Annotated in this window: 193 protein-coding genes and 2 tRNA genes (1 of these 195 only partly in view); 118 read left to right on the top strand and 77 right to left on the bottom strand. The window is 67.3% G+C overall.

From position 1 onward, the window contains the following. The first annotated feature begins 111 nt into the window (after positions 1–111). The 5 genes from U5798_RS06945 to U5798_RS06925 all read left to right on the top strand — a co-directional run bounded on the left by U5798_RS06945 (position 112) and on the right by U5798_RS06925 (position 7,077). On the top strand, positions 112–558 hold the full coding sequence (locus U5798_RS06945; RefSeq protein WP_124446510.1) for a GatB/YqeY domain-containing protein: 447 nt from the start codon (positions 112–114) through the stop codon (positions 556–558). A 70-nt stretch (positions 559–628) separates the two neighbouring features. Next, positions 629–2,503 (top strand): DNA primase, encoded by a 1,875-nt coding sequence (gene dnaG, locus U5798_RS06940; protein WP_322081634.1) that lies wholly within the window; start codon positions 629–631, stop codon positions 2,501–2,503. Between the two features lie 88 nt (positions 2,504–2,591). Continuing rightward, entirely contained in the window at positions 2,592–5,009 is a 2,418-nt protein-coding gene (rpoD, locus tag U5798_RS06935) for an RNA polymerase sigma factor RpoD (RefSeq protein WP_124446514.1), read from the top strand. A 138-nt stretch (positions 5,010–5,147) separates the two neighbouring features. Next, positions 5,148–5,226 (top strand) — tRNA-Ile (locus tag U5798_RS06930). Positions 5,227–5,526: 300 nt separating this feature from the next. Then, complete coding sequence (locus tag U5798_RS06925; RefSeq protein ID WP_322081633.1) at positions 5,527–7,077, top strand: phospholipase D family protein; 1,551 nt, start codon at positions 5,527–5,529, stop codon at positions 7,075–7,077. Between the two features lie 7 nt (positions 7,078–7,084). Here the strand turns inward: U5798_RS06925 and U5798_RS06920 are convergent, their stop codons facing one another. Next, positions 7,085–8,551: a PLP-dependent aminotransferase family protein gene (locus tag U5798_RS06920; protein ID WP_322081632.1), complete on the bottom strand. Its 1,467-nt coding sequence runs from the start codon at positions 8,549–8,551 to the stop codon at positions 7,085–7,087. 235 nt (positions 8,552–8,786) lie between these two features. On the opposite strand from U5798_RS06920, the gene U5798_RS06915 reads away from it, so the two are divergent. Further along, positions 8,787–9,437, top strand: a complete 651-nt coding sequence (locus U5798_RS06915; protein ID WP_322081631.1) for a pyridoxamine 5'-phosphate oxidase family protein — start codon at positions 8,787–8,789, stop codon at positions 9,435–9,437. Between the two features lie 50 nt (positions 9,438–9,487). Here U5798_RS06915 and U5798_RS06910 read toward each other — a convergent pair whose 3' ends face one another. The 12 genes from U5798_RS06910 to U5798_RS06855 form a co-directional block, all read right to left on the bottom strand. Continuing rightward, complete coding sequence (locus tag U5798_RS06910) at positions 9,488–11,164, bottom strand: DUF3300 domain-containing protein (protein WP_322081630.1); 1,677 nt, start codon at positions 11,162–11,164, stop codon at positions 9,488–9,490. A gap of 379 nt (positions 11,165–11,543) precedes the next feature. Beyond that, positions 11,544–13,376 (bottom strand): S53 family peptidase, encoded by a 1,833-nt coding sequence (locus U5798_RS06905; RefSeq protein ID WP_322081629.1) that lies wholly within the window; start codon positions 13,374–13,376, stop codon positions 11,544–11,546. Between the two features lie 610 nt (positions 13,377–13,986). Continuing rightward, entirely contained in the window at positions 13,987–15,009 is a 1,023-nt protein-coding gene (locus U5798_RS06900) for a HAMP domain-containing sensor histidine kinase (RefSeq protein WP_322081628.1), read from the bottom strand. Beyond that, positions 15,006–15,698: a response regulator gene (locus tag U5798_RS06895; RefSeq protein WP_322081627.1), complete on the bottom strand. Its 693-nt coding sequence runs from the start codon at positions 15,696–15,698 to the stop codon at positions 15,006–15,008. The genes U5798_RS06900 and U5798_RS06895 overlap by 4 nt, the downstream gene beginning before the upstream one ends. A gap of 100 nt (positions 15,699–15,798) precedes the next feature. Then, a complete protein-coding gene (locus tag U5798_RS06890; protein ID WP_322081626.1) occupies positions 15,799–17,229 on the bottom strand; it encodes an efflux transporter outer membrane subunit in 1,431 nt (476 codons plus the stop codon). A gap of 4 nt (positions 17,230–17,233) precedes the next feature. Beyond that, positions 17,234–20,377, bottom strand: a complete 3,144-nt coding sequence (locus U5798_RS06885) for a multidrug efflux RND transporter permease subunit (RefSeq protein ID WP_322081625.1) — start codon at positions 20,375–20,377, stop codon at positions 17,234–17,236. Positions 20,378–20,397: 20 nt separating this feature from the next. Further along, positions 20,398–21,558: an efflux RND transporter periplasmic adaptor subunit gene (locus U5798_RS06880; protein WP_322081624.1), complete on the bottom strand. Its 1,161-nt coding sequence runs from the start codon at positions 21,556–21,558 to the stop codon at positions 20,398–20,400. 400 nt (positions 21,559–21,958) lie between these two features. Then, positions 21,959–22,570 carry an ankyrin repeat domain-containing protein gene (locus U5798_RS06875; RefSeq protein ID WP_124446533.1) on the bottom strand — a complete coding sequence of 204 codons (612 nt, stop codon included), beginning with the start codon at positions 22,568–22,570 and terminating at the stop codon, positions 21,959–21,961. Between the two features lie 86 nt (positions 22,571–22,656). After that, a complete protein-coding gene (locus U5798_RS06870) occupies positions 22,657–24,192 on the bottom strand; it encodes a catalase (protein WP_124446535.1) in 1,536 nt (511 codons plus the stop codon). A 226-nt stretch (positions 24,193–24,418) separates the two neighbouring features. Continuing rightward, the gene (locus U5798_RS06865) at positions 24,419–25,906 is read right to left on the bottom strand and encodes an efflux transporter outer membrane subunit (protein ID WP_322081623.1); all 1,488 of its coding nucleotides are present in this window, start codon (positions 25,904–25,906) and stop codon (positions 24,419–24,421) included. A gap of 13 nt (positions 25,907–25,919) precedes the next feature. Continuing rightward, positions 25,920–27,506: an MDR family MFS transporter gene (locus U5798_RS06860; protein WP_124446539.1), complete on the bottom strand. Its 1,587-nt coding sequence runs from the start codon at positions 27,504–27,506 to the stop codon at positions 25,920–25,922. Next, positions 27,499–28,623: an HlyD family secretion protein gene (locus U5798_RS06855; protein ID WP_322081622.1), complete on the bottom strand. Its 1,125-nt coding sequence runs from the start codon at positions 28,621–28,623 to the stop codon at positions 27,499–27,501. The genes U5798_RS06860 and U5798_RS06855 overlap by 8 nt, the downstream gene beginning before the upstream one ends. Positions 28,624–28,714: 91 nt before the next feature. Here U5798_RS06855 and U5798_RS06850 point away from each other — a divergent pair, with 91 nt between their 5' ends. Then, on the top strand, positions 28,715–29,551 hold the full coding sequence (locus U5798_RS06850; RefSeq protein WP_322081621.1) for a CerR family C-terminal domain-containing protein: 837 nt from the start codon (positions 28,715–28,717) through the stop codon (positions 29,549–29,551). A 27-nt stretch (positions 29,552–29,578) separates the two neighbouring features. Here U5798_RS06850 and U5798_RS06845 read toward each other — a convergent pair whose 3' ends face one another. Both U5798_RS06845 and U5798_RS06840 read right to left on the bottom strand, forming a co-directional pair. Beyond that, the gene (locus U5798_RS06845; protein ID WP_322081620.1) at positions 29,579–32,044 is read right to left on the bottom strand and encodes a mechanosensitive ion channel family protein; all 2,466 of its coding nucleotides are present in this window, start codon (positions 32,042–32,044) and stop codon (positions 29,579–29,581) included. A gap of 333 nt (positions 32,045–32,377) precedes the next feature. Then, complete coding sequence (locus U5798_RS06840) at positions 32,378–33,337, bottom strand: LLM class oxidoreductase (protein WP_322081619.1); 960 nt, start codon at positions 33,335–33,337, stop codon at positions 32,378–32,380. A gap of 1,054 nt (positions 33,338–34,391) precedes the next feature. Here U5798_RS06840 and U5798_RS06835 point away from each other — a divergent pair. From U5798_RS06835 to U5798_RS06820, 4 genes are all read left to right on the top strand, one after another. After that, complete coding sequence (locus tag U5798_RS06835; protein WP_322081618.1) at positions 34,392–35,288, top strand: NAD-dependent protein deacetylase; 897 nt, start codon at positions 34,392–34,394, stop codon at positions 35,286–35,288. Further along, a complete protein-coding gene (locus U5798_RS06830; RefSeq protein WP_124446551.1) occupies positions 35,285–35,926 on the top strand; it encodes a DUF938 domain-containing protein in 642 nt (213 codons plus the stop codon). Before U5798_RS06835 ends, U5798_RS06830 begins: the two co-directional genes overlap by 4 nt. Before the next feature lie 97 nt (positions 35,927–36,023). Continuing rightward, a complete protein-coding gene (gene gndA / locus U5798_RS06825) occupies positions 36,024–37,436 on the top strand; it encodes an NADP-dependent phosphogluconate dehydrogenase (RefSeq protein WP_027791098.1) in 1,413 nt (470 codons plus the stop codon). Between the two features lie 201 nt (positions 37,437–37,637). After that, the gene (locus U5798_RS06820; RefSeq protein ID WP_322081617.1) at positions 37,638–37,982 is read left to right on the top strand and encodes a DUF4148 domain-containing protein; all 345 of its coding nucleotides are present in this window, start codon (positions 37,638–37,640) and stop codon (positions 37,980–37,982) included. Positions 37,983–38,094: 112 nt separating this feature from the next. Here the strand turns inward: U5798_RS06820 and U5798_RS06815 are convergent, their stop codons facing one another. After that, the gene (locus U5798_RS06815) at positions 38,095–38,415 is read right to left on the bottom strand and encodes a hypothetical protein (protein ID WP_124446555.1); all 321 of its coding nucleotides are present in this window, start codon (positions 38,413–38,415) and stop codon (positions 38,095–38,097) included. Positions 38,416–38,829: 414 nt separating this feature from the next. Between U5798_RS06815 and U5798_RS06810 the strand changes: the two genes are divergently transcribed. Continuing rightward, a complete protein-coding gene (locus U5798_RS06810; protein ID WP_322081616.1) occupies positions 38,830–39,555 on the top strand; it encodes a peptidoglycan DD-metalloendopeptidase family protein in 726 nt (241 codons plus the stop codon). 48 nt (positions 39,556–39,603) lie between these two features. On the opposite strand, the gene U5798_RS06805 is transcribed toward U5798_RS06810, so the two are convergent. Further along, positions 39,604–40,242: a Pr6Pr family membrane protein gene (locus tag U5798_RS06805; protein WP_124446559.1), complete on the bottom strand. Its 639-nt coding sequence runs from the start codon at positions 40,240–40,242 to the stop codon at positions 39,604–39,606. 229 nt (positions 40,243–40,471) lie between these two features. Here U5798_RS06805 and U5798_RS06800 point away from each other — a divergent pair, with 229 nt between their 5' ends. The 5 genes from U5798_RS06800 to U5798_RS06780 all read left to right on the top strand — a co-directional run bounded on the left by U5798_RS06800 (position 40,472) and on the right by U5798_RS06780 (position 46,101). Beyond that, a complete protein-coding gene (locus tag U5798_RS06800) occupies positions 40,472–41,008 on the top strand; it encodes a cytochrome b (RefSeq protein ID WP_322081615.1) in 537 nt (178 codons plus the stop codon). Positions 41,009–41,164: 156 nt separating this feature from the next. Continuing rightward, complete coding sequence (locus U5798_RS06795; protein ID WP_322081614.1) at positions 41,165–41,533, top strand: DUF2946 domain-containing protein; 369 nt, start codon at positions 41,165–41,167, stop codon at positions 41,531–41,533. An 83-nt stretch (positions 41,534–41,616) separates the two neighbouring features. Then, positions 41,617–43,749, top strand: coding sequence for a TonB-dependent copper receptor (locus tag U5798_RS06790; protein ID WP_322081613.1), 2,133 nt, complete (start codon positions 41,617–41,619; stop codon positions 43,747–43,749). A gap of 219 nt (positions 43,750–43,968) precedes the next feature. Beyond that, on the top strand, positions 43,969–45,063 hold the full coding sequence (locus tag U5798_RS06785; protein WP_322081612.1) for a triacylglycerol lipase: 1,095 nt from the start codon (positions 43,969–43,971) through the stop codon (positions 45,061–45,063). A gap of 3 nt (positions 45,064–45,066) precedes the next feature. Further along, entirely contained in the window at positions 45,067–46,101 is a 1,035-nt protein-coding gene (locus U5798_RS06780) for a lipase secretion chaperone (RefSeq protein ID WP_322081611.1), read from the top strand. Positions 46,102–46,138: 37 nt separating this feature from the next. Here the strand turns inward: U5798_RS06780 and U5798_RS06775 are convergent, their stop codons facing one another. Then, positions 46,139–47,662, bottom strand: coding sequence for a PLP-dependent aminotransferase family protein (locus U5798_RS06775; protein ID WP_124446570.1), 1,524 nt, complete (start codon positions 47,660–47,662; stop codon positions 46,139–46,141). A gap of 108 nt (positions 47,663–47,770) precedes the next feature. Between U5798_RS06775 and U5798_RS06770 the strand changes: the two genes are divergently transcribed. From U5798_RS06770 to U5798_RS06750, 5 genes are all read left to right on the top strand, one after another. Continuing rightward, positions 47,771–48,874 (top strand): ABC transporter ATP-binding protein, encoded by a 1,104-nt coding sequence (locus tag U5798_RS06770; RefSeq protein WP_124446572.1) that lies wholly within the window; start codon positions 47,771–47,773, stop codon positions 48,872–48,874. A 76-nt stretch (positions 48,875–48,950) separates the two neighbouring features. Continuing rightward, positions 48,951–49,997: an ABC transporter substrate-binding protein gene (locus U5798_RS06765; RefSeq protein ID WP_124446574.1), complete on the top strand. Its 1,047-nt coding sequence runs from the start codon at positions 48,951–48,953 to the stop codon at positions 49,995–49,997. A gap of 102 nt (positions 49,998–50,099) precedes the next feature. After that, complete coding sequence (locus tag U5798_RS06760; RefSeq protein WP_185658083.1) at positions 50,100–51,356, top strand: ABC transporter permease; 1,257 nt, start codon at positions 50,100–50,102, stop codon at positions 51,354–51,356. A gap of 38 nt (positions 51,357–51,394) precedes the next feature. After that, positions 51,395–52,231 (top strand): ABC transporter permease, encoded by an 837-nt coding sequence (locus U5798_RS06755; RefSeq protein WP_059237266.1) that lies wholly within the window; start codon positions 51,395–51,397, stop codon positions 52,229–52,231. 209 nt (positions 52,232–52,440) lie between these two features. Continuing rightward, positions 52,441–53,859, top strand: coding sequence for an MFS transporter (locus tag U5798_RS06750; protein ID WP_322081610.1), 1,419 nt, complete (start codon positions 52,441–52,443; stop codon positions 53,857–53,859). 57 nt (positions 53,860–53,916) lie between these two features. Here the strand turns inward: U5798_RS06750 and U5798_RS06745 are convergent, their stop codons facing one another. After that, on the bottom strand, positions 53,917–55,650 hold the full coding sequence (locus tag U5798_RS06745; protein ID WP_322081609.1) for a S53 family peptidase: 1,734 nt from the start codon (positions 55,648–55,650) through the stop codon (positions 53,917–53,919). 648 nt (positions 55,651–56,298) lie between these two features. On the opposite strand from U5798_RS06745, the gene U5798_RS06740 reads away from it, so the two are divergent. Genes U5798_RS06740 through U5798_RS06730 form a run of 3 tightly spaced genes read left to right on the top strand, consistent with a single transcriptional unit; the run spans position 56,299 to position 57,484 of the window. Beyond that, entirely contained in the window at positions 56,299–56,622 is a 324-nt protein-coding gene (locus U5798_RS06740; protein ID WP_124446581.1) for an ArsR/SmtB family transcription factor, read from the top strand. Further along, a complete protein-coding gene (locus U5798_RS06735; protein ID WP_047850281.1) occupies positions 56,622–57,053 on the top strand; it encodes an SRPBCC family protein in 432 nt (143 codons plus the stop codon). The genes U5798_RS06740 and U5798_RS06735 overlap by 1 nt, the downstream gene beginning before the upstream one ends. Then, positions 57,050–57,484 (top strand): DUF1801 domain-containing protein, encoded by a 435-nt coding sequence (locus tag U5798_RS06730; RefSeq protein ID WP_322081608.1) that lies wholly within the window; start codon positions 57,050–57,052, stop codon positions 57,482–57,484. The genes U5798_RS06735 and U5798_RS06730 overlap by 4 nt, the downstream gene beginning before the upstream one ends. A 101-nt stretch (positions 57,485–57,585) precedes the next feature. Here U5798_RS06730 and acnA read toward each other — a convergent pair whose 3' ends face one another. The 5 genes from acnA to U5798_RS06705 form a co-directional block, all read right to left on the bottom strand. Continuing rightward, on the bottom strand, positions 57,586–60,303 hold the full coding sequence (acnA, locus tag U5798_RS06725; RefSeq protein WP_322081607.1) for an aconitate hydratase AcnA: 2,718 nt from the start codon (positions 60,301–60,303) through the stop codon (positions 57,586–57,588). 52 nt (positions 60,304–60,355) lie between these two features. After that, positions 60,356–61,807 carry a bifunctional 2-methylcitrate dehydratase/aconitate hydratase gene (locus tag U5798_RS06720; RefSeq protein ID WP_322081606.1) on the bottom strand — a complete coding sequence of 484 codons (1,452 nt, stop codon included), beginning with the start codon at positions 61,805–61,807 and terminating at the stop codon, positions 60,356–60,358. A gap of 22 nt (positions 61,808–61,829) precedes the next feature. After that, positions 61,830–62,345, bottom strand: coding sequence for a hypothetical protein (locus tag U5798_RS06715; protein ID WP_124446591.1), 516 nt, complete (start codon positions 62,343–62,345; stop codon positions 61,830–61,832). Positions 62,346–62,584: 239 nt separating this feature from the next. Continuing rightward, positions 62,585–63,592: an HpcH/HpaI aldolase/citrate lyase family protein gene (locus tag U5798_RS06710; RefSeq protein WP_322081605.1), complete on the bottom strand. Its 1,008-nt coding sequence runs from the start codon at positions 63,590–63,592 to the stop codon at positions 62,585–62,587. 183 nt (positions 63,593–63,775) lie between these two features. Continuing rightward, a complete protein-coding gene (locus U5798_RS06705; RefSeq protein ID WP_006479357.1) occupies positions 63,776–64,762 on the bottom strand; it encodes a malate dehydrogenase in 987 nt (328 codons plus the stop codon). 288 nt (positions 64,763–65,050) lie between these two features. Between U5798_RS06705 and U5798_RS06700 the strand changes: the two genes are divergently transcribed. From U5798_RS06700 to gltA, 7 genes are all read left to right on the top strand, one after another. After that, positions 65,051–65,875, top strand: a complete 825-nt coding sequence (locus U5798_RS06700; RefSeq protein WP_081051930.1) for a GntR family transcriptional regulator — start codon at positions 65,051–65,053, stop codon at positions 65,873–65,875. Between the two features lie 169 nt (positions 65,876–66,044). Continuing rightward, positions 66,045–66,461 carry a succinate dehydrogenase, cytochrome b556 subunit gene (gene sdhC, locus U5798_RS06695; RefSeq protein ID WP_124446595.1) on the top strand — a complete coding sequence of 139 codons (417 nt, stop codon included), beginning with the start codon at positions 66,045–66,047 and terminating at the stop codon, positions 66,459–66,461. A gap of 4 nt (positions 66,462–66,465) precedes the next feature. Next, positions 66,466–66,834, top strand: a complete 369-nt coding sequence (gene sdhD / locus U5798_RS06690) for a succinate dehydrogenase, hydrophobic membrane anchor protein (protein WP_011355745.1) — start codon at positions 66,466–66,468, stop codon at positions 66,832–66,834. A 3-nt stretch (positions 66,835–66,837) separates the two neighbouring features. After that, positions 66,838–68,613 (top strand): succinate dehydrogenase flavoprotein subunit, encoded by a 1,776-nt coding sequence (gene sdhA / locus U5798_RS06685; protein ID WP_124446597.1) that lies wholly within the window; start codon positions 66,838–66,840, stop codon positions 68,611–68,613. 21 nt (positions 68,614–68,634) lie between these two features. Next, positions 68,635–69,336 (top strand): succinate dehydrogenase iron-sulfur subunit, encoded by a 702-nt coding sequence (locus tag U5798_RS06680; RefSeq protein ID WP_124446599.1) that lies wholly within the window; start codon positions 68,635–68,637, stop codon positions 69,334–69,336. A gap of 6 nt (positions 69,337–69,342) precedes the next feature. Next, positions 69,343–69,615 carry a succinate dehydrogenase assembly factor 2 gene (locus tag U5798_RS06675; protein WP_031400668.1) on the top strand — a complete coding sequence of 91 codons (273 nt, stop codon included), beginning with the start codon at positions 69,343–69,345 and terminating at the stop codon, positions 69,613–69,615. A gap of 66 nt (positions 69,616–69,681) precedes the next feature. Continuing rightward, on the top strand, positions 69,682–70,983 hold the full coding sequence (gene gltA / locus U5798_RS06670; protein WP_011355741.1) for a citrate synthase: 1,302 nt from the start codon (positions 69,682–69,684) through the stop codon (positions 70,981–70,983). 91 nt (positions 70,984–71,074) lie between these two features. Here the strand turns inward: gltA and U5798_RS06665 are convergent, their stop codons facing one another. Next, positions 71,075–72,052: an AraC family transcriptional regulator gene (locus U5798_RS06665; protein ID WP_322081604.1), complete on the bottom strand. Its 978-nt coding sequence runs from the start codon at positions 72,050–72,052 to the stop codon at positions 71,075–71,077. Positions 72,053–72,124: 72 nt separating this feature from the next. On the opposite strand from U5798_RS06665, the gene U5798_RS06660 reads away from it, so the two are divergent. From U5798_RS06660 to U5798_RS06640, 5 genes are all read left to right on the top strand, one after another. After that, entirely contained in the window at positions 72,125–72,514 is a 390-nt protein-coding gene (locus U5798_RS06660) for a VOC family protein (RefSeq protein ID WP_322081603.1), read from the top strand. Between the two features lie 109 nt (positions 72,515–72,623). Beyond that, the gene (locus U5798_RS06655; protein WP_322081602.1) at positions 72,624–73,874 is read left to right on the top strand and encodes a DUF1479 domain-containing protein; all 1,251 of its coding nucleotides are present in this window, start codon (positions 72,624–72,626) and stop codon (positions 73,872–73,874) included. 166 nt (positions 73,875–74,040) lie between these two features. Next, positions 74,041–74,799: a dimethylarginine dimethylaminohydrolase family protein gene (locus U5798_RS06650; protein WP_124446607.1), complete on the top strand. Its 759-nt coding sequence runs from the start codon at positions 74,041–74,043 to the stop codon at positions 74,797–74,799. A 98-nt stretch (positions 74,800–74,897) separates the two neighbouring features. Further along, on the top strand, positions 74,898–75,362 hold the full coding sequence (locus U5798_RS06645) for an Lrp/AsnC family transcriptional regulator (RefSeq protein WP_044843805.1): 465 nt from the start codon (positions 74,898–74,900) through the stop codon (positions 75,360–75,362). Positions 75,363–75,465: 103 nt separating this feature from the next. Continuing rightward, positions 75,466–76,998: an amino acid permease gene (locus U5798_RS06640; protein ID WP_322081601.1), complete on the top strand. Its 1,533-nt coding sequence runs from the start codon at positions 75,466–75,468 to the stop codon at positions 76,996–76,998. Positions 76,999–77,166: 168 nt separating this feature from the next. Here U5798_RS06640 and U5798_RS06635 read toward each other — a convergent pair whose 3' ends face one another. Further along, complete coding sequence (locus U5798_RS06635; protein ID WP_322081600.1) at positions 77,167–77,892, bottom strand: glutathione S-transferase; 726 nt, start codon at positions 77,890–77,892, stop codon at positions 77,167–77,169. Positions 77,893–78,307: 415 nt separating this feature from the next. On the opposite strand from U5798_RS06635, the gene U5798_RS06630 reads away from it, so the two are divergent. From U5798_RS06630 to asd, 8 genes are all read left to right on the top strand, one after another. Further along, complete coding sequence (locus U5798_RS06630; RefSeq protein ID WP_322081599.1) at positions 78,308–79,129, top strand: hypothetical protein; 822 nt, start codon at positions 78,308–78,310, stop codon at positions 79,127–79,129. 32 nt (positions 79,130–79,161) lie between these two features. After that, positions 79,162–79,920 (top strand): Tat pathway signal protein, encoded by a 759-nt coding sequence (locus U5798_RS06625; RefSeq protein ID WP_322081692.1) that lies wholly within the window; start codon positions 79,162–79,164, stop codon positions 79,918–79,920. Positions 79,921–80,157: 237 nt separating this feature from the next. Further along, complete coding sequence (leuC, locus tag U5798_RS06620; RefSeq protein ID WP_124446615.1) at positions 80,158–81,567, top strand: 3-isopropylmalate dehydratase large subunit; 1,410 nt, start codon at positions 80,158–80,160, stop codon at positions 81,565–81,567. A 3-nt stretch (positions 81,568–81,570) separates the two neighbouring features. Then, on the top strand, positions 81,571–81,717 hold the full coding sequence (locus U5798_RS06615; RefSeq protein WP_124446617.1) for an entericidin A/B family lipoprotein: 147 nt from the start codon (positions 81,571–81,573) through the stop codon (positions 81,715–81,717). Positions 81,718–81,784: 67 nt separating this feature from the next. Then, a complete protein-coding gene (gene leuD / locus U5798_RS06610) occupies positions 81,785–82,435 on the top strand; it encodes a 3-isopropylmalate dehydratase small subunit (protein ID WP_011548097.1) in 651 nt (216 codons plus the stop codon). A gap of 80 nt (positions 82,436–82,515) precedes the next feature. Continuing rightward, entirely contained in the window at positions 82,516–83,583 is a 1,068-nt protein-coding gene (gene leuB, locus U5798_RS06605; RefSeq protein ID WP_322081598.1) for a 3-isopropylmalate dehydrogenase, read from the top strand. A 110-nt stretch (positions 83,584–83,693) separates the two neighbouring features. Continuing rightward, positions 83,694–83,813: a hypothetical protein gene (locus U5798_RS06600; protein WP_006487736.1), complete on the top strand. Its 120-nt coding sequence runs from the start codon at positions 83,694–83,696 to the stop codon at positions 83,811–83,813. A gap of 85 nt (positions 83,814–83,898) precedes the next feature. Next, complete coding sequence (gene asd / locus U5798_RS06595; RefSeq protein WP_322081597.1) at positions 83,899–85,020, top strand: aspartate-semialdehyde dehydrogenase; 1,122 nt, start codon at positions 83,899–83,901, stop codon at positions 85,018–85,020. A gap of 98 nt (positions 85,021–85,118) precedes the next feature. Here asd and flgE read toward each other — a convergent pair whose 3' ends face one another. Continuing rightward, entirely contained in the window at positions 85,119–86,363 is a 1,245-nt protein-coding gene (gene flgE / locus U5798_RS06590; protein WP_322081596.1) for a flagellar hook protein FlgE, read from the bottom strand. 836 nt (positions 86,364–87,199) lie between these two features. On the opposite strand from flgE, the gene U5798_RS06585 reads away from it, so the two are divergent. The 12 genes from U5798_RS06585 to U5798_RS06530 all read left to right on the top strand — a co-directional run bounded on the left by U5798_RS06585 (position 87,200) and on the right by U5798_RS06530 (position 100,526). Beyond that, positions 87,200–89,272: a FimV/HubP family polar landmark protein gene (locus U5798_RS06585; RefSeq protein ID WP_322081595.1), complete on the top strand. Its 2,073-nt coding sequence runs from the start codon at positions 87,200–87,202 to the stop codon at positions 89,270–89,272. Next, positions 89,272–90,084, top strand: coding sequence for a tRNA pseudouridine(38-40) synthase TruA (truA, locus tag U5798_RS06580; RefSeq protein WP_322081594.1), 813 nt, complete (start codon positions 89,272–89,274; stop codon positions 90,082–90,084). The genes U5798_RS06585 and truA overlap by 1 nt, the downstream gene beginning before the upstream one ends. Then, positions 90,081–90,782 (top strand): phosphoribosylanthranilate isomerase, encoded by a 702-nt coding sequence (locus U5798_RS06575; RefSeq protein WP_124446627.1) that lies wholly within the window; start codon positions 90,081–90,083, stop codon positions 90,780–90,782. The genes truA and U5798_RS06575 overlap by 4 nt, the downstream gene beginning before the upstream one ends. 54 nt (positions 90,783–90,836) lie before the next feature. After that, positions 90,837–92,030 carry a tryptophan synthase subunit beta gene (trpB, locus tag U5798_RS06570; RefSeq protein ID WP_322081593.1) on the top strand — a complete coding sequence of 398 codons (1,194 nt, stop codon included), beginning with the start codon at positions 90,837–90,839 and terminating at the stop codon, positions 92,028–92,030. An 8-nt stretch (positions 92,031–92,038) separates the two neighbouring features. Further along, positions 92,039–92,890, top strand: coding sequence for a DNA-methyltransferase (locus U5798_RS06565; RefSeq protein WP_124446631.1), 852 nt, complete (start codon positions 92,039–92,041; stop codon positions 92,888–92,890). Positions 92,891–92,978: 88 nt separating this feature from the next. Further along, positions 92,979–93,794, top strand: a complete 816-nt coding sequence (gene trpA, locus U5798_RS06560) for a tryptophan synthase subunit alpha (protein WP_322081592.1) — start codon at positions 92,979–92,981, stop codon at positions 93,792–93,794. Between the two features lie 62 nt (positions 93,795–93,856). Further along, positions 93,857–94,729, top strand: a complete 873-nt coding sequence (gene accD / locus U5798_RS06555; RefSeq protein WP_322081591.1) for an acetyl-CoA carboxylase, carboxyltransferase subunit beta — start codon at positions 93,857–93,859, stop codon at positions 94,727–94,729. Positions 94,730–94,829: 100 nt separating this feature from the next. After that, positions 94,830–96,140: a bifunctional tetrahydrofolate synthase/dihydrofolate synthase gene (folC, locus tag U5798_RS06550; protein WP_124446636.1), complete on the top strand. Its 1,311-nt coding sequence runs from the start codon at positions 94,830–94,832 to the stop codon at positions 96,138–96,140. Positions 96,141–96,169: 29 nt separating this feature from the next. Continuing rightward, positions 96,170–97,003 (top strand): SPOR domain-containing protein, encoded by an 834-nt coding sequence (locus tag U5798_RS06545; protein ID WP_124446638.1) that lies wholly within the window; start codon positions 96,170–96,172, stop codon positions 97,001–97,003. Positions 97,004–97,009: 6 nt separating this feature from the next. Next, the gene (locus U5798_RS06540) at positions 97,010–97,504 is read left to right on the top strand and encodes a CvpA family protein (RefSeq protein WP_124446640.1); all 495 of its coding nucleotides are present in this window, start codon (positions 97,010–97,012) and stop codon (positions 97,502–97,504) included. 51 nt (positions 97,505–97,555) lie between these two features. Continuing rightward, positions 97,556–99,088, top strand: coding sequence for an amidophosphoribosyltransferase (gene purF, locus U5798_RS06535; protein WP_124446642.1), 1,533 nt, complete (start codon positions 97,556–97,558; stop codon positions 99,086–99,088). A gap of 247 nt (positions 99,089–99,335) precedes the next feature. Further along, positions 99,336–100,526 (top strand): O-succinylhomoserine sulfhydrylase, encoded by a 1,191-nt coding sequence (locus tag U5798_RS06530; RefSeq protein WP_322081590.1) that lies wholly within the window; start codon positions 99,336–99,338, stop codon positions 100,524–100,526. Positions 100,527–100,632: 106 nt separating this feature from the next. On the opposite strand, the gene U5798_RS06525 is transcribed toward U5798_RS06530, so the two are convergent. From U5798_RS06525 to U5798_RS06515, 3 genes are read right to left on the bottom strand one after another with little or no spacing between them, the layout of a single operon-like run. Beyond that, a complete protein-coding gene (locus U5798_RS06525; RefSeq protein ID WP_322081589.1) occupies positions 100,633–101,598 on the bottom strand; it encodes an NAD-dependent epimerase/dehydratase family protein in 966 nt (321 codons plus the stop codon). Then, positions 101,585–102,631 carry a GDP-mannose 4,6-dehydratase gene (gmd, locus tag U5798_RS06520; protein ID WP_322081588.1) on the bottom strand — a complete coding sequence of 349 codons (1,047 nt, stop codon included), beginning with the start codon at positions 102,629–102,631 and terminating at the stop codon, positions 101,585–101,587. Before gmd ends, U5798_RS06525 begins: the two co-directional genes overlap by 14 nt. 35 nt (positions 102,632–102,666) lie before the next feature. Next, positions 102,667–103,731, bottom strand: coding sequence for an acyltransferase (locus U5798_RS06515; protein ID WP_322081587.1), 1,065 nt, complete (start codon positions 103,729–103,731; stop codon positions 102,667–102,669). Between the two features lie 493 nt (positions 103,732–104,224). Here U5798_RS06515 and U5798_RS06510 point away from each other — a divergent pair, with 493 nt between their 5' ends. Genes U5798_RS06510 through U5798_RS06500 form a run of 3 tightly spaced genes read left to right on the top strand, consistent with a single transcriptional unit; the run spans position 104,225 to position 110,386 of the window. Further along, positions 104,225–106,417, top strand: a complete 2,193-nt coding sequence (locus U5798_RS06510; RefSeq protein WP_322081691.1) for a hypothetical protein — start codon at positions 104,225–104,227, stop codon at positions 106,415–106,417. A 40-nt stretch (positions 106,418–106,457) separates the two neighbouring features. Further along, on the top strand, positions 106,458–107,924 hold the full coding sequence (locus U5798_RS06505) for a flippase (protein ID WP_034185827.1): 1,467 nt from the start codon (positions 106,458–106,460) through the stop codon (positions 107,922–107,924). After that, on the top strand, positions 107,921–110,386 hold the full coding sequence (locus U5798_RS06500) for a glycosyltransferase family 4 protein (RefSeq protein WP_322081586.1): 2,466 nt from the start codon (positions 107,921–107,923) through the stop codon (positions 110,384–110,386). The genes U5798_RS06505 and U5798_RS06500 overlap by 4 nt, the downstream gene beginning before the upstream one ends. Positions 110,387–110,748: 362 nt before the next feature. Here the strand turns inward: U5798_RS06500 and U5798_RS06495 are convergent, their stop codons facing one another. After that, on the bottom strand, positions 110,749–111,927 hold the full coding sequence (locus tag U5798_RS06495) for an acyltransferase (RefSeq protein WP_322081585.1): 1,179 nt from the start codon (positions 111,925–111,927) through the stop codon (positions 110,749–110,751). A 217-nt stretch (positions 111,928–112,144) separates the two neighbouring features. On the opposite strand from U5798_RS06495, the gene U5798_RS06490 reads away from it, so the two are divergent. Both U5798_RS06490 and galU read left to right on the top strand, forming a co-directional pair. Then, positions 112,145–112,288 carry a hypothetical protein gene (locus U5798_RS06490; RefSeq protein ID WP_006479318.1) on the top strand — a complete coding sequence of 48 codons (144 nt, stop codon included), beginning with the start codon at positions 112,145–112,147 and terminating at the stop codon, positions 112,286–112,288. A 229-nt stretch (positions 112,289–112,517) separates the two neighbouring features. After that, positions 112,518–113,405: a UTP--glucose-1-phosphate uridylyltransferase GalU gene (gene galU, locus U5798_RS06485; RefSeq protein WP_085041520.1), complete on the top strand. Its 888-nt coding sequence runs from the start codon at positions 112,518–112,520 to the stop codon at positions 113,403–113,405. 357 nt (positions 113,406–113,762) lie between these two features. Here the strand turns inward: galU and U5798_RS06480 are convergent, their stop codons facing one another. After that, positions 113,763–114,881 carry an acyltransferase gene (locus U5798_RS06480; RefSeq protein ID WP_322081584.1) on the bottom strand — a complete coding sequence of 373 codons (1,119 nt, stop codon included), beginning with the start codon at positions 114,879–114,881 and terminating at the stop codon, positions 113,763–113,765. A gap of 554 nt (positions 114,882–115,435) precedes the next feature. Between U5798_RS06480 and U5798_RS06475 the strand changes: the two genes are divergently transcribed. Both U5798_RS06475 and U5798_RS06470 read left to right on the top strand, forming a co-directional pair. After that, positions 115,436–115,885 carry an HU family DNA-binding protein gene (locus U5798_RS06475; RefSeq protein WP_034185832.1) on the top strand — a complete coding sequence of 150 codons (450 nt, stop codon included), beginning with the start codon at positions 115,436–115,438 and terminating at the stop codon, positions 115,883–115,885. 265 nt (positions 115,886–116,150) lie between these two features. Beyond that, the gene (locus U5798_RS06470) at positions 116,151–116,942 is read left to right on the top strand and encodes an AadA family aminoglycoside 3''-O-nucleotidyltransferase (RefSeq protein WP_322081583.1); all 792 of its coding nucleotides are present in this window, start codon (positions 116,151–116,153) and stop codon (positions 116,940–116,942) included. A gap of 63 nt (positions 116,943–117,005) precedes the next feature. Here U5798_RS06470 and U5798_RS06465 read toward each other — a convergent pair whose 3' ends face one another. The 3 genes from U5798_RS06465 to U5798_RS06455 form a co-directional block, all read right to left on the bottom strand. Next, a complete protein-coding gene (locus tag U5798_RS06465) occupies positions 117,006–117,479 on the bottom strand; it encodes a VOC family protein (protein ID WP_322081690.1) in 474 nt (157 codons plus the stop codon). A gap of 383 nt (positions 117,480–117,862) precedes the next feature. Beyond that, the gene (locus tag U5798_RS06460) at positions 117,863–119,020 is read right to left on the bottom strand and encodes a porin (RefSeq protein ID WP_124446668.1); all 1,158 of its coding nucleotides are present in this window, start codon (positions 119,018–119,020) and stop codon (positions 117,863–117,865) included. Between the two features lie 392 nt (positions 119,021–119,412). Then, a complete protein-coding gene (locus U5798_RS06455) occupies positions 119,413–120,357 on the bottom strand; it encodes a YihY/virulence factor BrkB family protein (RefSeq protein ID WP_322081582.1) in 945 nt (314 codons plus the stop codon). Between the two features lie 142 nt (positions 120,358–120,499). Here U5798_RS06455 and fdnG point away from each other — a divergent pair, with 142 nt between their 5' ends. From fdnG to U5798_RS06420, 7 genes are all read left to right on the top strand, one after another. Further along, positions 120,500–123,571, top strand: coding sequence for a formate dehydrogenase-N subunit alpha (fdnG, locus tag U5798_RS06450; RefSeq protein ID WP_322081581.1), 3,072 nt, complete (start codon positions 120,500–120,502; stop codon positions 123,569–123,571). A 10-nt stretch (positions 123,572–123,581) separates the two neighbouring features. Further along, on the top strand, positions 123,582–124,496 hold the full coding sequence (gene fdxH, locus U5798_RS06445) for a formate dehydrogenase subunit beta (protein WP_059783956.1): 915 nt from the start codon (positions 123,582–123,584) through the stop codon (positions 124,494–124,496). Further along, on the top strand, positions 124,493–125,119 hold the full coding sequence (locus U5798_RS06440) for a formate dehydrogenase subunit gamma (RefSeq protein ID WP_034205142.1): 627 nt from the start codon (positions 124,493–124,495) through the stop codon (positions 125,117–125,119). Before fdxH ends, U5798_RS06440 begins: the two co-directional genes overlap by 4 nt. A 107-nt stretch (positions 125,120–125,226) precedes the next feature. Next, positions 125,227–126,162, top strand: a complete 936-nt coding sequence (gene fdhE / locus U5798_RS06435) for a formate dehydrogenase accessory protein FdhE (RefSeq protein WP_322081580.1) — start codon at positions 125,227–125,229, stop codon at positions 126,160–126,162. 75 nt (positions 126,163–126,237) lie between these two features. Next, complete coding sequence (gene selA, locus U5798_RS06430) at positions 126,238–127,677, top strand: L-seryl-tRNA(Sec) selenium transferase (RefSeq protein ID WP_322081579.1); 1,440 nt, start codon at positions 126,238–126,240, stop codon at positions 127,675–127,677. Next, complete coding sequence (gene selB, locus U5798_RS06425) at positions 127,674–129,599, top strand: selenocysteine-specific translation elongation factor (protein ID WP_322081578.1); 1,926 nt, start codon at positions 127,674–127,676, stop codon at positions 129,597–129,599. Before selA ends, selB begins: the two co-directional genes overlap by 4 nt. Before the next feature lie 30 nt (positions 129,600–129,629). Further along, positions 129,630–129,725 (top strand) — tRNA-Sec (locus tag U5798_RS06420). 103 nt (positions 129,726–129,828) lie between these two features. Here the strand turns inward: U5798_RS06420 and U5798_RS06415 are convergent. Beyond that, a complete protein-coding gene (locus U5798_RS06415; protein ID WP_322081689.1) occupies positions 129,829–130,287 on the bottom strand; it encodes an Lrp/AsnC family transcriptional regulator in 459 nt (152 codons plus the stop codon). 183 nt (positions 130,288–130,470) lie between these two features. On the opposite strand from U5798_RS06415, the gene U5798_RS06410 reads away from it, so the two are divergent. Together U5798_RS06410 and U5798_RS06405 are read left to right on the top strand one after the other, a co-directional pair. After that, complete coding sequence (locus U5798_RS06410; RefSeq protein ID WP_124450083.1) at positions 130,471–131,571, top strand: branched-chain amino acid aminotransferase; 1,101 nt, start codon at positions 130,471–130,473, stop codon at positions 131,569–131,571. Between the two features lie 102 nt (positions 131,572–131,673). Next, positions 131,674–133,635 carry an FUSC family protein gene (locus U5798_RS06405; RefSeq protein ID WP_322081577.1) on the top strand — a complete coding sequence of 654 codons (1,962 nt, stop codon included), beginning with the start codon at positions 131,674–131,676 and terminating at the stop codon, positions 133,633–133,635. 110 nt (positions 133,636–133,745) lie between these two features. Here U5798_RS06405 and tkt read toward each other — a convergent pair whose 3' ends face one another. After that, on the bottom strand, positions 133,746–135,803 hold the full coding sequence (tkt, locus tag U5798_RS06400) for a transketolase (RefSeq protein WP_322081576.1): 2,058 nt from the start codon (positions 135,801–135,803) through the stop codon (positions 133,746–133,748). Between the two features lie 509 nt (positions 135,804–136,312). On the opposite strand from tkt, the gene U5798_RS06395 reads away from it, so the two are divergent. Further along, entirely contained in the window at positions 136,313–136,573 is a 261-nt protein-coding gene (locus U5798_RS06395; protein WP_322081575.1) for a hypothetical protein, read from the top strand. Between the two features lie 248 nt (positions 136,574–136,821). Then, on the top strand, positions 136,822–137,034 hold the full coding sequence (locus U5798_RS06390; RefSeq protein ID WP_322081574.1) for a hypothetical protein: 213 nt from the start codon (positions 136,822–136,824) through the stop codon (positions 137,032–137,034). 59 nt (positions 137,035–137,093) lie between these two features. Here the strand turns inward: U5798_RS06390 and U5798_RS06385 are convergent, their stop codons facing one another. The 3 genes from U5798_RS06385 to U5798_RS06375 form a co-directional block, all read right to left on the bottom strand. Beyond that, a complete protein-coding gene (locus U5798_RS06385; protein WP_124450089.1) occupies positions 137,094–137,519 on the bottom strand; it encodes an NUDIX hydrolase in 426 nt (141 codons plus the stop codon). A gap of 120 nt (positions 137,520–137,639) precedes the next feature. Beyond that, on the bottom strand, positions 137,640–139,028 hold the full coding sequence (locus U5798_RS06380) for a nucleobase:cation symporter-2 family protein (RefSeq protein WP_124450091.1): 1,389 nt from the start codon (positions 139,026–139,028) through the stop codon (positions 137,640–137,642). 117 nt (positions 139,029–139,145) lie between these two features. Beyond that, positions 139,146–140,090: a LysR family transcriptional regulator gene (locus U5798_RS06375; RefSeq protein WP_322081573.1), complete on the bottom strand. Its 945-nt coding sequence runs from the start codon at positions 140,088–140,090 to the stop codon at positions 139,146–139,148. A 103-nt stretch (positions 140,091–140,193) separates the two neighbouring features. Between U5798_RS06375 and U5798_RS06370 the strand changes: the two genes are divergently transcribed. Beyond that, on the top strand, positions 140,194–140,931 hold the full coding sequence (locus U5798_RS06370) for an SDR family oxidoreductase (RefSeq protein ID WP_322081572.1): 738 nt from the start codon (positions 140,194–140,196) through the stop codon (positions 140,929–140,931). A 5-nt stretch (positions 140,932–140,936) separates the two neighbouring features. Here the strand turns inward: U5798_RS06370 and U5798_RS06365 are convergent, their stop codons facing one another. Then, positions 140,937–141,920, bottom strand: coding sequence for a LysR family transcriptional regulator (locus U5798_RS06365; protein ID WP_322081571.1), 984 nt, complete (start codon positions 141,918–141,920; stop codon positions 140,937–140,939). A gap of 132 nt (positions 141,921–142,052) precedes the next feature. Here U5798_RS06365 and U5798_RS06360 point away from each other — a divergent pair, with 132 nt between their 5' ends. From U5798_RS06360 to U5798_RS06350, 3 genes are all read left to right on the top strand, one after another. Then, complete coding sequence (locus U5798_RS06360; RefSeq protein ID WP_322081570.1) at positions 142,053–142,772, top strand: SDR family oxidoreductase; 720 nt, start codon at positions 142,053–142,055, stop codon at positions 142,770–142,772. A 151-nt stretch (positions 142,773–142,923) separates the two neighbouring features. Then, positions 142,924–143,259 carry a putative quinol monooxygenase gene (locus U5798_RS06355; protein ID WP_124450101.1) on the top strand — a complete coding sequence of 112 codons (336 nt, stop codon included), beginning with the start codon at positions 142,924–142,926 and terminating at the stop codon, positions 143,257–143,259. Further along, positions 143,256–144,413: an iron-containing alcohol dehydrogenase gene (locus tag U5798_RS06350; protein ID WP_322081569.1), complete on the top strand. Its 1,158-nt coding sequence runs from the start codon at positions 143,256–143,258 to the stop codon at positions 144,411–144,413. Before U5798_RS06355 ends, U5798_RS06350 begins: the two co-directional genes overlap by 4 nt. Before the next feature lie 37 nt (positions 144,414–144,450). Here the strand turns inward: U5798_RS06350 and U5798_RS06345 are convergent, their stop codons facing one another. Together U5798_RS06345 and U5798_RS06340 are read right to left on the bottom strand one after the other, a co-directional pair. Further along, positions 144,451–144,972 (bottom strand): hypothetical protein, encoded by a 522-nt coding sequence (locus U5798_RS06345; protein ID WP_322081568.1) that lies wholly within the window; start codon positions 144,970–144,972, stop codon positions 144,451–144,453. A 59-nt stretch (positions 144,973–145,031) separates the two neighbouring features. Continuing rightward, positions 145,032–147,212 carry an ornithine decarboxylase gene (locus U5798_RS06340; RefSeq protein WP_322081567.1) on the bottom strand — a complete coding sequence of 727 codons (2,181 nt, stop codon included), beginning with the start codon at positions 147,210–147,212 and terminating at the stop codon, positions 145,032–145,034. A gap of 507 nt (positions 147,213–147,719) precedes the next feature. Here U5798_RS06340 and U5798_RS06335 point away from each other — a divergent pair. Then, on the top strand, positions 147,720–150,020 hold the full coding sequence (locus tag U5798_RS06335; RefSeq protein WP_322081566.1) for an Orn/Lys/Arg decarboxylase N-terminal domain-containing protein: 2,301 nt from the start codon (positions 147,720–147,722) through the stop codon (positions 150,018–150,020). A 74-nt stretch (positions 150,021–150,094) separates the two neighbouring features. After that, positions 150,095–151,480, top strand: a complete 1,386-nt coding sequence (gene potE / locus U5798_RS06330; RefSeq protein ID WP_322081565.1) for a putrescine-ornithine antiporter — start codon at positions 150,095–150,097, stop codon at positions 151,478–151,480. A 3-nt stretch (positions 151,481–151,483) separates the two neighbouring features. On the opposite strand, the gene U5798_RS06325 is transcribed toward potE, so the two are convergent. Next, complete coding sequence (locus tag U5798_RS06325; RefSeq protein WP_322081564.1) at positions 151,484–152,392, bottom strand: LysR family transcriptional regulator; 909 nt, start codon at positions 152,390–152,392, stop codon at positions 151,484–151,486. A 511-nt stretch (positions 152,393–152,903) separates the two neighbouring features. Between U5798_RS06325 and U5798_RS06320 the strand changes: the two genes are divergently transcribed. The 3 genes from U5798_RS06320 (at position 152,904) to U5798_RS06310 (ending at position 158,241) form a co-directional block, all read left to right on the top strand. After that, a complete protein-coding gene (locus U5798_RS06320; protein ID WP_322081563.1) occupies positions 152,904–157,091 on the top strand; it encodes a YadA-like family protein in 4,188 nt (1,395 codons plus the stop codon). A 44-nt stretch (positions 157,092–157,135) separates the two neighbouring features. Beyond that, positions 157,136–157,561 (top strand): outer membrane protein assembly factor BamE, encoded by a 426-nt coding sequence (locus U5798_RS06315; protein WP_322081562.1) that lies wholly within the window; start codon positions 157,136–157,138, stop codon positions 157,559–157,561. A 98-nt stretch (positions 157,562–157,659) separates the two neighbouring features. Further along, on the top strand, positions 157,660–158,241 hold the full coding sequence (locus U5798_RS06310; RefSeq protein ID WP_124450115.1) for a putative glycolipid-binding domain-containing protein: 582 nt from the start codon (positions 157,660–157,662) through the stop codon (positions 158,239–158,241). A 3-nt stretch (positions 158,242–158,244) separates the two neighbouring features. On the opposite strand, the gene U5798_RS06305 is transcribed toward U5798_RS06310, so the two are convergent. Together U5798_RS06305 and U5798_RS06300 are read right to left on the bottom strand one after the other, a co-directional pair. Further along, a complete protein-coding gene (locus U5798_RS06305) occupies positions 158,245–159,237 on the bottom strand; it encodes a sulfonate ABC transporter substrate-binding protein (protein WP_322081561.1) in 993 nt (330 codons plus the stop codon). A 182-nt stretch (positions 159,238–159,419) separates the two neighbouring features. Then, complete coding sequence (locus tag U5798_RS06300) at positions 159,420–159,827, bottom strand: DUF427 domain-containing protein (protein WP_124450119.1); 408 nt, start codon at positions 159,825–159,827, stop codon at positions 159,420–159,422. Positions 159,828–160,127: 300 nt separating this feature from the next. Between U5798_RS06300 and U5798_RS06295 the strand changes: the two genes are divergently transcribed. Further along, positions 160,128–161,789 carry an ABC transporter substrate-binding protein gene (locus U5798_RS06295; RefSeq protein ID WP_322081560.1) on the top strand — a complete coding sequence of 554 codons (1,662 nt, stop codon included), beginning with the start codon at positions 160,128–160,130 and terminating at the stop codon, positions 161,787–161,789. A gap of 44 nt (positions 161,790–161,833) precedes the next feature. Here U5798_RS06295 and U5798_RS06290 read toward each other — a convergent pair whose 3' ends face one another. From U5798_RS06290 to U5798_RS06265, 6 genes are all read right to left on the bottom strand, one after another. After that, positions 161,834–162,781, bottom strand: coding sequence for a TauD/TfdA dioxygenase family protein (locus tag U5798_RS06290; protein WP_322081559.1), 948 nt, complete (start codon positions 162,779–162,781; stop codon positions 161,834–161,836). Between the two features lie 149 nt (positions 162,782–162,930). Continuing rightward, positions 162,931–163,884: a TauD/TfdA family dioxygenase gene (locus tag U5798_RS06285; RefSeq protein WP_322081558.1), complete on the bottom strand. Its 954-nt coding sequence runs from the start codon at positions 163,882–163,884 to the stop codon at positions 162,931–162,933. A 133-nt stretch (positions 163,885–164,017) separates the two neighbouring features. Next, a complete protein-coding gene (locus tag U5798_RS06280) occupies positions 164,018–164,863 on the bottom strand; it encodes an ABC transporter ATP-binding protein (RefSeq protein ID WP_124450126.1) in 846 nt (281 codons plus the stop codon). Between the two features lie 40 nt (positions 164,864–164,903). Then, entirely contained in the window at positions 164,904–165,725 is an 822-nt protein-coding gene (locus U5798_RS06275) for an ABC transporter permease (RefSeq protein WP_124450128.1), read from the bottom strand. A 31-nt stretch (positions 165,726–165,756) separates the two neighbouring features. After that, positions 165,757–166,599 (bottom strand): ABC transporter permease, encoded by an 843-nt coding sequence (locus tag U5798_RS06270; RefSeq protein ID WP_124450130.1) that lies wholly within the window; start codon positions 166,597–166,599, stop codon positions 165,757–165,759. Positions 166,600–166,614: 15 nt separating this feature from the next. Further along, entirely contained in the window at positions 166,615–167,697 is a 1,083-nt protein-coding gene (locus U5798_RS06265) for an ABC transporter substrate-binding protein (protein WP_322081557.1), read from the bottom strand. Between the two features lie 746 nt (positions 167,698–168,443). Between U5798_RS06265 and U5798_RS06260 the strand changes: the two genes are divergently transcribed. The 12 genes from U5798_RS06260 (at position 168,444) to U5798_RS06205 (ending at position 178,969) form a co-directional block, all read left to right on the top strand. After that, positions 168,444–168,626, top strand: coding sequence for a Flp family type IVb pilin (locus U5798_RS06260; RefSeq protein WP_124450135.1), 183 nt, complete (start codon positions 168,444–168,446; stop codon positions 168,624–168,626). Positions 168,627–168,714: 88 nt separating this feature from the next. Further along, positions 168,715–169,206: a prepilin peptidase gene (locus tag U5798_RS06255; protein ID WP_322081556.1), complete on the top strand. Its 492-nt coding sequence runs from the start codon at positions 168,715–168,717 to the stop codon at positions 169,204–169,206. A gap of 20 nt (positions 169,207–169,226) precedes the next feature. Next, positions 169,227–170,252, top strand: a complete 1,026-nt coding sequence (gene cpaB / locus U5798_RS06250; protein WP_322081555.1) for a Flp pilus assembly protein CpaB — start codon at positions 169,227–169,229, stop codon at positions 170,250–170,252. 55 nt (positions 170,253–170,307) lie between these two features. Continuing rightward, positions 170,308–171,690, top strand: coding sequence for a type II and III secretion system protein family protein (locus U5798_RS06245; RefSeq protein WP_322081554.1), 1,383 nt, complete (start codon positions 170,308–170,310; stop codon positions 171,688–171,690). Between the two features lie 14 nt (positions 171,691–171,704). Beyond that, positions 171,705–172,088, top strand: coding sequence for a CpaD family pilus assembly lipoprotein (locus U5798_RS06240; RefSeq protein ID WP_322081553.1), 384 nt, complete (start codon positions 171,705–171,707; stop codon positions 172,086–172,088). Positions 172,089–172,109: 21 nt separating this feature from the next. Continuing rightward, the gene (locus U5798_RS06235; RefSeq protein WP_322081552.1) at positions 172,110–173,333 is read left to right on the top strand and encodes an AAA family ATPase; all 1,224 of its coding nucleotides are present in this window, start codon (positions 172,110–172,112) and stop codon (positions 173,331–173,333) included. Beyond that, positions 173,330–174,742 carry a CpaF family protein gene (locus U5798_RS06230; protein WP_322081551.1) on the top strand — a complete coding sequence of 471 codons (1,413 nt, stop codon included), beginning with the start codon at positions 173,330–173,332 and terminating at the stop codon, positions 174,740–174,742. Before U5798_RS06235 ends, U5798_RS06230 begins: the two co-directional genes overlap by 4 nt. Then, positions 174,739–175,716: a type II secretion system F family protein gene (locus U5798_RS06225; protein WP_124450149.1), complete on the top strand. Its 978-nt coding sequence runs from the start codon at positions 174,739–174,741 to the stop codon at positions 175,714–175,716. Before U5798_RS06230 ends, U5798_RS06225 begins: the two co-directional genes overlap by 4 nt. Next, complete coding sequence (locus tag U5798_RS06220; protein ID WP_322081550.1) at positions 175,713–176,657, top strand: type II secretion system F family protein; 945 nt, start codon at positions 175,713–175,715, stop codon at positions 176,655–176,657. Before U5798_RS06225 ends, U5798_RS06220 begins: the two co-directional genes overlap by 4 nt. Beyond that, the gene (locus U5798_RS06215; RefSeq protein ID WP_322081549.1) at positions 176,654–177,511 is read left to right on the top strand and encodes a tetratricopeptide repeat protein; all 858 of its coding nucleotides are present in this window, start codon (positions 176,654–176,656) and stop codon (positions 177,509–177,511) included. Before U5798_RS06220 ends, U5798_RS06215 begins: the two co-directional genes overlap by 4 nt. Then, a complete protein-coding gene (locus U5798_RS06210) occupies positions 177,508–177,936 on the top strand; it encodes a TadE family protein (RefSeq protein WP_322081548.1) in 429 nt (142 codons plus the stop codon). The genes U5798_RS06215 and U5798_RS06210 overlap by 4 nt, the downstream gene beginning before the upstream one ends. Beyond that, positions 177,929–178,969, top strand: coding sequence for a TadG family pilus assembly protein (locus tag U5798_RS06205; RefSeq protein WP_322081547.1), 1,041 nt, complete (start codon positions 177,929–177,931; stop codon positions 178,967–178,969). Before U5798_RS06210 ends, U5798_RS06205 begins: the two co-directional genes overlap by 8 nt. Here U5798_RS06205 and U5798_RS06200 read toward each other — a convergent pair. The 4 genes from U5798_RS06200 to U5798_RS06185 all read right to left on the bottom strand — a co-directional run bounded on the left by U5798_RS06200 (position 178,933) and on the right by U5798_RS06185 (position 183,634). Continuing rightward, on the bottom strand, positions 178,933–180,204 hold the full coding sequence (locus U5798_RS06200) for a glycosyltransferase family 87 protein (RefSeq protein ID WP_322081546.1): 1,272 nt from the start codon (positions 180,202–180,204) through the stop codon (positions 178,933–178,935). The two genes, U5798_RS06205 and U5798_RS06200, sit on opposite strands and share 37 nt — an antisense overlap. Before the next feature lie 16 nt (positions 180,205–180,220). After that, entirely contained in the window at positions 180,221–181,297 is a 1,077-nt protein-coding gene (locus U5798_RS06195; protein WP_322081545.1) for a glycosyltransferase family 2 protein, read from the bottom strand. Between the two features lie 309 nt (positions 181,298–181,606). Beyond that, positions 181,607–182,596: an ABC transporter substrate-binding protein gene (locus tag U5798_RS06190; protein WP_322081544.1), complete on the bottom strand. Its 990-nt coding sequence runs from the start codon at positions 182,594–182,596 to the stop codon at positions 181,607–181,609. A 147-nt stretch (positions 182,597–182,743) separates the two neighbouring features. Continuing rightward, entirely contained in the window at positions 182,744–183,634 is an 891-nt protein-coding gene (locus tag U5798_RS06185) for a LysR family transcriptional regulator (RefSeq protein ID WP_322081543.1), read from the bottom strand. A gap of 100 nt (positions 183,635–183,734) precedes the next feature. On the opposite strand from U5798_RS06185, the gene U5798_RS06180 reads away from it, so the two are divergent. Beyond that, entirely contained in the window at positions 183,735–185,306 is a 1,572-nt protein-coding gene (locus tag U5798_RS06180) for an MFS transporter (protein ID WP_322081542.1), read from the top strand. Between the two features lie 13 nt (positions 185,307–185,319). Continuing rightward, positions 185,320–185,556, top strand: a complete 237-nt coding sequence (locus tag U5798_RS06175; RefSeq protein WP_322081541.1) for a hypothetical protein — start codon at positions 185,320–185,322, stop codon at positions 185,554–185,556. Between the two features lie 62 nt (positions 185,557–185,618). On the opposite strand, the gene U5798_RS06170 is transcribed toward U5798_RS06175, so the two are convergent. From U5798_RS06170 to U5798_RS06160, 3 genes are all read right to left on the bottom strand, one after another. Beyond that, positions 185,619–186,791, bottom strand: a complete 1,173-nt coding sequence (locus U5798_RS06170; RefSeq protein WP_322081540.1) for a LysR family transcriptional regulator — start codon at positions 186,789–186,791, stop codon at positions 185,619–185,621. A 61-nt stretch (positions 186,792–186,852) separates the two neighbouring features. Beyond that, complete coding sequence (locus tag U5798_RS06165; protein WP_048025762.1) at positions 186,853–187,581, bottom strand: aspartate/glutamate racemase family protein; 729 nt, start codon at positions 187,579–187,581, stop codon at positions 186,853–186,855. Between the two features lie 22 nt (positions 187,582–187,603). Further along, positions 187,604–189,154 (bottom strand): NCS1 family nucleobase:cation symporter-1, encoded by a 1,551-nt coding sequence (locus tag U5798_RS06160; RefSeq protein WP_124450169.1) that lies wholly within the window; start codon positions 189,152–189,154, stop codon positions 187,604–187,606. Between the two features lie 232 nt (positions 189,155–189,386). Between U5798_RS06160 and U5798_RS06155 the strand changes: the two genes are divergently transcribed. Then, the gene (locus U5798_RS06155) at positions 189,387–189,629 is read left to right on the top strand and encodes a hypothetical protein (RefSeq protein WP_322081539.1); all 243 of its coding nucleotides are present in this window, start codon (positions 189,387–189,389) and stop codon (positions 189,627–189,629) included. A gap of 207 nt (positions 189,630–189,836) precedes the next feature. Continuing rightward, positions 189,837–190,385 carry a DUF3005 domain-containing protein gene (locus U5798_RS06150; RefSeq protein WP_322081538.1) on the top strand — a complete coding sequence of 183 codons (549 nt, stop codon included), beginning with the start codon at positions 189,837–189,839 and terminating at the stop codon, positions 190,383–190,385. Between the two features lie 63 nt (positions 190,386–190,448). Here the strand turns inward: U5798_RS06150 and U5798_RS06145 are convergent, their stop codons facing one another. Further along, entirely contained in the window at positions 190,449–191,213 is a 765-nt protein-coding gene (locus tag U5798_RS06145; protein WP_124456074.1) for a DUF4397 domain-containing protein, read from the bottom strand. A gap of 296 nt (positions 191,214–191,509) precedes the next feature. Beyond that, positions 191,510–192,817, bottom strand: coding sequence for an MFS transporter (locus U5798_RS06140; protein ID WP_124456075.1), 1,308 nt, complete (start codon positions 192,815–192,817; stop codon positions 191,510–191,512). A gap of 535 nt (positions 192,818–193,352) precedes the next feature. On the opposite strand from U5798_RS06140, the gene U5798_RS06135 reads away from it, so the two are divergent. Beyond that, complete coding sequence (locus tag U5798_RS06135) at positions 193,353–193,799, top strand: MarR family winged helix-turn-helix transcriptional regulator (RefSeq protein ID WP_124456076.1); 447 nt, start codon at positions 193,353–193,355, stop codon at positions 193,797–193,799. Between the two features lie 23 nt (positions 193,800–193,822). Here the strand turns inward: U5798_RS06135 and U5798_RS06130 are convergent, their stop codons facing one another. From U5798_RS06130 to U5798_RS06110, 5 genes are all read right to left on the bottom strand, one after another. Continuing rightward, positions 193,823–196,108, bottom strand: a complete 2,286-nt coding sequence (locus U5798_RS06130; RefSeq protein ID WP_322081537.1) for a xanthine dehydrogenase family protein molybdopterin-binding subunit — start codon at positions 196,106–196,108, stop codon at positions 193,823–193,825. A gap of 152 nt (positions 196,109–196,260) precedes the next feature. Then, a complete protein-coding gene (locus U5798_RS06125) occupies positions 196,261–196,914 on the bottom strand; it encodes an isochorismatase family protein (RefSeq protein WP_089427863.1) in 654 nt (217 codons plus the stop codon). Positions 196,915–196,932: 18 nt separating this feature from the next. Continuing rightward, positions 196,933–197,973 (bottom strand): 2,5-dihydroxypyridine 5,6-dioxygenase, encoded by a 1,041-nt coding sequence (locus U5798_RS06120; RefSeq protein ID WP_322081536.1) that lies wholly within the window; start codon positions 197,971–197,973, stop codon positions 196,933–196,935. 48 nt (positions 197,974–198,021) lie between these two features. Then, positions 198,022–198,852, bottom strand: coding sequence for an alpha/beta hydrolase (locus tag U5798_RS06115; RefSeq protein WP_322081535.1), 831 nt, complete (start codon positions 198,850–198,852; stop codon positions 198,022–198,024). A 27-nt stretch (positions 198,853–198,879) separates the two neighbouring features. Next, entirely contained in the window at positions 198,880–199,632 is a 753-nt protein-coding gene (locus tag U5798_RS06110; protein WP_322081534.1) for an Asp/Glu racemase, read from the bottom strand. Between the two features lie 298 nt (positions 199,633–199,930). Between U5798_RS06110 and U5798_RS06105 the strand changes: the two genes are divergently transcribed. From U5798_RS06105 to U5798_RS06090, 4 genes are all read left to right on the top strand, one after another. After that, positions 199,931–201,088 carry an FAD-dependent monooxygenase gene (locus tag U5798_RS06105; protein WP_322081533.1) on the top strand — a complete coding sequence of 386 codons (1,158 nt, stop codon included), beginning with the start codon at positions 199,931–199,933 and terminating at the stop codon, positions 201,086–201,088. 172 nt (positions 201,089–201,260) lie between these two features. Next, the gene (locus U5798_RS06100; RefSeq protein WP_322081532.1) at positions 201,261–201,764 is read left to right on the top strand and encodes a (2Fe-2S)-binding protein; all 504 of its coding nucleotides are present in this window, start codon (positions 201,261–201,263) and stop codon (positions 201,762–201,764) included. After that, complete coding sequence (locus U5798_RS06095) at positions 201,754–204,147, top strand: c-type cytochrome (RefSeq protein ID WP_322081531.1); 2,394 nt, start codon at positions 201,754–201,756, stop codon at positions 204,145–204,147. The genes U5798_RS06100 and U5798_RS06095 overlap by 11 nt, the downstream gene beginning before the upstream one ends. A 224-nt stretch (positions 204,148–204,371) precedes the next feature. Next, entirely contained in the window at positions 204,372–204,704 is a 333-nt protein-coding gene (locus tag U5798_RS06090) for a hypothetical protein (RefSeq protein WP_124456084.1), read from the top strand. 132 nt (positions 204,705–204,836) lie between these two features. Here U5798_RS06090 and mmsB read toward each other — a convergent pair whose 3' ends face one another. The 3 genes from mmsB to U5798_RS06075 all read right to left on the bottom strand — a co-directional run bounded on the left by mmsB (position 204,837) and on the right by U5798_RS06075 (position 208,702). Further along, positions 204,837–205,727 (bottom strand): 3-hydroxyisobutyrate dehydrogenase, encoded by an 891-nt coding sequence (gene mmsB, locus U5798_RS06085; RefSeq protein ID WP_322081530.1) that lies wholly within the window; start codon positions 205,725–205,727, stop codon positions 204,837–204,839. Between the two features lie 14 nt (positions 205,728–205,741). Then, positions 205,742–207,268 (bottom strand): CoA-acylating methylmalonate-semialdehyde dehydrogenase, encoded by a 1,527-nt coding sequence (locus U5798_RS06080; RefSeq protein WP_322081529.1) that lies wholly within the window; start codon positions 207,266–207,268, stop codon positions 205,742–205,744. 114 nt (positions 207,269–207,382) lie between these two features. After that, on the bottom strand, positions 207,383–208,702 hold the full coding sequence (locus U5798_RS06075) for an MFS transporter (RefSeq protein ID WP_322081528.1): 1,320 nt from the start codon (positions 208,700–208,702) through the stop codon (positions 207,383–207,385). 157 nt (positions 208,703–208,859) lie between these two features. Between U5798_RS06075 and U5798_RS06070 the strand changes: the two genes are divergently transcribed. Both U5798_RS06070 and U5798_RS06065 read left to right on the top strand, forming a co-directional pair. Next, entirely contained in the window at positions 208,860–209,819 is a 960-nt protein-coding gene (locus U5798_RS06070; protein ID WP_322081527.1) for a LysR family transcriptional regulator, read from the top strand. 94 nt (positions 209,820–209,913) lie between these two features. Then, positions 209,914–210,453 (top strand): SRPBCC family protein, encoded by a 540-nt coding sequence (locus U5798_RS06065; RefSeq protein WP_221623706.1) that lies wholly within the window; start codon positions 209,914–209,916, stop codon positions 210,451–210,453. Here U5798_RS06065 and U5798_RS06060 read toward each other — a convergent pair. Next, the gene (locus tag U5798_RS06060; protein ID WP_124456089.1) at positions 210,407–211,129 is read right to left on the bottom strand and encodes a haloacid dehalogenase type II; all 723 of its coding nucleotides are present in this window, start codon (positions 211,127–211,129) and stop codon (positions 210,407–210,409) included. The genes U5798_RS06065 and U5798_RS06060 overlap by 47 nt on opposite strands. A 211-nt stretch (positions 211,130–211,340) precedes the next feature. Continuing rightward, the gene (locus U5798_RS06055) at positions 211,341–211,979 is read right to left on the bottom strand and encodes a hydrolase (RefSeq protein WP_322081526.1); all 639 of its coding nucleotides are present in this window, start codon (positions 211,977–211,979) and stop codon (positions 211,341–211,343) included. A gap of 198 nt (positions 211,980–212,177) precedes the next feature. On the opposite strand from U5798_RS06055, the gene U5798_RS06050 reads away from it, so the two are divergent. Then, complete coding sequence (locus U5798_RS06050) at positions 212,178–213,071, top strand: LysR substrate-binding domain-containing protein (protein WP_322081525.1); 894 nt, start codon at positions 212,178–212,180, stop codon at positions 213,069–213,071. Positions 213,072–213,471: 400 nt separating this feature from the next. Then, on the top strand, positions 213,472–215,721 hold the full coding sequence (locus U5798_RS06045) for a putative bifunctional diguanylate cyclase/phosphodiesterase (protein WP_124456092.1): 2,250 nt from the start codon (positions 213,472–213,474) through the stop codon (positions 215,719–215,721). Positions 215,722–215,734: 13 nt separating this feature from the next. Here U5798_RS06045 and U5798_RS06040 read toward each other — a convergent pair whose 3' ends face one another. Both U5798_RS06040 and U5798_RS06035 read right to left on the bottom strand, forming a co-directional pair. Continuing rightward, a complete protein-coding gene (locus U5798_RS06040; RefSeq protein WP_322081524.1) occupies positions 215,735–216,799 on the bottom strand; it encodes a diguanylate cyclase in 1,065 nt (354 codons plus the stop codon). Between the two features lie 55 nt (positions 216,800–216,854). Further along, complete coding sequence (locus U5798_RS06035; RefSeq protein WP_124456094.1) at positions 216,855–217,859, bottom strand: chemotaxis response regulator protein-glutamate methylesterase; 1,005 nt, start codon at positions 217,857–217,859, stop codon at positions 216,855–216,857. A 346-nt stretch (positions 217,860–218,205) separates the two neighbouring features. Here U5798_RS06035 and U5798_RS06030 point away from each other — a divergent pair, with 346 nt between their 5' ends. Next, positions 218,206–218,529 (top strand): hypothetical protein, encoded by a 324-nt coding sequence (locus U5798_RS06030; protein ID WP_322081523.1) that lies wholly within the window; start codon positions 218,206–218,208, stop codon positions 218,527–218,529. On the opposite strand, the gene U5798_RS06025 is transcribed toward U5798_RS06030, so the two are convergent. Continuing rightward, complete coding sequence (locus U5798_RS06025; protein WP_322081522.1) at positions 218,511–218,735, bottom strand: hypothetical protein; 225 nt, start codon at positions 218,733–218,735, stop codon at positions 218,511–218,513. The genes U5798_RS06030 and U5798_RS06025 overlap by 19 nt on opposite strands. 285 nt (positions 218,736–219,020) lie before the next feature. Between U5798_RS06025 and U5798_RS06020 the strand changes: the two genes are divergently transcribed. The 4 genes from U5798_RS06020 to U5798_RS06005 all read left to right on the top strand — a co-directional run bounded on the left by U5798_RS06020 (position 219,021) and on the right by U5798_RS06005 (position 222,131). Further along, positions 219,021–219,710 carry a DUF969 domain-containing protein gene (locus U5798_RS06020; RefSeq protein WP_124456095.1) on the top strand — a complete coding sequence of 230 codons (690 nt, stop codon included), beginning with the start codon at positions 219,021–219,023 and terminating at the stop codon, positions 219,708–219,710. Further along, on the top strand, positions 219,707–220,657 hold the full coding sequence (locus U5798_RS06015) for a DUF979 domain-containing protein (protein WP_322081521.1): 951 nt from the start codon (positions 219,707–219,709) through the stop codon (positions 220,655–220,657). Before U5798_RS06020 ends, U5798_RS06015 begins: the two co-directional genes overlap by 4 nt. 12 nt (positions 220,658–220,669) lie before the next feature. Continuing rightward, a complete protein-coding gene (locus U5798_RS06010; protein WP_124456097.1) occupies positions 220,670–221,692 on the top strand; it encodes a DUF2891 domain-containing protein in 1,023 nt (340 codons plus the stop codon). A gap of 115 nt (positions 221,693–221,807) precedes the next feature. Beyond that, the gene (locus tag U5798_RS06005) at positions 221,808–222,131 is read left to right on the top strand and encodes a hypothetical protein (protein ID WP_124456098.1); all 324 of its coding nucleotides are present in this window, start codon (positions 221,808–221,810) and stop codon (positions 222,129–222,131) included. 173 nt (positions 222,132–222,304) lie between these two features. On the opposite strand, the gene U5798_RS06000 is transcribed toward U5798_RS06005, so the two are convergent. Beyond that, on the bottom strand, positions 222,305–224,539 hold the full coding sequence (locus U5798_RS06000) for a TonB-dependent receptor (protein WP_322081520.1): 2,235 nt from the start codon (positions 224,537–224,539) through the stop codon (positions 222,305–222,307). Positions 224,540–224,860: 321 nt separating this feature from the next. Here U5798_RS06000 and U5798_RS05995 point away from each other — a divergent pair, with 321 nt between their 5' ends. Beyond that, positions 224,861–225,922, top strand: a complete 1,062-nt coding sequence (locus tag U5798_RS05995) for an asparaginase (protein WP_322081519.1) — start codon at positions 224,861–224,863, stop codon at positions 225,920–225,922. A gap of 45 nt (positions 225,923–225,967) precedes the next feature. Here U5798_RS05995 and U5798_RS05990 read toward each other — a convergent pair whose 3' ends face one another. Next, positions 225,968–226,942, bottom strand: a complete 975-nt coding sequence (locus tag U5798_RS05990; RefSeq protein WP_124456101.1) for a LysR family transcriptional regulator — start codon at positions 226,940–226,942, stop codon at positions 225,968–225,970. A gap of 142 nt (positions 226,943–227,084) precedes the next feature. Between U5798_RS05990 and U5798_RS05985 the strand changes: the two genes are divergently transcribed. Beyond that, complete coding sequence (locus tag U5798_RS05985; RefSeq protein WP_124456102.1) at positions 227,085–228,491, top strand: aspartate ammonia-lyase; 1,407 nt, start codon at positions 227,085–227,087, stop codon at positions 228,489–228,491. A 77-nt stretch (positions 228,492–228,568) separates the two neighbouring features. Beyond that, positions 228,569–230,074 (top strand): amino acid permease, encoded by a 1,506-nt coding sequence (locus U5798_RS05980; RefSeq protein WP_124456103.1) that lies wholly within the window; start codon positions 228,569–228,571, stop codon positions 230,072–230,074. A gap of 52 nt (positions 230,075–230,126) precedes the next feature. Here U5798_RS05980 and U5798_RS05975 read toward each other — a convergent pair whose 3' ends face one another. Then, a protein-coding gene (locus U5798_RS05975) for an alpha/beta hydrolase (protein WP_124456104.1) crosses the window boundary here: on the bottom strand, positions 230,127–230,686 show its 3' portion. The gene runs 124 nt beyond the window's last position; 560 of the gene's 684 nt are visible here — the last part of the coding sequence; the start codon falls outside the window, past its right edge; it ends in the stop codon at positions 230,127–230,129.

The raw sequence follows: 230,686 nt of genomic DNA, 5'->3' as shown, positions 1-230,686 counted from the left end.
GAGTCGCCGATGCCGGATTCGAGCAACCCGCTTGAGACACTGTCCCAAGCGGGTTTTTGTGTTGACGCCCATTCGCGGGCGTCGGATTCACGTTTCCATTCCGGGTGAAAGATGAGTTTGAAAGAGCAGATCAGCGAAGACATGAAGGCCGCGATGCGCGCGAAGGAAAGCGAGCGCCTGGCGACGATTCGCCTGCTGATGGCCGCGATCAAGCAGCGTGAGGTCGATGATCGTGTCACGCTCGACGACGCGGGCATCACGGCCGTGATCGACAAGATGATCAAGCAGCGCAAGGATTCGATCAGCCAGTTCCAGGCCGCCGGCCGCGACGACCTCGTCGCGAAGGAGCAGGCCGAGCTGACCGTGCTGGGCGGCTACATGCCCGCGCAACTGTCGGACGCCGAAGTGGCGGCCGAAATCCAGGCGGCGGTCGCGCAAACCGGCGCAGCCGGCCCGCAGGACATGGGCAAGGTGATGGGCGTGCTGAAGGGCAAGCTCGCCGGCCGTGCCGACATGACGGCCGTTTCCGCGCAGGTCAAGGCCGCGCTCACGAAGTAAAACCCGTTCCCGGTGCGCCCAGCGATGCGCGCGCCGGGCGTCGTATTGTCTTTTTTCGCTCGATCCCACGGTGATTCCGCATTCTTTCCTGCAGGACTTGCTGAACCGCGTCGATATCGTCGACGTGGTGGGCCGGTACGTGCAGCTCAAGAAGGGCGGCGCCAACTTCATGGGGTTGTGCCCGTTCCATAACGAGAAGAGCCCGTCGTTTACCGTCAGTCCGACCAAGCAGTTCTATCACTGCTTCGGTTGCGGCGCGCACGGCACGGCGATCGGCTTCCTGATGGAGCACGCGGGGCTCACGTTCCCGGAAGCCGTGCAGGAACTCGCGCAGTCCGTCGGGCTGACCGTGCCGCACGAACCGTCGATGCGCGGCGGTGGGGGCGGAGGCGGTGGCGGCGACTATCCGGCGCCGGTGTCGAAATCGGTCGCGACCGCGCTGTCCGACGCGATGACGGCCGCATGCGACTACTACCGCAAGCAGTTGCGCGGCGCGACGGTTGCGATCCAGTACCTGAAGAACCGGGGCCTGACCGGCGAGATCGCCGCGCGCTTCGGTCTCGGCTATGCGCCGGACGGCTGGCAGAACCTCGAAGCCGCGTTCCCGGACTATCGCGACGAATCGCTCGTCGAGTCGGGGCTCGTGATCGTCAGCGAGAAGACCGACGCACAGGGCGTCGCGCGCCGCTACGACCGGTTCCGCGAGCGGATCATGTTCCCGATCCGCAACGTGAAGGGGCAGGTGATTGGCTTCGGCGGCCGCGTGCTCGGCAGCGGCGAACCGAAGTACCTGAACTCGCCCGAAACGCCGCTGTTCAACAAGGGCAGCGAGCTGTACGGGCTGTTCGAGGCGCGGCTCGCGATTCGCGAGCGCAAGTACGTGCTGGTCGTCGAAGGCTACATGGACGTCGTCGCGCTCGCGCAGCTCGGGTTTCCGAATGCGGTCGCGACGCTCGGCACCGCGTGCACGCCGATTCACGTGCAGAAACTGCTGCGCCAGACCGACACGGTCATTTTCAGTTTCGACGGCGATTCGGCCGGGCGGCGGGCGGCGCGGCGCGCGCTCGAGGCCTGCCTGCCGCATGCGGGCGACAATCGCACGATCCGGTTCCTTTTTCTGCCGACCGAGCATGATCCGGACAGCTATGTACGCGAATTCGGCGCGGACGCGTTCTCCGAGCAGGTCGAGCGCGCGATGCCGCTGTCGCAATTTCTGCTGAACGAAGCGATTGCCGGCAAGGCGCTCGATCAGCCGGAAGGGCGCGCGAAGGCGCTGTTCGATGCGAAGCCGCTGTTGCAGGCGCTGCCCGCGAACGCGTTGCGTGCACAGATCATGCATATGTTCGCGGACCGCCTCGATATCCCGTTCGAAGAGGTCGCGGGGCTGTCCGACGTCGATACGCGGATCGCGGCGCCGCCGCGCCAGGCGCCCCCGCGCAGCGAGCGCCGCCGCGTGACGGACAGCGAAAAGCGCGCGTTGCGCACGCTGGTGATGCATCCGCGCATCGCGTCGCAGCTCGACGACGAACAGATTGCGACCCTGCGCGCGTTGCCGCGCATCGGCGAACTGTTCGCGGAAGTCGTCGACCATGCGCGCGCGCTGGGCGACGGCGCGGAGTTCCGGCTGCTGTCGGATGTCCTGCGGACGTCCTCGAACGGCGCGACTTACGAGGAAATCTTCCGCGAAATTCTGGACTATGATGAAAACGTCCGCGATTTGCTGTTACAGAATCCGGAAGACGAGACGGTGCCCGAGCGGCAGCGTGATCAGGAACGAATCGCGGGGGAGGAGCTGCAGGCGGCGGTGCTCAAGATGCGCTACGACGCCTGCTGCGACCGGCTTGACCGGCTGGCGCGGCAGTCCACCTTCACCCCCGAGGAATTGGCTGAATTGACGGAATTGAACCAGCAGCGAACCGACATGAAACGTCGGCTCGGGCTGTAGGCGGCCGGGGCGCTTAGAGAGGGCGCCCCAGCGTGCTATAATATAAGGTTTCCAGCGGTTTGTTTTCCAAGCAAAGGCGAGAATCGCGATGGCAAAGACGACAGGCGGAAAGAAAGCAGCAGGCAAGGGCTCGACGGAGCCGACCAAGAAGGTCACAGCGGCCAAGTCTGCTTCTTCCACCAGGACAACGTCTTCAGCCACGTCAGCCCCAGCAGGAAAGAAAACCGCGGCCGGCACTGCTCAGGCTGCGCCGGCGCCGGCAGCCAGAACACGGGCTGCCGCCAGACCCGACTCCGGGCCGGCCAAGCCGGCGGCGAAGCGGGCAAGTGCGAAAAGCGCAAGGGACACGACTGCCGACGCGGACGAAACGGCAGTACGTACTACTCATGCACCCACGGTTCAACCGGCTGTCGTCCAGCAGCCGCGAGTCGATATAGCCGGTACGGCGAACTCCATGACCAAAAAGCTGAACGAAGTATCCGTCGAAGACGACGCAAATCAGAGCGACGAGCAGCCCGCAGCCGCGGCTGCTCCGGGCAAATCCAAGGTGCGCGATCGTCGCGCCAAGGAAAAGGCGCTGCTGAAGGAAGCGTTCGCGACGAGCACGCCGGGCACGGCCGAGGAGCTCGAAGAGCGCCGCGTGAAACTGCGCGCGCTGATCAAGCTCGGCAAGGAGCGCGGCTTCCTGACGTACGCCGAAATCAACGACCACCTGCCGGACAACTTCACCGAGACCGAAGCCCTCGAAGGCATCATCGGCACGTTCAACGACATGGGCGTGGCGGTTTACGAGCAGGCGCCGGACGCGGAAACGCTGCTCCTGAACGACAACGCGCCCGCCGCGTCGTCGGACGATGAAGTCGAGGAGGAAGCGGAAGTCGCGCTGTCCACCGTCGATTCGGAATTCGGCCGCACGACCGATCCGGTCCGGATGTACATGCGCGAAATGGGCACGGTCGAGCTGCTCACGCGCGAAGGCGAAATCGAGATCGCGAAGCGGATCGAGGACGGCCTGCGCCACATGGTGATGGCCATCTCCGCGTGCCCGACGACGATCGCCGACATCCTCGCGATGGCCGAACGCGTCGCGAACGAAGAGATCCGCGTCGACGAGCTCGTCGACGGCCTGCTCGATCCGAATGCTTCGGACTCCGCCGATACCGACGGCTTCTCCGCGAAGGAAGCGGAAGCCATCGAGAACGAGGACGAGGAAGCCGAAGAGGAAGAGGAAGAAGAGGAAGAGGAGGAAGACGACGGTGCCGCGCAGGCATCGGCGAACGCCGCCCAGCTCGAAGCCCTCAAGCGTGCGTCGCTCGAGAAGTTCTCGCAGATCAGCGAGTGGTTCGACAAGATGCGCCGCGCGTTCGAAAAGGAAGGCTACAAGTCGAAGGCCTACCTGAAGGCGCAGGAAACGATCCAGTCCGAACTGATGACGATCCGCTTCACCGCGCGTACCGTCGAACGCCTGTGCGACACGCTGCGTGCGCAGGTGGACGAAGTGCGTCAGGTCGAGCGCCAGATCCTGCACATCGTCGTCGACAAGTGCGGCATGCCGCGCTCGGAATTCATCGCGCGCTTCCCGGGCAGCGAGACCGATCTCGACTGGGCCGAGAAGATCACTGCAGAAGGCCATTCGTACAGCGCGGTGCTGTCGCGTAACGTTCCGGCGATCCGCGAACAGCAGCAGCGCCTGCTCGACCTGCAGGCGCGCGTCGTGCTGCCGCTGAAGGACCTGAAGGAAACCAACCGCCAGATGGCGGCCGGCGAACTGAAGGCACGCCAGGCGAAGCGTGAAATGACCGAGGCGAACCTGCGTCTCGTGATCTCGATCGCGAAGAAGTACACGAACCGCGGCCTGCAGTTCCTCGACCTGATCCAGGAAGGCAACATCGGCCTGATGAAGGCGGTGGACAAGTTCGAATACCGTCGTGGCTACAAGTTCTCGACCTACGCGACGTGGTGGATCCGTCAGGCCATCACGCGTTCGATCGCGGACCAGGCGCGCACGATCCGTATTCCGGTTCACATGATCGAGACGATCAACAAGATGAACCGCATCTCGCGGCAGATCCTGCAGGAAACCGGTCTCGAGCCGGATCCGGCAACGCTCGCCGAGAAGATGGAGATGCCGGAAGACAAGATCCGCAAGATCATGAAGATCGCGAAGGAGCCGATCTCGATGGAAACGCCGATCGGCGACGACGACGATTCCCATCTCGGCGACTTCATCGAGGACAACAACACGGTCGCGCCGGCGGATGCAGCACTGCATGCCAGCATGCGCGACGTCGTGAAGGACGTGCTCGATTCGCTGACGCCGCGTGAGGCGAAGGTGCTGCGGATGCGTTTCGGTATCGAGATGAGCACCGACCACACGCTCGAGGAAGTCGGCAAGCAGTTCGACGTCACGCGCGAGCGGATCCGTCAGATCGAGGCCAAGGCGCTGCGCAAGCTGCGTCACCCGAGCCGTTCCGACAAGCTGAAGTCGTTCCTCGAAGGGAACTGATTTCCAGCGTCTCTGCCACGAACGCCGCCGGTATCCGCATGATGCCGGTGGCGTTTGTTCCCTTTGTCGTCTTTGTTGTTACAATGCCGGCCCGGCCTCGTTGCCGGGACAGCGTGTAGCACGCTTTGCTTCTCGTCTGGGCCCCTAGCTCATGCTTGGTTAGAGCAGCGAACTCATAATTCGTTGGTGCCGGGTTCGACTCCCGGGGGGCCCACCAGGTTCGCTTCCACGGTTGTCCGGGGAAGCCGCGAAACCCGCGATGCCGCACGGCGTCGCGGGTTTTTCTTTGGTGCGCGGTCGAGCGTATTGAGCGCGTTCGCGCCGGCGCCGCATGTCGCGTCTTCGCCACCGCGGAAACGCCGAAAGCGTGCCGACCCGATATCAATCGAAGTATGCTGTGGCGCGATCCGGTCGCATGCTGCTCCATCGCGCGCACCGGGGACCGGCGCCGCGCTCCGTCCGGCAGCCAGCCAGAACAAACACAATCCGACTTCGCCCGACAATGGGGGCGGCCAACATGATCATGCTGCGTTCGTGGGGTGCGGTTCTGTCGTTGCTGATGCTTGCTGCGTGCGCGAGCCTGCCGCCGCAGGCCGACCGCACGCCGACGCATGCATTCACCGATACCGACAATACGCGCCTCGGTGTGGCATTTCGCCAGCAGGCCGCCGCGCATCCAGGGCTGGACGCGTTCCATTTGCTGACCGATCCGGTCGACGCGCTGGATGCGCGCGTGCTGCTCGCCGACCGCGCCGACCGGTCGCTCGACCTTCAGTACTACATCTGGCACGACGACCTGACCGGGCACGAACTGGCCGATGCGGTCATCCGCGCGGCCGATCGCGGCGTGCGCGTGCGCGCGCTGCTCGACGATCTCGGCACCAACGCGGACGACCGCAAGCTGCTCGAGATCAGCGCGCACCCGAACATCGAGATCCGGCTGTTCAATCCGGTGGCCACTCGCCGGTTCAAGAAGATCGGCACGGTATTCGAGTTCGCGCGCGTCAACCGGCGCATGCACAACAAGGCGATGATCGCGGACAACCAGGCGGCGATCGTCGGTGGCCGCAATATCGGCGACGAGTACTTCGGCGCCTCTTCGATGCTGGAGTTCGGCGATCTCGATGTCGTCGTCCACGGCCCGGCGGTGAACGCCATCTCGACCGAATTCGATACGTTCTGGAATTCTCCGTACGCGTATCCGATCGACGTGCTGGTCGGGCACGATGCGGCGCCGGGCGGGCTCGATCGCGAGCGCGAACGGTTGCGCGACTACCTGAGAGCCATGGAGGACAATCCGTATGTGCTCGAGGCCCGGCAGCGGCTCGACCGGATCGTGCATGGGCAGGGTACCGAATTGTCGTGGGGGCGCGCGACGGTGCTGTACGACGATCCGTCGAAGATCGCGCACGCGCCGAAGGACGCCGAGGGGCACCTGATGCCGCAATTGCGCGCGCTTGCGTTGCAGCCCCAGCGCGACCTGCTGATCGTGTCGCCGTATTTCGTGCCGGGCAAGGACGTCGTCGAGCGGCTGCGTGCGCTCACGGCGCGCGGCGTGCGCGTGACGGTGCTGACCAACTCGCTCGCGTCGACCGACGTGGCGGCCGTGCATGCCGGCTACCGGCATTATCGAAGCGACCTGGTGAATGCCGGCGTGCGGCTTTACGAACGGCGGCCGTCGGGCGACAAGAGCATTTCGAAGCAGGTCATCATCGGCTCGTCACGCGCGTCGCTGCACGCGAAGACCTACGTGTTCGATCACCAGAGCATTTTCATCGGGTCGATGAATCTCGATCCGCGCTCGCTGAACCTCAATACGGAGATCGGCGTGTATTGCGAAAGTCCGGCAATTGCGTCGCAGGTGGCGAACGATCTCGAGGCGCGGCTCGACCGGATCGCGTGGCGTGTCGAGGCGACGACCGATGCGGCCGGGAAAGGGCGGCTCGTGTGGATTCAGACCGATGCGGACGGGAAGGTCACCGAAATCGATCACGAACCGGAAGTGTCGCCCGCACGGCGGATGGAGGTCTGGTTTCTGGGGCTGTTTCCGATCGAATCGCAACTGTGAGCGACGCTCAGCGGCGCGTGCGGCCGAGTCGTTCGATGACGGCCGCGAACTGCGTCGTTGCTGAGTCGATCGTCGCGTCGTCCAGCCCGGAATAGCCGAGCACGAAGCCGTTGTACGTTCGGCCGTCGCCGACGCGGTAGCTGCTCAGCGGCTGCAGCAGCAGGCCCTGCGCGGACGCGGCGCGCGCGACGTCGGTGTCGTGCAGCGGCACCGTGAGATCCGCCGACAGATGCATGCCGCCCGGACTGTCACGCACGCTCAACGCGGTGCCGAGGTGGCGCGCGAGGGCGCCTTCGAGGCTGCTGCGCCGCCCGGCATAGAGCGACCTCATCCTGCGCAGGTGCCGTGCAAAGAGGCCGGTGTCGATGAATTCGGCCATCGCGAGCTGGTCGGCCGAATGACCGCGATGGACGAGTTCGCGCAGCGTTCGCGCGAAGCGATCGACGAGGATCGGCGGCACCACCATGAAGCCGAGCCGAAGCGCGGGAAACATCGTCTTGCTGAAGGTGCCGAGATAGCAGACCGGCGCGTCGGGATGCAGGCCCTGGATCGCGGGCAACGGCTGGCCGTCGTGACGGAACTCGCTGTCGTAATCGTCCTCGACGATCCACGCACCGCACGCGCGCGCACGCTCGACGAGCACTGCGCGCCGTGCCGGGCTCATCAGTGCGCCGAGCGGATATTGGTGCGATGGCGTCGTATAGATCAGCCGAGGCGGCTGGCTACGCCACTGTGCGTCGGTAGGCGCCATCCCTTCGTGATCGACCTCGATCGGCACGAGATTCAGGCCGGTCGAGCGGAAGGCTGTCCGCGCGCCGTTGTAGCAGGGATTCTCGAGCCAGCCGTATTCGCCGGGATTCGCGAGCATGCGCGCACACAGCTCGAGGCTGCCTTGCGTGCCGTCGGTGATGAATACCTGGCCCGTGTCGCAGCGCACGCCTCGCGACACGCGGATGTACGCGGCCACCGCGCGCCTGAGCTCGGGCAGCCCTTCGACCGGCCCATACGCGAGCTGGGCGGGCTTGATGGTTTTCCATGCACGCTCGATGCAGCGGCGCCACTGCGCCACGGGGAATTCGTCGAGTGACGGGAGGCCGGGGACGAACGGCAGCATGCGTTCGGGCTCGGGATCGGCGTTCTCCAGCCCTTGCACGCGCGCCGACAGCCGAACCGCGGGCGGCCCGTCTTCATTCGCGGCGCTCGCGCGGCTGCATCCGTCCCATCGCGTGATCGTGCCGTTGCGCGTGGCGGCTACGAAGCCTTCTTCCGCCAGCCGCTCGTACGCATAGACCGCCGAGTTGCGTGCAATACCCAGCTCGGCCGCGAGCACGCGCGTCGACACGAGCCGCGTGCCGGGCGGAAGGTGCCCGTCGAGCAGCAGCGTGCGCAGGCTCCGGTACAGCGCTTCCTGCTGGCTGTGTCGGGTCGTGCCGTCCTGTCGGGCAAGCGACGAGATGAGCAGCGCGAAATCCATAGGCTGGTTCCAGAAATTTTCGTTGTGCTGGTTCTTTTGAAGATGCCGCGCGCATCGTATCGTTCACGTTCTCGCGGTGCAGACCGGCGCGCAAGCCGTGCCGGCGATCGCCGCGGCCTGCTGCACGTCGGTATTCTGATCGATTTGACATGCGACTGTCGACGAGCCCGGCGACGGGCAATTCGGCCGTGAATACGGCGCGCTACCGATTCAATTCACTTCGTAGTTCAGACATATGAAAGACCAGACCGCCATCGCTCCCACACCGCGTACGACCATTCGCCGCCTGCCCGAGCTGGCCAGTCACGATCGCGCGATGCTCCACCGCATCGTGGACGAGGCCTACGTCTGTCACATCGCGTTCGGCGACGGGCAGGACACGCACTGTATTCCGACCGCGCACTGGAGGCGAGGCGACGATCTCCATATCCACGGATCCAACGGCAGCCGGATGATCAGGGCGCTGTCGGCGGGTGCGCAGGCTTGCGTCGCGATCACGTTGCTGGACGGTCTCGTACTGGCCAGGTCGGCCTTCAACCATTCGATGAATTACCGATCGGCGGTGATCTACGGGCAGTTCGAGGTGGTGGAGGGCGGTGCGGAAAAGCTCGCGGCACTGGATGCGTTGATGGACAAGATTGCGCCGGGCCGCAGGCATGAAGCGCGGCCGGGCAATGCGAAGGAAATCAACGCGACCAGCGTGCTGCGGATTTCCATGGACGAAGCGGCCGTGAAAATCAGCGATTCGCTGCCGTCCGACAAGGACGAAGATCTGGCGCTTGCCGTCTGGGCCGGAATCCTGCCGCTGAAGACGGCACGCGGTACGCCGGTGCATGCCGACGGCAACGTGGCCGTGCCGGACTACGTGCGGAACTGGGCCGATTGAGGAGGGGGCGCCGGATGGTAGCGCGGCATTCGCGCTACCGTCGGCGGGACTTACCCCGGATGATGCTCATGCGACTCGTGCTGCGGGTGGGACTCGGGCAGGTGCGGATGCGGAGCCGCCGCGTGCTCGGTTGCCGGTTGCCGAGGCCGCGGTGTCGCGTGTTCCTGCGGCGGTGCTTCGGCGTGCGGCTGCATCTCCTTGCGTTGCTGCTGCTGGGCCTCACTGCGTTGCTGGGCCTCACTGCGTTGCTGGGCTTCCGCTCGTTGCTGCTGCGCTTCGTTACGCTGCTGGGCCTGCGCGCGGCCCTGTTGTTGCGCTTCGTTGCGTTGCTGCATCGCTTCGCGTTGTTGCGCCGTATTATGCTGCTGCATTTCCTCGCGTTGCTGTTGTTGCTGTGCCGCCGCACGATTTTCCTGCGCGGTTGCGCGCTCCTGCTGCATCGCCTGCTGCCGCTCGTCGTGCGTCGCGCCGGGCGGATGCTGCGCCGGCGCCACGGCATGCGGCGCGTTCGCATGGTTCTGCGCGAATGCTTCCGGCGCGGGCCGCGTGCCGGGACGTGCGTCGTTTGCGCCGAAGTGCGGCATCGTCATCGGCGCGGCGCGCTCGCGCTGCTCCATGGCCTGTCCGCGCATCGGTTCGGCACCGGGCTGTACGGCATTGCGCTCGATCGTCGTGTTGTTGGTGGTGACGTTGCCGCCGTAGTTGTTCGTGATGCGCGTGTTGCGGATGTTGGTGATGTTGTTGATCACGGTAGTCGACTTCGTCACGTACGTGGTGTGGTTGTACACCACGGCGGGGCGCTGCCAGCCATCGTGCCACCCCGGGCCTTCCGGACGCGGCGCCCCCCAGTTCATGCCCCATGCATGCCAGCCCCAGTCGTGGTGCCCGAAGATCGCGGCGCCGACGGCGATGCCGACGCCGAACGTGATCACGCTGGCCGCAACGACTTCGCCGGTGCTGTATGCGGGCGGCCGGTACACGTAGCCAGGGTAGGCCGACACCGGTTCGCCGTAGACGACGGTCGGGTTGTAAGACGGCACGTACACGACATCCGGCTGCGCGGACTCGATCTCGATGGCCTGCGGCGGCGGCGGCACGATCGCGGGCCCGGCATATACGACCGGCGCGTCGGGGGCGGGCGTGTAGCCGGCCGGCGCGGCCTGCGCGACTTGCGTGACGCGCATCTGGCTGCCCGAACGGAGATGGCCGGACGTCTGCGCGCGCTGGCGCATTACCTGGATCGCGTTCATCACGTCGGTCGGGTCGTTGTAGTACGCCTGGCCGAGCGACGTGGTCCAGGCCGGGTTCGACGCCATTTGCGACAGCACCGCGGGGAAGGCGGTCAGCGCCTTGACGGACGGGTCCCATGGCTGCGCGTCGGCGGCGCTCGCGAGTGCCTGCCCCTTCAAGGCCGGATTCTGCGTGACCCAGTTGTTGGCGGCTGTCACCTGGTCCGGATACGTTGCGCCCGCAAGCACCAGCGCGACGAGTTTGTCGGGGAACAGCGCGATCGGCGCGACCATCTGGTAGAGCTGGTCGGCGCTCGGCGGCGTGTAGGCGACGGGCGTCGAGGCCGGCTGTGCCGCGGCAGCCGCGCTCGCATCGCTCGCCGGTGCGGCGGGGCTGCTGTCGCCGTTCCTGTTGCAGGCCGCCAGGCCGAGCAGCGACACGATAAGGGACGACGCGATCAGCGTCCTGACGGGGCGGTGTGCACGTGTGTCGTTCATGTTGTTCATTCGGTGTGGAGGCAGCGTTGGCAGGCACGCGGGCTGCGCGATCGTGTTCGCATGGCGGAAGTCCCGCGACGAATCGTCATATTCAGTTAAACGCACGACACGCGCGGAAGTTGTCGGCGTGTTGTGTAACAGTGTGTACCTTGCAGTCCGTAAGCGGGCGGGCGCCCGACGGGTAATCGTTCTGAAAGTTGCTGGCGCAACGATTGCAAGGTCGGCGTGCGTACCGTCGCGCCGGATGCTGTTCTGCGAGATCGCGCGGAATGCAGAAAACCCGCGACGGCTTGCGCCTGTCGCGGGCTGTTACGCGGTTGCGTGCGGTTCCGTGTGCACCCGACGACGCACACCCGGAACCGGGTCGATCATCGGTTCATCAGCGCGCGAAATCCGACGTGCTCTGGATGAACGCGTTCAGCTTCGAGATGTTCACGCTGCCGAAGCCCGTCGTCGCGTCCCAGCCGGCCTTCGCCTTGTAGCCGTACGTGCCGCTGCCGTTGTTGCCGGACGTGACGTCGTGCAGCAGCGCCGCGTTGGACGGGAAGTACTTGTAGATGCTCGACGCGGGGAAGCCGAGCGCATTGTTGTTGGCCGACTGCAGCCGCGCCCAGATGCCCGTGAAGATCGGCGCGGCGAGGCTCGTGCCGCCTTCGTTGTTCAGGTAGCCCGAGCCCCACAGCGTGTCGGACGTCTGGCCGTTCACGACGAGAATCGCGCCGGTGCGCAGGTCGGCGTCGAAGCCGACGTCGGGCAGTGCGCGCTTGGTCGATCCGGTCAGCGTCGACGACTGCCACGTCGGCGCGGCTTCGTACTTGCTGTACCCGCCGCCCGTCGACCACACGGTGCCCGCCTGCCAGCTCGGATCGTTCCAGACGATCTCGCTGTTGTACGCGTTGGTCGACGTATTCGTGAACAGCGTCGTGCCGCCTACCGCGATCACGTACGGCGACGTGGCCGGTTCGCTCACCGTGTAGGTCGAGCGCGACGGCGTGCCGCTCGCGCATTCGTACGCACCGTGATCGCCGGCCGAGACCGAGAAGGTCTGCCCCTGCGCGACCGCCTGCTTGAAGATGGTGTCGTCGGTTGCCTGCGAGCCGGTGCTGTTCGCGGACGATTCGCACACGCCGAGCGAGACGTTGATCACTTTCGCGACGTTGTCGGTCACCGCCTTGTTGTATGCGGCGGTGATCGCCGTGAGCGTCATCGACGGTGCCGCGTAGAACACGACCTGCTTCACGCTGCCGCCGGCCGTGCCGACGATCGACTGGCTGTCGAGATTCCACTCGACGGTACCGGACGTATCGGTGTACGAACTGCCTGCCGGGCCCGTCTGCACGACGGTGCTGCTGATCGTGCCGAGGCCGTTGTTCGCGGCGAACGTATTGAGGTCGCTCACCGTCTGCGACAGGTCGCCTTCGGAGATGATGCCGACCGTGGTCTGCGAGGCAGTCGGCGTGCCGTCGCCGCCGTAGATCGACGAGAACTCGGTCGGGTTGTGCGGCACTGCCGACGCGCCGGCCGGGATCGTCAGGTTGCTGGTGTTGCCTTGCGGCTTGCTGCCCGCACCGGTATGCATCAGCTCGACGTTCTGCAGCCCGAGCACCGCGCCGACGATGCCGCCGATCGCGTTCGGCACTTGCGCGGCGTCGGTATTCGCATAGACGCTGCGGCCGTTGTGCGTGAAGCGCTTGAGCGTCGTGCGGAACGCGGACTTGATGGTCGCCGCGGTGCCGGACGCCGATACCAGCAGGCGGTTCGGCGCGACCACGATGTTCACGAAGCCTTCCTTGCGCAGGTGCGCAACGACGGACGCGACCTGCTGGTCGGTCGGCGCATATTGCGCGGCGAACTGCGCCGGCGTGAGGAACTGCTTGTAGTGCGGCGAGCCGGGCGTATGCAGGTCGCGCAGGTACTGGTCGAGTTGCGCCTCGTTGCGCAGGTTCAGCCCGAGCACGATGTCCACCGATTCGCCGGGCGCGAGCTCGACGGCCGCCGATGCCGCGGCCGCCGTGCTCGCGGCGGGCGCGCCGGCCGTACCGGCTTCGCTCTGCTGCACGAGCGGCAGGAACCCCTTGGTGCGGGTTTCCGTCCAGCCGGCCGCCGGCGCGGCATGGGCGGTCGCCATGCCGAACGACGCAACGGCTGCGGCGGCGGATGCGAGCTTGACGATGCGAATGTGCTTTTGTTTCTTGTCTGCAACCTGATTCATTTCAAATACCCCTCCGGTTGAACATCGAACGGCACGAACAACAACGGTCGACAGCGATGCGGGTCATGCATCGCCGTGTTCTGTCGCATGCGTGCGGATGGCACGGACGCGACAGGGCCTTTCGCCCGATCCGGAGAGATGGGTTTGCTCCGGGGGCGAAATTTGGAAAACGCGATAAAGGAAAAGCGGCGCCGGACTCGGCACGGGCGGGATTGCTAGAGCAACAGTTTCGTTGTCCTGCTCATTTGATTCGATCCTTCGGCCCGCTGCCGGATGACAGCTGTCCAATGAGATGCATCGGGATATTGCATGCGCCGGTGCGCGAACGAATCAGCCGGCGGCGAGCACTGCGGTGCAGCGGAAGCGAAAAAACGTGGAGCGGAATCGATTGCGTGGTGAGCAATTCGTCAGATTGCTTGCATCGGACGGTATCAAGAACGAAAGCAGAGTGTCAAACTTTTTTTGATTATATGAAACAAAATTAAATCGAATAAAGCGCAATGATTTTGAAAAAATCGACGGCATTTTGTAATGCTCGAAACCGGCGGGAAAGGTAATGCCGGAGTCGGTTCGCCGATCATTTCCGATTCGTTTTGTAATGGGTCGGTTGCTATCGAGGAAACACTCGAATCGCCGGCGCGTGCCGCGGGATGTCGAACTCGAGAACGGCAGCGCCGCCAGGCGATGCGAGATGGCGGACCTGCCCGCCGTGCGCCTCGACGACCGCGCGCGCGACGGACAGGCCGAGACCGGTTTCGACGAAGTGTCGTGAACCTTCGTTTTCGATCCGGACGACGGCGCCCGCAGCGCGGTTTTCGACGAAAAGCCTCAGCGTGGCCGGCGCGGAATGGCGCCGCAAGTCGTCGAGCAACGCGAGAACGGCTTGCCGGATGCGCGCGCAGTCGCAGGTCACGACGGCCGCGTCGGTCGCCAGGTCGATGACGAACCCCGCTTCACGAAATGCTTCGCGAACCGAATCGACGGCGCCGGCGATTTCGCGGTCGAGTGCCGTCGGGCACAGGTCGAGTGTCAGTGCCCCAGGCTGTTCGGCAACCTGAAGGTCGTCGACAAACCGGAACAGGTCGTCGACCTGGTGAAGCAGCGCGTCGCGCGACGAAGTGCCGTCTTCGTGGGCGAGCGCCTTGATGGCTTCGAGCCGGGTTTCGAGTTCCGCGAGCGGCGTGCGCATCGAGCGACTGTTGCTTTCGGCGGCGGCTGCCGGATGGGAAGGAATCCGATATTTCAATTGATGGGTCATCGCATTGAAGTCCTCGATGAAGCGCGACAGGTCGGCCATGCAGCCGTCGCGGGAAACGACGCGCGCCGACAGGTCGCCGGCGACGATGCGGCCGGTGTGGTCGGCAACCGCGTCGAGCGCCGCGAGCGTGCGGCGCATCTGCCGGAACAGGTCGAACGCGGTTGCCAGCAGGCACACGAACAGCACCGTCGCGAGCACCAGGTAAGTGGATGCATCGTGGATCATCGCGTCGGCCGTTGCGTCGTGCGGCAACGCACCCGGGTGACGCAACGCGTAAAGGAGGAATGCAGCGGTGCAGGCGATCAATGCGGCGACGATGGCGCCCAGGCCGATCGCCTGCCCGATTTGCCGGCCGGGCTTCGCCGGCAGCGTCACTGCGCGCCCCGCAGCCGGTAGCCGACACCGCGCATCACTTCGGGCATGCCCGGTGCGCCGGCCTGTTCGAGCTTCTTGCGCAGCCTGCAGATGTGGCTGTCGACCGTGCGCTCCAGCGCGCTCACGTCGGCCATGCACGCATCGAGCAGCTCGCCGCGCGTGAACACGCGGCTCGGCGATCGCGCCATGTGTGCGAGCAGCCGGAATTCGGTCAGCGTCAGCGTGATCGGGATCTCGGCGGAATCCGTCCGCACGCGGGCCAGATAGCTGTCGGTGTCGATCTCCAGGTCGCCGACTCGCAGCATGCGCGTGGCCGGCGGCGCGGCCGAGCGGCGCAGGATCGCGCGCAGCCGCGCGACGACCTCGGCCGGGTTGAACGGCTTGACGATGTAGTCGTCCGCGCCGGCGTGCAGCGCCTGCAGCCGGTCGAGGTCGCGGTCGAATGCCGTGAGGACGACGACGGGCGTATTGCCGCGCCGCCGCAGCTCGGTGAGCACCTCCCAGCCGTTCTTCTGCGGCATCTTCACGTCGAGCAGGATGAGGTCGGGCTTCAGGTGCGGCTGCACGTCGAGCACCGCTTGCCCGTCGGCGACGCGGTAGGTGCGAAAGCCGTCGTGCGTCAGGTACGCGTCGAGGATGTCCGAGATGTCGGGCTCGTCTTCTGCAATCAGTATCAGGGAATGGATCATGGAGTGTGCCGTGCGATGTCGAACAATCGGGGCAGCCCGTTGCCGGGCTGAATCGCGCCGTCCCGATCTGCTGCTGTACGGGCGGAACGGCGCCGTTCGTTCAGTTCTGCACCTCGCTCTGCGACGGCGCGACGTCCTTGTCGGTCAGGCCGCCACCGAGCGCCTTGTACAGCGCAACGGCGTTGCCGAGCTCGCTGCGGCGCAGGTCGAGCAGCGCCTGCCGTGCCGAGTAGAGCTGCCGCTGCGAGTCGAGCAGTTCCAGCCGCCCCTCGACGCCCGCGCGATAACGCAGGTTCGACAGGTCGGTGCGGCGTTCGGCCGAGCCGACCACGCGCGTCTGCGCTTCGATCTGGCGGCCGAAGGTTTCGCGCCCGGCGAGACCGTCGGCCACTTCGCGAAACGCGGTCTGGATCGAGCGTTCGTATTCGACGATCGCGCTGGACTTGCGCACTTCGGCGAGTCGCAGCTCGGAGCGCAGCCGGCCGCCCTGGAAGATCGGCACCGTGACCTGCGGCGCGAAGCTCCACGTGCGCTGGCCGCCGTCGAACAGGCTGCCCATCGCCGGGCTGAGGAAACCGATCGACGACGTCAGCGACAGGCGCGGGAAGAACGCGGCGCGCGCGGCGCCGATATCGGCATTCGCGGCGACGAGGTTCTGTTCGGCCTGCCGGATATCCGGGCGACGGAACAGCAGTTCGGAGGGCAGGCCGGCCGGCAGTTGCGTCATCACCGGTTGCTGCTGAAGCGGCAGCGGCTCGGGCAGATCCTTCGGCAGCTCGGTGCCGACCAGCAGGCGCAACGCATTGCGTGCCTGCTCGACGGCGCGCGTGCGCGCTTCGAGATCGGCCGTGGCGCTTGCGACCTGGCCTTCGGCTTGTGCGATGTCGACGCCGCTCGCCTGATGCGCATCCTTCAGGCGGCGTGCGAGATCGAGCGACTGCTGCCAGTCGGCGAGTGTGCGCTCGGACAACTGACGCTGCTCCTGCGCGAGGCGTTCCGCGAAGTACGCGTCCGCGACGCCGCCGACCAGCGAGATCTGCACCGCGCGGCGGCCGTGATCGGTCGCGAGGTAGCGCGCGAACGCCGCATCCGACATCGATTTCACGCGGCCGAACAGGTCGATCTCGAACGCGCTGATGCCGAGGTTCACGCCGTACTGGTTCTGCGTCGTGCCGAACAGCGGCGGGCTCGACTGCGTGTCGTCCGACGTGCGCTGGCGCGTGAAGTTCGCGCCGGCGCCGATCGACGGCAGGCGCGCGGAACGCTGGATGCCGTACTGCGCTTCGGCGGCCTCGACGTTCAGCGCCGCGAGGCGCAGGTCGCGGTTGTTTTCGAGCGAGAGCTCGATCAGGCGCTGCAGGCGGCGATCGCCGAACATCGTGCGCCAGCCGAGATCGGCCGCGTTGGCCTTGAGGTCGGCGGCCGCGGCGGCCGTGTAGGCCGTCGGCACCGGCATCGAGGGCTTGACCAGCGTCGGCGCGAGCGAGCAGGCCGACAGGGCGAGGACGAGGGGAAGAATAAGCAATCGCATGGCATCAACCTTCCTGTCCGTGAGTCGGGGCGGCCGGCTGCTTGCGGGAAGCCCGCCATGCGCCGATGCGCTCCTGGATGCTCATCACGAACACAAAGAAAACGGGGACGAAGAAAATGGCCAGTACCGTGGCGGTCACCATGCCGCCGAACACGCCGGTACCGATCGCGTGCTGCGTTTCGGCGCTGGCGCCGGTCGCGATCATCAGCGGCACGACACCGAGGCCGAACGCGAGCGAGGTCATCAGGATCGGGCGCAGGCGCAGCTTCGACGCCTGCACGGCCGCTTCAATGAGTCCTTTGCCTTCCTCGCGCAACTGCTTCGCGAATTCGACGATCAGGATCGCGTTCTTCGCGGACAAGCCGATCACGGTGATCATCCCGACCTTGAAGAACACGTCGTTCGGCATGCCGCGCAGCAGCACCGCGCCGATCGCGCCGATCAGGCCGAGCGGCACCACCAGCATCACCGACAGCGGGATCGACCAGCTTTCGTACAGCGCGGCGAGCACCAGGAACACGACGATCATCGACAGCGCCATCAGCATCGGCGCCTGCGACGCCGACTGGCGTTCCTGCAGAGACTGGCCGGTCCACTCGACCGCGAAGCCCGGCGGCAACTGCGCGGCAAGCCGCTCCATCTCGGCCATGGCCGCGCCGCTCGACTGGCCCGGCGCGGCGGTGCCCGAGATGCGCGCGGAAGGGTAGCCCTTGAAACGCACCATCTGCAGCGGCGTCTCGGCCCATACCGGGCGAACCACTTCGGACATCGGCACCATGCCGCCAGCCGCGTTGCGCACGTACAGCTTCATCACGTTGTCGATCTGCATGCGTGCCGGCGCATCGGCCTGGATGATCACCTGCTGCATGCGGCCCGCGTTCGGGAAGTCGTTCACGTAGGTCGAACCCATCGCGGTCGACAGCGTGTCACTGAGCGTCGTGAACGACACGCCGAGCGCCTGCGCCTTCGCGCGATCGATCTCGAGGCGGATGCTCGTGCCGGCGGGCAGGCTGTCCGGGTACACGCCGGTCACGACCTTGCTTTGCGCGGCGAGTTCGAGCAGCTTCGCTTCCGCTGCCTTGAGCGCCGCGGTGCCCTGGTTGGCGCGGTCTTCCAGGCGCATCGAGAAGCCCGAGCTGTTGCCGAGTTCGTCGATGGCCGGCGGCAGCAGGCTCATCACCGTGCCTTCGGTCACGCCGGCCATCGCCTGCTGCGCGAGCATGCCTTCCTCGATCGTCGACGAGCCGCCGCGGTTCTTCCAGTCCTTCATCACGGACCAGTTGATCGCCGCGTTCGAACCCTGGCCCGAGAAGCCGTAGCCGATCACGGAAATGCTCGACTGGATTGCCGGACGCGAAGCAAGATGCTTCTCCAGCGTCTTGACCACGTCATGCGTGCGCTCGGCGGTAGCGTCTGCGGGCAGCAGAAAGCTGGTGATGAGGTAGCCCTGGTCTTCGTCCGGCAGGAACGACGACGGCAGGCTGCGGAAGCCGAACACCAGTGCGCCCGAGATCGCGACGAACACCAGCATCACGCGGCCCGTGCGGCCGACCAGGCGGCCGACGCGCGTCTCGTACCATTTCGTCAGGATATCGAAGCGGCGGTTGAACCAGCCGAAGAAGCCGCGTTTTTCGTGATGGCCCGGTGCCAGCGGCTTGAGCATCGTCGCGCACAGGGCCGGCGTGAGCGTCAGTGCCAGCAGCGCCGAGAACAGGATCGACACGGCCATCGACATCGTGAACTGCTTGTAGATCACGCCGACCGAGCCGCTCGCCATCGCCATCGGCAGGAACACCGCGGTCAGCACCAGCGTGACGCCGATGATCGCGCCGGTGATCTCCTTCATCGCCTTCGACGTCGCGTCCTTCGGCGACAGTCCTTCCTCGGCCATCAGGCGCTCGACGTTCTCGACGACGACGATTGCATCATCGACGATGATGCCGATCGCGAGCACCATGCCGAACATCGTCAGCACGTTGATCGAGAAGCCGGTCAGCAGCATCACCGTGAACGTGCCGAGCATCGCGACCGGCGCGACGATGGCCGGGATCAGCGTGTAGCGCACGTTCTGCAGGAACAGGTACATCACGAGGAACACGAGCACCATCGCTTCGAGCAGCGTGTGCAGCACCTTCTCGATCGAGATCTTCACGAACGGCGACGTGTCGAGCGGAATCGAGTAGGTCATGCCGGACGGCATCGACTTGCTCAGTTCGGCCATGCGCGTACGGATCGCATCGGCGGTCTTCACCGCGTTCGCGCCCGGTGCGAGCTGCACGCCGGCGAGGGTGGCAGGCTTGTTGTTCTCGCGGCTCACGAACGTGTAGTTCTGCGAGCCGAGTTCGACGCGCGCGACGTCGCCGAGCACGACCTTCGAGCCGTCCGCGTTCGCGCGCAGCACGACCTTCGCGAACTCTTCCGGCGTCGTGAGCTGGCCCTGCGCGGTGAGCGGCACGGTCACGCGCTGGCCCGCCAGCGCGGGCAGCGCACCGAGGCTGCCCGGTGCGATCTGCACGTTCTGCTGGCCGATCGCGGTGGTCAGGTCGCTCATCGACAGGCCGAAATTGATCAGCTTCTGCGGATCGACCCAGATGCGCATCGCGCGTTCGGAGCCGAACTGCAGCACGCGGCCGACGCCGTCGATTCGCCGCAGTTCCTCGGAGACGCTGCGCGCCATGTAGTCGGCGAGCGCGCCTTCGTCGAAGCGGCCGTTGTCGGAACGCAGGCCGACGATCATCAGGAAGCCGGACGATGCGGATTCGACGATCAGCCCGTTCTGGCGCACGGCTGCGGGCAGGCGCGGCTCGACCGACTTGATCTTGTTCTGCACGTCGACCTGCGCCATCTCCGGATTGGTGCCGGGCTTGAACGTCACGGTGATCTGTGCGGCGCCGGACGTATCGGCCGACGATTCGAAGTACAGCAGGTTCTTGACGCCGGACAGTTCGCGCTCGATGAGGCTCAGCACGCCGTCGTTCATCGTCTGCGGCGTGGCGCCCGGATAGGTCGCGGTGATCGTGACGGACGGCGGCGCGACCGACGGGTAGCGCGCGACCGGCAGTTGCGGGATCGCGATCAGCCCCGTCAGGATGATGAAGAGCGCGATCACCCACGCAAACACCGGGCGTCGGATAAAGAATTCAGCCATGGCTGGAGGCTCCTCGTGATTCAGTGCGCGGATGCGGTGGCGGCCGCGTCAGGCGACTTCCAGTCGGTCGCGGCGGCCGGCGCGCCGTCGACCAGGCGTTCCATGCCTTCGACGACGATCTTCTGGCCGGCCTGCAGGCCCGACTTGATGCGGTAGCTGCGGTTCGTCAGTTCGCCGACCTCGACAGCCTTCAGATGCGCGGTGCCCTTCGCGTCGAGCACCCACACCTGCGGCTTGCCGCCGGCGCGCACGACGGCCTGTTGCGGCACCGTCACCGCGTTGGCGTAGTGCGCGCGCGGAATGCGGGCACGCACGTACATGCCCGGCAGCAACTGTCGCTTCGGGTTGTCGACCAGCACGCGCAGCAGCACGTCGCCGGTGCCCGGATCGACGTTGACGCCCGAGAACAGCATGCGGCCCTTCACGTCGTAACGCGTGTCGTCGTCGCGCAGCACGTCGACCGGCAGGCCGTTGGCGTCCGACGCTTGCGGCTGCGAGGCGAGCGCGCCGCGCAGCGCTTCGAGCGACGCAGCCGGCTGGCGCACGTCCACGTAGACCTGGTCGATCTGCTGGATGCGCGCCATCGGCTGGCTGTCGCCGCTCGACACCAGCGCGCCTTCGGTCACGAGCGCCTGGTCGATGCGGCCGGCGATCGGCGCTTCAACGGTCGCGAATTTCAGGTCGAGCTGGCGGCGCGCGAGCGTCGCGCGGGCCTGCGCGACATCGGCGGCGGCCTGGTCGCGTTGCGACACCGCGTCGTCGTACACCTGGCGGCTGATCGCATCGGCTTCGACGAGCGGCTTGAAGCGGGCCGTCTGCACCTTCGCGCGTTCGAGCGCGGCCTGCGCACGCTGCAGCGATGCGGCGGCGGTGTCCATCTCGGCCTTGAACGGTGCTGGATTGATCTGGAACAGCGGCTGGCCCATGCGCACTTCGGTGCCTTGCTCGAACAGCCGGCGCTGCACGATGCCGCTCACCTGCGGCCGGATCTCGGCCACCCGCACGGCCGCGACGCGGCCCGGCAGGTCCTCGGTGACGTCGAGGCGCGTGGCGGCCACGGTCATGGCCGCGACCGGCGTGGCCGGTGCGGCGGCCTGCTGTTCGGCGGGCCCGCAACCCGCCAGCATTGCCGCCACCAGCGCGCATACCGCGCTGTAGCAGCATCGTTTCTGATTCTTCATAGCGACTCCAGGAAACGCAGGCAGCCCACTGCCTGCTTTGACGGGCTGGAGTTTGCTTGGGTTAGTTGGGGGCTTTTATGCGGAAAGATGGAGATTCGATGGAGCCCGCGAAAGGAAGCGAAAAGCGGGGCGGCGGGTGTCGCAATGGTCGGACGAATGGGCGTGGCGCCGTGTCATGCGTGCGGTGTCGTCGGCATTCCGCCGGTCGGTCCGGTCGACGAGGATCGACCGCGACGTGATCGATGACGACCCGCTCGGCAACGAAGTGCCGGCGACGACGGGGGCCGAGGGGGGGCTGCTGGGCGCGGTACGGAATCGGGCATCCCGATCTGGAGCGGATCAGCTTCTGCCGGCTGCTCGACGCGTTCGCATCGTTCGGACGGTTGATCCGTAGCGCGTGCTACTGCGTGGCTCCGGCTTGCCGCAGCGCATCCGCAGCGTAGGTGTTGTCGTGTGTCAGTGCGAGCTGAAGCAGCGACTGCCCGCGCCGATCGACATGGTTCGGATTCGCGCCGTGCGCGACGAGCAGCGGAATCAGTTCGAAGCGATTGAACAGCGTCGCGAACCCCAGCGCGGTTTCGCCGGCGCCGTTCGTCTGGTCGATCGGGCAGCGCGTGTCGATCAGGCGGCGTGCGATGTCGGGTTCGTTCTTGAAGAGCGCACCCATCAGCGCCGTATTGCCGTGGCGGTCGCCAACGCATGCATCGGCGCCGGCCGACAACAGGTAGTCGAGCGCGGCAGGCTGGCCGTCGTAGGACGCGAGAATCACGGCCGTATAGCCGTGGCTGTCGGCGGCGTCGACGGGATACCCGGCGTCATGCAGTGCGCGCAGGATGTCGACGCGGCCGACGCGTGCGGCGTCGAACCAGTCGCCGTCATAGCGGCGCAGTGCGGCAGGATCGGCCTTGCCGTAAGCAGGCTGGTCGGGCAGGTGCGCGCAGCCGGCGAGCGCGGCCAGCGCCACGGTCATGGCGGCCGCGCGGATCGTGTGCGTGAAGCGTTCGGGTCGCATGGGGATGTCCTGATGAAAAAGTCGGGCCGACGTGCGTGGCACCACTACGCACACTACGCACGTCGGCAGCGACCGATGTCGCGGGATCAGTTCTCGCTCAGCTTCGCCGCGAGCGACTGCACTTGCTGTACGTTCGCGTGAACGGCCTGCGCGAGACGCGTGCCGTAGTCGGCATCGGCCTTGTAGAAGTACGACAGCATCGCGTACTGGTTTTGCGCGTTCTTCACCTGGCCGAGATCGCCGGACAGTGCGGTGACGAGGTCGTCCTTGTCCTGCTGCGACAGGCTGCGGTAGTACTCGCCGGCCTGGCGGAACAGCAGCTTCTTGCGGATCGCTTCCTGTTGCGTCGTGCCGTTGAGCGCCATGCGCACGGACTTGTACTGCGGATCCTGCGCGAGCTCGTGCTGCGTCGACGGCTCGTAGTTCACCTCGCCCTTGCGGTCGCCCGCGTTCATCTTGCCGTCCTGGTTGTTGTTGACCACCGGCACGACAGGGCGGTTGATCGGCAGGTCCATGTAGTTCGCGCCGAGGCGGTACATCTGCGTGTCGGCATACGCGAACAGGCGATCCTGCAGCATCCGGTCTTCGGACGGCTCGATGCCCGGCACGAGCCGCGACGGCGCGAACGCCGACTCCTCGGTCGACTGGAAATAGTTGTCGGGCACGCGATTGAGCGTCATCGTGCCGATCTTGCGTTCAGGTACGCCGGTCCACACCTTCGTATCGTCCAGCGCGTCGAAGTCGAAGCGGTTCAGGTCCTTGGGCGTGAGCACCTGCACGTACAGATCCCATTTCGGGAAATCGCCTTGCTTCAGTGCGCCGTACAGGTCGTTCGTCATCAGGTTCCAGTCGCGGCCGATCGACGCGGCGATCTCTTGCGGACGCAGGCCGTGCACGCCTTGCTGGCTCTTCCAGTGGAACTTCACGTAGTGCACGTCGCCTTGTGCATTGACGAACTTGAACGCGTGCACCGCGAAGCCGTCCATGTGGCGATACGAATCGGGCATGCCCTCGTTCGTGTACAGCCTCGTCAGCATGTGGGTCGCTTCGGGCGTGTGCGCGAAGAAGTCGAATGCGAGGTTCGGGTCCTGCACGCCGGTCACGGCGCTCGGCTTGTTCGCGTGGACGAAGTCGGGGAACTTGATGCCGTCGCGAATGAAGAACACGGGCCAATTGATGCCGACCATGTCCCAGTTGCCCTGCTGCGTATAGAACTTCACCGCGAAGCCGCGCGGATCGCGCGCCTGTTCGGGCGAGCCGCGATAGCCCATCACGGTCGAGAAGCGCACGAACACCGGCGTGCGGGTGCCCGGCGTGAAGACTTTCGCTTTCGTCAGGTCGGAGATGTCGGCGCTCGGCACGAACTCGCCGAATGCACCGGTGCCGCGCGCATGCACGACGCGTTCCGGAATGCGCTCGCGATCGAAGCGCTGCAGTTTCTCGATGAGCGCGGAGTCCTGCAGCAGCACGGGGCCGGCGGGGCCGGCCGTCTGCGAATTCTGGTTGTCGCCGACGGGCGCGCCCGTGTCGCGCGTGAGTTCGGCGGCGTACGGGGAAGCGGAGAAGGCAACGCAGATCGCGGCGACTGCGTGCCGCAGCACGCGATGGGAGGATGAGGACATGACGATGGAACTCCTTGAATCCGATCGGTGGTGGGGAAGCCGACTGAATTAGAAGAGATCGTCAGATGATTGGCTAATTGATATTCGATATGTTTTCGATAGCCGAGGTATCGACGCGGCGCCGGCCCGGTCGTTGCGGACGAAATGAACCAGTATTGTTGTGCGCGCAATGAGTTGTTGCGGCGCGCGTGATACACCGATCGTGCATCGTGCGCGCCGGCACCGGTTACCCGGCGTTCGCCTGCCAGCCGAGCCCGAGGCTTTTCTGCACGGACACGTAGTCCTTGATCAGCTCGGCTTGCCCGGCGATCACGTTCTGTTGCGCGGACAGCGCTTCGCGTTGCGTGTCGAGCAGGTCGATCATCGACGCGACGCCCGCGCGATAGCGCTCGTCCATCAGCGAGCGCGCATGCACGGCCGACGTCTGCACCTTCGTCAACGCGACGACGTGCTCGCGCTGGTGCCCGTAACGCTGCAATGCGGTGTTGGCATCCTGTAATGCACCGAGCACGGCCTTCTGGTAATTCGCTTCCGCTTCGTCACGCGACGCTTCGGCCGCGCGTACCGCGCCGCGCGTGCGCCCGAAGTCGAGGATGTTCCATTGCAGGTACGGTGCACCGACCCACGTGAAATTCTGCTTGCGGAACAGGTGGCCGGGGTCCGTCGCGCTGAAGCCGAGATCGCCGAGCAGCGTCACCTTCGGGAAATAGTCGGCCACGTGCTCGCCGATCTGCGCGTTGCTCGATGCGAGCCGGCGCTCGGCCGCGCGAATGTCGGGGCGCTGCTTCAGCAGCGCGGCCGGATCGCCGATCGCGACGTCGCCGGGCAGCGTCGGCAGCGGGGCGTCCGCGGTCGACAATGCGGCATCCAGCGCGCCCGGCGCACGCCCCGTCAGGATCGCGAGCCGGTCGAGCGATTCCGTCACCTGCGCGTCGAGCGGGATCAGCGACGCCCGCGTGGTCTCAACCTGCGTCGTCAGGCGCTCGATGTCCACATCGGCCGCGACGCCGCGTGCGCGGCGCTGTTGCGTGAGTTCGAGCATCTTCTGCTGCAACCCGGCCGTGCGCTGCGACAGCGCGAGCCGTTGCTGCTGGTCGCGCAGGTCGACATAGGCGTTCGCGACTTCGGCGGCGATCGACACCTGCGTATCGGCGAGATCGGCGTCGACGGCTTCGGCCTGTGCGGATGCCGCTTCGACTGCACGACGCGTGCCGCCGAACAGGTCGATTTCCCAGGTCGCGTCGAAACCCGCCGAATAGAGTTGCAGCGGTCCCGAGCCGCCCAGCGACGGCGACGTGCCGCCCGACTGGTTCGAGCCGTTCGACGGCAGCAGCGAACCGAGCGCGCTGACGTCCGGTTCGCGCATGCGGATGGCCGCGACGGTGGCCGACGTTTTCGGCAACTGCGCCGCGCGCTGTTGCGAGAGCTGCGCGCGCGACGCGCGCAAGCGCGCCTGCGCCGCGTGCAGGTCGGGGTTGTACACGAGTGCGGCGGTGATCAGGTCGTCGAGCTGGCGATCGTGCAGTGCGAGCCACCACGCGCTCGGTGCCGGCGCGGTGGTGTCGATGCCGGAGGCCGGCGCGCGCACGAAGGTCGGCGCATCGGGTGCGGCGGGCGCGCCGCGATAGTCGGGGCCGACCGTGCAGCCGGCGAGCAGGCACGCGACTGCACACAGCGTGAGCGCAGGGCGGCGGGGCAGGGAGAAGGGTTTCATCGCGTAAGACGGTTCAATGGCCGGACGACATCGGCTGCGGGCCGCGCGGCGTTCTCAGCATCAGGGCGAGCGGTACGCAGGCGAGCAGCGCGAGGCCCAGCAGATAAAAGGTTTCGGAGTAGGTCATCACGACGGCCTGGATCTGGATCTGCTGCGCCAGCTGCCCGAGCGCGCGCATGTTCGAATACGCGAGGTCGCCGGTGTGTGAAAACCAGTTGGCCGCATAGGCCGACAGCCGGTCCTGCCCGATCAGCGAGTTCGCGGTCACCGATTCGCGCAGCGCGGCCGTATGGAAGGTCGTGCGCCGGTCGATCACGGTGCCGATGATCGCGAGCCCGATCGAGCCGCCGAGGTTACGCGCCATGTTGTAGAGCCCGGCCGCATCGCCCGAGTCTTCACGCGCGACGGCCGCCATCGACGCCTGGTTGAGCGGCATCATCGCGAGCATCTGCGCAACGCCGCGGATCAGTTGCGACCACACGAAGTCATGGCCGACGCTCTGCGCGGTCAGGCCGATGTCGAGCATGCAGCTCAGGCAGAACAGCAGCAGCCCCGAGATCACGAGGATGCGGAAATCGACCTTGCCGAGCAGGCGCGGCAGGATCGGCATCACGAGGAAGGCCGGCAGACCCGACAACAGCATGATCGCGCCGGCCTGTTCCGCGTTGTAGCCCGCGACGATCGCGAGGAACTGCGGCAGCAGGTAGGACACGCCGTACAGCCCCGCGCCGACTGCGGACACGATCACGATCACGCTCGCATAGCGCGGGTTGCGCATCAGCGACAGCCGCATGATCGGCCGTTTCGCGAAGCGTTGCGACAGCGCGATCAGGACCATCCCGGCAAACGACACGATGCTCAGCGTGACGATCATCTGCGATTCGAACCAGCGCTCGCGCTGGCCTTCCTCGAGCACGACGGTGAGCGAGCTCAGGCCGATCGCGAGGCCGAAGATGCCGAGCCAGTCCGCGTTGAAGAACGCGTGCCATTGAGGGCGGTCCGACGGCAGCCCGAACACCAGAAGCGCCATCAGCAGCAGGCACACGGGCAGGTTCAGGAAGAAGCACCAGCTCCAGTTCACGTTCTCCGCGAGCCAGCCGCCGAGCACGGGGCCGAACAGCGGCCCGAGCAGCACGATCAGGCCGAACAGCGTCATCCCGACCGGCAGTTGCGACAGCGGCAACCGCGTGCGGATGATCGTCTGCGCGGTCGGGATCAACGCGCCGCCCGTGAAGCCCTGGCCGATCCGGCCGGCAATCATCATCGGCAGCGAATGCGACCAGCCGCACATCATCGAGAATGCGATGAACAGCGCGGAGTTCGTCAGCAGGAAGTTGCGCAGCCCGAACACGCGCGTGAGCCAGGCGGCGAGCGGGATCATCACGATTTCCGACATCAGGTAGCCGGTCGAGATCCAGGTGCCTTCGGTGCCGGTCGCGCCGATTTCGCCCTGGATCTGCGGCAGTGCGGAGTTCGTGATCGAGATGTCGAGCGTCGCCATCAGTGCGCCGAGCGCGCCGGCCGCGACCGCGATCCAGTCGGTGACGCTCGCGCGGCCCTCGTGCGGCGGCACGGGCATCGTGGCGGACGTATCAGCCATGGCGTTTCTCGTCGCGGGCCGAACGCGTGTCGACGTCGACCGTCACCGACAGCCCCGGCAGCAGCATGCGTTGTGCGCGCGCGTTCGAATCGAGGCGGATGCGCACGGGCACGCGCTGGACGATCTTCGTGAAGTTGCCGGTGGCGTTTTCCGGCGGCAGCAGCGCGAACTGCGCGCCGGTGCCGGGCGCGAAGCTGTCGACGACGCCGGTCAGCGCGCCGTCCGGCAGCGCATCGACATGCAGCTCGACGGGCTGGCCGATGCGCATGTTGCCGATCTGCGTTTCCTTGAAGTTCGCGACGAGATAGATCGAGTCGACCGGCACGACGGTCAGCAGCCGCGTGCCGGGCTGCACGTACTGGCCGACGCGCACCGTGCGATCGCCGACGCGGCCGGCGAGCGTGCTGCGCACGATCGTGTTGTCGAGATCGAGCTGCGATTGCGCGGCGCTGGCCTGGGCGGCCTCGAGCTGCGCGCGTGCCTGCTGGAGCTGCGCGGTGAACGATGCGATCTGCGTGCGCGCGGCGGCGATCGACGCGTTGTTCGCGGCCAGCGTCGCGGCTGCCTGGTCGCGCGTGCTCTTCAGGTCGGCCACACGTTCGTGCGTTTCCGCACCGGTCGCCGCGAGCGGTGCATAGCGCGCGTACTCGTCGCTGGCGTGCTGCGCGTTGATGCGCGACACCTTCGCCTGTGCATCGGCCTGTTCCAGATTCGCGTGCTGCTGGCTGATGTCGGCTTCGGCGCGCGCGATATCCGCACGGCGGGCGTCGACGGTCGCCAGGGCCTGCGCGAGCGCGACCTGGTACTGGCGGACATCGAGCCGCACGAGCGGATCGCCGGCCTTCACGGCCTGGTTGTCGTGTACGTAGACGTCGGTCACGTAGCCGGCGACCTTCGGCGCGGCGGCCATGCTGTCCGCCTGCAGGTACGCATCGTTGGTGCTTTCGATGAAGCGGCCGACCGTCCACCAGCGGCCGAGCCAGACCGCGCCGCCGATGGCCACGAGCACGGCGACGGCGAGCAGGATGCGCCGCTTCGATCCGCCGCGTCCGTTACGCGGCGTTGTTCCGTTTTCCTGACGATCTACTTTCTGTGTCGGGTCTTGCAGCGTCGACATACGGGATCCAATTTATTCCAAGTGGAAGAATTATTCCAGTTGCTAAAATTGTGTCAAGTAGAATGTCGATCGATCGAATGACGAGGCAGGCATGAACGAAGCGAAGAAGCTGCGCCGTACGTCGGCGGGCGGCTACGCGCGCGGCGACGAAACGCGCCAGCGGATCATCGAGGCGGCAATCGAACTGTTCGGCGAACGCGGGTTCGCGGGCGCGTCGACGCGCGAGATCGCCGCGATGGCGGGCGTGAACGCGCCGGCGCTCCAGTACTACTTCGAGAACAAGGAAGGCGTGTACCGCGCGTGCGTCGAAACGATCGCCGAGAACGGCTGGCAGGTGTTCGCGCCGGCGGTTGGCCATGCGCGGGCGATGCTCGATGGCCAGGCGAGCGTCGACGCGCTGATCGATGCATTCATCGGGCTGCTGCGTGCGCTGTCGGACCGGATGTTCACCGCGCCGAAGACGATGAACCAGCGGATGTTCTTCGCGCGCGAGCAGGGCGGCCAGGAGCCGGCGAGTGCGAGCGAAATCCTGATGAAGCGCATGCGCAAGCCGCTGAACGACGTGAGCGCCGAATTGATCGGCCGCATCTCCGGGCGGCCGGCCGACGATCCCGTCACGCGGTTGCGCGCGCTGAGCCTGTTCGGGCAGCTGACGGTGTTCCATATCGCGCAGCGTTCGGCGCTGCAGTTGCTCGAATGGGACGCGTTCGACAGCGAGCGTGCGGCGCTGGTGACCGACACGATTGCCGACCAGACGCGCGTGCTGCTCGAGCAATGGCATGCGCAGCGCGACGCGTTGGCGGCCGGTGCGCAAAGCGCGGTGAAGCGCGGGCAGGGTGCCGCCGCGTCGAAACGCGCGGCGAAACCGGGGACGGCAACCCCCGCGGCGAAAGGCACGGCACGCGCAAGGAAACCCGCCGCGCGTTGAGCACGGCGCGTCACGCGCGTCGAACCGTCAGCCCGGCTTGCGCTCCCCGTTGCCGGGCGACGGCGGCCGGGCTGCCGTTTCGGGCGCGTTGCCGTTGTCGTTGTCGGTGGTGTTGTCGCCTTCACCGATTCCTGTGGGCCGCGATCCGTCCGCATAGGCAACGACGCTGCGCTGCGGATTCGCGATCCGGATGCCGCGTTCGCGGAACGTTTCCGCGATCCGCCGGTTGAATTCCCGCTGCACGCTCCAGCGCGTCGAGTCCGTGCACTGCATCTGTCCGGCCAGCGCGAGCGCTGCGCCGTCGACCTGGTCGATCCCCCAGTAGCTGAAGTCCGACAGGATGCCGTCGTGATACTTCGGATCGTCGCGCAACGCGGCGCCGATTTCCTTCAGTGTCGCGATCGCGCGATCGATGTCCTCGCCGTACGCGATGCTGACCTTGACGGCCGCGTTGCCGAGCCCGCGATTCGTATTGTTGACGGTCGTCACCGAGCTGAACGGGATCGTATACAGCGACCCGTCGCCCGCGCGCAGCCGCACGGTGCGGATCGACAGGTATTCGACCGTGCCCGACACGCCGGCAAGCGTGACCCAGTCGCCGACCTGCATCGCGTTTTCCATCAGCAGGAAGATTCCGGTGATGAAATCCTGCACGAGCTTCTGCGAGCCGAAGCCGAGCGCGACGCCGAAGATGCTCGCGCCGGCCAGCAACGGGCCGACGTTCACGCCGAGCTGGCTGAGGCCCGTCAGTACGACGACGAGCGCGATCATCACGAACAGCAGCGAACGCAGCATCGGCAGCAGCGTGCGCAGCCGCGCGGCGCGCACCAGGTTGCCTTCGCGCGTCCAGCGCTGCAGGCGGCGCTCGATCGCGATGTTCGCGGCTTCCCACACGACGAGCGCGACGAGTGCCGCGATCGCGATCGTCACCAATGCCGACGCGAGCCGGTGGCCGATCGTGCCGGTCTCGAACGCGCGGAAGACCGGCACCCCCCAGGTCTGCAGCAGCAGCACGAAGGTCACGATGCCGATCGCGCCCGATACGATCTGGCGCAGCAGCGGGTAATAGCGGTACGCGTGCAGATGAACGAGCGTGCGGTCTTCATCGCGGCCCTGGAACAGCCGCGCGAGTGCGCCGAACACGACGATCGACACCATCCGCATGCCGATCATTACGGCGATCGAGCGGCCGCCGAGCGTGATCAGCACGCGATAGCCGTTGTGGACGTCGAGCGCCCACACGAACCACAGCGCCATCACGACGAAGACCGACACGGGCGCCCACGCGTCCGCGAGCGCATTGCCGATCACGACGAAGGCCGGACGGTCCGCGCCGGCCGCGCGAATCCGCGCGGCGACGGGCTGGCGGCACCGCAGGATCAGCGCCGAGATCATCACGTGCCCGACGAGCGCGACGGCTTTCAGCAGTGCGACGTGGCCGGCTTCGCTGAGGCCGAAGCTGGCGGCGATCTCGACCGCGGCCGTGCACGCACCGACCACGATCACGATCCGCGCGATCGAGCGCTGCGCGAAATCGGCCCATGCATCGCTGATATGCAGCAGCCGCAACTGCCGCGCATCGGGCTGGAAGAACAGCCGGCTGACAATCGTGACGAGCCGGCAGATCACGTAGATGTCGATCAGCGCTTCGAGCGCGGATTCGATCGGCGTGCCCGTGTTACCGATCAGCGACATCGTCAGGCTCGCGACGCCGACGAACACGAGCAGCGGCACCGCGCGCAGCGCGAGGCTGACGAGCGCGCGCGGCATCCGGTACAGCAGCGTGGAGTGACGTCGCGCGTGGCCGCGGCTTTGCGACGCGGCGGGCGCAGCTTCGGCAGCGTCGGTGGCGCCGGGCGGGTCGGATGTGTCGGGCGGCGCGTGGTCGTCGTTGGAGGTGGCGGAAGCGGCCGCGGCGGGGCGCGATGCATCGGCGCGTCGTGCGGCTACCGCGGCCAGCGCGCGTCGCAGCAGCCGCTTCGCGAACCATTCGACGACAAGTGCGGGCACGAGCACGGCGAGGATGATCCAGATCGCGTGCGTGAGATCGGCGCGCTCGTCGGCGCGTACCAGCCTGTCATGCCACCAGTTGCCGACCGAGCCGACATCGAGCAGCGAGCGCAGCGATTCCTTCAGCGCGCTGCCGATTTCGACAGCCCAGCGCGACCCCTGGCGGACGAGCATCGACGCAAGCCCGTTCGACGTGAGCGCAGTCGGGGCCGCGGCCGCCGATGCGCCGCTGGCTGCGGCCGCTTCGCTGGCGGCGACCGCGGGCGCACTCAATACGCCGACGGCCGCGATCGCGCGCAGCGTCGTTTCGACTTGCGCGCGATCGCGCGGGTTTTCGAGCACATTGAGTGCCTGCCGGGCCTGTTGCGGCGTCAGCGCGGGCGCGGTGCCGGAGGCGGCCGGCGCAGCGGTTGGGGTGGGCGTGGCCGCATGGGCGGCCGACACGACGGCGGCAAGCAGCCAGCCGAGGAGGAAATGTCGCATGGAGTAGGCATGGGGGTGCGCATCGGCGCGCGGCCCGCCGGGCTGAACGATGGACGGAAGTTAACATGATCGCGACCGGAGCCGAATAGTTCCGTCGACGACCATTCGAATCGGGCATGGGCGAGGTGGCACGGGCGTTCGCGGCGCGTTCGCGCAGGCAAATGACTGATGCAGGCTTCAGAGGGGCCAACAGAACAGCGGGGAGGAAGGCTAGCGGTCGAATCGTAAGGCAATGGTAATGCTCGTTTCCCGTCGGAGCAGAGCTGTGCATTGCAACGTGAGCATTCGCCCGATCGTGCACGACGCGCGGGATGCCTTCGGATTCCTGATGAATCACCGATATTCGTCGTGAAATATCGGCAGCACATGTTCGGCGATTTCCTCGATGACCTCGCGTACCGGCCGGTCGGATCCCGGGTTCAGCGTGACATGATGCGTGCCCGCCGCACGCATGTCCTGCAGGATGTCGACCAACGCGCGGCGCCCGGTTGCGTAGCCGAGCGACAGCGCGATGGCCGATGCGTCGGGGTCCGCGGCGAGGTCGAGTCGCATCGACACGCCGAACGCACGAAATTCCGGCGCCGGAAGCCGGTCGACCGCCGCGCGCCATATCGAATGGCGTGCGCGCTGCGTGTCCGGATCGCGGTGGTACGTCATCCAGCCGATCGAGCGCCGCGCGATCCAGTCGACGCTTTGTCCGCCCGATCCGACCGCGAGCATCGGCACCGCGTCGCTGCCGCGCGGCAGCAGCATGAATTCGGGGGCGTCGGGCGGTGCTTCGTCGGGCAGCACGCGGGACGGCACGCCCAGCGCGGCCGCGACGACATCCCAGTGTGCGCGGTAGCGGTCGCGCCGCGTTTCCGCATCGACGCCGAACGCCGCATATTCGGGCGGCCGGTCGCCGGAGCCGAGCCCGAGAATGAAGCGTCCGCCGGACAGCGTCGCGACCGACAGCGCGCCTTTCGCGATATGCAGCGGATGACGCAGCGGCAGGACGATCGCGCCGCTCGCCAGCGCGATCCGCTGCGTGCGCGACGCCAGTGCGCCGAGCAGCACCCACGGGTCGAGATGGCCGACCGGGTCCGGGTAATCGGCGCTGTTCAACGGCACGTCGCGAATCCACAGCGCGCGAAAGCCGAGCGTATCGGCCAGTTCGGCGAGTTCGAGCTGCTCGTTGAAGTCGGCGACGATGTGGCCGCTGCGCAGCAGCGGCAGCGTGAGGCCGATCGACAGCTGTCCGTCCGAAAAGACGCGGCGGGCGACGTCAAGGCGGGCAGGGGCGGGCGTGGTCATGTCGGATCCTTGGAGGCGATGCAAGCGGATGCGCGGTGTTTCGTGTCCGAATGCTAGCGTGTTTGCGCACGGCGTGAGCCGCGCTGCATGCGTCGTCCCCGGCCCTACGCGATTCGCGGCGCCACGCCGCACAGCGTGAGGCCGGGTTCCGCGCCGGCATCGGCGGGCCGCTGCCGCTCGACGGCACGCATGGCCGGCCATCGTCGTGCCGGCGGGTGTTTCAGTTTCGAAACGTTCACGCTTCCTGACGGTGCGCGATCCCTTCCGGCGGTCTTGCAGATGCCCGCGGGGCCTTGCGGCGCGACGCATGGTGCACTCCTTGCATATCTGTATGGGCCGTGAGCGCGATCGCGGGGCGCAGTCGGCCTGACGATCGCTTCAGTGGGTCGGACATATCGAAAACGGGGACAAGAGAATGAAAAGAGACCGAATCGCAACGTGGCATGTTGCAAACATGAATCGCCGACCTGCCCGAATATTCGCTTCGCCGTTGATTGCGGCGACGTGAGCGCGCGGCTTTCCGTTCCATCCGAGCAATCGGGTTCGTTCTGAGCGACACGTGCATGCTTGACGCGCGAGGCCGACCGGCGACGGTCGGCCGTCGGGGATGAGCCTCCGAATGCATGCGGGTGGCTCCGGCCTGGATCCCGGATCGTCATGCCGTAGCGCAACGCGAGTCGTCGCGCGGCGGATGCGATTGCGCGCCGCGCGTCGCGGCGTGGCGTGGCGGACATGACCGGGATCGCACGGAAGCGCCGGCGGCGCAACGCAGCGCAGCGCGCAGCATTGCGGAACACGCGCAGTTCAGGGGAGGCGTTCACCGGTGGCCGCATGGCGGCCGTCGCAACTTTGTGCTGTCAGTTGATCCACTACCCCGATGGATCAATTGTTTAAGCGCCCATCGCCGCGTGGCGAATGGGCGTCTTTTTTTGTGCGCCGGTTTTGCACAGGGGCCGCCGGCCGGATCGTGCGGCGTTCTGTATCATGTGCTGGCGCGCGGGCCGCTCGTGCGGTCGCACGAGCCTGCCGGCGCGCCCGATCACGCGTTGCCAACATGAACGACAAAGCCTTGCAGGACCCTTCAACCGCCGGCGTCGACCCGGCCGCGCTCGATGCGCTGCATGCGTTCGTCGAGCGCCATCCGCGCCTGCTCGTGCTGACCGGGGCGGGCATCAGTACCGATTCCGGCATTCCGGGCTATCGCGACCGCAACGGCCAGTGGATGCGCTCGCCACCGATCCAGCTCCACGAATTCCTCGGCTCCGATGCCGCGCGGCGCCGCTACTGGGCGCGCAGCATGATCGGCTGGCCCGTCGTCGGCCGCGCGCAGCCGAACGGGTCGCACGTCGCACTGGCACGGCTCGGCGGCGCGGGCCGGATCGAGCGTCTCGTCACGCAGAACGTCGACGGCTTGCACCAGCGCGCGGGCAGCGACGACGTGATCGAGCTGCATGGCGGGATCAACGGCGTGACCTGCCTCGAATGCGGCGCGCACCATGCGCGCGCGACGATCCAGACGGTGCTCGAAGCCGACAATCCCGAACTGCTCGGTGCGCAGGCCGAGCCGGCCGCGGACGGCGACGCGCACCTCGAATGGGCCGCGCTCGACACGTTTCGCATTCCGGCGTGCCCTGCGTGCGGCGGCCTGCTGAAGCCGGCGGTCGTGTTCTTCGGCGAGAACGTGCCGCGCGAACGCGTGGCGCTGGCGTCGCAGGCGCTCGACGCGGCCGATGCGCTGCTCGTTGTCGGGTCGTCGCTGATGGTGTATTCCGGCTACCGCTTCTGCGTGTGGGCGCAGGCGCAGCAGAAGCCGGTCGCCGCGCTCAATCTCGGCCATACGCGCGCCGATCCGATGCTGACGCTGAAGGTCGAGGCGCACTGCGCACCGGCGCTCGACGCACTGACGGCCCGTCTGGGTCTCGGCGATCACACCCTGGAGCATGCATCGTGACCGGCGCTACCGCTTCGCCCGATCCCTCCGCGCGGTTGCTGGCGCCCGCGGCCGAACGCAACCGCGGGCCGATCCTCGACGTATTGCGCCGCGTACTGCCGGCGAGCGGCAGCGTGCTCGAGATCGCGAGCGGCACCGGCCAGCATGTCGTCCATTTCGCGCAGGCCCTGCCGGGCCTGCACTGGCAGCCGAGCGACCCCGACGAACAGGCGCGGCACTCGATCGCCGCGTGGGTCGCGCATGCGGGCCTCGCGAACGTCGCCGGGCCGCTGGCGTTCGACGTGCGCGAGGCAGCGTGGCCGGTCGCGGCACTCGACGCGATCGTCTGCATCAACATGATTCACATCTCGCCGTGGGCCTGCACGGAAGCGCTGTTCGCGGGCGCGGCGCGGCTGCTGCGACCGGGCGGCGTGCTGTTCCTGTACGGCCCGTACCGTCGCGAAGGCCGGCACACGGCGCCGTCGAACGAGGCCTTCGACCTGCAGTTGCGCAGCCGCGACCCGTCGTGGGGCGTGCGCGATCTCGAGACCGTCGTCGCGCTCGGCCTCGATCGCGGGCTTGACTGCAGCGAGGTCGTCGAGATGCCGGCGAACAACCTGAGCGTCGTGTTCCGGCGGCTGCCGCACGCGGAGCAATGACACGCAGGCGCGCATCGACGCCGGGTTTCCACTATCCTTTCGCCTGTGCGCGCGGCCCGGTTCGGGTCGCGCCCCGTTTTTTCCGGAGAATTGACTAATGGGCAAGCAAGCAATCGGTGTGATCGGGCTCGCGGTGATGGGCCGCAATCTCGCACTCAATATCGAGAGCCGCGGTTACGCGGTGTCGGTGTACAACCGCAGCCGCGAGAAAACCGACGAACTGATCGCAGAATTCCCCGGCCGCAACCTGGTGCCGACCTATACGCTCGAGGAATTCGTCGCGTCGCTCGAGACGCCGCGCCGGATCCTGATGATGGTGAAGGCCGGTGAAGCGACCGATGCGACGATCGCGTCGCTCAAGCCGCTGCTCGAGAAGGGCGACGTGCTGATCGACGGCGGCAATACGCACTTCACCGACACGATCCGCCGCAACCAGGAACTCGCGCAATCGGGCCTGCACTTCATCGGCACCGGCGTGTCGGGCGGCGAAGAGGGCGCATTGCGCGGCCCGTCGATCATGCCGGGCGGCCAGCGCGACGCGTACGACCTCGTCGAGCCGATCCTCAAGCAGATCGCCGCGAAGGCGCCGTCGGACGGCGAGCCGTGCGTCGCCTACATGGGCCCGGACGGTGCGGGCCACTACGTGAAGATGGTCCACAACGGCATCGAATACGGCGACATGCAGCTGATCGCCGAAAGCTACTCGGTGCTGAAGGACGTCGCGGGCCTGACCAACGACGAGCTCGGCGCGGTGTACACCGAATGGAACCAGGGCGAACTCGACAGCTACCTGATCGAGATCACGTCGAAGATCTTCGGCAAGAAGGACGAAGAGACCGGCAAGCACCTCGTCGACGTGATCCTCGATCGCGCCGCGCAGAAGGGCACCGGCAAGTGGACGAGCCAGAACGCGCTGGATCTCGGCGTGCCGCTGCCGCTCATCACCGAGTCGGTGTTCGCGCGCGTGCTGTCGTCGCTGAAGACCGAGCGCGTCGCGGCCAGCAAGATCCTGTCGGGCCCGGCCGCCGCACCGTTCGACGGTGACCGTGCCGCGTTCGTCGAGGCGGTGCGCCGCGCGCTGTACCTGAGCAAGGTCATCTCGTACGCGCAGGGCTTCGCGCAACTGCGCACCGCATCGGAAGAGTACGGCTGGAACCTCGATCTCGGGACGATCGCGAAGATCTTCCGCGCGGGCTGCATCATCCGCGCGCGCTTCCTGCAGAAGATCACGGACGCCTATGCGAAGGATCCCGCGCTCGCGAACCTGCTGCTCGATCCGTACTTCAAGGACATCGCCGCGAACTACCAGACGGCGCTGCGCGACGTCGTGGTCGCCGCGGTGAAGGCCGGCGTGCCGGTGCCGGCGTTCGCGTCGGCGGTCGCGTACTTCGACAGCTACCGTTCCGAGCGGCTGCCGGCGAACCTTGTGCAGGCGCAGCGCGACTTCTTCGGCGCGCACACGTTCGAGCGTACCGACAAGCCGGGCAGCTTCCACGCGAACTGGTCGTAACCGGCCCGCGGGGGCAGCATTGTTGCGAAAATCTATTCTTTGAATAGGGTTTTTCTATCCCGGATGCCGACATTGTTGGCTCCGGGGAAACAGTGTTTTCGTTCTTTCATGGTTTTCCCTAGGTGCTGCCGGGACTAAACTCTGTTCCATCGCTGCAGACATGGTGTGTGCGGCGGAGCAAAAAAAGTCCCGGAGGTAATCATGAAATCGCTGATCGCAACGTTCGCTGCAGCTGCTGTCCTCGTCGTTCCCGCCGTCTCGTTCGCCCAACAGAACGCGCCCGTCACCCGTGCACAGGTGAAGGCCGATCTCGTCGCCGTCCAGCAGGCCGGCTACAAGCTGGGCAGCGACCGCACGAACTACCCGGAAGGCATCCAGGCAGCCGAAGCACGTCTGAACCCGCAACAAAACGTTGCCGCTGCCGACACGACCGGCTACGGCGCGCAACCGGCCGCCGCGCAAGAATCGGGCGCACCGGCTGTTGCAAAGACCGGCTGGCAAGTCAAGCGTATCGCTGACGGCGCACCGGTCTACAAGGGTCGTTAATGGTGCGGCCGCTCCGACGGCCGGATCCGACCCCCTGTAGTACAAACAGCCCGTCGTTCCGTTATGCGGAACGACGGGCTGTTTTCATTGGCGGCGCGTGACGCGCCGGCGCTCAATGCAGCGGGCGGCGGCCGCGCCCGATATCGCGGAACAGCGCTTCGGCCGGTTCCAGTACCTGCAGCCACGTTTCGTCGTAGCCGCTCAGCGTGTCGAGTGCGTCGCGCAGCCGTTCGATCGCGAGGACCGGCAGCTCGACGCTGTGGCGCGTGGCGCCCGTCATGTGCGCGACGCTCGCCAGCTGGACGAGCGCATCGGCCGCCTCGGCGACATCGGTCGCGAACAGCAGGTGCCGGTTGAGCAATTCGACCAGGCCGCTGGAGCCGGCGAAATCGTCGGCGTCGAGCTGCACGGAAAGAAACGTCGCGTTGTTCATTGTCATGCTCCTCGTTGTCGTTGGATCGCGCGCTGCGTCATCGAGTATAGGCGGCGATCGAAGAGGGGAATGTGACGGGGACGAGACGGCCGGCGCACGCGCGGCGGCGCGGGCCGAAAACCCGCGCGGCGCGGCTCGCAGGCCGTCGCCACACTCATGCGGCACTGCAAGATTGTTGCCGCAACAGGCAGCCGATGCAGTCCTGACCGCGACAAATGGTATCTTTGCCGGTCGGAGCGACACTGAAAAGTGCGGAAAAGGGGCCGGTGAGCCCATTCGCACCGACGTTCCGCTGTGGAAACTGACGGCCGCGAGAGCGGTCGGATACTGGTTGGTCCGGCCGTCCGGCCGGACATCGTGCGGCGCACACCGGGGGGCGGTGGGCGGCGCTACGACGCAAATCCGGGAGGACCCTTGAGAGAAACTATTCCCATCCACGATGCGCTGACGCGCTGGTTGCCGCAGGCGGCGCTCGTCGCTGCAGCCGTCGCGCTGTCGGGCTGTACGCTGACGCCGTGGACCGACAGCTGGCAACCGGCGCGCCAGTCGACCCCGATGTCGGCTGCGACGCCGGGCGTGATCGCCGGCTATTACCGCGTGAACCCGGGCGATACGCTCGCGGGCGTAGCGAGCGCCTACGGGCAACGCGTGCAGGACGTGGCCAGCTGGAACCACATGGCGCCGACCGACGCCCTGTCGCCCGGCCAGGTGCTGCGCGTGGCGCCGCCGTCTGCCGCACCGTCGCCCGGGCAGCCGCCTGCCGTGCCGGGCTCGCTCGCGTGGCCGGCAACGGGCGTCGTCGCGACGCCGTTCGCGGCAGGCAAGGCGCGCGGCATCGTGATCGCCGCATCCGGGCCCGACCACTCGGTGCGGGCCGCGGCGAACGGGCGCGTGGTCTACGCCGGGTCCGGCGTCAAGGCGTACGGCCCGCTCGTGATCCTGAAGCACGACAACGGCCTCATCACGGCCTACGGGCACAACGGCAAGCTGCTCGTCAACGAAGGCGACGCGGTGCGCCAGGGCCAGCCGGTCGCCGAAATGGGCACCGACGCGAGCGGCCGTTCGACGTTCGAGTTCGAAGTCCGCCAGAACGGCAAGGTCGTCGATCCGATGAACTTCCTGCCGCGCAACGGCGGCTGACGACCCGCAGTACCGCGTGTGCGCCGGGCGGCGCACACGCTCCCGCCTTCATCCCTCCTTGAGTGTCGCGGTACCGGACTGTCTCGCGTGATTGCCGAGCCAGCGGATGCCCAATGCGAGCGCCGCCGCGCCCAGCGCGATCAGCGAACACTGGATCGCGACCGGCAGGTAGCCGTGCGGCCGCGGATCGACGAACGGGTAGGGGTACCAGTTCTCCACTGCGCCGCGCACGAGCGTATAGCCGAGATAGACGAGCGGAAAACCGAGCCAGGCGAACGCGCTGCTGCGTGCGATCGGCCGGCGCGGCTCCACGTACAGCCAGTCGCACAGCATCACGAGCGGCACGATCCGGTGCAGCACCCAGTTGTTGAACGCCGGCGTGACGTGGCGCAGCGCATCGGGCCGCGCCAGCAGGAGTTCGTAGACGATCGCGGTGATCAGCACGTACAGCACGGCCGCGCCGCGCATCGATTCGTAGCGGGCCGAGCCGGGGCGCGCGATGCGCCACAGCCCCGCGGCCAGCATCGCGGCCGCGTAGAGGCTGCTCAGTTGCGTGAAGTAGCTGAGGTAGTTGCCGAGATGGAAGTTCGGCAGGTGCCAGTAGTCGGCGATGCTGTGCACGGTCGTGGACACCGCGAGCAACGCGGCGGTCAGCCGATAGGCCGCAACGAAGAACGCTTTGCTCATGATGCCCGCGCGCCGTCGCACCAAAGCTTCATCGTGCCACAGCCGCTTGCGCGCGCGATGCGGATTTTCCATATGAGGGACGCGCGCGGGGCGCGCCGCCGATTCGTCGGATATTTGACCGCGCCGCGTAAAACCGGACGCCCGTGCGGCTACAATCGCGAAAGCCTGGCCGGGCGCAGGGCCGGTTGCCGCCCGCGCTCCTTCCCGCATACGACACACGAGACGAAGCATGAGAAACATCCTCGCGAAACAGACGCGCTACAGCTCGCCCGCGATCTTCTTCCACTGGGCCATCTTCGTGCTGGTGGCGCTGGCCTACCTGGCCATCGAGATCCGCGGCCCGAAAGGCAGTGACAGCCGCGTGTTCTGGATGAACGTGCACCTCACCGCGGGCACGTTCGTGCTCGTGCTGTCGGTGTTGCGCGTGCTGTGGCGCGCCGTCAGCCGCGTGCCGGAAGCCATTCCGCAGGCGCTGCTGCTGCGCTGGCTGTCGAGGCTCGCGCATCTCGCGCTCTACGTGTTCATCATCGCGCAACCGCTGCTCGGCATCATGATGATCAACCTGGGCGGCAAGCCGGTGTCGCTCGACTGGCTCGGCGTGTCGTTCACGCTGTTCGGCCCCGACAAGGCGCTGCGGCCGACGATCAAGGAGGCGCACGAACTGATCGGCAACGCGTTCTACTTCGTGATCGGCCTGCATGCGCTGGCCGCGCTGTATCACCATTTCATCCGGCGCGACGACGTGCTGCGGCGCATGGCACCCTGATCGCCGCGTTCCGGGCGCATTTCGCAGGCGGGGGCGCATGGTTGTGCTGACAACCATGCGCCCCCGGTCCGTTTACCGGCACGGGTGGCTGGTCATCGCGTTGAACATTCTGTAACATCTCGGCTGCTTTTACATTCCGCTTACTCGTCGCCGCGCATGCTGCACCGACATCGTCACCTGACCGCCTGGCTCGGCGTGCTCGCGATCTGGATCGCGATCGCGGCGCCGCTGGTGTCGCAGTGGCGCATCGCGCAGGCGGCCACGCCGGACGCCATCGTCTGCAGTGCAGAGCATGGTGCGCATCGGTCGGCCGATACGCGCAGCATGCACGATCACGCGCTGCATCTCGACGCGTGCGGCTACTGCGGTTTCTTCGCCCACAGCCCCGCGATCGGCGCGCCTGCCGCCGCATCGTTCGCTGCCATTCCCGCCGTTTCCGTGTCCGCCGCCGCGCCGTCCTCCGTCGCGGCGCGCGCCGACCGCTATCCGCGCGCGTATCCACGCGCACCGCCCGAGCGCGCCTGACGCGCTGTTATCCGTTCTTACCACCGCCGATATCCGTGCGGCCCGTCGCGGCCGCGTGGAGGGCGTCACTCGGGCTTTCGATCATGACCAATTTCCAGTTGCGTGCGCCGCGGGCGTCACGCAATGCCTGTGCGCGGCGCGTGCCGCGCATGTTGAAACTTACCGTTCCTGCGCTCGCTGCCGGCGCGCTGGCAGCGAGCGCCGCGGCGGCCGAAACGGCGCGCGCTGACGTCGCGCCCGTGAACGAGTCGGCCGCGCTGCTGCCGCCCGTCGAGGTCGTCGCGTCGCCGCTGTCCACGCCGCTCGTCGTCGTCACGGATCCGAAGGCGCCGCGCCAGCCGCTGCCCGCCAGCGACGGCGCGGATTACCTGAAGACGATCCCCGGCTTCACGTCGATCCGCAGCGGCGGCACGAACGGCGACCCCGTGCTGCGCGGGATGTTCGGTTCGCGCTTGAACATCCTGGCGAACGGGATGCCGACACTCGGCGCATGCCCGAACCGGATGGATGCGCCGACGTCGTACATCGCACCGGAAAGCTACGACAAGGTCACCGTCGTGAAGGGGCCGCAGTCCGTGCTGTACGGCCCCGGCGCGTCGGCCGGCACCGTGCTGTTCGAGCGCGTGACGCCGCGCTTCGAGCGTCCGGGCATGCGTTTCGACGGCAGCCTGGTCGGCGGGTCGTTCGGTCGCAACGACCAGAACATCGACTTGACGGCCGGCACGCCGGACGTCTACGGCCGCGTGACCGCGAACCACGCGCATTCGCAGGACTACAAGGACGGCAACGGCAACACGGTGCCGTCGCAGTGGGACAAGTGGAATGCCGACGCGGCGCTCGGCTGGGCGCCCGACGACCACACGCGCGTCGAGCTGACCGCCGGCACCGGCGACGGCTATGCGCGTTACGCGGGCCGCGGGATGGACGGTGCGCATTTCCGCCGCGAGACCTTCGGGCTGTCGTTCGACAAGCGGCACCTCGGCGACGTGCTCGACCGGATCGAGGCGCGCGTGTACTACAACGAAGCCGATCACGTGATGGACAACTACACGTTGCGGCAGCCCGACCCGACCAGCAGCATGCCGATGCGGATGGCGGCCGACGTGCGGCGCCGCACGGTCGGTGCGCGCGCGGCCGCGACGTTCCGTTTCGGCGACGACTTCAAGCTCGTGACGGGTGTCGACGCGCAATCGAACCGGCTCGATTCGCGTTCGTCGATGGGGCGGCAGGACTACCGCGACCAGCCGTGGGATGCGCAGGCGACGATGTGGAACGCGGGCGCGTTCGGCGAGCTGACGTGGTATGCGAGCGAAGTGTCGCGCGTGATCGGCGGCGCGCGCATCGACTACGCGAGCGCTCGCGACAAACGCGCGATGACGAGCGGGATGATGACGAGCAAGCCGAACCCGACCTTCGACGACGATCGCGCGCGCGTGCTGCCGAGCGGCTTCGTGCGCTACGAGCGCGATCTCGCGTCGCTACCCGTCACGTGGTACGCGGGGATCGGACATGCGGAGCGCTATCCCGACTATTGGGAGCTGTTCTCCGCGAAGCGCGGGCCGGCCGGTTCGGTCAACGCGTTCTCGGCGGTGCAGCCGGAGAAGACCACGCAGGTCGACATCGGCGCGCAGTACAAGAGCGACCGGTTCGATGCATGGGTATCGGCGTACGCGGGCTACGTGCAGGACTTCATCCTGTTCAACTACGCGGCCGGGATGATGGGCCCGACCACGCAGGCGACCAACGTGAATGCGCAGATCATGGGCGGTGAAGCGGGTGTGTCGTGGCGGCCTGTTGCGCCGCTGCGCGTCGAGACGTCGCTCGCGTATGCGTGGGGGCGTAACGTGGCGAGCGGCGATCCGCTGCCGCAGATGCCGCCGCTCGAGGCGCGCATCGGGCTCGAGTACACGCGCGGTGCATGGTCGGCCGGCGGCCTGTGGCGGATCGTTGCGCCGCAGCATCGCTATGCGCTGAACGAGGGCAACGTGGTCGGCAAGGACTTCGGTCCGAGCGCCGGATTCGGCGTGCTGTCGCTGCATACGCAATACAACGTCAGCAAGACCGTGCAGATCTCGGTCGGCGTCGACAACGTGCTGAACAAGGCCTACACCGAGCACCTGAACCTCGCCGGCAACGCGGGCTTCGGCTATCCGGCGAACGCGCCGGTGATGGAGCCGGGCCGGACCGCCTGGGTGCGCGTGAGCGCGAAGCTGTAGCGTGCGGCACGTGTGCATTGCAGCATGCACGCGCATGAACGCGGCCCCGCCCGAACGGGCGGGGCGCGTCAACCGATTAGAGAACCGTATCTAGTCAGGGGGCAAACGTTCGCGACTCGTGATTCACTCCCGCATTCGACGCACACGGTGCGCGCGATGCAGCGTGCGTGTCGATCCGGTGTCATTCGCACCGGCAGCACAATAATCAGGAGAACATGCATGGCCAGATCGATGCGTTCCAGGGTAATGGCAGGGGCAGTGGCATGCGCGATGAGCGTCGCGCCGTTCGCGGGAACGACCGCGCTGACGACGCTCGCGACGACACAATCGGCAGTGGCGGCGAGCGCGCCCGCCGACAACTACGCGGCGACGCGTTATCCGATCATCCTCGTGCACGGGCTCACGGGCACCGACAAGTACGCCGGCGTGCTCGAGTACTGGTACGGCATCCAGGAGGATCTGCAGCAGCACGGCGCGACCGTCTACGTCGCGAACCTGTCGGGCTTCCAGAGCGACGACGGCCCGAACGGGCGCGGCGAACAGCTGCTCGCCTACGTGAAGACGGTACTCGCCGCGACGGGGGCGCCCAAGGTCAATCTCGTCGGCCACAGCCAGGGCGGGCTGACGTCGCGCTATGTGGCGGCCGTCGCGCCCGACCTCGTCGCATCGGTGACGACGATCGGCACGCCGCATCGCGGCTCCGAGTTCGCGGACTTCGTGCAGAGCGTGCTCGCGTACGATCCGACCGGGCTGTCGTCGACGGTGATCGCCGCGTTCGTCAATGTATTCGGCATCCTGACGAGCAGCAGTCACAACACGAACCAGGACGCGCTTGCATCGCTGAAGACGCTGACGACCGCGCAGGCGGCGACCTACAACCAGAACTATCCGAGCGCGGGCCTTGGCGCATCGGGCAGCTGCCAGACCGGCGCACCGACGGAAACGGTCGGCGGCAACACGCATCTGCTGTATTCGTGGGCCGGCACGGCGATCCAGCCGACGCTGTCGCTGTTCGGCGTGACGGGGGCGCAGGACACGAGCACCATTCCGCTCGTCGATCCCGCCAACGCGCTCGATCCGTCGACACTCGCGCTGTTCGGCACCGGCACGGTGATGATCAACCGCGGCTCGGGCCAGAACGACGGGCTCGTGTCGCAGTGCAGCGCGCTGTACGGCAAGGTGCTGAGCACGCGCTACAAGTGGAACCACATCGACGAGATCAACCAGCTGCTCGGCGTGCGCGGTGCGTATGCGGAAGATCCGGTCGCGGTGATCCGCACGCATGCGAACCGGCTGCAGCTCGCGGGCGTGTAATCGATGACCGCACGTGAAGGGCGCGCGCCGCTGGCGCGGCGCGCAGCAGTCTACGGTGTCGTGGGGCTGGCGGCGATCGCCGGCGTCGCGATGTGGAGCGGGGCGGGCTGGCATCGCGGGGCGGGTGCCGCCGGTGACGCACCGGATGCGACAGCGGTGGGCGGCGTGCCGGTCGCATCGCCGCAGGCCGCCGTGCCGGCGAGCACGGGCCTGCCGCCGTCGCTGGCCGGTTCCAGCGCGCCGCGGCTGCCGCTCGATGCTGGCGGCCATCTCGCGAAGTCGCGCGCGGTGCGCGATTTCTTCGACTATTGCCTGACCGCGCAGAGCGATTTGAGCGCGGCCGTGCTCGATGCGTTCGTCGTGCGCGAGGTCGCCGCGCAGCTCGACGGCACGGTCGCGCAGGCCGAGGCGCTCGACGTGTGGCACCGCTACCGTGCGTATCTCGACGCGCTCGCGAAATTGCGCGATGCCGGCGCGGTCGACAAGGCCGACCTCGGCGCGTTGCAGCTTGCACTCGATCAGCGCGCGTCGATTGCGTACCGCACGCTCGGCGACTGGAGCGAGCCGTTCTTCGGTGCGGAGCAGTGGCGGCAGCGCTACGACCTCGCACGGCTGAAGATCACTGAGGATCGCTCACTGACCGATGCGCAGAAGGCCGAGCGGCTCGCGGCGCTCGAGCAGCAGATGCCGGCCGGCGAACGGGCGGCGCAGCAGCGGATCGACCGGCAGCGCGCGGCGATCGACCAGATCGCGCAATTGCAGAAGAGCGGCGCGACGCCCGACACGATGCGCGCGCAGCTGACGCAGACGCTCGGCCCCGACGCCGCCGCGCGCGTCGCGCAGATGCAGCAGGACGATGCATCGTGGCAGCGCCGCTATGCGGACTACGCGGCGCAGCGTGCGCAGATCGAATCGGCGGGGTCGTCGCAGCAGGATCGCGACGCGCAGATCGCCGCGCTGCGGCAGCGCGTGTTCACGAAGCCCGGCGAAGCCGTGCGCGCGGCATCGCTCGACCGCGCGGCCGGCAGCACGCAATGATGGGGCCGTTGCCGCGTGTGGCCGGTCTGGTGCGGCCTTACGCGGCGCGCGTGATGTCGCGCGGCAGATGCCGCTCGATGGTATCGGCGAGCGTGTCGAACGCGGGCCCGATGCCTTCGTGCGCGACGCATGCATAGCCGAGCAGCAGGCCCTGCCGCGCGGTGTCGAGGCTGCTGTAGTAGCTGGTGAGCGGGCGCACGATCACGCCCGCATCGAACGCGCTCTGGGTGACCGCACGATCGTCGCACGCGTCGGGCAGGCCGAGCACCAGATGCAGGCCGGCCTCGTCGCCCATCACGGGCAGCGCTTCGCCGAAGCGTGCGCGGATCGCGTCGATCATCAGTTGCCGGCGCTCGCCGTACAGCGTCCGCATTCGTCTGACGTGCGAAGTGAGGTGGCCGTCCATGATGAATTCGGCGAGCACGGCCTGCTGCATCAGCTGGCCCTCGCGGTAGAGCTCGGACAATCCGGTGCGGAACGTATCGACCAGATGTTCGGGCACCACCATGTAGCCCATCCGCAGCCCCGGAAACAGCATCTTGCCGAGGCTGCCGACGTAGATCACGCGGCCGCCGTCGTCGAGCCCCTGCAGCGACGCGAGCGGACGGCTGCCGTAGCGGAATTCGCTGTCGTAGTCGTCCTCGATGATCCAGCAGCGGTGCTGGCGCGCGTATTCGAGCAGCATCCGGCGCCGCGCGAGACTCATCACCATGCCAAGCGGGTACTGATGCGACGGCGTGACGAGCACGAGTCGCGGCGGATGCTGCATGTCGCTCACGCGCGGGTCGAGCCCTTCCTGGTCGACCGGCACCGGTGCGAGCGAGAGGCCGGCCGCCTGCAGCACGCTGCGCACGCCCCAGTAGCACGGCTCCTCGACCCACGCGCGATCGCCGATGTCGGACAGCAGCCGCACCGCGAGATCGATCGACTGGTGAATACCCGTCGTGATGATCACCTGGTCCGGCGAGCATTTGACCGAGCGCGCGACCCGCAGGTAATCGGCAAGTGCGCGCCGCAACGGCCGGTAGCCGCCGCCCGGCGCATAGGTCAGCAATTCGGGATTGGCTTCCTTCCACAGCCGCGCCTGCAGGCGGCTCCACGTGCGGCTCGGAAATTCCGACACGTCCGGCACGCCCGGCATGAACGCCCCCCACTGGCGCCGCGACACGCCTGCGTGCTCGATCAGTTGCCGCCCACGTGTCGACAGGCTGCCCTGCGCATCCGGCGGCGGCAGCTCGTCGGCGGCCGACGGCGCCGGCGCGGTGCCCGGCGCGTGGATCGCCGCGGCGTCCGGCCGCGTGTCGGCCACATAGGTGCCGCTGCCGGTCGTCGTCAGCACGTAGCCTTCGGCCGTCAGCTGGTCGTACACGTGCAGCACGGTATTGCGCGCGATCGACAGGTCGCCCGCGAGCGTGCGCGAGCTCGGCAGCTTCGTCCCTGGCCCCAATTCTCCGGTCAGGATGGCCTGCTGCATCAGCTGCAGCAGCTGCCGGTACATCGGCTCCGGCGAGCTGCGGTCGAGGCGGGCGGAGAGCCAGTCGGCGACGATCACGGTATCCAAAGTGGTCCTACTTGGAATATTGAAATGGTTCCCTAGTATAGAACCGTGAGGGCCGTATAGTGGGTCCATCTCAAAAACGTTTTGTCGCGAAGCAAGGGGACAGCCACGATGAAGTCCGATGATGTGATCGTCAGCTTTCGCGGCGTGCGGAAGACCTACGATGGTGAAACGCTGGTCGTCAAATCGCTCGACCTCGACATCCGCCGCGGGGAATTCCTGACGCTGCTCGGGCCGTCGGGTTCGGGCAAGACCACCTGCCTGATGATGCTCGCCGGCTTCGAATTCCCGACCGGCGGCGAGATCCGCCTCGACGGCGAGCTGCTGAACAACGTGCCGCCGCACAAGCGCAACATCGGCATGGTGTTCCAGAACTATGCGCTGTTCCCGCACCTGACGGTCGAGCAGAACGTCGCGTATCCGCTGACCGTGCGCAAGCTGCCGGCCGGCGAGCGCGCGGAACGCGTCGCGCACGCGCTGAAGATGGTGCAGATGGAGCGCTTCGCGAAACGCTATCCGGCGCAGCTGTCGGGTGGCCAGCAGCAGCGCATCGCACTGGCGCGCGCGCTCGTGTTCGAGCCGAAGCTGGTGCTGATGGACGAGCCGCTCGGCGCGCTCGACAAGCAGTTGCGCGAACACATGCAGTACGAACTGAAGGCGCTGCACGAAAAGCTCGGCGTGACCTTCGTGTACGTGACGCACGACCAGGGCGAGGCGCTGACGATGTCCGACCGCGTCGCCGTGTTCGACAAGGGCATCGTGCAGCAGCTCGACACCGTCGACCGCCTGTACGAATCGCCGTGCAACGAGTTCGTCGCCAACTTCATCGGCGACAGCAACCGGCTGCGCGGCACCATCGCGCGCGTCGACGGCGAGTTCTGCGAATTCCGCCTCGACGACGGCACGAAGCTCGTCGGCCGCCATATCGGCGAAGCCGCCGAGGGCGCGTCGGCCGTCGCGTGCATTCGCCCCGAACGCATGAGCCTTGCCGCGCACGGCGCGAATGGCGCGAATGGCGCCGCCGCCAATTGCCTGAGCGGCGAAGCGCGCAGCCTCATCTATTTCGGCGATCACGTGCGCATGCGCTGCGCGCTGCCGGGCCAGGACGAATGTTTCGTGAAGGTGCCGCTCGGCACCGGCGCGCTCGACGCGTTCTCGCCCGGCGCGCCGGTCTCGCTCGCATTCGCACCCGAACACCTGCGCGTGTTCGCGTAACCGCGGTTTCCCCGTTTTTCCGCAGCACGTCGTCAACAACAAAGCCCACTTCCACCACGAGAGGAGAGGAACCATCATGAAACGAGCAAGCTTTACCGCGCGCCGCACGGCACTCGCGCTGGCACTGGTCGCGTTCGGTGCATCGGCATCGGCTGCGGAACTCACGGTCGTCAACTTCGGCGGCGCGAACGGCGACGCGCAGAAGGCCGCGTTCAACCAGCCGTTCGAAAAGGCGACCGGCAACAAGGTCACGGCCGTCGAGTACAACGGCGAGCAGGCGAAGGTGAAGGCGATGGTCGAGGCGAAGCACGTCAACTGGGACGTGGTCGAGGTCGAATCGGGCGACCTGAACCGCGGCTGCGACGAAGGGCTGTACGAGAAGCTCGACTGGTCGAAGATCGCGAAGAAGTCCGACCTGATTCCGGAATCGCCGCAGGTGTGCGGCGTCGGTTTCTTCGTGTGGTCGACGGCGCTGTCGTACAACGCGGACAAGCTGAAGTCGGCGCCGACCGGCTGGGCCGATTTCTGGAACGTGAAGAAATTCCCCGGCAAGCGCGGGATGCGCAAGGGCGCGCGCTACAACCTCGAATTCGCGCTGATGGCCGACGGCGTCGCGACGAAGGACGTGTACAAGGTGCTCGGCACGAAGGCCGGCCAGGACCGCGCGTTCAAGAAGCTCGACGAGCTGAAGCCGTACATCCAGTGGTGGGAAGCGGGCGCGCAGCCGCCGCAGTTCCTCGTCGCCGGCGACGTCGTGATGTCGACCGCGTACAACGGCCGCATCGATGCCGCGCAGAAGGAAGGCAAGAACCTGAAGGTGGTGTGGAACGGCAGCATCTACGACCTCGACTACTGGGCGATTCCGAAGGGCTCGCCGAACAAGGCGCTGGCCGAGCAGTACATCGCGTATTCGCTGACGCCGAAGCCGCAGCAGGCGTATGCGCAGCACATCGCGTACGGCCCGGCGAACATCGCGGCGATCAAGTCGCTCGATGCGAAGACGCTCGCGAACCTGCCGAACTCGCCGGCGAACGGCAAGAACGCGGTGCTGGAGGACATCGGTTTCTGGACCGATCACAGCGACGAGCTCGAGCAGCGCTTCGCCGCGTGGGCGACGAAGTAACCGCCGTTCAGGTGTCCTGATGCAACCGGCCGCGCGACGCCTTATTCGCGTCGCGCGGCATTCCGCCGGAACGTGCCTGGCCGGAGAGAACCGTTGAATACGTTGACGATCGCGCCTTCCTCGCCGTCGAACGCCGCGCTCAAGCGCGAGCTGAAGGCTGCCGAGGCCCGCAAGCGCACGATGGCGCTGCTGCTGGTCGCGCCGCTCGCGATTTTCCTGCTGCTGATTTTCGTCGTGCCGATCGGCACGCTGCTCACGCGTGCGGTGCAGAACCCGGAGATCGCGACCGCATTGCCGAACACGGTCGCGGCGCTGTCGGGCTGGGACCGCAAGGCGCCGCCGGCCGACGCCGCGTATGTCGCGCTCGCGGCCGACATGACGAAGGTGGCCGACAGCGAGGCGATGGGGGCGCTCGCGCGGCGCCTGAATACTGAGATTCCCGGCTATCGCTCGCTCGTCGCGAAGACGGCGCGCGCGATGCCGCTGAAGGGCGACAACGATGCGGCGCTGACGCCCGCGCAGACGCGCGCGAAATTCATCGACCTCGACTCGCGCTGGGGTGACGCCGCGTACTGGCAGGCGATCGCGAAGAACGGCAGCCAGGTGTCGCCGTTCTACCTGCTCGCCGCGCTCGACCACAAGCAGGACGGCTTCGGCCATATCGTGCAGGCCGATCCCGACCAGTCGATCTACTTGGCAATCTTCGGCCGCACGTTCGTGATCGGCATCGCCGTCACGCTCTTTGCGCTGCTGCTCGGCTATCCGCTCGCGTACTGGATCTCGACGCTGTCGGAGCGGCGCGCGAACCTCGTGATGATCCTCGTGCTGATTCCGTTCTGGACCTCGGTGCTCGTGCGCGTCGCCGCGTGGATCGTGCTGCTGCAGAGCGAAGGGCTCATCAACACGGCGCTGATCGGCAGCGGGCTGATCTCGCATCCGCTGACGCTGCTGTTCAACCGCGTCGGCGTGTACATCTCGATGACGCACATCCTGTTGCCGTTCATGATCCTGCCGCTCTACAGCGTGATGAAGTCGATCCCGCCCACGTACCAGCGCGCGGCCGTGTCGCTCGGCAGCCATCCGTTCGCCGCGTTCTGGCGCGTGTACGTGCCGCAGACCTATCCGGGCGTCGGCGCGGGCGCGTTGCTCGTGTTCATCCTCGCGATCGGCTACTACATCACGCCCGCGCTGCTCGGCGGGCCGAACGACCAGATGGTCAGCTACTACGTCGCGTACTTCACGAACGTGACCATCAACTGGGGCATGGCGTGCGCACTCGGCGGGCTGCTGCTCGCGGCGACGCTCGTGCTGTATGCGGTGTACGGGCGCTTCACGCGCACCAACGTGAGCCTCGGCTGAGCGCCGCGTACTACGAAACGGAAAAGGGGATGCCGACCATGAAACTCGCCAGGCCGCTGTTCGCGCCGCACATGTCGTTCGTCGAGCGCGCGTGGTACGTCGCGTTGCGCGTGCTCGTCGTGCTGACGCTGCTGTACCTGATCCTGCCGGTGCTTGCGATCGTGCCGCTGTCGTTTTCGTCGAGCACGTTCCTCGTCTATCCGATTCCGGGTTTCTCGATGCGCTGGTACGAGAACCTGATCGCATCGGACGAGTGGCGGATGGCCGCGAAGAACAGCTTCATCGTCGCGCCGTCGGCGACCGTCGTCGCGACCGTGCTCGGCACGCTCGCCGCGATCGGGCTCACGAAGGCCGACTTCCGCGGCAAGGGGCTGCTGATGGCCGTGCTGCTGTCGCCGATGATCGTGCCCGTTGTCGTCGTGGGCGTCGGCATGTACCTGTTCTTCGCGCCGCTCGGGCTCGCGAACACGTACACGGGGCTGATCGCCGCGCACGCGGCGCTCGGCGTGCCGTTCGTCGTGACGACGGTTGCCGCGACGCTGCAGGGCTTCAACCAGAACCTGGTGCGCGCGAGCCTGTCGCTCGGCGCGAACCCGGTGTCGACCTTCTTTCGCGTGACGCTGCCGGTGATCGCGCCGGGCGTGATGTCGGGCGCGCTGTTCGCGTTCGCGACGTCGTTCGACGAAGTGGTCGTCACGCTGTTCCTCGCCGGAGCAGACCAGACGACGCTGCCGCGCCAGATGTTCACGGGCATCCGCGAGAACATCAGCCCGACGATCGCTGCGCTCGCAACGATCCTGATCGTATTCTCGACGAGCCTGCTGCTCGCGCTCGAATGGCTGCGCGGACGCAATGCGCGGCGCGCGGTGAGCTGACCCATCACGCACGGTACGATGCGCCGCCGCGCATGGGGCACGCGGCGCATTTTCTTTCATTCGGCTGACTGACGAGGCGGTTGCCTGCACGTTCGGTGCGGCTCTGCAACAATACGGGCGCGGCGGCGCGCGTTCCGTGCGGTGCGACCGGAACGCCGCCGCGAGTCCAATCCGCGGCGCAACGCGTCGCTCGTCAGCCGAGCCTCATCTTGTCCGAATTCGCTTCTCCCGCCGGCGCCCAGGAGCCGGCCGTCAACTGGCGCGCGATGTCCGCCGTGCTGCTGGCCGTCGCGCTCGCGACGCTCGACACCGCGATCGCGAACACCGCGCTGCCCGCGATCGCCGCCGACCTGCACGCGTCGCCGGCCGCTTCCGTGTGGATCATCAACGCCTATCAGCTCGCGATGGTCGCGACGCTGCTGCCGTTCGCGTCGCTCGGCGACATCGTCGGCCACAAGCGCGTGTATATCGCCGGGCTTGCGGTGTTCACGCTCGCCTCGCTCGGCTGTTCGCTCGCGTCGACGCTGCCGATGCTGACGGCCGCGCGGATCGTGCAGGGCTTCGGCGCGAGCGCGATCATGAGCGTCAACGTCGCGCTGATCCGCGGCCTGTTTCCCGCGCACCGGCTCGGCCGTGGCGTCGGCTTCAACGCGCTCGTCGTCGGCGTGTCGTTCGCGGTGGGGCCGACGATCGCGTCGCTGATCCTGTCGGTTGCCGCATGGCCGTGGCTGTTCGCCGTGAACGTGCCGCTCGGTGTGTTTGCGCTTGCCGTGGCGATTCCGTCGCTGCCGCAGATGGCGCGCGGCAAGCATGTATTCGATCCGGTCGCCGCGCTGTTCAACGTGATCACGTTTGCGGCGCTGATCTTCGCGCTCGGCGAATTCGCGCAGCGTGGGCCGCTTTCCGTCGTGTTCGCGTCGGCCGCGGTTGCACTCGCGTTCGGCTGGCTGCTGATCCGCCGCCAGGCCGGGCATCCGGCGCCGATGCTGCCGGTCGACCTGTTCCGCCGGCCCGTGTTCACGCTGTCCGCACTGACCGCCGTGTGCGCATTCGCCGCGCAGGGGCTCGCGTTCGTGTCGCTGCCGTTCTATTTCGAAACCGTCCTGCATCGCAGCGCGGTCGAGACGGGCTTCCTGATGACGCCGTGGTCGGCGGTCGTCGCGTTCGCCGCGCCGATCGCGGGCCGCCTGTCGGATCGTTATCCGCCCGGCCTGCTCGGCGCGATCGGGCTTGCGTTGCTGAGCGCGGGCATGGTGTCGCTCGCGGCGCTGCCGGTGTCGCCGGGTGTCGTCGACATCGGCTGGCGGATGATGCTGTGCGGCGCGGGTTTCGGTTTCTTCCAGTCGCCGAACCTGAAGGCGCTGATGTCGAGTGCGCCGCCCGAGCGCAGCGGCGGCGCGAGCGGGATCATCGCGACCGCGCGGCTGATCGGGCAGGCGACGGGTGCGGCGCTCGTCGCATTGTCGTTCGGGATCGCGGGGCGCCACGGGCCGACGCTCGCGTTGATGCTCGGTGCAGGGTTCGCCGGGGCGGCGAGCGTCGCGAGCGGGTTGCGGCTCTTTGCGCCGTCGCATCGCGCGGGCGTGCCGACCGCGCCGGAGCGCGTGAAGGAGCCGGCGGCGGAGTAGGAAAGACAAACCGGCGCGCGGCAAACACCGCGCCGCACGCCGGCCTTCACGCTTCGCTCAGAACCCGCCCGACTTGATCAGCTGGTTGAGGTTCGCGATGTTCAGGCTGCCGAAGCCGGTCGTCAGGTCCCAACCGGTGCCGGCGGTATAGCCATACCCCTGGTAGCCGTTGTTGCCCGACACGACGTCATAGCGCACGAGCGACGGATGCGACGGAATGTCCGCGTAGAAGTTGCCGGCCGGGAAACCGAGGCCCGTGCCGTTAGCCGCGAGCAGGCGCGCCCAGAAGCCCGTGAAGATCGGTGCGGCGAGGCTCGTGCCGCCGATCTGCTGCAACTGGCCGTAGTTGTAGATGTACGCGCCCGTGCTTTGCGCGGCATCGAACGAGACGTCCGGCAACTGGCGGTTGCTGCCTGACTGCCACGACGGTGCGGGCAGGATCGTGCTGACGCCGCCGCCCGTCGCCCACAGCTTGCCGTTGCTGTCGAGCCCTTCGTTCCACACCGTCTCGTTCGAGAACGCGCCTGACGACGTCGTGTAGAGCGTCGTGCCGCCGATCGCGAGCACGTGCGGCGATGCAGCCGGCCACGACACCGTGTAGTTCGCGCCGTCCGGATAGCCGCGGTTGTTGCACTCGTACACGCCTTCGTCGCCCGACGATACCGAGAACGTCTGGCCTTGTGCCGCCGCCGTCGTGAAGATCTGCTCCTCGGCGTCGATCGTGCCGTCCGCGTTCGCATCGGTTTCGCACCAGCCGAGCGACACGTTGATCACCTTCGCGGTGTTGTCCGACACGGCGCGGTTGAACGCCTGCGTGAGGCCCGTGTTGCCGGCGGCGTTGAGGTCCGCCATGTAGAACACGAGCTTGCCGACCTGGCCGCCGGCCGAGCCGACGATCGACTGGCTGTCGAGATCCCATTCGCCCTGGCCGTCCTGGTCGTCGGTGTAGCTGCCGCCCGAGCCGTTGGTCTTGACGGTCTGCGTCGTGACCGCGCCGTAGCCGTTGCTCGACGTGAACTGCTTCAGGTCCTGCAGCGTCTGCGACACGCCGCCGATCGTGATGATGCCGACGGTCACGCCGGCCGCGGTCGGCACGCCGGTCGCGTTGTAGAGGCCGGGGAATTCCTTCGGATAGTGGCCCGTCGCCGTGCCGGCCGCGAGTGCCTGCGGCTTCGCGACGTTGCCGATGCGCAGCATCGGCCGCGCCCGTGCGACGCTCTGCAGCCCGAGCACCGAGCCGACGACGTCGCCGAGCGCACGCGGCACTTGCGCGGTCGACGCATTGGCGAAGCCCGAGCGGCCTGCGTACTCGAAGTGCACGAGCGACGTGTTGAACGCCGTCTTCACCGTGGCAGCCGTGCCGCTGGCGGAAACCAGCAGGCGGTTCGGCGCAACCTCGACGTTCACGAAGCCGCTCTTGTGCAGATAGTCGACGACCGACTTGACCTGCGCATCGGTCGGCGCGTAGTTGGCGAGGAACTGCTCGTGCGTGAGGTACTGGCGGTAATGCGCGCTGCCGGGCCGGTTCACGTCGCGCGCCAGCTGCTTGAGCTGCGCGGCGTTGCGCAGCTTCAGGCTGACGACGACGTTGGTCGTTTCACCGCCTGCCAGTTCGAGCGACGGCGCCGCACTGCGCGCCATCAACTGCGGGCCGGTCAGAAAGGCCTTCGTATGCGTATCGACCCAATCCGTCGTCGCATGCGCCGCGGCGGCGGCGAACACGAACGGTGCCACGCACGCGAGGCGGCGGGGCGACGGAAGGGGAAGGGCAAACCAGGTGTTCCTTTTCATCGGGAGTCCTTTTTTAGGAGAGGCGACGTTACTGGAACCCCCGGCCCTTGTGGGGCCGCGAGCGGTGACGAGCGTAGGGCGTCGGTGTCGTTCGGGTAGCTGCCATTTTCCACAGCTGTCAGTTCTGACAACGGGGCGTGCCGATGCAGGCGTGGTGCCGGAAGCGCGTGCAATGGTGAGCACGGCGAACGGAACCGGTTCGCGGCACGACAGCGCGGCCACGTGCGACGTTCGTACGCACGAGTTGCTCGTCGCGGCATCGAAACGTGTGTGATCGCGGAATGGATCGACGCGCGAATGCGTGGCGTTTGCGTGTCCGTCGCCGCGCGCCGAGTCGCACTATGTGGTCAGGCGAAGCGATGCGGAAGGAGCGAATGCACGCATGCACAAAAACGGGGCCGGTTTAGCGCGAACGTTTCCCGAACTGTGGAACAGCGCGCCGGCCAGTCTTGCAGGCGGCTTTCGGATCACATGTCGCGATTGCGGATTAGAGGAAACGCTCGAATCCGGCGACGGGCGCGAGCCGGTGCGCCGTAGACGTCACCCGCTCGGGATCGACAGACATCGCCCGCGAAATTCCGCCTTGACGCACGACGATCAGCGGATATCCTTCAATTCATAACCATTTGGTTATGGATTTTGGACGATATGCAGAACACCTACGACATGCTGTTCCGGACACTCGCCGATCCGACGCGCCGCGCGCTTTTCGAGCGGCTCTGCGCGGAGGGCGAGCTGACGGTTGCCGCACTGACCGCCCATGCGGGCGTGTCGCAGCCGGCCGTGTCGAAGCACCTCGGTGTACTGAAGCAGGCCGGGCTCGTGAACGACCGTCACGAAGGCCGGCAGACGCACTACAGCGCGCAGCCGCAAGCGCTGGCCCCGCTGATCGACTGGACGAGCCAGATGGCAGGTTTCTGGCAGAGCCGGTTCGATGCGCTCGAAGATGTCCTTAAAAGGATGGATCAGTAATGAACCAAGCCACTACCGAAACGCGCTCCGTCGTCGTCGACCGGGAGCTGCCTCATCCGCCGGAGAAGATCTGGCGTGCGCTCACGCAGCCGCACCTGATCGAGGCGTGGCTGATGAAGAGCGACTTCGAGCCCGTCGCGGGCCGCGCCTTCAGCTTCCGTGCGGACTGGGGCTCGGTCGACTGCACGGTGCTGACGATCGAGCCGCCGCGCACGCTGTCCTACACGTGGGCCGCGTACGGCCTCGAAAGCGTCGTCACGTGGACGCTCACGCCGACGGCGGCCGGCACGCACCTGCGCATGGAGCAGGTCGGTTTCCGCGCGGATCAGGAGCAGGCGTATCGCGGCGCGCAGCATGGCTGGGTGCGGTTCTTCGAGTCGCTCGAACAGGTGCTGGCGCGCCCTGACGAAGGCACGGAGGCTCGCGCATGAGTTCAACGGACCTCACACCGTCGGCGCGCATCGATGCGCTGATTGCCGGCATCGCCGACTGGCGCGGCAAGACCTTCGCCGATCTCCGCCAGACGATCCTCGCTGCGCAGGCGGGCATCGTCGAGGAATGGAAATGGATGGGCAGCCCGGTCTGGTCATGCGACGGGATGATCGCGGTGGCGAACGCGCACAAGGGCAAGGTGAAAGTGACCTTCATGCACGGCGCGCAGCTCCCCGATCCCGACAAGCTGTTCAACGACGGCCTCGAAGGCAATGCGCGGCGCGCGATCGATTTCTTCGAAGGCGACAAGATCGACAAGCGGGCGTTGAAGAACCTCGTGCGCGCGGCGATCGAATACAACCGCACGCATCTGAAGAAGAACGCGCGGGCGGGTGCTGGCACGAAGGCGCGCGGTGACAAGGCGGTGTAAGGCCGCATCAGGCGCAGGCAAAAAAAGCCCGACACGAGGTCGGGCATCCAAATCGGCCGCAACCGCCCGCGAGGCGGCTGCGGCACCTGCAACAGCCGCGCTTACGCTGCGAGCAGCGAGCGCAGCACGAACGGCAGGATACCGCCGTGCTTGTAGTAGTCGACTTCGATCGGCGTATCGATGCGCAGCAGCACCGGCACGCGCTGCGTTTCGCCGTTCTTGCGGTTGATCACGAGCGTGACGTCCTGCTGCGGCTTGAAGTCGTCGCCGAGGCCTTCGATGTCGTACGTTTCTTCACCGGTGATGCCGAGCGACTGGACGCTGTCCGCACCCTTGAACTGCAGCGGCAGCACGCCCATGCCGACCAGGTTCGAGCGGTGGATCCGCTCGAAGCTGCGTGCGATCACGGCCTTCACGCCGAGCAGTTGCGTGCCCTTCGCGGCCCAGTCGCGCGACGAGCCCGTGCCGTACTCTTCGCCCGCGAATACGACGGTCGGCGTGTCGGCTGCGACGTACTGCATCGCCGCGTCGTAGATCGACTGCTGTTCGCCGCTCGGCTGGTGGATCGTCAGGCCGCCTTCGACACGCGTGCCGTCTGCCTTCGCCGGGATCATCAGGTTCTTGATCCGGACGTTCGCGAACGTGCCGCGCATCATCACGTCATGGTTGCCGCGGCGCGAGCCGTAGCTGTTGAAATCGGCCTTCTGCACGCCGTTTTCCTTCAGCCACTTGCCTGCCGGCGAGTCTTCCTTGATCGAGCCTGCCGGGCTGATGTGGTCGGTCGTGACCGAGTCGCCGAAGATGCCCAGCGCACGCGCGCCCTTGACCGTCGGGATCGATGCGGCCGGTTCCATCGAGAAGTCGTTGCCGAAGAACGGCGGCTCGGCGATGTAGGTCGACTTCGGCCAGTCGTAGACCTGGCCCGATTCGCCCTCGATCTTGCTCCAGAGGTCGCCCTTCTTGGTCAGCTTCGAGTAGTTGTCCTCGAACTTCTTCGGATCGAGCGCGAACTTGAGCAGCGCGTGGATTTCTTCGCTCGTCGGCCAGATGTCGCCGAGGTAGATGTCGCGGCCGCCCTTGCCCTTGCCGACCGGCTCGGTCATCAGGTCGCGCGTGATGTTGCCGGCGATTGCATACGCGACGACCAGCGGCGGCGACGCGAGGAAGTTCGCGCGAATGTTCGGGTGGATACGCGCTTCGAAGTTACGGTTGCCGGACAGCACGGCTGCCGCGACGATGTCGTTCTTCGTGATCGCTTCGTTCAGTTCCGGCGTGAGGTCGCCCGCGTTGCCGATACAGGTCGTGCAGCCGTACGCGGCGACTTCGAAGCCGAGCTTCGACAGGTAGGGCAGCAGGCCCGTCTTCGTCAGGTACTCGGTGACGATGCGCGATCCCGGCGCGAGCGAGGTCTTGATCTTCGGATCGACCGTGAGGCCGGCCTCGACCGCCTTCTTCGCGAGCAGGCCGGCGGCCAGCAGCACGCTCGGGTTCGACGTGTTCGTGCACGACGTGATCGCGGCGATCAGGATGTCGCCGTTCTTCACGTCGACGCCGTTGCTCGTCGTGTACTGCGTGCCCAGGTCGTCTGCCTTCTTCGCGAAGCCGTTTTCCGCGACCGGCTTCGAGAACAGGTCGGTGAACGTCGACTTGACGTTGCCGATCTCGATGCGGTCCTGCGGGCGCTTCGGGCCGGCGAGCGACGGGGCGACCGTCGTCAGATCCAGCGTCACGACCTTCGTGTAGTCGATGTCGCCGGCCTTCGGGATGCCGAACAGCTTCTGCGCCTTGAAGTAGTTTTCGAACGCGGCGATTTCCGCCTTCGTGCGGCCCGTGCCTTCGAAGTAGTCGATCGTCTTTTCGTCGACCGGGAAGAAGCCCATCGTCGCGCCGTATTCCGGCGCCATGTTGCCGATCGTCGCGCGATCCGGCAGCGACAGCGACTTCGTGCCTTCGCCGAAGAATTCGACGAACTTGCCGACGACCTTCTCCTTGCGCAGCATTTCGGTGATGGTCAGCACCAGGTCGGTGGCCGTCACGCCTTCGCGCAGCTTGCCCTTCAGCTCGACGCCGACGACGTCCGGCGTCAGGAAGTACACCGGCTGGCCGAGCATGCCGGCTTCCGCCTCGATGCCGCCCACGCCCCAGCCGACCACGCCGATGCCGTTGATCATCGTCGTGTGGCTGTCCGTGCCGACGAGGGTGTCCGGGTAGTACACGGTGTCGCCGCCGTCCGCCTTCTTGTGGACGCCGCGCGCGAGGTATTCGAGGTTCACCTGGTGGACGATGCCCACGCCCGGCGGCACGACCTTGAACGTGTCGAATGCCTGCATGCCCCACTTCATGAACTGGTAGCGCTCGTTGTTGCGCTGGAATTCCAGCTTCATGTTCAGGTCGAGCGCGTCCTTCTGGCGGAAGTAGTCGATCTGGACCGAGTGGTCGACGACGAGATCGACCGGGACCAGCGGCTCGATCTTCTTCGGGTTCTTGCCCGTGCGCTCGGCGACGCCGCGCATGGCCGCGATGTCGGCGAGCAGCGGCACGCCCGTGAAGTCCTGCAGCACGACGCGCGACACGACGAACGGAATCTCGTCGACGCGCTTCGCGGTCGGCTTCCAGTTCGCGAGCTGCTCGATGTGCTCTTCGGTGATTTTCTTGCCGTCGTAGTTGCGCAGCACGGACTCGAGCACGATACGGATCGACACCGGCAGGCGTTCGATCTTCGTCTTCAGTTCCTTGCCGAGTTGCGGCAGCGAGTAGAACTTGCCTTTGCCGGAACCGCTGTCGAATTCCTTGAGGGTCTTGTGGAGATTGTGGGCCATGGTGATTTTCCTGGGTTTAAGGCTAGGAAACAAAGAGTCCTGTATCTGACGGCTATATCACATACAAGTCGACGTACTCATCGACCGGCATCGCTTCGAGCTTTGCCTGGTCCAGCGACACGTCGAGAATCGCTTGTTGCTGCTTTGCCGGGAAGCGGCGCGCGAGGTTGGTCCGGAACTTGTCGACCAGGAGCGGGATGCCGTCGGTGCGGCGCCGCCGATGGCCGAGCGGGTATTCGACCGCCACTTCGGCAAGCTTCGAGCCGTCCGTGAACTCGATCATCAGCGCATTCGCGATCGATCGCTTGTCCGGATCGTGATAATCCTTCGTGAACTGCGGATCCTCGACGCAGACGGTCTTCGCGCGCAGCGCGTCGATGCGGGGATCGGCGGCGGCCGAGTCTTCATAGTCGGCCGCGGTCAGCCGGCCGAACAGCAGCGGCACGGCGACCATGTACTGGATGCAGTGGTCGCGGTCGGCCGGATTGGCGAGCGGACCCTGCTTGTCGATGATGCGGATCGCGGCCGCATGCGTGCGGATCGTGATCTTGCCGATGTCGTCGGTCGTGCGGCCCGCGGCGGCGAGTTGCGCGTGCAGCTGCAGCGCGGCCTCGGCGGCCGTCTGCGCATGGAATTCGGCGGGAAAGGCGATCTTGAACAGCACGTTTTCCATCACGTACGTGCCGTACGGGCGCTGGAAGCGGAACGGCTTGCCGTCGAACAGCACGTCGTAGAAGCCCCAGGTCTTCGCGGTGAGCGCCGCCGGGTAGCCCATTTCGCCCGTTCTCGCGATCAGCGCGAGGCGCACCGCGCGGGACGTGGCGTCGCCGGCCGCCCACGACTTGCGCGAACCGGTGTTCGGCGCGTGGCGGTAGGTGCGTAGCGCGTGGCCGTCGACGAACGCGTTGGATACCGCGTTGATCAGCTCGTCGCGCGTGAGCCCGAGCAGCCGGCCGACGACGGCGGTCGACGCGACCTTCACGAGCAGCACGTGGTCGAGCCCGACCGCGTTGAACGAATTCTCGAGTGCGAGACAGCCCTGGATTTCGTGGGCCTGGATCATCGCGACGAGTACGTCGCGCATCAGGAGCGGCTTGCGGCCGGCCGCGCGGGCCGTGCGGGAAAGCCAGTCGGCCGTCGCCAGGATCCCGCCGAGGTTGTCGGACGGATGACCCCATTCGGCGGCGAGCCAGGTGTCGTTGAAGTCCAGCCAGCGGATCATCGCGCCGATGCCGAACGCGGCCTGGACGGGATCGAGCTGGAAGGACGTGCCGGGCACCTTCGCGCCGTTCGGCACGATCGTGCCGGGCACGACGGGGCCGAGCAGCTTGGTGCAGGCAGGGTAGGACAGCGCCTCGAGTCCGCATCCGAGCGTGTCGATCAGGCAATGACGCGCCGTCTCCAGCGCGAGCGCGCTGTCGATGCCGGTGTTCAGCACGTAGTCGACGATATCGACGAGTACCGTATCCGGAGCAGGGCGGACGTTGGAGACCGGGGCGGACATCGAGGGGCCGAGGGGAACGCGCTTAGTTCGTTGCCGGCTTCAGCTCGTTCGATTGCGTCGGCGCCGCCGAGCCTTGTGCCATTTCCGGCGTCACGCATTCGTCCGCGAGGCGTTCGCCGCCGTTTGCGTCCGAGAACAGCATCGCCTTGGTCGGGATCACGACCAGCTTGAAGCCTGCTGCCGGATCGTAGAACGTGTCGGCGCCCGTCGTCGTGGCTTGACGCGGCAGCTTGTAGTTCTTCTTCGCCCAGTGAACCGTGACGACCTGGTCGCGCTTCATGTCGCCGGCGAGGTCGAACGACAGGCCTTCCTTACAGGCCCACTTGACCGCGCCGTCCGGTACCGGATCGACCTTGGCTGCGGCACGCGCCTGCGCCTTCTTGCTGCGCGGGATGATGCGCTTGGCCGGTGCTGGGCGCTTGGCCGTTGCCTTCTTCGCGGTCGTCGTGGCCGTACCCTGGGCAAACGCGCTCGGAGCCGACACCAGCATCGTGGCGGACAAGGCGCCGATGGCGGTAGCGATCAGGAGTTTCTTCATGGAGTCAGAACCTTTCGATAATCAGTTGACAAGGGCCGGCAATCGAAACTGCCGGCCGGTTTGAAACTGCACGCGCCCCGAAAGCGCGCAGCGGCCGCTATTTTCACCTATTTGGCCGCGCGCATATCAGGTTTTCGGGCTCCGTTACGTTTTTTGTCGTTTCGCAAACCTCTGTCCGGTTTGCGCATCGGCGAATGCATGAGATTCGTGTATCCGGCGTAGCGGCCGGCGGCGCACACTTACGGCGCGGCGCCCGCGGCGGTCGGGCCGAACAGCGGCGCGGCCTCGGCCGGTACGGGCTGGCCGGTGGCGCGCGCACGGCGCAATACCGACCAGTAATAGCGATAACTCGCGCGATCGTGCAGCGTATCACCGTGACGCGTCGGGCCCCAGTCGGCGGCCTGCGCGGCCAGCAGGATCTCGGCGGCCAGCGCGACCTCGTCGGTGCGCGGCGCGAACGCGTCGACGATCGGGCGGATCTGCGCGGGATGGATGCTCCACATCCGCGTGAACGCGAATTCGTCGCGCGCGCGGCGCGCGTCGCCGGCCACGACGCTCATGTCGCGCACTTCGGTCGTCACGTTGTGCGACGGCGTCTTGCCGTGCGCGTGGCAGGCCGCGGCGATTTCGAGCTTCGCGCGGCGCACGAGCGGGTGGTCGAACTGGCCGGGCGAGCGCATCGCGGAATCGGGAATCGCGCCATGGTGCGCGGAGACGAAATCCATCAGCCCGAAGCTCAGCGTGCCGACCGTCGGCAGCGCGGCCAGCGCGGCCGCCTGCGCCAGCGCGCCGTGCGTCTCGACCAGCACGTCGACCGCGATCGGCTGCGCGATGCCGAGCTCGCGGCGCGTGCCTTCGATGAACGCGGTCATTTCGGCGGCGTCGGCCGCGCTGGCGATCTTCGGGAGCGTGATGTAGGCCGGTGCACGCGCGGCGCGCAGCACGATGCGGACGTCGTCGCGCCAGTGCGGGTGGGAAAAGTCGTGGATCCGGACGCCGACGCGGCCGAAGCGGTTCTCGTCGCTGCCGAGCAGGTCGGCGACGAGGGCCGCATGCGCGGCTTCCTGGCCGACGGCGGCGCCGTCCTCGCAGTCGAACGTGATGTCGAACACGGGGCCCAGCTCGGCCTGCAGCGCGAGCGACTTGCGCATCAGCTTTTCGCTGCCCGCGTAATGATCGCAGCTGGGCAGGATCGCGGGCGGGGACGCCCCGTCGTACAGCACTTGTGCAGGAGTGAGCGCGGCCATCTCTTCGACGTCAGGGGAGCGTGCAACGTGGAGAAAATCGGATTCGGGCAGGTTCTGGGCCCGTGCGCGGCGGCGCGGGGCGGCAAAACATGCGCGGATCGGATCGTTCGGCAGGGCCGGCGGGTGGCCGGCCCGGACCGAAACCGGGTGGCCCGAGGGCCGCCCGGCAAAGGCGCGTGATACTCAGTTCTTCAGCAGGTGAGCGACGCCATCGCGCTCTTCGAGCAGCTCGGCCAGCGTGCCGTCCATCTTCTCGCGCGAGAACGCGTCGATTTCCAGGCCTTCGACGCGCTTGTACTCGCCGTTTTCGCAGGTGACCGGCACGCCGTAGATGATGTCTTCGGGGATGCCGTACGAGCCGTCCGACGGGATGCCCATCGTGACCCACTTGCCGTTCGTGCCGAGCACCCAGTCACGGACGTGGTCGATCGCCGCGTTGGCTGCCGACGCTGCCGACGACAGGCCGCGCGCTTCGATGATCGCCGCGCCGCGCTTGCCGACGGTCGGGATGAACGTGTCGCGGTTCCACACGTCGTCGTTGATCAGCTTCAGCAGCGATTCGCCTTCGGCGGTCGCGAAGCGGAAATCCGGGTACATCGTCGGCGAGTGGTTGCCCCACACGGCGAGCTTCTCGATCGACGCGACCGGCTTGCCCGACTTGGCGGCGAGCTGCGACAGCGCGCGGTTGTGGTCGAGGCGCAGCATCGCCGTGAAGTTCTTCTTCGGCAGATCCGGTGCCGACTTCATCGCGATGTATGCGTTCGTGTTCGCCGGGTTGCCGACGACCAGCACCTTGACGTCGCGGCTCGCGACTTCGTTCAGCGCAGCGCCCTGGACCGTGAAGATTTCGGCGTTGGCCGACAGCAGGTCCTTGCGTTCCATGCCCTTCGAGCGCGGACGTGCACCGACCAGCAGCGCGACGTCTGCATCCTTGAATGCAACCTTCGGATCGTCGGTGATCACGACGCCCGCGAGCAGCGGGAACGCGCAATCGTCGAGTTCCATCACGACGCCTTTGACGGCGCCTTGGGCTTGCGGGAGGTCGAGCAGTTGCAGGATGACCGGCTGATCCTTGCCGAGCAGGTCGCCGTTCGCGATGCGGAACAGCAGGGAGTAAGCGATTTGACCTGCGGCGCCGGTGACGGCAACGCGCTTTGCGGGCTTAGCCATTGAAAATCTCCAGGACGGGTGAAGCGTTGGACGCTAGCGAAAACGCCATTCTATGCGCGTTGTGCGTAGCGTTGCATTGAAGCAGGGCGGAGGACTCGCGATGGCAGACGCGGTGAACCTGGAGACGGCCGTGGCACGTAGCCGGGGACGCGCTGTTGCACCCGCGAACCCTTGCTCGACCGGGAGTGTAGGAGCCGTCACGCGCAAAGTCAAACGGTATCATATGTCTTATATAAGACAGATGTTTTGCGGAAATTGAGTGGACGAAAAAGTGCGGTTTGTGATGAAATGCGCGCCATGACATCGAACCAGGCGAATACCGCGAATCAGACCGGCGCAGGCAGCCCAGGGCAGCCGGGCGCGGGCGATCCCGCACCTTCGCCTGCGGCGCCGCCGTCGCCGACGTTCAGTCCGTTATACCAGCAGATTAAGTCATTGATCACGCAAAGTCTCGAAACCGGTGAATGGAAGCCGGGCGAGATCATCCCGAGCGAAGTGGAGCTCGCGGCCCGCTACAAGGTCAGCCAGGGCACCGTGCGCAAGGCGATCGACGAGTTGGCCGCCGAAAACCTCGTGGTCCGGCGTCAGGGCAAGGGCACTTTTGTTGCAACGCACAATGAAGACCGCGCGCAGTTCCGCTTCCTGCGCCTGCTGGCCGACGACGGGGCCGAACACCCGCACGTGAGCCGCCTGCTCGAATGCCGCCGCCTGCGTGCGCCGGCCGAGATTGCGCGGCAGCTCGACCTGAAGCCGGCCGATCCGGTCGTCCAGGTGCGCCGCCTGCTGGAGTTCGAGAACGAAGTGACGGTGCTCGACGAGATCTGGCTGCCGGGCGCGATGTTCCGCGGGCTCACGTTCGAGCGGCTGAGCGAGTACAAGGGGCCGCTCTACGCGATGTTCGAGACGGAGTTCGGCACGCGGATGATCCGCGCGACGGAGAAGATCCGCGCAGTCGCGGCCGAGCCGTCGGTGGCCGACCTGCTGCACGTCCCGGCTGGTTTTCCTTTGCTGTCGGTCGAGCGCGTGTCCTATACATACGGAGACCGGCCGGTGGAGGTGCGTCGCGGCTGGTATGTCACAACCGGGTACTACTATCAGAATGACTTGAGTTGACGGTGTATCGGCTCAAGCCGAGTGCTTCGCGATCCCCATGCTCGCGAAGCACGTTTCGGGCCGCCTTTGTTCTTGTTCGCGCAACTATCCAGAGCAGACTTTCGCTGCAGCGCGATATAAAAAGGCGCTAAAATCGCGGATTAGTGTGACAACATAGTAGGGGTCTAGCATGACTGATGCAGTAAGAAAGCCGAGGCCGGAATACCGGAACATCGGACTCGCCGATATCACGATGAAATATCGCATGCCGCTGGCAGCGACTTTGTCGATCCTCCATCGAGTCAGCGGCGCGCTGCTGTTCTTGTTCCTGCCGTTCCTGCTGTTCCTCTTCGACCAGAGTCTCACCTCCGAGATCAGTTTCGAAGTCTTCAAGGCTTTCCTCTCCAACATCATCGTCAAGCTGATCGTCCTCGCACTGTCGTGGGCCTTCTTCCACCATTTCTGCGCCGGCATTCGCCACCTGCTGATGGACGTCAACCACGACGCCGTCACGAAGGAAGGCGGCAAGCGGACGGCAGTCGTCGTCTTTGTCGTCTCGATCGCGCTGACGATCGCCATGGCACTCAAACTGTTCGGAGCATTCTAAGAAAATGGCAGCCAATAACCGAATCGGCTCGAAGCGCCTCGTCGTCGGCGCTCACTACGGCCTGCGCGACTGGCTCGCGCAGCGCATCACCGCCACGATCATGGCGGTCTACACGGTCATTCTGCTCGTCCTGTTCTTCGGCGCGCACGATTTCTCGTACGAAGGCTGGGCATCGATCTTCGCCGCGCAATGGATGAAGCTCGCGACCTTCGTGATGCTGCTCTCCCTCTTCTACCACGCATGGGTCGGCGTGCGCGACATCTGGATGGACTACGTGAAGCCCGTCGGTGTGCGCCTGCTGCTGCAATCGCTGACCATCGTCTGGCTGCTCGCATGTGCGGGCTACGCCGCGCAGATTCTCTGGAGAGTGTAAAGAATGGCTGCAATCAAAACTAATCTCCCGCGCCGCAAGTTCGATGTGGTGATCGTCGGCGCGGGCGGCTCCGGCTTGCGCGCGGCGCTGCAACTGTCGCGCGCGGGCCTGTCGGTCGGCGTGCTGTCGAAGGTGTTCCCGACGCGTTCGCACACGGTGGCCGCGCAGGGCGGTATCGGTGCGTCGCTCGGCAACATGAGCGAAGACAACTGGCACTTCCACTTCTACGACACGATCAAGGGCTCCGACTGGCTCGGTGACCAGGATGCGATCGAATTCATGTGCCGTGAAGCGCCGAACGTCGTGTACGAACTCGAGCACTTCGGCATGCCGTTCGACCGCAACGCGGACGGCACGATCTACCAGCGCCCGTTCGGCGGCCACACCGCGAACTACGGCGAGAAGCCGGTCCAGCGCGCTTGCGCGGCCGCCGACCGTACCGGTCACGCGCTGCTGCACACGCTGTACCAGCAGAACGTCGAAGCGAAGACGCAGTTCTTCGTCGAATGGATGGCGCTCGACCTGATCCGCGACGCGGACGGCGACGTGCTCGGCGTGACGGCCCTCGAGATGGAGACGGGCGACGTCTACATCATGGAAGGCAAGACGACGCTGTTCGCGACGGGCGGCGCAGGCCGGATCTTCGCGGCATCGACCAACGCGTTCATCAACACCGGCGACGGCCTCGGCATGGCTGCGCGTTCGGGCATCGCGCTGCAGGACATGGAGTTCTGGCAGTTCCACCCGACCGGCGTGGCCGGCGCGGGCGTGCTGATCACCGAAGGCGTGCGCGGCGAAGGCGGTATCCTGCGCAACGCGAACGGCGAGCGTTTCATGGAGCGCTACGCACCGACGCTGAAGGATCTGGCGCCGCGTGACTTCGTGTCGCGTTCGATGGACCAGGAAATCAAGGAAGGTCGCGGCGTCGGTCCGAACAAGGATCACGTGCTGCTCGACCTGTCGCACATCGGCGCCGAGACGATCATGAAGCGTCTGCCGTCGATCCGCGAAATCGCGCTGAAGTTCGCGAACGTCGACGCGATCAAGGAACCGATCCCGGTCGTCCCGACGATCCACTACCAGATGGGCGGCATCCCGACCAACATCCACGGTCAGGTCGTCGGCACGTCGCGCGGCCACAAGGATCCGGTCAACGGCTTCTACGCAGTGGGCGAGTGCTCGTGCGTGTCCGTGCACGGCGCGAACCGCCTCGGTACGAACTCGCTGCTGGACCTCGTGGTGTTCGGCCGTGCGGCCGGCAACCACATCGTCGAGCACGTGAAGAACCAGAAGGAACACAAGCCGCTGCCGGCCGACGCAGGCGAATTCTCGCTGGCGCGCCTCGCGAAGCTCGACAAGTCGACGTCGGGCGAGTACACGCAAGATGTCGCGAACGACATCCGCGCGACGATGCAGAAGCACGCCGGCGTGTTCCGCACGTCGAAGCTGCTGAAGGAAGGTGTCGAGCAGATGGCCGGCCTGGCGGCACGCGTGGAAAACATCCACCTGAAGGACAAGTCGAAGGTGTTCAACACCGCGCGCGTCGAAGCGCTCGAGCTGGAGAACCTGATCGAAGTGGCTCGCGCCACGATGGTGTCGGCCGAAGCACGCAAGGAAAGCCGTGGCGCGCACGCTCACAGCGACTACGAGCATCGCGACGACGACAACTGGCTGCGCCACACGCTGTGGTACAGCGAAGGCGATCGCCTCGACTACAAGCCGGTTCAAATGAAGCCGCTGACGGTCGAATCCGTGCCGCCGAAGCCGCGCACGTTCTAAGCCGAGTCAAAGGAATCCGAAATGGCAAAACGCATTTTTGAAGTCTACCGCTACGATCCGGACAAGGACGCAGCGCCGCGCATGCAGACGTACGAGCTCGACATCCAGCATGAGCGCATGCTGCTCGACGCACTGGTGAAGCTGAAGGCACTGGACGAGACGCTGTCGTTCCGCCGTTCGTGCCGCGAAGGCGTGTGCGGTTCGGACGCGATGAACATCAACGGCAAGAACGGTCTCGCGTGCCTGACGAACCTGAACGAACTGCCGCAGAAGATCGTGCTGCGTCCGCTGCCGGGCCTGCCCGTCGTGCGCGACCTGATCGTCGACATGACGCACTTCTTCAACCAGTACCACTCGATCAAGCCGTACCTGATCAACGACGCGCCGCCGCCGGAGAAGGAACGCCTCCAGTCGCCGGAAGAACGCGACGAGCTCGACGGCGTGTACGAGTGCATTCTGTGTGCGAGCTGCTCGACGTCGTGCCCGAGCTTCTGGTGGAACCCGGACAAGTTCGTTGGCCCGGCCGGCCTGCTGCAGGCTTACCGCTTCATCGCGGACAGCCGCGACACCGCCACCGGCGAGCGTCTCGACAACCTGGAAGACCCGTACCGTCTGTTCCGTTGCCACACGATCATGAACTGCGTCGACGTTTGCCCGAAGGGCCTGAACCCGACGAAGGCGATCGGCAAGATCAAGGAACTGATGGTTCGCCGCGCGGTTTAAAGTTTGATGAGCGACGATTCGCATCAATCCGACCCGCACCGTCGCGCGCGCCTCCGCTGGCGCGCGCGGCGGGGTCTGCTGGAAAACGACATCATCTTCGAGCGTTTCTTCGGCAGATACGAGCATGACCTCACCGATGCAGACGTAGGCGCGTTGTCGCGCCTGCTCGATCTGAGCGACAACGACCTGATGGACTTGCTCCTCGCGCGCAAGGAACCAGAGGGCGACCTAGACAGCCCGGACATTCACCGGCTGTTGGAGATGCTGCGCAACGTGTAACGCCAATGTGTCACGCGTTGTGCCCGTTATCGAATCCCGTTTCTTTATTTCGATTGAGGATGTGCCATGACTCCGTCTGATGTTAAAGCCACGCTATCGTTCAGCGACAACTCGCCGAGCGTCGAACTGCCGATCTACAAGGGCACGATGGGCCCGGACGTAATCGACATCCGCAAGCTGTACGGCCAGACCGGCAAGTTCACGTACGACCCGGGCTTCATGTCGACGGCAGCCTGTAATTCGGCGATCACGTACATCGACGGCGACAAGGGCGAGCTGCTGTACCGCGGCTACCCGATCGACAACCTCGCGCAAAACGCCGACTTCCTCGAAAGCTGCTACCTGCTGCTGAAGGGCGAGCTGCCGAACGCGGCGCAGAAGAAGGAATTCGTCGACACCGTCACGAAGCACACGATGGTGCACGAGCAGATGCACTTCTTCTTCCGTGGCTTCCGCCGCGACGCGCACCCGATGGCGATCCTGGTCGCCGCAGTCGGCGCGCTGTCGGCGTTCTACCACGACTCGCTCGACATCAACGACCCGCGTCACCGTGAAGTGTCGGCGATCCGCATGATCGCGAAGCTGCCGACGCTCGTCGCGATGGCGTACAAGTACAGCATCGGCCAGCCGTTCGTGTATCCGAAGAACTCGCTGTCGTACAGCGCGAACTTCATGCACATGATGTTCTCGAACCCGTGCGAAGAGTACAAGGTCAACGACGTGCTCGTCCGCGCGCTCGACCGTATCCTGATCCTGCACGCCGACCACGAGCAGAACGCATCGACGTCGACGGTCCGCCTGGCCGGTTCGTCGGGCGCGAACCCGTTCGCGTGTATCGCAGCCGGTATCGCGTGTCTGTGGGGCCCGGCGCACGGTGGTGCGAACGAAGCCGCGCTGAACATGCTCGAGCAGATCGGCTCGCCGGACAACATCCCCGAATTCATCAAGCAGGTGAAGGACAAGAATTCGGGCGTGAAGCTGATGGGCTTCGGCCACCGCGTGTACAAGAACTACGATCCGCGTGCGAAGCTGATGCGCGAAACGTGCTACGAAGTGCTGAACGAACTGGGCCTGCACGACGACCCGCTGTTCAAGCTCGCGATGCAGCTAGAGAAGATCGCGCTGGAAGACGAATACTTCGTGTCGCGCAAGCTGTACCCGAACGTCGACTTCTACTCGGGCATCGTCCAGCGCGCGCTGGGCATCCCGACGTCGATGTTCACGTGTATCTTCGCGATGGCACGTACGGTCGGCTGGATCGCACAGTGGAACGAAATGATCGGCGATCCGGAGCAAAAGATCGGCCGTCCGCGCCAGCTGTTCATCGGCGATACGCCGCGCGAAGCGAAGCCGCTCAACGCACGTTAAGTCGTGTGCGGCGCGACCGGCCGGCAGGCCGCTCGCGTCGGGCAATCGCAACGCCACGACACCCCGACGGGTCCGCCCGTCGGGGTGTTTTTCATTTGCGCGGCCGACGCTGGCCCGGTCCGGCGCGGCGCTCCAGCGACGGCGGGCGTATGTCGAGCGCCGGTGCGTCGCCGTCGGGCGCGCGGCCGTGCTGCTTGAAGAACTGCCGATATGCGCCCGGCGTCATCCCGCGGGCGGCAAGGAACTGGCGGTTGAAGTTCGCGGCATTCGGAATGCCGCAGCGCGCGGCCACCGTCGCGATCGGCCAGTCGGTGCCGACCAGGTGGCGGCACGCGTGTGCGAGCCGCAGCCGCTGCACGTAACGGCCGACACTTTCACCGAGATGCCGGACGAACAGGCGCTGCAGCGTGCGTTCGGACAGGTGCGCGGCAGCCGCGAGCGCGTCGATGCGCAGCGGTTCGTGGAAGCGCCGGTCGATCGCGTCGAGCACCCGGTCGAGGCGTTCGGCTTCGGGCGCGGCCGCATCGACGGACGGGGCCGTGCCGTCGGCCCGGTCATACGCATGAGCGGTGGCGAGCGGCTCGCCACCGGCTTGCGCGAGATCGGCGAGCGTGTCGAGCGTGGCCGCGAGCCGTGCGCGCGGCGACGGATCGAGCAGTTGCGGCAGCCGCGCGCGCATCGCGCGGGCGGCCTCCGCGTCGAAATGCAGGCCCGGCGCCGCACGCCGCAGCAGCGAGCGCAGCGGCGCGTATTCGGGACAGCAATCGGCCAGCCGCCGCACCCAGTCGCCGTCGAACCAGACGACGAGCGCGACTTCGGGCGCCTCGCGATCGATCCGCGCGTTCGACGACCACGTATGCGGCAGGTTGGGCGGTACCAGCACGAGGTCGTCGTCCGCGTAGCGTGCGACGTGGTCGCCGATGAAGCGCTGGCCGCGGCTGTTGAGCGTCAGCGTCAGTTCGTACTCGGGGTGGCGATGCCATTCGAACGGGATGCGCGCGAGCTGGCGGTGATACACGCGGATCGAACAGCCGGGGGCGAACGTCACATGCTCGTACTGCGGCTTCATCGCGGCCTCCGGGCGAGGGCGGGCACCGCGCCGTGGCATGATCGTGAGCATTCATCATGACGGAGCGATGCGATGTTTTCACATGTCTGCGTGGGCGTCAGCGACACCGCACGCGCGTACGATTTCTACGCGCCGCTGTTCGCGGAACTCGGGTTGCGCCTGAAATTCCGCGAGCCGGATGGCTGGTCGGGCTGGATGCCGGCCGACACGGACCGGCCGCTGTTCTTCTTCGGCCGGCCGCTCGACGGCCGCGCGCCCGAACCGGGCAATGGCCACACGATCGCGTTCGCTGCACCGACCCGCGCGCACGTCGATCGCTGCCACGCGCTCGCGCTGCGGCATGGCGGCACCTGCGAAGGGCCGCCGGGCCTGCGGCCGGACTATCACCGCGACTACTACGGCGCCTATTTCCGCGATCCGGACGGCAACAAGCTCTGCGTGGTCTGTCATCGTCCGGCATGACGCACTGTTGTCAGGATTGTATCGATAGTTGACCGGATAGTGTCGATGGCGACGTCGTGCCGGCCGTACGCTGGCAGCACATCACGACACGTTCAGCGAGGAGACCACGATGCAACTGACGATTGACGATCTGCCGGCCGCGATCCGCGCGGCGAAACGGGCGCTGCGCGCCGACCTGCCCGGTTACGCGGCGTCGTTCCGCGAGCTGGAGGGCGACATCGCGCGGCAGGTCGATGCGATCCGCCGCGCGCACGCGCACGGCGATGACGTGATTCCGGTCGTACCGTTCGCGGATATCGCGGGCGGAACCGTCGATCCTCGCGCGCTTGCCGCGATCCGTACGCATGGTGCGGTCGTGATTCGCGGCGTGTTCGATGCACGGCAGGCGCGCGACTGGAACGACGAGATCGGCGCGTATCTGGACGCGAACCGCTTCGCCGACCGGTTGAACGCGCGTGCGGAAGACCGCTATTTCGGCAATCTCGCCTCGGGCAAGCCGCAGATCTACGGCGTCTACTGGTCGAAGCCGCAGGTCGCCGCGCGCCAGTCGCCGGCCCTGACGCAGGCGCGTGTGTTCCTGAACCGTCTGTGGCGGCACGCGGATGGCGCACGCATGCATTTCGATCCCGACCAGGTGCCTGCCTATGCGGACCGGATTCGCCGCCGGCCGCCCGGTTCGACGTCGCTCGGGCTGTCGCCGCACGTCGACGGCGGGTCCGTCGAGCGCTGGCTCGGTGCGAACTTCCGGCAGGTCTACCGCCACGTGCTGGCCGGGCGCTGGCGCGACTACGATCCGTTCGATGCCGCATTCCGTCCCGACGTCGAGGAGATTCCGTCGCCGGCCGTCTGTTCGATGTTCCGCACGTTCCAGGGCTGGACCGCGCTGACGCCGCAAGGGCCAGGCGACGGCACGCTGCAGTTGATCCCGGTCGCGAACGCGATGGCCTACGTCGTGCTGCGCGCGCTGCAGGACGATGTCGCGGACGACGACCTGTGCGGCGCGCGTCCCGGCCGCGCACTGTCCATCCGGCCCGAATGGCACGCGCTGCTGCTCGACGCGCTGGTGCCGATTCCGCACATGGCGCCAGGCGACGCGGTGTTCTGGCATGGCGATGTCGTGCATGCGGTCGAGGATGCGCATCGCGGCAACGGCGACAGCAACGTGATGTACATCGCCGCCGCACCGGGCTGCGCGAAGAACGATGCGTACCTGCAGCGCCAGCGGTCCGCGTTCCTGCGCGGCGAGAGCCCGCCCGATTTCCCGGCCGATCATTTCGAGATCGGCTTCGACGGGCGAAGCGGGGAGGGCGACCTGACGGCGCTGGGCCGCACGCAGATGGGGTTCGGGCCCGACGCATAACGGCCGTCTGCCGAATCCGCTGCGTGCCGCGCGCAATTCGACGCAATCGGCTGTCGGTGCAGCCGAAATCGACACGAATTGCGCAATTTGGCTTCCGATAATGGTCCGGACACAACGCCGCTGGCCCTCGCTCCGCAAGGGTGCGGCGCAGACCACGGAGGAGTCGATGCAATTCACGCAAGCGATCGTTCGCCGTCCCGCACCGTCCTGCGGCGCGGGCCTGACCACCGCCGAACTCGGCGCACCCGACTACGACAAGACGCTCACGCAGTTCCATGCATATTGCGACGCGCTGCGCACGCTCGGCGTCGCGCTGACCGAGCTGCCGCCTCTGGACGCGTTCCCCGATTCGCATTTCGTCGAGGACGTTGCGGTCGTGACGCCGGAATTCGCGGTGATCACGCGCCCCGGCGCGCCCGCGCGGCGCGGCGAGACGGTGCACATCGAAGCGGCGCTCGCCGCGCATCGCGACCTGCTGCCGATGCAGGACGGCCGTCTCGACGGCGGCGACGTGATGCTGGTCGGCAAGCGCTTCTTCATCGGCCTGACGGGCCGCACCGATGCCGAAGGCATCGCCGCATTCGAATCGCTGGTGTCGCGCTACGGCTACTCGGTCGTCGCGGTGCCGGTCGGCGCCGGCCTGCACCTGAAGTCGGTCGTCAACGCGCTCGGCGACGACACGCTGCTCGTGACCGAGGCGCTGGCCGCGCATCCGGCGTTCGCCGGCTATCGCCGGATCGCGATCTCCGCTGCCGACGAATACGCGGGCAACACGCTGCGCGTGAACGGCACGCTGATCACGCCGGCCGGCTATCCGCGCGTCCATGACGCGATCGCGCCGCTCGGGCTGCCGCTGCACGTGATCGACACGAGCGAGTTCCGCAAGATGGACGGCGGCCTGACCTGCCTGTCGCTGCGGTTCTAGCCGATTGGCGCGCGGCCGCTTCGGCCGGATAATGTGGCCCCCGCGCGGACAAGGAGACGCTCCGCGCACCAGCCACGATCCGACCGGAGCGAACGCGGATGACCGACAAGAAGATGCAGCTCGACAAGATCGATCTCCGGATCCTCGACATCCTGCGTACCGACGGACGGATTTCCTACCGGAAACTGTCGGAGCTCGTGAACCTCACGCCGCGGCCTTGCCAGGCGCGCGTGGAGCGGCTCGAGGCGCTCGGCGTGATCGAAGGCTACCGCGCGGTGATCAAGGCGCCGCGCGCGACCAAGCCGATCGTCGTGATCGCGCAGATCGTGCTGGCCGACCATGGGCGTTCGCAGGCGCCGTTCGAGGATGAAATGCGCGCGAATCCGGCCGTGCTCGATTGCTGGCTCGTCAGCGGCACGTTCGATTTTCTCGTGCGGCTCGCGTGCGAGGATCTCGACGAGTACCGGCGGATCGCGAACGCGTGGCTGGAAAGCCCGCGGTTCCGGATCGAGAAGATCGTCACGACGGCCGAACTGCAGGCGATCAAGCGCAGCGTCGTGTGAGACGACCGGGCCGGGCAGGGCCGGTTGCGAGGCGAATGACCAGGTCAATCGATTTGCATTCCGAACCAAATCGACTGGCTGGATCACAATCAGGGTGAACACTATGGATGCTATGCAAGCGGCAGCGCAGACGGCCGCGCCGTCCGGGACGACGCTCAGGCGCCGTCTGCAGGGCCGTCACATCGCGATGATCGCGATCGGTGGCTCGATCGGCACGGGGCTGTTCGTCGCGTCAGGCGCGTCGGTCGCGCAGGCGGGGCCGGGCGGGGCGATCGCCGCGTATCTCGCGATCGGGATCATGGTCTACTTCGTCGTCACCGGGCTCGGCGAGATGGCGGCGCTGATGCCCGTGTCGGGCTCGTTCGCGATCTACGGCGAGAAGTACGTCGACGAAGGTTTCGGCGTCGCGCTTGGCTGGACCTACTGGTACAGCTGGGCCGTGACGATCGCGATCGAGCTGGTCGCCGCGCAGATCGTGATGCGCTACTGGTTTCCGGCGGTGCCGGGCGTATGGTGGGGCGCGGGCTTCCTCGTGCTGATCTTCCTGCTCAATACGCTGTCGGTGCGCGGCTTTGGCGAATCGGAATACTGGTTCTCGCTGATCAAGGTCGTCACCGTGATCGCGTTCATCGCGGCGGGGCTGCTGATCGCGGCCGGCGTGCTCGGCAACGGTCATCCGGTCGGCTGGCACAACTTCACGACGGGCGACGCGCCGTTCGTCGGCGGCGTGCACGCGATGATGAGCGTCGCGCTGATCGCGGGCTTCTCGTTTCTCGGCACCGAGCTGGTCGGGATCACGGCCGGCGAATCGGAAAATCCGCGCAAGACGATTCCGCACGCGGTGAAGCAGATCTTCTGGCGGATCATGCTGTTCTACGTGCTCGCGATCTTCGTGATCGGCCTGCTCGTGCCGTACACCGACCCGAACCTGCTGAAGAGCGACGTGACCGACATCGGCGTGAGCCCGTTCACGCTGGTGTTCAGCCATGCGGGCTTCCCGCTCGCCGCCGGTGCGATGAACCTGGTGATCCTGACAGCCGTGCTGTCGGCCGGCAATTCCGGCACCTATGCGGCGACGCGGATCCTGTACAACCTCGCAGCGGAAGGGCGCGCGCCGGCGATGTTCGCGACGCTGTCGCCGGGCGGCGTGCCGCGCAACGCGCTGTACGCGACGATGGCCGTCGGCGGCCTGTGCTTCCTCACGTCGCTGACCAACAATCAGGGCATCTATCTGTGGCTGCTGAATACGGTCGGCATCACGGGCTTCATCGCGTGGCTCGGTATCGCGGTCTGCCATTACCGGTTCCGCAAGGGCTTCCTGAAGCAGGGCTACCGGCTCGACCAGCTGCCGTACCGCGCAAAGTGGTTCCCGTTCGGGCCGCTGTTCGCGATCGCGATCTGCATCGTGATTTCGCTCGGGCAGGATTACCAGGCGTTCTTCGCGGCACGCATCGACTGGATGGAAGTGCTGTCGATCTATGTGTGGATTCCGCTGTTCATCGCGATCTGGTGGGCGTATCGCCGCGCGCGCAAGAGCCGGCTCGTGCGCTACGAGGAGATGGAGATCGGGCCTTGGCTGACGCGCTCGGTCGAGGCCGTCGACGCAGCGGCCGGGCAGCACGGGCAGCCGCACTGACCGTGCGCCGGCGACAGCGCTGTAACGGGAGCCGGTCGCATTGCGCGGCCGGCTTTGCTTCGAGCCGCTGAGCGACGATGCGCGAATGGCGCGCTCAGCGCGCGTGCTCCAACTGCGCTTTCATGAAATCGACCCGCGCGCGCACTTTCTGCGGCAGGTGCCGCGCTGTTAAGCGTCCAGCTCCGGATAGTGCCGGAAGATTCCCATGTCGTTGAACGGGATGCGGCGTTCCGATGCGAGATAGCGCGCGACGGATGGATGCTGCGCGACGCGGTCATGCAGCGCGACGAGCGCCGGGATTTTCCGCTCCGCGCGCTTCATCGCTTTCGGAAACGCATAGCGCAGGCCCTCGACGATCTGGAATATCGACAGGTCTGCATAGCTCAGCGCATTGCCCGCGAGATAGCCGCTCTTGTGCGGATTCTGTCCGAGCACGCGGTCGAAGTAGCCGAGGAATTTCGGCAGCCGGTTCTCGAGGAAATCGGCCGCGCGCTCGGCCGCTTCCGCCTTCTGGTCCTCGTAATAGAGGCAACTGGCGATCGGGTGATGCGTATCGTGGATCTCGGTGACGAAATCGGCGACGGTCAGTTGGAGCTGGTGTACCCACAGCCGGCCGGCTTCGTCGTCGGGTGCGAGCCCGAGCCGCGCGCCGAGAAACAGCAGGATGTTCGCCGTCTGCCCGACGACCGCGTCGCCTGCCTTCAGGAACGGCGGTGCGAACGGCACGCATTCGGCCTTCGTGCTGTCCATCATGCGCATCATCGCCGACACGCCCATCCCGCGCCCCGATTCGCGCGCCACATCGACATAGTCTGCTTCGGCTGCCTCGAGCGCGAGCCGTACGTATTCGCCGCGGCCCTGGATCTCGGGCCAGTAATAGAGTTCATATCGCATGCTGTTGTCCTGTTCGTTGAACCGGATGCTGCCGGCATCGTGACGACCGGGCGGCCGCGCGCCGCCCGTTGCGAACAGACAGTCTAGGCGATTGCAGGAAAAGCGCCGCGCGCAACGTGTGCCACGCGCGCCAGCAGCGATCGCGCCACCGGCGAAACAGGCATGCGATTCGCTTGCCGCCTGTGAAACAGGGTCGTCCACCGGCGAAACGGCGCGGCGATCGAGCGGATTCGATCGGCGATTTCACCGCAATTTAACCAACGCCGCCTATGATCGCGCTTCGTCGATCGGCGACGCGTCGCGATTCCGGTTCGCGCGTGCTTGCTCGATTGCCTTTCCTCTTGACCCCGCGAATTTCGTTGGCGCTGCCTGTGGTCAGGCGCGGTCGGCATTCGCATCATTGCGTATCGTGCTCATGAGTCAGCATTCCCCGGCTTCGTCCCGAAGAAAATTCCTCGCCGCCGCGCCAGCCGTCGCGGCTTCGTCGCTGCTGAGCGCATGCGGTGGCGACGATGTCACGTCGGCACCGATCGCCGACAGCGCGCTCGCCGCGCAGATGTCCGCGAAGCTGAATGCACAGCTCGGCGATGCGGCGACGGTCAATGCGATCGTCCCGGCGATGACCGACGTCGGCTTTACGTGGGACCTGCCGACCGTGCCGGCCGCGCAGATCGACGCGATCGTCGCGTACAGCTTCGGCAACCGTCCGAACGCGGCGAGCGGCAACACGTCGAGCACCGGCGGCAACCAGTCCGCGCTGCCCGATCCGGGGCCCGTGAACGAAGCGCTCGCGGACGCCGTGTACCGCATCCGTCAGCTGAAGCCCGTCAAGGTCTATGCGCAGTGGGAAATCGCGCGTTTCCTCGTGTCGAAATACGGGATGGGCACCGACGTGCTGTCGTCGGTCGAGCCGGTGATCGCGAGCGACGGCTCGATCGTGTACCTGAGCACCGCAGGCGTCGCGGCCGTGGCCGTGTCGCGCGCGGGCGGGGCGGCGGCGATGGGCACCGTCGCGGTGGTCGGCCATCGCGATCACGCGAAGCGCTGCATCCAGACGTCGCGGCAGGCGGGCATGAAGGCGGCTGCCGTCGCCGAGGTGCCGTTGCCGACCACGTACGACGCGCAGTCGGGCCAGCCGTGGACACGCAATCGCAGCCTCTACCTCGTGCACGACATGTATGCGCAGATGCTGACGCGCGCGATGACCGCGACGATGCAGGCGTTCCCGAAGGGCTGACGTCCTTCGCTCCCCATTCGACTCTCATGACCATGACTACCCGCCGCCATTTCCTGGCTTCCACTTCCGTCCTCGCCGCCTCGTGCGCGGCTGCCGCGCCCGTATTCGCGAGCGACGCGCCGGCCACCGATGCCGAACTGCAGCGCCAGATGCTCGGCAAGCTGACCAACGAACTGAACGATCGCGCGACCGCCACCGACGCAACCGGTTATCTGCTCGACACGTTTTTCTCGTGGGCACCGCCGACCTTCACTGTGGCCGCCATCAATACGGTCGCCGCATTCAGCTTCGGCACCCGCGCCGGTGGATCGGCCGCGGCACCCGTACCGGGCCCCGTCAACGAGGCGATTGCCGACGCCGTGTTCCAGCTTCGGCAGAAGGTCGCGGCGCCGATCTTCGCGCAGCAGGAGATCGCGAGCGTGCTCGCGTCGAAATACGGTCTGACGGCCGGCGTGACGTCGATCGCGACGCCTGCGTTGGCCGCCGGCAGCCCGATCCCGACGCCCGACGGTGTCGTGGCCGCGATCGTCAAGCAAGCCGGCTCCGCCGCGGCGCTCGGCAAGGTTGGCGTCGTCACGCATTCGGACCAGGCGTCGCTCGCCGTGCGCGTGTCGAATGCGGCGGGGATGCAGGCGGCGGTGCCGGCAGGCCTCGCGCTGCCGCCGCTCTACGATGCGTCTGCGCAGATGCCGGCCATGCGGCGGCGCGACCTCTACCTGCTGAGCAACGCCGGCATGCAGCTCGCGATGCTGCGGCTCGACCTGATCAACCGCGAGTACCCGAACGGCTGACGCCGCCGGCGCAGGGGCACGGCGCAACGAGATCCGCGCGACGCGTCTGCGCGTTTGTCGCTCGCACGGATCGTGCGTGCCGCGGTTGCCGGGTAATGCCGATACAGGTATTGGCACTACCAGCCAAACCACTGTTTTTAATGGGTTTTTTCGCGTCCGGCCTGCGCCGCGACGCGCGCTGCGTGGCATAATCGACCACATCCGCAAGGCTTGTAGTCACAACGACCCCGCATACCCATGGCACAGACTCTCTACGACAAACTGTGGAACACCCACGTGGTCCACACCGAGGAAGACGGCACGACCCTGCTCTATATCGACCGTCAGCTGCTGCACGAAGTCACGAGCCCGCAGGCGTTCGAAGGGCTGAAGATGGCGCAGCGTCCGGTGTGGCGCATCAGCGCGAACCTCGCCGTGTCGGACCACAACGTGCCGACGACGGACCGCAGCCACGGCATTGCCGATCCCGTCTCGAAGCTGCAGGTCGACACGCTCGACGCGAACTGCGATGCGTTCGGCATCACGCAGTTCAAGATGAACGACGTGCGCCAGGGCATCGTGCACATCATCGGGCCGGAGCAGGGCGCGACGCTGCCGGGCATGACGATCGTGTGCGGCGATTCGCACACGTCGACGCACGGCGCGTTCGGCGCGCTCGCGCACGGCATCGGCACGTCGGAAGTCGAGCACGTGCTCGCGACGCAAACCCTGCTGCAGAAAAAGAGCAAGAACATGCTCGTGAAGGTCGAGGGCGCACTGCCGCGCGGCTGTACCGCGAAGGACATCGTGCTCGCGATCATCGGCAAGATCGGTACGGCAGGCGGCACGGGCTACGCAATCGAATTCGGCGGCTCGACGATCCGCGCGCTGACGATGGAAGGCCGCATGACCGTCTGCAACATGGCGATCGAAGCCGGTGCGCGCGCGGGCATGGTCGCGGTGGACGACACGACGATCGAATACCTGAAGGGCCGTCCGTTCGTGCCGACCGGCGCGGAATGGGATCAGGCCGTCGAATACTGGCGCCAGTTCAAGTCGGACGACGGCGCGCAGTTCGACCGCGTGGTGGAGCTGAACGCGGCCGAGATCGTCCCGCAGGTCACGTGGGGCACGTCGCCGGAAATGGTCACGTCGATCGACGGTCGCGTGCCCGATCCCGAGCGCGAGAAGGATCCGGTCAAGCGCGACGCGATGGAGCGCGCGCTGGCATACATGGCGCTCGAGCCGAACACGCCGATCGCATCGATCAAGGTCGACAAGATCTTCATCGGCTCGTGCACGAACGCACGGATCGAGGATATCCGCGCGGCCGCGTATGTCGTGAAGAAGCTGAACCGTCGTGTCGCGTCGAACGTGCGGCTCGCGATGGTCGTGCCGGGCTCGGGCCTCGTGAAGGCACAGGCCGAGCGCGAAGGGCTCGACAAGGTGTTCACGGATGCCGGCTTCGAATGGCGCGAGCCGGGCTGCTCGATGTGCCTCGCGATGAACGCCGACCGGCTCGATCCGGGCGAGCGCTGCGCGTCGACGTCGAACCGCAACTTCGAGGGCCGGCAGGGCGCGGGCGGTCGCACGCACCTCGTGAGCCCCGCGATGGCGGCAGCCGCGGCGATCGAAGGTCACTTCGTCGATATTCGCCAGCTGGGGTAACGCGTGACGGTATCGAAGGTCATCGCGCGGCTGGTTGCCGCGCTGGCGCTGGCGGGGCTGGGCTTCGGCCTCGCGGGCTGCAATACCGTCCGAGGCTTCGGCGAGGACGTCAACGCCGCGGGCAACGCGCTCAAGCGCGCCGCGGACTGACACCGCCACCGAGAATTTGTCGATGTGTGCCGGCCGCGTGCCGGCCCTTCAACCGGATAGACGGATCATGGAAAAATTCACTGTACATACCGGCGTCGTGGCGCCGCTCGATCGCGAGAACGTCGACACCGACGCGATCATCCCGAAGCAGTTCCTGAAGTCGATCAAGCGCACGGGCTTCGGTCCGAACGCGTTCGACGAATGGCGTTACCTCGATCACGGCGAGCCGGGCCAGGACAACTCGAAGCGTCCGCTGAATCCCGACTTCGTGCTGAACCAGCCGCGCTACCAGGGCGCGTCGGTGCTGCTCGCGCGCAAGAACTTCGGCTGCGGCAGCTCGCGCGAGCACGCGCCGTGGGCACTGCAGCAGTACGGCTTCCGCGCGATCATCGCGCCGAGCTTCGCGGACATCTTCTTCAACAACTGCTACAAGAACGGCCTGCTGCCGATCGTGCTGACCGAGCAGCAGGTCGATCACCTGTTCAACGAGACGGTCGCGTTCAACGGCTTTCAACTGACGATCGACCTCGACGCACAGGTCGTGCGCGCGGGCGACGGCCGCGAATATCCGTTCGAGATCGCCGCGTTCCGCAAGTACTGCCTGCTGAACGGCTTCGACGACATCGGCCTCACGCTGCGCCACGCGGACAAGATCCGCCAGTTCGAGGCCGAGCGGCTCGTGAAGCAGCCGTGGCTCAACACCAAGCTGGTCGGCTGATATCGTGCCTTTTCGGGCGAGCGCGCCGGCGGCGCGTTCGCCGGCCTGCCTCATAAAACCTACCCAGTCAGGAATTTCGCATGAAGATTGCAGTGCTGCCCGGCGACGGCATCGGTCCGGAAATCGTCAATGAAGCCGTGAAGGTGCTGAACGCACTCGACGAGACGTTCGAACTCGAACAGGCGCCGGTCGGCGGCGCGGGCTACGAGGCGAGCGGTCATCCGCTGCCCGACGCGACGCTGAAGCTCGCGAAGGAAGCCGACGCGATCCTGTTCGGCGCGGTCGGCGACTGGAAGTACGACTCGCTCGAGCGCGCGCTGCGCCCCGAGCAGGCGATCCTCGGGCTGCGCAAGCATCTCGAGCTGTTCGCGAACTTCCGCCCGGCGATCTGCTATCCGCAGCTCGTCGATGCGTCGCCGCTCAAAGCCGAACTCGTCGCGGGCCTCGACATCCTGATCGTGCGCGAACTGAACGGCGACATCTACTTCGGCCAGCCGCGCGGCGTGCGCGCTGCACCGGACGGCCCGTTCGCCGGCGAGCGCGAAGGCTTCGACACGATGCGCTACTCGGAACCGGAAGTGCGCCGCATCGCGCACGTCGCGTTCCAGGCCGCCCGCAAGCGCGCGAAGAAGCTGCTGTCGGTCGACAAGGCGAACGTGCTCGAAACGTCGCAGTTCTGGCGCGACGTGATGATCGACGTGTCGAAGGAATACGCGGACGTCGAGCTGTCGCACATGTACGTCGACAACGCGGCGATGCAGCTCGCGAAGGCGCCGAAGCAGTTCGACGTGATCGTCACGGGCAACATGTTCGGCGACATCCTGTCGGATGAAGCGTCGATGCTGACGGGTTCGATCGGCATGCTGCCGTCGGCGTCGCTCGACAAGAACAACAAGGGCCTGTACGAGCCGTCGCACGGTTCGGCGCCGGACATCGCGGGCAAGGGCATTGCCAACCCGCTCGCGACGATCCTGTCGGCCGCGATGATGCTGCGCTATTCGCTGAATCGGGCGGAGCAGGCCGATCGCATCGAGCACGCGGTGAAAACGGTGCTCGAACAGGGTTACCGTACGGGCGACATCGCAACGCCGGGCTGCAAGCAGGTCGGCACGACGGCGATGGGCGACGCGGTGGTCGCGGCGCTGTAACGCGATGCGGCACCGATAACGTAGAAAGGGCGCGAACGGGCCGTGAAAATCGGCCGGTTCGCCCGCGGTTGGCCGTTGTGCGGGCCACCGGCTTTGTGTAGACTCGAACGATGGCGCTGATTTCCCTGATCTCCCCGGTCCTGAAACTCCACGGCAACACTGCCCGTGTGGGTGCGCGCGCCATCGTCATCACGAAAACCATTACCACGAAAACGATCATTAAACGCTGATCGCCGTCGTGCCCGCCTGTTTCCCCGCGCGGTCACGCGGGGACGGAAATGGCGGGGAAGCTCCATTCAAAGCAAAGGGTTAGTCATGAACGTAGGTCTCGTAGGTTGGCGCGGCATGGTCGGCAGCGTCCTGATGCAGCGCATGCAGGAAGAAGGCGATTTCGACCTGATCGAACCGGTGTTTTTCAGCACCAGCAACACGGGCGGCAAGGCGCCGTCGTTCGCGAAAAACGAGACTACGCTCAAGGACGCGACCAACGTCGACGAGCTGAAGAAGTGCGACGTGATCATCACGTGCCAGGGTGGCGACTACACGAACGACGTGTTCCCGAAGCTGCGCGCGGCCGGCTGGAACGGCTACTGGATCGACGCGGCATCGTCGCTGCGGATGCAGGACGACGCGGTCATCATCCTCGATCCGGTCAACCTCGACGTGATCAAGGACGCGCTCGTCAAGGGCACGAAGAACTTCATCGGCGGCAACTGCACGGTCAGCCTGATGCTGATGGCGCTCGGCGGCCTGTTCCGCGAGAACCTCGTCGACTGGATCACCGCGATGACCTACCAGGCCGCATCGGGCGCGGGCGCGCAGAACATGCGCGAGCTGCTGTCGCAGATGGGCGCGCTGAACGGCGCGGTGCAGGAACAGCTCGCCGATCCGGCTTCCGCGATCCTCGACATCGACCGCCGCGTGCTGGCCGCGATGAACAGCGATGCAATGCCGACGAGCCACTTCGGCGTGCCGCTGGCCGGTTCGCTGATTCCGTGGATCGACAAGGATCTCGGCAACGGGATGTCGAAGGAAGAGTGGAAGGGCGGCGCTGAAACCAACAAGATCCTCGGCAAGCCGGCCATGGGCGAGCCCGGTTCGATCCCGGTCGACGGCCTGTGCGTGCGGATCGGCGCGATGCGTTGCCATTCGCAGGCGCTGACGATCAAGCTGAAGAAGGACGTGCCGCTCGACGAGATCAACGGCATCCTGGCGTCGGCGAACGACTGGGTGAAGGTCGTGCCGAACGAGCGCGAAGCGTCGATGCGCGACCTGTCGCCGGCGAAGATCACGGGCACGCTGACGGTGCCGGTCGGCCGCCTGCGCAAGCTCGCGATGGGCGGCGAATACCTGTCGGCGTTCACGGTCGGCGACCAGCTGCTGTGGGGCGCGGCCGAGCCGCTGCGCCGCATGCTGCGCATCCTGCTCGACAAGTAAATCCGCTGCATGTCCGGCCCGCGGGCCGGACCGCATACGATACGCGCCGCGTCGGCCCTGGGTCCAGGGCTGGCGCGGCGCGTTTTTTCATGGGCCGATCAGCGCATGCTCAGCAGCGTCTGGTCGACGGCCTGCTGCGTCTTGATCGTCTGCGCGTTCGCCTGGTAATTGCGCTGCGCGGTGATCAGGTTCACGAGCTCGGTCGTCAGGTCGACGTTCGAGTTTTCCAGCGCGCTGCCCTGCAGCGTGCCGTGGTTCGTGCTGCCCGGCGCGGAGACCTGTGGCACGCCCGAAGCGGCGGATTCGACATACTGGTTGCCGCCGACGTTCACGAGCCCGTTCGGGTTGTTGAAGTTCGCGAGCGCGATCAGGCCGAGCACCGCGCTCTGGCCGTTCGAGTAGTTGCCGGTCAGCTTGCCGTCGGTACCGATCGAGAACGTCGTCAGCGTGCCGCTCGCGAAGCCGTCCTGCGCGAGATTGGTCACGCCGTCCTTGCCGCCGTACTGCGTCGTGCCGCCCAGGTCGAGCGTCAGGTTCTGCGGGTTGGCTCCGCCCGTCGTGTTGGGAATCGAGAACGCGAACTGGCCGAGACCCGGCGTCGGCTGGCCGGTCGCGGCCGACGTCGTCGAGCTGATCCGGCCCGATGCGTCGAACGTGACGGTGCCGAGATTCGTCGGCGCCTGGCCCTGCACGCCCGCGTATGCCTGCCACGTGCCGGCCGCGCTCTTCGCGAAGTACATCGCGACCTGCTGCGAGCCGCCGAGCGTGTCGTAGACCTGGATCGACGCGTTGTAGTTGTACGTCGTGCTGTCGCTCGCATTGAACGGCGTCCTGGCCGGCACCTTGTCCTGCGCGTTCAGGTTGAACTGGCCGGTAATCGTGTTCGTCGCGCGCGGCGCGATGTTGCTGGTCGGCGCCTGCAGCGCCACGGTCTGCGCGGTGTTGATCACGCCGCCCGCGCCCGCCGCGTAGCCCATCAGGTTGCGGCCTTGCGAGTCGACGATGGCGCCGTTCTTGTCGCGATGGAACGTGCCGTCGCGCGAGTACGTGGTCACGCCGTTGCTCGACATCTGGAAGAAGCCGTTGCCGTTGATCGCGACGTCGAGCGACGACTTCGTCGTATTGATCGTCCCCTGGCCGAAATTCCGCTGCACCGACGCGAGCTGCGTGCCGATGCCGATCTGCGTGTTGACCGACGTCGCGACCGAATTCGCGTACATGTCGGCGAAGTTTGCGCGCCCCTGCTTGAAGCCGACCGTGTTCGCGTTCGCGATGTTGTTGCCGATCACGTCGAGATTGCTCGACGCGCCGGCCAACCCGCTCAAACCCTGCTGATAGCCCATGTTCGATCCCCGTAACGAGCTGTTGAGTAAATGCAGTCTTGCGACTGCGCTGACTTCCGGCACTGCACGGCGCCAGCCCGGCCGGTCGCACCCCCGCCTTTCCGGCATGGGTGAGTGCGAGGACCGAATTGCGCCGATTCCTGTTCGAAGGCGATCGTAGCGGCGGCGATTATCTGGTCTGTGTAATTTTGTGTAATGTAATTGAATTGTTGTCGAAATGAATGATTTAGTATGAACAATGGATCGTGGGTTGCGAGTCGAAAGCCTTGTGGGGCGTGGCTTTGGCGGGAGGTGTTTTCAATTGATTGATAAGAGTGGGGAATTGCCTTCTTATCGATCAATTGAAATTCATTCGGATGAAACTGGCTGGCCGATGGGATTTGTTTTGACTATCAGCGGCTGATTCATTAACGGCATGCAGCACGAATTGTTGAGCGGACACGCGCGATTGAGCCGTCGGGATCCTGCGTTGGACGACCGGGCGGGCAAGGCCGCCCGGAGCGTACGTGACAGCCGCGCCATGCGTTCCGGATGCGGGGTGCCGTGACGACTTCCAGTCATCGCTGGGGCTCGTTTGATCGATCCGGTATGTCGGCTGCAGCGTGCGGACCCGACGAGGCTACGGCCCCCGATCGCCGGGCGGCAGCGCGCGGTTGCACCGGCCGGAGACGAATTCGGCCCGAACATGATCGCGTGAAGTAAACTACGCGTTTACGACGCACAGACCAGCCGAAAGCGTCGCGTTTCGCGCGACGCTTTTGCATTTCTGCGGCAACTTTACTGACGCCTTCAACCGCGAATCCGAGCCGCGCCCGCGCGCGGCGATAGAGCCAACGATGTCCCGAATTTCCTTGTTTCCGCGCCAGTCCCGTCTGTCGCGCGCCGTGCGTGGCGCGCTGGCGATCCTGGCGCTCGGCGCAGCCGCATCGGCCTGGGCTGCCGGCACCGTCGAACTGCCGGCGTCCGCTGCCGGCGGCGACGCACCGCTTACCGTGACGGTCCAGCCGGGCCAGTCGCTGAACGACATCGCGAAAGCGGCCACGCAATCGCACGATCCCGCCGTGCTTGCACGCGCCGGCCGCGCGCTGTTCGACGCCAATCCGCAGGCGTTCATGAAGCGCGACGCGAGCCGCCTGAAAGTCGGCGCGACGCTGACCGTGCCCGCGCTCGACGCAACCGGCGCGGCACTCGTGCCGGCCGGTGCCTCCGCGGCATCGGGAACGACGGCGGCGTCCGCGCCTGCCGCCGCATCGGGCGGTACCGCGGAAGCGCAGCATGGCGCGTCCGCGCCGCATCCCGGGGCGGCCGCGCAAGCCGCGCCGGTGACGCCGGCCGTCCATGCGGCTCCCGTGAGCGGCGCGAGCGTTGCGACGGCAGCGGGGACGTCGGCTTCGGTCGGCGCTTCGGCGGCGCATGGCGCGTCGGCGGGCGACGCCCTGCAGCCGGCGGCGCCTGCCGCAGGCGCAAGCGGCCCGCATGTATGGAGCGGTGCGATCCAGTCGGCCCCGTCGTCCGCGAGCGAGGCTGCGGTCCAGCCGGTGCCGGGCGGCCCGGTTTCGGGCTCGCACGAGCCGGCAGGTGCGACGGCTGCTACGGGCGCGTCGCAGCCGCGGCCGTCGAGCCTGCAGCAGTTGCTGGCGCTGAAGAACCGCGTGCTGATGGAGTTGCAGAAGCACGGCATCGGCAAGCCGGGCACGACGAACGGCGTTGCGCCAGTGCCTGCACCGGCGCCTGCCGCGCCGCGTCCGGCCGCGAACGACGCCGGTGCGTCGGCAGCCGCGCCGGCGGCAAGCGAGGCCACGTCCGGCGTCGCCGCCAGCGCGGCGCAGCCGGCATCGGTGCCGGTGCAAGCGGTCGCGCCTGTCGCGACACCGGCGCGCCGCACCGAGCAGATGGACTGGCGCCCGGCCGCGGTGGCCGGCGCTGCCGTGATCGTGCTCGCGGCCGGTTTTGCGTGGCGCAAGCGCAGGAAAGGCCGCGGGACGGGCGATGCCGGCGCGGCTGCCACTGCCGCAGGTGCGGCCGCGGCGCCGGAAGCCGAAGCCCCGCCGTCGATCGACCACACGTTGCCGATTCAGCCCGAGATGCCGGTTGCGCGCGACGCGGCGTCCGATCAGTTCCTTGCTGCGGCGACTGCCGCTGCGGCCGAAACAGTCGAGCCGTCTGTCGCTGACGTGCCGTCGGCGCCGGAAGTCGCGAAGCTGCATGACGAGCAGCCCGAATTGCCGGCTGCTCGAGCGGCGGTACCGCCCGCGAGCGAGACAGCGCCGGCTCCGCACGATGCAGAACCGGCGGAACCGGCCGCTGCCGCCGCCACGCCGGCCGACACGCCCGCTTCACCTTCGACGACCGACGCGCAACACGCGACGCTGATGCAGAACGCGATCAGCGCGCTCAACAGCCTCGACATGCCGTTGCCGCCGCGGACGTCGGATGAAGCGCCGCTGACGCCGGACGAGTTGTCCGCGCGGGCAGGGCAGTCCGGCACCGACGAAATTGCAACTAACGGTCAAGTCGCATCGCATCCGCCGATTGGCGCGGGCTATCCGACCCCCGAACATCCGGCCGATCAGGACGACGAGTACGACTGGGATCCGGACGCGGCGACGCCCGCCGGCCACGCGGGCAGCACGCCCGCGCTGTCGCCGCTCGGCGGCGCGCAGTTCGGTGCGCTGAAGCTCGATTTCGATCTCGACCTGCCGTCAGCACCGGGCGCCGCGCTGCCCGCACTGACTGCGGACGAGCTTGCCCGCATCGCGCGCAACAAGCTCGATCTCGCGTCGGAGTACGTCGAACTGGGCGACCTGTCCGGCGCACGAACGCTGCTGCAGGAAGTGGTCGACGCGAACGACGCCGCGACGCGCGACGATGCGCGCGCGCTGCTCGCGAAGCTGGCGGACGAGGCGTGATGCGGATCGCACTGGGCGTCCAGTACGACGGCGCGGCGTTCTGCGGCTGGCAGGCGCAGCCGCACGGCAAGACCGTGCAGGACCGGCTCGAGCACGCGCTGGCCGAGTTCGCGCGGGTGCCGCTGCATACGACGGTCGCCGGCCGGACCGACACCGGCGTGCACGGGCTCGGGCAGGTCGTGCACTTCGATACCGACCTCGAACGCGAGGTGTTCTCGTGGGTGCGCGGGACCAACGCGTTCCTGCCGTCGACCGTGTCGGTGCAGTGGGCGAAGCCGATGCCGGACACTTTCCACGCGCGTTTCTCGGCGTTCGAGCGCACCTATTACTACGCGCTGTACGTGCATCCCGTGCGGTCGCCGATGCTGGCCGGGCGCGCGGGCTGGATCCACACGCCGCTCGACGACGACGCGATGCGCGCCGCCGCCGCGCACCTGATCGGCGAGCACGATTTCTCGTCGTTCCGGTCGTCGGAATGCCAGTCGAAGACGCCGGTCAAGCACCTGTATCAGATCGACGTGCGGCGCGCGGGGCATTTCATCCATTTCCGCTTCCGTGCGAACGCGTTCCTGCATCACATGGTGCGCAACCTGATGGGCTGCCTCGTCGCGGTCGGGCGCGGCCGCTATCCGGCCGACTGGCTCGCCGACGTACTGGCCGGGCGCGACCGCAATCTCGCGGCGCCCACGTTCATGGCCGACGGGCTGTACCTCGCCCACGTCGGCTACCCGGCGGAATTCGCCGTCCCGCCCGCGCAGCTCGGCAGCGTGCCGTGGAGCAGCGTCTGGGCCGATCTGGACCCTCAATCATGACGGATCACGCCGTGTCCTCCCCGACTCCCGCCGCAACCGGCCTGCCGCCGCGCACGCGCATCAAGCTGTGCGGGCTGTCGCGCCCCGAGGACGTGCTGCACGCGGCGGCGCTCGGCGCCGACGCGATCGGCCTCGTGTTCTATCCGAAGAGCCCGCGCGCGGTGACCATCGCGCAGGCGGCCGAGCTGGCGAGCCTCGCGCCGCCGTTCGTGTCGGTGGTCGGGCTGTTCGTGAACGCGACCGAAGCCGAGATCGAGGCCGTCGTGCGCGACGTGCCGCTCACGTTGCTGCAGCTCCACGGCGACGAGACGCCCGAGCAGTGCGACGCGCTCGGCCGCGCGGCACGCCTGCCGTGGCTGCGTGCGGTGCGCGTCGGCCCCTCGACGCAGCGTGCCGATTTGGTAGAATCGGCTCTTCATTATTCGAAAGCGCGCGGCCTCCTGTTCGACACCCTGGTGCCGGATTACGGTGGTAGCGGCAAGGTCTTCGATTGGTCTCTTATTCCCGCAGAGCTCGCGCATCGGGCCGTTTTGAGTGGTGGCTTGAGCGCGCAAAACGTCGGTGATGCGATCCGCCAGCTGCGTCCGTTTGCTGTCGATGTCTCGAGTGGCATCGAAGTAGAGGGCGCAAAGGGCGTGAAGGATCACGCCCGGATGGCGGCGTTCGTACGCGCGGTGCGCGAAGCGGACGCCCGGTGATGCAAGCGGTGCGGCCTGGCAAGCGGGGCGCGCCGACCGATCGAGAGAGACACCATGTACAACCTTCCTGATGATCGCGGCCATTTCGGCCCGTATGGCGGCGTGTTCGTCGCCGAGACGCTGATTCACGCGCTGGACGAACTGCGCGCGGCGTATGAAAAATTCCGGAACGATCCCGACTTCGTCGCCGAATACGAGCGCGAGCTGAAGTATTTCGTCGGCCGTCCGTCGCCGATCTACCACGCGCAGCGCTGGAGCGAGATGCTCGGCGGCGCGCAGGTCTACCTGAAGCGCGAAGACCTGAACCACACGGGCGCGCACAAGATCAACAACGTGATCGGCCAGGCGCTGCTCGCGAAGCGCATGGGCAAGAAGCGCGTGATCGCCGAAACCGGTGCCGGCCAGCACGGCGTCGCAACCGCGACGATCTGCGCGCGCTTCGGCATGGAGTGCATCGTCTACATGGGCGCCGAGGACGTGCGCCGGCAGGCGGCGAACGTGTACCGGATGAAGCTGCTTGGTGCTACGGTCGTGCCGGTCGAATCGGGTTCGCGCACGCTGAAGGACGCGCTGAACGAAGCGATGCGCGACTGGGTCACGAACATCGAGAGCACGTTCTACATCATCGGCACGGTCGCGGGCCCGCACCCGTACCCGATGATGGTGCGCGACTTCCAGCGCGTGATCGGCGACGAGTGCAAGGTGCAGATGCCCGAACTCGCGGGCCGGCAGCCCGATGCGGTAATTGCCTGCGTCGGCGGCGGCTCGAACGCGATGGGCATCTTCTATCCGTACATCGACGACCAATCGGTGCAGCTGATCGGCGTCGAAGCGGCCGGCGACGGCCTTGACACGGGCCATCATGCGGCCTCGCTGATCGCCGGCAGCCCGGGCGTGCTGCACGGCAACCGCACGTACCTGCTGCAGGACGACAACGGCCAGATCATCGAGACGCATTCGGTGTCGGCGGGCCTCGACTATCCGGGCGTCGGCCCCGAACACGCGTGGCTGAAGGACAGCGGCCGCGCGCAGTACGTGCCGATCACCGACGACGAAGCGCTGAAGGCATTCCACGACTGCTGCCGGATCGAGGGGATCATTCCCGCGCTCGAGTCGAGCCACGCGATCGCGTATGGCGTGAAGCTCGCACCGACGTTGCCGAAGGACAAGATCCTGCTCGTCAACCTGTCGGGCCGCGGTGACAAGGACATGCACACGGTCGCCGAGCGATCGGGCATCGACCTCTGACCCGACCGATGCGTGACCTGATCGAAGAGCCGGGCGGCGGTGCCGCGAGCGAGGCGGAGGCGGTTCAGCCCGTCGCCGCGGCGCCGCGCGCGCTGCCGTCCGGTATCGAACTGCATAACCGCGATTTCCTGACCGATGCCGCGCACCTGCCGGATGCGTCGATCGACCTGATCGTCGCCGATCCGCCGTACGGGCTCGGCAAGGACTACGGCAACGACTCGGACAAGCGTTCGGGCGACGATTTCCTCGCGTGGACGCGCGAGTGGCTCGAGCTCGCGATTCCGAAGCTGAAGCCGAGCGGGTCGATGTACATCTTCTGCACGTGGCAGTACGCGCCGGAAATCTTCAGTTTCCTGAAGACGAAGCTCACGATGGTCAACGAGATTATCTGGGACCGGCGCGTGCCGAGCATGGGCGGCACGACGCGCCGTTTCACGTCGGTGCACGACAACATCGGCTTTTTCGCGGTTTCCAAGGCGTATTACTTCGATCTCGATCCGGTCCGCATCCCGTACGACGCCGATACGAAGAAGGCTCGCTCGCGCAAGCTGTTCGAAGGCAGCAAGTGGCTGGAGATGGGCTACAACCCGAAGGACGTCTGGTCGGTCTCGCGCCTGCATCGGCAGCACGCGGAGCGCGTCGATCATCCGACCCAGAAGCCGCTGGAAATCATCGAGCGGATGGTGCTCGCAAGCTGCCCGCCGGGCGGCCGCGTGCTCGATCCGTTCATGGGCAGCGGCACGACCGCGGTGGCCTGCGCACGGCAGGGGCGCGACTTCGTCGGCTACGAGATCAACGAAAGCTATTGTGCGATCGCGCACGAGCGCGTGAACGCGCTCGCGGCGCCGGCGTGCGCGTGAATCGCGCCGCCGCATCGCCGAATGCTGCTTTGCATGGGACCGGAGTAAGCGCTAAAGCGCTAACTCCGGTCGACATAGGAAAATTATCATGAATCGTATTCAGCAGACCTTCGCCGCGCTCGCCGAACAAGGCCGTAAGGGCCTGATCCCGTTCATCACGGCCGGCGACCCCGATCCCGCGAAAACCGTCGAATTCATGCACGCGCTCGCCGCAGGCGGCGCCGACGTGATCGAACTCGGCGTGCCGTTCTCGGACCCGATGGCCGACGGTCCCGTGATCCAGCGCTCGTCGGAACGCGCGCTCGCGCGCGGCGTCACGTTGAAAAGCGTGCTCGCCGACGTGAAGCGTTTTCGCGAAACCGACCCCAAAACGCCTGTCGTGCTGATGGGCTATGCGAACCCGATCGAACGGATGGGCGTCGACGCGTTCGCGGCCGAAGCGCACGCGGCCGGCGTCGACGGCGTGCTGGTGGTCGACTATCCGCCGGAAGAGGCGGGCGTATTCGCCGAAAAGATGCGTGCCGCGCAGATCGATCCGATCTTCCTGCTCGCGCCCACGTCGACCGACGAACGCATCGCCGACGTCGGCAAGATCGCGAGCGGCTACGTCTATTACGTGTCGCTCAAGGGCGTGACCGGCGCAGGAAATCTGGATGTTTCGAGCATTGCGGGTAAAATCCCGGCCATCAAGTCGCGCGTGCCGGTTCCGGTGGGCGTCGGCTTCGGTATCCGCGACGCCGAAACGGCGCGCGCGGTGGCCGAAGTGTCGGACGCCGTCGTGATCGGCAGCCGCCTCGTGCAGCTGCTCGAAAGCGCGGCGCCGGACGCTGCCGCCGCCGCGCTGAAGACGTTCATCGCCGAGCTGCGTGCCGCCCTGGACGGCGCGGGCAAGACGGCGCGATAAACACAACACAGGAAGCGGGCGGGCCCAACGGCCCGTCCCGCCACGGAACAGGAAACCATACGATGAGCTGGCTCGACAAACTGTTGCCGCCGAAGATCAAGCAGACCGATCCGAAAAGCCGCAAGGGCATTCCGGAAGGCCTGTGGGTCAAGTGCCCGTCCTGCGAGGCCGTGCTGTACCGCAACGACGTGGACGCGAACCTGCACGTGTGCCCGAAGTGCGATCACCACATGCGCATCGGCGCGCGTGAACGCCTCGACGGGCTGCTCGATCCGGAAGGCCGCTATGAAATCGGCCAGGAGATCGTGCCGGTCGACACGCTGAAGTTCAAGGACAGCCGCAAGTACCCCGATCGTCTGAAGGAAGCGATGGACGAGACGGGCGAAACCGACGCGATGGTCGTGATGGGCGGTGCGATCCACACGCTGCCGGTCGTCGCGGCCTGCTTCGAGTTCTCGTTCATGGGCGGCTCGATGGGCTCGGTCGTCGGCGAGCGCTTCGCACGCGGCGCGCAGAACGCGCTCGAACAGCACGTGCCGTTCATCTGCTTCACCGCTTCGGGCGGTGCGCGGATGCAGGAAAGCCTGCTGTCGCTGATGCAGATGGCGAAAACCACCGCGATGCTGACCAAGCTGGCCGAAGCGAAGCTGCCGTTCATCTCGGTGCTGACCGACCCGACGATGGGTGGCGTGTCGGCGAGCTTTGCGTTCCTCGGCGACGTCGTGATCGCCGAACCGAAGGCGCTGATCGGCTTTGCCGGCCCGCGCGTGATCGAGCAGACGGTTCGCGAGAAGCTGCCGGAAGGCTTCCAGCGCGCCGAATTCCTGATCAAGACGGGCGCGATCGACATGATCGTCGACCGTCGCAAGATGCGCGACGAGATCGCGCAACTGCTCGCGCTGCTGCAGCGACAGCCGGCCGACGCGCTGGCTTGACCGGCGCAAGGTTGTGAACTCCGCGCGTCGCCTGGCTGCAGCGTCAGGCGGCGCGCTTCGTTTTTTGGCGTAGTGGCGGTACCGATCCAGATTTGATCCGATGAGCACTTTTCCCACTCTCGACGCGTGGCTTTCGCATCTCGAACGCGCGCACCCGGTCGGCATCGACATGGGCCTGACCCGCATCGGGCAGGTCAAGGCGGCGCTGCAGCTCGAATTCGCATGCCCCGTCATCACCGTCGGCGGCACGAACGGCAAGGGCTCGACCTGCGCGTTCCTCGAGACGATCCTCGTGCGCGCGGGCTACAAGGTCGGCTGCCATACGTCGCCGCACCTGCTCGAATTCAACGAGCGCGCGCGCGTGAACGGGCAGAACGTCACCGACGACGAACTGCTGCCGCATTTCGAGGCCGTCGAAGCCGCGCGCACGTCGCTGGCCGAACCGGTGTCGCTCACGTATTTCGAATTCACGACGCTCGCAATCCTGCACCTGTTCGCGTCGCGCGGGCTCGACGCGGTGATCCTCGAAGTCGGCCTCGGCGGCCGGCTCGATGCGGTCAACATCATCGACACCGATTGCGCGATCGTCACGAGCATCGACATCGACCACACCGAATACCTCGGTGACACGCGCGAGAAGATCGCGTTCGAGAAGGCCGGGATCTTCCGCGCGGGCAAGCCGGCGATCTGCGGCGATCCGGCCGCGCCGCAAACGCTGATCGACCACGCCGAGGCGATCGGCGCCGACCTGTGGCTCGTCGGGCGCGACTTCCGCTACGAGGCGCAGGCAGGCGCGGAGCGCCAGCAGTGGAGCTACCTCGGCCGCGAGAAGCGCTATCCGGCGCTGGCGTATCCGGCGCTGCGCGGCGCGAATCAGCTGATCAATGCGTCGGCCGCGCTCGCCGCGCTCGAGGCGCTGCGCCCGGTGCTGCCGGTGTCCGCGCAGGACATCCGGCTCGGGCTCGCGAACGTCGAGCTGCCGGGGCGCTTCCAGGTGCTGCCCGGCAAGCCCGCAATCGTGCTCGACGTCGCGCACAACCCGCATGCGTCGGCCGTGCTCGAGCAGAACCTCGGCAACATGGGGTTCTTCCCGTACACGTACGCGGTGTTCGGCGCGATGCACGACAAGGACATCGGCGGCGTGCTGCAGCACCTGAAGGGCGAGATCGACCACTGGTGCGTGACCGACCTGCCGCTGCCGCGCGCGGCCTCCGCGGAGCAGCTCGAAGCCGCGCTGCGCAAGGCCGGCGTGGAGGAGGGGCCCGATTCGAGCGTGACGCGTTACGCGTCGCCTGCAGAAGCGTTTCGCGATGCACTAAAAAGAGCATCCGAGAATGATAGAATCGTGGTTTTCGGCAGTTTCCATACGGTTGCCGGCGTGCTGGCCTACCGTAAATCGCAGCAACACTGACTGACGGGCAGTTTCGGACTCAGCCATTCATGGGCATTTTCTCGTTCGGCAAAAAAGACGACGACGCGCCGCCGCGGCGCGGCGGTCGTACCGGGACCTCCCGGAACGTGCGCACGGAGCGCACCACTGAACGCGTCGAGCGCCGCTCGCGCCGCACCGAGCGTCCGGAATCGGACGCGCTGCTCCTCGATCCGACCCTTCCAGAAAAGCAACGCGCACGCCGTCGCCTCGTCGGCGCGATCGCGCTCGTCGTGGCAGCCGTGATCGTGCTGCCGATGGTGCTCGATTCGCACCCGAAGCCGGTCACGGACGACATCGCGATCGACATCCCGAACCGGCCCGCGCACCAGGCGGTCGCGCCGCGTGACGACGATGCGGCCGACGTGCAGGCAGGCGTCGCGCACGACGAACCGCCGGCGTCCGACACGGCCGTCGCGGCTGCACCGGCACCTGTGCCGGCGCCCGCAGCCAAGCCGGCCGCGCAACCCGATACGACGGCCACGGCGAGCGTGACGCCGCCCAAGCCCACGCCGAAGCCGGCCGCGCCCGCACCGAAACCGGCCGCGCCGAAGCCCGCGACCGTCGCGAATGCCGACGCCGCGAGCCCGGACAGCAGCGACGCATCGTCGCCGGCATCGCCGGCCGGTGCGCGTTTCGCGGTGCAGCTCGGTTCGTTCAAGGACGATGCGACGGCCCGTTCGTGGGCAACCAAATTGAAATCGGCGGGTGTGCCCGCATATGTCGAGCATCGCAAGCAGGCAGACGGCAGCACGGCTACACTGTTGCGTGCAGGCCCGTTCGCGGATCGCTCGGCGGCATCCGCCGCGATCGCGAAGGTGCGCGAAGCCGGTCTGACGCAGTAACGCGCGATGCTGACGGCTTTCGACTACGCTGTATTGGCGGTGATCGTGTTGTCGGCGCTGCGCGGTGCGTGGCGCGGCTTCGTGTCGGAGATATTCGGGCTGATCGGCTGGATTGCGGCGATCGTGATCGCGGGCCGCTACGTCGGGCTGGTCGTGCCGTATATCCCGGCGAACTGGCCGGGCGGTGCGCTGACGCAATGGGTGATCGCCTTCGCGGTGCTCGTGATCGGCGTCGTGCTGGTCGCCGGTGTCGCAAACGCGCTGCTGTCGCGGATCGCGCAGGCGAGTGGCCTGGGCGGCGTCGACCGCTCGCTGGGCATGATGTTCGGGCTCGTCCGCGGCTGTGTGCTGGTGGTGCTGCTGGTCGCGGCGGCCGGGCTGACCGAACTGCCCAAACAGGATTTCTGGCGCAATGCGCTATTGCGTCCCTTTGCCGAACAGGGCGTGCACGAGCTGAAGCAGCTCCTGCCCGACGGCATGGCCCAGTACGTACGCGTGTGACGACGCGGCCGGGCAGGACGGAACCGATTTTGTCATTCTGAAGGACATGCCATGTGCGGCATCGTAGGCGTTATCTCCCAATCCCCGGTCAATCAGCTGATCTATGACAGCCTGCTGCTTCTGCAGCATCGCGGTCAGGACGCGGCGGGCATCGCGACGGCGGACGGCAGCAATTTCCATATGTACAAGGCGAACGGCATGGTGCGCGACGTGTTCCGCACGCGCAACATGCGCAGCCTGCCCGGCACCTACGGCATCGGCCAGGTGCGCTACCCGACGGCCGGTTCGGCGTCGAGCGAAGCCGAAGCGCAGCCGTTCTACGTGAACGCGCCGTTCGGGATCATCCTCGCGCACAACGGCAACCTGACGAACTGGCAGCAACTGAAGGACGAGATGTTCCGGATCGACCGCCGGCACATCAACACCAATTCCGACAGCGAAGTGCTGCTCAACGTGTTCGCGCACGAGCTGCAACTGTCGACCACCGGCCTCGAGCTCGATCCGGCGTCCGTGTTCAAGGCAGTCTCGGGCGTGCATCGCCGCCTGCAGGGTTCGTATGCGATCGTGTCGCTGATCGCCGGCTACGGCCTGCTCGCGTTCCGCGATCCGTTCGGCATCCGTCCGCTGTGCATCGGCAAGCTCGAGACCGAGCACGGCACCGAATGGATGGTCGCGTCGGAGTCGGTGGCGGTCGAAGGCATCGGTTTCGAATTCGTGCGTGACCTGGAGCCGGGCGAAGCGATCTTCATCGACAAGGCCGGCAACTTCCACAGCCAGCAGTGCGCGGTGAACCCGACGCTGAATCCGTGCATGTTCGAATACGTGTATCTGGCCCGTCCGGATTCGTGCCTCGACGGCGTGCCGGTCTACAACGTGCGCCTGCGCATGGGCGACTATCTCGCCGAGAAGATCAAGCGCGAACTGCCGAACGTGCCGATCGACGTCGTGATGCCGATTCCCGATTCGTCGCGCCCGGCTGCGATGCAGGTCGCCGCGAAGCTCGGCGTCGAGTATCGCGAAGGCTTCTTCAAGAACCGCTACGTCGGCCGTACGTTCATCATGCCGGGGCAGGCCGTGCGCAAGAAGTCGGTGCGCCAGAAGCTCAACGCGATGAGCATCGAGTTCAAGGACAAGAACGTGCTGATCGTCGACGACTCGATCGTGCGCGGCACGACCTCGCATGAAATCGTGCAGATGGCGCGCGATGCGGGCGCGAAGTCGGTGATCTTCGCGTCGGCCGCGCCGCCCGTGAAGTTCCCGAACGTGTACGGCATCGACATGCCGACGCGCGGCGAGCTCGTCGCACACGGCCGCTCCGACGAAGAAGTCGCGAAGATGATCGGCGCCGACCACCTGATCTACCAGGACGTCGACGACCTGCGCCGCGCGGTGCGCGACATCAACCCGAAGCTCGAGCGCTTCGAGGCATCGTGCTTCGACGGCAACTACATCACCGGCGACGTGACGCCCGAGTATCTCGATGCGATCGAGCGCGCGCGTCTCGCACCGGCGTCGCAGGCCGATCGCGACACGGCCGGCGACACCGAGCGTTCGCAGATGAACCTGCAACTGTCGGTCGAGTGACACCGGCGCACGCTTGCGGAGAAGCGTGATAGGATGTGGCCTTGCGTCGATTTGATATCAGCTTGCGGACGCGGGGCGACTTCCCAAAACAGCTAAAGCGAAGGCCGGCGACAGCCGGCCCGAGTCGATCGCTGTCGTACCGCACCGAAGCCCGCTGATGCAGACGCATAGCGGGCTTTTTGTTTTTTGGCCTGGTTTTGATCTGGCCTGCGCGATGCGCGTGGCCATCGGATACGGAAAACGGAACATGGACGACTCCCTCAACTTCGACACGCTTGCCGTGCGCGCAGGCACGCTGCGCAGCGACTTCAACGAGCACTCGGAAGCGCTGTTCCTCACGTCGAGCTTCTGCTTCTCCAGCGCGGCCGACGCGGCCGAGCGCTTCGCGAACTCGGAAGACTACTTCACCTATTCGCGCTTCACGAACCCGACCGTCACCATGTTCCAGGAGCGTCTCGCGGCGCTCGAGGGCGGCGAGGCGTGCATCGCGACGGCGTCGGGGATGGCTGCGATCATGTCGGTCGTGATGTCCGCGCTGCAGGCCGGCGACCACCTCGTCAGCTCGCGCAGCCTGTTCGGTTCGACGCTCGGGATGTTCTCGCAGATCTTCAGCAAGTTCGGGATCACGACGACCTTCGTCGACCCGACCGACCTGAACGCATGGCAGGAAGCCGTGCGGCCGGAAACGAAGATGTTCTTCCTCGAGACGCCGTCGAACCCGCTGACCGAACTCGCCGACATCGAGGCGATCGGCAAGATCGCGAAGGCCGCGAATGCGCTGTTCGTCGTCGACAACTGTTTCTGCAGCCCGGTGCTGCAGCAGCCGTTGAAGCTCGGCGCGGATGTCGTGATGCACTCGGCCACGAAATTTCTCGACGGGCAAGGCCGCGTGCTCGGCGGTGCGCTGGTCGGCTCGAAGGAATTCATCATGGGCAAGGTGTTCCCGTTCGTGCGCAGCGCGGGCCCGACGCTGTCGGCCTTCAACGCGTGGGTGCTGCTGAAGGGGATGGAAACGCTGTCGCTGCGCGTCGAGAAACAATCGGCGAACGCGCTGGAAATCGCGCGCTGGCTCGATTCGCATCCGGCCGTCGCGCGCGTGTTCTATCCGGGCCTCGAATCGCATCCGCAGCATGAACTCGCGAAGCGCCAGCAGAAGGCGGGCGGCGCCATCGTGTCGTTCGAGCTGAAGGGCGACACGCCGGAGCAGCAGCGCGCGAACGCGTGGCGTGTGATCGACAACACGAAGCTCGTGTCGATTACCGGCAACCTCGGCGACACGCGCACGACGATCACGCATCCGGCCACCACGACGCACGGCCGCATCACGCCGGAAGCGCGTGCGGCAGCCGGGATCACCGAAGGGCTGATCCGCCTGGCGGTCGGCCTCGAGCACGCAGCCGACGTTCGCGCCGATCTCGCGCGCGGTCTCGAAGGCTGAGTCGCGCCGCCGGGCTCCGGGCCGGCATGAATGAAGCGGGCCGCTCGAAAGAGCGGCCCGCTGTCGTTTCCGTGCACGCCGTTACACGTGCGTGGCGTCGCCCGGTTCAGCCGGCGTGCCCGGGCGGCGGCGCGGCGCGCATCGCGTCGACCATCCACCGCAGCGTTTCATCGAGCGGCGTGACGGGCAATTCGCCCACCGCGCGCCGCAGCTTGTCGCGCGACCCGCTCAGGCTCTTCACCTCGTTGTGCCGCACGAAGCGCGGATCGATCGTCACGTCGATCACGTAACCGGCGATGCGCGACAGCATCGCCAGCACTTCCTTCAGCGAATACGCGCGCTCCGAGCAGACGTTGAACGTCTCGCCAGCCGGTGCGGCTTCGACCAGCTTCAGATAGGCGGCCGTCACGTCGCGCACGTCGGAGAAATCGCGGCTCACGTCGAGGTTGCCGAGCGAGATCCGCGGCGCGTTGCGCGCGTAGTGCGCGACGAGCTTCGGCAGCAGGTACGCGTCGCTCTGGCCGACACCCGTGTAGTTGAACGGTCGCGCGATCACGATCGGCAGCCGGTCGGCCCACAGCTTCGCCGCGTATTCCATCGCGAGCTTGCTGACCGCGTAGTCGTTCGCCGGGGCCGGTGCGACGGTTTCGTCGAGCACGCCGGCCGTCGAGTTGCCGTAGATGTTCGCACTGCTGGCCAGCAGCACGGCCGACGGGCGGCGGTCGAGGCCCGCGAGTGCGGCCAGCAGGTTGCGCGTACCGGAGATGTTGACCGCGTAAGTTCGCGACGGCTCATCCTGTGCGACATGCGCGCGCGCGGCGAGATGCACGACCGCATCGGGCCGTGCATCGGCCGCCGCCGCGCGCATCGCCTCTGCGTCGAGCAGGTCGACCGGCAGCAGCGTGCAGTGCGCGAACGCCGGATCGTCGGGGCGCGGCGCGCCGGGCGCGATCGTACCCCAGACGTCATAGCCGGCCGCCTGCAGGCGTTCGGCCATGTAGCGGCCCGTGAAGCCCGTCAGGCCCGTGACGAACGCACGGCGCGACGGGCGTCCGCTTTCAGAACGTGTCATGGTGTTGGTTCCGCGTCAAATCCGCTTCGACCATCATCTGGCAAAGTTGTTCGAGCGTCGTCTTGGGTGCCCAGCCGAGTTTGCTTTTCGCCTTGTCCGCGCAGCCGATCAGCAGGTCGACCTCGGCAGGGCGGTAGAACTTCGGGTTCACTTCGACGAGCACGTTGCCGGTCGCTGCGTCGAGGCCGCGCTCCTGTTCGCCCTTGCCGGACCATTCGATCTGGTAGCCGGCCGCCGCGAACGCCATCCGGACGAAGTCGCGCACGGTCTCGGTGCGGTTGGTCGCCAGCACGTAGGTGTCGGGCTCGTCGGCCTGCAGCATGCGCCACATCCCTTCGACGTATTCGAGTGCAAAGCCCCAGTCGCGCTTTGCGTCGAGGTTGCCGAGCTCGAGGCGCGTCGCCTTGCCGAGCTTGATCTTCGCGATCGTGTCGGTGATCTTGCGCGTGACGAACTCGCGGCCGCGCAGCGGCGACTCATGGTTGAACAGGATGCCGCTGCTGCCGAACAGGCCGTACGACTCGCGGTAGTTCACGGTCATCCAGTGCGCGTACAGCTTCGCGACGCCGTACGGGCTGCGCGGATAGAACGCGGTCGTCTCGGTTTGCGGAATGGCCTGCACCTTGCCGAACATCTCCGACGTCGATGCCTGGTAGAAACGCGTCTTCGGGCTCACGACGCGGATCGCCTCGAGCAGGTTCAGCGGGCCGATGCCGGTCACTTCGGCGGTCGTCGCCGGCTGGTCGAACGACACGCCGACGAAGCTCTGCGCGGCGAGGTTGTACAGCTCGTCGGGTTGCGTGCGTTCGAGCAGGCGCAGGCTCGAGCCGGCGTCGGTCAGGTCGTGCTCGACGAGCGTGAGGTTCGGGTGCGTGTCGACGCCGAGCTCGGCGATGCGCCAAAAATTCACCGAGCTGGTGCGGCGGTAGGTGCCGGTGACCTCGTAGCCCTTGTCGAGCAGCAGCTTGGTCAGGTACGCACCGTCCTGCCCCGAAATCCCGGTGATGATGGCCTTCTTGCGAGTTTGGCTCATGGCGTTGTCCTGGTAGAAACGATGGATGGTGAAATTCAGGCGGTCGTGCCGGCGGCGGCCGGCAGCGCGCGGCGCGCGGGGCCGCGCGTCAGGCGCCGTTCGAAGCCGTACCAGCTCAGGGTTGCGTACGCGAGCGTGATCGTCAGCGCGAGCGCAGCCGTGACGAAGCGGTTCAGGTGCAGCGGCCAGAGCGCATACAGCACGCTCAGGTGGATCAGGTACACGGTGTAGCTGACGGTACCGACGTAGACGAGCATCGGGTTGGTCAGTACACGTTGCACGAGGCCGCGGCCGCGCAACGCGATCACGACGATCGACGTGCACAGCAGCAGCGAGATGCTGTAGAGCGCTGCATTCGACAGCGGCGTGTTCGCGGCGCGGAAGCGCGGGAACGACAGGTGCAGCCAGCCGAGGATCGCGAGCGCCACGAGTGCACCGACGATCGCGAGCGGATAGAACGGCTCCAGCGCGCGCCGGTCGCGGCGCAGCACGATCGCGAGCACCGCGCCGGCCGCGAGCAGGTCCATCCGGAACGGCGTCAGGTAGTAGATCGGCCAGAACGAATCGAACCACGGCGTCGCGATCGCGCGCAGCACGGGTGCGGCGACGACCAGCGCGGCGGCGATCCACAGCAGCGCGCGCTCCGAGCACCACAGCACGACGAACGGCCAGAAGATATAAAACTGCTCCTCGACCGCGAGCGACCACAGCACGTTCAGGCTGTCATGGCCGATGCTGCCGAGCGACAGCCCGATGTTGGTCGAGAAAAATGCGAACCACGGCCAGTGCGGCAGCCAGCTCGCGCCGAACAGGAGCGTCGACACCACCAGCAGCAGCACGTACGGCGGCAGGATGCGGCGTACGCGGCGCGCATAGAAATGGCTGAAGTACGACTGCCCGCGCGCCTTGCGATCGAGCAGGATGCCGGTGATCAGCAGCCCGCTCAGCACGAAGAACAGGTCGACGCCCATCCACAGCGGCGCTTTCAGCGCGTGCTGCAGGAACACGGCGCCCACCGCGATCGCGCGCAGCCCGTCGAGCTGCACGATGCGGCCGTGGTGCGGCGGGGTCAGGTCGGCGGGTCGCGAGATGCCCGTCATCGCGCCGCTCCTTTGCGACGCACGGCCGGTGCCGCGCCGTGTCGCACATCCGATGCGTGAACGTAATGCATGCCTTTGAATGAAATATCGAGTCGAAATCGATTCTAGGGAAAAGAAATCGGCAAAAAAACGCGCGTCCGTTTATCCGACGGAAAACATTCGAATGCCGATTAATCCGGTCGAGAGATGAAAGCTTGGCGCCCGGACCGCCGCGACAGGCGGCGCGGAGCGGCATTTTCTACGTGATGGCGGGCGCAATGCGGTCGTTATTGCCGTTTCCGGATGCGATTTATCGCCTGTTCCGGTTCGATATTTCAGGCAGAAACATCCCCAAATATTTCCAAATTTCTTGTGATTATTTTTGCTTGTAACCTGCATCGCGACGTTTGAAACCCATTTAGCGACAGGGTGCGCCGGCGGCAGTCCGCGGCAGCGCCGGCCGCTGATGCATCAAGTCTGGAGAAGCGCATTGCGACGTCTGATTCTGGTAGGCATGACGGTAAGCGCGGCGCTGCTGGCGAGCGCAGCGCCGGCCGAAACGGTGTTGCCCGCGACGACGTCGTGGATCGGCAACACGTTCGGCTATGGCGACGGCAGCTGGACGCAGATCGACATCCGCGCGATTGCGGTGACGCCTGAAGGCAAGGTGTATACGAACGCGCCGTGGGACGAGAGCGGGGCCGAGGCGAGCGTCTACCAGGACGGGAAGATGCTCGGCTTCGCCGGCGGCACGCACGGCTGGGGCAACCTCGGCGGCAACGCGATCGCCGTGAACAGCAAGTACGCGTATGTCGCGATCGGCGTCGGCAACGAGCGCGGCCACCTGCAATCGCCCGGCATCTGGCCGGACAAGGGCAAGCAGTGGTTCGGCATCTCGCGGCGCACGATCGGCGACATGAAGCAGCCCGCGCCGTTTCGCGCGTCGCCGCAGGTCGCGCCGGGCGGGCGCGCCGATGCCGGCCGCGCGCGGATGGCCGCGAGCTTCATGATGATGAACGAGGTGCCGGCCCCCGCGCGCTCGGAAGTGGGCGAGGCGAAGGCGGAAGTGGGCGGCCTCGCGGTGGATGACAAGACGCTGTTCGCGACGAATCCGTCGCACGACGTCGTGAATGTCTACGACGCCGAGACGATGCAGCAGAAGGGCACGTGGAGCGCGCACGAGCCGGGCCGCATCGCGCTCGCCGGCGACGGCACGCTGTGGCTGCTGACCGATACGCTGGGCGGGCCCGCGCATCTCGTGCACGTGCGTGCCGACGGCCGCAAGCTCGACGATGCGCCCGCGCTGCCGGAAGGCACCGACGCGGTGGACGTGGCCGTCGACGCGAAGGGGCGCGTGCTCGTCGCGGACAACGGGCCGCGCCAGCAGATCCTGATTTTCTCGAAAGGCGGCAAGGGTTATGCGCAGTCGGGCACGTTCGGCGAGCGCGGCGGCATCTTCGCGGGCCCCGTGCCAGGGCGTCCCGGGCCGCAGCGCTTCAACGGGCTGACGGGCGTCGGCGTCGACCGCGCGGGCAACATCTATGTGTCGATGAACGGCATCGGGCCGCGCCACGACACGATCGGCGCCGGGCTCGGCGCGGTGCTCGAAAGCTACACGCCGGACGGCAAGCCGCGCTGGCAGGTGCAGGGGCTGCTGTTCGTCGACGGCGCGTGGCTCGACCCCGCACGGCCGAACAGCGTGTACACGGGCAACAAGCGCTTCGAGCTCGACCTGTCGAAGCCGCCGGGCCAGGACTGGAAGTACGTCGGCTTCCTGTCGAATCGCTTCAAGTATCCGGACGATCCCGTGTTCCACACGGACCAGTATCCGGGCATGCCGATCGCGCGGCGCGTCGACGGCCGTACGTTCCTGTACCTGACCGACATGTATGCCGATCACCTCAAGATCTACCGCTTCGACGCGAAGCGCGACGGCGAGGTCGCGATTCCGTCGGGCCTGATCGCGGGCCGCGCTCGGCCGGTCGACAAGGTGCCGAACAAGCCGCCTGGCGGCGACTGGCTGTGGCGCGACGCGAACGGCAACGGCCGGATCGATGCCGACGAGTCCGAGATCAACACGACGGGCAAGGCGAAGGCGGGCGGCTGGGGCTGGTGGGTCGACACGAAGGGCGACATCTGGCGTACCAGCGACGTGCGCGGCATCCACCGCTTCCAGTACGGCGGCGTCGACAAGGCCGGCAACCCGATCTACTCGTACGACAAGGTCACGACCTATCCGATGCCGCAGCCGTTCACGCAGCTGCGCCGCGCGATCTACGAGCCGCAGACCGACACGCTGTACGTGACCGGCTACACGGCCGACGCGCCGCCGCAGCCGGGTATCAACAAGGAAGTGGGGCGCGTGCTGATCCGCTTCGACAAGTGGTCGACGGGCTCGCCGGTCGTGCGCTACCAGGTGGCGCTGCCGTGGCAGCTCGATGCGAAGCCGATCCTGGACCTGATCGGGATCACGGTCGAGGGCCGCTACATCTTCACCGTGGAGCCGGTCGGCAAGATCCACGTGTACGACAAGGACACCGGCAAGGAAGTGGGCGTGATGAGCCCGGGCACCGAGGTCGGCAAGGCATCCGGCTGGGTCGACGTGCCGTTCGGCATCAGCGCATTCCGGCGCGAGAACGGCGAATACCTCGTGTTCGTCGAGGAAGACGCGCGCGGCAAGGTGCTGATGTATCGCTGGAAACCGTGACGGGCGGCGCGCCGTCGTCGCTGTCACTCAAGGCATGAGCATGGACAAAGGCATTCTAAAGAACGTTTCGATCAACTTCATCGGGCTGATCCTGCCGACCTTCGTGTCGCTGGTGACGGTGCCCGCCTATATCCACGCGCTCGGCGTCGAGCGTTATGGCGTCGTCAGCCTCGTGTGGACGCTGATCGGCTATTTCGGGATCCTCGATCTCGGAATGAGCATGGCCGCGCAGAACCACATCTCGAAGGCGCTCGCGAGCGGCAACGCCGACGAAAGCGCACGCGTGTTCTGGAGCGCGTTCTGGCTGAATCTCGGCACCGGCATCGTCGGCGGGCTGCTGATCTATTTCGGCGCGTTCGTCTACACCGCGTACTTCACGAAGGTCTCGGCCGCGATGCAGCACGAGGTGTATCTCGCGCTGCCGTGGCTCGCGCTCGCGATTCCGCTCGCGAACGTGTCGTGGGTGTTCGCCGGCGCGATCAACGGCGCCGAACGGTTCGGCGTGTTCAACACGAACCAGACGATCGGTACGTTCCTGTTCCAGCTTCTGCCGCTCGGCGCCGCGTGGTGGATCGCGCCGAACCTGCAGACGGTGCTCGCGGCGGCCGTCGTCGCGCGCCTGATCGCGGCGGTGATGCTCGGCCAGGCCAGCATCAAGGTGCTCGGGATCCGGCGCATCGATCCGCCGCAGTGGGGCACCGCGAAAGGGCTGTTCAACTTCGGCGGCTGGATGCTGATCGCGAGCACGACGAGCATGATCGCCGACACGCTCGATCGCGTGATGCTCGGCGCCGGCATGGGCGCGAAGTTCGTCACCTACTACACGGTGCCGCAGAACCTCGTCACGCGCCTGAACATGCTGCCGAACGCGCTCGTGCGCACGCTGTTTCCGCGCCTGTCGGCGGTGGGTCGCGATCACGCCGACACGCTCGCGCGGCAGTCGCTCGAATTCCTGAACGGCGTGTTCACGCCGGTCGGCATCGTCGCGATCTTCGCGCTCGCGCCGTTCCTCACGCTGTGGGTCGGCGCCGATCTCGCCGCGCATTCGGCGCCGGTCGGCCGCGTGCTGGTGATCAGCGTGTGGCTCGTCGGCCAGGCGAGCGTGACGCGGATCCTGATCCAGTCGCAGGTCAATCCGGCCCGCGCGGCATTCGCCGGGCTCGTCGAGATGCCGTTCTTCGTCGGCGGCCTGTGGTTCGGCATTCATCACTTCGGGCTGATCGGCGCGGCGGTGGTCGTCGCGGCGCGCGCGCTCGTCGACTACGGCGTGCTGCTGTACCTGTCGGCGATCCGGATGCGCGCGATCGTGCTCGACATGCTCGCGCACCTCGCGTTCCTGCTGGCGAGCCTGTTCCTGGCGCAGGCCTGGCCGGGGCTCGGCGAGTCGATCGGCATGTGCGCGGTCGTGCTGGTGCTGAACGTCGCGTGGTCGCTCACGATGACGCCGGGGCTGCGCGCACTCGTGCGCGACCTGTTTGTCCGTCTCAATGCGAGGAAAACCGTATGAATCGCGATCTGGCGGAACACGCCGTCCTGAATCTCGCCACGGCCGATGCCGCCGTGGCCCACGCGGGCGACGCCGCCGCGCTGCACCGCGCGGTGCCGGCCGAGCGCGCCAGCGCGCGGCAGCCGTCCCGCGCGCTGCGCGTGGCGATCGTCCACGACTGGCTCGTCACCTATGCGGGCGCCGAGCGCGTGCTCGAACAGATCGTCGCGTGCTTTCCCGACGCCGACCTGTTCAGCCTCGTCGATTTCCTCGACGACCGCGCGTTCGTGCGCGGCAAGCCGGTGACGACGTCATTCATCCAGAAGCTGCCGTTCGCGCGCACCAAATACCGCAGCTACCTGCCGCTGATGCCGCTCGCGATCGAGCAGCTCGACGTGTCCGAGTACGACCTCGTGATCTCGAGCAGCCACGCGGTCGCGAAGGGCGTACTGACGGGGCCGGACCAGGTGCACATCAGCTACGTGCATTCGCCGATCCGCTATGCGTGGGACCTGCAGCACCAGTATCTGGAACAGTCGAACCTCACGCACGGGCCGAAATCGCTGCTCGCGCGGATGATCCTGCATTACATCCGCAACTGGGACACGCGCACCGCGAACGCGGTGGACGGCTTCGTTGCCAACTCCGCGTTCATCGCGCGGCGCATCAAGAAGGTCTACCACCGCGACGCGGCGGTGATCTTCCCGCCGGTCGACGTCGACGCATTTTCGCTGAACGCCGAGAAGGACGATTTCTACCTGACCGCGTCGCGGATGGTGCCGTACAAGAAGATCGACCTGATCGTCGAAGCCTTCTCGCGCACGCCCGAGCGCAAGCTCGTCGTGATCGGCGACGGCCCGGAGATGCAGAAGATCCGCGCGAAGGCCGGCCCGAACGTCGAGATCATGGGCTACCAGCCGTTCGCGGTGCTGCACGACCGGATGCGGCGCGCGAAGGCGTTCGTGTTTGCGGCCGAGGAGGATTTCGGGATCTCGGTCGTCGAGGCGCAGGCGTGCGGCACGCCGGTGATCGCGTACGGCAAGGGCGGCGCGCTCGAAACCGTGCTCGACCCGCAATCGGACCTGAACCCGACCGGGCTGTTCTTCGACGAACAGACGCCGCACGCGATCGTCGCGGCCGTCGACGATTTCGAGCGCGCGCCGCAGCGCTTCACGCCGGCCGCCTGCCGCACGAACGCGGAGCGGTTTTCCGCCGATACGTTCCGGCGGCGCTTCCTCGACTATGTAGAGGAAGCGCTGCCCGGCTCGACGGCGCAGCGCGGCACGGCGATCGCGCCGATGCCGGCCGCGCGCAGCCCGGCGACGCTCGTGCTCGATCAGAGCGGCGTGCTCGGCGGCGCCGAGCTGTCGCTGCTCGAGATCATGAAGCACATGCGCGCGAACGCCGACGTGCTGCTGTTCGACGACGGCCCGTTCCGCGCGGCGCTCGACGAGATCGGCGCGCGCGTCGACGTGGTCGACCAGGGTGCGCTCGCGGGCGTGCGCAAGCAGGGCGGCGTGTCGCTCGGCGCGGTGAAGCAGCTCGTGCGGCTGGTGCGCGATGTCGCGCGCCGCGCACGCCGTGCCGAAGTGATCTACGCGAACACGCAGCGCGCGATGGTGGTCGCCGCGCTGGCCGGGCGGCTCGCGCGCAAGCCGGTCGTCTGGCACCTGCGCGACATCGTCAGCACCGACCATTTCGGCAGCAAGCAGTTGCTGGCGATCAAGTACTGCTCGCGGCTCGGCGTCACGCGCGTGATCGCGAACTCCGACGCATCCGCGCAGGCGTTCCGCACGCTGACGGGCTTCACGCCGCAGCACGTCGACGTCGTGTTCAACGGGATTTCGGCCGAGCCGTTCGACGCGCTGGAAGGCGTCAGCCAGGCCGCGCTGCGCACGCGCCTCGGGTTGCCCGAGAACGCATGGCTCGTGGGTTCGTTCAGCCGGCTCGCGCGCTGGAAGGGGCAGCACGTGCTGCTGGAAGCCGCCGCACGGCATCCCGACATGCACGTGGTGCTGGTCGGCGCGCCGTTGTTCGGCGAGGACGAATACGCGGCGCAGCTGCACGAATACGTCGCGCGGCACGGGATGGACGAGCGCGTGCATTTCCTCGGCTTCCAGCGCGACGTGGCCGCCTGCATGACGGCGGTCGACGTCGTCGCGCATACGTCGATCACGCCGGAGCCGTTCGGGCGCGTGATCGTCGAAGGGATGCTCGCGCGCCGGCCGGTCGTCGCGGCCCGCGCGGGCGGCGTCGTCGAGATCATCGAGGACGGCGACAACGGGCTGCTCTGCGAGCCGGGCGACGCGACCGCGCTGGCCGGCGCGCTCGACAGGCTGAAGCGTGACGGTGCGCTGCGCGCGCGGCTCGTCGCGAGCGGACGCGCGACGGCGGTGCGCCGGTTCGGCACCGAGACCTATGTGGAGCGCGTCGAGAAGATCCTCTCGGATACGGCGAAAGCCGCGAAGGCGAAGAAGCGGTAGCCGCAGCCGGCGTGCGCCGGCGGGAAACGGGCCCTCATGCGGCGTTGCGCTGCGTGGGGGCTTTGCTTTTCGGGGAGTCTGGTTCGGCGGACGCGTGGCGGGCGGGGGGCTTGCGAGGTGCGGGAGGGGGCGAGGTGCGAGATCGTCTGATCGCGTTTCGATGGCGATCGTGAAGCGGCAACCCGCGCGGGGGCAGTCGCGTGGCGGAAACCGGCCATGGACGGCCCCACACGTGCCGTGGCGCGGCCGGACGGCAGCGGGCTGCCCATCCGTGCCATCCGGCATGCAACCGCGTGCCGGCCATGCAAAAGCCCCCGCACGGCGACACGCCGCACGGGGGCTTCGACATCCTGCCAACCGCGTCAGGCGGCCTGTTCGGGCGCCGGCGCGACGACGCGGGCCGGGCGCGTCGGCTTGAAGCTGGCCGACCACATCATCGCCGGCCGTTCGAACATCCGGTAGAACAGGTACGCGATCGGGATCGCGACGGCCATGAACGCGAACGACGGCCAGATCGACAGTTGCAGTTCGGAGTGGAACAGCACCGAGCCGAGGCAGACGAACAGCGGCAGGTGGACGAGGTACAGCGAGTAGCTGAAGTCGCCGAACCAGCTCAGCACGCGCAGCGGCGGCGTCGGGCGCGGCGGGCGGGCGAGCGCGCGGTACAGGAAGCACGCGAAGCCGGCCGACCACAGCTGGAATGCACCGTACTGGCCGAAATGGAACGCGCCGCAGCCGGCGGCCAGCAGCACGGCGGCCGCCACGTACCACGCACGCGACGGCACGGGGGCGGCCGCGCCGCGCGCCTGCTGCGCACGCACGTCGGCGATCCACGCGCCGATCGTCCAGGACAGCCAGTACGACGTGAAGAACTGCAGGTCGTGTCGTTCGAGCAACCATGCCGACGCGACGTTGACGATCGCAATCGCGGCCACGACGGCCGGCATGCCGATGCGCCGGCGCAGCGCGAACAGCAGCGGGTAGATCGCGTAGAACTGCACCTCGAGCGACAGCGTCCACAGCGCGCCGTTCGACCCGTACGTATAGCCGGCCACGCCTTGGAGCGAGAACAGGTTCACGAGGAACGCGAGGACGCCGACGTCGCGGATCTTGTGGCTGACGGGCTCGATCTGCAGGCTGACGGAGTCGAGCGCGAGCGTGAACAGCAGCGCGGCGAGCAGCACCGGGTAGATGCGCGCGAACCGGCGTATCCAGAAGTTCGGCGCGTCGAGCCGGTACGCGGGGTTGGCCGCGAGCTTGAGCGCCGCGTTGCGATGGATGCAGTAGCCGCTGATCACGAAGAAGATCGGCACGCCGGCGGAGCCCCACGCGAACGGGAAGGTCAGGTAGCCGGCGATCACGCCCGGGTTCAGGGCATGGCCGTAAGCCTGATGGAAGCTCTGCATGCCGACCCAGACGACCTGCCGGCAGTGGAAGTAGGCGACGAGCAGCGCCGCGAAGCCGCGCATCGCGTCGATCACGTGTTCCTTGTGATCGGCGGCCGGCGGCGCGGTCAGAGACGATCCGCTGAAAGCTTGCATGCGATTCGATTCCTTGCGACGGATGGAGGGGAAGTTTCATCCAATCGTAATGCGCAAGAATTCGATCAATGAATAAAAAAATCTCGCCCGGAAATAACGGTATTCCACATGATGGTTGTGTCGCGGTCTGAAAGCGGTTCCGCCGGCGCTTCAATTATTTGCCGATTTTTTTCTGATAGTTTGAAGCTCCAGTTGATTGATGCAAAGGAGCGGCAAGATGGACATGCATTGGATCGCGAGCGCAGCAGTACTGCTGGTCATGGCCGTGTTGTCGGCGTACCGCGAGGCGCTGAAGAACGAACCGATTCGCCCGGGTCTCGAACGGGGCGGCGTGCCCTATATCGAGGAATTCGAATCGTAAGAATTTGTATCCGGAAAATCGGTAATTTGTTTCTGCCTTGGCACTCGGTCCGGCAATATCGACCGAATGGAAGGGATTATATTTTTTTCGGAATAATTGGGCAATCGTCCATATCGATAGTGAGCGGAGTGGAATTGGCAGTACCGTCGATTCTCGATATGCCGTTCGGAACACAATCGCGCCGGGTCGCTGGTCGACGCGGCGCAGTCAACGCAATCAGGATGCGAACATGTTGAAAGTCACCAAGGCCGTGTTCCCCGTTGCCGGACTCGGCACGCGGTTCCTCCCGGCAACGAAGGCGAGCCCGAAGGAGATGTTGCCCGTCGTCGACAAGCCGCTGATTCAGTACGCGGTCGAGGAAGCGATCAACGCCGGTATCACCGAGATGATCTTCGTCACCGGGCGCAGCAAGCGCGCGATCGAGGATCACTTCGACAAGTCGTACGAGATCGAGGCCGAACTCGAGGCGCGCGGCAAGGAAAAGCTGCTGGAACTCGTGCGCGGCATCAAGCCGAGCAACGTCAACTGCTTCTACGTGCGCCAGCCGGAAGCGCTCGGCCTCGGCCATGCGGTGCTGTGCGCGGAGAAGCTCGTGCACGGCGAGCCGTTCGCGGTGATCCTCGCCGACGACCTGTTGCACGGCGAACAGCCGGTGCTCAAGCAGCTCGTCGACGTGTTCGACCACTATCACAGCTCGGTGATCGGCGTCGAGACGATCGCGCGCGAGGACAGCCGCTCGTACGGCGTCGTCGAAGGCCGCGAATGGGAAGAGGACGTCATCAAGCTGTCGGGCATCATCGAGAAGCCGGCGCCCGAGGATGCGCCGTCGAATCTCGGCGTGGTCGGCCGCTACGTGTTCATGCCGACGATCTTCGATCATCTGCGCAAGCTCAAGCCGGGCGCCGGCGGCGAGCTGCAGCTGACCGATGCGGTCCAGTCGCTGCTCGCGAACGAGCAGGTGCTCGCGTATCGCTACTTCGGCACGCGCTTCGACTGCGGCAGCAAGATCGGCTATCTCAAGGCAACTGTCGAACTCGCGCTCCAGCATCCGGAAGTGGCCCGCGAATTCGAGGCATACCTGCGTACCTGCTTGCCCGCGCTGGCTGCTGTCGCATAAACGCGCTGCGCGCTTCGTTGTTTCAGGTGGTGGTTGTTCCGTTGGCCCCGGCCGCTCAGGCGCCGGGGCTTTTTTGCATCTGCGGCGTGCGCGATCGTGGTGCGCGCCGCCGGTGTGTCGTGGCGGATTCGGGCGTCGGGCGCGATGTGGGCGAGGCGGGTGTCGTGCCTGAAACCGGTGCCGACGCGCCGGCCCGGACTCATGTTTCGGCGGTTTCGTCGGCGTGATGCAGGTGACTTGCGTGCCGGCGCCGGGCAGCTCGGTGCCGAGCGATGAAGTCGCGCCGCTCGTCGAGCAGCGCGAAATGGGCGTTGCGCGTTGCCTTTCCGTCGGATCGGGGGCGCTTCTGCGTGACGTTCAGCGCGGCGACGTGCTCGGCTGCGCGGCGAAGTGCCGGGCCAGCATCGTGGCGATCGGCTTCTTGAAGTCGAGCAGCCGTTTTTCGAGGTAGCGCCAGGACAGGTGCGCAAGCAGCACGGCGAGCGCGAATTGCAGCATCTCGGGCAGCGCTTCGCGGACGAATTCCGGTATCGGCACGTGCGCGAAGGATGCGGGCAGCACGCCGAAGCGCGTCGGAATCAGGTTGTGGAACAGGTAGAAGCCGTAGCTGATCGTGCCGAGATACACGAGCGGCCCCCAGTCGAGCAGCGCGACGACCGGATGTTCGGGTTCGCTGACGATCCACAGCATCAGCGCGCCGAGCGATGCGGACAGGCCGAGATCCGCGAGCCCCGCGACCGCGTCGGGCAACGCCGTGCACGCGGGCAGTGCAAGGAAGAACACGACGCCTGCCGCGCCGACCCAGCCGGGCGGAACGCGGCGTACGGCGGACGCGCCGCGATCCGCGAGCGCCATCGCACCGACGCCGCCGAGCGCGATCAGTGCGAAATTCCACGGGGAAAACGCGTAGATCAGCACCGGCGACGCATCGGACAGATAGAGCGCGAGATGCGCGACCGCGCACAGCGCGACGGCCGCGAGGCCGAGCGCGACGTGTCGCGCGGCAGGCACCGCGAGCAGCGCGAGCGGGGCGATCAGATAGAACTGCTGTTCAACCGCGAGGCTCCAGAAGTGCGACGTGGAGCCTGGCCAGCCGTCCTTGACGACACCGATCCAGTAATTCGACAGGAACACCGCGTGCCACGCGAGCCCGAGATTGACGCCGCGCTGGTAGAACAGCGCATGCGCGATCGCGAGCGCGGCGAGCAGCAGGTAGTACACGGGAAAGATCCGCAGCGCGCGCTTCGCGAGGAACAGCGCGAACGCGTGACGGCGTGTCATGGTGCCGCACTCGACGGCCTGGCGATTGCGATGCAGTTCGCCGACGATCAGGAATCCGCTGATGAGGAAAAACGTCCACACACCAAGCTTGCCGACGTCGACGGCAAGGACGTGGCCCTTGTGGGACAGGAAAACGAGGATGACGGCGAGGGCTCGCAGGCCGTCGAGTCCTTTGACGTATCTGGCTTCGCGCATGGAGGCATCCGGGCATTGAGCGAGCCCAGTATAGGTGCGCAAATATCGAACGTAATTCACGTTCGGGCTCGTTTGGACGTATACGTGAAGGCGTTTTTCGATGTGAGGGCCTGTTTACGCATGGAACGCACATGCGAATGCCCGAAATCGCTCGCAGGGCAAGGAGTGAGGAGCGCCGTTTGGCCGAGCCAAACAAGCGACGAGCGACGCCGCCATGCGGGCGATTTCGGGCATTCCCGTGGAATGTATTTTTAAAATTTGGGGTTGCCACGAGAACGGCCGCTCGCTGCGTTGCGCTCCTTGCGAATACGTCCGGTATTCACAGCGTCGCGCGCCTTGCGAGCGGCCGTTCTCGTGGCAACGCATGTGCGTTCCATGCGTAAACAGGCCCTCATGCGCCGATGAAGTCGGTCGCGCGCAACAAAACCTGCGGGAAACCCCGCGAAAACGCATAAAAGTACTGCACGAAGCGTCAAGGCGCTTGTAGAATCCGGCGTTGAAGCGCGCGCGTTGCACGCTTCGTGTATCCAACGACCACACCTGGTAGGAGAAACATGGCGACTTCCGCAAAAAAGGTGGCCAAGAAGGCTGCCGCACCGGCCACCAAGAAAGTGGCTGCCAAAAAGGCTGCGCCCGCGAAGAAAGTAGTGGCCAAGAAGGCTGTCGCGAAGGCAGCACCGGCTGCTCCGACGCCGCTGAAGGACAAGTTCACGAAGGCATCGCTCGCAACGCACATCGCTGAGCGCGCAGCTGTCGAAGTGAAGGCGGTCAAGGCAGTGCTCGCCGCTCTCGAGAACGTCGTGCTGGGCTCGGTCCACAAGAAGGGCGCAGGCGAATTCACGCTGCCGGGTCTGCTGAAGATCACGGCACAAGTCGTGCCGGCGAAGAAGAAGCGCTTCGGCAAGGATCCGTTCTCGGGCGAAGAGCGTTGGTTCCCGGCGAAGCCGGCCAGCGTGCGCGTGAAGGCACGTGCGCTGAAGAAGCTGAAGGACGCGGCAGCGTAATGCCGCGCAACGACTGCCGAATGCATGTCGGCAGCCGTTGCGGAGTCCTGCGATCCCCGTACGCGAAAGCGTGCGGGGATTTTTATTGCGCTGCGCAAATCGCGCGGCAGCGAAGCGCTGCAGCGTAGGCGATGTCCGGCTCGACGCGTGCCGTGAAGCGAATGACGTGTCGCGCACGCGCGTTGCCGAACGGCAGCCCTCGTTCGCGCCGCCGGATGTTTCGGCGCGCGCGGATCGTTCTCGCCGGACCTGTTGCGAGCGCATCGTGACGGATTGCATTCCCGTCGGCATCGCCGCTCAGGTGGCCGCCGCGCGCACGACGATCGAGCGGCATCCCGGCGCCACGCTGGAAGCCATCCACCTGTTCGGATCGGCGCTCGACGGCGGATTGAAGCCGCGCAGCGACATCGACCTGCTGGTGACGGTGACGACGCGACCCGGCGAAGCGGTGCGGCATGTGTTGATGCGCGATCTGCTCGCCGTGTCGGCGCCGCCTGATAGCGCAGGCGGCATGCGCGCACTGGAAGTCACCGTCGTCGCGCACGACGACGTGGTGCCGTGGCGTCATCCTGCGCGGCGCGAACTGCAGTTCGGCGAGTGGTTGCGCCGCGATCTCGACGCCGGCATCGTCGAACCGCCGCGCGTCGATCACGATCTGGCCATCCTGTTGACGAAGGCGCGGCAGCACAGCATCGCGCTGGTCGGGCCATCCGCGGCCGCGCTGTTCGAGCCGGTGCCCGCGCGCGATTTCGTCGCCGCGCTGCTCGATACCGTTGCGCAATGGAATGGCGAGCCGGACTGGCGCGGCGACGAGTGCAACGTGGTGCTCGCGCTCGCGCGCATCTGGTACAGCGCCGCGACCGGTTCGATCGCGCCCAAGGACGTCGCAGCCGCATGGGTGCTGGCGCGCCTGCCGGATGCGTATCGACCGGTGGTGGCAGCCGCGCGCGACGCCTATCTCGACGACGACGCGGGCGCGGCCATCCTGTCCGGCGAACCGCTCGCCGCCTTCATCGGCTACGCGCGACGAACCGTCGAATCGATGCTGCGGGTATAGCGGCAGATGCCTGGCGCGTGACCGGCGCACGGTCATGCATGCGCCGCGGCGCGACGTGCATCGTCAGCTCGTCGTGCCCGCAAAGGCAGCCTTCAGTACGGCGTCATCCAACTTGACCATCTGCATCATCGCCGCGGCCACGCGCGCTGCCTTGACCGGGTCGCGGTCGGCCATCATCGGGATGAGCGCTTCCGGGACGATCTGCCACGACACGCCGTAGCGATCCCTCAGCCAGCCGCAGGCGTCGGCCGTGCCGCCGTTGTCGAGCAGGGCGTTCCAGTAGCGGTCGAGTTCCGCCTGGTCGGCGCAACTGACCAGCAGCGAGATCGTGTGGTTGAACGTCTCCGTGCGCGGGTGGCTCATTGCGAAGAACGGTTGCCCGAACAGCTCGAACTCGACCATCCGCGTGCCGTCGGTGCCGGGTACGGCCGTGACGCGCACGATGCGCGAATCTGGAAAGATGCCTGCATAGAAGGCCGCTGCTTCTTCGGCTTCGGTCGAATACCAGAGAAAAGGCGTGATCTTCTGAATCGTCATGGCGAATCTCCTGTGTGTTTTGGGGCGACGCGCGAACCGCGTGCCGCCATCGATACGACGGATGACGGTTGCCGAAATCGACACGCGCCGGCACATGGCCGTCGCACCGGAGGACCCGGCGCCGGCAGTGCGGATGGTAATCGCTCGGCGGACGGATGGCGACCGGCGCACCGCAAATGCTGTTTCCGGCGCTTTGCGGTCGCCAGGTGCCGATGCCAGCCGGTCGGCGTGCATCGGGCTCGGGTTCGCGGTGCCGGCCCGTGCAGGCGCTGCCGGCACGCGGGAGACGGACGAAAAAAAGCCAGTCGCGGCCGAAACCGGGACTGGCTTTCCAGGTCGGCGGCAAGGCGTCGGAGACGCCGTGCACGCCGGAAACGTACTTCTTAGAACTTGTGGCGCAGGCCGAGAGCGACCAGTTCGGCCGAGCTCTTGCCGGCGTAGCCGTACGAGCCGATCGAAGCTTGCGCGTTCTGCTGAACGCCGTCGACGAGCTGCGTGCCGCTTGCGTGCTGGTATGCGCCGACCAGGTAGACGTCCGTGCGCTTCGACAGCGAGTAGTCCGCGCCCAGCGAAACCTGGTGGTACTTCGCGGTCGTGTCGCCGCTCGACTTCGTGTACGAGTAGCCGAGGCCCAGCAGCAGCGGCGGCGTGACTTGATACGTCACGAAGCCGCGGCCCGTGTTGTACTTCTCGGTCGAACCGAAGCCCGACGATGCGTCCGGCTTGTATTGCGCGTTGCTGTAGCCGAGGCCGACGGTGACCGGGCCGATTGCGTACTGACCTGCAACCTGTGCGATCGCGATCGACTTCGCCGTCACGTAACCCGAGTTGATCGGGCCGTCGATGATGTTGTCCGACGTCGTCGAACCCCAGCCCGAGCGGATGCCAGCAGCCGTCGGCGTCGGGTTGTTCGCGTAGAAGTAGCCAGCTGCAACGCCGACCGGGCCGTTGTTGTAGGCAGCTGCGACCGACCACGTCTGGCCTGCGCCCGTCTTGCCTGCGACGCCGCCGAGGGCGTACATGCCTTCAGCCTGGAAACCGGCGATCACCGGCGACGTGTACTTGATTGCGTTGCTGACGCGCAGGCTGTTGTCGTTGTTGTCGACGTCACCCGGCGTGGCGAACGTGCTGCCGAAGTAGTTGTCAGCCGTGACTGCCTGGACCAGGTCGACGATCGGGTCGTACTGGCGGCCGAGCGTCAGCGTGCCGTACTGGGCGCTTTCGAGGCCGACGAATGCCTGACGACCGAACATGCGGCCGCCTTGGCCCAGTCGGCCGGTGCCCGGATCAAAACCGTTTTCCAACTGGAAGATTGCCTTCAGGCCACCGCCGAGGTCCTCTGCGCCCTTCAGGCCGAAGCGGCTGCCTTGCAGGTTGCCCGACAGCATTTGCCACGAGTTGTTGGCCTGGCCGTCATTGCCGTGCACCCAGGCAATCGACGTATCGATCACGCCGTACAGCGTCACGCTCGATTGAGCGTGTGCAGCGCCAGCGGCGCCCAGCAGGGCGAGCGAGAGGGTCGAGAGAGCAAGTTTCTTCATCGTTGAGTTTCTCCACGCAAGTGATTCATCGTTATTTGTTGCGGATTGGAGAATAGCTCAGTGCCATCGACGCAAGAAAGCTTAAAAAATAAAGTGTCTCGAAAAGGTAACAGCGGGAAAAAGTCCATATATATCAAGCACATCAACGACTGTTCCGGTTTTTGAAATAGTTGACAATTGCTGCGATGCGATTGTTTCAGAAGTTGACGCGCAATGCGGCAGGTCGCCTGTTTTGCCGGGTTCTGGTGCGGAAACGGAGTCGTGCAAACGTTTGCGATTGCAGCTACGTACGCGCAGGCATGCAAGATGCATGTCAACGCCGCGCAAACGCGCGGCGGACAGCGTGGCGGCAAAGGGGCGGGCGGATGTGCGGGGGCTTGCGGCGGGGTAAATCAGTCGCCGCGCGTGCGGTCGTTGCCCGGACCGGGCCGAGGTTGGGGTTGTACGGATGCAGCCGGCGCGGTGCCGGCCGGCCGGTGCGCATTGCCGCGCGCCGCCGCGAACTCCGCGCCGAGCAGCAGCACGATCGCGGAGAAGTACAGCCACATCAACAGGACCGCGAACGATCCGGCCGCGCCGAATGCGCTGGCCGTGCCCGCATGCGCGAGGTACAGCGCGAACAGCTTCTTGCCGCCGGAGAACAGGATCGCGGACACGATGCCGCCGATCGCGGCGTCGCGCCACGCGACACGCGCGTCGGGCAGGAACTTCATCAGCGATGCGAACGCAGCCGCGAGCACCGCGATGCCGACGAAGAACTGCACGAGGTTCGTGACGATCACGTACGGCGAATTGCCGAGCAGCCAGGTGCCGACGAAAGTGATCGCGGTGTCGAGCACGAGCGACACGATCAGCAGGAATGCGACGCCGAGCACGAGCCCGAACGAGATCAGCCGCACGCGCACGAGCCCGAGCATGCTTGACCAGCGGTTCTCGGTGGCCGGCCAGATCACGCTGAGTGCGGCGCTGAGCGACGCGAACGTGGCCGATGCGCCGATCGCGAGCGCGGCGAACGAGATCAGCGTGGCGAGGCCGCCGCGCTGGCCCGCGCGGTGCGCGTTCTGCACGATCGTCTGGATGCTGGCCGCCGCGTCGTCGCCGATCAGCTGGTGCGCCTGCTCGAATACCTGGCCGCGCGCGGCATCGTCGCCGTAGAACCAGCCGGCCACCGCGATCACCATCACGAGCATCGGCGCGAGCGAGAACGCGGAGAAAAATGCGATGCCGGCGGCCATCGCGGAGCAGCGGTCGGCCGAGAAGCGCTTGAACGCGGTGAGGGCCCAGTTGGCCTGTTGCTGGGCAAGGCGGGTTGCTTCGGAAGTGATCTGTCGTTTCATGACGGGTCGGTTGCGCGCGGAACGCGGATCATCGTGGGTAATCAGACAATTCGGTATTGATCCGAGGATTCGAACATAGTTGCGCGAACTGTCTATAATTCCTTTCAGTTTCCTCACCCCCACAATAACGCCGAGACCAGCCATGCTACAAATGTCCCGGCGCCAGTTCCTGAAGGTGACGGCCACGTCGCTTGCCGGATCGAGTCTTGCCCTGATGGGCTTTTCTCCTTCCGAAGCGCTGGCCGAGGTCCGACAGTACAAACTGGCGCGCACAGTCGAAACGCGCAACACCTGTCCTTACTGTTCAGTGGGTTGCGGCATCCTGATGTACAGCCTCGGAGACGGCGCGAAGAACGCGCAGCCGAGCATCATCCACATCGAGGGCGATCCCGACCATCCCGTCAATCGCGGCACGCTGTGCCCGAAGGGCGCGAGCCTGATCGACTTCATCCACAGCCCGAACCGCCTGACGCACCCCGAGTATCGTGCGCCCGGCTCGGACAAGTGGGAACCGATTTCGTGGAACGACGCGCTCGACCGCATCGCGAAGCTGATGAAGGCCGACCGCGACGCGAACTTCGTCGAGACGGCCGAGGACGGCTCGAAGGTCAACCGCTGGCTCACGACCGGCATGCTGGCCGCGTCGGCCGGCAGCAACGAAGTCGGCTACCTGACGCACAAGACCATCCGCAGTCTCGGGATGCTCGCATTCGACAATCAGGCGCGTGTCTGACATGGCCCGACGGTGGCAGGTCTTGCCCCGACGTTTGGCCGTGGAGCGATGACGAACCATTGGGTCGACATCAAGAACGCGGACGTGATTCTCGTGATGGGCGGCAATGCAGCCGAGGCCCATCCGTGCGGTTTCAAGTGGGTAACGGAGGCGAAGGCGCACCGCAAGGCGCGGCTGATCGTCGTCGACCCGCGCTTTACGCGTACGGCCTCGGTGGCCGATTACTACGCGCCGATCCGCACCGGCACCGACATCGTCTTCCTGGGCGGCGTCATCAACTATCTGCTGACGAACGACAAGATCCAGCACGAGTACGTGAAGAACTACACGGACTTCTCGTTCATCGTGCGCGAGGATTTCGCGTTCAACGACGGCATCTATTCCGGCTATGACGAGGAGAAGCACGCGTATCCGGACAAATCGAGCTGGGACTACGAGCGCGGCGACGACGGCTTCGTGAAGGTCGACCCGACGCTGCAGCATCCGCGCTGTGTTTACAACCTGCTGAAGCAGCACTACGCGCGCTATACGCCGGACATGGTCCAGCAGACGTGCGGCACGCCGAAGGAGAAATTCCTGAAGGTGTGCGAGATGCTCGCGACCACGGCCGTTCCCGGCCGTGCCGGCACGGTGCTGTATGCGCTCGGCTGGACCCACCACTCGACCGGCGCGCAGATCATCCGCACCGGCGCGATGGTGCAGCTGCTGCTCGGCAACATCGGCATCGCCGGCGGCGGGATGAACGCGCTGCGCGGGCACTCGAACATCCAGGGGTTGACCGACCTCGGGCTGATGTCGAACCTGCTGCCGGGCTACATGACGCTGCCGATGCAGTCCGAGCAGGATTTCGACGCTTACATCAAGAAGCGCGTGCAGCTGCCGCTGCGGCCGAACCAGTTGAGCTACTGGAAGAACTACAAGGCGTTCCACGTCAGCTTCATGAAGTCGTGGTGGGGCGATGCGGCGACCGCCGAGAACAACTGGGGCTACGACTACCTGCCGAAGCTGGACAAGCAGTACGACCTGCTGCAGGTGATCGAGCTGATGAATGCCGGCAAGATGAACGGCTACATCTGCCAGGGCTTCAACCCGCTGGCGGCGGCGCCGTCGAAGGTGAAGACGGCGGCCGGCCTCGCGAAGCTGAAGTGGCTCGTGATCATGGATCCGCTCGCGACCGAGACGTCCGAGTTCTGGAAGCATCACGGCGACTACAACGACGTCGACGCGTCGAAGATCCAGACCGAGGTGTTCCGTCTGCCGACCACGTGCTTCGCGGAGGAAAACGGTTCGCTCGTGAGTTCGAGCCGCGTGTTGCAGTGGCACTGGAAGGGCGCGGAGCCGCCGGGCGAGGCGAAGAGCGATCTCGAGATCATGTCGGGGCTGTTCCTGCGCATGCGCAAGATGTACCAGGCGGACGGCGGCAAGTATCCGGACCCGATCGTGAACCTGACGTGGCCGTACGCGAACCCGGAAAGCCCGACGCCCGAAGAGCTGGCAATGGAGTTCAACGGGCGTGCGCTCGCCGATCTGCCCGACCCGAAGGACCCGGCCAAGACGCTCGTGAAGAAGGGCGAGCAGCTCGCCGCGTTCGCGCAGCTCAAGGACGACGGCACGACCGCGAGCGGCTGCTGGATCTTCTGCGGTGCGTGGACGCAGGCCGGCAACCAGATGGGGCGGCGCGACAACTCCGACCCGACCGGCATCGGCCAGACGCTGAACTGGGCGTGGGCGTGGCCGGCGAACCGGCGGATCCTGTACAACCGCGCGTCGTGCGACGTCGCCGGCAAGCCGTTCGACCCGACCCGCAAGCTGATCGGCTGGAACGGCAGCGCATGGAAGGGCGCCGACGTGCCGGACTTCAAGGCGGACGAAGCGCCCGAAAACGGGATGGGGCCGTTCATCATGAACCCGGAAGGCGTGGCGCGCTTCTTCGCGCGTGCGGGGATGAACGAAGGTCCGTTCCCCGAGCACTACGAGCCGTTCGAGACGCCGCTCGACGCGAACCCGCTGCACCCGAACAACCCGCAGGCGCTGAACAACCCGGCTGCGCGCGTGTTCGCGGACGACCGTGCGTCGTTCGGCAAGGCGGCGGAGTTCCCGCACGTGGCGACGACGTACCGGCTGACCGAGCATTTCCACTACTGGACCAAGCATGCGCGGCTGAACGCGATCATCCAGCCCGAGCAATTCGTCGAGATCGGCGAAGACCTCGCGAAGGAAGTCGGCGTCGCGCATGGCGAGCACGTGAAGGTGTCGTCCAAGCGCGGCTACATCATCGCGGTCGCCCTCGTCACGAAGCGGATCAAGCCGCTGACGATCGACGGCAAGAAGGTCCAGACGGTCGGCGTCCCGTTGCACTGGGGCTTCAAGGGGCTGACGAAGCCCGGCTATCTCGCCAATACCCTGACTCCGTCCGTGGGTGACGGCAACTCGTACACACCGGAATTCAAGTCGTTCCTGGTGAAGGTCGAAAAGGCGTAAGGGGAAAGAGATGGCATTGCAATCGCTGGATATCAAGCGCGTCTCGGCCACCACGACGCCACCGCCCACGGTGCGCGAACCGGTGACCGGGAGCGTCGCGAAGCTGATCGACGTATCGAAGTGCATCGGCTGCAAGGCGTGCCAGACGGCATGCATGGAGTGGAACGACCTGCGCGACGAGGTCGGCACCAACGTCGGCGTGTACGACAACCCGGCCGACCTGACCGAGCATTCGTGGACGGTCATGCGGTTCTCCGAATACGAGAACCCGGCGGGCGACCTCGAGTGGCTGATCCGCAAGGACGGCTGCATGCACTGCGAGGATCCGGGCTGCCTGAAGGCGTGTCCGTCGCCGGGTGCGATCGTGCAGTACAACAACGGGATCGTCGATTTCCACGAGGAGAACTGCATCGGTTGCGGCTACTGCGTGACCGGCTGCCCGTTCAACGTTCCGCGGATCTCGAAGAAGGATCATCGCGCGTACAAGTGCACGCTCTGTTCCGACCGCGTCGCGGTCGGCCAGGAACCGGCCTGCGTGAAGACCTGCCCGACGGGCGCGATCGTGTTCGGCACCAAGGAGGACATGAAGCAGCACGCGGCCGAGCGGATCGAGGACCTGAAGGAGCGCGGCTTCGAGCATGCGGGGCTGTACGACCCGCAGGGCGTCGGCGGCACGCACGTGATGTATGTGCTGCACCACGCGGACAAACCGTCGCTGTACCACGGGCTGCCCGACAACCCGTCGATCAGCCCGATGGTGAAGCTGTGGAAGGGGATCGCGAAACCGCTCGCGGTCGCGGGCCTCGCGCTGACCGCGCTGGCCGGGTTCTTCCACTACACGCGGGTCGGGCCGAACGAGGTTACCGACGACGAGGAAGCTGCCGCGCGCGACGAGGCGCGACGCATCAAGGAGGACGCGAAATGAGCCACGACGACCCCAACCTGATCGTCCGCTACACGCCGAACGAGCGCACGAACCACTGGATCACCGCGATCACGTTCGTGCTGCTCGCGTTGTCCGGGCTCGCGCTGTTCCACCCGTCGATGTTCTGGCTGACCGCGCTGTTCGGCGGCGGCCAGTGGACGCGGATCCTGCACCCGTTCGTCGGCCTCGTGATGTTCGTGTCGTTCGCGATCCTCGTGGTGCGCTTCTGGCACCACAACGCGCTCGACGCGGACGATCGGCAGTGGCTGAAGCAGATCGGCGACGTGCTGACCAACCAGGAAGACAAGCTGCCGCCGGTCGGGCGCTATAACGCCGGACAGAAGCTGCTATTCTTTACGTTGGTGGCATGCCTGCTGCTGCTCCTGCTGTCGGGAGTCGTGATCTGGCGGCGCTACTTCTCGTTCTACTTCCCGATCGGGGTGATCCGCGCGGCCGCTGTCGTGCATGCCGTGGCGGCCTTCGTGCTGATCGCGAGCATCATCGTGCACATTTACGCGGCGTTGTGGGTGAAGGGCTCGATCGGCGCGATGGTGCGTGGCACCGTCACGCTGGGCTGGGCTCGCAAGCATCACCCGAAGTGGTTCCGTGAAAGCGTGAAATAACGCACCGGAGCGGGGCGGCTCGCCAGTTGCGGCGGCCGTTCCGCCAACCGCCGGAATCGCCCGAAAGCGCCGATTCGTCGGCGCTTGGTTTTTTGGAAGATATATTTGTGACACAACGCATTCTCGAACCGACCGAGATCTCGGCACTCGATCATTCGGCCATTCCGCGCTTTCGCCTGCCGGAGCGCGCCACCGCGTTCGCTGCGCGCGCCGCGCGGCTGCGCAAGCTTGCCGACCTGAACCCGATCAGCGGCTACCTGCGGCTGATGGCCACCGTCGCCGACGCGCAGCACGCGACGCTGCAGACGCTGGAGCTGCCGCTGCCGTCGCAGGAAGCGATCGCACGCGCACAGGAACATTCGATGCCGCTCGTGCCCGCGCTCGACGGCGAGCGCGATGCGCGCTGGCGCGCCGTGCTGTACGAACTGCTCGACCGCGTCGAAGGCGCCGGGCTCGTCAACCCGCAGCTCGCGAAACTGCTCGACCGGCTGCGCCTGATGGCGCCGGCCGAACTCGATGCGCAGGCCGACGCGATCCTCGCGCTGCGCTTCGCCGAAGTCGACCCGGCCACCGCGCCGTTCCTGATGGCGGCGCTGCAGGTGGCCTGGACGGATCTCGCGAGCCGCGTGACGCCGACCGACGTCCCGTATCTCGACCAGCCGGGGCTGTGCCCCGTGTGCGGCACGCATCCGGTCGCGAGCGTCGTGCGGGTCGGCGGCCCGTACCAGGGCTACCGTTTCCTGCAATGCGGGCTGTGCACGACCGAGTGGCACATGGTGCGCACGAAGTGCTCGCACTGCGATTCCACGAAGGGCATCGCGTATCACGGGATCGAGGGCGGCAGCGAAGCCGTCAAGGCCGAATCGTGCGACGAGTGCAAGACCTATCGCAAGATCGGTTATCAGGACAAGGACTACGAGTTCGAGCCGCTCGCGGACGATCTCGCGAGTCTCACGCTCGACCTGCTGATGAACGAGGCCGGCTACCAGCGCAGTTCGCCGAACCCGCTGCTGTGGCCGGATGTCGCGCGGGAAGCGGACTGACGGCACGGGGCCGGTGGCGGTGCGCGAGCGCCGTCGCCGGCCGCCTGCGAAGCATGAGACTGGAGCCACAACTACGTGACCGAACCGGGTGTGAATGAATTGAATGCGGTACTGGCGCGCGTGCCGTCCGTCGAGCGCGTGCTGTCGTCGGCGCCGTTGCAACCTCTGATCGCGGACTATGGCCGCACGCGCGTGTTGAACGCCGTGCGCGCCGAACTGGAGCGCTGGCGCACCGCCGCCCAGCACGATCCGGCCACGGCCGAGCCGCTCGACGAGCCGCGCATCGCCGCCGCCATCGCGCGCACGCTGGCCGCGCAGAGCACGGGCGCCGTGCGTGCCGTGTTCAACCTGACCGGTACCGTTCTGCACACGAATCTCGGGCGTGCGCTGTTGCCCGACGACGCGGTACGCGCGGTGGTCGACGCACTCACGCGGCCCGTCAACCTCGAATTCGATCTCGCCACGGGCCGCCGCGGCGATCGTGACGACCTGATCGACGCTCTGCTGTGCGAACTGACGGGCGCGGAAGCCGCGACCGTCGTCAACAACAATGCGGCGGCCGTGCTGCTGACGCTGTCGGCGCTTGCGACGAAGCGGGAAGTGATCGTGTCGCGCGGCGAGCTGGTCGAGATCGGCGGCGCATTCCGCATTCCCGACATCATGAGCCGCGCCGGCGCGAAGCTGCGCGAGGTCGGCACGACCAACCGCACGCATCTGCGCGACTACGCGGACGCGATCGGCCCGCGCACGGCGCTGCTGATGAAGGTGCACTGCAGCAACTATGCGATCAGCGGCTTCACGAAGGAGGCGACGCTCGCCGAACTCGCGCCGCTCGCGCGCGAGCGCGGCGTGCCGGTTGCCGTCGATCTCGGCAGCGGCACGCTCGCCGACCTGACGCAATGGGGCCTGCCGCACGAGACGACCGTGCAGGAAACCGTCGCCGCCGGCGCAAACGTTGTCACGTTCAGCGGCGACAAGCTGCTCGGCGGCCCGCAGGCCGGCCTGATCATCGGCGATCGCGCGCTGATCGCGAAGATCAAGAAGCATCCGCTCAAGCGCGCGCTGCGCGTCGGCAAGCTGACGCTCGCGGCGCTCGAGCCCGTGCTGCGCCTGTACCAGTCGCCCGAATTCCTGCGCGACCGGCTCACGACGCTGCGCCTGCTGACGCGGCCGCAGCGCGAGATCGCCGAGGCCGCCGAACGCGTGCGTCCGGCGCTGCAGGCGGCGCTCGGCAGCGATTTCGACGTGACGGTCGAGCCGATGTTCAGCCAGATCGGCAGCGGCGCGCTGCCGGTCGACCAACTGCCGAGCGCCGGGCTAGTCGTGCGCACGGCGGACGGCAAGCGCGGCGGCCGCGCGCTCGCACAGCTCGAGAAGCGTCTGCGCGAATGGCCGCGCCCGGTGATCGGGCGTATCGCCGACAACGCGCTGCGGCTCGACCTGCGCTGCCTCGAAGCCGCCGACGAAGCGGCACTCGTCGCACAATGCGCGCCGCTGGCGGGGCCCGCTGCATGATCGTCGGGACCGCGGGGCACATCGACCACGGCAAGACGACGCTGGCGCGCGCGCTGACGGGCGTCGATACCGACCGCCTGAAGGAAGAGAAGGCGCGCGGCATCTCGATCGAACTCGGCTATGCCTATACGCCGCTCGACAACGGCGACGTGCTTGGCCTGATCGATGTGCCCGGACACGAGAAGCTGATTCATACGATGGCGGCCGGCGCGTGCGGGATCGACTTCGCGCTGCTCGTGATCGCCGCCGACGACGGCGTGATGCCGCAGACGCGCGAGCATCTCGCGATCCTGCAGCTGCTCGGTGTCGCGCATGGCGCCGTCGCGCTGACCAAATGCGATCGCGTGGATGCCGCGCGCGTGGCCGAGGTGCGCGACGAGATCGCCGCGTGGCTGCACGATTCCACGCTGGCCGGCGTGCCGATCTTCGAAACGCGGGCGACCGTTGCAGACGATCCGGGTGTCGCCACGCTGAAGCAGCATCTGGCCGACGCGGCGATCGCGTGGCGCGCGCGCCGCGACGACGGGCTGTTCCGGCTCGCGGTCGATCGCGTGTTCACGCTCGCGGGGCAGGGCACGGTCGTGACGGGTACCGCGTTCGCGGGCCGCGTCGCCACGGGCGACACGCTCGCGATCGTGCGGACCGGCGGCGCGGCCCGCGTGCGCAGCATCCATGCGCAGAACCGGCCGGTCGAGGCCGGCCGAGCGGGCGAGCGTTGCGCGCTGAACCTGGCCGGTGTCGACAAGGCCGACGTCGAGCGCGGCGATACCGTCGCCGATGCGCGGCTCGTCGCGACGTCGCCGCGTCTCGACGTCGAGCTGACGTTGCTCGCGGACGCCGGGCTGACATTGACGCACTGGGCGCCGCTGCACGTGCATCTCGGCACGCTGCATCGCGTCGCCCATGTCGCGCTGCTCGACGGCGATACGCTTGCGGCCGGCCAGCGGATGCGCGTGCAACTGGTGTTCGACGAACCGGTGTTCGCGCTGCCGGGCGACCGGTTCATCGTCCGCAATCCGCAGGCGACGCGCACCGTCGGCGGCGGCCGCGTGCTCGATCCGTTCGGGCCGGCCCGCAAGCGCCGTACGCCTGCCCGCCGCGCGTGGCTGGATGCGCTCGCGGCGTGGCTCGACGAAGGGCGCCTCGATGCGTTGCTCGCGCAGGCGCCGCTCGGCATTGCGCGCACGACGCTCACGCATCTGACGGGGTTCGCGCCGAATGCGCTGGCGTTGCCGGAAGACGTGCTGGCGATCGGGCAGCGTGACGCCGCGTCGAACGACGGCGCGGTGATTTCGCAGGCGCACTGGCGTGCGCTGCAGGCGCGGGCGATCGAGACGCTGCGCACGTATCACGAACGCATGCCCGACGAGCAGGGGCTCGACGCCGCACGCCTGCGGCGAATGGCTGCCCCGCTGGTTGGCGACGCACTGTGGCGTGCGCTCGTCGATGCGCTGGTGGCGGGCGGCGAGGTCGCGCGCAGCGGGCCGTGGCTGCATCTGCCGTCGCACTCGGTGAGCCTGGAGCCGCGCGAGGAAACGCTGGCGCAGCAACTGTTGCCGCTGATTCATGCGGGGCGCTTCGATCCGCCGTGGGTGCGCGACCTGGCGCGCGACACGGGCGCGGCCGAGGACGCGGTGCGCACGCTGTTGCGCAAGCTCGCGCGGCGTGGCGACGTGCATCAGGTCGTGCGCGACCTGTTCTATCACGCGGACGTCATGCGCGAGCTGGCGGAGCTGGTCGCGCATCTCGCGCCGTCGCGCGGCGGCGGGCTCGATGCCGCGACGTTCCGCGACGCGACGGGGCTCGGCCGCAAGCGCGCGATCCAGATTCTCGAGTTCTTCGATCGGGTTGGGTATACTCGCTTCCACCGCGATCTTCACTACCTGCGGCCTGACAGCGGTTGGGTGGGTATTCAGGCGTAGGCGCTCGTTGTTCTTCGGTTTTTTCCCCACGGAAGGCATTCGTATCCGGTGGTACGGCTGGACTTCAAATCCAGTTGGGGGCGTCAGACGCTCCCGGGTCGGTTCGACTCCGGCTGCCTTCCGCCATTCAAGGGTTTCGCGGCATAGTTGCCCCGGCTCAGTGCCTTGCGGGTCGCAAAGGAACCGGGGCACGGCCTTTTTCTGCCGGACGCCGCAGCGGCGTGCGCGATCAAAGCGGAAGCACGGAAGTCTGCTTGATCTTCTGCATTGGAATCTCGGTCTTCACGCTCTGCACGCCTTCGATCCGGGTCAAGTGGTCGATCTGGAGTTTCCGATAGGCGTCGATGTCGGCGGTCACGACACGCAGCAGGCAATCGCAATCGCCCGCCATCAAGTGGCACTCGAGAACCTGCGGAAGACGTTGAACCGCCTCCGTGAAACGGTCGACGGTTGTCGCGTCCTGGCTCGTCAGCCAGATGCGGACGAAGACGGTCAACCCCGCACCGATCTTCGATGCGTCGAGCAGCGCCGCGTAGCGCTCGATGACACCAGCCTGTTCCAGCTGCTTGACTCGACGCAGGCACGGTGACGGCGACAAGCCCACCTTCTGCGCCAGTTCCACGTTCTGGATTCGCCCATCTTCCTGGAGCACTCTCAGAATGCGACGGTCCATTTCGTCCAGCTCGATCACGGCCATTGATCCTACCTATTCGGTCGAGGCACGCAGTGCCTGAATGTTCGATTTTTGAAGCATGGAATTGCCAAATCGTGCCCATATTAAGTCGAACACACAACCTGAAACTATTTTTTCTACGATAAATTTTTGCCCGTAGCAGCCGGGGCGGTCCCGCTGCCGATCAAGGGGCAAGAGATGAGCACCGATTCCGTCCAGCACTTCGAATTCGAACAAAATCCTCACCCCGTCGCGGCGGACGAGCGTGTCGCGCTGCTCGACAATCCCGGTTTCGGCCGTGTCTTCACGGATCACATGGTGACGATCCGGTACTCGGCGGAACAAGGGTGGCATCACGCCAAAATCGGGCCGCGCGAAGCGTTCCGGTTCGATCCGGCGACGCTCGTGCTGCATTACGCGCAGGAAATTTTCGAGGGCTTGAAAGCCTACCGGTTGCCGGACGGCGGCGCGGCGCTATTCCGTCCCGATGCGAATGCGCGGCGTTTTCGCCATTCGGCCGAGCGACTCTCGATGGCGCCGTTGCCGGAGGCGATGTTCGTCGAATCGGTACGTGCGCTGGTCCGGGCCGATCGCGACTGGATTCCGGCGTTCGACGGCGCGGCGCTGTATTTGCGTCCGTTCATGATCGCGACGGAGGCGGTGCTCGGCGTGAAGCCGTCGCCGGAATATCTGTACTGCGTGATCGCGACGCCGGTCGGCGCGTACTTCAAGAGCGGCGCGTCGGCGGGGGTGACGCTGTGGGTATCGGAGCAGTACACGCGGGCGGCGCCGGGCGGCACGGGCGACGCGAAATGCGGCGGCAACTATGCGGCGAGCCTGGCTGCGCAGGCGGAGGCGATCCGCGAAGGCTGCGAGCAGGTGGTGTTTCTCGATGCGGTCGAACGCCGCTGGATCGAGGAACTGGGGGGAATGAACGTGTTCTTCGTGTTCGACGACGGGTCGATCCAGACGCCGCCGCTGAACGGGACGATTCTGCCGGGCATCACGCGCGCGTCGTTGATCACGCTGGCCCGCGATCTGAATTACACGGTGCGGGAGGAGGGCTACACGATCGAGCAGTGGCAGGCGGATGCGCGCAGCGGTCGGCTGGTCGAGGCGTTCGCGTGCGGCACGGCGGCGGCCGTGACGGCGATCGGCCGCGTGAAGGGCCGTGCGTACGACTTCACGATCGGCGAAGGTGGCGCGGGGCCGGTCACGTCGCGCCTGAAGGCGGCGCTGCTCGATATCCAGAATGGGCGTGCAGCCGATCATCACGGCTGGGTGGACCGCGTGTTTTGAGTTCGGCTCGGCGGCCATCACGACTCGCGATGGCCGTCATGGAAGCCGCGGCCGGCATGCCGGCCGCGAAGCAGCTGCGCTGCCTCTTGGAATTCTTCGATCATGTCAGCTGTTTCGTTGTCACGCGCCGTTGACCGCCTGTTCATTGTCGACCCCGGTCTCCATCGGCTGCTGGGCGGTGCGCGCGCCGCGCTGGCGAGCTTGCTTGCCGGCGCGCTCGGCATCGCATCGGCGCTCCATCTCGGTTTTGCGATCACCACCGGCGCCGTCGGAATACTTTTCGCCATGATCGCACCACTGTTCCTGCGCGATGCTCACCGACCGGATTGGTATGAATCGCTTGCATGGCAGTACGGCGTCGCATGCGCAAGCTTTGCGGGAGCCGCAGTCGTGAGCGCGTGGCCTGCCGTCGGCAAGGCGGGTTTCGTGATCGTCCTTTTCTGTTCGATGCTGTGCCAAACCCGGGGGCCGCGCACGATCGGATGTGCGTTCCTGGCGATCGCCCTGTACTACCTCGGTCTTTATCTGCATCCGACCGCGCTACAGGTCGACCGCATGCTGGCGATGTCGATCGCAGGGCCGGCGAGCGTCGTGCTGGTCTGCCGGATGCTGTTGCCGACGCATGCGGCGCACACGCCCCGGCTCATCGCGCGTTCGGTATCGCTGCAAGCGGCATGCATCGCACGAAGCGACGTGTCGGACGCTGGCGCATTGGATGCGATGGCGCATTTGCTGGCGTTGAACGAAGCCGCCATCGCACTCGAGAATCACACGTCGAGCATCGCTGATGGCGACGCGCATGCGTTGCACACCACGCTCGTCGCATTGGAGATGGCGGCGGCCCGGCGCGTGCTGAACCACGATCGGAGCGCCGCTGCCGACACTGCACTACGCTTCGCGATCGCTCGCTTCGATACTGTCGCCGATGTAGTGGCGGCGCGCATGGTCGCCACGCGTACGACGACGATGCCGGAGCGCACGCGTGCGGTTCCGTGGGGCGCCGGCTGGCGCACGCTTGCATGGTTGCCGGCGATCCGCGCCGCGACGGCTGCGTTCGCCGCCATGTTGATCGGCGAGGCGCTGTCGTCCGAGCGATGGATGTGGGCGGTGCTGAGCACGTTCGTCGTATTCTTTGGCACGTATTCGTGTGCGGACACGATCTATCGCGGCGCGCAACGCATCGCCGGTACGCTTGCCGGCGCGCTCGCGAGCGTACTTGTCGTGAGCGCCGCCCCTCATGCGAATGCACTCGTGGTCATCGTAATGGGCGTTTGTGTGTTTGCCTGGGCATACCACATCCTGCACGCGTATGGGCGCGGCGTATTCTTTCTGACGGTGCTGATCGGCGTCGTCTACGCGCAACTGGGGTTCGAGATCGGCGCGCTTGCGGAACTGCGTATCGGCGAGGTGTTGATCGGCTGCGCGGTTTCGCTCGCGGCGGCGCTGCTGGTGATGCCGCTGGCGGCGTCGCGCCACATCGCGACGCGCTCGCACAGCTTGTTGGCTGCGCTGCGCGAACTCGTGCACGAACGCGTCGACGGCACGCGGCCGGGGGCGGCGCAGACGCGCGTCGCCGATCGCCGTTTTCACGACCTGCGCATGGCTATCAGGCCGCTGGTCGCGTGGCGCATGCTCCGTGTATCCAGCGATGCCCGACGGTTGTTGGACGCGCTTCTGTACTGCTGGCTGTATGGCCGAATCGTGGCGACACGCCTGCCTGTTGACGGCGGTGGGCCGGTTGTCGCATTCGAGCGGCATGCGCGCGTAGCCATCGTTACGCGAATCGATGCATTGATGAGCGATCTGGATCCCAGCCGCTCGATGCGAGTCGATACGGCTGCGAACGTGGGGCACGCAACGCTCGCGATATCCGGTGATCATCCGTTACCACCCGATCGGGAACTGGCTCGGCTCGGCGCGAAACTGGCCGAACTCAGCCGGGCGTTTGAGGACGCGTTATTCGGAAAGATACGGGCGAGGAACGGTGGCGAAGATAACTGCGGCGCTCGCAGCACTCACCCCTGGAGTGCTGGAACGCGTGCGGGTTCGACGGCAACCGACTGATCTCGCCGCGGTGGGCTATCGACCCGCTGCCGTCAGCGGAACCCGCTATCCACCGATCGTTCAGGCCGGCTGTCCGCATGCCGCCAGAAGCAGGTGCGCTGTCGCGTGTTCTATGAGTGCTTGCCGTTATCTTGCAGGACGTCCCGCGCAGCGCGAACGACCGCATCTACCGTGATGTCGAATTTTTTGTAGACGTCCTTGATTTTTCCCGATTCGCCGAAGCCGCGCATGCCGACAAATCGACCTTTCGGCCCGATGTATCGCTCCCATCCCAGTTCGACCGCGGCCTCGACCGCGACTCTCGCAGGAGATGCGCCCAGCACGGCCTCCTGATAATCGCGTGGCTGCTCCTCGAAGAGCAGGCGGCACGGCATCGATACGACGGTCGTCGGCACACCTTCGTTCTGCAGGATGTCGCGAGCCTGGACAGCGAGGTGAACCTCCGAGCCTGTCGCGAGCAGAGTGAGTCGGCGCGGTCCGCCATCGGCCTCCCGCAAGATGTAGGCGCCACGCGCAGACTTGTTTTCGTTGCCGGGTTCGTTGCGCACGAGTGGCACCGGCTGTCGCGACAATGCGAGGAGCGCAGCCCTGCGGGGCTGCTCGAGAATCAATTCCCAGCACTCTGCCGTTTCGATTGGATCGGCCGGCCGATAGACGGCCAGCTGCGGAATAGCCCGAAGTGCCGCGAGATGTTCAACGGGCTGATGAGTCGGGCCGTCTTCTCCGAGGCCGATCGAATCGTGCGTCATCACAAAGACGGATCGCACGCGCATCATCGCGCTTAACCGGATCGCCGGGCGGCAGTAGTCCGAAAAACAAAGGAAGGTGCCGCCGTACGGAATCAGGCCTCCATGAAGTGCAATGCCGTTCATTGCCGCTGCCATGCCATGCTCGCGGACGCCATAATGGAGATACGAACCGTTGAACCGGCCAGGCTCGATCGCGATTTGATTCTTCGTCTTCGTATTGTTGGACACCGTAAGATCCGCCGAGCCGCCGAGCAATTCTGGAATCGCGTCAAAGAGACGATCGAGCACTTCACCGCTGGCCTTGCGGGTAGCCATTTCACTGCCACTGGCAAGAAAGGCCTGCCGCGCCGCGGCAATGGCCTGCTTCCAGTCATCCGGAAGCTTTCCCGCATTGCGCCGCTCGAATTCGGTACGCAGTGCCTGCGGCGCCCGGCGGACCCGCTCATCCCAGGCGAGTCGCGTCTCGCGGCCGCGCGCCCCGATCTCCCGCCATGCATTCAGCAGGTCATCCGGAATTTCAAACGCCGGTGAATGCCAGTCGAGGATCTGTCGTGCGCCGGCGATTTCATCCTCGCCCGGCGCATCGCTATGTGCTTTCTCGGTCCCGGCCTTCGTCGGAAAGCCGAACCCGATGATCGTCCTGCATGCGATCAAGGTCGGTCTGTCATCCGTTGTCCGCGCGGTCTCGATAGCGCGCCGTATCGCGTCGGTGTCGTGACCGTCGATCTCCAGGACTCGCCATCCAGCCGAGTGAAAGCGCTCGATCTCGTTGTCCGAGACCGCGAGCCTGGTGGCACCGTCGATAGAAATCGAATTGTCGTCCCAAAATGCAATCAGTCTGCCCAACCGGAGGTGGCCGGCCAAGGAAATGGCCTCGTGGCTGATGCCCTCCATCAGGCAACCGTCACCGAGAAATACGTACGTGTAGTGATCGACGAGATCGTCACCGAAGTGCGCATTCATGATGCGCTCGGCCAACGCCATTCCGACGGATTCCGCGATGCCTTGGCCGAGGGGGCCGGTCGTCAGTTCGATTCCATCGGCGTGCGAGTACTCCGGATGACCTGGCGTCTTGCTGCCGACTTGCCGGAATCGCTTGAGCTCGTCCAGGGTCATGTCGGAATAGCCCGTCAGATAGAGGAGGCTATAGAGCAGCATCGACGCGTGTCCGTTGGAAAGTATCAGCCGGTCTCGATTGATCCAGTGGGGGGCCGATGCATCGAATTGCATGAACTCCTTGAACAGCACCGTCGCGACGTCAGCCAACCCCATTGGTGCACCCGGATGGCCACTGTTGGCTTTCTGCACTGCGTCCATTGTAAGGAAGCGAATACAGTTCGCCAGCGCGCGAAGATGGGGATCTCGTGGAGGCGGCACGGCTTTTGTGGTCGCCGGGGAATTTGCGGTGGGATCACTCATCGGTTCTCCTGTTTTGGCCTGGAAAGATCAGGCCACCGCGCAATATCCATACCTTCTCCGGCGCGACCGGCACGTCCGGTGACGTCGGGTGACAACCCCGACCATCGTTCGAATACGACGACGCGACCCCAGTCGACGACATCCGCAGCGATAACGGCAAGCCGCTGCGCGGTAACGTTCGCGCTCGATTGCAGTGACCGATGCATGCTCACGATCGCCCTGAATTCAAATAGTCGGCACACGGCTGGCATCACGATGCCTGAAGCCGGTAATGATCAAAAAACGGTTTTGTAATAGGCGACCGGAAAATAACAAAGCAGTCCAAAGCGTATCCAACTTGGCATTTGCATGCATCAGGAGAGATGTCCGGTCGCCAGTCAAGCCACACGATTTCTACGACAGGCCCGACATGACGTGCCGCGACGAAGGAGAGGGCGCCACCACCGCGCGTGTCTGCGAGCGCACACTGGCGCGCAGTGAGCATATCAAGGCGTCGCCCGGTCAATTACATGGACTTGCACGACAACGGGCAGTGCAAACGAGTGACGTTCGGCTGCGGCCATCGAGACGACTATGACAAGCTGCGAAAACTGGTGTTCGACTCGGAAGAAGGTTACGACAAGGCGAGTCACGACAAGGCGATCGAGCGCGGACACGACAACGAGGTTTTTTTCGTCGGCAACCGGGCGGCCGTCTACGGGTGCGACGCCGAAGCGGTGCCGATCAGTGACGAGGACGTGATCCCGAAGCTGGGCGGGCACACCCCATGACGTGCCGGAGGCGGTTGCATTGTCGGGCACCGTGTCGCCTCCGACCGGCAGCCGCCCAAGTGTTCTGTCACGTAACCGTCGGCAGTGTTGCGCGACCCGTCCGCGCATGGCGGCCGCGGTCGCCGGAACTTGATCGGGAAAAGCACCAGAAGTTCGTAGATTTTTTTCCGGCTATAGTGGAACCACTGACGGCCGGCGCGGCGTTTTTTGCCGATGCCGTTCAGGTAATGACTGTAGACGGGGGCTGTATGAAGGACAAAATCGACAAGACTGCCGGACCGATCTGGGGTGTGGCTGCGGGATTGCTTCTTGCCGGCGCCGGATTGAGTTTCGGCACTTTCCCGGCGGCGCTGCGCAACTCGGGAAGCGCAAACGACTTCATGGCGTCAGGCGCCGCGATGCTGGGCATCTTCCTCGTCGTCTATTCGACGCACGAACTGCGAAGAAAGCGCTCGCGCTGAGCGTTCGCGCACCGCTGATCGCGGCAATCGACTCGAGCCGGGCGACGGCTCGAGGCGCGCTACGCCTTGCGGATTTCGTGGTTGTAGACGAGTTCGACGATTCGCTTCGTCGGAATGCTCGCGCGCAAACGGTCGACCCCGTCGATCGGAAACCACTTGCATTTCTCGATCTCGTTGCTCGCTTGCGGCGTCTGGCCAGGGCCGACTTCCGCGAAGAACACGTGATGGATCTTGGCGAGCCCGGTGAACTGCATCGAGTACGTCAGGTCCTGGACGATCATGCCGGTTTCCTCGAGCAACTCACGATGCGCGGCTTCGAGCGGCGTTTCCCCGCGCTTGATCGTGCCGCCGGGAAGGGCCCAGCGCGACGCCGCGCGCGCGACGAGCAACACTTGTTCATCGCGATAGCAGACGACGGTCGCGCGTTCCTTGACCGGGACGGCGCTCGCTTCGGGGGTGTTGCTGGGGGCGGGAGCTTGGGGCATGTCGTGATTCTAACCAGCACGAATCGATCGGCCAAGGCTGCCTGACCGGGTTTGACTTTTGACCGCTCCCGGCCGGACCGCCCTGGCGAAGTCGAGGGCCAGCCCGCGCCGCTCGCCCGGTTACTTCCGTTCCGGCAGGAACCAGTTCATCACGAGCGCGCAGATACCGCCCGTGGCCACGCCCGATTCCAGCACGTTCTTCAGCGCGTGCGGCAGGCTGTTGAGAATGTCCGGCACTTGCGACACGCCGAGGCCGAGCGCCAGCGACACCGCGATGATCAGCAGTGCTCGGCGGTCGAGCTGGACGCCCGCGAGGATGTTGATGCCCGATGCGGCCACCGCGCCGAACATCACCATCGCCGCACCGCCGAGCACGGGCTCCGGCACGGCCTGCAGCACGCCGGCGACGACCGGAAACAGGCCGAGCACCACGAGCATCCCCGCGATCCAGATGCCGACGTGGCGGCTCGCGACGCCGGTGATCTGGATCACGCCGTTGTTCTGCGCGAACACTGAGCTCGGGAACGTGTTGAACACGCCGGCCAGCAGCGAGTTCGCGCCGTTGACGAGGACGCCGCCCTTGATGCGTTGCATCCACACCGGCCCTTCGACCGGCTCGTTCGAGATCTTGCTGGTGGCCGTCACATCGCCGATCGCTTCGAGCGACGTGACGAGGTAGATGATCAGCATCGGCACGAACAGCGACCACGAGAAGCCGATGCCGAAGTGCAGCGGCGTCGGCACCTGGAACAGCGCGGCCTGGTGCATGCCGGTGAAGTCGAGGCGGCCGAGGAACGCGGCCGCGAGGTAGCCGATCACGAGCGCGATGACGAGCGCGGTACTGCGCACCCAGACGACCGGCACGCGGTTCAGCAGGATGATCGTGCCGAGCACGAGCCCCGACAGCGTCAGGTTCTCCGCGCTCGCGAACGTGCCCTTGGCCATCGCGCCGTAGCCGCCGCCCATGCTGATGAGGCCGACCTTGATCAGCGTGAGGCCGATCAGCAGCACGACGATGCCGGTGACGAGCGGGGTGATCAGGCGCTTCACGAACGGCAGGATGCGCGACACACCCATCTCGACGAACGACCCGGCGATCACGACGCCGAAGATCGCGGCCATCACGGTCTCGACCGGCGTGCCTTGCTTGACCATCAGGCTGCCGCCGGCGATCAGCGGGCCGACGAAGTTGAAGCTGGTGCCCTGGACGATCAGCAGGCCGGCGCCCAGCGGGCCGAAGCGCTTGCACTGGACGAAGGTGGCGATGCCGGAGATCACCAGCGACATCGACACGATCAGGGTCGTATCGCGGCTGGACACGCCGAGCGCCTGGCAGATCAGCAGGCCGGGCGTGACGATCGGCACGATGATCGCCAGCAGGTGCTGCAGCGCGGCGACGAAAGCGACCATCGGCGCCGGCCGGTCGTTCGGGCCGTAGACGAGGTCGCGGGCCGATTCTGCGGCGTCGGCGCCGTGGGCGGCGGGTTGGGCGGAGGTGGCGGGTTGCATGGCGAGCGGGCCGGACAAGGTGGAAAGTGCGGCATTTTAGCCGAAGGGCCCGCCGGCGCCGGCGCAATAGCGGGGATTCGGCCGGTCGAGGAAAGGGGGCGGATCGAAGCGCGGCGGTCAGCGGGTTGGCGGCGTGGCGATCGCGCTGGGCGTCGCGGTTGCGTCGAACCCGGGCAGCTCGGGAATCCGCTGCGCCATGAATTGCAGGAATGTGCGGGTCCTGAGCGGCAGATGGCGGCGCGACGCGTAGACGAGATGCAGCGCGTGCGGCGGCACCATGTCCCACTTCGGCAGCAGCCGGACGAGCTGCCCGCCATCGATCAGGTCCTGGACGAGCCACGCCGGCGCGCTGCCGACCGCGTGCCCGGCCAGGAAGCATTCCCGCAGTGCGATCGAACTGTTGACGCGATACCGGCCGTGTACCGGAACGGCGACAGTCTCCTCGCCGCGGGCAAACTGCAGTTCGCTCCCGATGTCCGCGCGGGCGTACCCGACGTATTCGTGCTTAGCCAGGTCTTCCGGGCGGCGGATCCGCGATGCCTGCGCGACGTACGCCGGCGTGGCCACCAGCAGGCGCGGCGACGACGCGACATGGCGTGCGACGGCATCCGGCGGCAGCACGTGGCCGAGGCGAATCGCGACGTCGACGCCTTCCTCGACCAGGTCGATCACGCGATCGGTCAGGTGCAGTTCGACGTCGATTTCCGGCCACGCGGCGAGGAATTCGAGCACGAGCGCATTCAGCCTCAGCTCGCCGAGCCCGAGCGGCGCATTGACGACCAGCTTGCCGACCGGCCGCAGCGTTTGCCCGCGCACCTCGGCCACCGCGCTGTCGTATTCGTCGAGCACGCGCTTGCAGCGGTCGTAGAACCGGCGGCCTTCGTCGGTCGGCGCGAGGCTCGTCGTCGAGCGTTCGAGCAGGCGCACGCCGAGCTCCCGTTCGAACGCGACGACGATCTTGCTGATCGTCGGCTGGCCGGTGCCTTCCTCGCGCGCGACCGCTGAAAAATTACCCAATTCGATTGCGCGGACGAACACACGCATGGAGCGCAACGCATCCATCTCATTCCTTCAGGGCATGAATCCTATGCAAGTCTCCCACGTTCCGGTGCAATCGAGAATGACCTATCGTTCGCGAACCTTCAATCCCTGATGAGGAGTCGACATGAACGAGGCAACGCAATTTACGGCACTGGACGGCGCGCACGTCGTGATCGTCGGCGGGAGCTCCGGAATCGGGCTCGCGGCCGCGAGCGCCGCGAAGGCGCGGGGCGGCAGCGTCACGCTGGTCGGCCGGACGCGCGCGAAGCTCGACGCCGCCGCGCAAGCGATCGGCGGCGCGGGCGTCGCGGTGGCCGACATCGCGGACCGGCACGCGGTGCAGGCCGTATTCGACACAATGACACGCGTCGACCACCTGGTCGTCACGGCCGGTCGGTTCATCGCCGGCAAGCTGAACGAGACCGATCCCGATCATCTGCTCGCCGCACTGCAGGAACGTATCGCCGGGCCGGTCTATGCGATCCGCGCCGCGTTGCCGCTGATGCCCGCGAACGGCTCGATCGTGCTGACCGGCGGGCAACTGTCCGATCGTCCTGCCGCGCACGGCACGTCGGTCATTGCCGCCGCCGTGCGCGGCGTCGAGGCGCTGGCGCAGTCGCTCGCGCTGGAGCTGAAGCCGATTCGCGTCAACGTCGTTGCGCCCGGTTTCGTCGAGACGCCGCTCTACGACGCGTTCGGCCCGGAAGCGCGCGATGCGATCCTCGCGGGCGCCGCGTCGGCATTGCCGGGCGGGCGCGTCGGCCGCGCGGACGAAGTCGGCGAGGCGATCGCGTTCCTGCTGGGCAACGGCTTCATGAACGGTGAAATCCTGCACATCGACGGCGGCGGCCGGCTGGTTTGAGTGCGTCAGCCGGCCTTGCGTGTGCCGCTGCCGGTGCCGCGCGCCGTTGCGCGCGGCGGCCGGATATCCGGATACGCACGCTGGCAGACGTCGATGACCGCATCGCGCAGGCGACGATGCGCGGGGTCGCCGTGCATGCGCGGGTGCCACAGCGCGGAGACGAGGATCGCGGGCAGGCGAACCGGAAGGTCGAAGCTGCGCAGCCCGAGGGCTTCCGCAAGCCCGGGTGAGAATGCGTTGCCGAGGCTCGAGCGCGGCACGAGCGCGATCAGGTCGGTGCCGGCCGCGACGCGCATCGCGTCGGGGTAGCCGGGGACCACGACGTGCACGGGCTGGCCCGAGCCGGGTCGATCGGTGGAATCGTCGGTCGGCCCGCTGAAATCGCCGAGCTGGGCCGAGATGACGTGACGGCAAGCCGCATAGCGCGCCGGCGTGATTCTGGCCGACGCGAATAGCGGGTGCCCGGCGCGTGCTACTGCGACGTGCCAGTCGTGAAAGAGCATGCGCGTGTGCAGCTCGGGCGCATCGTCGCCGCGCTTGCCGATTTCGAGGTCGACCGTGCCGTCGCGCAGCGCTTGCGGATCGCGGTCGGGCTTCGGGACGAAGCGGATGCGCACGTGCGGCGCGACTTCGCCGAGCGCGGCGACCACCGGGCCGGACAGCATTTCCATGAACGACGCGGCTGCACGAATGGTGAACGTCGACACAAGCGTCGCCATGTCGACGTCGGCCGTGGCTGGGCGCAGCACCGCGCGCGCGTCGCTCGCGATCGCATGCACGCGATCGCGCAGCGCGGCGGCGTGCGGCGTCGGCACGAGCGTGCGCCCGGCGCGTACGAGCAGCTGATCGCCGGTGGCGTTGCGCAGCCGCGTGAGCGTGCGGCTCATCGCGGACGTGCTCAGGCCGAGCCGGCGCGCGGCGCCGGTCACGCTGCTTTCCGACAGCAACGCATCGAGTGCCGTAACGAGGTTCAGGTCGATGTCTTCCATGCGGACAGGATACGCTTTTGCGCGACTGACATGGCGCCGAATGCAACTATGGATTGCATCCGATGCGTCTGGCGCCTGTCGTGGTGGCGCCCTATAGTGGGTGCAAGACGAAACACGGCAAAGGCGAAATCCATGCAACCGACTGAATCGAATCGACGAAGCGTTCCCGCGATTCTCCTCGTCGCGGCCTCGCGCGGCCTTGGGCTGGCGATGGCGGAGGCATTCCTGGGCAAGGGCTGGCGCGTGACGGGAACCGTGCGCGAAGGATCGGGACGCACGAAGCTGCACGACCTCGCGCACCGGTACGACGGCCGGCTCCACATCGAGACGCTCGACATCTGCGAACCTGCGCAACTGGACGCACTGCACGCGCGCCTGTCGGGCCGGCGCTTCGACATGCTGTTCGTGAATGCGGGGACGACCAACGATCCGAATGAAACGATCGGCGAAGTGACGACCGACGAGTTCGTGCGCGTGATGATCACGAATGCGCTGGCGCCGATGCGCGTGATCGAGACGCTGCAGGATCTCGTGACCGACGACGGGCTGATCGGCGCCATGTCGTCGGGGCAGGGCAGCGTCGCGAACAACGTCAGCGGCATGCGCGAGGTGTATCGCGGCAGCAAGGCGGCGCTGAACCAGTTCATGCGCAGCTTTGCGGCGCGCCAGGCCGCTACGCGGCGCGCGATGGCGCTGATGGCGCCCGGCTGGGTTCGCACCGAGCTCGGCGGGCCCGATGCGCGCCTGGCCATCGACGAGAGCGTGCCGAGCCTCGTCGACGTGCTGCTCGCGAAGCGCGCGCGGCCGGGGCTCGAATATCTCGACTACCTGGGGCGGACGGTGCCGTGGTAGTCGTCGCGGCACTGCGAATGCCGTGCCGTTTCACTACAATGCGACGACGAGTCGGTGTACGGTGGCGCCCGTCGCGTTTGAATCCATCCGGTTCACGGCGGATGGCGTGCGTCTCCGTCGCGACGGCCTTTTGTCGAACCCGGAGCGCAACATGAACGAACCGTACCTGCAGGTCATCGCACATTATTTCGCGGCACCCGGCAACGGCGACCGCGTGATCGAACTGCTCGCGGAGCTCGCGCCGGCGACGCGCGCCGAGCCGAAGAATCTCGACTACGCGTATTTCCGCTCGCCGGAGAACCCCGACCACATCGTGATCCTCGAACGCTACCGCGATGCGGACGGCCTCGACGCGCATCGGGAAACGCCGCATTTCCAGCGGATCGGGATCGGGGCCATCATTCCGTTGCTCGATCGCCGCGACGTGTCGCGCTACATGGTGCAGCCGGACACCGGCACGGCGACGCCACCGGGAGGCACCCGATGAACCCGTTTCAATTCCGTACCGTTCCGACCCAGATCGTCGAATTCGGCGCCGCGCGCCGGCTCGGCGCGCTGTTGCGCGAACGCTTTCCGGCGCTCGCGCGGCTGTGCGTCGTCACCGATGCGTTCCTGCATCGCAGCGGCGTGCTCGCGCCTGCGCTGGAGAGTCTCGCCGCGCACGGCTGGCGGGTGACCGTGATCGACGACGTGATCGCCGATCCGCCCGAGCACGTGGTGCTCGAAGCGACCGAGCGCGCCGTCGCGGCCGATGCCGAGATCGTGCTCGGCCTGGGCGGCGGGTCGTCGATGGACGTCGCGAAGCTGATCGCGGTGCTCGTGCCGCGGCAGCAGGCGCTGGCCGACATGTACGGCGTCGACAAGGTCACGAGCGCGCGGCTACCGCTCGTGCAGATGCCGACGACGGCCGGCACGGGTTCCGAGGTCACGGCCGTGTCGATCGTGACGGTCGGCGAGGCGCGCAAGATGGGCGTCGTATCGCCGAACCTGTTCGCGGACGTCGCCATTCTCGACGCCGAGCTGACACTCGGCCTGCCGCGTGCGGCGACGGCCGCCACCGGCATCGATGCGATGGTGCATGCGATCGAGGCGTACACGTCCGCACGACTGAAGAATCCGGTATCCGACATGCTGGCGACGCACGCGCTGACGCTGCTGTCGCGCAACCTGCTCGCAGCATGCGACGACGGCGGGAACCGGCACGCGCGCGAAGCGATGCTCGTCGGTGCGATGTTCGCGGGGCAGGCGTTCGCGAATGCGCCGGTCGCGGCCGTGCATGCGCTGGCCTATCCGGTCGGCGGCATTTTTCACGTGCCGCACGGGTTGTCGAATGCGCTGGTGCTGCCGCATGTGCTGCGCTTCAACGCGCCGGCCGCCGCGCCGCTGTATGCGGAACTCGCGGCGATTGTTGCGCCGTCGGCCACAGGCAGCGACGAAGCACGCACGCACGCGCTGATCGCCGAGATCGACCGGTTGATCGTCGCGACGGGCATTCCGCGCACGCTGCGCGAAGTCGGCATTGGCGAAAACGACCTGCCGCGGATGGCATCGGATGCCATGCTGCAGACGCGCCTGCTCGTGAACAATCCGCGCGAGGTGACCGAGGCCGACGCGCTGGCGATCTACCGGCAGGCATGGTGACGCGGCGGGCGCGATGTCGCCCGCCGGCCGGGTTCCGTCAATTCAGGTCGCGATCCTTGCAGGTCGGCTCGAATTCGCCGTCGAAGTACTGATACAGGTGAACGAGCAGCTTGTTGGCGCCGACCTTGCGCCCGAGGTAATGCGTGCCTTCCACCGACGTGCAGGTCGAGAACGCGAGTTGCAAGCCGCCGTCGAGCACGGCTTCCGGGTGTGAGCCCTGACGCACGAAATGCGCGGTGCCGACGACGCCGAAGCCGCGCGTGTCCGCCGGCACCGACTTCGGCAGCGACAGAGCGTACGCGGCGATCGTGCGGTCGTCGTGCAGGCTGTCGAGAATCTGGTTGCCGGGCTTGCCGGCGGGGCCGGTGACTGTCGCGCAGCAGCGCGCGACGCCTTTGTCGTCGTCGGGCAGCACTTGCAGCGACGTGCCTGCCGCGAGATGCGTATTCGGCGTGTAGTAGACGCCGTCGGCGACCACGCCGACCTGCTGCGCATGCGTGACGATGGAGACGGCGAGCGCCGGGGCGATCAGGAGCGGACGAAGCGGTCGGATGGGCATGATGGCGGCGATGATACACGTCGTGCGCAAGCACCGCACGGGCCAGGTACAGCCCGCGATCAGGCCCGCGACGCGTCGGTGCCGGTCGCCACCACGTACGCCGACGCCTGCTTCGTGCCGTCCGGCTTCGTCTGCAGGTACACGCCCTGGATCTCCGGCTCGAAACCCGGCAGTGCGTTGATCCCGGCTTCCAGCGCGCGGAAGTAGTCGAGCGCCGGGCCGCCCCAGGTTTCGCCGGGCACCACGCAGAAGATGCCGGGCGGGTAGGGCAGCGCGCCTTCGGTCGCGATCCGGCCTTCGATGCGGTCGAGCGTGACGAGCTCGACGTTGTTGCGGATCAGCTCGGCATTCGCGGCCTGCGGCTGCATCGCCTGCTTCGGGAACTGCGCGCGCCGGAACATCTGCTTCTGCAGATGCTTCATGTCGTGGCTGCGGTAGAAGTCGTGCATGCGCTGGCACAGCTGCCGCAGGCGCATCGTGCCGTACAGCTCCGGATATGCTTCGCACAGCGACGGAATCGCTTCGCGCAGCGGCGTGTCCTGGTCGAGATGGCGTTCGAACTGCGCGAGGTGCGCGACCAGATGCTGCAGCTTGCCGAAGCTCTCCGACGGCGTGAGCAGGAACAGGATCGTGTACAGGTCGGCTTTCTCGGGCACCACGCCGTGCTCGCGCAGGTAGCGCGCGAGGATCGGCGCCGGTGCGCCGAACGACGCGTACTCGTGCGTGTCGTGATCGATACCGGGCGTCGTCAGCAACAGCTTGCACGGATCGACGAAATACTGGTCGTTCGCGTAGCCTTCGAAGCCGTGCCACGTGTCGGACGGATGGAAGCGGAAGAAGCGCAGGTCGTCGACGATCTGCTCGGTCGGGTAGTCGGCCCACGGGCGGCCGTCGATCTGTTGCGGAACGAACGGACGGATCTGGCGGCAGGTCTTCATCAGCAGCTTGCGCGCATCGACGCCGTGCGCGACGCAATCGCGCCACAGGCGCTTGCCGGCCGGGCCCGCATGCATTTGCGCGTTGACGTCGAGCGCCGCGAACATCGGGTAGAACGGGCTCGTCGACGCGTGGATCATGTACGCGTTGTTGAAGCGGCGGTGATCGCAGAAGCGCTTCTGGCCTTCGAGGTGGCTGTCCTTCTTGTGGATCTGCGACGTCTGCGAGAAACCGGCCTGCTGCTTGTGCACCGACTGCGTGACGAAGATGCCGGGATCGTCGGGACCGAGCGTCAGCATCAGCGGCGAGCAGTCCTGCATCATCGGGATGAACTGCTCGTAGCCGACCCACGCCGAATCGAACAGGATGTAGTCGCACAGATGCCCGATCCGGTCGACGATCTCGCGCGCGTTGTAGATCGTGCCGTCGTAGGTGCCGAGCTGGATCACCGCGAGCCGGAACGGCCGCGGCAGGTCGGCGCGCTCGGGCGCCAAGTCGCGGACCGCGTCGCGAATGCGCGCTTCGTCGAGCGCCGCGCTGTCGACGCCGCCGATGAGGCCCCACGCGTTGCGCGCGGTTTCGAGGTACACCGGCCGCGCGCCGGACAGCACGAGCGCGCCGAGGTGCACCGACTTGTGGTTGTTGCGGTCGAACAGAACGAGATCGTCGGGCGCGAGCAGCGCGCTCGTGACGACCTTGTTCGACGTCGACGTGCCGTTCAGCACGAACCAGGTCTTGTCCGCGTTGTAGATCCGCGCGGCATTGCGCTGCGCTTCCAGCGCGGGGCCTTCGTGGATCAGCAGGTCGCCGAGCCGGACGTCCGCGTTGCAGAGGTCCGCGCGAAAGATCGTCTCGCCGAAGAAGTCGAAGAACATCCGGCCGAGCGGGTGATTCGAGAAGAACTGGCCGCCCTGGTGGCCCGGGCAGTCGAACTCGACGTAGCCGCGCTGCACGTATTCGCGCATGACCTTGAAGAACGGCGGCAGCAGGTTGTCGCTGTAGATGTCGGCGGCGGCGGAAATCTGCCGGCCGTAGTAATGGCGGCCGCCGTGGCGCAGCTGGATCACGCCGCTCGCGCGCGGCAGGATCGACGGCGGCACTTCCTGGTCGGGTTCGACCGCGACGAAGAACGGAATCGCGAAACCGGTTCTTTCGACGGTTTTCAGCACCTTTTCCGCGGAATCGATTCCGACGACGATTGCCGCGATATTCGTGAAATCGGTCTGGAATACGTCGACCTGTTCGTGCGTGGTGAGGAAGGCGCCGATCAGCGCCGGCTCGACTGCGATTTTCAACAGGCTCACGCGAACTCTCCGGTAAATGGCGGAAACGGGAGCCGCATTCGCGCCGGCAGGTCATCCTGATTCGACGTGCGCTGCGGCCGGTTGAAACGCTTCCGCGAATGCTGAATGCCGTATGCGCACCTCGCGTAAAAGCCTTGCGGGGCGCGGCACTGCCGCCATCGGACAGTGCCCGGCGCAGCCGATCGTAGCAACAAAAGCGGGCGAGTTCAATCGACCGGGAATGACAATGTCATTGCATGATGAGAATGATCAAATAATCGCGAATTGGCATGCTGCAGTGCACACGAAAATGATCCAATCATGAAATCCGTTTTGAAAAGCACCGATGGTTTCACCGAATCATCAACTTCTCATCGAATGGCATCCATGGCATAGTCGGCTCCGAATCGGATGGCGAATCAAACCGGAATTGCGAGCGTCTCGCGCCGCGGACCGTGGCCTGCTGTTCGCGTGCTCGTGAGATGAACAACACAACAATCGAAGCATCGGAACCGCGAGGGCAACATCATGAATACTTCTGCTGGCGGCATTCGCCGTCTCGGCATGCGCGCGCTGCTGGTCGATGACGAGATCGCGCAGGAAACCGCGACCGGGCGTGCCGTCCGTACGCTGAGCGCGGAACTCGTGCAACGCGACATCGACGTGCTCACGGCGACGTCCGCCGACGACGCGATCATGCTGATCCGCTCCGATCCGTCGATCCAGTGCGTGCTGCTCGACTGGGATCTCGGCGTGGACGGCCACGGGCCGTCCGAGGCCGTGGTCGACGCGATCCGGCAGCGCAACGGCAACGTGCCGATCTTCCTGCTGGCCGACCGCAGCGTCGCGTCGTCGGTGCCGTCCGCGGTGATGGGGCAGGTCGACGATTTCGTGTGGCTGCTCGAGGATACGGCCGACTTCATCGGCGGGCGCATCCACGCGGCGATCGAACGCTATCGCTCGACCGTGCTGCCGCCGATGTTCGGCGCGCTCGCGAAATTCTCGCGCGTCTATGAATACTCGTGGCATACGCCCGGCCACACGGGCGGCACGGGCTTCCTGAAATCGCCGGTCGGCCGTGCGTTCTTCGAATACTTCGGCGAATCGCTGTTCCGCTCGGACCTGTCGATTTCGGTCGGCGAACTCGGCTCGCTGCTCGATCACTCGGGCCCGATCGGCGAAAGCGAGCGCTACGCGGCGCGCGTGTTCGGCGCGCATCGTACGTATCACGTGACGAACGGCTCGTCGACGTCGAACCGCATTATCCTGATGGCGAGCGTGAGCCGCGACCAGATCGCGCTGTGCGACCGCAACTGCCACAAGTCGGCCGAGCATGCGATGACGATGTCGGGTGCGATCCCGACCTACCTCGTGCCGACGCGCAACCGCTACGGGATCATCGGGCCGATTGCGTCCGCGCGCCTCACGCAGACGGCGATTCGCGAGGCGATCTCGTCGAACCCGCTCGCGGCCGGGCTGGCCGATCGGCAGCCGAAGCACGCGATCATCACGAACTCGACCTACGACGGCCTCTGCTACAACGTTACGCGCGTGGAAGAACTGCTCGGCGCGAGCGTCGACCGGCTGCATTTCGACGAAGCGTGGTACGGCTATGCGCGTTTCAACCCGATCTACCGCGACCGCCATGCGATGCACGGCGACCCGCGCGATCATCGTGCGGACCGGCCCACGGTGTTCGCGACGCAGTCGACGCACAAGCTGCTGACCGCGCTGTCGCAGGCGTCGTACATCCACGTGCGCGACGGTCGCAGCCCGATTCCGCATGGTCAGTTTAACGAAACGTTCATGATGCATGCGTCGACGTCCCCGAACTACGCGATCATCGCGTCGAACGACGTCGCGGCGGCGATGATGGACGGTCCCGGCGGCGCGGCGCTGACGCGCGAGTCGATCGAGGAGGCCGTCGCGTTCCGCCAGATGATCGCGCGGATGAATGGCGAATTCGGCGCGAAGGGCGACTGGTTCTTCGAATGCTGGCAGCCCGACACCGTGCTCGAGGCACGCACGGGCCGCACGCTGCCGTTCCATGACGCACCGCCCGAGCTGCTCGCGAGCGACCCGGCATGCTGGGTGCTGCGCCCCGGCGCGCAATGGCACGGCTTCGGCAACATCGAGGACGGCTACTGCATGCTCGACCCGATCAAGGTGTCGATCGTCACGCCGGGTGTTGCGCCGGCCGGCGGCCTGATGCCGGTCGGCATCCCGGCGAGCGTCGTTACCGCGTATCTCGACGCGCGCGGGATCGTCGTCGAGAAGACGACCGATTTCACGATCCTGTTCCTGTTCTCGACCGGCATCACGAAGGGCAAGTGGGGCTCGCTCGTCAGCGCGTTGTGCGACTTCAAGCGCGACTACGACGCGAACCTGCCGCTCGACCTGGCGATTCCGGCGCTCGCGAAGGAGCATGGCTCGCGCTATGCGGGCATGGGGCTGAAGGACCTGGCCGACACGATGTTCGCGGCGATGGAGCAGCTCGGCACGACGCGGCTGATGTCGGAAGCGTTCTCGGTCCTGCCGACGCCGGAGATGAGCCCGGTGCGCGCGTACGAGCATCTCGTGCAGGGCCGCGTCGAACAGGTCACGCTCGAGGAGCTGGCCGGGCGCACGGTCGCCACCGGCGTCGTGCCGTATCCGCCGGGCATTCCGCTCCTGATGCCGGGCGAGAACGCGGGGCCGGCCGGCGGCCCGGTGCTCGGCTACCTGAAGGCGCTCGAAGCGTACGACCGGCGTTTTCCGGGCTTCGCGCACGATACGCACGGCGTCGAAGTCGAGGACGGCACGTACCGCGTGTACTGCCTGACTGCGTGAGCGCCCCAACGGACGGACGAACGGACGAACGAGCGACCGGCCGCAAGGCGGCCTCACATCGAAGGATCGACATTATGGAAAACGCAGCGAGCATGACCGACGCGGCCCCGGCGGCCGCGCCGAAGAACCGGATGAATGTCTGGCAGCTGACCATCCTCACGGCGGTCAACATGATGGGCTCCGGCATCATCCTGCTGCCGTCGAAGCTCGCGCAGGTCGGCACGATCTCGCTGCTGTCGTGGATCGTCACGGCCGGCGGCTCGCTCGCGCTGGCCTACGCGTTCGCGCGCTGCGGGATGCTGAGCCGCAAGCCGGGCGGGATGGGCGGCTACGCGGAGTACGCGTTCGGCAAGGCCGGCAACTACATGGCGAACTACACGTACGGGCTGTCGCTCGTGATCGCCAACGTCGCGATCGGTGTCACGGCGGTCGGCTACGGCACCGTGCTGTTCGACGCGACGCTGTCGCCGCTGCAGACGGGCCTGTGGACGATCTTCCTGCTCGTGCTCACGACGGTCGCGAACTTCGGCGGTTCTCGCATCACCGGCCGGATCGGCGCGGTGACCGTGTGGGGCGTGATCATTCCGGTCGTCGTCGTGTCGCTGATCGGCTGGTTCTGGTTCAGCGGCGCGACCTGGGGCGCGGCATGGAATCCGCACAACATGCCGTTCGGGCCGGCCGTCGGCGGCTCGATCGCGGTGACGCTGTGGGCGTTCCTCGGCCTCGAATCGGCGTGCGCGAACTCGGACGCCGTCGAAAATCCGGAGCGCAACGTGCCGATCGCCGTGCTCGGCGGCACGATCGCGTCGGCGATCTTCTACATCGTGTCGACCAACGTGATCGCGGGCATCGTGCCGAACGCGATCCTCGCGAAGTCGAACGCGCCGTTCGGCATCGCATTCGCGACGATGTTCACGCCGACCGTCGGTACGATCGTCACCGCGCTGATGGTGATCGCGTGCATCGGCTCGCTGCTCGGCTGGCAGTTCACTGTCGCGCAGGTGTTCAAGAGCTCGGCGGACGTCGGCTACTTCCTGCCGGTGTTTGCACGGGCGACGCGCACGGGCACGCCGATCGTCGGCATGGTGATCCTGCTCGTCGCGCAGGTCGCGCTGGCGCTGATGACGATCAGCCCGGAACTGAGCAGCCAGTTCCAGAAGGTCGTCGATCTCGCGGTCGTCACGAACCTGGTGCCTTACGTGATGTCGATGGCCGCGCTGATCACCATCCAGAAGGTGGCGAAGGTGCCGCCGGCCAAGGCGCTGGTGACGAACGTGATCGCGATGGTCGCCACCGCGTACAGCTTCTATGCGCTGTTCAGCTCGGGCGAGCAGGCGCTGATGCTCGGCGGCCTGTGCGTGTTCCTGGGCTGGACGCTGTTCGGCTTCGTCAGTGCGCGCTTCTACCAGATGGAAGTCGACGCGCACGTGAAGGAGCCGGGCAAGTCACTGCAGGCGTGACGGCTACCGGCGACGCTTCGTCAGCAGCAGCGGAACCTCCTTCTTCAGCAGGTCGACGACCGCGCGCACGCGTGGCGGCAGCGGCCGTTGCGCCTGCACGAGCGCATTGAGCGGGTAGTCGGGGATCGTGTAGCGCGGCAGGATCTCGACGAGCTTCCCCTGCTGGAATGCGTTGACGCAGGCCGGCAACTGGGCCACGCCGATGCCGCCGCCGGCCATGATCGTGTCGAACATCGGGCGCCAGTGGCTCGTCGTCATCACCGTCTGGATTCGCGCGTATTCGACGGTCCTGTCTTCATCCTGCAGCGGCAGCTGCTCGTTCGCGAAGATGCCTTTCACGCGGATGAACGGATGGCTCGCGAGGTCGGCCTTCGTTTCGATCGGGCCGAACCGGTCGAGATACGACGGTGCGGCCACGAGCACGCGGCCGACTTCGCCGATCGGATGCGCGACGAACCCGCCGTCGCCGAGCTGGCCGAGACGCATCGAGATGTCGACGCCTTCCGTAATCGGATCGACGATGTTGTCGTTCAGCACCAAGTCGATGTGAAGCCGCGGGTAGGCCGTGCGGATCTGCATCAGCGCCTGCGGCATCACGACCTCGCCGAAGCATTGCGGCGCCGCTAGCCGGATCGTGCCGACAAGCGTGTTTTCCGTTTTCGATACTGCGGCAATCGTGTCTTCCGCCGCTTCGAGCAGCTCCTTGCTGCGCGCGTAGAAGATGCGGCCTTCCTCGGTGCAGTTGAGCGTGCGCGCACTGCGCATCAGCAGCCGGGTGCCGAGAAATTTCTCGAGCTTGTCGATGCGCTCGCTGACGGCCGGCTGGCCCATGTCGAGATCCCGGGCCGCGCCGGACATCGTCCCGCGCTCTACGACCCTGACGTAGATCCGCATCGTCGCCAACAAATCCATGAAATCGTGCCTCTTGTCTGATTGAAACCGGCTTATAATCCACGCCGAAATTCTACGATTCATTCCCGGATGGCGCGTAATGCGCGCCGCATGCGGAGAATCTTCCGGTAAATACAACGTATTCACAATCAGCCGGAAAATATTTCGCATATCGATCCGTTTTTCAATCGAAAGATGGTACTAAAGCGCCATTCCGCAAGGGATGTGCGTCGTACCGATACTGGATATCGGTTCGGCAGCCTACCGCCCAACCCTGACGCACCGTAACCTTCGCCGCGATCTGTCCGTTTCGACAGGGTCCCGGTTGATGCACGGCATGGCCCGTTGCGTCTTCATCGATCTCTTTTCTCCTGACCGGGTCGTCCGGCGTTGCCACCGATTCCGGTGACATCGCGTCGAACGTCCGGCCCGTCGGTCTGTTTCGGTTTCTCCCGGATTCCTGATTTTCGCATCTGCAACAACAGGTTGATCTGCACTACTGATCGGTTGCGTCGAAACCTATAAAACCGCTATGAACAAGATATACAAAACGATCTGGAATGAATCGGTCCGCGCGTGGATCGCGGTTCACGAGAACGCCGCCGTGTGCGGCAAGCCAGCGCGCAGCGCACGTCGGCAGGTGTCGCGCGGGTTGCTCGCGCTGAGCGTGGCCGCGACCGGTTTCGCCGTGACGGTGCCCGATGCATTGGCACAGACGGTCGTATCGGGCGGTGCCAACAATGCACCGTCGGGCAAGACGGCGTCAGTCGACCAGGGTTGCGGCCAGAATTTCGTCGACCGGAAAAATCCGGGCAATCCATCGTCGAGCGGCACCAACGTGTTGTCCAACGGCTGTTCGACGGCGGTCGGCAACAATGCGTCGGCGCAAACAGCGGGTACTGCGCTCGGCGATCGCGCGAATGCCGCGCAGGGCGGCGTGGCGCTTGGCGTCGGCGCGACGGCGGTGCGGGGCAATTCGGGCGTGGCGATCGGGACCGTTGCGCTGTCGAGCGGCAACACGAGTATCGCGGTCGGCCGGCAATCGGCGGCAACCGGGGACTATTCGATGGCGCTCGGCAACGTCGCGTATGCGAAGGGCGAGAGCGGCATTGCGATGGGGCATTCGGCGCTCGCGGACGGCTATCGATCGATCGCGATCGGCGCATCGGATTCGCGCGCGGCCAGCAACGATGGCGTGTCGAACGGCGCGACCTACAACCCCGACACGCAAACGCGTGCAAGCGGGACGAACTCGGTGTCGCTCGGCGCGGGGGCCGTGACGAGCGTCGACGACAGCGTGGCACTCGGCTCGAACAGCGTCGGTGCGGCGAATGCGGCAGGCCCCGCGAAGTTCAGCGGTGACGCGATCGCATCGACCGGCGCGGTGTCGGTCGGCAAGGAGGGTAGCGAACGCCAGATCAAGAATGTCGCCGGCGGAACGGCCTCAACCGATGCGGTCAACGTGAACCAGTTGACCGCGGTGTCGGACCGTGCAGTCAAATACGATACGAACGCGGACGGGTCGATCAACTACAACAGCGTGACGCTGAACCCGGGCGGCTCGCCATCGAAGCTCGGCAATGTTGCGGCGGGCGACGTGTCGCCGACGAGCACCGATGCCGTCAACGGCGCGCAGCTAAACCAGACGAACCAGACCGTCAGCAACCTCGGCGACAGCATGGCGTCGGCGATCGGCAGCGGTGCGTCGTACGACCCGGCGACGGGCAAGGTGACGGGCCCGACGTACGACATCGCAGGCGGCCGGCAGACGACGATCAGCGACGCGATCAACGCGCTGAACGAAGGCTGGAACGTGACGACGAGCGGCAACGCAAGCGGCACGTCGGTGGCGGCGATCAAGCCCGGCGCGACGATGACGGCCGACGGCGGCAAGAATATCGCGCTGACGCAGAACGGTTCGACGATCTCGATCGCGACGAGCGACACGCCGACCTTCACGAGCGTGGGGATCGACAACGGCGGGCCGGTGTTGTCGGGGGCGGGGCTGAACATGGCCGGCCAGAAGATCACGAACGTCGCACCCGGCGACGTGTCGCCGACCAGCACCGATGCGGTGAACGGCGCGCAGCTGAACGACACGAATCAGAAGCTTCAGCAGGCCAGCGACCAGGCGGTGAAGTACGACACGAACCCCGACGGCTCGATCAACTACAACAGCGTGACGATGAACCCGGGCGGCACGCCGACGAAGGTCACGAACGTGGCGGCGGGCGACGTGTCTGCGACCAGCACGGATGCGGTGAACGGTTCGCAACTCAATGACACGAACCAGAACGTGACGAAGCTGGGCGATACGCTGAATCATATCGCCGGCGATACGAGCCAGTCGTACACGGACCAGAACGGGACGGGCATCCGTTACGCACGCACGAACGAAGCGGGTCTCGCGCAGACCGATGCGTTCGCCCAGGCGCCCGGCAGCACGGCCGTCGGTTACGCGGCGACCGCAAGCGCCGACAATGCATTGGCGCTGGGCCGCCAGGCGACGGCCTCGCACGCGGGCAGCGTCGCCCTCGGTGCCAATTCGATCGCGAACGGCAGCACGCTCGGCAGCGCGGCGTACAACCCCGGCACGGGCACGCTGGCCGGCACAAATCCGGTCGGCGAAGTGAGCGTCGGCAGCAGCGGTGCGGAACGCCGGATCACCAACGTTGCAGCAGGTTCGGGAGATACCGACGCGGTGAACGTCAGCCAGTTGAAGTCGGTCGAGACGAGCCTCGGCAACGTGAGCGACCGCGCGGTGAAGTACGACGGCAACCCGGGCGATCCAAAGACGCAGATCACGCTCGACGGCCCGGCTTCGACGGACGGTGGCAAGACGGGCGGCACGAAGATCACGAACGTCGCGCAGGGCGATGTGTCGTCGAACAGCACCGATGCCGTCAACGGCTCGCAGCTCAACGAAACGAATGGAAATGTGACGAAGCTGGGCGACACGCTGAACCACATCGCCGGTGATACGAGCCAGTCGTATACCGACCAGAACGGGACGGGTATCCGTTATGCACGCACGAACGAAGCGGGCCTCGCGCAGACCGATGCGTTTGCGCAGGCAGCGGGCAGCACGGCCGTCGGTTACGCGGCAACCGCCAGCGCCGACGACGCGCTGGCGCTGGGCCGTCAGGCGACGGCGAGCCATGCGGGCAGTGTCGCGCTGGGTGCCAATGCGATAGCGGACGGCACGACACTCGGCAATGCCGCGTACAACCCGGGTACGGGTGCGCTGGCCGGCACGAATCCGGTCGGTGAAGTGAGCGTCGGCAGCAGCGGTGCGGAGCGCCGGATCACGAACGTCGCGGCCGGCTCCGGCGATACCGATGCCGTGAACGTCAGCCAGTTGAAGTCGCTGCAGGCGAGCGTCGTCGACCTGGGCGCTGGCGCGGTGAAGTACGACCGCAACCCGGACGGAACGATCGACTACACGCACGTGACGATGAACCCGGGTGGCGCGCCGACGACGATCACGAACGTCGCGGCAGGCGACCTGTCGGCGACGAGCACGGCTGCGGTCAACGGCTCGCAACTGTACGAGACGAACCAGAACGTGACGCGGCTCGGCGATCAGGTCGACACCATCGCGAACGGCGGCGGCATCAAGTATTTCCACGCAAACGGCGGCACGGCGCCGCTGCCTGACTCGCAGGCGAACGGCGTGGGGAGCGCGGCAATGGGGCCGGCGGCGAATGCCAACGGCGTCAATTCGGTCGCGGTCGGCAACGGCGCGGTTGCGAACAAGGACGGCGATGTCGCACTGGGTGCGGGTTCTGTCGCCGATCGTGGCACCGAACAGTACACCGGCAAGTATTCCGGTGCTCAGAACAGCACGGCCGGCACGGTATCGGTCGGTGCGCCGGGTGCCGAGCGCACGATCAGCAACGTGGCCGACGGCCGCGAAGCGACGGACGCGGTGAACGTGCGCCAGCTCGACGGCGCGGTCAAGGACGCAAACGACTACACCGATCAGCAGGTGCGGAAGGTGGCCGGCGACGTCGTGAACGTCGGCGACGACGTGCGGAAGCTCGGCGACCGGATGACGAATGTCGAAGGCGACGTGACGAGTGTGAAGAACGGCTCGGGCGGCATGTTCCAGGTCAGCCAGGACCGGACGCCGGTCGCGCCCGCCGCAAGCGGCAGCAATGCGGCCGCCGGCGGCGCGGGGGCCGTCGCGTCAGGTGCGAACAGCACGGCGCTCGGCAACCAGGCGAGCGCGAAGGGCCGCGATTCGACGGCGGTCGGCAACGGCGCGAAGGCGTCGGGCAGCAATTCGGTCGCACTCGGCGCGGGTTCCGACGGCAGCCGCGACAACGCGGTTTCGATAGGCGCGGCCGGTCGCGAACGCCAGATCGTCAACGTGGCACCGGGCACGGCCGGCACCGACGCGGTCAACGTCAACCAGTTGCGCGCGATGGAACATGGACTCGGAAGCCAGATCGCGGGCGTGCGCAGCGACATGCAGAGCCTGGATCACCGGCTGACCGCGGGCGTGGCCGCAGCGATGGCGATGGCCGGCTTGCCGCAGGCGTACCTGCCGGGCAGAAGCATGGTCGCGCTCGGCGGCGGCGCATGGCGCGGCGAAAGCGGTGTCGCGCTGGGCCTGTCGACGGTATCCGACAACGGCAACTGGGTGCTAAAGGGTTCCGCGAGCAGCACGTCGCGCGGCGACCTCGGCGCGTCGGTCGGCGTCGGCTACCAGTGGTGAGCGCACGCCTCATGAACATCCATCACACGGGAATCCAGCGATCCATGCAAAACCAGCGCATTCGCGTATCGATCCAGGCCGCGCGCGCGGCGGCGGCCGTCTGTCTCGCCACCGTCGTCGCGGGTTGCGGCAGTCTCAGCACCGTCACGCCGGAAGGCACGACCGACCAGCCCGTGTTTCCGGACGTGAGCCGTGCCGGCGTGAACGACGGTGCATGGCCGAACCTCGACAACCTGCGCAGCGTGCGTGCCGGCATGAACAAGACGCAGCTCTATGCGCTGCTCGGCACGCCGCACTTCTCGGAAGGGTTGATGGGCGTGCGCGAATGGGACTACCTGTTCCATCTGCCGTCGAAGAGCGGGCCGGTTCAGTGCCAGTACAAGGTGCTGTTCGATCAGGAACGCGTGGCGCGTACGTTCCTGTGGAAGCCTGAAAGTTGTGCGGAGGTGGCCGGGGCGGCAGCTGGCTGAGTCGTCGGTCGTCTTCCCGGATAGCGGCCGCCGGCGCCACGTGTATTCATCGCCACGATGAGCGACAATCGGCTTGCGCACGACCGACAGGAGACGACATGACGCAACAGGACGAAGCCGTGCGCACGCGCTGCGTCGCATGGCAGATCGTGCGGACGTGGCACGCGTGCGAATGGTGCCGGCTCGTCGAATCGCCCTCGGGCATCGACCTGTCGGGTTCGGTATCGGGGGCGATCGACGGCACGCCGTTTCGCGTCGACTACGCGATTGCATGCGGTGCCGACTGGCTGACGCGTTCGGCGCGCGTGACACGTTGGGCCGGCACGACGCAGCAGCAGTGGGACATCGCCTGCGACGCAGGCCAATGGACGATCGACGGCGTCGAGGCGCCGGCACTGGCGGGCGCGACCGATATCGACCTCGGTTTCAGCCCGTCGACCAATACGCTGCCGATCCGGCGGCTCGCGCTCGCCGTCGGCGAATCGGCCGTGATCCGCACGGCGTGGCTGCGTTTTCCGGATTTCGCGATCGTACGCGGCGAGCAGCGCTATACGCGTACGGCGCCAGGCGTGTATCGCTACGAGAGCGGCACGTACGCGGCCGATATCGCGATCGACGATGCGGGCCTCGTCACCGACTACGACGAGTGGCGGCGCATCGGCGCCGCGCCCGCGCCATAAGCGTCAGCGCGCGCTGGCGACCGACAGCTTGCCGGGAATCAGCTTCAGCGTGCTGAACGTGTCGGCGATGTTCTGCTGATACGCGACCGTCGCATCGGTGATGGGCTGCACGCCGTAGCCGGCGCGCTTGAGCGCGACTTCGAGCGTCGACGCGTCGAGGCCGACGAGCGGCGACAGCTGGGTGGCGACCTCGGGGACGTGATCGCGCGCCCAGCGGTCGACCGCGTCGACTTCGTCGAGCAGCGTGCGCAGCACCTGCGGGTGGGCAGCCGCATACTTGCGCGCGGCGAGGTAGTACTGCGTGTTGCGCACGAGCCCGTCGCCGTTCGCGACCACGCGCGCGCCGAGTTGTCGCTCGGCGGCGGCGAAGTACGGGTCCCAGATCACCCACGCATCGATACTGCGCTGCACGAACGCGGCGCGCGCGTCGGCGGGCGTCAGGTAGATCGGCTGGATGTCCGCATACGTGAGGCCTGCGCGTTCGAGCGCCTTCACGAGCAGGAAGTGGACGTTCGAACCCTTGTTGAATGCGACCTTCTTGCCGCGCAGTTGCGCGACGGTGCGGATCGGCGAGTCGGGCAGCACGATGATCGCCTCGCCCTGCGGCGCGGGCGGCTCGTTGCCGATATAGACGAAATCGACGCCGCCGGCCTGCGCGAAGATCGGCGGCGTCTCGCCGACCGTGCCGACGTCGATCGCGCCCGCGTTCAGCCCTTCGAGCAGTTGCGGGCCGGCCGGGAATTCGAGCCATTGCACGGTGACGCCCTGGCTCGCGAGACGCTTCTCGAGCGTGCCGCGTGCCTTGAGCACGACGAAGTTGCCGTACTTCTGGAAGCCGATGCGCAGCCGCGTGCCGGTGTCGTCGGCCAGCGCGGGCCGTGCCGCGAGCGGCCCGAGCGCAAGCCCGGCCAGGCCGGCGGCCGCGCCCTGCAGCCATTGGCGGCGGTGCGGGCTCGCCAGGGTCGTTTCAACGTCGGTGTGCGGTGTGTCGTTCATCGGGCCATCCTGCGTGCGGGTTCACGGGCCGCGCACAGGGACGGCGCGGCCGGCGCAAGGCAGGGCCGGATGCGGGCGCTGCACGCAACCGGCCGGCCCGCGCCGGACTCAGGACGATACGGCCGCACCGGCCGGTGGCCAACCAACGAATGCTTATATGCAAATCAGCGGCGCGGCGGTGCTCAATCGGTGCCGGCCGCGCTTTCCTCGATCGAGTCGACCCGATCCGGATAGAACGCGAGGTGCCCGCGAATCGCTTCGACGGCCGGATAAGGATGCTCGTAGGTCCAGACGGCGTTGTTCGAGCGTTCGCCGCCGGCCGCGATCGAGTAGTACGCGCAGTCGCCCTTGTACGGGCAATAGGTGGCATGGTCGGTGCGTTGCAGCAGCGACATGTCGGCATCTTCGCGCGGCAGGTAGAGCACGGCCGGATAGCTGGCCTCGCGCAACGCGAGCGCGCGGCGCGTATCGGCGACGACCTTGCCGGCCACCGTCACCACCACGCGCCGCGGATGCGGCTCGATCGTGATCGGATGATCGGGGCCCGGCGATTTCACGGGACGAGCGGGCGTATCGGGACTGATCGACATCGTGGATCCTCCAGGACGCGGCGGCGCAGCGGCGCCGGGCGGATCCCGGCGCGCCGGTGCCGGCGTTTGCCAGTCGATACGATGCGCTCATTCCAGAAAGTCTGCAGGGGGCCGGAAGGCAGCCGCGCGAAAGGCGGCAGGATCGTGCGTCCGGCGCTCGCGCGGACGTTTCCATGCACGGGCAGCGGGATGCATCGGCGACGATAAGCATCGCCGAATTAATTGGTAAGCGATCGGCTGGAGGCGCGCGAAGATCGGCCGTCGTCATTCGCATGACAGTCATCCTTTCTCTCCGCCACCATGAAGAACGCTTACGTTTCGTCAGCCACGCGTCGTGCGCGTGGCGTACCGCATGCCGTTGCCGCACTGCGCTGCATCGCTGCGTCGCTGCTGCTCGCCGGTGCCGCGACCCAGGCGCTGGCCGCGCCGACCGGCAAGACGCTCGTGTACTGCACCGAAGGCAGCCCGGCCGGTTTCGATCCGGGCCAGCACACGACGAGCACCGACTTCGACGCGAGCACGTACCCGATCTACAACGGGCTCGTGCAGTTCAAGCGCGGCACGCTCGATCTCGAACCGGCGCTCGCGACGAACTGGGACGTGTCGCCCGACCAGCGCACGATCACGTTTCATTTGCGGCGCGGCGTGAAATTCCAGACGACCGCATGGTTCAAGCCGACGCGGCCGTTCCAGGCCGACGACGTCGTGTTCACGTTTCGCCGCATGCTCGATCCGGACGATCCGTTCCGCAAGGCCTACCCCGTCAGCTTCCCGTATTTCAGCGATCTCGGTTTCGACCGCAACGTCGAGCGCATCGAGAAAGTCGACGACTACACGGTGCGCTTCGTGCTGAAGACACCCGACGTCGTGTTCGTGCGCAACCTCGCGATGGCGTTTGCGTCGGTGCTGTCGGCAGAATATGCGTCGCAGCTTGCCGAACGTCATCGTGAGTCGGACATCAACCAGTTCCCGGTCGGCACGGGGCCGTTCCTGCTGCGCTCGTACCAGAAGGATGCGCTGATCCGCTACGACGCAAATCCCGACTACTGGAAGCCGGACGACGTGAAGCTCGGGCGCCTCGTGTTCGCGATCACGCCCGATCCGGCCGCGCGCCTGCAGAAGCTCGTGGCCGGCGAGTGCCAGGTATCGGCGTTTCCGCGCCCGGCCGATCTCGAGACGGTGCGGCGCGACCCGAAGCTGTCGCTGTTTTCGGGGACGGGCTTCAACGTCGGCTTCGTCGCGTACAACACGCAGCATCCGCCGCTCGATCGCGTTGACGTGCGGCGCGCGCTCGACATCGCGATCGACAAGACGGCGATCATCAGGACCGTGTTCAACGGCGATGCGACGATCGCGACGAACCCGATGCCGCCCTCGCAATGGTCGTACAACCCGCGCCTGAAGGATGCGCCGCGCGATCCGGCCGCCGCGAAGGCGCTGCTCGCGCAGGCCGGGTTCCCGAACGGCTTCGACCTGACGCTGTGGGCGATGCCGGTGCAGCGGCCGTACAACCCGAATGCACAATTGATGGCGCAGCTGATCCAGCAGGACTGGGCGAAGATCGGCGTGCGCGCGAAGATCGCCAGCTACGAATGGGGCGAATACAACCGCCGCGCGAAGCACGACGGCCAGCATGACGCGATCCTGTACGGCTGGTCGGGCGACAACGGCGACCCCGACAACTGGCTCGGCACGCTGCTCGGCTGCGAAGCCGTGCACGGCAGCAATCTCGCGAAGTGGTGCAATCAGGATTTCGAACGACTCGTTACCGCCGCGCGTTCGAATGGGGATGTCGCGAAGCGCACGTCGCTATACGAGCAGGCGCAGGTCGTGTTCAAGGATCAGGTGCCGTTCACGCCGATCGCGACGTCGATCGTGTCGCTGCCGATCTCCAAACGCGTGCACGGGCTGACGTTCTCGCCGCTCGGCGGCCACCGGTTCGACGGTGTGTGGCTCGATTGATGGAGGAACAGCCGGCGCGCGCGTGCGCGCCGGCGTTCGCTGCGTCAGTTCAGTGCTACGGCGGCCGCCGCTTCGACCGGCGAGCCCTCGAGTGCGACCGAAGGGCGGCCGTCGGGGCCGACCGGCACGTCGCCGATGAGCGTCGTGCGGTAGAGCTGGCGGTCGAAGTCGAGATCGAAGATGTCGACCGGTGCAAGATGCGCGGTCGTGCGGTTGTCCCAGAACGCGATGCTGCGCGGCTCCCACTTGAAGCGGATCGTGAATTCCGGCCGCGTCACGTGTTCCCACAGCAGTTCGAGCAGCGCCTGGCTTTCGCGCGGCGTCAGCCCGACGATCGATTTCAGGAAGCTCGGGCTCACGTACAGCGCGCGTTCGCCCGTCTCCGGGTGCACGCGCACGAGCGGATGCTCGGTCACGAGCGGGCGGCGTTCGACCGCCGCGTCGAATGCGCCGGTGGCGCGCGCACCGGCCGGCGGCGTGAAGCGGTGAATGCCGCGCAAGCCGTCGACGAAGCCGCGCAGCGGCGCGGACAGCGTCTCGTACGCACGTACCAGGTTCGTCCAGTGCGTGTCGCCGCCGTACGGCGGGATCGTCACGCCGCGCAGGATCGACGCCCACGGCGGATTCACGGCAGCCGTCACGTCGGTATGCCAGCCGGTCCAGGGCCGGCGCACGGGTTCGCCTTCGAAGCGCGTCGCCTTGCGATGTTTCGCGATCGAATAGACGGCCGGGTGGCCGTCGACATGGCCGAACACCGGGTGGCCGACCGTCGGTTCGCCGAACTGCGCGGAGAACGCGACGTGCTGCTCGTGCGTGAGGAACTGTTCGCGGAAGAAGATGACGCGCCATTGCAGCAAGGCGGCGCGGATCGCCGCGATCTGCAGCGTGGTCAACGGTTGCGTGAGGTCGACGCCGCGGATTTCCGCGCCGATGTGGGCGGACAGCGGAATCACGTCGACCGGCTGGGCGGCGGGTTCGAGTAGGGCGCTCATGCGACGCTCCTGGCGGAAGTGAACGGGGCGGAGAGCCGACATCGTTGCGCGTGCAAGTGTCGGTGCGGCGGCAGGAAGCTCATGATCGGGGCTCCGGTAGGACAGGCGCGGCGGCGCGCGGGACGTGGCGCCGCCGCGAGAGACGGGCGTTACTGCAGCGTCGCACCCGGCCCTTTCAGCACGACGCTCCGGCGACCGTCGATGCCGGCCGGCACGTCGCCGTGAACGGTCGCGCGGCGCACGACGCGGCGTGCATCGCCGTAGTCGTTGATCGCGTAGTGCTGCGTCGCGCGGTTGTCCCAGATCGCGACGTCGCCTTCCTGCCAGCTCCAGCGCACGGTGTTCTCGAGACGCGTCACGTGCTCGTGGAAGACCTGCAGCAGGTGCGCGGAATCCTGCGACGACAGCCCCTTGAGCCGCTGCACGAAGTGGCCGAGCACGAGCGTGCGCTCGCCGGTTTCCGGATGCACGCGCACGACCGGATGCTCGGTTTCATAGACGGTCGACGTGAACACTTCGCGGTAGCGTTTCAGTTGCGTGTCGTCGGCATGCACATGGGTCGACGCGTAGTCGTAGGCGTTGGTGTGCAGCGCCCACAGCGTGTCGGCGAGCGCGCGCAGCGGGTCGGGGAGATGCGCGTACGCGGCGGCCGTATTGGCCCACACGGTATCGCCGCCGAACGGCGGAATCACGACCGCGCGCAGGATCGAGATCTTCGGGTATGCATCGACGAACGTCACGTCGGTGTGCCACGAATTGGCGCGCGCGCCGTGCGCGGAATCGAGTTCGAGCAGATGGGCGCTGCCGTCGACGGACGGCACGGTCGGGTGCGCGACGGTATCGCCGAAGCGGCGTGCGAACGCTTCCTGCGCGGTGTCGTCGAGATGTTGCTGGCCGCGGAAGAACAGCACCTTGTGGCGCAGCAGCGCCGCGTGGACCGCGTCGAACGTCGCGTCGTCGAGCGTGGCCGACAGCCGGACGCCGGCGATTTCGGCGCCGATCCGGCCGGCGACCTGGCGAAGCTGAAGCGGAACGGCGGCCGTGCGCGGCGCGGCGTGCGAAGCATGCGAAGACGGTTGTGCGGCGTGCTGGACTTCGGACATCGTGAGTCTCCTGGAGTCGGGTCGGTCGAGTCTCCATTCAAGCAGGGACTGCGCGGAACCGGAACCGATGAATCGTCACAACCTTAGCGTTCCCGCTGTGATGAACGATATGTGATACGAAGCAATCGCGCCGCTACCATGCGAGCCGCCATTCGCCGATCCGGTGCGGGCGCGGCGTGTCGGGACGCTTGCCGCCCGTGCCGTCGTTGCGCGGCGGTTCGCTCTCGTCGAAATCGGCGAGCACCGTATCGCGCAAGCGCGCGAATTCCGGCGAATCGCGCCGGCGCGGCCGCGGCAGCGCGACGTCGACGATGCGTTCGATACGGCCCGGGCGCGGCGCCATCGTGACGACGCGGTCGCCGAGATAGACGGCCTCGTCGACGTCGTGCGTGACGAGCATCATCGTGATGCGCTCCTGTTCCCAGATGCGCAGCAGTTCGTTCTGCATCCGCGCACGCGTCTGCGCGTCGAGCGCACCGAACGGCTCGTCGAGCAGCAGCACACGCGGGCGGTTCACGAGGCCGCGCGCGATCGCGACGCGCTGGGCCATCCCGCCCGACAACTGGTTCGGAAAGGCGTGCTCGAAGCCGTTCAGCCCGACGAGCGCGACGTGATCCGCGACCGCACGCCGTTTTTCGGCCGCGTCGAGCGGCGCGTTGCGCAGTGCGGCGGAGATGTTCTGTTCGACGGTCAGCCACGGGAACAGCCGGTGATCCTGGAACACGATCCCGCGCTGCAGCGACGTGTCGCGCACGCGTTCGTCGCCGGCGCGGATCTCGCCTTCGTAGTCGGTGTCGAGCCCGGCCACCAGCCGCAGCAGGGTCGATTTGCCGCAGCCGCTCGCGCCGACGATCGTGACGAATTCGCCGGCACGCACGTGCAGCGACACGTCGTCGAGCACGGCGAGCGTCGCGCCGCGTTGTGCGTAGTGCTTGCTCACATGGAGGATGTCGAGCGAATCGGAGGCGAGCGTCGTCATGGCAGGGTGATGAAGGTTGTGGCGGACAAGGGGCGCAACATCAGCGCGGCAGGTCGCCGCGGCGGGCCAGCACCTTGCGCTCGATCGCCCGTGCGATCGCGTTCAGTGCCCAGCCGGTCACGCCGACGACGATGATCCCGAACAGCACGAGATCCATCCGGAACTGCTCGCTGCCGTCGATCAGCGTGTTGCCGATGCCGCTGCCCGCGACCAGCAGGTATTCGGCACCGAGCGTCGCGAGCCACGAATAGATCAGGCCGAGATACAGCCCAGTGAAGATCGACGGCAGCGCGGCCGGCAGGATCACGTGGCGAATGAGCTGGAGCCGCGAGTAGCGCAGCGCGCGGGCGACGTCGACATACGTACGCGGCACCGCGTGAATGCCGTCGCACGTGTGCGCGGCGACGGGCAGCAGCGCGGCGAGCGACAGGAACACGACCTTGGCGGCGTCGCCCAGGCCGAACCAGACGGAAATCAGCGGAATCCACGCGAACAGCGAGATCTGCTTGAACGTGTCGAAACTCGGGCCGACCATGCGCGCGGCGACGCGCGACAGGCCCAGCGCGGCGCCGAGCAGCAGCCCGCCCGTCGCGCCGATTGCGAAGCCGCACGCTTCGCGCGCGAGCGATGCGGACAAGGCGCGGCCGAGCGCGCCGCTCGTGGCCTGTGCCCATGCGGTGCGCAGCACGTCGGACGGGCCGACGAGCAGCCCGCTTTTCACGAGATGGGCGGAAGCGATCGCCCACCAGAGTGCGAACGCCGCGAGCGGCAGCACGAAGCCACGCCAGTCGGGCGCGTGCAGGCGGCGCTCGGGTGTCGCAGCGTCTTCCGGCGGGAGTGCGGGGTGGGCGGAATCCGGCATGGGTGACGCTCCTTCGGTTGGGCAGGCCGGATCAGCCGCGGAACGCGGACGGCACGCCGCGGCGCAGGCGCGCCTCGAGCGCGTCCAGCAGCCGGTTGATCAGCAGGCCGACCGCGCCGACCACGACCACGGACGCCATCACGAGATCGAGCTGGAACAGTTGCCGCCCGTACACGATCAGGTAGCCGAGCCCTTCGGACGATGCGACGAGTTCGACCACGACGAGCGCGAGCCACGATTTCGTGAACGCGAGCCGCACGCCGGTCGCGAGCGTCGGGATCGCGGCCGGCAGCACGACATGGACGATGCGTTGTCGGCGCGTGTAGCCGAACACGCGTGCGACTTCGTCGAGTGCGGGCGGTGTCTGGCGGAATCCCTGCAACGTGCTCAGCGTGACGGGGACGAGCGCCGCATGCGCGATCAGCAGGTATTTCAGCGGTTCGCCGACGCCCACGAGCAGCAGCAGGAACGGCAGCCAGCCGAGCACCGGAATCTGCACGAGCGCGTTGAAGCTCGGCAGCACGTAGGCCTCCAGCGTGCGCGACAGGCCGAGTGCGACGCCGATTGACACGCCGAGCAGCGTGCCGGCCGCAAAGCCGACCAGGACGCGTTGCAGGCTGATCAGCGTGTGGCGCGCGAGATCGCCGCTCGTCGCGAGGTCCGCGAGCGATTCATACACGCGTTCGGGCGGCGGGAGGATCTGCGGCGCGATCCAGCCGCGCGCGCTGCCGACGGTCCACAGCGCGAACAGCAGCGCCGGGAGCAGCCAGGGTGCGAGCTGCCATGCGAGCCGTTTCACGACCGCCGCGCGACGCGGCGGCGCGGCGAGCGCATGATGCTCGGGCGACGGAATCGAAAACGCGGTGTCGCTCATCGGCGCAGGTCCGGGTCAGGAAAGCGGTTTGCCGGCCGCGTCGTAACGCGGCCAGTAGTTCTCGAGCTTCAGCGTGCGCAGCGCGTTGTCGAGATACTTCGGCTCGAACCAGCCGTCGACGTCGACCGGCTGCCGGATCAGCTTCAGGTTCAGCGCATCCTGCGCGACGGCCTTGTAGCGCGCGACGACGAACGGATCGATCAGCGGGGACAGCCGGTCCTTCAGGCGCTGGTTCGCGAAGTCGGCCTGCCACGACGAGTACGGCACGCCGCTCTTCGTCCAAAGCTTGAACAGCGCGTCGCGGTTCGCCTCGTCGGACGACCATTGCGCGCCTTTCACGTACACGGTGACGACGCGCTGCACGATGTCCGGGTGCGCGCGCTCGAAATCGTCGAGCACGAGCAGGTGGGTTTGCCGCGTCAACTGCGGGCCGTCGTTCTGCGATTCGTAGATGATCTTCGCCAGGCCGGCGTCGCGCAGCTTGTAGAGCGCGTAATCGCCCACCGACGCGTCGATGCCTTTCGACGCGAGCGCGGCGAGCGAACTGGCAGCGTCGAGGTTGATCACGTGCAGGTCACGCTCGCTGAGGCCGTTCCTCGCGAGCGCGTTGTCGGCGACGAGCTGCAGGTTGGTGCCGCGGAAGATCGACACGCGGCGCTCCTTCAGGTCCTTGATCGAACGGATCGTCGAGTCGGGCGGCACCGCGATCTTGATGCCCGAACGCACGCTCGCGGCGAGCAGCAGGCGCGTCTTGATCCCGTTCGAGCGGGCGAGCACGGCCGGCAGGTCGCCCTGGTACGCGAAGTCGAGCGCCTTGTTGGCGATCGCCTCGTTGACGGCCGGGCCCGCGCCCTTGAAGAACAGCCACTGCACCTTGATGCCGTCGGCCGCGAATTCCTTTTCGACCAGTTGCTGCAGTTGCACGGTGGCGGCGCTCGAGCCGCCGAAGGTCGGCGGATCGCCGGTGCCTTGCTGGGCGACGCCGATGCGGATGACCGCGGGCTTGTCGGCGTGCGCGGCGGCGGCCGGCAACGCAAGAAGGGACGCGATCAGCAGCGATCGCAGCAGGCGCAGTGGAGACGGGAATCGGTCGATCATGGAGCGTCGGATGGCGAGGAGTGGAAGTCGTGCCGGAGGGTGCCGGAGCCATTCTGGAGGACGCATTCGGCGCGGGACAAGCAACGATTTGAACTATGCTTATCGCCGCGTTTCGGGTTGGCAAATCACGTGTGTCACCGATTGGAAATGGCGACACACGCGCGTGCGGATCCCGCATGCCGATCGGGCGTGCAATATTTTCCGGACCATGCCGGCCGGCGCAAAAATAAATGCCGACCGACGCGCACGCATGTTCGTTTCAAATCCGGACAGGAAAATTCGCGGCATATCGGAAAACTGAATAAAAAACCGTCGAAACGCACGGCGGAGGAAACGGTGCATGCCGGTATTGACATTCTTACTGTGCGGGCGCAGCCCTTTTGCATCGCGCTTGAAAAGCGGTAGATGACGTGCGCGTATTTCATCGTTGAAGGGCTTCGCCCATAAATGCAATCCGACGCTAAATAATTTGAATTCGCCCAAAAAATTGTATATACCCTAGACGAATTGGCGTGATCCGCATCGTGTCAATGCGGCTACGCAACAGACGCGCGGAAGCAGCGGCAGATGCCATCGCTGTCCACCGCGCATTGCAGTGATCGAATGGATTCAGGGGGAATGCGTACGGCCCGATGCCGGGGCTGACGCATGAGTCATGAATGGGCGAACGTCGTGCGCGCCACCGAAGCAACGCCGCGTCTTTACATTCAACGGTCGATCACCGACCCCGTCACTCGGAGGTTGTCATGCTGCAATACGTCAAGACCTTGCTGCGCGATGAACGCGGCGTCAGCTCGCTCGAATACGCGGTTCTCGCCGGCATCGTCGTCGTCGCGCTGGCGGCGGTCGGGGTGATTCTCAGCAGCACGTCCGGCGGCTTGCCGGCCGTGTTCACGTCGCTGATCAACAAGGTCACGGCGTTGATCTGATCTCCTGAACCCGCGCGCCGCCGACGAACACACGGATCCGCAGCGGTACGACGTATCCAGCCGGGGCGCGCCGACGGACGGCTCTCCGATGCTCTATCTCGTACAGTCGGCGGCGACGCTCGTGCTGGTGTTGCTCGCGATGCAGGATGTGCGCGCGCGACGCCTGTCCAATCGTGCCGTGCTGGCGTTCGCGATGCTGTATTTCGTCGCGGCGGCACTCGCGCGCGAAGGGCTCGCGCAACTCGCCGGCCACGCGGCGACCGCCGCGGCGATGCTGCTGTTGTTCGCCGGCCTGCGTCACGCGGGCTGGCTCGGCGGCGGCGACGTGAAGCTGGCGGCGGCGGTGTTCCTGTGGGCCGGCCCGGCGCTCGCGTTCCCGGTGCTGACGATCGTCGGTGCGAGCGGCACCGCGTGCGGCCTCGCCGCGCTCGCGGCCGGTGCATGGCGGCGTCGCACCGCGCCCGCGCCCGCACCCGCGCGTACGATCGCGACGCGCGGCGTGCCGTACGGCATCGCGCTCGCGCTCGGCGGCACGCTGGCCGTCTGGGCGCCGTTTCCTCACGCGGTTTCGCTTACCTAGCCCGGGGGACGCACGCCGCCATGCCCAAGCCCCTGAGAATGGCCGTCCTGGTCGTCGCTGCCGCGTTCGGTGCGTTCATCCTGCGCCAGCTGTTCGTCGCCGCGTCGACGCCGTCGGCGCCCGCCGAAGCGGCCGAGGTCCGCGTGCGCGTCGCGGCGGCGGACCTGCCCGAAGGGCTGCTGCTGCGCGACAACGATCTCGGGTGGAAGCGCATGCCGCGCACGCAGGTGCCGGCCGGCGCGTTCATCGAGTCGCAACCGGGCGCGAGCCCGAAAGGCGCGCTGCTGCGCAGCCGGGTCGACGCCGGTGCGCCGATCCGCGCGGAGAACGTGATCCCGGCCGGCGCACCGGATTTTCTCGCGGCCGCGCTGCAGCCCGGCATGCGGGCGATCTCGGTGCCGGTCGACGACGTGTCCGGCAACGCGGGGCTGATCCAGCCCGGCGACTTCGTCGACGTGGTGCTCACGCAGGAAATCGGCGGGTCGGCGACGACGCCCGGCACGTTCGAAGCGGAGACGGTCGTGCGGCGCGCGCGCGTGCTCGCGGTCGGCTCCGAATTCCAGCGTGCGAAGACGCCTGCGAGTGCGCCGGACGTGCCGGTGCGCGGCGCGCGCACGGTCACCCTCGAGGTCGCGCCGCGCACCGCACAGGTCGTGCTGGTTGCGACGCGCCTCGGCTCGCTGTCGCTGGTGCTGCGCAGCTTCGCGACGAGCGATCGCCGCCAGGCGGCGGGCGGCGACGAAGAGGACGCCGATACGCAGCCGGTATGGGCCGGCGACGTGTCGCGCGCGGCCCGCGGTGCGCAGCGGGCGCCGTCCGCGAGAACGGACGCCGGCGCGCGGCCGGCAGCGCAGGGCAATACGGTCGTGATCTACCGCGGCTCGTCGGTCGACGACGGGTCGCGCGGCAGCGGTACCGGCACGGCGGGCGTGCCGCCGCTGCCATCGGGTTGGCCGGGCACGCCGGTCGTGCCGGCCGCACCCGCAGGCGGCTACGCCGCCGCGGACGCGACGACGCAGGCGCCACGGATGGCGGTGCCGCAGTGACGCGGTGACGATTCGGGGCCGACCGCACGGCGGCCGGCATTTGACGGGAACACGCATGGTGCGCATCGTTCGTTGGATCGCTTTCTGGTGTCTGGCCTGCCTCGTCGCGCCGGGCGTCGCGCTCGCGCAGCGCGCGCAGGCGGCGGACGGCGGCGCGGCGTTGTCGATCGCGACCGGCAAGGGCGAGATGCTGACGCTGTCCGAGCCGGCCACCGCGATGTTCGTCGCGGATCCGGGCATCGCGGACATCCAGGTGCCGTCGCCGCGCACCGTGTTCGTGTTCGGCAAGAAGGCCGGCACCACCACGCTGATCGCGCTCGGCGCGAACCATCGGCCGATCCTGCGCCGGACGGTGATCGTGCAGGTCGACACCGCATCGCTGCAGACGGTGCTCGACAACCGCTTTCCGCAATTGAAGCTGTCGGTGTCCGGCGCGCCGGGCTCGCTGATGGTGTCGGGCAAGGTGCCGAGCGCGGCCGACGCGGACGCCGTGATGCAGTCGCTCGCGCCTTATGTGAACGACAAGGAAAAGATCGTCAACCGGCTCACGCTGTCGCGTCCGATCCAGGTGAACCTGCGCGTGCGCGTGACGGAAGTGAGCCGCAACATCACGCAGCAGCTCGGCATCAACTGGAGTTCGCTCGGCGCGGCAGGCAACTTCATCGGCGGGTTGTTCAACGGGCGCACGCTGATCGATCCGACGAACAAGCTGTTCAACCTGTCGCCGACCGGCGCGTACTCGGTGCTGGGCGGCTTCCATACGGGGCGCTGGTCGATCGACGTCGTGCTCGATGCGCTCGATCAGGAAGGGCTGATCACGATGCTCGCGGAGCCGAATCTCACCGCGATGTCCGGCCAGACCGCGAGCTTCCTCGCGGGCGGCGAGATCCCGATTCCGGTCGCGCAGGCCGGCACCACGACCGGCGCGATCACGGTCGAGTTCAAGCCGTTCGGCGTGTCGCTCGACTTCACGCCGACCGTGCTCGCCGACAACCGGATCAGCCTGAAGGTGCGGCCGGAGGTGAGCGAGGTCGATTCGAGCAACAGCGTGACGACGGGCGGCGTCACGGTGCCGGGACTCTCGGTGCGGCGCGTCGAGACGACGGTCGAGCTGTCGAGCGGGCAGAGCTTCGCGATCGGCGGGCTGCTGCAGAGCCAGACGGCCAATACCGTGTCGCAGATCCCGGGGCTCGGTCGGCTGCCGATCATCGGCCGGCTGTTTTCGTCGAAGAACTTCCAGGACAACAAGACCGAGGTCGTCGTGATCGTGACGCCGTACATCGTGCAGCCGACCGGGCCCGGCCAGCTCGAGCAGGCGCTCGACACCGTCGCGCGGCCGAGCAGCGATCTCGAATTCGCGATCCAGCGCAATCTCGGGATCGACCTGCTGTCGGGCGACACGCCGCGTCTCGTCGGCGCCGCGGGCTTCGTGTACTGACCGGAGGAGCGCGCATGCGAGTTCGAACCCTGTTCACCGCACCGTTGCCGCTGGCGCTTGCGGCCTGCCTGTCGGCGCCGCCGCCGCTGAACATGCCCGATGCACGCGCGATCGGCTTCGACGGCGTCCGTGCGGTGCCGCCCGATTGCGCGAAGCTGATGCAGCCGTCGCATCTCGTCGACGCAGGGTTCGGGCGGCCCGGCGTGCCGTTCGGCTGCGCGACGTACACGAATCTCGCGGCGATGCTCGCGCGGCCCGAAGACCTCGTCGCGCCCGTGCCGTACGGCGGTGCCGATGCGCAAGTCGCGGCCGACGCGGTGCGCCGCTACGTCGAGGATCGCGTGAAGCAGCCCGCGCCGGGCAAGACGCTGACGACGACCGGCTCGCCCGGCCATTGACCCACTCCCGATGCGATCGCGATGCCGCCCATGAACGTCCTCGACCGCCAGAACGCCAAGCACGCCGCCACTGCCGGAGCGGCGGATCTCGTCGCGGTCGTGTCCGATGCCGGCAGCGAGGATGTGATCCGCCGCGTCGCGCAGGATCTGTCGATCACGCGCGCCCATGTGCAGCCGGGCCGCTGCGACGATGCAATCCGGCTGCTTCAGCAGCACGAGCGCTCGCCGCGCCAGCTGATCGTCGACGTGTCGGAATCGGTGTTGCCGGTGTCGGACCTGATGCGGCTCGCGGAGGTGTGCGATCCGTCGGTGCGGGTCATCGCGATCGGCACGCAGAACGACGTCGGGCTGTTCCGCAACCTGCTGGGCATCGGCGTGCAGGACTACATCGTGAAGCCGCTGACCGTCGAGTTGATACGGCGTGCGCTCACGGCGACGGAATCGGTCGTGCAGGGGCGCACCGGCAAGGTCGTCAGCTTCGTCGGCGCGCGCGGCGGCGTCGGCACGACCACGATCGCGGTGAGTCTGGCGCGCTGCCTGGCGGGCGAGAAGCGCCGCCGCGTGGCGTATATCGACCTCAATCTGCACGGCGGCGGCGCGAATTCGATGTTCGGGCTGTCGAGCAACAACGGGCTGATCGAATTGCTGAACATGGAGCAGCGTCCCGATGACGCGTTGTTCGAACGCATGTTCGTCACCAAGGGCGACCGCCTGCACGTGCTTTCGGCCGAACTCGCGTACGGCGAAGACGTGCCGCTGCGCGACGATGCGATCGCGTTGCTCGTCGACATGCTGAAGGACCGCTTCCATTACGTGCTGTTCGACGTGGGCCACCGCGCCGGCAAGCTTTTCGAGGACGCGCTGGCGGCGTCCGATCTCGTCTATGTCGTCGCCGATCGCTCGGTGCACGCCGCGTACGAAGCCGCCCGGCTTGCGCGCTTCGTCAGGGAGCTGCCCGGCGAACGGCTGCTGTCGATGATGCTGAACAACCCGCTCGAGCCGGTCAAGGGGCGCGTCGCGCAGACCGACTTCGAGGACGCATTCGGCGGCGTGAGGCTGCGCGAGCTGCCGCACGAGCCGCAGACGCTCGCGGTCGCCGAGAACCTCGGCGAACCGATCGAAGGCACGAAGCGCCGTGGCTTCCTGGACGAGATCCGGCTGCTCGCGAACGGCATCACCGGCGAATCGATGGCCGTCGCCGAGCCGTGGTACGCGCGCTTCGTCAAATGGAGGAAAGGATCGTGACGTTCGGTACCCGCAAACAGGACCCGCCGGACCCCGCGCCGGCCGCGTCACCTGTTGCGCCGCACGACGGCGCACCTGCGCCGGGCCCGACCGCGAGCCAGGCGCACGCGCCGGCGCGCATGCCCGCGATGGCCGATACCCACGAGGCACTCATCCGCTCCGGCAAGTTCGACGCGATTCGCACTGCGGTGTTCTCGTCGATGAACATGTCGGCGGCGCTGATGAAGACGCGCGACGAAGTGCGCGCGGGCATCGAACAGGTGGCCGCGCACACGGTCGAGCGCGAACGCCTGAAGATCACGGCGGGCGAGCAGGTGCTGATCGTCGACGCGATCCTGAACGACATGTTCGGCGTCGGGCCGATCGAGCCGCTGCTCGCCGACGACACCGTCTCCGACATCCTCGTGAACGGCCCCGACCAGGTGTACGTCGAGCGCGCGGGCCGGCTCGAACTCACGCCGCTGAAGTTTCGCGACAACGCGCACGTGACGAGCGTCGCGCAGCGGATCGCGGCGGCGGTCGGGCGCCGCGTCGACGAGAGCAGCCCGATGGTCGACGCGCGTCTTGCCGACGGCAGCCGCGTGAACGTGGTCCTGCCGCCGATCGCGATGCGCGGCGCGTCGATCTCGATCCGCAAGTTCGCGAAGCGCGACATCACGCTCGCGCGGATGGCGCACCAGGGCAATATTTCGCACGGGATGCTGCAGGTGCTGAAGATCGCGTGCGCGTGCCGGCTCAACATCGTGATCTCGGGCGGGACCGGTTCGGGCAAGACGACGCTGCTCAACGCGCTGTCGCAACACATCGAGGAGCACGAACGGATCGTGACGATCGAGGATGCGGCCGAGCTGCAACTGCTTCAGCCGCATGTCGTCAGCCTCGAGACGAGGCCGGAGAATACGGAAGGGCTCGGCGGGATCTCGCAGCGCGACCTCGTGCGCAACGCGCTGCGGATGCGGCCCGACCGCATCATCCTCGGCGAAATCCGCGGGTCGGAGGCGTTCGACGTGCTGCAGGCGATGAATACGGGCCATGACGGCTCGATGACGACGATCCATGCGAACTCGCCGCGCGACGCGATCAGCCGGCTCGAAAGCATGGTCATGATGGCGAACGCGAACCTGCAGCTGCTGTCGATCCGACGCCAGATCGCAAGCGCCGTGCACCTGTTCGTGCAGGTCGAGCGGATGCGCGACGGCGTACGTCGCGTGACCCGGATCACCGAGATCGCCGGGATGGAGGGCGAGGTGGTGATCACACAGGACCTGTTCGCGTTCCGCCAGGAAGGCGACACGTCGCGGGACGTGGTGAAGGGCGTGTTCGAGGCGTCGTCGCTGCGGCCCGCGTTCGCGCCGCGCGCCGCGTACTACGGCGTCGAGGACGCGCTCTCCGAGGTATTCCGGTCATGAGGGCCGCGGACCTGTTCGCGCTCGGCGCGTTCGTCGTGATCCTTGCAGCCGGTCTCGCGCTGTCGGCGTGGCTCGATCGTGCGCGCCACTCGCCGGAGCAGCGCATTCGTGCGCGGATGCGGCACCTTGCGCCATCGCTGGCGGGCCGGGAAGGCGGTGCAAGCGCCGTACCCGGCGTCGCGCTGTTCAACCTGCCGCGGCGGCAAAGCCGTGCGCGCGCACGGCTGCAGCATTATGTGACGCGCGTGCGTGCGGTGGGCGGCGAACGCGGGATGCGGATCGTCGTCGCCGGCACGATCGCCGGCGCGATTGCCGCGATCGTGGTGGTGCAGCTCGTCGCGGTGCCGCGCATGCTCCATCCGCTGATCTACGTCGGGCTGCCGCTGGTGGCGATGCGCGCCAGCTACCGCGCGCTGGTCGAACGGTTCAGGCTGCGCTTTCTCGAAGCATTCCCGGACGCGATCGACCTGATCGTGCGGGCGGTGCGCGCGGGCATTCCGGTCACGCAGGCGATCAGCACGGTGGGCGACAGCGCGGCCGAGCCGGTGCGCTCGACCTTCCGCACGATGGGCGACAGCCTGCGCGTCGGCGCGGACCTGAAGGACGTGCTGACGCTCGCGGCAGACCGGCTGATGATCGCGGACTTCTCGTTCTTCACCGTCTACCTGCTGCTGCAGCGCGAGACGGGCGGCAGCCTCGGCGAGACGCTCGACGAGTTGTCGAGCATCATCCGCACGCGCCGCGACATTCGCCTGAAGACGCGCGCGTTGACCGCCGAGGGGCGAATCACGACGAAGATCATTTCGGCGGTGCCGTTCGTGATGATCGGCGCGCTGTTCCTCGTGAACCGCGCCTACGTGATGCTGCTGTTCGACACGCATCCCGGACGCGTGATGCTGACGATCGCCGCGGTGCTGCTGACGATCGGGCTGCTGTCGATTCGCAAGATCTCGAAACTGGATACCGCGCGATGACGATGTCGATGCTGGCCGCCCGCGGCCTCGAACTGTTGCTGCTGGCCGCGTGCGTCGCGGTGGCGCTCGCGACGCCGGGCGGCGGCACGCGCCGGCGGATTGCGGTGCGCGTCCAGCAGGCCGCCGGACAGCGGCCGCCGTCGCTGGGCGCGGGGCGCCTGCAGCCGGCCGAGGTGCGTCAGGATCTGACGCGACGGCTCGCGCAGCTCGGCGAGCGGCTGCCCGTGCTCGACCCGATGCAGCGCGCGAAGCTCGCGCTGCAGCTGACGCGCGCGGGTTTTCGCGAGCGGCGTACGGTGTCGTCGATGATCGGCATCAAGCTGAGCTGCGGCGTGGCGTTCGCGGTCGTCGCGATCGTGTTCAGCCCGTACATTCCGCGTTTCGGCGAATACTTCGTGATCCGGGCGCTGGCCATGGTGGCCGCGTTCGTGATCGGCGTGATCGTGCCCGAATACGTGCTCGGCGCGATGATCCGGCGGCGCCGGCGCATCATCGCCGCGTGCTTCCCGGACGCGCTCGACTTGCTCGTGATCTGCACGATGGCCGGCAACAGCCTCGTATCGGGCGTGCGGCGCGTCGCACGCGAACTCGAGCGCATCTGCCCGCCGCTCGCCGACGAGTTGAAGGTATGTGCGGACGAGCTGACGCTGAGCGGCAACGTGTCGGAAGCGCTCACGCATTTCGCACTCCGCGTCGATTTTGCGTCGGCGCGCTCGCTCGCCACGACGCTCACGCAATCGCAGCGGTTCGGCACACCGATCACGCAGGCGCTGCGAACGCTGTCGCGCAGCGAGCGCACCGAGCAGATCGTCGCGCTCGAGGAGCAGGCCGCGAAGCTCGCGCCGAAGATCACGCTGCCGATGATGCTGTTCATCCTGCCGACGGTCGGCCTGATCGCGGCGGGCCCGGCGGCCATTCGCCTGCTCGAGGTGTTCAAATGAAGCGCTCCGTCATCCGTGCGTTCGCCGTCGCGGCCGTGCTGCCGCTGCTCGCCGGCGGCTGCGCGCCGGGTATCCAGACGAGGCCGGCGCTGTCGCACAAGAGCGACGACCCGCAGGCCGAATTGCGCATTGCCGACAGCGCGCTGGCCGGCGGGAACGTCGAACTCGCGTCGACGCTGTACGGGAAGGTGCTCGCGCGGCATCCCGACTCGCTCGCGGCCCAACTCGGGCTCGCCGACGTCAACTACCGCGCCGGCGATCTGGAGCGTGCACGCATGCTCTACGAGCAGGCACGGCAGCAGGCGAGCGCCGAACTCGGGCCGCAGGTGGGGCTCGCGCGTGTCGCGCTGCGGCAGCGGCGACTCGACGAAGCCGCCGGCCGCTATCGCGACTTGCTGGCCGCACAGCCGAACCTTCCGCTCGCGGCGGAAGGGCTCGGCACGGTGCTCGATCTGCAGGGCCGCCACGAGGACGCACAGGCCGTGTACCGCGAAGCGCTGCGCGCGCATCCGGATGCGCAGGGGCTGCGCATCGACCTCGGGCTGTCGCTCGTGCTGAGCAACCGGCCGCGCGAGGGCGTGAACGTGCTGCTCGACGTGGCCGGGCTGCCCGATGCGCCGTGGCAGGCGCGCCAGAACCTCGCGTTCGCGTATGGCGTGCTCGGCAACACCGATTCGGCGAAGAAGCTGCTGTCCGCGGACCTGCCCGCGTCGGCGGTGGCCGACAATCTGCGCGTGTACCAGGCGGTGCGCGCGCAGCTCGCGGCGCGCCCGCTCGCCGACGCGTCGCGACCGTTGAAGGGGGCCGCGCTCGAGCCGCGCATCGTGGCGCCGGCCGCGGGGGCCGCAAAATGACACGCGGGGCGACGGGCGCCCGCCGTGCGCGCGGCGTCGTATCCCTCGAATTCGTATTGATGCTGCCGTTCCTGCTGATGGTGCTGATCGGCATCATCGACACGAGCCTGCTTCTGTGCGACAAGGCCGTGATCACGAACGCGAGCCGCGAAGCCGCGCGTGCGGGCGTCGTGCTGCGCGTGCCGATGCTGACCACGACCCAGATCGCCAACGTCGCGTTGAGCTACACACAGAACAGCCTGATCACGGGCGGCACCGCAACCGCGCCGACCGTGACCGTGACGCAGGCGAACGGCACGACGGCGGGCACCGCGCTGACGGTCACGGTGACCTACACGTATACCGGGATGGTGCTGGGGTCGGCATTCAGCGCGCTGACCGGCCCGGTGACGATCACGGCCAGCTCGGTGATGCTCTATGAGTGACGCAGCCGGCCAGCCTTCCCATGGCACGGCGCGCGAGCGCGGCTCCGTCGCGCTGTTCTTCCTGATGTTCCTGATTCCGCTGCTGTCGTTCGGCGCGCTGGCGATCGACATCGCGTGGATCGCCACGGTGCGCAACCAGTTGCAGAACGCCGCGGACGCGGCCGCGCTTGCCGGGGCCGATGCGATGATGTCGCCGACCGGCGGTGCGCTGAACTGGTCGCAGGCGGCGCCGGCGGCGAACGGCGTGATCGCGCAGAATTCGGCGGCGGGCGCACCGCTGGCGAACGGCACGGTGACGACCGGCTACTGGAACGTGACGCGCACGCCCGCGTCGATGCAGCCGACCACGATCACGCCCGGCCCCTACGACGTGCCGGCAGTGCAGGTGACCGTATCGCGCGCGCCGGGCATCAACGGCGGCTCGATTCCGCTGTTGCTGGGCGGGCTGCTCGGCATCCCCGGTGCATCCGGCGGCGCGACCGCGATCGCGGTGCTCGCCGCGCCGGGCGGCGTCGCGGCGGGCGCGCTCTTTCCGGTCGCGATCGACCAGTGCGTGTACAACCAGTACTGGAACGCGCAGACCAACCAGCCGCTGATCAATCCGCTCACCAACCTGCCGTACGAATTCTCGATCACGAACGGCCAGACCTACGGCACGCTGTGCATGGGCGGCCAGTGGACGTCGTTCCAGTCGACCGCGACCGACACGACGACGATGGGCAACCTGATGGTGACCGGCAACCCGACGACGCTCAATATCGGCGACAGCATCAATCTCGCGACCGGCGTGAAGGCGACGCTCTATACGTCGGTGCCGGTCGGCACGACGGTCGTGCTGCCGGTCGTCACGCAGACGTCGAGCAGCACCCAGGTGCCGATCGTCGCGTTCGCGGCGTTCCGCATCGACGTGTCGCTGGGCGGCACGTACAAGTACATCCAGGGGCACTTCGTCGCCGGCGTCAAGATGACCGGCGTCGCGACGGGCGTCGGGCCGTACTACGGCTTGTATGTGCCGCCGCGGCTCGCGTTGTGAGCGTGGCGGGCATCGTGCCGCGCGCGGCGCAGCAGCACCAGCAGCGCGAAGAGCGTCACGGCCGGCCCGAGCTGCGGCAGCTGCAGCCACGGGTTCAGGTATTCGGCGATCGGCAGCGCCCACAGGAGCGCGATCGCAGCCTGTTCGCCGCGCAGCCAGCCGTCGCGCCAGCCGATCGCGAGCATGCAGGCGATCGCGATCGCGAGCCACGCGAGTTCGTAGTGCCACACATACGGGTTGGCGACCAGCGTCGCGACTGCCAGCACGGCCGCGCGCATGCGCGGATCGCGCGACTGCGTCCACACGATGCAGGCGGCGGCGATCGCGATCGCGGCGATACACGCATGCGCGGCATACGCGGCGCCGAGCGGCACGCCCGCGAGGCGGAACGTTGCGAACGGGGTAGGCGACACGAGCCAGAACACGACGCCGTGCTCGAGGACGATCGAGCGGACGAGGCCGGCGCTGGCGACGAACAGGCGCAGCGAATCGATGCCGCAGACGAGCACGCTCAGCGCAACGAACGCGCCGGTCGCGAGCGCGGCCCACATGATCGTGCGCCATGCGCGCGCGGCGACCAGCACGAACGGGAACAGCAGCGCCAACTGCGGCTTGACCGACAGCAGCGCGATGCAGAGGCCCGCCCACAGCGGCCGCCGGTCGGCCCAATAGACGGCCAGCGCCGCACACGATGCGGTCAGGAACGTGTTCTGCCCGAGCGTCGCGGTGACGAACACGCACGGCGCGGCGGCTAGCGCAAGTGTGCCGGTGCGCCATGTGCCGGGAGCCGTGCAGAGGCCGGATACGCGCGACACGGCGAGGCCGAGCATGAACACGCCGAACGCGACGAACAGCGGATAGCCGAGCGCGAACGGCAGCAGCGCCAGCGGCGTCACGAGCAGCAGGTAGGTGGGCGGGTACAGCCACGGGGCGAACACGTCGCGACGAAGGTGCGGGAACAGTTCGGGCAACAGCCGCGAGAAGGCGGAGAAATCGTACGCTTGCGCCGGCGAGCCGTGCAGCATGACGTACGAGGCCGACCAGAACACCGAGAAATCGGCGCCGGGACGCGCCGGGACGCTGCCGGATGCGTGACGAACGACCGTCGTCCAGAGCGCGATGAACAGCACGTACAACACCAGCATCAGCGTGCTGTACAGAACGAGGCGTCGCGGCGTGAGCCACGCGACGACCGGGCGCTCCGCCGAGCGCATCGATTGGCGGGGAATGTCCAATTGCGGCGGCCCGGTTCTACTTGAGCGACGCTTTGCGGACGGCGACGCCGGCGGCCGACGCCATCGGCGTCCGGCGGCGGGCCGTGTGCGCACGCTTCAGCGGGAACTGCAGCAGCTTCGAGGCCGGCTGAGCGGCGCCATCGCGCTCGGCACGGTAGCGCCGCCTCACGAGATAGACGGGCCGCTGCTTGGACTCGTGATAGATCCGGCCGAGATACTCGCCGATCACGCCGATGCCGATCAGCTGGACGCCGCCGACGAACAGCACGACGGAAATCAGCGACGGGTAGCCGTGCACCGGATTGCCATACAGCAACGTCCGCACCACGATGAAGGCGCCGTACGCGAGCGACAGCATCGCGAACGTGAGGCCGACGTAGGTCCACATGCGCAGCGGCACGGTGCTGAAGCTCGTGATGCCCTCGAGCGCGAAGTTCCAGCGCCGCCATCCGGAGAACTTCGAGCGGCCGCCGCTGCGCGGCGCACGCGTGTATTCGACGATCGCGGTGCGAAAGCCGACCCACGCGAACAGCCCCTTCATGAACCGTCGCCGCTCGGGCAGCGCGCGCAGCGCATCGACGACCTCGCGATCCATCAGGCGGAAATCGCCGACGTTTTCCGGCATCTCCACTTCGGACAGCGCATTGTGCACGCGATAGTAAAGCGCGGCCGCCGCGCGCTGCAGGTACGGGTCGCACATCCGGTCGGTGCGTTTCGCGGCGACGACCTCGGCGCCGCCGCGCCAGTGTTCGATCATCGCGGGGATCAGCGCGGGCGGGTCCTGCAGGTCCGCGTCGATCAGGATCACCGCGGCGCCGGCGGCCTCGTCGAGGCCCGCGGTGAGCGCCGCTTCCTTGCCGAAGCGGCGCGTGAGATCCACGACCTGTACGCGCGGGTCGCCGGCGGAGACCGCGAGCAGCCGGTCGAGCGTGCGGTCGCGGCTGCCGTCGTTGACACAGACGATCTCGAAGCGCACCCCGGCGACCGACTCGAGAACCGGCAGCGTTTCGGCAAAGAACGCGTCGATCGTTTCTTCTTCATCGTGAAACGGCACGACGAGCGATATCAGCGGCTTCCTGGCGTACGTGGGCATCCTGCGGTCTCCCGAGAGATCGGCCTGCGCTGCACCGTATGGTTCCGGTTGTCGTTTGCCGAACGGGCCCGGCGCGAATTCGCTTCCGGCCTGCTTGTCCACCGCGGACCGGACGACAGGTATTGCGTTCATTGTAGGCAGGAATCGCCGATTCGTAGCATGTATCGACGGTTTTCATGGCGGACGGGCGCGCCGGGGAAGAGACCGGCCCGCGGTTGTCGGCGATCCGTGCGCCGGTCGCGTCGACGTTCGGCGACGACGTGCCGGATCTCGACATGTCGAAGCCGGGCCGGGCGCCGGCGGAGCCGGTTACGCGGCCGACAGGTTGCGCACTGCGATCGACGCGACGTCGACGCGCTTCGGCAGGATCGCATCCGCGGCTGCACGGTCGGCGACGCGTTGCAGGACGTCGATGTCGGCGCCGCTGAGGCTGCGCTGCGCGAGCGCGGCCCGGTGCGCGATATCGGCTGCCGCGTCGGGCGGCAGGCGCGTGAGCGACGCATAGACGTTCGCGTAGTCGGCCGGGTGCGCCAGCGCCCATTGGCCCGCGCGGGCGAGCCGCGCGAGCACGTCCGCGAGCGCTACGCGTTTCGCGCCGTCGTTCAGCGTCTCGATCGGCGACGTGAGGAACGCGAGCCCCGAATTGATGCCGCTGCCGTCGCGGACGATCCGCGCGCCGCGTCGCACCGCATGCCCGTAGTACGGGTCGAAGGTCGCCCAGACGGGAATCCGCTTTGCCTCGAACGCGGCGAACGCGTCGACCGGCAGCACGAAGCGCACGTCGACGTCGCGCGGCGCAAGGCCGTGTTCGCGCAATGCGCCATATAGCTGGTATTGCGAGATGCTGCCGCGAGCCGACGACACGACGACGGTTTGCCCTTTCAGGTCGGCGACGGTCCGTACCGGCGAATCGGGCTGCACGACGATCCCGAGCGACGCCGGCGAGCCGACGCGCGTCGCGACGATTCGCAGCGACGGATCGCCGAGCGCGGCCGTCAGCACGGGCAGGTCGCCGGCCGGTGCGAGATCGATCGCGCCCGCACGCTGGGCCTCGAACAGCGGCGCGGCGCCCTGGAAATTGGCCCAGCGGAACCGGTAGGGCGCGCCGTCGAGCACGTGCGCGGCTTCGGCCAGCGCGCGCAGGCCGCCGGCCTGGTCGCCGAGCACGAGCGTGACGCCCGACAGATCGGCGCCGGCCGCATGGGCGGAGAATGCGGTGCCGCCGGCGAGCGGCGCGGCGGCGAGGGCGGCAAGGCGCTGCAGCACGCGGCGGCGCGCGGCGGTGGAAGAAGGCTTCATTGGCGGCATGTCCTGGGTGACCCGCACCCGTGCGGCGCGGCTGCCGGGCAGGTTACGGAATCGGTTTCCGGCCGACAAACATCGAATCGTGCAATGCATATTCGCGCGCGGGCCGGCGCCGGCGCCGGCGCGTGCAGGCGGCCGGTCTCAGGCGGGGTTCGATGCGGCCGGCACGACCGTGCGCAGGAACGCGCGTACGGCCGGCGCCTTCTCGAAGCGCCGGTGCGCGAGCGCCAGCTCCGACACGATCGGCTTGCCGGCGATCGGCCGGTACACGATACCCGGCAGCGACACGCAACCGGCCAGCGCATCGGGAATCACCGCGACCCAGCCGTTCACGGACACGCACGCGAGCACCGCGAGCAAGCCGCCCGGCCGCGCGGCGATCAGTGGCGCAAAACGGCCGCGGCGCGCGACTTCGAGCGTGCCGCGCTCCTGTTCCGGCACCGCGAAGCGCGCGTCGGCGAGGTCGGCCGCGCGCACGGTTGCCGTTTGCGCGTAGCGCGAATCGGCCGGCACGGCCGCGACGAACACGTCGCGCTGCAGCGTGACGATCCGCAGGCCGCCGGGCAGCGGCAGCGGCGGGCGCACGTACGCGAGGTCGAGCCGGCCCGCGTCGAGCTGGTGCGCGACGTCGTCCATCGGCACTTCGCGCAGGTTCAGGTCGATACGCGGATGCGCGGCACGGAACGCGCCCACCGTGCGCTGCAGCGTGCCCGAATAGACGGCGGACGACACGTAGCCGATCTCGATCCGGCCGAGTTCGCCGCGCTCGGCCAGCGCGGCGAGTTCGCGGCCGCGCTCCAGGTGTTCGAACGCGGCGCTCGCTTCGGCGAGATAGGCCTCGCCGGCCGCGCTCAGCGTGACCGCGCGGCGCGAGCGGTGAAAGAGCCACACGCCGAGCACGCGTTCGGCTTCCTGGATCTGCCGCGTGAGCGCGGGCGGCGCCATGTCGAGCGCGTCGGCCGCGCGGGCGAAATGCAGGTGCCGAGCGACGCTCAGGAACGCGCGCACGTGACGGAATTCGAGCCGATCCATGATTGCAATTTTCGTCAATAAAACAGCATGGGAGTGTCAATGACAGGCAATACGGGGCAAGCCTAGCATACGGCTTGTCCATCCTGTTCCGGAGCCTTCGATGTCCCAATCTTCCCCGGCGCCGCGTGCGGACGCGGCTGCCGCCCCGCGTGCGGGCACGCGCCTGCCGGCCGCCGCGACGCTCGCGGTCGCGTCGGCGACCTGTTCGCTGATCGTGCTCGACACGAACGTCGTCGCCGTCTCGCTGCCGAGCATCGCGCGCAGTTTTCATGCGAGTTTCGCCGACATCGAATGGGTCGTGAGCGCGTACATGACCGCGTTCGCCGCGTGCCTGCTGCCGGCCGGCGGGCTCGCCGACCGCTTCGGGCGCAAGCGGATGCTCTTCGCGGGGCTCGTGCTCTTCTTTCTCGCGTCGCTCGGCTGCGGCATCGCGCCGTCGGCCGGCTGGCTGATCGCCGCGCGCGCGGTGAAGGGCGGCGGCGCCGCGCTGCTGCTGACGGCCGCGCTCGCGGTAATCGCGAACCGTTTTCCGGACGGGCGTGAACGGGTGCGCGCGTGGGCGATCTGGGGCATGTGCATGGGGATCGCGACGGCGATCGCACCGCTCGTCGGCGGCGCGATCACGCAATGGATCGGGTGGCGCTGGGTGTTCCTGCTGAACCTGCCGGTGTGCGTGCTGCTGGCGGCCGGTGCACGCGTCGCGATCGACGAGTCGAAGGATCCGCACGCGAAACGCGTCGATGCGGCCGGCAGCCTGCTGTTCGGCGCGGCGCTCGCGTGTGCGATCGCGGCGCTGATCGGCGCGCCCGCGCACGGCTGGTCGTCGGCCGCGACGCTTGGCCGGCTCGCGCTTGCCGCTGCGCTGTTGGCCGCGTTCATCGGCGCGGAGCGCTGGCAAGCGCGGCCGATGATCGATCTCGCGCTGTTCCGCCAGCCGCGCTTCGTCGGCGCGGTGCTCGCGATGTTCGGCTACGCGGCGTGCGCGCAGGTGATGATGACGTTCCTGCCGCTGTACCTGCAGAACGCGTTCGGGATGTCGGCGATCGACGCGGGGCTCGGGATGCGGCCGTTCGCGTTCGCGATGATCGCCGGCCCGTCGCTCGGCGCGGCGCTCGCTGCGCGCGTGTCGCCGGGTGGCGTGCTGGCGGGCGGGCTCGCGCTGATCGGCGCGGGCAATCTCGTCACCGCGGCGCTGACGGCCAGCGGCGACTATCGGCTCGTCGCGATCGGCATGTTCGTGACGGGCTGCGGCGCCGGCATCATGAACGGCGACACGCAGAAGGCAATCATGGCGTGCGTCCCGCCCGAGCGCACGGGCATGGCGTCGGGCATCAGCACGACGACGCGTTTCTCGGCGATCGTGACGGCCGTCGGCGTGCTCGGGGCGGTGCTGGCGGCGAGCACGCACGCGCGGCTCGACGGGCTGCTTGCCGCCACGCCCGGCCTGCGCGCATTCGCCGACGAGCCGTTCCTGTCGAGCCTGCTGGCCGGCGATCTGGCGCAGGCGCTCGGCCGCGTGCCGCCGTCGGCCGCGGGCGTACTCGCCCAGGCGGCGCCCGTCGCATTCGCGAGCGGGTTCGCCGACGCGCTGACGGCGAGCGGCGTGCTGGCGCTCGGCGCGGCTGTCGTTGCATACAAGTTGCTGGCGCAACCGATGCGCGATGGCGCGTGACGGACAGTGGAGCATGCGCACGGAACCATCGAGCTTGCGCGGTCCGGTTTCACGCAGCGCATTCTGGATGCCATCGACGATCGAGGTTCTGCTGCCCGTGCTCGCGCAAATCGCAGTCCTGATTGCTGGCGCAACGAGTGCCTTCTTCATGCCTTTTTTCCTCGATCCGGCAGCCACGGGAATCGGTGATGCGAAGCCCGCTGGCAAGGGTTCGAGGCGTTACTCCGACGATGCGGTGCAGGGCAGGTAAGCAGGGGTGAGATCCGACATTCGGAAATCGGGTACATCGCCCTGGCGCCGGCATGGAGCCGGTCAATGCGGCTTCGTCGCGATGCGGTGGATGCGTGCCGCGTGCGCGACGCGAGCCGGGTGCGATGCGCGGCAATGCGTTGCCTGCCCGCGACGCATGCGTCGGGTGGATTCAGGCGTATCGGCGACGGCCGGCGCGGTCGTCGGCGCGTCCGCATCCATACCGGCAGCGACTGCGGCGACCGCCGGCAGCATCGCCTCGGCATCGAGCCACGCACGTGTCGCTTCCGCGATCACCCCGCGCAGCCAGCGCACGCCCTCTGCGCACGCGCCCGATTCGTTCCACGTCATCCGGTACACGATGTCCGGCGGTTCGGCCGGCAGCGCGATCGCGGCGAGCGGCAGCAGCTTCGCATAGTGCCGCGCGAGCCGGTACGTGGTGGTGAGGATCATGTCGGTGCGCACGAGCGCGTGCGCGGCGAGTTCGAAGTGCGGCAGCGTGACGACGATGTGCCGCTTCAGGCCCACGCGTTCGAGCTGCCGGTCGATCGCGCCGGACGCCTCGAGCCACGACGGCGTCGGGCACAGCTGCGGCGCCGCCACGAAATCGGCGGCCGTCATCGCGCTGCGCCGCGCGAGCGGATGCGTCGCGCGCATCAGGCACACGACGCGGTCGTCGAACAGGTCGTCCTGCCGGAAGCGCGACTGGCGCGCGGGACGGTTGTCGATCACGATGTCGAGTTCGCCGTCCGCCAGCGCGCGCTCGTCGTCGAAGCCGTCGCCGAGCGGATGGAAGACGAGCTGCGCGTTCGGCGCGCGCTCGCGAAACAGCGCGACGAGCTTCGGCACGAACAGCACGTTCAGGTAGTCGGGGCAGCCGATCCGGTAGGTGCGCACCGACGTGCGCGCATCGAACGTCGGCTGCTGGATGCGGATGAAGTCGATCACGCGCAACGCGTTGCGCAGCGGCTCGATCAGCCGCGCGCCGAATTCGGTCGGCACCATCCCGTAGCGGCTGCGCACCAGCAGCGGATCGCCGAGCAGCGTGCGCAGCCGCTTGAGTGCGGCGCTCGTCGCCGGCTGCGACATGTTCAGGCGCACGGCCGCACGCGACACGGTGCGCTCGGTCAGCAGCACGAGCAGGACGCGCATCAGCCGCGCATCGAGCACGTCGAGCGCGCCCGCGGCGTCGGCCGCGTGCCGCGGCAGGGTGGTCGGGTCTAGCGGGTCCCGCATGCCGATCCGCCTCCCCGCGACACCGTGACCGCGCGCGACGCGACGGCCGGCCGGCGGCGCGTCATTTTGCGAAGGTGCCCGGCCAGCCGACGATCCGCTTCGGGCGCGGCGGCGCGTATGTGCGGACCTTCGACGTCTTCAGCTTCAGGCGCACCAGCGACTCGGCGAGCGCGACCGCGGCCGACACGCCGTCGACGACCGGCACGCCCGTGCATTCCTCGATCTGCCGGTCGAGGCCGGCCATCCCGCCGCAGCCGAGGCAGATCACTTCCGCGTGATCGTCCTTCACCGCGCGCTGCGCCTGGCCGACGATCGACTCGATCGCGCGGGCCGGGTTTTCCTCGAGTTCGAGCACCGCGAGGCCGCTGGCGCGTACCGACGCGCAGCGCGCGTCGAGCCCGGCGAGCTTGAGCCGATCCTCGATCAGCGGCACCGTGCGGTCGAGCGTCGTGACGACCGAGTAGCGGTGGCCGAGCAGCATCGCGACGCTCGCGGCCGCTTCGGTGATGTCGACGACGGGCACCGTCAGCAGTTCCTGCAGCCCTTCGCGGCCGTGTTCGCCGTAGCCGGCCTGGATCACCGCGTCGTACGGTTCGTCGTAGCTCAATACGCGATCCATCACGGCGATCGCCGCGAGGTAGCTCTCGAAGTTGCCTTCGACCGACTCCGCGCCGAAGCGCGGCGTCAGCCCGACGATCTCCGTGCCGGGCGACGCGGCGGCCTGCGCCTGCGCGGCGATCGCGTCGGTGATCGACTCGGTCGTGTTGACGTTGACTACCAGGATCCTCATTGCGACTCCGTATGCGTGTGTGTCAGTGTTGCGCGCAGGCGACCGCGATGGATTCGCCCGAGCGCGCTTCGTATTGCCGTTTGCGATCGGCCAGCAGCCAGTACACGCTGCCCGCGATGGCCGCGCCGAGCAGCCAGGAGAACGGCGTCATCGCGCTGAAGGCCGGCACGACGGCGAGCGTGATCGAGATCAGCGCGGACGGCACGAGCGCCGCGAGCGCCTTGCGGTTCACGCCGCGCGTGTAGAAGTACGCGCCGGTCGGCGCTTCGGTATAGAGGTCGGGCACGTTCACGCGCTGCTTGCGCACGAGCCAGTAGTCGACCGTGATGATCCCGTACAGCGGGCCGAGCAGCGCGCCGAGTCCGGACAGGAAGTAGACGATCACGATCGGGCTGTTGTACAGGTTCCACGGCAGGATCAGCACGGCGATCGTCGCGCTGATCAGGCCCGCGCGGCGGAACGACAGGCGATGCGGCGCGAGGCTCGTCAGCACGAACGCCGGTGCGACGAAGTTCGCCATGATGTTCACGGCGACCGTCACGATCAGGAATGCGAGACAACCGAGCACGAGGAACAGCTTGTTCGGCACCGTCGCGATGATTTCCGTCGGGCTGTGGATGATGTGGCCGTTCAGCTTGAACTGCGCGCCGGCGAGCACGAAGCTGATCGTCGCGAACACGAGGATGTTGACCGGCAGGCCCCAGAAGTTGCCGACGCGCACCGTCTTCGCGCTCGGCGACGAACGGGCGAAATCGCAGAAGTTGAGCACCAGCGTGCCGTAGATCGCGAGCCACAGCGAGCCGCCCGCGAAGATTTCCGTCCACATCTTCAGGCCCGTCATCGGCTTGCCGATCGACATCGCGAGATGGCCGCCCGTGCGGCTGATCATCCACGCGGCGAGCGACAGTGTCGTGACGAGAATCACCGGGCCCGCGAGCCCCTCGTACTTGCGGACCATTTCCATCCCGAACGTGAGGATGCCGATCTGCACGAGCCAGATCGCGACGAACGTGAGCCAGCCGAGCGTCGACAGCCCGAAGATCGCATTCTGGTCGAACGCGGCGAGGCCCGGCCAGATCGCCGTGAGCAGCACGCGCAGCACGACGGACGCGAGATAGGTCTGGATGCCGAACCAGGCGATCGCGATCACCGCGCGGATCATCGCGGGCAGCAGCGCACCGTAGATGCCGAAGCTCATCCGGCTGATCACCGGGAACGGCACGCCGGTCTTCTGGCCCATGTAGCCGGTGAGGTTCATGAAGCAGTACACGAGCACCGCGCCGATCGCGAGCGATGCGAGCATCTGCCAGCCCGACAGGCCGAGCGCGAACAGCCCGATCGCGAACGAGTAGTTCGCGATGTTGTGCACGTCGTTGGTCCACAGCGCAAAGATGCTGTAGCGGCCCCAGGTCCGGCCCTCGGCCTTGGTCGGCGCGAGGTCGGGATTGTGCAGCCGCGGGCTCAGCGCGGGGTCGCGCGTGGCCGAACCGGGTCGATGCGATGCGTCGTCCGCGCCGGGCACGAGGCCCGGGCGGTGGGTGGCTTCCAGTTGCACGCCGTTGTCTCCTTCCATGTGCGGGGCGCGAAGCCGGCCGCGTAGGGACGCAGCGCCGGTTCGGCCGCCGTGGACGTTATGTCTCGGATTTGTTCGCGAGTATGGGTGGCGGCCACGACGATGGGAAATTAAATATTCGGCTGGGCGTCATTTGAAAAATGAATGGAAGCCGTCCGCCGGCAACGGCCGGGTGCGGCACGCAAATTGCGGGTCAGCGGGCTCCATCCACATCGACATCAGCGGAGGTGTCATGCAGCGATATTCATTTCGTCACGTATCGCGAGCCGTCTTCGCCGGCCTCCTGATTGCGGGCCTGGCGGCGGGCGCAGGCTGCCAGAAGAAGAGCGACTCCAGTTCAGACTCGGGTGCGACGAGCGGCATGTCGCCCGCGCCGTCCACCGCGCCGTCGGGCACGCCGAGCAGCGGGGCGGCCGGCGGCGGCGCGAGCCTGCCGGGTGCGGCCTCCGCGCCGGGCGGCGCAAGCGGCGGCTGACGGGCGCTTGACCGGACGGGCGGCGTGCCTGCTGCGTGCGGGTGTGCCGTCCGCTTTTGTCGTGTGCGGTGCCGGGCAGGCACGCGCGCCGGGTGGCGCGTGTGCGCGCGGCCGCGTGCATGAAAGATTTGCAGGACCGTTGTAGCGATTTCCGGACCGGCGGCGACGGCGTGACGCCGGCGTACGCCGGCCGGGCAAGGAGGTGCGATGCAGAACGCGGAATCGAACCCTACCCCGGAAAAGCAGCGCGAACAGATCGAGAAGAGCCCGGTGAAGACACCGGCGGCCGGCGACATGCCGGATGCCGCGACCCAGGCGGCGCAGGTGGCGCGGCGTCCGATGACGCCGGAGGCCATCGCCGGGAAAATGCCGACCGGCCTGCCGCCGATCGACGTCGCCGCGCATGCGGTCGACAGCGGCGATCCCGTGCGCCGGGCCGCCGGCCGGATCGTCACGCTCGACAACGCGAACATGGCGATGACCGACAACACGGTCGATGTCGACGGCAAGGGCATGGAGGCGCGCACCGGCGCGTCGGAACTGCAGGACAACGTGATCTATTCGAACGCCTCGCTCGACGAAGCGGTCGACACGCCCGATGAAGGGCTCGGCGGGATCGAGAGCCGTCCGTCCGGCAACCTGCCGCAGATCGCGACGCGGCCGGGCTGGCGCGTGCGCCATGTCGGCGATGTCGATGTCGAACACGGCAACGGTACGCGCGCCGAGCACGTGATCTGCCTCGAGCCGGTCGACTGACGCGGTAATCGGGGTCGCGGCGGCCGGCGCAAGCGCACCGGCCGCCGCGACCGTTGGCGGTCCTTACTGCGGACCGAGTTCCTGCGCGGACGTATCGGCGTCGTTGCCCTGCGCGACGAGCACGTGGATATCGTTCGGCGTCACGTCGCCGACCCCGCCCGACGGAATCGTCAGCAGCAGCCAGTCGGCGTTGTTGTTGATGGTGACCGGCGCGGTCTTGAGGATCGGCGTCTTGCTGCCGGCCGTCGTGACGATCACCTGGTAGCTGCCGCCGTTCAGGTAGTTCGAATCCTGCGTCGTGGCCGGCACCGCGTTCTGGTAGGCCGCGCCCGCCATCGTCGGGCTTTGCGTCGTGATGTCGGTGCCGGGCGGGACGACGTACACGTCGACGTTCTGCGCGTTCGGCGACGCGTTGAAGCTGCGCACGCGCGCCTTGTCCGACAGCAGGCCCTTGTCGTACGGATCGTCGATCACGGAGATCAGCGACGTCGTGCTCGGCAGCGCGATCGTCGTGTAGTGATGGCCGTTCGCCGCGCTGAACGTCTGCGCGGCGACGGTCGTCGTCGTGCCTGAGACGTCGTAGCTCGCGTTCTGCGTGCCCGAATCGACGTCGTGATAGCGCGTCACGCCCTTGTACGCGACGCCGGCCTGGTCGAGCTTCGCGTTCAGGTAGTAGTCGAGATTCGGTCCGGCCGGCACCGCGTTGATGAAGCGCGCCTGCGGCTTCGAGATGCCGAGTACGGTGCCGACGTCGTTGCCGTCGCCGCCGCACGCCGCGAGCACGGAAACGGCGGAGCACAGGGCCACCAGCGTTCGTATTGATTTCATGTTGTCCTCTCGTTCAGGGAACCTGCTGACGATGCGGGACCGCCGCGCGAAGCGTCGCGCGGGGCGCAGCGCCGGTTGAGGGAAGGATGTTGACCGCCGCAGAGGCGGGCGCGGGGATGGCGCAAGCGTTGTGCCTGTGCGGCGGACGACGGCGTACGGCGGCCGGGAAGCGCGCACGCGCCGTTGCGGCGGCGTGCGCGGGACGAGGCGAACGAAGTGCGGCGAAGCGGGCGCGGGGCGGGTGCCCGCTCGGTGCGGTTGTAAAAAAGACAGCGTCGCGCGGGCGACGCGCCGTGTCAGCGGTTCACGAGCCTGGCCGGATACGCGAGCGCGAGGGCGCAGCCGATCACCATGCACGCGGCAAAGCCATACAGTCCCGCGCTTTGCGAATGGAACGTGTCGCGCAGCCAGCCGATGAAGTAGGTGCTGCCGAACCCGCCGAGGTTCGCGATCGAGCACGCGAATGCGATCCCGCCGGCGGCGGCCGAGCCCTTCAGGAACGTGGACGGCAGCGCCCAGACGACCGGCATCGCGGCGGCCGCGCCTGCATTGATCAGCGAGAACAGCAGTACCGTCCCGAGCGTGCCGTGCGACGACGAAGCCGCGACCGCCAGCGCGACGGCCGACACCATGAACGGTACGACGATATGCCAGCGGCGTTCGCGTGCGCGATCGGAGCTCGCGCCGCAGTACAGCGTGGCGAGCACGGCGGCGGCATTCGGGATCACCATCAGCCAGCCGATGTGATAAGCGTCCTTCACACCGGTGTCGCGCAGGATCGTCGGCAGCCAGAAGCTCACCGCATACAGGCCGAGCAGCACGCACAGGTCGATCAGGCCGAGCGCCCACACCTTCGGGTCGGAGAATGCCTTGGCGAGCGCATGGCTCTTGTTGCCGGACGGATCGGCGTCGAGGTTCGCGCGCAGCGTGCGCTTCTCGTCGGCGTTCAGCCATTGCGCGGCTTCGATGTTGTTGGGCAGCCAGCGCAGCACGGCGAAGCCTAGCAGCACCGACGGCAGCGCTTCGAGCAGGAACAGCCACTGCCAGCCGCCGAGCCCGTGCGCGCCGTCGAACGCGCGCATGATCCAGCCGGAGATCGGGCTGCCGATCATGCTCGACAGCGGCAGGCCGACCATGAACAGCGCGACGATCCGCGCACGGCGCGCATCGGGATACCACTGCGTCAGGTACAGCAGCACGCCCGGCAGGAAGCCGGCCTCGGCGGCACCGAGCAGGAAGCGCACGACGTAGAACTGCATCGGCGTATGCACGAACATCGTCGCACCCGACAGCAGGCCCCACGTGATCATGATCCGCGCGATCCACAGCTTCGCGCCGACGCGTTGCAGCACCAGGTTGCTCGGGACTTCGAACAGGATGTAGCCGCCGAAGAACAGGCCGGCGCCGAGGCCGTACACGGTATCGCTGAACTTCAGTGCGTCGAGCATCTGGAGTTTCGCGAGGCCGATGTTGATGCGGTCGAGATAGGCCGCGAAGTAGCACAGGCAGAAGAGGGTGATGAGGCGCAGCGTGACCTTGCGATAGAGCTGGCCGTGCAACGCGTCGTCGGGGGAAACGGCGGCGCTCGGGTGTGCGGTAGACATGGGACTGCCCCTGTTCGAGTGTGACGGATGAATGGGTGGCTCGATCGACGCGCGCGGAGGTTCCGCTGCGCACTGGAGTCTGTATATCACGGCAATTAAATAGCGTACACACTAGAAAATACCGAATCGCACAGGCATGAATCCGACCATCAGAAGGAAAGCGTTTGCGCGAGAAAATCCGTGTTTATGACGGGGTTTTCGGCGATATGGAGTGCCCGCTGAAAAGGGTGGCCCGGGTACGGATGGATGCACGAAATTCGTGCGCATACGCTCAAAAAAGAAGTGTGTGCGCTGAAGCCTGCGACAGCGCGCGAATGCACGTGCGACAGCCGTCGCGAACGGGCCCGGCGGGCCCTCGCGCCGACGTCGTGGCCGTGGCGCCCTGTCCATGGGGCAATCGCCAGGCGCGATGCGTGCCCGGCGCCGCGCAACCTGATGCACCGCAATGACGCAGCGATCCGTTCGCCGATTGAGCCGATTTGAGGGTGTACACTGCTTGTCTTTCACTTACACCCGGCACGGGGCCTGCACTTTCATGGCGTCTTCCAAGGATTCCTACGACTTTCACGACCAGGTCGGGCACCTGCTGCGCCGCGCGTATCAGCGGCACGTATCGATCTTCCAGGAAGCGATTCCCGATTCGGACCTCACGGCCGCGCAGTTCGTGACGCTGTGCGCGGTCAAGGAGCGGCAGGCGTGCTCGCTGAACGACATCGTCAAGGCGACCGCGATCGACCAGGCGACGATCCGCGGCGTCGTCGAGCGCCTGAAGGCGCGCGCGCTGATCGAGGTGCTGCCCGACCCGAACGACGGCCGCAAGCTGATCGTGCGCGCCACCGCGCCCGGCCTCGCATTGATCGACCGCACGGTGCCGTTCGCACGGCAGGTGACGGAGCGTACGTATGGCGCGCTCAATCCCGGCGAGCGCGTCGCGCTGCAGTTCCTGCTGCGCAAGATGATGGAAGACGACGGCGACGCGTGACGCGCGAGCGGCGCAGGTGCGGCCTACGCCGCGCCTGCCGCGACGGAGGCGCCCGCTTCGTCGGCGTGCATCAGCCGGCCGGCGTCGCGTAGTGCGGCGCGCACTGTTTCGGGTGTAAACGGCGGCGCGTAGAACCGCACGCCGGTCGCATCGAACAGCGCGTTCGCGACGGCGGCGGGGCCCGGCACCGAGGCCGATTCGCCCGCGCCGAGCGGCGGTTCGCCTTGCCTCGGCATCAAGACCACATCGACGTCCGGGACTTCCGCGAAGGTCAGGATCGGATAGCTCGCCCATTCGCGCGACGCGACCTTGCCGTCCGCGAACCGCACGCGTTCCTTCAGCGTGCGGCTCAATACCTGGATCACGTTGCCGTGGATCTGGTGACGTACGCCATCCGGGTTGATCATCGTGCCCGTGTCCTGGCCGACCGTCACGCGTTCGATGCGTATTTCGCCCGACACGCGGTCGACGCACAGGTCGACGATCCAGGCCGACCACGCCGCGCCGAAGCCGGGGAAGCGGCTGTGCACGTAGCGCGCATAGGCGATGCCGCGGCCGCGCGCGAGCCGCGACCCGTCGTGCTCGCGAGGCGGGCGTGGCACGCGCGGCGTCCAGCCCGCGCGGTCGGCCACGGCCTGCAGCAGCGCGATCGCGCGCGCGTCCTGCAGATGGCGTAGCCGGAACGCGAGCGGATCGACGCCTGTCAGCGCCGCGCATTCGTCGGCGAACGCATCGTGCGCGAACGAGTTCGGCAGCGCCGATACGCCGCGCAGCCACGATGCCCGCACGAGCGGCGCGAGATCCTCGCAGACGAAACGGCGATGCGGGCTCGCATACGGCGACACGGCCGTGCGATCGCCCATTTCGAACACGCGCGGCTCGGGCGCGAGCGTGCCGGTCAACAGCGCCGCGAGCAGCGGTGCATCGTTCGACGGATAGCGTGTCGTGAAGTCGTAGCCGAGCAGGCGGCCGTCGCGCGTGACGGTGCCGGTTACCTGCATCAGCTGGCCCGTGCCTTTCGGTTCCCACAGATGCTCGTCCGCGCGCGACAACTGCACGCGCACCGGGCGGCCGACCGCGCGCGACAGCAGCAGCGCGTCGCCGCACACGTCGTCCGCGCCGTTGCGGCCGTAGCAGCCGGCCGCTTCCATCCGCACGACGTCGAGATCGGCTTCGTCGCGTGCGACGAGCGTCGCGAGGTCATGGCGCAGCGACACGGGGTTCTGCGTGCCGGACCACACGGTGATCCGCCCGTCGCCCGGCTCCCGGTAGTCGGCGAGCGCGCAGGACGGGCCGATCGAGCCGTGCATCTGGAACGGCCATGCATAGGTGCGCGACAGCGTGATCGTATCCGGTTGGGTTCGCGCGGCATCGACATCGCCTTCGTCGAGCAGCACGCGGCGCGTGGCCGGCGCGGCGGCGATCGCGGCGGCCGGATCGTCGAGCGGCGGCAGCGCGGGATGCGGCCGCCACGTCACGCGCAACTGGCGCGCCGCGCGGATCGCGTGTTCCTCGCGCTCGGCGACGACGCCGACGAAATCGCCGAGCGCGACGACGGCCACGAGCCCCGGCACGTTGGCCACCGACGCGCGGTCGACGTCGACGAGCGAGGTGCCGACGAATGCGCCGCTGTCGTGGCCCGCATACGGCGGCCGCACGACGCGGCCGTGCAGCATGCCCGGCACGCGCATGTCGTGCACGAACGTGAGCTGGCCGGTCGCCTTCGCGGGCAGGTCGACACGCGGCGCCGATTTGCCGACGATCCGGTAGTGCGCGGGATCCTTCGTGCGGGTGTTCAGGTCGAGCGTCAGCGCGATCCGGTGCGCGGCGACGAGCGCGGCGAACGTGATCGCCTGCCCGTCGGCCGAAATCGTTCCATCGTCGACGGCCAGCCGTTCCGCATCGACGCCGAACCGCTCGGCGGCGAGCGCCAGCAACGTGTGACGCGCCTGCGCGGCCGCGCAGCGCAGCGGCCGCGCGGAAATCTGGATCGTCGCGCTCGCGATGGTCGGGCCCTGGTTCGGGGTCGCGGCCGTGTCGCCGAGCACCATCGTCACGCGCGCGGCCGGCACGTCGAGTTCCTCGGCGACGATCTGCGCGAGCGACGTGCGGATGCCGGTGCCGAGATCGACGTGGCCGTTGAACGCGAGGATGCGGCCGTCGTCGAGAATCGCGACGAAGACTTCGGGCAGTGCCGGCACGTAGGACGACAGGCTGCCCGGCTGGCCGGGCGCCGGCTTGACGGGCGGCGCGGGCGGCCGGATGACGGTCAGGCAGCCGTCGCGCGCGAGCAGTTCGGAGCGATTCACGGGGGAGGGGTCCTGTCGGGAGCGGCGCGGCCGGCGGGCGGCGTCGGGGCGCGTTCGGGCGGCGGCGCGCGTGAAGCCAATCTAGGCCGCCAAAAGCGCAGCGTCAATCGCGGGCGGCACGACACATGGGGCCGCCCGCGATCCGTCGCGATTCAGCGCGCGCGGGCCTGTACCGCATCGATCGCCGCGATCGCGTCGTCGAGCGGCATCACGGCCGCATATTTCTGCTGCATGTCGAACAGGTTCGCGTCGTGCGGCGCGATTGCGCGATCGCCGACGCAATCGGCCAGCACGAGCGGGCGAAACCCGTGCGACATCGCGTCGACCACGCTCGCGCGCACGCAGCCGCTCGTCACGGCGCCCGCGACGAGCAGCGTCTGCACCGCGCGCTGGGCGAGCCACGGCGCCAGCTGCGTGCCGAAGAACGCCGACGGCACGGTCTTGCGCACGACGAGTTCGCCTGGCGCGGGCGTGAGTTCGGGCACGATCGCGCTGTTCGGGTGGTGCTCGGTCAGCGTCGCCATGCCGGGCACCTTCAGCGAGAACACGTTGTCGTCGCTGCCGTCGTCCGCATACACGATGCGGCTGTGCGCGACCGGCCAGCCGCGTTCGCGCGCGAGCGCGAGCGCACGCGTCGTGCGCGCGATCGCGGGCGCGATGTTGCCGCCGCCGAACGTCGCGGGATCGGCGAAGCCGACCACGAAATCGACGATCAGCAGGCCGATGTTGCCGTGCGGCGGCAGTGGCGTGCCGAAACCCTGCTGGCGATACACGTTCGCTTCGGCGTGACGGGAAAGATCGTTCATGGTGCGGGTGCTCGTCGGTCAGGCGGGTTGATCGGTCACGCGGCCGTCGCGCACGACGGTCTCGCCGTCGAGTTCGACCGTGCAGCGGCGCAGCGGGATGTCGATGTGGCAGGTGGTCGTGCGGTTGCCGCCGCCTTCGTTGTTCGGGCCGAGCGAGAACAGGAAGTTGCCCTCGAATGCGCGCGCATCCATTCCGATCGTCGCCTCGCGGTCGTACAGCCCGAGCGTCGACCAGCGCGCACGCGGCTGCAGCCCCCAGCCGATATGCGAGATCGCATAGCCTTCCGGGTCGGCGAACGTTTCCATGTAGTCGCGCAGCAGGTCGGCGTCGACGCCGCCTTCGATGCGCGTCGCGTAGCCGCCTTCGACGGTCAGCGCGATCGGCTCGCTCACGTAGTGCTTCTGCGGCAGCAGGATGTCGCCGCGATCGATGACGATCGTGCCGCGCGCGGTGCGGTCGTTCGGGTAGGTCAGCGCGAAGCCGCTCGGCCAGTGGTCCCAGCGGCCCGGCGCGTCGACGAAGCCGTATTCGGCCGTCGGCGGGAACTCGCCGAGCGGGCACACGAGCGCGGTGCCGGCCGCCGAGGTCACGCGCATCTCGCGGGCAGCCGCGATTTTTTTCGACGCGGCGAGCACGCGCGTGCGGTCGGCCGGCGTCGGCACCATCCGCACGAGCACCTCGGGCGGCTCGACCGCGAGCAGGATCTTCGTGCCGGACTTCAGGATCTCGTGCTGCTCGGGCGAGAACAGCAGCGTCATCAGGTCGAGCACGAGGTCGCTCTCGCGCAGCGCGGCGATCGCGGCCTTGTTGCCGGTCAGCGGCGTCGTGCCGAGATAGGCGAGCGGGTCGCGGCTGAACGCCTTGTCGCCGTTCACCGGCGGCAGGTCGAGCCGGTTGACGATCGCGCCCATCGATTGCGTCGCGATCAGCGCGCACGACAGCGTCTGCGGGTGGGTGGCCGCGCTCGTCAGGATCGTGACGGTCTGGCCCGGTTCGAGGCGCGACAGCGTGAGGACCTGCTTCCACGCGTCGATCAGTTGGGTATCGCTGACTGGCATCGTCGGCTCCGGTAAAGGCGTATGGGAAAGAGGGCGGGCGCCGCGCGATCAGGCCGCGAGCGGTGCGCCGAGGAAGTCGCCGAACGCCGCGTAGAAGCCCGCGGCGTTGTCCCACGGAATCATGTGGCCGGCGTCGGGCACGCGCACGTGCCGCATCGACGGCGTCGCACGCTGCAGTTCGGCGACGTCGTCGTCGCGCACCACGTCGCCGCGCTCGGCCGTGATCAGCAGCGACGGCACGGCCAGTTGCGCGGCATCGGCGTGGAAATCGTCGGTATGGAATCCTTCGTACGACGCGCGCACCGCACGCTCGTCGCAGGTATGCAGCCATTCGGCGCGCAACTGCAGCTCGGCGTCGGTCCAGGTCGGGCAGAACGCGCGCATGCCTTCGGCGTCGGTGCCGGCGCGGGCGAGCGCCATCGAGTCGATGTACCACGGCAGCTTGCCCGGATAGTCGCGGCGGTTCGGGCCCGATACGGGCGGGTCGACGAGGACGACGGAGGCGAGCCCGCGGATACCGCGCCGGGCCGCGCGCGCGGCGATCCGCGCGCCCATCGAATGGCCGACGAGGCTCGTGCGCGGCAGGCCGAGCGCGGCGACGAGCGCCGCGATGTCGTCCGCCTGCGCATCGAGGCCGTAGTCGAGCGACGGCGACGCGTCCGACAGCCCGCGGCCGCGCACGTCGAGCACGTAGGTGTCGAATGCCGCGCCGAACACTTCGCCGACGAAACCCCACGTGATCGCGGGGCTCGTGATGCCGGGGATCAGCACGATCGCCGGGCGCGACGCGCGCGCGCCGGTCGTGCCGCCGTAGCGCAGGTAGTGCTGGCGGATGCCGTTCGCGCGGATGTTCGCGCCGTACAGGAAAGTCGAGGACATGAATGGACTCCGTCGGAAGGGCCGCGCTCAGTACGCGCCGGACAGCAGCGCGCCGGCGCCGGGCACGACGGGCTCGAGGTCGAGCTCGCGCAGCATCGCGTAGGTGGTCGCGATCGCGGCCGTGACGACCGGCTTGCCCGTCATCGCCTCGACCTTCGCGACGGCCGGCAGCGATGGCATCTGCACGCAGGCGGACAGCACGATTGCGTCGGCGTCCTGGTACGGCAGCGTCTTCACGATGTCGGGCAGGCGTGCCGGATCGTGGCGGCCGACGTCGAGGTTGTCGGGAATCTCCAGCGCGCGATAGGCGAGTACGTCGAAGCCTTCGTTGCGGATGTAGTCGACCACGAGCTCGGTGAGCGGCAGCATGTAAGGCGCGACGACGACGATGCGCTTCGCGCCGATCACCTTCAGCGCGTCGACGAGCGCGCCCGCGCTCGTCAGCACGGGCGCCTGCGCGCCATTGTCGGCCGTGTGCTTCGTCAGGCGCGCCTGCGACACGCGGTGGTAGCCGTGGCCCATCGCCATGATCGCGACGAGGCACGCGTAGCCGAGCACGTCGACGCGCGCATCGCTCAGTTCCACAGCGCAGCGGTCGGATTCGGCATCCATTGCCGCGAGTTCTTCCTTGACGACCTTCTTCATCCGCATCCGGCTCGAGTGGTACGTGAAGCGCTCGGGACGGATCGTTTCGCGCAACCGCAGCATCGCGGGAATCTCGGTTTCCATCGTCGTGTTGGAACTCGGCACGATCTGGCCGATGCGGTAGGTCTTGCTCATGACGGGAGGCTCCGTGTCGGTAAGGGTGGGGCGGCGCGCGGGTGCGGGATCGCCGGATGTCGAGCAAAGTCTAGTGTGTACATTTGAAAATGGCAATGAATCAAAATGAGGTTTAACGCAGTGAGTCCATTGGTGTGCGCGGGTTTGTGAGGAATTATCGGTATTTTCCCGAATGCAGTGACGACGCTCGATAATCCGCTTGTCCTGAATAAATTGAGTGTGTACGCTACATAAACGCCATTCAATCCGCCCGTATCCGTGCCGCGTTCGGCAATGGGCCCACGATCAGGAGATCCGCATGAGCAAACCCCGTATCGCAATCATCGGCGCCGGTCTCGGCGGCACGGCCGCGGCTGCGCTGCTGCAGCGCGGCGGTTACGACGTCGCGCTGTACGAGCAGGCGCCCGCGTTCTCGCGCCTCGGCGCGGGCATCCATCTCGGCCCGAACGTGATGAAGATCATGCGGCGCATCGGCTGCGAGGACGCGCTGGAGACGATGGGTTCGCACCCGGATTTCTGGTACAGCCGCGACTGGCAGACGGCCGACGTGCTGTCGCAGATTCCGCTTGGCGATTACGCGCGCAAGGCCTACGGCGCAAGCTACCTGACCGTGCATCGCGGCGATTTCCATGCGTTGATGACGCAGGCGGTCACGCCCGGCACGATCCGCTTCGGCAAGCGGCTCGCGGCGGTCGAGGATACGGGCAGCGACGTGCGCCTGACGTTCACCGACGGCAGCGTCGAGACGGCCGACATCGTGATCGGCGCGGACGGCGTGAATTCGCGGATCCGCGAGCACCTGCTCGGCGCGGAACCGCCGCGCTACACGGGCTATGTCGCGCACCGCGCCGTGTTCCCGGCGGCGCTACTCGGCAACAAGCCGTACGACATGTGCGTGAAGTGGTGGTCGGAGGATCGCCACATGATGGTCTACTACGTGACCGAGAAGCGTGACGAGTACTACTACGTGACGGGCGTGCCGCAGGCCGAGTGGCCCGATGGCGTATCGATGGTCGACAGCAGCCGCGACGAGATGCGCGAGGCGTTCGCGGGGTTCCATGCCGACATCCAGCACCTGATCGACGTTTCGCCGTCGATCACCAAGTGGCCGCTGCTCGAGCGCGATCCGCTGCCGTTGTGGAGCCGCGGCCGTCTCGTGCTGCTCGGCGACGCGTGCCATCCGATGAAGCCGCATATGGCGCAGGGCGCGGCGATGGCGATCGAGGATGCCGCGATGCTCGCGCGCTGTCTCGATGAAGTCGGCATCGGCGACCATGCGGGCGCATTCGCGCTGTACGAGGCGAACCGCGCGGCGCGCGCGTCGAAGGTGCAGCTCGTGTCGCACAACAACACGTGGCTGCGCACGAACGAGGATCCGTCGTGGGTGTTCGGTTACGACGTGTTCGACGTGCCGCTCGCGGCGCCGTCGCGCAGCAACGTGGCGGCCGCGGCCTGATGCGCCCGCCGTGCCCGCGCCGGCCGGCGCCGGGCCGTCGCGGCGATCGACGTGCGCGGGTACGTGCGCATTTCGGCGTGTTATATGTCAGGCGCGCGCCGGCGGGTGCCAGCCGGCGGCAGTGCCCGCCGCTGGCCGCTCCCGGCTCGCGCGCCGCATTCCGGATCCATTCATGTCCCATCCCGCCTCTCCGTCGCGGCCGCTGGCGTTTCGCGTGAACGGCACGCCGCACACCTTCGACGCCGCCGCGCCCGACGCGCCGCTGCTACTGGTCCTGCGCAACGACTGCGCGCTCAACGGCCCGAAATACGGCTGCGGGCTCGGGCAGTGCGGTGCGTGCACGGTGCTCGTCGACGGGCAAGCCACGCGTTCGTGCGTCGTGCCGGCCGCCGCCGCGAACGGGCGCGACGTCACGACGCTCGAAGGGCTCGGCTCGCGCGACGCGCTGCATCCGATCCAGCGCGCGTTCATCGACGAGCAGGCCGCGCAATGCGGCTATTGCCTGAACGGGATGATCATGAGCACGAAGGCGCTGCTCGACCGCCACCCCGCGCCGGACGATGCGGCGATCCGCGACGCGTTGCGCTTCAACCTGTGTCGTTGCGGCACGCATCTGGAGATCATCCGTGCGGTGCATCGCGCGGCACGCTATCTGCGAGACGGCGATGAAGCGTGACGCAAGCCTGCCTGCGCAGCCGGAGCGCGCCGAGGCGCCCGACGCGCGCGACGATACCGCTGCCGGCGCATCGCACGCGCACCGTGCGCGCTACGAATGGCCGATCGGCGACGCGCACGCGCGCGCATCGTTCGACATCGAGACGCGCACCGCACCCGACGGGCGGATGACGGCCTGGCGCTATCGCGTGCAGGCGGCCGGTGCAGGCGCGCACGATGCGCGCGGAGCGGAGGCGGACCGGGCGCATGCCGGCGCGGCGTCGCCGTTCGTCTACCGGCACGCGCAGACCTCGATCGAGCTGGCCGATGCCGACGGTGCGATTCCCGGCCACGCGCACGCATTTGCCCGTGAATCCTTCGTCGACGAACTCGCCAGCGCGTTGCGACGCGACCCGGTCGCGCTGCGGCTGCAGCACCTCGATGCCGCGCGGGACGCGGGGCCGCGCGAGACGATCCGGATGGTCAGCGAGCGCGCCGCATGGGGTGCGCCGGTCTCGGCCCGTACGAACACGCGTTCGACGGTCAGCGGACGCGGCTTCGCATTCGACGGCGACCCCGCGGCCGAATCCGACGCTGCCCGCCATGACGACGATCCGCGCTGGTCCGCATGGGTCGTCGATCTCGAAGTCGATCGCGCGACGGGCGACGTTGCGGTGCGGCGCGTCGTGGCCGGGCAGGGCAACGGCGAGCCGGGCGATGCGGCGCTGGCCGGCTTGCCCGCGTGGCAGATCGAGGCCGCGATTTCACGCGTGATGGGGGCCCGGTTGTCCGCGCGGCCCGCGCACGACGAGACCGGTGCCGGTGCGCAGCCGGACGCGATCGCACACGAACTGGTCGCACTCGACGCAGCGGCGCACCGCGCGCGGGGCGAGCTGTCCGTGCAAGATGCGCGCCGGATCGAGCAGGCGGCGGCACCGGCCGCGGCGGCGATCGCGAATGCACTGTACGACGCGACTGGCGTGCGTTTTCGTGCGCCGCCATTCGATGCCGCGCACATTCGCGCGGCACTCGCGCAACCGGTGCCGGTTGGTGCCGGCGACGGGCTGCATGCGGCCCCGCGCCGTGCATCGCGCTGGCGCCGCTGGCTGGCCGGCGGCGGCGCGGGCGGCGTGGTCGGCGGGCTGATCGGGCTCGCGTGCGCGATCCTGCCGGGGCCAGCGCCGATCGCGCCCGTTGCGCCCGGCGGCGCGGACGGCGCGATGTGGAGCGCCGCGACGCTCGAACGCGGCCGCCAGGTCGCCCTCGCCGGCGATTGCGCGGTGTGCCACACGGCGCCCGGCGGCGCGACCAACGCGGGCGGGCTCGCGCTCGATACGCCGTTCGGCACGATCTACACGACGAACCTCACGCCCGATCCGGAAACCGGCATCGGCACCTGGTCGTATCCGGCGTTCGCCCGCGCGATGCGCGAAGGCATCTCGCGCGACGGTACGCACCTGTACCCGGCGTTCCCGTACACGGCGTTCGCGAAGCTGAGCGAGCCCGACCTGCTCGCGCTCTATGCGTACCTGATGTCGCAGCCACCGGTGAAGCACGTGCCGCCGAAGACGAAACTGCCGTTCCCGCTCGACCAGCGGCGCCTCGTCGCCGGCTGGAACTGGCTGTATCACGACGCACGGCCGTTTGCACCGGACCCGGCGCGCTCCGCGACGTGGAATCGCGGCAAGTACCTGGTCGACGGTGCCGGGCACTGCGGCGCCTGCCATACGCCGCGCAACGCGCTCGGTGCGGAGAAGGGCGGCCTGGCCTACCTGTCTGGCGGCGAAGCGGAGGGATGGGTCGCGCCGCCGCTCGTCGCGTCGCCGGCCTCGCCCGTGCCATGGACCGAAGGCGCGCTGTTCGACTATCTGCGCACGGGTTTCTCCGCGCAGCACGGCGTCGCGGCCGGACCGATGGCGCCCGTCGTCGCGGGGCTCGCGGCGCTGCCCGAGTCCGACGTCCGGGCGATCGCGCACTATCTGGCGTCGCTGTCGCCGCCGGTCGATGCCGCGGTCGCCGCGGACGCGGCAACCCGCCAGGCGCGCGGCGCGGAAACCGTCGCGACGCTCGGCCTCGAGAACGGCCGCCGCGCGTTCGACACGGCATGCGCGGTCTGTCATGCGGAATCGGGCGGCGTCGGGCATTTCGGCGTGCGTCCGCTGATGGGGCTCAACACGAGCGTCAGCCAGTCGACGCCGGACAACCTGCTGCGCGTGCTGCACCACGGGATCGACCAGCCGGCCACCGACCAGCTCGGCTACATGCCGGGTTTCGGCGCGGCCTTCGACGACCGCCAGATGGCCGAGCTTGCCGCCTACATCCGTGCGCGCTATGCACCGGGGCAGCCGGCGTGGCGGAACCTGGCGGAAGCATCGGCGAGGATCCGGCAGGCGGGCGAACCTTGACCGTCATGCGCGCGTGAGCGCGCGGAACGCCATGCGGGCAGGGCGAAATGACCTGCCCGACGAAAATGAGCGCGGGCGACGGCTGTAAATCTTGCCTGAAACGGCCATCGTTTAACCATTCGAAACAATGTGTTCACTGAAAGGGGCATGATCTCCGGCGATCGAGCAGGCATACTGTCGCCTATGTTGCTCAATGCACGTCGAACGGCGTGCGCCTGCCCCTCATGTCCATTCCAGTCTCTTACCGAACCCTGCGATGGTTGACCGTCGCGGCTGTTGCATGCTTGCTCGCCGCGTGTTCGACCGCTTCCGACGTGACCGCGACGTCGAACCCGAACGTGTACACCGTGACGACGCGCACGGTCGGCGTGTCGACGACGTGGGCCGATGCCCACGAGAAGGCCGTCAGCGAAGCCACCAACTACTGCACGCAGCGCGGGATGCGCGCGAGCATGAAGACGGAATCGCTGACCGGCGGCCGCCGTGTCGACGCGCGCTCCGAACTCGCGTTCGAGTGCCATCCGACCTTCGAGACGGCATCGAACCCGCGCGGTTGAACGCACGGCGGTGCCGGCGCACCGCCGGCGCCTGAAGCGACGCCTGCATTTCCCTCCCCCGCATGCAAACCGACCCGCGATGCCGGACTGGCACATCGCGGGTCGGCGCACGTCCGGCGCTGGCCGTTCGGCTCAGGCCGGCCGTGCCTCGTACAGCTTCACGCACGCGGAGAAATCGAGCGTGCCGAGCCCCTGCTGGCTCATCGACTGATAGAGCTGCTGCGCCAGCGCGCCCATCCACACAGGCTGATGCGCGCTCCGGGCGGCTTCGGTCGCCAGCCCGAGATCCTTCAGCATCAGGTTCGCCGCGAAGCCGCCCGCATAGGCGCGTGCGGCCGGCGCCGTATCGCTCACGCCCGGATACGGGTTGTACGTGTCCGAGCTCCAGCAGCGGCCGGTCGACGTGTTGATGATGCCGGCCAGCACGGCCGGATCGATGCCGAGCGCGGCGCCGAGCGCCATGGCTTCCGACACGCCCATCATCGAGATCCCGAGCAGCAGGTTGTTGCAGATCTTCGCGATCTGCCCGGTGCCCGTGCCGCCGCAATGCACGACGTTCCTGCCCATGTCGAGCAGCACGGGGCGGATGCGCTCGAAGAGCGCGGCGCTCGCGCCGACCATGAAGGTCAGCGTGCCGGCCTGCGCGCCGCCGGTGCCGCCCGACACGGGCGCATCGGCGAGCGGGAAGTCGCGTCGTGCGGCGGCGTCGGCCACCGCGCGCACGGTGCCGGGATCGATCGTGCTGCAGTCGATCAGCAGTGCGCCCGCTCGCGCGCCGGCCAGCACGCCGTCGTCGCCGAGGTAGACCGCGCGCACGTGCTGCGCGGCCGGCAGCATCGTGATCGCGACAGCGCCGCGTGCGGCCGCTTCGCGCGGCGAGCCGGCCGCCGTCGCGCCTGCGCGCACCGCGGCGTCGACCGCATGTGCGTCGAGGTCGAACACCGTCAGCGCGTGGCCGGCCTTGAGCAAATTGGCGGCCATGGGGCCGCCCATGTTGCCGAGTCCGATGAATGCAATGTCCATGTGCGGGCCCTCAATCAGCGCAGCGCGATCGTCGTGTTCACGCCGCCGGCCGTCGCGTCGTCGTCGAACCAGCGCGCGGTGACCGTCTTCGTCTGCGTGTAGAACTGCACGACCTGCTTGCCGTACGGGCCGAGATCGCCGAGCTTCGAGCCGCGCGAGCCCGTGAAGCTGAAGTAGGGCACCGGCACCGGAATCGGGATGTTGATGCCGACCTGGCCGATGTCGATCTCGCTCTGGAACTTGCGTGCGGCCGCGCCGCTCTGCGTGAACAGGCCGACGCCGTTGCCCATCGGGTTGCGGTTGACGAGCGCGATCGCGTCGTCGAGCGTGTCGGCTTCGAGCACGACCACCACCGGCCCGAAGATTTCTTCCGTATAGATCGACATGTCGGTCGTCACGCCCGAGAAGATCGTCGGGCCGACGAAGTTGCCCTGCTCGTAGCCGGGCACCTTCACGTCGCGGCCGTCGAGTTCCAGCTTCGCGCCGGCCTTCACGCCTTCGTCGATCAGCGCGGTGATGCGCGCCTGCGCGGCCTTCGACACGACCGGGCCGACATCGGTGCCGGGCTCGTGGCCCGCGTTGATCTTCAGCACCTTCGCCTTCTCGACGAGATCGGGCAGCCAGTCGCGCGCCTTGCCGACCAGCACGACGACCGAGGTCGCCATGCAGCGCTGGCCGGCCGCGCCGAAGCCCGCGCCGACGAGCGCGTTGATCGACTGCTCGCGGTGCGCATCGGGCAGCACAACCGCGTGGTTCTTCGCGCCCATCATCGACTGCACGCGCTTGCCGTGCTGGCTGCCGAGGTTGTACACGTGCGTGCCGACGCGCGTCGAACCGACGAACGAGATCGCCTTGATGTCCGGATGCGTGCACAGGCGGTCGACCACCGTCTTGCCGCCGTGCACGACGTTCAGCACGCCTTGCGGCACGCCGGCCTCGATCGCGAGTTCGACCAGCTGCATCGTCGACAGCGGGTCCTGCTCCGACGGCTTCAGCACGAACGTGTTGCCGCACACGATCGCCATCGGGAACATCCACAGCGGGATCATGCCGGGGAAGTTGAACGGCGTGATGCCCGCGCACACGCCGATCGGCTGGCGCAGCGTGTAGGTATCGACGCCGCCCGCGACGTTCTCCGCGAATTCGCCTTGCTGCAGCGTGCCGATCGAGCACGCATGCTCGACGACCTCGAGGCCGCGGAAGATGTCGCCCTGCGCGTCGGGCAGCGTCTTGCCTTGCTCGGCCGTCAGCGTGTGCGCGATCCGTTCGAGATTGCGGCGCACGAGGTCCTGGAACTTCAGCATGATGCGCAGCCGCGCGCCGATCGGCGTCGTCTTCCACGTCTGGAACGCGCGCTGCGCGGACGCGATCGCGGCGTCGACCTCGTCGAGCGTCGCATACGGCACACGGCCGATCACGTCCTGCGTCGCGGGATTGACGATGTCGCCCCATTCGGCGCTCTGCGATTCGACGAATGCGCCGTCGATCAGCAGCTTGGCGGTGGGCACGGCGAGGGTGGTCTGGGGAACTGCGGCGTTCATGGAACTCTCCGGGGAAACGGTGTGGCGATGACAAAGGGGGGCTGCTCCCGCCGCGCGTGCAGGCGCGGCGGGCGGCAGGACGAACTGAATTCGATCGAATGCCGGCCGGCGTGCTCAGGCGCGCGCCGGGCGCATCAATGCGGTACACATGAGCGCGAACACGCCGAAGCCGACGAGGTACGCGATCACGTAGTGCGGCTGGCCGCCGCCGGCCTTGAGCAGCGACGTCGCGATCATCGGCGCGAAGCCGCCGCCGATCACGCCGGCGAGCTGCACCGACAGCGAGATGCCGCTGTAGCGGATTTCAGCGGGGAACTGCTGCGCGAACAGCAGCGATTCCGGCGCATAGAGGATCGGGAACACGACGCCGAGGCCGAGCACGATCGCCCACCATGCGGTCGACGTCTGCTGCGTGCCGAGCATCATGAAGAACGGCGCGGCGAACGCGCACATCAGCACGAGGCCGATTGCGAACATCCGGCGCTGGCCGATGCGGTCGCTCAGGTGGCCGCACAGCGGCATCGTGACGAGCGACAGCGCGGCGCCGGCCGTGATCGCGTGCAGCATCTCGGCCTTCGGCAGGTGCAGCTGCTGCGTCGCGTAGGCGAGCGCGAACGTGACGACCATGTAGAACCACGTGTTCTCCGCGGCGCGCGCGCCGACGATCGTCAGCACCTCGCGCGGATGGCGGCGCAGTGCGGCCGTTACCGGCGACTTCTCGGCCTTGCCCTGGCGCTGCATCTTCTCGAAGTCGGGCGATTCGGGCACCTTCGCGCGGATGAACCAGCCGAGCCCGACGAGCGCGATGCTCGCGAGGAACGGCACGCGCCAGCCCCACGACAGCATGTCGGCTTCCGGCAGCGCGGCGACCGCGGCCATCGCGACCGACGACAGGATCAGGCCGAGCCCGACGCCTGTCTGCGGCAGGCTGCCGAACAGCCCCTTGCGGCCTTTCGGCGCGTGTTCGACGGCCATCAGCACCGCGCCGCCCCATTCGCCGCCGACGGCCATCCCCTGCAGGAAGCGCATCGCGATCAAGAGCGCCGCGGCCCAGTAGCCGATGCTGTCGTACGACGGGATCAGCCCGATGATCATGCTCGGCACGCCCATCAGCAGCAGCGTGATCATCAGCATCGACTTGCGGCCGATGCGGTCGCCGAAGTGGCCGAACACGATGCCGCCCATCGGCCGCCCGATGAAGCCGACCGCGAACGTGCCGAACGCCGCGAGCGTGCCGACGACGGGGTCCAGCGACGGGAAGAAGATGCGGTTGAACACGAGCGCGGCGGCCGTGCCGTAGAGGAAGAAGTCGTACCACTCGATCGTCGTGCCGGCCATGCTGGCCCAGCCGGCCAGCAGGTAATGCTTCGCGGTGCGCTCGGGCGCGGGTGTCGCGATGGTCGCATGCTCATCGAGGGTGGATCGGGTCTGCATGGTGTCTCCGTGGTGGTGCCGCGGCTCGTGGTCCGCAGGTCACGGTCGAGTATAGTTATGCGCAGATTCATCATGTACCGATAAAGAAACCGGTTGGATGTGCATTTATGCATATCGACGGCCGGCCCGGAGACTCCAGCCCCTTTTTCCCTCGCCGATGCGACATGCCACCGAGCCGGTTTCCGGCAACCTGAACTGGGACGACCTGCGCTTTTTCCTCGAAGTCGCGCGCACGCAGCGCGCAAGCGGCGCCGCGAAGCGGCTCGGCGTCGACTACACGACCGTCGCGCGGCGCATCCGTGCGCTCGAGGCCGCGATGGGCACGCTGCTGTTCGACAAGTCGCGCTCCGGCGGCTTCGCGCTGACGGCCGAAGGGCAGCGGCTCGTCGCCTATGCGGACGCGATGGAAACGACCGTGCAGTCGGCATGCGACCAGGTCGCGAACACCGGCGAGGCGCTGTCGGGCCACGTGCGGATCGGGTCGACGGAAGGGTTCGGCTGCTTTTTCCTCGCGCCGCAGCTCGCGCAGTTTCGCGCCGAGCATCCGCACGTGACGGTCGACCTGCTGCCCGTGCCGCATTTCGTCAACCTGCCGAAGCGCGAGGCCGACCTCGCGATCACGCTCGAGCGGCCCGAGCGCGGGCCCTACGTGGTCACGAAGCTGTGCGATTACCGGTTGCGGCTCTACGCGACGCGCGACTACCTCGCGAGCCACGCGCCGATCACGTGCACGGACGATCTCGCGCAGCACACGTTCATCAGCTACGTCGACGATCTCGCGTTCAGCAACGAGTTGCTGTACCTCGATCGCGCGGTGCCCGGTGCGACGGCCGGGCTGCGCACGACGAGCGTGATCGCGCAGTACTTCGCGGCGCTGCAGGGCGGCGGGCTTGCGATCCTGCCGTGCTTCATGGCGGCCACGCAGCCGGCGCTCGTGCCCGTGCTGCCGGACGACGTGGTCGTCACGCGGTGCTTCTGGCTGACGTGCCGCGAGGATCTGCGCAAGCTGCGGCGCGTGACCGCGCTGTGGGATTACCTGCGCGCGGCGGCGGACGCGAATCGCGCGCTGCTGTCGGGCGATTCGGGGACGCTGCGATTCGTCGGCGAGCCGGAATAGCGGGCCGCGTGCGCGTCGTGATGACGGGCCGCACGCTTCGGCATGGCGGCGGTTGTGCCATCATGTGCGCACCGACAGCCGCCAGGAGACGGTCGTGGAAATTCATTCGCAGTGGACGTTCGATTGCCGGCCCGAGCACGTGTGGCCGCATTTCCTGCATGCGCGGATGGACGACACGCGGCCGTTGCTGTTCCGCCTCGGCGTGCCGAAGCCGGTCAGCTGCCGCGTGCTCGAAGGCGTGCCGGCCGTCGGCAACACGCGGCAGTGCACGACCGATCGCGGCACCATCGACCAGCGGATTCTCGTGCTCGACGAGCATCGCCGGCTGCGTTACCGGATGGTGGCGTCGACGGTCTGGTGCCGCGACTGGGTCGGCCTGCTGGAAGACGAATTCACGCTGACGCCCGTGGAAGGCGGCAGGACACGCGTCGAGCGGCGCACCGTGTTCAGCGCGCGCGGTTTGTTCAGGCCGGTTCGGCAGATCGGTTTATGGCTCGCGTTGCAGCAGGCTCATCGATACGCGGCGCGCAACTGGCGGCGTCTCGCGATGGCGGCGCAGGGGCAGGCGGTCGCGACGGAGCCGGCATTCAACCCGGGCACTCGAGCCGATCCGCGAGCTCGTTCAGGTCCCTGACGTCGAAGTCCCACGCATCGTCGGCTTTCAGGTCGGTCGTCTGGCCGGGCCCGTGCTCGGTCGGCCGCAGCACGAACGCGGTCGACAGCCCCTGTCGGCGCGCGGCGGCGAGGTCGCCGTTGTGGGCGGCGACCAGGCACAGCTCGGCCGGTGCGAGGCCGAGAATGTCGACGGTGTCGCTGTACACCTGCGGCGACGGCTTGTACGCGCGGACGACTTCCGCGCCGAGGATCGCGTCCCACGGCAGCCCCGCGCGCTTCGCGACGTCGACCATCAGCCGGATGTTGCCGTTCGACAGCGGCGCGATGATGAAGCGCCGCTTCAGCCGGTGCAGCGCGGCGACGGCGTCGGGCCACGGGTCGAGGCTGTGCCATGCGAGGTTGAGCGTGTCGATGTCGGCGTCGGGCACGTCGTCGATGCCGAAACGGTCGAGCGTGCGGACGAGGTTTTCGCGATGCAGCACGTCGAGCCGCACGTAGCGGCGGCGCCCGCTGCGGATTTCCTCCATCGACGGCGAATATTCGGCGCGCCATGCGTCGGCGAACACGAACGGGTCGAGCGCGGGCGCGTGGCGGTCCAGGAACGCGGCAGCGCCGCGTGCGACACCGCTTCTCCAGTCGACGATCGTTCCGAAGACATCGAAAACGAGCGCCTTGATTTCGGCAGGGTTCGTCATGGTGATCCAGTGAAGGTCGTTCGATGAGGGCCTACGTCGCCGTGCCGCCGGAATGCGCGACACCGGTTCCATCGACATTGAATCACGGATACGAAAACGCGGCCCGGCCGGCCGCGATCGCGTCCCGGTCGTGCCGGAACGGAGGGGAAGGCAACGGCCGCACGCAGCCGCCGGCCGGAAACGCCAGCGGCGGCCGCGCGTGCCGTGCCGGTCAGCTCTTGTCGTACGAGAACTGGATGCCGGCCGTGCCGCCGGTTTCGATGAACAGGTCGACGAACGCCGGCACGGTGGCGCTGCGCGCCCAGTCGCGCTGCAGTTCGCAGAACAGCTGCGCGACGCTGATCATCTTGCCGCCGGCCTGCTCGATGCGGCGCAGCGCGGCTTCGTGCGCGGCGACCGACGTGCCGCCGACCGCGTCGACGACCACGTATACCTCGTAGCCGGCCTTCAGCGCGTCGAGCGCCGGGAACGTCAGGCACGCTTCGGTCCACAGCGCGGTCATGATCAGTTTCTTGCGGCCGGTCGCCTCGACGGCCTGGCGGAATTCGACGTCTTCCCACGAGTTGATGCTCGTGCGGTCGTAGGTCGGATAGCCTTCGAGCGCATGGCGCAGTTGCGGGATCGGCGGCTTGTTCAGGCCCGTCTTCACGTTCACGGTCGAGTGGACGATCGGCAGGCCGTACGCGACGGCCGCCTTCGACGCGCCGACGATGTTGTTGATCAGCAGCTGGCGATCCATCGACGCGATGGAGTTCACCTGGACCGGCTGGTAATCGATGACGATGAACGCCGCGTTCTGCGGGGTGAGCAGGTGGTCGTTCGCGGGGTCGCGAACCGGTTCGCTTGCCATGGTTGCCTCCAGTGACGTGCGGAATGTGAAGGGGGGACTTCAAGCTTAGTGAATCGATCGGGCGGCCGATGGAGCCGGCCGGGACAATTTCCTGCCGCCGCGACACGCTCGATCCACGTTGAAACAGAATGCTATGCGTGCAACAACCGGCGTTCCAGTCCCTTAAAATGCCGTCAGTGTTCTATGGGTGGAACAATCATGGATGACCTGAACGACCTCTACTATTTCGTGAAGGTGGTCGAGCACGGCGGGTTCACGCAGGCGGGGCGCGCGCTGGATGTGCCGAAATCGACGCTGAGCCGCCGCATCGCCGCGCTGGAAGCGAAGTACGACGTGCGGCTGCTGCAGCGCACGACGCGTCATTTCACGGTCACGGAAACCGGGCGCGAATTCTACGAGCGCTGCCTTGCCGTGCTGGTCGAGGCCGACGCCGCGCGCGAGGTGATCGAGCGGCGGCACGCGGAACCGCGCGGCGTCGTCCGCGTGAGTTGTCCGACCGCGCTGCTCGAATACCGCGTGAGCGAACTCGTCGCGCGCTTCATGGCGATTCATCCGCAGGTGCAGGTGCATCTCGAGGCAACGAACCGCCGCGTCGACCTGCTGAGCGAAGGATTCGACCTCGCGCTGCGCGTGCGCTTCCCGCCGCTGGAGGACAGCGATCTCGTGATGCGCGTGCTGGCCGACAGCCCGCAGCGGCTGGTCGCCGCGCCGCAATGGCTGGACGGGCGAGGGGCGCTGTCGGATCCGGCCGAGCTGGCCGGCGCGCCGAGTCTCGACTGGGGGCCGGCGCGGCATCATCTGTGGCAACTGGTCGGGCCGAACGGCGAGGACGCGCAGCTGCGCCATCATCCGCGCTTCGTGACCGACGACATGCACGCGCTGCGCGACGCGGCGATTCATGGCGTCGGCATCGTGCAGCTGCCGTGCATGGTCGTCGAGGACGACCTGCGCGACGGCACGCTGGTCGACGTGCTGCCGGGCTGGGCGCCGAAGGGCGGCGTGGTGCACGCGGTGTTTCCGTCGCGGCGCGGGCTGCTGCCGCGCGTACGGCTGCTGATCGACTTCCTGGCCGAACACATCCGGAAGGATTGACAGGCGGCGCGCTGCCTGCGGCGCCCGCGCGCGCGTCGGTCGCTGCGGCGATCGATGCGCTGAAAGCCGTGACGCGTCCGCTGCCGGGCGCGGAAGGCAGGGCAGGAACGGGGGCCGGGCGCCGTCACAATCTGACGAACCGGTGTCGGCGAAGGGCTGCCTGTACTTTCGGCGGGCTGACCGCCGGGCCGCATGCGGCGGGGCAACCGCGCGTAACCCCTGATGCACGCGGATGCGCGGGTTGTCGCGGATTGGTGTTAAATATATTTCGGCGCGCCCCGACTCGGCGCGCAAAACGGGGCGCACCGGGCATCGGCGTAAACCCGGAGCGAAAACGGCACGAAAGATCGAAAACGAATCGGGCGCATCAGACCCGATCGGACAGACGGCAGGATTCATCTTGAATACCGAACCGCAAAATTCTCGTTACAGCCTCGGCCTCGCGGCGGAAGTGCTCGCGTCCGAGCAAAGCGTGCTGAGGCTGATCACGCGCAACACACCGCTGCCGGAACTGTTGGTCGAGGTCTGCCGGCGTGCCGAGGCGTTGCTCGGCGACGGCGCGTCATGCACGATCCTGCTGCTCGATACGGACGGCGCGCACGTGCGCGTCGGCGCGGCGCCGTCGCTGCCCGCGCAGTACAGCGCGGCGATCGACGGCGCGCCGATCGGGCCGGCAGCCGGCTCGTGCGGCACGGCGATGTACGAGCGCCGGATGATCGCCGTCGAAGACATCGAAACCGATCCACTGTGGGCCGACTACCGTTCCGTCGCATTGCCGTTGGGCCTGCGCGCATGCTGGTCGGTGCCGTTTCTCGACGACACGGGCGCCGTGCTCGGCGCATTCGCCGTCTATCACCGCACACCGTGCCGGCCAAGCGATGAGGAAACCGAACTGCTGCGCGACATCGGCAACAGTGTCGGCCTCGCGGTGCACCAGGACCGGATCGCACGGCAGCTCGTGCGCAGCGAGGAGCATCACCGGCTCGTCGTCAACAGCCTGAACGAAGGAATCCTCGTCGTGTCGCGCGACGGCGTCGTGGTCGCGAGCAACCCGAGCGCGAACCGGATGATGCGCGTGAAGGGCGATCTCGTCGGCCGGCGGCTGTCCACTGTGATCCTGCGCAAGCTGCGCGAGGACGGCACGCCGATCGCGCCCGACGCGTGGCCGAGCCGGCTCGCGCTCGAGACGGCCACGCCGATGCTCGACTACACGGTCGGCTTCGGCCTCGCGGACGGCGACATCATCTGGGTGCGCGGCAATGCGGTGCCGATCGTGAGGCCCGGCGAGACGCGGGCCGATTCCGTGCTCGTGTCGTTCAACGACATCGGCCCCGTGCGCGAAGCGCAGCAGCAACTGCGCTACCTGGCGACGCGCGATGCGCTGACGGGCCTCTACAACCGCCGCTGGCTCGCCGACCGCATGCGCGAGCTGTTCGGCGGGCACGATGCGGCGGGCGGGCCCGCGCGCGTCGCGATCCTGTTCATCGATCTCGTCGGTTTCAAGAAGGTCAACGACACGGCCGGCCACGACGCGGGCGACGCGCTGCTGCGCAGCGTCGCGGCGCGGCTCGCGGCCTGCGCGGGCGGCCGCTACGCGCTCACGCGCGTCGGCGGCGACGAGTTCGTGATCCTCGTCGACGACTGCGACGATCCCGACCGCCTCGCGGTGCTCGCGCGCGAGGTGATCGACGCGATCGCGAAGCCGTTCGCGATCGCGAACAACGAGTACTGGCTCGGCGTGTCGATCGGGATCAGCGTGGCGCCCCGTGACGGCGACGATGCGGTCACGCTGATGCGCAACGCCGATTCGGCGATGTACGACGCGAAGCAGCGCGGCCGCAACCATTTCACGTTCTTCACCGCGCAGCTCAACCTGCGGCTGCAGCGCCGCTTCGCGGTCGAGCAGTCGCTGCGGCGCGCGCTGACGTCGGACATGCTGCGGCTCGCGTATCAGCCCGTCGTCGATGCGCGCAGCGGCCGCACGGTCGGTGCGGAAGCGCTGCTGCGCTGGACCAGCCCGGAGCTCGGGCCGATGTCGCCGGCGGAATTCATTCCGGTCGCGGAAGATACGGGGCTGATCGTCGCGATCGGCCAGTGGGTGCTCGAAACGGCCTGCAGGCAGGCGGCCGAATGGCGCCGCACGATCGCCCCCGACCTGATGCTGGCCGTCAACCTGTCGCCTCGGCAGTTCCACGAAGGGCTCGTCGAATCGGTCGGCCGCTGTCTCGCGCAAACGCAGCTCGATCCGTCCGCGCTCGAACTCGAGATCACCGAAGGACTGCTGATGAACGACACGGACACCGTGCTGCCGATGCTCGAAGCGCTCACGGACATGAACGTGCGGATCTCGGTCGACGATTTCGGTACCGGCTATTCGTCGCTCGCTTACCTGAAGCGCTTTCCGCTGCACAACCTGAAAGTCGACCGCTCGTTCGTGTCGGGCGTGCCCGATCATCACGACTCGGTCGCGATCACGCAGGCCGTCGTTGCGATGGCGCATTCGCTCGGCATGAAGGTCACGGCGGAGGGCGTCGAGACGCAGGCGCAGTCGTGGTTCCTGCAGCAGATCGGCTGCGACATGCAGCAGGGCTACCTGTTCAGCCGCCCGCTGGACCCGAACGACTACGCGCGCCGGCTCGGCGCCGCGTAAGCGACGCGCGCGATCAGTCGCGCGGCGCGCCGAACCCGCCGGCGCCGGGCGGCGTCGGCGACGTATCGATCTCGACGCGGTTCTTGCCTTCGTGCTTCGCGCGATACAGCGCGCGGTCGGCCGCTTCGATCAGCACGGTCGTCGGCAGGCCGGGCGCGGGCACGATGCTCGCGCCGCCGATGCTGATCGTCACGGTGTTGCCGGTCGACGAATGCGCGTGCCGCAGCCGCAGCGCCTCGATGGCGAGCCGGATCTTCTCGCCGAGCAGCCGCGCCGCGCCCGGCGACGTCGCCGGCATCACGACCGCGAACTCCTCGCCGCCGAAGCGCGCGGCGAGATCGCCCGATTGCCCGAGGCAGCGCTCGATGGTCGACGCGATCTGCTTGAGCACGCTGTCGCCCGACACGTGTCCGTACGTGTCGTTGTACAGCTTGAAATTGTCGACGTCGATCATCAGCAGCGACAGCTCGCTGCGCTCGCGCGTGCCGCGGCGCCATTCGGCGGCCAGGTATTCGTCGAGATAGCGCCGGTTCGACAGCCCCGTCAGGCCGTCGGAATGCGTGAGGCGCCGCAGTTCGAGATTGGCTTCGAGCAGTTGCTGCTGCGACTGCCGCAGCGCGCGATAGGCCTCGTCGCGCTGCAGCAGGTTCATATATGAACGCGAGTGGTAGCGGATGCGCGCGACGAGCTCGATGCGATCGGGCAGCTTCACGAGATAGTCGTTCGCGCCGGCCGCGAACGCGGCGCTCTTGATCACCGGTTCTTCCTGCGTCGACAGCACGATGATCGGCACGTCGCGTGTCGCCGGGTTCGCGCGGTACGACTTTACGAGGCTCAGCCCGTCGATGCCGGGCATCACGAGGTCCTGCAGGATCACGGTCGGCCGCGTGTCGATCGCGGTGGCCATCGCGTCGTCCGAGCGCGGGCAGTAGTGGAAGTCGATGCCTTCCTCGTCGACGAGCGCGCGCCGTACGGCTTCCGCGACGATCGTCTGGTCGTCGACCAGCAGCACCATGGCCGGCACGTCGGCGGTCGGCGTGATCGGGCTGCCCGGCGGGCGGGTCAGGTCGCTAGTCATGGTCGATGCGGCGTGTTGCGAGGGCAGGCATGGGTGTTGCACGTGTTCATCGGGCTCAGATCCGTGCGAGCGCCGCCAGCTCGCCCGCGATGCGTCCGAGCGGCAGGATCGCGCGCGCCGCGCCGAGCGTCGCGGCTGCCTTCGGCATGCCGTACACGGCGCTGGTCGCCTCGTCCTGCGCGATCGTATGGTAGCCCTTCATCCGCAGCGCCTTCAGGCCGATCGCACCGTCGCGCCCCATCCCCGTCAGCAGCACGCCGATCACGCGGCCGGGCCAGTGCTCGGTCAGGCTGTTGAAGAACACGTCGACCGATGGACGATACGGCGTGGCGGCCGGCTCGCGCGTGTATTCGAGCGTGCCGGTGCGCGTGATGCGCAGATGATCGTCGGTCGCGGCGAGCAGCGCGACGCCCGGCTGCGGGCGGTCGCCTTCGCGCGCGACGCGCACGGCGAGCGGCGTCTGGCCGTCGAGCCATTGCGCCATGCCTTCCGCGAACGCGCGGTCGACGTGCTGCACGATCACGATCGGCGCGCTGAAATCGGCCGGCAGGCCGCCGAGGATCGATGCGAGCGCGCCCGGGCCGCCGGCCGACGCACCGATCGCGATCAGCGGGCCGCCGCCGGCGCGGGCGGCCGTGCCGGCGAGGCGCGTGCCGCCCGGCGCGTCGAGCAGCCGGCCGATCTGGTCGATCTTCGCGAGCAGGAGTCGGGTCGTGTCGCCGGCCGCGCCGTCGCCGAGCCGCGGCGTATCGACCGCGTCGAGCGCACCGGCGCCCATCGCCTCGAATACGCGCCACGCATTCGCGCCGATGCAGCTCGTCACGATCAGGATCGCGCACGGTCGTTCGGATCGCATGATCCGCCGCGTCGCTTCGATCCCGTCGAATTTCGGCATGACCAGGTCCATCAGCACGACGTCGGGCGGCTGCGCGGCGCACAGTTCGACGGCCTGCGCGCCGTCGGTCGCGACCCACAGCACGCGGTGCTCGGGCCGGCGCGCGATCGCACGGCGCATCGCCTCGACGGCAAGCGGGAGGTCGTTGACGATGCCGATGTTCACAAGCGGAATTCTCCGGTCGGTTCGTAGTGTTGGAGGATGGCCGGGTTCATGGAAGGGGCTGCCTGTCCGGTGCCGCCGGGTGGCATCGGCGGCCGGACGGCACGGTATTCTTTTGGGTTGACGACGCCCCGCATGCTGTCATGCGGCGCGGACGGCGGCAATCGAAAAATTTGCCCATTGTGCCGTTTCAGTGCGTTTCCTCTATGACTGCACTGTGTTTCCGGGCGATACGGGGCGGCGGGCCGGTGCATCCGCGCCTGCCGGGCCGTCGAACCGTGCCGGCGCAGGCCGCACAAGCGGGCATGTTACCGTGCCGGCCTCGACAAACAGGAAGGGGGAGAACCGGATGACCGTGCCCGATACCGTACTCGTCAGCCGCGACCCGTACGCGCCGGCCGTGATCGAGCGCGACGGCCGGTTGCTGTACCGGATCGCCATCGTGAGCGGGCATGCGTCGTTCCACCGCGAATTTCCGGTCGATCCGGACGCGGTGCACGTGCTGCGCGACGACGCCGAACGCGACTACTTCCGGTTCGCGGCGCTTCACCATCCGTACCGGCCGAGCGCGACGAACCTGTCCGACGCGGCGCGCGAACGCTACTTCGGCACGATCCTGTTTGCCGGCCGCGCAGCGGATGCGCGGCCGCGTCGTCAATGGCTGCGCGCGTAGCCCTGGATCAGCGCGCGCATCATCCCCTCGACCGTCGCGTCGCGCAGGTCGCCTTCCTGCTCGGCTCCCTCGACGAGCGCGGCATAGGCCGTCGCGAGCGTCACGCGGTCGACTTCATGGCGTTGCTCCATCAGCGTCACCATCCCGTCCTTCGCCAGATGAGCGGAGAACGCGCGGCTGCCGATGGTCTGGAATACGTCAATCATGGCGGCTCTCCCGTCCGTTGCCGATGCTTTCCAGTGTAGTCGGCGGCCCAGGGCTCCGCCACGCACCGCGGCCGGTCGACCAGCCGGCCGCTGTTTCCTCCGATGAAACACCGTCGACACACGGCCGGGGCACGGTATCCGCACACTTCAACGTTTACCCGAACCCGCAAATTGTCGACTTTTTATCGATAAAGTCTCGTGTTAGATTTCGCCGTCCGAGCCCGATGCAAACCGGGCCGGCAGCGCGCGGCCGGCGTGCCGCGCGTCCAGACACAAGGAGGGGAAATGCTGGTGCTGATTGGGGTGCCGATCGTCGTGATCGGTTTCGCGCTGCGCTTCAACGCGCTGCTGGTGGTCACGATCGCGGGGCTCGCGACGGGGCTCGCGGGCGGGCTGAATCTCGTCGACATCGTCAGTGCGTTCGGCAAGGCGTTTACCGAAAACCGCTACATGGGGCTGATCTGGCTGACGCTGCCGGTGATCGCGCTGCTCGAGCGCAACGGGCTCAAGGAGCAGGCGAGGCGGATGATCTCGCGCGTGCAGGCGGCCACCACGGGCCGCGTGCTGATGCTGTACTTCGTGCTGCGCCAGGCCACGGCCGCGCTCGGCCTCACGTCGCTCGGCGGCCACGCGCAGATGGTGCGGCCGCTGATCGCGCCGATGGCCGAAGCCGCCGCCGTCAGCCGGCACGGCGAACTGCCCGAGGCCGTGCGCCAGCAGATTCGCGCGCATGCGTCGGGCGCCGACAACGTCGCCGTGTTCTTCGGCGAGGACATCTTCATCGCGATCCAGTCGATCCTGCTGATCAAGGGCTTTCTCGAACAGAACGGGATCTCGATCGAGCCGCTGCACCTGTCGGTGTGGGCGATCCCGACCGCGATCGCCGCGCTGCTGATCCACTGCACGCGCCTCGCGCTGCTCGACCGCCGGCTGACGCGCGGCTTCGGCCTGGTGAAGCAGGAGGGCGCGCGATGATCGGCCTGGAATCGCTGTACACGCTCGCGGGGCTGATGTTCGCCGCGTTCGCATGCTTCAACCTGACGGACCGCACGAACCCGCGCCGCGTCTTCAATTTCGCGTTCTGGGCGATCTACGCGGCCACGTTTCTGTTCGGCGCGCTGCTGCCGCACTTCGTGACGGGCTGCCTCGCGATCGCGCTGGCGGTGATCGCGGGCTCCGGCAAGCTCGGGCGCGGCAAGTCCGACGAAGCGGGCGAAGCGGCGGCAGTGCGGCGCGAGACGCTCGCGCAGCGTTTCGGCAACCGGCTGTTCCTGCCCGCGCTGCTGATTCCGCTCGTCACGTTGATCGGCACGTTCGCGCTGAAGCACATACCGTTCGTCGATCCGAAGAGCGTGACGCTGATCTCGCTCGTGCTCGGCACGATCGTCGCGTTCGTCGTCGCGCTCGCGATGCTGCGCGATTCGCCCGTGCATGCGTTGAAGGAAGCACGCCACACGATGGACGCGGTCGGCTGGGCCGCGATCCTGCCGCAGATGCTCGCGGCGCTCGGCGCGCTGTTCGCGGTCGCGGGCGTCGGCGGCGTGGTGTCGGGGCTCGTGAGGGAGTGGGTGCCGATCGATTCGCCGTTCGCGGTGGTGGCGGCGTACACCGTCGGCATGGCGCTGTTCACGATGATCATGGGCAACGGCTTCGCCGCGTTTCCGGTGATGACGGCCGGCATCGGCCTGCCGCTGATCGTCCACCAGTTTCACGGCAACCCGGCGATCGTCGGCGCGATCGGGATGCTGAGCGGCTTCTGCGGTACGCTGATGACGCCGATGGCCGCGAACTTCAACATCGTGCCGGCGGCACTGCTCGAACTGAAGGACAAGAACGGCGTGATCAAGACGCAGTGGCCGACAGCCTTGCTGCTGCTCGCCGTGAACACGCTGCTGATGTATGCGTTCGCATTCCGCTTCTGACGAGAGACGCACATGACCGACCGACTCACCCCCGAACTCGCCTCGAAATTCGCATCGCTCGCGCTCGCGCACCTGACCCGCGAATATCCGAACAAGCTCACGCATTCGCTCGAAGGCCCGCACGACGTACAGGGCCCGCGTGCGCTGCACCCGATCTTCTACGGCAGCTACGACTGGCACTCGTGCGTGCACGGCTACTGGCTCGTGCTGCGCGTGCTCGAACGCTACCCGGCGTTGCCGGAAGCCGAGCGCATCGTCGCGACCGTCGATGCGCACTTCACCGACGCGAACGTCGCCGGCGAGCGCGCGTATCTCGCGCTGCCGCACAACAGCGGCTTCGAGCGGCCCTACGGCTGGGCGTGGCTGCTCGCGCTTTCCGCTCAGCTCGAGCGACTCGCGCTGAAGGGTGTGCTGCCGCAGGCCGCGCGCTGGGCGAAGACGATGGCGCCGCTCACCGAGCTGTTCGTGTCGCGTTTCGAAACCTTCCTGCCGAAAGCGACCTATCCGCTGCGCGTGGGCACGCATTTCAACACTGCGTTCGCGCTGGCGCTCACGCTCGACTTCGCGCGCGACACGCAGCGCGACGGGCTCGCGGCATTGATCGTCGATACCGCGCGGCGCTGGCACCTGAACGACGTCGCGTGCCAGGCGTGGGAGCCGTCGGGCGACGAATTCCTGTCGCCTGCACTGATGGAAGCCGAGCTGATGCGGCGCGTGCTGCCGGCCGCCGAATTCGACGGCTGGTTCGCGCGCTTCCTGCCCGATCTCGCGCGCGGCGAGCCGGCGACGCTGTTCGAGCCGGCGACGGTCAGCGACCGCAGCGACGGCAAGATCGCGCACCTCGACGGGCTGAACCTGAGCCGCGCGTGGTGCCAGCGCGCGCTGGCCGGCGCGCTGCCGGAAGGCGACGCGCGGCGCGCGAAGCTGCTCGACGCGGCCGACCGGCATCTCGCGAGCGCGCTCGCGCACGTGGCCGGCGACTACATGGGCGAGCACTGGCTCGCGACGTTCGCGCTGCTCGCGCTGGACGCGTAGCGCGCGAAACCCCGCCGGCGGCAAGGTCTTCGGCGCGCGGCTATACTCGCCGCTCGGGCCGTTTCGCGCAGCATGCGTTGCACGAAACGGCCATCCGCCAGTTCGCCGCCTCGCCATGGACAAGCTGATTTCCTACGTTGCCGCGATCCACGGGCTCGCCGGCCCGGTGCAGATCGTGTCGCATGCTACGTCGCACGACCGCTGGACCGACGACGATGTCGAGGTCACGCGTGCCGAAACCGAATACCGCTTCGACAACGGCGCGATCGTGCGCCGCTCGGTCGAGCAGGACCGCGCACCGTCCGACCTGCTGTGCGCGGAATGCTGGATCGACTACGACGTGCTCCACCATCCCGATGCGCAGCCGATCAGCCCGTCGCGGCTGACGTTCGACAACGCGTGCCGCGAAACCTTCTGGCTGCGCTACCACCTCGCGTGAACGAGCAAATGCGCGCGGTCGTCCCGGCCCAAAGCGGTATGAAGGATTCGGAGCGGGGATACAAGAAAGGCATGCAGCAAGCGATGAAGCGCTTCACGAACGTGAAGACGGATTCGCTGCCGTGGTGAGCGAAGCGGGGAAGGGCGTGTCACGCCCTCCCGCCGCCCTGGGCGTTACTGATAGAAGTTGAGCGTGACCATCGCCGAACGACCCGGCGCCCACGTCGCGTAGATCGGGTACGCGCTCGCGTAATACTTCTTGTCGAACAGGTTCTGCACGTTGAGCTGCACGTCCATCGTCTTGTTCACGCGCCACGTCGCGGCCGCGTCGAAGCGTGCATAGCCGGGCGTCCACTTCCTGGTCGTCGCCGACACCGACGCATAGGTCTGGCTCATCACCGTCGCGCCCGCGCCGAGCGTGAGCTTCGGCATCACGTCGTAGCTCGTCCACAGCGTGAAGTTGTGCTTCGGCACCATCACCATCGGCAGGCCCGATGCGCCCGGGCTGCCGGGGCCGGCGTCGGTCGTGATCGCGTTCAGGTACGAGTAGCCGCCGAACACGTGCCACTTCGGCGTCAGGTTGCCCGCGAAGCCGAATTCGAAACCGCGCACGCGCTGCTTGCCCGCGTTGACCGTGTGACCGAGGCCGTCGCTCACGCGCGCGTTGGTCTTTTCGGTCTGGAACAGGGCCGACGTCAGCGACAGCTGATCCTGCAGCACGTCCCACTTCGCGCCGATCTCGATGTTGCGCGAGCGCTCGGGCGCGAGGTCCTGGTTCGTCGCGGTGATCTGGTCGGTGCCGCCGCCGAGGCCGCCGTTCGAGCCCGGCGGGTTCGACGACGTGCCGTACGACGCGTACAGGCTCACGTTGGTCACCGGCTTGAACACGAGGCCGAACTGGTAGCTGAACAGGTTCGACGTGTTCGACAGGTCGGCGACGCCGGCCTGCTTGCCGGTCGTGTCGTAACGGTCGAAACGCAGCCCCGTGTTGAACTGCCAGCGCTCGGACAGTTTCACCGTGTCGAAGAGGTACGCGGATACCGTATCGGTGCGCGTGTTCGTCGTCGCACCGGGGAAGCCCTTGTCGCCGTTCAGCACGATGTTGCCGGTCCACGGCATGTTCGGGTTCCAGCCGCCCGCGAGCGGCGTGCAGTTGCCGGCCACCGAGCACGGGCCGCCCGAGCGGATGTTGTTGCCGGCCGAATCCGACACGAGATAGCCCTCGTAGCGCGCCTGTTCATGGCTGAACTCGACCCCGGCCGTCATCGTGTGCTTCATGCCGAACAGGCTGGCGCTGCCGGTGACTTCGGTCTGGTTCGAGAAGCCGTTGAGCGCGTACTTGCCGCTCTTCGCCTGCAGGCCCAGCAGGTTCGGGTTCGATGCGAGGATCTGCGGATTCGTCGCCACGTAGTCGAGCGTCGAGCGGCCGAACATCGTCGTGTTCCTCAGCTTCCAGTCGTCGTTGAACTTGTGCTCGATGCGCACTTCGCCGGTGTCGGTCTGCCCGTAGCGGTAATCGCGCGTGTTCAGCCCGAAGAACTGCCCGCGATCGGTCGGCACCGGCGTGCCGCCCGACGCGCGGAACGGCACGCTGAAGTCCGGCATGTCGTACGAGTTCATGTGGTAGTAGCTGACCGTGACCGTGGTCGGCGTGTTCAGCCCGAACACGATCGACGGCGCGACGCCCCAGCGCTTGTTGTACACGTCGTTGCGGCCGGCCTGGTTCGCGTCGTGACCCATCACGTTCAGGCGCACGGCCGTCGTGTCGTCGATCTTGCGGTTCGCGTCGACCGTCGCGCGCTTGTAGCCGTCGGTGCCGAAGCCGATGCTGCTGTTGATGAAGTTGTCGTTCTTCGGCGTCTTCGTGACGATGTCGATGCTGCCGCCCACCGAGCCGCGGCCCGCGTAGACCGAATCGGGGCCCTTGATCACGCTGATCTGCTCGACCGCGAACGTCTCGCGGTTCTGCAGCCCCGAGTCGCGCATCCCGTCGACGAAGATCGAGTTGCGCGATTCGAAGCCGCGGATCACCGGGCGGTCGGCCGACGGGTTCGCGGCCGCGTCGCCGCCGAGGAACGTGATGCCGGGCACCGAGCGCAGCGCGTCCGCGAACGACGTGACGTTCTTTTCCTTGATCAGCTGCTCGGGAATCACGGTGACCGAGCGCGGCGTGTCGAGCAGCGGCGCGGTGAACTTGTACGACGGTGAGCGCTTCACCTGCATGTCCGACAGCGCCGACGACTGGACCTCGATCGTCGGCAGCGCCGCCGGGACGTCGGCGGCAGGGGCGACAGGGGCGGGAACAGTAGCGGGAGCGGTTGCGGCGGAAGCGAGCAGCGGCGTCAGGAAAACGGAGCAGGTCAGCGCCGACACGAGGGCGCGAGGCCTCGTCTTGAACTGGGCAGGCATATCGGGAAGCAGCGGAGGGTTCGGTGATCGGGTGCGTTTTCGCGATGCGGGCAGCACTGCCCGAAACATCGGAGAACGTCAATGCAAATGCGTATGATTCGCGTTTGCGGTCGCAATTGTACGGATTGGTATTGAATATGTAAACGATTGAATGGTTTTTGTACTAATCCGGTCAGGCTTCCGTGGGCGCGATTGCCTTTGCGTCGTGTGCAACACCGCTTTCCATCGCCTGGCCGGCGCGCGGCGGCGGCGACTCGCTACACTGCCGTACCGGTTGGACGGGCCCCGGCAGTCAGGCCCCGAGCAAGGAGACAAAACACGATGGACATCCAACGCGCAGCGGTCGTCACGTACCGTGGCAACGCGATCGAGAACACGCACGTCGCCCATGTGGCGGTGGTCGATGCACGCGGCAGGTTGCTGGCCCGGTTCGGCGATCCGTTCCGGATGACGCTGGCGCGGTCGGCGGCCAAGCCGGCGCAGGCGCTGTCGGTGATCGAGACGGGCGCGCCCGAGCGCTTCGGCTTCGACGATGCGGACATCGCGCTGATGTGCGCGTCGCACAGCAGCGAGGACCGCCACATCGAACGCACGCGGGCGATGCTCGCGAAGGTCGCCGCACACGAATCGGACCTGCGTTGCGGCGGCCATCCGCCGCTGTCCGATGCGGTGTACCGGTCGTGGATCAAGCGCGACTACACGCCGACCGGCGTGTGCAGCAACTGTTCGGGCAAGCATGTGGGGATGCTGGCCGGCGCGCAGGCGATCGGCGCGGCGATCGCCGACTACCATCTGCCCGACCATCCGATGCAGGTGCGCGTGAAGCATGTGGTGGCCGATGCATGCGGGTTGCGCGACGACGAAGTCGACTGGGGCATCGACGGGTGCAACCTGCCGACGCCGGCGTTTTCGCTGGATCGCCTCGCGCGTCTTTACGCGTCGCTGGCCGACGGTGCCGATGCGGTGGAGGCAGGCGTTGCGATCACTGATCGCGTCCGTGCACTGGCGCGCATTCATCGTGCGATGACGGCCCATCCGGAACTCGTCGCCGGCGACGGACGCTACTGCACGGTGCTGATGAACGCGTTCGACGGGCAGGTGGTCGGCAAGCTCGGCGCCGATGCGTGCTACGGGATCGGCGTGCGCGCGTCGGAACGCACGCGGCAGCTCGGTGCGGACGGCGCGCTCGGCATCTCGGTGAAGATCGAGGACGGCAATCTCGACGTGCTCTACATGGTCGTCAGCGAAGTCCTCGAGCGGCTGCAGATCGGCACGGCCGCGCAGCGCGCGCAACTGGCCGGCTTCCACCGGCCGCGGATGCTCAACACGCAGGGCGTCGAGTTCGGGCACGCCACGTTCCCGTTCGAATTGCAGGCGGCCTGAGCGGCATCGCCGCACCGGCGCGCGGCCCGCGATCCGGGCCGCGCGCTACGTGCGTGCGCCGCGGATCTTCGCGAGTTCGAGTTCCGACAGCTCGCCGATATGCGCGAGGTGCTCCGCGAGAAAATCCTTCAGCACGCGCAGCTTCGCCGAGCTGCGCCGGTTCGCCAGATACGCGATGTAGATGTAGTCGCCAGTCAGCCGGTTCTGCAGCCGGTAGCGCGGCAACACGGCTTCGAGCCGGCCGCTCGCGAGCAGGTCGCGCACCAGCCAGATCTCGAACTCCGCGATGCCGAGCCCCGCGCAGGTCGCTTCGAGCAGCAGCTCCGAATGATCGGTGACGAGATTGCCGGCCGGCAGCACGCTGTGCCGCGCGTCGCCGTTCACGAATTCCCAGCGCGGATCGCCTTCCGGGTGCACGTAGCGCAGGCAGTTGTGGTGCTTCAGGTCGTCGGGTGACGCCGGGCGCCCGCAGCGGTCGAGATAGCCGGGCGTCGCGCACAGGATGCTGTCGTTGCGCGACAGCCGGTGGACGACCAGGTTGTCCAGGTAGTTCTCGCCTTCGTGGATGTCGAGGTCGAAGCCGCCGGCCACGAGGTCGTTGTGGTTGTCGGTGAGCCGCACGTCGAGCTGGATCGTCGGGTAGCGCGCGAGAAACGGCGGGACCAGCGGCGCGAGATGACGGCGGCCGAACGCGACCGGCGCGGTGAGCTTCAGCGGGCCGCTCGGTTGCGCATTCAGCTCGGCGACGACGCGCAGCGTGTCGTCGAGATCGGCGATCAGCGTGACCGCTCGCTCCAGGTAGATGTGACCGGCTTCGGTGAGCGTCACGCTGTGCGTCGACCGGTGCAGCAGCGCGACGCCCAGGGCCTCCTCGATTGCCGTGACCTTGCGCGCGACGGTCGACGTCGACACGTGCATCTCCTTCGCGACTGCCGAAAAACTCCCCGTTTCGACCACTCTCACGAACGCACGCATCGCGCCCAGGTGATCGACGCCGGTTTCTCTCGCGCCTTTTTTCATTTTGATTCTCGCTGTTGCGTCCCACGCAAAACCGCTTTCGATAATACAGAAGCAAGCTTGTTTTTGCAAAGGCATAGAATGCGAACCCGTTGCGTCGGGAAGCGGTGGACGACGGGCGGCACGAGACATTCAGGAGGGCACGATGACAGAACACGGCTTCCGCGTCGAAGCGGATCTTTTAGGTAAGCGAAGTATTCCGGCGGACGCCTATTACGGCGTCCATACGCAGCGTGCGAAAGAGAATTTCGACATCACGGGCCGCACCATTGCGTCGCTGCCGTACCTCGTGATGGCGCTCGCGGCCGTTAAGGAAGCGGCGGCCGACGCCAACTGCGAGCTCGGGCTGCTGCCGCGGCCGTATCGCGATGCGATCGCCGCCGCGTGCGTCGAGATCCGCGAAGGGCGCCTGCACGACCAGTTCGTCGTCGACATCATCCAGGGCGGCGCCGGCACGTCGACCAACATGAACGCGAACGAGGTGATCTGCAACCGCGCACTCGAGATCATGGGGCATGCGCGCGGGCAGTACGAATACCTGCACCCGAACGAGCACGTCAATCTCGCGCAGAGCACCAACGACGTCTATCCGACCGCGATCCGCGTCGCGACGTGCTTCGCGGTCGAGCACCTGCTCGAAGCGATGGCGCGGCTGCGCGATGCGTTCGCCGAACGGGCCGACGCGTTCGCCGGCCTGCTGAAGCTCGGCCGCACGCAGTTGCAGGACGCGGTGCCGATGACGCTCGGCCAGGAATTCTCGACCTACGCGGTGATGCTGACGGAAGACATTGCGCGGCTTCAGGAAGCCGGCTGGCTGATTCGCGAGATCAATCTCGGGGCGACCGCGATCGGCACGGGGATCACCGCGCATCCGGAGTACGCGGAGAAGGCGCTGGCCGCGCTGCGGCGCATCACCGGGCTCGACCTGAGCACCGCGCCGAACCTGATCGAGGCGACGCAGGATTGCGGCGCGTTCGTGCAGGTGTCGGGCGTGCTCAAGCGGATCGCCGTCAAGCTGTCGAAGATCTGCAACGACCTGCGGCTGCTGTCGAGCGGCCCGCGTGCCGGGTTCGGCGAGATCAACCTGCCGCCCGTGCAGGCCGGCTCGTCGATCATGCCCGGCAAGGTGAATCCGGTGATTCCTGAAGTCGTCAACCAGGTCGCGTTCGAGGTGTTCGGCAACGACCTGACCGTGACCTTCGCGGCCGAGGCCGGCCAGCTTCAGCTCAACGCGTTCGAGCCGGTGATCGCCAGCGCGCTGTTCCGCAGCTTCAGCCACCTGACGGCCGCCTGCACGACGCTTGCGCAGCGCTGCGTGAGCGGCATCACCGCGAATCCCGAGCGGCTGCGCGAAACGATGGAGCGCTCGGTTGCGCTCGCCACCGCATTGAATCCGTACATCGGCTACAAGCGTGCGACCGACGTCGCCGCCGAAGCGCACGCAACCGGCAAATCGATCCGCGAGGTCGTGCTGGAACGCGAACTGATGACCGCCGCGCAACTCGACGAAGCGTTGCAGCCCGAAGCGCTGATCCGCCCGCGCGTGTTCTGACACCGGCCGCGCTCGCGGCCGTACCGAAAGCGCCCCCCAGCGGGGCGCGACATATCGACAAACAACGGAGACTCACGATGAAACACCCCAGCGAGCGCCCGGCCGGTCCGGCCGGCGGCGCGGATTCCCGCCATGCCGATCCCGATGCGATGTTCGCGTCGCACGAAGCCGGTTATGCGAAACAGTTGAAGCCGCGGCACGTGCAGATGATCGCCATGGGCGGCGCGATCGGCACGGGCCTCTTTCTCGGCGCGGGCGGGCGCCTGCAAAGCGCGGGGCCCGCGCTGGCGCTGGTGTATCTCGTGTGCGGCGTGTTCGCGTTCCTGATCATGCGCGCGCTCGGCGAACTCGTGATGCACCGGCCGACCAGCGGCAGCTTCGTGTCGTATGCACGCGAGTTCATGGGCGAGCGCGCATCGTTCGTCGCCGGCTGGATGTACTACCTGAACTGGGCGACGACCGGCATCGTCGACATTACCGCGGTCGCGATCTACATGAAGTACTGGGCCGTGTTCACCGACGTGCCGCAATGGGTGTTCGCGCTCGGCGCACTCGGGATCGTGTCGGTCATGAACATGATCGGCGTGAAGGTATTCGGCGAGATGGAGTTCTGGTTCTCGCTCGTCAAGGTCGGCACGCTCGCGGTGTTCCTCGCGGTCGGCGCCGTGTTTCTCGCGAGCGGCCATCCGGTCGCCGGCCAGATGCCGGGGCTGCATCTCGTTGCGGATCACGGCGGGATCTTTCCGCACGGTATCCTGCCGGCCGTGCTGATCGTGCAGGGCGTCGTGTTCGCGTACGCGAGCATCGAGCTCGTCGGCGTCGCGGCGGGCGAGACCGCCGATGCGCGCAAGGTGCTGCCGAAGGCGATCAACAGCGTGATGTGGCGCATCGCGCTGTTCTACGTCGGCTCGGTCGTGCTGTTGACGATGCTGCTGCCGTGGACCGCGTACAGCTCGCACGAAAGCCCGTTCGTCACGTTCTTCAGCAAGCTCGGCGTGCCGTACGTCGGTACCGTGATGAACGTCGTGGTGCTGACGGCCGCGCTGTCGAGCCTGAATTCCGGCCTCTATTCGACCGGCCGCGTGCTGCGTTCGCTCGCGATGGGCGGCTCGGCGCCGCGCTTCGTGTCGCGGATGAATGCGCGCGGCGTGCCGTATGGCGGGATCCTGATCACGGTCGCGATCAATGCGATCGGCGTGCCGCTGAACTACATCGTCCCGGCGCAGGCGTTCGAGATCGTGCTGAACATGGCGTCGCTCGGGATCATCACGACGTGGGGCTTCATCGTGATGTGCCAGATCCTGTTCCGCCGCAAGGTCAATCGCGGCGAGCTGAAGGACGTGTCGTTCCGGATGCCCGGCGCGCCGTTCACGTCGTGGCTCACGCTCGCGTTCCTCGTCGGCGTGCTGGTGCTGATGGCGTTCGACTATCCGGGCGGCACGTGGACGATCGCGATGATTCCGGTGGTCGTGCTCGCGCTGGTGGTCGGCTGGAAGCTCGCGAAGCGCGGTGCCGAGCGCGAGCGGGCGGTTGCCGCGCCTGTCTCCGCGCACGCCGTTGCGGATCCCGCACGCAACGCGTGACGGCATGCGCCGGGGGCGCCGGTCCGTTCTCGGGCCGGCGCCTCCGGCGCGGTCAGTTCAGCCCGGTGCGCTCGCCGACCCAGCGGGCGAAATCGCCGGCCATTTCCGCAGTCAGTTCGTGCCCGGCCGCGTACAGCCGCGTATCGTGCGCGACGCCGAGCGCCGTGAGCTTCGCGTCGGCCGTGTCGGCCCAGGCGACGGGCAGCTTGTCGTCGAAGCGGCCGTGGACGATCAGCGCATGGAGCGGACGAAGCGCATCGCGCGGCGCGATCAGCGGATCGATTTCCGGCAGGATGCGCCCGCACAGCACGGCGAACGCGCTCACGTCTTCCGGTGACGTGAGGCCGACGCCGGCGCTCATGATGCCGCCCTGGCTGAAGCCGGCGATCACGGTCGGCAACGCGGAATCCGCGCCGTCCTGCGCACGGAACGCGCGCAGCAGCGCGATCAGCTGCACGCGGCTGGCGTCCGCGCGGGCCGCATCGATTTCGGGGCCGTTCGGGCCGAAGCGCACCGGAAACCACGCATGCTGATTGGGCCCGAACGTGAGCGGCCCGCGCAGGAACGCGATTTCGATGCGCGGATCGATCGCGTCGGCCACGTTCAGCAGGT

It is taken from the genome of Burkholderia sp. BCC1972 (genome assembly GCF_905339605.1).
GTDB lineage: Bacteria > Pseudomonadota > Gammaproteobacteria > Burkholderiales > Burkholderiaceae > Burkholderia.
Note: the sequence above shows the minus strand (reverse complement) of the source record. Positions and strands in the feature narration are given on the sequence as shown.

Bases quoted from the DNA above. Each gene is read 5' to 3' on its own strand.
- U5798_RS06120 (WP_322081536.1), bottom strand. From the start codon at position 197,973: ATGCCAGTCAGCGATACCCAACTGATCGACGCGTGGAAGCAGGTCCTC.
- U5798_RS06300 (WP_124450119.1), bottom strand. From the start codon at position 159,827: ATGTCGATCAGTCCCGATACGCCCGCTCGTCCCGTGAAATCGCCGGGC.
- U5798_RS06665 (WP_322081604.1), bottom strand. From the start codon at position 72,052: ATGAAGCCGCAGTACGAGCATGTGACGTTCGCCCCCGGCTGTTCGATC.
- U5798_RS06405 (WP_322081577.1), top strand. From the start codon at position 131,674: ATGTCAGCTGTTTCGTTGTCACGCGCCGTTGACCGCCTGTTCATTGTC.
- U5798_RS06235 (WP_322081552.1), top strand. From the start codon at position 172,110: ATGCCGCCCATGAACGTCCTCGACCGCCAGAACGCCAAGCACGCCGCC.
- U5798_RS06070 (WP_322081527.1), top strand. From the start codon at position 208,860: ATGCGACATGCCACCGAGCCGGTTTCCGGCAACCTGAACTGGGACGAC.
- U5798_RS06640 (WP_322081601.1), top strand. From the start codon at position 75,466: ATGGATGCTATGCAAGCGGCAGCGCAGACGGCCGCGCCGTCCGGGACG.
- U5798_RS06260 (WP_124450135.1), top strand. From the start codon at position 168,444: ATGCTGCAATACGTCAAGACCTTGCTGCGCGATGAACGCGGCGTCAGC.
- U5798_RS06185 (WP_322081543.1), bottom strand. From the start codon at position 183,634: ATGGATCGGCTCGAATTCCGTCACGTGCGCGCGTTCCTGAGCGTCGCT.
- truA (WP_322081594.1), top strand. From the start codon at position 89,272: ATGCGGATCGCACTGGGCGTCCAGTACGACGGCGCGGCGTTCTGCGGC.
- U5798_RS06845 (WP_322081620.1), bottom strand. From the start codon at position 32,044: ATGCGACATTTCCTCCTCGGCTGGCTGCTTGCCGCCGTCGTGTCGGCC.
- U5798_RS06730 (WP_322081608.1), top strand. From the start codon at position 57,050: ATGAGTTCAACGGACCTCACACCGTCGGCGCGCATCGATGCGCTGATT.
- U5798_RS06145 (WP_124456074.1), bottom strand. From the start codon at position 191,213: ATGAAATCAATACGAACGCTGGTGGCCCTGTGCTCCGCCGTTTCCGTG.
- U5798_RS06345 (WP_322081568.1), bottom strand. From the start codon at position 144,972: ATGCCCATCCGACCGCTTCGTCCGCTCCTGATCGCCCCGGCGCTCGCC.
- U5798_RS06055 (WP_322081526.1), bottom strand. From the start codon at position 211,979: ATGGCAAGCGAACCGGTTCGCGACCCCGCGAACGACCACCTGCTCACC.
- U5798_RS06855 (WP_322081622.1), bottom strand. From the start codon at position 28,623: ATGTCGACGCTGCAAGACCCGACACAGAAAGTAGATCGTCAGGAAAAC.
- U5798_RS06650 (WP_124446607.1), top strand. From the start codon at position 74,041: ATGCAATTCACGCAAGCGATCGTTCGCCGTCCCGCACCGTCCTGCGGC.
- U5798_RS06440 (WP_034205142.1), top strand. From the start codon at position 124,493: ATGAGCCACGACGACCCCAACCTGATCGTCCGCTACACGCCGAACGAG.
- trpB (WP_322081593.1), top strand. From the start codon at position 90,837: ATGTACAACCTTCCTGATGATCGCGGCCATTTCGGCCCGTATGGCGGC.
- U5798_RS06125 (WP_089427863.1), bottom strand. From the start codon at position 196,914: ATGAACGATCTTTCCCGTCACGCCGAAGCGAACGTGTATCGCCAGCAG.
- U5798_RS06500 (WP_322081586.1), top strand. From the start codon at position 107,921: ATGAATCGCGATCTGGCGGAACACGCCGTCCTGAATCTCGCCACGGCC.
- U5798_RS06225 (WP_124450149.1), top strand. From the start codon at position 174,739: ATGAGGGCCGCGGACCTGTTCGCGCTCGGCGCGTTCGTCGTGATCCTT.
- U5798_RS06025 (WP_322081522.1), bottom strand. From the start codon at position 218,735: ATGATTGACGTATTCCAGACCATCGGCAGCCGCGCGTTCTCCGCTCAT.
- U5798_RS06095 (WP_322081531.1), top strand. From the start codon at position 201,754: ATGAAGCGTGACGCAAGCCTGCCTGCGCAGCCGGAGCGCGCCGAGGCG.
- U5798_RS06110 (WP_322081534.1), bottom strand. From the start codon at position 199,632: ATGAGCAAGACCTACCGCATCGGCCAGATCGTGCCGAGTTCCAACACG.
- U5798_RS06840 (WP_322081619.1), bottom strand. From the start codon at position 33,337: ATGACCACGCCCGCCCCTGCCCGCCTTGACGTCGCCCGCCGCGTCTTT.
- U5798_RS06525 (WP_322081589.1), bottom strand. From the start codon at position 101,598: ATGACACGTTCTGAAAGCGGACGCCCGTCGCGCCGTGCGTTCGTCACG.
- leuB (WP_322081598.1), top strand. From the start codon at position 82,516: ATGAAGATTGCAGTGCTGCCCGGCGACGGCATCGGTCCGGAAATCGTC.
- U5798_RS06115 (WP_322081535.1), bottom strand. From the start codon at position 198,852: ATGTCCTCGACTTTCCTGTACGGCGCGAACATCCGCGCGAACGGCATC.
- U5798_RS06765 (WP_124446574.1), top strand. From the start codon at position 48,951: ATGAAACGAGCAAGCTTTACCGCGCGCCGCACGGCACTCGCGCTGGCA.
- U5798_RS06220 (WP_322081550.1), top strand. From the start codon at position 175,713: ATGACGATGTCGATGCTGGCCGCCCGCGGCCTCGAACTGTTGCTGCTG.
- leuD (WP_011548097.1), top strand. From the start codon at position 81,785: ATGGAAAAATTCACTGTACATACCGGCGTCGTGGCGCCGCTCGATCGC.
- U5798_RS06820 (WP_322081617.1), top strand. From the start codon at position 37,638: ATGAAATCGCTGATCGCAACGTTCGCTGCAGCTGCTGTCCTCGTCGTT.
- U5798_RS06530 (WP_322081590.1), top strand. From the start codon at position 99,336: ATGGACGACTCCCTCAACTTCGACACGCTTGCCGTGCGCGCAGGCACG.
- U5798_RS06175 (WP_322081541.1), top strand. From the start codon at position 185,320: ATGCGCACGGAACCATCGAGCTTGCGCGGTCCGGTTTCACGCAGCGCA.
- U5798_RS06460 (WP_124446668.1), bottom strand. From the start codon at position 119,020: ATGAAGAAACTTGCTCTCTCGACCCTCTCGCTCGCCCTGCTGGGCGCC.
- U5798_RS06545 (WP_124446638.1), top strand. From the start codon at position 96,170: ATGGGCATTTTCTCGTTCGGCAAAAAAGACGACGACGCGCCGCCGCGG.
- U5798_RS06355 (WP_124450101.1), top strand. From the start codon at position 142,924: ATGAACGAACCGTACCTGCAGGTCATCGCACATTATTTCGCGGCACCC.
- U5798_RS06680 (WP_124446599.1), top strand. From the start codon at position 68,635: ATGGCAAAACGCATTTTTGAAGTCTACCGCTACGATCCGGACAAGGAC.
- U5798_RS06270 (WP_124450130.1), bottom strand. From the start codon at position 166,599: ATGAGCGACACCGCGTTTTCGATTCCGTCGCCCGAGCATCATGCGCTC.
- U5798_RS06365 (WP_322081571.1), bottom strand. From the start codon at position 141,920: ATGGAAGACATCGACCTGAACCTCGTTACGGCACTCGATGCGTTGCTG.
- gmd (WP_322081588.1), bottom strand. From the start codon at position 102,631: ATGAGCCAAACTCGCAAGAAGGCCATCATCACCGGGATTTCGGGGCAG.
- U5798_RS06310 (WP_124450115.1), top strand. From the start codon at position 157,660: ATGACGCAACAGGACGAAGCCGTGCGCACGCGCTGCGTCGCATGGCAG.
- U5798_RS06050 (WP_322081525.1), top strand. From the start codon at position 212,178: ATGGATGACCTGAACGACCTCTACTATTTCGTGAAGGTGGTCGAGCAC.
- U5798_RS06755 (WP_059237266.1), top strand. From the start codon at position 51,395: ATGAAACTCGCCAGGCCGCTGTTCGCGCCGCACATGTCGTTCGTCGAG.
- U5798_RS06715 (WP_124446591.1), bottom strand. From the start codon at position 62,345: ATGAAGAAACTCCTGATCGCTACCGCCATCGGCGCCTTGTCCGCCACG.
- U5798_RS06875 (WP_124446533.1), bottom strand. From the start codon at position 22,570: ATGCGACCCGAACGCTTCACGCACACGATCCGCGCGGCCGCCATGACC.
- U5798_RS06165 (WP_048025762.1), bottom strand. From the start codon at position 187,581: ATGAGGATCCTGGTAGTCAACGTCAACACGACCGAGTCGATCACCGAC.
- U5798_RS06395 (WP_322081575.1), top strand. From the start codon at position 136,313: ATGGACTTGCACGACAACGGGCAGTGCAAACGAGTGACGTTCGGCTGC.
- galU (WP_085041520.1), top strand. From the start codon at position 112,518: ATGTTGAAAGTCACCAAGGCCGTGTTCCCCGTTGCCGGACTCGGCACG.
- U5798_RS06020 (WP_124456095.1), top strand. From the start codon at position 219,021: ATGCTGGTGCTGATTGGGGTGCCGATCGTCGTGATCGGTTTCGCGCTG.
- U5798_RS06735 (WP_047850281.1), top strand. From the start codon at position 56,622: ATGAACCAAGCCACTACCGAAACGCGCTCCGTCGTCGTCGACCGGGAG.
- U5798_RS06895 (WP_322081627.1), bottom strand. From the start codon at position 15,698: ATGATCCATTCCCTGATACTGATTGCAGAAGACGAGCCCGACATCTCG.
- U5798_RS06285 (WP_322081558.1), bottom strand. From the start codon at position 163,884: ATGTCCGAAGTCCAGCACGCCGCACAACCGTCTTCGCATGCTTCGCAC.
- U5798_RS06290 (WP_322081559.1), bottom strand. From the start codon at position 162,781: ATGAGCGCCCTACTCGAACCCGCCGCCCAGCCGGTCGACGTGATTCCG.
- selB (WP_322081578.1), top strand. From the start codon at position 127,674: ATGATCGTCGGGACCGCGGGGCACATCGACCACGGCAAGACGACGCTG.
- U5798_RS06255 (WP_322081556.1), top strand. From the start codon at position 168,715: ATGCTCTATCTCGTACAGTCGGCGGCGACGCTCGTGCTGGTGTTGCTC.
- U5798_RS06305 (WP_322081561.1), bottom strand. From the start codon at position 159,237: ATGAACGACACACCGCACACCGACGTTGAAACGACCCTGGCGAGCCCG.
- U5798_RS06625 (WP_322081692.1), top strand. From the start codon at position 79,162: ATGACTACCCGCCGCCATTTCCTGGCTTCCACTTCCGTCCTCGCCGCC.
- U5798_RS06860 (WP_124446539.1), bottom strand. From the start codon at position 27,506: ATGGCTGATACGTCCGCCACGATGCCCGTGCCGCCGCACGAGGGCCGC.
- U5798_RS05990 (WP_124456101.1), bottom strand. From the start codon at position 226,942: ATGAAAAAAGGCGCGAGAGAAACCGGCGTCGATCACCTGGGCGCGATG.
- U5798_RS06380 (WP_124450091.1), bottom strand. From the start codon at position 139,028: ATGCAACCCGCCACCTCCGCCCAACCCGCCGCCCACGGCGCCGACGCC.
- U5798_RS06075 (WP_322081528.1), bottom strand. From the start codon at position 208,702: ATGCAGACCCGATCCACCCTCGATGAGCATGCGACCATCGCGACACCC.
- U5798_RS06805 (WP_124446559.1), bottom strand. From the start codon at position 40,242: ATGAGCAAAGCGTTCTTCGTTGCGGCCTATCGGCTGACCGCCGCGTTG.
- U5798_RS06515 (WP_322081587.1), bottom strand. From the start codon at position 103,731: ATGACGGGCATCTCGCGACCCGCCGACCTGACCCCGCCGCACCACGGC.
- U5798_RS06000 (WP_322081520.1), bottom strand. From the start codon at position 224,539: ATGCCTGCCCAGTTCAAGACGAGGCCTCGCGCCCTCGTGTCGGCGCTG.
- U5798_RS06740 (WP_124446581.1), top strand. From the start codon at position 56,299: ATGCAGAACACCTACGACATGCTGTTCCGGACACTCGCCGATCCGACG.
- U5798_RS05995 (WP_322081519.1), top strand. From the start codon at position 224,861: ATGGACATCCAACGCGCAGCGGTCGTCACGTACCGTGGCAACGCGATC.
- U5798_RS06190 (WP_322081544.1), bottom strand. From the start codon at position 182,596: ATGAAGCCTTCTTCCACCGCCGCGCGCCGCCGCGTGCTGCAGCGCCTT.
- U5798_RS06475 (WP_034185832.1), top strand. From the start codon at position 115,436: ATGGCGACTTCCGCAAAAAAGGTGGCCAAGAAGGCTGCCGCACCGGCC.
- flgE (WP_322081596.1), bottom strand. From the start codon at position 86,363: ATGGGCTATCAGCAGGGTTTGAGCGGGTTGGCCGGCGCGTCGAGCAAT.
- U5798_RS06465 (WP_322081690.1), bottom strand. From the start codon at position 117,479: ATGACGATTCAGAAGATCACGCCTTTTCTCTGGTATTCGACCGAAGCC.
- U5798_RS06360 (WP_322081570.1), top strand. From the start codon at position 142,053: ATGCAACCGACTGAATCGAATCGACGAAGCGTTCCCGCGATTCTCCTC.
- U5798_RS06210 (WP_322081548.1), top strand. From the start codon at position 177,508: ATGACACGCGGGGCGACGGGCGCCCGCCGTGCGCGCGGCGTCGTATCC.
- U5798_RS06865 (WP_322081623.1), bottom strand. From the start codon at position 25,906: ATGAAACCCTTCTCCCTGCCCCGCCGCCCTGCGCTCACGCTGTGTGCA.
- U5798_RS06770 (WP_124446572.1), top strand. From the start codon at position 47,771: ATGAAGTCCGATGATGTGATCGTCAGCTTTCGCGGCGTGCGGAAGACC.
- U5798_RS06215 (WP_322081549.1), top strand. From the start codon at position 176,654: ATGAAGCGCTCCGTCATCCGTGCGTTCGCCGTCGCGGCCGTGCTGCCG.
- U5798_RS06660 (WP_322081603.1), top strand. From the start codon at position 72,125: ATGTTTTCACATGTCTGCGTGGGCGTCAGCGACACCGCACGCGCGTAC.
- U5798_RS06160 (WP_124450169.1), bottom strand. From the start codon at position 189,154: ATGGAAGGAGACAACGGCGTGCAACTGGAAGCCACCCACCGCCCGGGC.
- U5798_RS06060 (WP_124456089.1), bottom strand. From the start codon at position 211,129: ATGACGAACCCTGCCGAAATCAAGGCGCTCGTTTTCGATGTCTTCGGA.
- U5798_RS06585 (WP_322081595.1), top strand. From the start codon at position 87,200: ATGTCCCGAATTTCCTTGTTTCCGCGCCAGTCCCGTCTGTCGCGCGCC.
- U5798_RS06320 (WP_322081563.1), top strand. From the start codon at position 152,904: ATGAACAAGATATACAAAACGATCTGGAATGAATCGGTCCGCGCGTGG.
- U5798_RS06385 (WP_124450089.1), bottom strand. From the start codon at position 137,519: ATGCCCCAAGCTCCCGCCCCCAGCAACACCCCCGAAGCGAGCGCCGTC.
- U5798_RS06455 (WP_322081582.1), bottom strand. From the start codon at position 120,357: ATGAAACGACAGATCACTTCCGAAGCAACCCGCCTTGCCCAGCAACAG.
- U5798_RS06315 (WP_322081562.1), top strand. From the start codon at position 157,136: ATGCAAAACCAGCGCATTCGCGTATCGATCCAGGCCGCGCGCGCGGCG.
- U5798_RS06675 (WP_031400668.1), top strand. From the start codon at position 69,343: ATGAGCGACGATTCGCATCAATCCGACCCGCACCGTCGCGCGCGCCTC.
- U5798_RS06745 (WP_322081609.1), bottom strand. From the start codon at position 55,650: ATGAAAAGGAACACCTGGTTTGCCCTTCCCCTTCCGTCGCCCCGCCGC.
- U5798_RS06780 (WP_322081611.1), top strand. From the start codon at position 45,067: ATGACCGCACGTGAAGGGCGCGCGCCGCTGGCGCGGCGCGCAGCAGTC.
- U5798_RS06040 (WP_322081524.1), bottom strand. From the start codon at position 216,799: ATGACTAGCGACCTGACCCGCCCGCCGGGCAGCCCGATCACGCCGACC.
- potE (WP_322081565.1), top strand. From the start codon at position 150,095: ATGGAAAACGCAGCGAGCATGACCGACGCGGCCCCGGCGGCCGCGCCG.
- U5798_RS06265 (WP_322081557.1), bottom strand. From the start codon at position 167,697: ATGATCGACCGATTCCCGTCTCCACTGCGCCTGCTGCGATCGCTGCTG.
- U5798_RS06885 (WP_322081625.1), bottom strand. From the start codon at position 20,377: ATGGCTGAATTCTTTATCCGACGCCCGGTGTTTGCGTGGGTGATCGCG.
- U5798_RS06100 (WP_322081532.1), top strand. From the start codon at position 201,261: ATGTCCCATCCCGCCTCTCCGTCGCGGCCGCTGGCGTTTCGCGTGAAC.
- leuC (WP_124446615.1), top strand. From the start codon at position 80,158: ATGGCACAGACTCTCTACGACAAACTGTGGAACACCCACGTGGTCCAC.
- U5798_RS06280 (WP_124450126.1), bottom strand. From the start codon at position 164,863: ATGACGACGCTCGCCTCCGATTCGCTCGACATCCTCCATGTGAGCAAG.
- U5798_RS06925 (WP_322081633.1), top strand. From the start codon at position 5,527: ATGATCATGCTGCGTTCGTGGGGTGCGGTTCTGTCGTTGCTGATGCTT.
- U5798_RS06565 (WP_124446631.1), top strand. From the start codon at position 92,039: ATGCGTGACCTGATCGAAGAGCCGGGCGGCGGTGCCGCGAGCGAGGCG.
- U5798_RS06010 (WP_124456097.1), top strand. From the start codon at position 220,670: ATGACCGACCGACTCACCCCCGAACTCGCCTCGAAATTCGCATCGCTC.
- U5798_RS06335 (WP_322081566.1), top strand. From the start codon at position 147,720: ATGAATACTTCTGCTGGCGGCATTCGCCGTCTCGGCATGCGCGCGCTG.
- U5798_RS06325 (WP_322081564.1), bottom strand. From the start codon at position 152,392: ATGGATTTGTTGGCGACGATGCGGATCTACGTCAGGGTCGTAGAGCGC.
- U5798_RS06575 (WP_124446627.1), top strand. From the start codon at position 90,081: ATGACGGATCACGCCGTGTCCTCCCCGACTCCCGCCGCAACCGGCCTG.
- U5798_RS06240 (WP_322081553.1), top strand. From the start codon at position 171,705: ATGCGAGTTCGAACCCTGTTCACCGCACCGTTGCCGCTGGCGCTTGCG.
- U5798_RS06630 (WP_322081599.1), top strand. From the start codon at position 78,308: ATGAGTCAGCATTCCCCGGCTTCGTCCCGAAGAAAATTCCTCGCCGCC.
- U5798_RS06710 (WP_322081605.1), bottom strand. From the start codon at position 63,592: ATGGCCGCGCTCACTCCTGCACAAGTGCTGTACGACGGGGCGTCCCCG.
- U5798_RS06910 (WP_322081630.1), bottom strand. From the start codon at position 11,164: ATGAACGACACACGTGCACACCGCCCCGTCAGGACGCTGATCGCGTCG.
- U5798_RS06195 (WP_322081545.1), bottom strand. From the start codon at position 181,297: ATGCCCACGTACGCCAGGAAGCCGCTGATATCGCTCGTCGTGCCGTTT.
- U5798_RS06005 (WP_124456098.1), top strand. From the start codon at position 221,808: ATGGACAAGCTGATTTCCTACGTTGCCGCGATCCACGGGCTCGCCGGC.
- U5798_RS06480 (WP_322081584.1), bottom strand. From the start codon at position 114,881: ATGCGCGAAGCCAGATACGTCAAAGGACTCGACGGCCTGCGAGCCCTC.
- trpA (WP_322081592.1), top strand. From the start codon at position 92,979: ATGAATCGTATTCAGCAGACCTTCGCCGCGCTCGCCGAACAAGGCCGT.
- U5798_RS06720 (WP_322081606.1), bottom strand. From the start codon at position 61,807: ATGTCCGCCCCGGTCTCCAACGTCCGCCCTGCTCCGGATACGGTACTC.
- U5798_RS06510 (WP_322081691.1), top strand. From the start codon at position 104,225: ATGACGGTAAGCGCGGCGCTGCTGGCGAGCGCAGCGCCGGCCGAAACG.
- U5798_RS06375 (WP_322081573.1), bottom strand. From the start codon at position 140,090: ATGGATGCGTTGCGCTCCATGCGTGTGTTCGTCCGCGCAATCGAATTG.
- U5798_RS06090 (WP_124456084.1), top strand. From the start codon at position 204,372: ATGTCCATTCCAGTCTCTTACCGAACCCTGCGATGGTTGACCGTCGCG.
- U5798_RS06180 (WP_322081542.1), top strand. From the start codon at position 183,735: ATGTCCCAATCTTCCCCGGCGCCGCGTGCGGACGCGGCTGCCGCCCCG.
- asd (WP_322081597.1), top strand. From the start codon at position 83,899: ATGAACGTAGGTCTCGTAGGTTGGCGCGGCATGGTCGGCAGCGTCCTG.
- U5798_RS06495 (WP_322081585.1), bottom strand. From the start codon at position 111,927: ATGCAAGCTTTCAGCGGATCGTCTCTGACCGCGCCGCCGGCCGCCGAT.
- gltA (WP_011355741.1), top strand. From the start codon at position 69,682: ATGACTCCGTCTGATGTTAAAGCCACGCTATCGTTCAGCGACAACTCG.
- U5798_RS06915 (WP_322081631.1), top strand. From the start codon at position 8,787: ATGAAAGACCAGACCGCCATCGCTCCCACACCGCGTACGACCATTCGC.
- U5798_RS06700 (WP_081051930.1), top strand. From the start codon at position 65,051: ATGCGCGCCATGACATCGAACCAGGCGAATACCGCGAATCAGACCGGC.
- U5798_RS06390 (WP_322081574.1), top strand. From the start codon at position 136,822: ATGAAGGACAAAATCGACAAGACTGCCGGACCGATCTGGGGTGTGGCT.
- U5798_RS06790 (WP_322081613.1), top strand. From the start codon at position 41,617: ATGACCAATTTCCAGTTGCGTGCGCCGCGGGCGTCACGCAATGCCTGT.
- U5798_RS06150 (WP_322081538.1), top strand. From the start codon at position 189,837: ATGCAGAACGCGGAATCGAACCCTACCCCGGAAAAGCAGCGCGAACAG.
- U5798_RS06785 (WP_322081612.1), top strand. From the start codon at position 43,969: ATGGCCAGATCGATGCGTTCCAGGGTAATGGCAGGGGCAGTGGCATGC.
- sdhA (WP_124446597.1), top strand. From the start codon at position 66,838: ATGGCTGCAATCAAAACTAATCTCCCGCGCCGCAAGTTCGATGTGGTG.
- U5798_RS06850 (WP_322081621.1), top strand. From the start codon at position 28,715: ATGAACGAAGCGAAGAAGCTGCGCCGTACGTCGGCGGGCGGCTACGCG.
- U5798_RS06795 (WP_322081614.1), top strand. From the start codon at position 41,165: ATGCTGCACCGACATCGTCACCTGACCGCCTGGCTCGGCGTGCTCGCG.
- U5798_RS06245 (WP_322081554.1), top strand. From the start codon at position 170,308: ATGGTGCGCATCGTTCGTTGGATCGCTTTCTGGTGTCTGGCCTGCCTC.
- cpaB (WP_322081555.1), top strand. From the start codon at position 169,227: ATGCCCAAGCCCCTGAGAATGGCCGTCCTGGTCGTCGCTGCCGCGTTC.
- U5798_RS06655 (WP_322081602.1), top strand. From the start codon at position 72,624: ATGCAACTGACGATTGACGATCTGCCGGCCGCGATCCGCGCGGCGAAA.
- U5798_RS06135 (WP_124456076.1), top strand. From the start codon at position 193,353: ATGGCGTCTTCCAAGGATTCCTACGACTTTCACGACCAGGTCGGGCAC.
- U5798_RS06880 (WP_322081624.1), bottom strand. From the start codon at position 21,558: ATGAAGAATCAGAAACGATGCTGCTACAGCGCGGTATGCGCGCTGGTG.
- gndA (WP_027791098.1), top strand. From the start codon at position 36,024: ATGGGCAAGCAAGCAATCGGTGTGATCGGGCTCGCGGTGATGGGCCGC.
- U5798_RS06370 (WP_322081572.1), top strand. From the start codon at position 140,194: ATGAACGAGGCAACGCAATTTACGGCACTGGACGGCGCGCACGTCGTG.
- U5798_RS06030 (WP_322081523.1), top strand. From the start codon at position 218,206: ATGACCGTGCCCGATACCGTACTCGTCAGCCGCGACCCGTACGCGCCG.
- U5798_RS06635 (WP_322081600.1), bottom strand. From the start codon at position 77,892: ATGCGATATGAACTCTATTACTGGCCCGAGATCCAGGGCCGCGGCGAA.
- U5798_RS06080 (WP_322081529.1), bottom strand. From the start codon at position 207,268: ATGAACGCCGCAGTTCCCCAGACCACCCTCGCCGTGCCCACCGCCAAG.
- acnA (WP_322081607.1), bottom strand. From the start codon at position 60,303: ATGGCCCACAATCTCCACAAGACCCTCAAGGAATTCGACAGCGGTTCC.
- U5798_RS06350 (WP_322081569.1), top strand. From the start codon at position 143,256: ATGAACCCGTTTCAATTCCGTACCGTTCCGACCCAGATCGTCGAATTC.
- U5798_RS06540 (WP_124446640.1), top strand. From the start codon at position 97,010: ATGCTGACGGCTTTCGACTACGCTGTATTGGCGGTGATCGTGTTGTCG.
- U5798_RS06490 (WP_006479318.1), top strand. From the start codon at position 112,145: ATGGACATGCATTGGATCGCGAGCGCAGCAGTACTGCTGGTCATGGCC.
- rpoD (WP_124446514.1), top strand. From the start codon at position 2,592: ATGGCAAAGACGACAGGCGGAAAGAAAGCAGCAGGCAAGGGCTCGACG.
- U5798_RS06890 (WP_322081626.1), bottom strand. From the start codon at position 17,229: ATGCGATTGCTTATTCTTCCCCTCGTCCTCGCCCTGTCGGCCTGCTCG.
- U5798_RS06505 (WP_034185827.1), top strand. From the start codon at position 106,458: ATGGACAAAGGCATTCTAAAGAACGTTTCGATCAACTTCATCGGGCTG.
- U5798_RS06645 (WP_044843805.1), top strand. From the start codon at position 74,898: ATGACCGACAAGAAGATGCAGCTCGACAAGATCGATCTCCGGATCCTC.
- U5798_RS06815 (WP_124446555.1), bottom strand. From the start codon at position 38,415: ATGAACAACGCGACGTTTCTTTCCGTGCAGCTCGACGCCGACGATTTC.
- U5798_RS05985 (WP_124456102.1), top strand. From the start codon at position 227,085: ATGACAGAACACGGCTTCCGCGTCGAAGCGGATCTTTTAGGTAAGCGA.
- tkt (WP_322081576.1), bottom strand. From the start codon at position 135,803: ATGAGTGATCCCACCGCAAATTCCCCGGCGACCACAAAAGCCGTGCCG.
- U5798_RS06705 (WP_006479357.1), bottom strand. From the start codon at position 64,762: ATGGCTAAGCCCGCAAAGCGCGTTGCCGTCACCGGCGCCGCAGGTCAA.
- U5798_RS05980 (WP_124456103.1), top strand. From the start codon at position 228,569: ATGAAACACCCCAGCGAGCGCCCGGCCGGTCCGGCCGGCGGCGCGGAT.
- sdhC (WP_124446595.1), top strand. From the start codon at position 66,045: ATGACTGATGCAGTAAGAAAGCCGAGGCCGGAATACCGGAACATCGGA.
- purF (WP_124446642.1), top strand. From the start codon at position 97,556: ATGTGCGGCATCGTAGGCGTTATCTCCCAATCCCCGGTCAATCAGCTG.
- U5798_RS06275 (WP_124450128.1), bottom strand. From the start codon at position 165,725: ATGCCGGATTCCGCCCACCCCGCACTCCCGCCGGAAGACGCTGCGACA.
- U5798_RS06800 (WP_322081615.1), top strand. From the start codon at position 40,472: ATGAGAAACATCCTCGCGAAACAGACGCGCTACAGCTCGCCCGCGATC.
- U5798_RS06920 (WP_322081632.1), bottom strand. From the start codon at position 8,551: ATGGATTTCGCGCTGCTCATCTCGTCGCTTGCCCGACAGGACGGCACG.
- U5798_RS06600 (WP_006487736.1), top strand. From the start codon at position 83,694: ATGGCGCTGATTTCCCTGATCTCCCCGGTCCTGAAACTCCACGGCAAC.
- fdxH (WP_059783956.1), top strand. From the start codon at position 123,582: ATGGCATTGCAATCGCTGGATATCAAGCGCGTCTCGGCCACCACGACG.
- U5798_RS06945 (WP_124446510.1), top strand. From the start codon at position 112: ATGAGTTTGAAAGAGCAGATCAGCGAAGACATGAAGGCCGCGATGCGC.
- U5798_RS06205 (WP_322081547.1), top strand. From the start codon at position 177,929: ATGAGTGACGCAGCCGGCCAGCCTTCCCATGGCACGGCGCGCGAGCGC.
- U5798_RS06410 (WP_124450083.1), top strand. From the start codon at position 130,471: ATGAGCACCGATTCCGTCCAGCACTTCGAATTCGAACAAAATCCTCAC.
- U5798_RS06170 (WP_322081540.1), bottom strand. From the start codon at position 186,791: ATGCGGGACCCGCTAGACCCGACCACCCTGCCGCGGCACGCGGCCGAC.
- U5798_RS06905 (WP_322081629.1), bottom strand. From the start codon at position 13,376: ATGAATCAGGTTGCAGACAAGAAACAAAAGCACATTCGCATCGTCAAG.
- mmsB (WP_322081530.1), bottom strand. From the start codon at position 205,727: ATGGACATTGCATTCATCGGACTCGGCAACATGGGCGGCCCCATGGCC.
- U5798_RS06295 (WP_322081560.1), top strand. From the start codon at position 160,128: ATGAAGAACGCTTACGTTTCGTCAGCCACGCGTCGTGCGCGTGGCGTA.
- U5798_RS06870 (WP_124446535.1), bottom strand. From the start codon at position 24,192: ATGTCCTCATCCTCCCATCGCGTGCTGCGGCACGCAGTCGCCGCGATC.
- U5798_RS06015 (WP_322081521.1), top strand. From the start codon at position 219,707: ATGATCGGCCTGGAATCGCTGTACACGCTCGCGGGGCTGATGTTCGCC.
- folC (WP_124446636.1), top strand. From the start codon at position 94,830: ATGAGCACTTTTCCCACTCTCGACGCGTGGCTTTCGCATCTCGAACGC.
- U5798_RS06835 (WP_322081618.1), top strand. From the start codon at position 34,392: ATGAACGACAAAGCCTTGCAGGACCCTTCAACCGCCGGCGTCGACCCG.
- sdhD (WP_011355745.1), top strand. From the start codon at position 66,466: ATGGCAGCCAATAACCGAATCGGCTCGAAGCGCCTCGTCGTCGGCGCT.
- accD (WP_322081591.1), top strand. From the start codon at position 93,857: ATGAGCTGGCTCGACAAACTGTTGCCGCCGAAGATCAAGCAGACCGAT.
- U5798_RS06155 (WP_322081539.1), top strand. From the start codon at position 189,387: ATGCAGCGATATTCATTTCGTCACGTATCGCGAGCCGTCTTCGCCGGC.
- U5798_RS06140 (WP_124456075.1), bottom strand. From the start codon at position 192,817: ATGTCTACCGCACACCCGAGCGCCGCCGTTTCCCCCGACGACGCGTTG.
- U5798_RS06105 (WP_322081533.1), top strand. From the start codon at position 199,931: ATGAGCAAACCCCGTATCGCAATCATCGGCGCCGGTCTCGGCGGCACG.